The following is a 230,686-nucleotide window of genomic DNA, read 5'->3' as shown; positions in this document are numbered from 1 at the left end:
ATAATGATGTCGATGTCCAAAAGGTCATTAACTTACAGGTTTCGGAATTAATATCACAGTTGGATCTACGTTATGCTAGCGGAGGTCTAACTCTTCACCAATACGAAGCACAGAAATCGGAAGTTAGAGATCTGATTACAAATAGTGTGCACGGAACTTAGTAAGCACCTACTATAACAAAAGGCACTGCCCACATGCTGGCAGTGCCTTTTGTCTCTTTAAGGGTTCGATTCCTCTCAGCAAGAGAATCAGACAGACAATCTTTATCTTTTCACTAGACTTACTTACGCCCGTAATCAGCCTTGATCTCTCCCCATTCTTTCGTCTCCCACTTGCGTACCTTATTATCGTATTGATTCGTTTGTAGCCAATGTAGCGCTCTATCTACTAAACCCCATACTTCCTTAGTCGATTCATCACGCTCTAAAGTTGTCGCAACTTGCTTCTCTCTCACCCATTTCAGAGCTGTTCTGGAGTCGCTGTAAACCGTCTTTGTACTTCCCTCTTTTTTCAAAAACGCTAAAGAATGTACGATAGCCAAGAACTCCCCGAGATTATTCGTACCTTTCGGAATAGGTCCTTGTTCGAATACAATTTCTCCCGTCTGTGTATCCACACCTCTATACTCAATAGGACCCGGGTTCCCCCTAGTTCCAACATCAACTGAGATGCTGTTATAATCAATTGCTTCTATTGAAGCTTTCGACTTCGATGAGGTCGTTTTATTGGATTGATATGTCCCAGACAGAGCTTTACCTTCAGGCTTCTTCTTGCCCCAATGCTGTTTCCAACCATCACGGTAAGCCTGCTCTGCCTCTGCTTGAGAATCATATGACTTAAATTTAGCATCTTTAAATTGGGCTACTTGCGCCTGACATTCAGGCCACTTCGTGTAGATCCCGGGCGTATTCCCAACCCATACTACATAATACTTCTGCTTTGCCACGATATTCATCCCTTCAACATTCAAAGCTTCAACTTCTTCATTATCCAGACTCTCACCTGTTCATTGACGACTATTCAAAAGTTCCACTATCGATCACGATCGCATTACTTTCTTCGTCGTAAGCCAACAATAATGAGGTCACTTTTCTTAATTGTGATATTTCTACATACATTGATCCTTGAAGAAGCAGTATATCCTGATCTGTATTAAGCTTCAAGTCAAGGTTCCAACCATCCTTAGCGACTTGCACTTCCTTGCTTACTGCCGACCACTTCAATTGTGCTCCTAAAGAGTCAAACATAGTCCTTACGGGAATGTACAATCCTCCATCATTCTGAAACGGCTTCGTTGTAGGTGAAAATAATATCTGACGACCATTCAGCCATACTTGAATATCATCACCTGCTAGAGATAACTCGGTTGCATCAAGCAAATCCGTTTCACTGCGCACCGATTGTAACGCCTTAGGGTTAATATCTAATATTTTCACACTATGATTCAATGTATCTGACACATATAACTTTCCTGCTATAAAAGCAAGCGCAGAGGGCTGATTGAACATCGCTTCCTCCACAGTACCAGTCTCATTACCCGGCGTACTCTGTCCAGCAATATTGAGAACTCTGCCATCAGCCTGCACAGCACGAATCCGATGATTTAGACTATCCGCAATGAACAGTACGCCATCCTTGTAGGCGAGACCACGAGGTCGATTAAATAGAGCTTCCGCTTTCTCTCCATTTCGATATCCACCCACCATATATCCCGTTAGCGGATCAACTTCCGTCAATTCACCCGCAAATGTCTCCACTGTGTCCCCGTCAATTAGGCGAATTAATTGGTTGCCGCTATCTGAAACGTATAGATTCCCCTTGTCATCAAAAACAAGTCCCATAGGTTCATTAAACCGCGCTTCTGCAAGGAGTCCATCTTGATAACCACCTATTTGTCCAGTAACTCCTGCGTAAGTTGTGACTGTACCCTCCGGTGTAATTTTACGAATGACATGGTTAAGTGTATCCGCTACATACACATTGTCTTTATCGTCGACACTCAATCCCCCAGGCGCATTAAACTGCGCCCCTCCTAACTTACCATCCTTATAGCCAGCGATCCCGTTCCCAGCAAGCGTGTATACTTTGCCATCATCCACTTTGCGAATCACATGATTATCCGTATCACTAACATAGATCGTACCCTTACTATCTACTACCGTGAACGTTGGTTGACTAAAAGCGGCTTTGGAAGCTATTCCATCGAAATAACCACTTTGATCCTGTCCTGCTATAGACACCAACTTCCCATTGGTCCATTTACTTACTTGCCCACTTCCAGATTGAACAATAATGATGCTGTCATCAGAGGCGGCAATTATCCCCCAGGGTTGGTTGATGTTCTGGATTGCATATGTGACAGCCTTGCCCTTGGCGTTCACTGTTGTAACACTATCTTTAGTAGTATTCGAGGTTACTGACACTTGCGCATCTACCACTGACTCTGTCATAGCGAATGCCGATGTAAGAAGTAAGACTGCACAAGTTATAGATATATACTGTTTCTTCATCTGTTAACCTCCTCTTTGGGCGTTATATTGTGATGTATCTGTATTTGAAGTCTACCCTCTAGTAATAAAGACCATAATTCTTTCCACTTCATTCCCACCATCATCCAGCAATGGAATGAAAAGATAGTATGGACCTGGATCCAATCCATCTAGTAAATAATCTGAGAGCTTAAATACAAATGTTGTCGTACTCGTTGGGTTTATCTCATAATCATAACCAGCCCCTCCACCCTCACCTCTTACAAGAGTAGTAGTAACTTGGGTAACTTCATTGAATAACTCTAAATCTCCAACTGCATATCCTAGTGTATAAAGGGTAACTTCACTTTGGTCCGCTATGCCATTAGCATCTACGTTTATCTCATCTGGATCTACTCCCGGCTCGAACATCCATTCAAACATGTCCACAGGATCCGTTTGTATATCACCATAATCAGCATTCATCAACGTGTCAGCCTCAATCTCTATCATTACCACAGATCCGATCTCCATATTATTTTCCAATGTGATTGTTAACATTCTCCCATGAGTAGTGATATCTACTACTGGATTGGGAAGGGAACTTCCACCTAGAACGGTAACTATAACCCCTTGCTTATCCGGAGCTCCGGTAGCATCATTGAACGCAATATTCGTACTGAATGGCAGACTAAAACTTTTAGCACTCTTGATATAAGAATACTTATTATCAGAAAAGTCCATCGACTCAAACTCAGGTATTCCGACTACTGGATCTGGGATTGGGTCTGGCGGATTCGGTGTTGGATCTGGTGTTGGATTCGGTGTTGGATCTGGTGTTGGATCTGGTGTTGGATTCGGTGTTGGATTCGGTGTTGGATCTGGTGTTGGATTCGGTGTTGGATCTGGTGTTGAACCTCCGCCCCCACCTGAGGTTCCTCCACTCGCACTACCTCCACCTGCACTATCCCCCGTAGATGGATCGTTATAAACAATGGTCGGGCGCACTGCTGGTCCTGGCTTATTAGCCGCATCAATAGCGGCTTGCCGTTGTTTCTCTTCTATTAACTGCTTCAATGCATTTTTCCGGTCACCGTTATCAACTTCAATCTGTTGAATTTCTTCAGAATACTTCTCAAGTGCAAACAACGGCAAAGCATTCAGATCAAGCGGTGCTATCTCGCCTACTCCGTCTCTATTCAGGAGAAGCTGTTCGCTCGGAAGTATCTGCGGACCCTCGCTTCCATTCGCATGAGTCAAGCTGACAATTCCCTCAAGCACAGCAACATAACTTTCTCCCGTCACAGGATTAACTCCAACGAAGAATTGCGTGCCCATCACACCCATGATCGCGGTAGGTGTCTCAATCTCAAAACGAGAATCCCCTTGGAGCTTCTTCTTCACTGTAATGATGACTTGTCCATTATGTAGTTTCAGACTCGTTTTACCTTCAAGCGCTTTGGCGCTCTTGACCAACTGGCTTATCGTAAGCGTTGCTTCAGGACCTATTGTGACCTCCTTATCGTTGTCGAGATCCATGCTCATTTTACCGTTAGCTCCAGTAATAATCATATCGCCTTGCGTGATAGCCATCCCTTTGAATGCGTTGAACTTCTTCGTTCCACCACTCTTCTTTACCTCAGCCTTACCGCTAACCGATGTTATTTTCCCAGCCTTGTCAGTGTCCTTAGCAGCAACAATAGAAGGTAATATCATACCCGCTACTAATAACACCGTTAATAATAGCTTTATAAGCCTCATTTCAATCCCTCCAATGCATATATTGATATTCCCTTTTCCTTTCCTTTTACTTTAATTTCTCCTAGGGAAGTGGCTGTAACCCTCTCTTGCACCGCTTCATAGGTGGCCTCACTCATAATAATCTGTCCTGGCTTCGCATTACTCTCCAAACGAGCCGCCGTATTGACCGTATCTCCAATCGCAGTATAGTCCATTCTAGTTTTTGATCCAATATTACCAAATACGGCTGGACCCGTATGTATGCCTATACCGAACTTAACCCCAAACCCAAAACGTGCGATCAACTTTTCTTCGACTGCCGCAGATCCTTCCTTCATCGCCCAAGCAGCCTGCACGGCCTTCATAGGGTGATCCTCTAGCAATAGCGGGGCATTGAATATAGCCATCGTCGCATCCCCAATAAATTTATCCAAAGTCCCCTCATACTGAAAAATACAATTCGCCGTCAGATCGAGATACTCATTCAGAATTTCGACAATCTCCTCTGGCTCCGTTATTTCAGATAGTGTCGTAAACCCACGAATATCTACAAATAAAATGGTCAGTTCACGACGGCTTCCGCCCAGCTTCAATCCTTCATCCCCACTTTTTAATATTTGACTTACGACCTGTGGGGCGACATATCGGCCGAAAATATCCGTAACTCTGCGCTTTTCCAGCAATTCCTGAACATATCGAAAACAAATAACGACAATACAACTTACGATTAGAAAAGGGATGACATATCCTAATGAAATAATCGTCCCTTTACCGTATATATAGCTACCTCCCATAATCAACACTGCGATAATAGCAGCCACAGCAAGAATGGAGTATAACAACTTCAATCTACGGAATAAATAATAGGCGATCACCGCAGTAACTAGTAATATGGCAACATTCCATTTCCAATCTAGCACTTTTTTGAAATCACCATCTAGTAGTTCCTGCACAATATTAGCATGAATTTCTACACCATATGATGTACCTTTTCCACTGAGTGGTGTTCGATAATCATCCTTAAATCCTACAGCGTATGGACCAATCAGAACAATTCTATTCTCAAAATATTCAGCCGGAACCTCCCCACTAAGCACAGCAGAATAAGGAATTGCCTCATACTCCTGAGGAGCCTCTGAATACGAAATGTAGAATCTACCAAAGTCATCAAGCGGAGGCTTCTCCGGGTTCGCACTCTCACCCGTACGTTCCATGTACATTTGGTAAACAGACCACGCCATGCTTGGAATAGATTGTCCATCATATTTGAAGCTGTATAGTGACTTACGTACAACGTGATCACGATCAGGTATCGTATTAATATGAGCTACAGCCCCTGCCGCTTCTTTCAGTTCGGTGTAAGGCTCAGACAGACCCAATGCTTCGATATCCCCAGACTTAGCAGACGGAGCAAAGGTTCCATACGCAGGCAGAATAACATTCCCGGCACGAGATACTGCATCCTCGAATGCATGGTCTGAATCTATATCATCTGAACGCGTAGGGAATGTGACGTCAAAAGCAATGACAGTAGGGTTACCCTGTGCGAGTGTATCTACTAACCCTGCATGGATACTCCTACTCCATGGCCAACTCCCAAGATCTTCAAGACTCTGGTCATCGATCGCGATAATAGCAATTCGAGTATCCACAGCGCTTTCATGTTGCATCACCCGATCCTGAAAGAAGTACTCAATCGAGTCGAAGGCTCCTCTGTACATTAGGATACAGACAAGGGCTGTAAGTAAAGCCATCATATGTACAAGCTTTAGCTTCAATCCAGAACGCACCTCCATCTATGTTATTCCAATTCAAAACTTACAAAAACATATTATCCTCTGCAATAAGACGGTCAAACATAATTCGCTCTCTATTAGAATATGTCACATTTTCGACTTATTATTTACCATTATATACGAAAAATCTAGCAAATCGTCATATTATTTTAAGTATTCATTCAGATCATATAACTATTGAAGTTAGTTTCATCTTGTAGTGGAAAGTAAATATCAACGGTTGTCCCGACACCTACATCACTCGTAATATCCAATTGCCCTCCATGTGACGTCATTATTTTGTAGACAATCGTCATGCCGAGGCCATTTCCATCTTGTTTGGTTGTGTGAAACGGTTCCCCTATCTACATTTTAGCTATCCTGAATAATTACTTTGACACGCATAGTAATATATATTACATTGTAATCTAGAGGTGAGGAATGTGACCAGCAGCAATATTAGTCCCGAATTAATCCGTGGACATGTAGACACCATCATTCTTCGTGTTCTCAGCGAAAGTGATAACTATGGATATGAAATAATAAAGGCGATCGCCAAATATAGTCAGGGTCATTATGAATTGAAAGAACCCTCGCTTTACAGCAGCTTAAAGAGACTTGAAACACAGAAACTAATATCTTCCTATTGGGGTGATGAGAGTCAAGGAGGCAGACGTAAATACTATACGGTGACCCCATTGGGCATTGAAACATATGAAGCCAATGTTGCAGCTTGGAAGATTGCCAAAAATTTAATTGACCAGCTTATAGAATAATAGGAGGAACCCTTATGAATCGGTTACAGCAACACGTCGAACATTTATTCTCAGGATACAAAGAAAATAAACAAACGAAAGAGTTGAAATATGAGATTATATCGAACCTCGAAGCTAAAGTATCCGATCTAATCGCAGATGGAATGCCAATGGAGCAAGCCATAACGATTGCTATTGATCATATGGATTCTATCGACGGTTTAATCGATGGTAATCACCAAGTATATACACGCAGATTTCAATTGGAGCTCGTACAGATCGCTTTAATGTATACTCTGATTGCTTGGATATTGACTATACCTCTTGGGATTTTAGGCACAACAAGACCAGTTAGCCTATTCCTATTCATGATCGTTATTGTGTTAGGTGTCGCCTTCTTACTTTTAAATGGAAACAAGCAAGATCATTGGCTCAACAAAGTCTCTACTCTCCCTGTAGAATCGTTTTTACGATATAGAAGAATGGTTTGGATTATTTGGGGGCTTTTTATGGTGGTATCCATCACGACTACAACTGCACTTCGGTTCGGAAGCAATATTTGGTTTATGCGACCTATACACATCGATGGGCCCTATCAGTTTGCTGTCGTAACTATTCCATTTCTTTTACCTATGATCTCCATCATCATACCATTACTGTTCAATAGCGCTCTGAGGCTGTTGCATAAATATGAAGTAGGTGTCTCTTATGAAGACTAGGAACGTTGTAATCATTTGCTTGTTACTTGTCGGCGTGATTTCACTTGCAATCGTACAGGGGATTGTTATCCCACAGCGTGCTGAGAATGCACAACAATATGCTGAAGATCAGCAAGACCCACTTACACATGATGTGACATCCATTTTGAAATATCGTAACAAATATATGGGCAATGCTTCGAATAACATGAATCTGATCGGCTCATTGCCCTTAGCTAATATAGACAAATCGTTTCAACAGTTCCCTGACATATTCACTTTAGAAATTAATTACAAAGAAGAGTTATCGAATATGAACAAAAAGCACCTAGAAACATCCTTAATATACAATGCTACCGCAGCATTATCCTTAATCGATAACCTTGAAGCCATTCAGTTTAATTTTGAGGGAGCTTCTTATGAAGTAACGCGCAGTGTTGTTGCACTATGGTATGGAGTAGATGACCTATCTACCCTAACCGATGAAGCAACTTGGCGTGAACTAGTTCAAAGCAAACTTACGGATGACCACTATGTGTCCGATTGTATGAATACGATATTTAGCACCCCAAATTGATAAAATAGGAGAACCTAATGCAGCCATTTACGCAACAAGTGATTGACATTATACGAGCTATCCCCAAAGGGAAGGTTATGACATACGGCGGGATCGCCGCTTCTGCCGGAAGTCCTCGCGGTGCTAGACAGGTGGTCCGAATTCTACACACCATGAGCAATAAATATGATCTTCCATGGCATAGAGTGATCAACGTCAAAGGTGAAATAGCTATTCGCGATGATGAATCCAGCTTTCTTCAGAAGGCATTACTAGAGGAAGAAGGGATTCAACTCAATGGGAACGGACGGGTTGACCTATCCATCTATCGTCATGACGGGTAGGTTTCGTAGCATCGTTCGGCCGTTCACCATTTGGTATGATCGATGGTCAAGCCTTCTCGTACACAAGTCGACAGCTATTTCTACTAAGGCATATTTGCATAAAGAGGAACTCAGCGCCAAAGAGAGCATCCTTGGATGCTCTCTAAAATCCATAAATGGAATTGATAGCTCATCTTGCTTAAAGCAGTTCTAAACGTAGTTCATATCCTGGTGCTAATTCAAATTGTTCTGTCCTTGGATTAAATACTCTCGTTGTTATCTGTTTGTTCACCGTATCATATTCAACAATTCGAAACCGACCTTCCCCGCCAAATTCAGCACTCTGCCAATTTTGGAATAGTTGGCAGACCTTATTCCCATGTACACCGTAATCAATCCTGTGACTAACAGGCTCAGAGATATGATGCCCAGAGAATACAGCAATCACGTTGGAATGGTACTTCAAGTGCTTTTGCCATATATCTTCACCGTCATTACCATCCATTGTAGCCACATAGTTTTTCGGGTTGGCATCATCTCCCGGTTTCGTCCTTTCACCGTACTTATACATATAGCAATGCGTAATGACAATGACCTGACGATCCTGGTTCTCTCGAATGATCTGATCTGCCCAGTTCATAACTTCATCTCGTGGACCAAATTCAAGAACAAGAAATAGAAACGATGCACCTCCTGCTTCAAGTAATGCATACATATTCTCGGACTTCTGACGTTCAAACACATCCCCGAACCATGATTTATCCTGAAACCTATGCACACCGAAATACTGATTAAACATCGAAAGCGCTCTGCTGTCTACATTCTCCATCAGTCTACTAGACGAGATGATTGGCAGATCATAGTCATGATTTCCTGGCGCAATAACAAGCGGAAGATCCGCTTTATATATCGTATCCAGCGCCTCCGAAGCACCAAGGTACTCACCCTCGTCCTTTGCTCCTCTATCCACAACATCCCCTAAGTGGACAACCATACTCACATTTAGATTACTGGCATGGTCCGCAATCCAGTGGGTCATTCCCTTAAATAGATCCGGATAATGTCTAGATAATTTTTGTGTATCTGGAATTACAATAAATGATAACGTCCGTGAGGCATCACCCACTGTCATGCCTTCAACCTCTTTTCTATATGTTCTAATCGAAACTTTATAACCGAGCTTGTCAGATGAAATCAAACACTCATATTTTCACGATAAATGTATACATGCAGCTTCGTGTCCAAAGCTCACTGTTGTTAAACTTGGTACGACATGAGCACACTCCTGTGTAGCTACCGGGCATCTAGTCCTGAACACACATCCCGAAGGAGGATTTACGGGACTGGGAATATCTCCTTGGATGGGCTTCGCATCTTTTATTATAAATGGATCAGGTTCAGGAACAGAGTCTAACAATGCCTTTGTGTAGGGATGTACTGGGTTCCCGAATACATCATCTACGGTTCCGATCTCCATTAATTTACCGAGGTACATGACAGCCACTCGATCTGAGATATATTCCACCGCCGATAGATCATGTGAAATCATCAGAATAGTTATGCCAAGCTCCTGTCTTAGATCTGATAAGAGGTTTAAAATCTGAGCTTGCACAGATACATCCAGAGCAGAAACAGGTTCATCTGCAACAAGAAATTTCGGTTTTGTAACTAATGATCTCGCGATAGCTACGCGCTGCCTTTGTCCACCCGATAATTGATGCGGATACCGATCCAAACAATCCTGAGGCAACTGTACTTGATCTAGAACTTCCTTAACCATTCTTAATTGTTCTTTATGCGAACCTATTTTATTGACATAAAGCGGCTCACAGATAATGTCTTTCAATCGCATACGAGGGTTCAACGAGCTATTAGGATCTTGAAAGATCATTTGCATTTGCTTTCTGAGAGGACGCATCTCTTTCATTCTATGGTTGGTAATATCCTGTTCATTAAACAACACTTGCCCAGAGTATGGTTCATTTAAACGAAGCAGTGCTCGCCCTAAGGTACTTTTACCTGAGCCTGATTCTCCGACAAGTCCAAGAATTTCTCCCTTGTATATTCCTAGGGACACATCATCTACGGCTCGAACGTATGACTGTTTCTTAGAACCGAATTTAAAATATACTTTTAAGTCTTTCGTACTGGCTATCATTTTGTTATCCTGTCCATTCAATTCTCAGGTCCCTCCTTCAGGAAACAGCGAACCATGTGATCGGAATCGACTTCACGTTCGATGGGAATCTCCAACCTGCATTGCGCCATCGCAGAAGGACATCTATTGTGAAAAGAGCAACCATATATTTCAACAGATGGACTTGGTACTGTCCCCTGAATTGCGGCAAGCCTATCACCTTTGGTGGCACGAAGACCTTTTTTAGGCAGGGACTGAAGAAGTAGTCTCGTATATGGATGTTTAGGAGAACGAAATATTTGCTCTACAGTACCACTTTCAACAATAATCCCGCGGTACATGACTGCCACTTTATCTGCAAACTGAGCGACGACTCCCAAGTTATGTGTAATGAACATCATGGACGTCCCCTGACTTTGTTTGATCTGCTTAAGAAGATATAGGATTTGAGATTGAATCGTTACATCCAGGGCTGTGGTTGGCTCATCTGCAATTAATAGCTTCGGTTCACAAGACATAGCCATGGCAATCATCACGCGTTGCTTCTGTCCTCCAGATAATTGGAATGGATAAGACTTCATCCTTGTTGCAGCATCCGGGATCCCCACACTCTCTAACAGCTTTACGGTATTTGCAAAGGCTTTGGACTTCGCCATCCCTTTATGTTTCACAAGGATCTCCGCTACCTGTTCTCCAATCGTTAATAAAGGATTTAATGCCGTCATGGGCTCCTGAAATATCATCGACATAGCGGATCCTCTTAACGTATCGTACTGCTTACTTGTCATACCTACGAGGTGTTCTGTTCTGTCTTGATCGAGATTCAATGTGATTTCGCCCTTAACAAACGTATTCGTCGAATGGTTCTGGTTCCCTAGAAGACCCATAACTGCAAGAGCTGTAAGTGACTTACCGCAGCCTGACTCTCCTACGATAGCAACTGTTTCACCTTGATATATTTCGAGATTAATTCCATTGACGGCATAGACTTCCTGTTCTCTTTGACGAAAACCGACTTGAAGATTCTTAATGGCTAGTAAAGGCTTCATATGATTTAATTCTCCTAATCCTTAATGGCGGAAATGTCCATCGAATCCTTGAACCAATCTCCTATAGACTGCATAATCAATGTCATGACAATAATAATGATGGATGGAGTGATCGCAATCCACCAGGAAGTAAGCAAGTAGTTCCTTCCGTCACCTACCATTCTTCCCAGGCTGGCCGTTGGTGGTTGAATACCTATGCCTAGAAAGGATAGCGTCGATTCCATCGTGAGGATCGCAGGGAAATTGAGCGTCATCATGACTAATATCGTAGGTAGAATATTCGGTAAAATATGTCTAAATATAATATACCTTCCTGACGCGCCTGATACTTGCGCTGCTTCTATATATTGATTCTCACGCAAGGAAAGCACGAGTCCTCGTGTAATTCTAGCATAGCTCTCCCATTTGGCTAGGCCGATTAAGGCAACCAGCACGATGATGTCATTTCCAAGTAATACAATTCCCATTAATAGAATTAATGTATATGGTATTGCGAATTGAAAATCCACGATTGCCATAATGATTTTATCTACAGTTCCTCCAATATAACCACTGATCAAACCCGCTGTTACACCGACAATACATCCGATCACAAGCCCGACTAGAGCTATACTCGCACTGACTCTAAGACCGTAAATAACCCGAGATAATATATCTCTACCAATTTGATCCGTTCCAAGCGGATGATCCCAGCTTCCTTCTAAATACACGGGTGGCTGATTGTTGTTCAATAAATTCGTTGCATCGGGATCATAGGGCATAATCCATGGGGCCAAGAGTATTACTAAAGCGAACAGAATGGCCAGAATGAAACTGATTTTTATGGTCCATGGTGACTGCATCATTCTTCTCATAATCATCATCTTATCCCGCCTTCCTGATCCTCGGATCAATGACCCCATAAAGTATATCTACTACGAGATTTGTAGCGATGACGACAAAAGAAAAACAAACGACGCCAAATTGAATAACAGGGAAGTCCTTGTCCATTACTGAATCAATGAGTCGATTGCCAATACCTGGCCAGGAGAATACCGTTTCTACAACAATCGATCCACCGGCAATATCAATCACTAGCATTCCGATGACCGTCACTAGAGGAATAAGTGTATTTCTAAAAGCATGCTTTAGGATAACTAAACGCTCTCCAAGCCCCTTAGCTCTAGCTGTTCGAATATAATCCTGTGATAATACTACCATTAGACTTGTACTTACATACCTTGCAATCGAAGAGATCGGATGAACCGATAGAGCGATCACTGGCATAATGTAGCTTGCTATAGAACCCATTCCCATGCTAGGTAATAGGTTTAAATGATAACTAAAGATAAGAATCAACAGAATCGCAATAATGAAGCTTGGAATAGCATATCCTACACCCGCCAGCATCATTAAACTCCTTGAGAATAGGCTGCGGGGATTCAAAGAAGAAATTATTCCAATTGCCACACCCACTACAATACTAAACCCAAATGCTAATATCCCAAGCTTTACAGTCTCTGCTGCCGCCGCTGAGAATATTTCGGTTACTGGACGATTCTCGTGGATGCTATTTCCAAAATCACCTTTTAAAGCATTCTGTATATATAATTTGAATTGAATAATCATTGGTTTATCCAATCCGTATTTGGCATTTAATAGTTGATGTTGTTCTTCGGTTATTCCTTCTGGAAACATGATACTAACTGGATCACCCGTAAGCCGAGCTCCAACAAATACAAATATGAATACAACGCTTATCGTTAGAAAAGCCTTCACGATTCTTTGTATGATAAATTTATACAAACAAATCACTGCTTCCTCATGTGGTTATAAATGAACGACTATGCAGGAATGGCCCCCATCCCTGCATAGTAGCTACATTTAGTGAATGTTACTTTTCCGTACGACTAATCTGTCCTGCCCGAAGGGAAATAGTCTCTGCGCGTAAATTCTCAGGGAGTTCCCAGTTCATGTCCTCTTGCATCACATAATATTCAAATGGATTATACAGTAATATAAATCCTGCTTCATCCTTAGCAATTTCGAGTAATTTCTTATATGCGTCTTTACGTTCTTGCTTATCCGTAGAGAAACGAGCTGTCTCGAAGGCACTAGACCAGTCTTTATTCTCTGGTGTAAAGAAATTACGTGTACTTACCCAGATGGTATCTGACCAGGATGCGTCCATAACTCCCATTGGGTCCGGATAATAAAGTGGGTTGGACCAAGAACGGATCATGATTTCTGAATCCTCGATTTTATTCACATCTGGAACCTGCACTAGCTTAGCGTTAACACCAATTTTCTTCCACATTTCGATAACAGCTTGCGCGGCTAAATCACCATACGTGTAATATTCGGAGCGAATAGTAATCACAATCGGTGTCCCATCATATCCAGACTCTTTCACCAATTGGGTTGCCTTTTCCACGTTATATTCCACTGTCTTCACATCTGGCATATACATATCGCCGTAGTCAGGAAATTGCAATGAGGTTGGTGCAACTCCTTTACCTGCCCATAATGATTGAACTAATGCTTCGCGATCAACTGCTAAATCAAGTGCTTGACGAAGCTTCTTATTTGCCATAACCGGATTACTCATGTTCAGAATATACACATGATATAACGGCCAGTTTGCTCCAACTAGTCTAAGCTGACCTTGATTGACTAGAGCTGGTTCTTGATCAGGTGGAATACCCACAGCCATATCAATTTCATTATTGGCCACAGCTGTAATTCGTGATGATATCTCAGGGATATACGTATAAGTTACTTTCTTAATAGGAGCCTTCTCTCCCCAATACTCGTCGAATCTCTCTATTTCTAAGCTCTTCTTGGGAACGAAAGAAGTGACTTTATAAGGTCCAGCGCCTACTGGCATCTGATCCGCTGCATCTAAGCCTACGCTTTCTACATATTCCTTGGAAGTAATTGCACCACTAAGGTCTGAGAGGAACGTTTCAACGAGTGGATCGGCTTTAAGCATATGAATGTTGACCGTGTTTGGATCAATGACTTCGACGCTATCGAAAGTATTGAAATATCTTCCATAAGCATTCAAAAATCTCTCATCTTCTTGTTTAAATATGCGATTCAGCGAGAAGGCGACATCCTCTGCATCCATGATCGTACCGTCATGGAATTTCACATTCTCCCGCAACTTAAATTGCCAAACCGACGGTTCTAGTTGTTCCCAGCTCTCAGCAAGTCCTGGAAGGAACTTCAAGTTCTCTGAAGTGGGATCTCTCAGGATCAATGTATCGTAAATATTGTATTGATATTGCGCATCTGCATTGGAAGTTCTAGTTGCTTCTAAACCTGCTGTGAAGGAGTGAACCCCAATTCGCAGATGCTCTATATCCGTTGTTGCTTCGTTCTCCTGATCCGGTTCTGTTGATTTCGTTTCGTCTGTTTGTGCAGCTGGTGTTGGTTGATTCGCAGTGTTTGTTGTCTGAACTTGGCAACCCACACTTATAGCAAGTAATATTACACCAAACATGAGGATGAGACTTCTTCTGATAACATGATTCATCGTTACACTTCCTTCTGAATTAGTTCTTCTTGATACTGATAGTTATATATATCTTTAAACACATTATAAACGGGATGTCACCAGTAGATGTCGATCTCCTTTATTCTCCCGTACGTCCAAACCTATTGAAAAGCCAGGCATTTTCGTATCAAAACCTGCGATGTGATCCATGAGTTCGTGATCATCGACCATTATGAGATCGATATTGATCTGGCCTTCAGAACATTCGACTACACGGAAGGTAGGCGTACTCAGACATGTAGCAGATTGGATAAAGTACCACTCCCCTTCACGAACGATTGAATTGACATGGTTGTGACCGCAGAAGTAGAAACCCTGACCCTTCTTTTGGTTCAAAATAGTCCGCATATCGATGCCCGGATGAATACAGTATGGAGTCATTGTGGAACGGGCGGTTGTATCGTACACGGGATGATGGCCGAATATTAGAACCGGCTTCGTACCAGCTTCCTTAAGCTCAGATTGCAACCAATCCAACTGCTCCTGATCCATATTTCCACCCCATTCGGCGCGGTTCATTTCTCTCGTTGTATCCAAAAAGATGAGTCTGACTTGTTCTGTATCGATGGATCGATATCGTTGCTGTCTGGTTAGCTCCATAACATCTCTCTTAAGCATCACATAAGAGTCATGATTACCAAGTATGAATATGAAGTTTCGCCCACTCTTGCCGATTCGCTCGAACACATTACCAAATTCCTCAGGATGTCCCTCATGCGTAAGATCGCCTAAGGAAATATGTATATCCGCATCGATATCCAAGAACTTGTCAAGCAAGGTACTGTATACCTTATCTCTAGCCTCCAGCATTTGTTTAGTTCCATTCTCCATCCGTGAGTAATGCAAATCGCTCATTAGAACCAATCTCATGTGTCTTCATATCCCCTTCCCGTCTTCCGATGAAATCAGAGCAATGTGATCAGAACATCGTGAAGCTGTTCTGCTGTAATTTCTACTGGATTATTATCCATACGCCCTTTAGTATAGGCTCGTCCCACAATATTAGGGATATTTAATGCGGTGACCCCATACTCACCAAGCCGAGATGGAATACTATACAATTTATAGATTTGATAAATTTGCTGTTGAACATCTTCAGGCTTCTCAACACCAAAAGCTTCGAGTAGCTTCTCTGGCTCGACCAATGCGAATTGATTCAGCCGCAACACCGCACCCAGCGTAATACTCGCTGCTATTCCGTGCTCTATCCCATACAACAATGTTAATGGATACGAGATGGAATGACATGCCGTTGTTCTCGTGTTGCTGAATGCAAGTCCTGCATATACACTTGCCAACGCTAACTGCAGTCGGATCTCTGGATTGTTCTCATCGTCCTTAAGTAGTGGGAGAAATATCCGCACTCGTTCAATCGCCTGTAGCGCATAAATGCGAGTGATTGGATTCGTATGAACAGACCAATAGGCTTCTGTCGCATGGCACATTGCATCCAGGGCGGTCGATGCGCTCAAACGGAGTGGCAACGTAGCTGTCAATTCAGGTATAATAGCTGCGTACTTCGCATACAACCTTTCATCGGAAACTGAATATTTAGTACCTAATTCTTGATCCCACACGGTCGCCCAGCTCGTTACCTCTGAACCCGTACCCGATGTCGTTGGGATGCCGATCCATGGTGTGACTTGCCCTTGTTCGCGATAATGCTCTTCGACAATCGCTGCGCGTACATCTGCTGTAGTGGTTACCTTTATCCGTTGGATAGCTGATAGCGTTTTCGCCACATCCATCACACTTCCGCCACCTATAGCTATGATAAGTTCAAACTTAAAACCACCTAGTTCGTTCTTTAAGTCTAGAATATCAACGAGATCGGGATTAGCCAGTTCAAGCTCTTTTAACAAAATTTCTTTTCCTTCAATCGCATTCATCATGGGTCTTAAGCAGTTATTCTTCTCAACTCCACTGCCTCGCGTTAGTAACAACACGCGATTCACATGCTTATATCTCTCCAATAAAGAAGTAGCTAGCTGCTCAACGGCATTAGATTCGAAGTAAATCGTTACGGGGTTATAAAATTGACTCATTCATCCAACATTCCTTTCTCGCTCTAAGCCCAAATTCATAACCTACGCTCAAGTGACTCAATGACACCGTGGAGTTCATCCATCGTTTCGATCACCATGTCAGCTCCCGCTTCCTCAAATCTTCGGCGAACCGTATCCATTCGCTCCCGTAGTTCAGCTTCTTCCATAGCTTCAACCTCCGCTTGTGTCAGTCCAAGCTCGCTGCTCCCTTTAATGACTGAAACGCTCCAAACCCCTGCATTTTTCGCTTCCTGTACATCTGACAGGGTATCTCCTACCTTGACTACAGCTATTGGTGGAAATACTTCCAACTCGACGAAGTTGCGATAGATCATATAAGGGAATGGGCGCCCCCTTTTCACTTCATCTGAACTGATTAAGAAATCCGGTGCATAGCCCTTTCGCTTAGCATTGGGCGCCACTACCTCCATCATTGCCTTCGTATATCCTGTAGTGGAGCCAATCTTGATGCCAGCATTTCGCAACTGATCGACCACTTCAATAACGCCGGGAATCGGGTCCGTGAAATCCTGCAAGGACTCCATCAATAATGATTCGAATGTTTCGTATAATGAGTCCACATCAGCCTCTGTCGGATAACTTCCGGAATGTTCAACCCATGCCGTGTTCACCCGCTCCATACGGAGAATCGCTTGAATGTGTTCTCGTTTCAACAGTCCCATCGGAGCCCTCGCCTCATCAACCGTAATTGGAATGCCTTCTATTTCAAAAGTCTTTATGAATGCTTGCATGGGTGCGAAACAGCCATAATCAACCACAGTCCCTGCCCAATCAAAAATAACAGCTTGTATTCTATTCATTATTTTTGTCCTCCAATACCTATCATCGTTAACTTACATCCACAGTATAAGTAAAGGAAACAGTAACTTCAATAGTTTTTGCTTTATTTTACATAACTAATACAATTATATGCTTTTATATGCTTGTTTTAATTATGTGATAACATGAAAATAGAGCACCCCCTCGATTCCCCACATGTGCTACTCAATTTAACCAATTTTTGTGTGACTTCTAATGGCGTTCTTAGTGAAAAAGTTACTATGAAAAAAACGCCTACCTCTCGAGGTAAGCGTTCACGATATTTACATGTTGCTTTTGGTATCTATCTAGTAGCTGTTTATCTATTTGAGTATCCGTTACTATCGCATGAATCCGATCTAGGCTACAAATATTGATATAGGAAACGGTCTCAAATTTGCTTGAATCAGCCACAATAATGGTCTGCTTCGCACTTTGAATCATCGCATTAATGACTTCCGACTCACCTTGTCGGAAATCCGTTAAGCCTTTTTCCAGAGAAATAGCATTGATACTAATAAACGCAATGTCGATATTAAACCGGCTAATCTCTTCTTCAATAGATCGACCATATAGGGACAACTCATCATGATTCAGTATCCCACCGGGAACAATAACTGTGAATCCTGACTTTTTCGCTAAAATATCCACTATTTTTAAAGAGTTTGTAATAACTGTTAGATGATCGAAATGGGCAGCCAAATGCTTTGCAACTTCTATATTCGTTGTTCCCGCATTCAAAGAAATAGCCTGGTTCTCCCTTACAAACCTCATGGAAACTCCAGCGATTTCCTGCTTTCTCTCAAGGAACACGATTTTCCTTTTCATGAATGCCTGATTCGTCGAAATGTCATCTACCGATATCGCGCCTCCATGGATTCTTTTCAACTTTTCATGTCGTTCCAAATAATCCAAGTCTCTTCGCACCGTGTCGATCGAGATATTCAAGAGCTGTTTCAACTCTGTTACCGAGACATTCCCTTTAGATTCCAGCTCCATTAGAATCAACTTATGTCTTTCGGGAGATAGCATACAAACACCCTTCCACTTTCTTTCTTGCTGTTTCAAGCTCTTTTATGCAATATCTAGCTGTATAATACCAGTTTAATATCGTTACGTAAAGTTAATCTAGCATTATATCGTTAGATCATCAGAATTTCCCGTATGTCCTGCTCCGAGAATGCGGACAACGCTTGCTGGCCTGGCTGAATGACTTCGTCAATTAAGTTCTTCTTTTTCTGCTGAAGTTCGTACATCTTCTCTTCCACCGTTCCCTGGGTCACTAGGCGAATCACTTGCACGACCTTCGTCTGCCCCATACGATGTGCGCGATCCGTAGCCTGTTCTTCCACCGCAGGATTCCACCAAAGATCATAGAGGATCACCGTATCTGCTCCAGTCAAATTCAGACCTGTACCGCCCGCCTTTAATGAGATGAGGAACACGTCTTGCTCACCTTCGTTGAATCGATTACACAGCTCTACCCGCTCGGAAGCTGGGGTTTTACCGTCCAAGTACATATAGGATACATCCTGGTTGGTAAGTTCTCGACTGATCAAACCGAGCATCTCCGTAAATTGTGAGAAGACCAATACCCGCTTGCCTGCACTCCGACATTCCTCAATCGTCTCCATGAGTTGCTCGAATTTAGCCGAGCTACCCGCATAGTCTGGGACGAACAGAGCGGGATGACAACATAACTGGCGAAGTCTCGTCAAACCAGCTAGAATCTTAATCCGATTCTTCTGGAAACTATTCTCGTTCAGATGCTTCACGGTCTCATGCTTCAGCTCAGCTAGATAAGCTATATATAGCTTCTTCTGATCTGGTAGCAGTTCAGAAATCTGTACAGACTCGATCTTATCCGGCAGTTCCTTCAATACATCACTCTTCAGACGTCGAAGTATAAACGGGCGAATTCGCTTCGCTATGCTGTCGCGGGATAAGTTAGCGAAGCTTTTTTTATTTGAGAACAATTCCGGAAAGACGACGTCGAAGATGGACCACAGCTCATCAATTGAATTCTCCACGGGCGTTCCCGTAAGGGCAAAACGATGCCGCGCCTTTATTCTTCTCACTGTCTGAGCGATCTGGGTATTATGGTTCTTGAAGGTCTGTGCTTCATCCAAAATCAGCGTGTGGAATGTAGATCCAATATACTGCGCCAAATCTCTGCGTAACAACGGATATGAGGTAATCACCACATCTACCCCTGACACATCATTTAACGCACGACTGCGTTCTTCTTGCGTACCATCAACGATCATTGTAAGAACTTCTGGCGCGAATTTCTTCAGTTCATTCCTCCAATTGTATACAAGAGAGGCAGGTGCGATAATGATTGCTGGGATCTTGTCCTTTCTAATCTCAGGTAGTACGGAGACGATGAATGCAATACTTTGCAACGTCTTTCCAAGCCCCATATCATCTGCCAATATTCCTCCAAATCGGTAGTTAGCCAACGTTTTCATCCATTGATAACCATATTGCTGATAATCCCGAAGTACCTTACTCAGTGTTTCAGGAACAGGAAAGTCCAGCAGATCTGGATTACGCATGTTCTCAAGCAGTCTACGAAATGATTTGCCCAAGCTAACGGCCTTACCTTTATTCTGATCATCCATCATATGCAGCCCACGAACGACGGGTATTTGGATCTCAGAGCCTACCATTTTCCCTGTACCGATACCCATCTCGTTCATGAAAAGAAGAATCTCTTGAAACTTCTCACTCTCAAGTGGAGCTAAAGCCCCATTCGGCAATCGATAATATCTACGCTTTTCCTCCAACGACTTCAATAGGTTACGAATTTCCGTCTCAGGAATCCCTTCGATATCGAACTTGAATTCTAACCAATCATGTCTTGAATCCATATCTACAACGACCTTGGGAGCCGTAAGACCTGTGTGAATTCTCGATTTCACAGCGGTGGTGGCATATACTTGGAGCATTGGCTCCAGTTGCGGTACGATATGATATAGAAATTCATATTCGGCATCCTCATTAGCCAAGAAATAACCCTTTTCCGTCTTAGTAAATGTGCTTCGTTCCATCAGTTCGAGGATTCTTCTTTCAAGGTCACCATCCCGTATCAGAATAATATGATCCCCTTGCGGTTGACGACTCTCCTCATCGAGAGGATTAATCACGACTCTGCCATATTGAAACTCCAATCCTGCCAACAAGCGATCTTTCACACGGTCCAAATACAGCTTAGCCTTAAGAGGAGTCTGTACCATCCGTTCGGAAACAGTCTTGGCAATATGCACGTTCCCAAGCTTCATTAGTCCAGGGATGACCTTCTCCATAAAAGGATCAAGTTGCTCCTGTGGGATCTGGATGATCTGCTTGTGGGACTTCCCAATCATATGCTTGAGTTCTGCAAGTCGCTTACATTCATCCAAAGGTAGCTTCACTAACCTTCCTTGGAACAGGATAACTCCGTATGATTCCATGACAGTAATGCTATCCAACCCTTCAACATCCAAGTGGTAGCCTTCGATCCGAGAATGGTTAAATTCGAACTGAAGCGGAATTCCCCCCTCGGATAGTTGTATCCCATCGACCACTCTATCACCCTGTGCCATTTTCACCTTAGGAGCCTCACATAATAGTTGCACCAACTTGTCCCAGTACAATGGAGGTATCATTACGATTCGGTCACTAGGGGTTGAAGATTGGCGATACATCTCATCGCTGTTATCCATAAGAAGGAGCTGTTGAATCACTTCATCATTCTCTTTGGAAAAGCTATGGATCTCCGGATCATACGTAAAATGATTGGAGAACGCATACGTCTCTCCCCGTTCAATTCTTTCAAGAAACTCTCTGACGTTCCTTACAATATACAGCCGACTCATTCCAACCTTGATCTCCATGCCGAACATGAGCTTGTCATATCCGTAGGGGACCGCTCTACAAGTGAACTCCACTTGAAGGGGTGTTCTTGAATCGAAATAAGTCCGCGCACGACTAGAACGACGAGGCTTATCTGTGAACAGATCCAATATCGATTGGGCCAGTTGATTCTCTCCACTCGAAGTCTCTACGAATCCATCTTCACTCTCACGCTGCTGTAGTTCATGGATATTCAGTAGTACCGCAGCGATATGTTGGCAGTAAAGCTCATATGAGGATAACGTGGGACATGTACATTCGGCATACATCTCTCCACTAGAATCTGTTTTCACCATAACCTGCTCACTACTTTTTCCTTTGACGGTCGCTTTATATAATCCAGTTTCAGTATCTGTATATGTAAAAGTCACTTTGCTAGCTTTAAGGTAGGCTTCTCCTTTATCGTAGGAGGTCTTTCCGCACCATAGCTTAATGAGGCTTGGGGTCAACTGAACATTCACTAATTTTATCCTCCTAATGAAAGGGCTTGGCATTCATTCTTATGATAACAGATTTCCATCCTCTCAATTTATTGATAACTTAATTATTGGCATACATACACCATATTATTTCCAGAATGGCAGACGATCCAAGGTAGCAAAAAAGTGAAGACAACCGCATCCCCTCACGAATAGATGCATAGGGTACATTTAAATTCGGTCATATTCCCCTATCACTAAGTTTAGTTGCATAAAGGACATCTATTTACTGGAAAGTCGTCCATTCTCACTATTTCCCCTGTTTTAAATGTCGTTTGTGCAACTATTTCTCTCCCACCAGCCTTTTCCTTCTTAGTAAGTACCATTTATGCAACTATTCCTTCTTCTGTCTCTTCATGTGTGTTGCTCCTTCAAATAAATTCTCTCTACTATTCTTGGAATGGCATAAATCCATTGGGTAAATCCCCGAAGTAATCCCCCTCTTGAAGCCCATCTACAAACTGCTGTAGCCAACTATAGTACTGAACCGAATGCTGTAGCTTGTCTAGGTCTTTAAGACAGTATTGTCGTTCCTCCTCCGAAGTGTCTGCGGCCTGTATCAGTTCCTCGAGTTTAGGAATTACGACTTCTAGAGCCTCTCTCATCACATCAATCTCCCGTTGCAACTTCATAGTAAAGAAGTTCTTAAAGGTCTGGAAAAAGTTTGTTTCGGCAGCATATAAATCCTTTCGTTCACGCTTCTCTTCAAGTTTAGTAACCATTTTGGAAGCAATTAGCGAGCGGACTCCATAGCTCATATTGCTCTTACTCATATTCATAATATTCTTCATTTCCTCAAGTGTCATCGGTCTATCCTCAAATAACATAATGCCATAGAGCTGTCCGAATGAATAATTCGCCCCATATAAATCCATGGTTTGGGCAATGGCATCAATCATCGGACGCAGTAACTGCTCCCGTGGAGATAAATCTGGTTTTTCTTCATCAAAAGCTAGCTGTTTCAATAGATACACCTTCATTCCTATTAGAGTCTATCATTCTATATTACACAAAACAGAAGCGTGTCTTTGCAATTCCTCTATATTTTACACAATTACTTATCGCTGTTTACGTTCGCTTAACCATACCGTTCTCGAATGAGTGTACAATTTATTTTGAACAGAGGATATCTCCACCATATTATACCGCAAAAGACAGATGAGGGAATGGGGTTCTCAGAAAAGTGAAACGCTCTAGATTTATAAATGGTTTGAAACCAGTACTCTTCACACTACCAGCGATGATTCCGTTCGTTATATTTTGGCTAGCACCGCTATTGTATGTATTCTACCTTAGCTTTACGGAATGGGATTTCATGAGCCCAGAAAAGATATTTGTCGGATTAGACAATTATATGGATCTCTTCAGCAATCCCGCCTTTTATAAAGCACTCAAAGTGACCTTGCTGTTCTGTCTAGGAAGCGTGCTGCCAGTCATCCTAATTGGACTAGGTCTAGCTCTTCTAATGAGTAACAAGATGAAAGGCTCCACCCTTTATCAAGTGTTGTTGTTCTCTCCTTGGGTTACGCCGACCGTAGCCGTCTCCATCGTCTGGTCTTGGATTTATGAGCCCGATATCGGACTTGCCAATACAGTGCTTAACTTTCTGGGATTAGAAACAATCGGATGGCTTCATGATCCCAAGTGGGCCCTCGTCGGTGTACTTATCGTGACGATATGGAAATCTGTAGGCTGGGCTATGATATTTTACTTAGTCGCACTGCGCAACGTACCTTCTGATCTACTAGAGGCAGCAGATCTTGATGGGGCAAACCCCTTTCAGAAATTCATTCGCATCACAATGCCGCTAATATCGCCAACCACACTATTCCTGTTTATTGTGCAGATCATCCAAGCACTTCAAGCCTATGACCAAATTAACGTACTTACACAGGGAGGCCCCTCAGGCTCCACTCGTACTTTGTTGTATATGTATTATCAATCCGCCTTCGAATCATTCCAGATCGGGGAGGCTTCTTCCGTAGCGATGGTGCTTGTATTCATGTGTATGTTACTTTCCATATTCTCGCTCGGAGTCAGCAAAAAAACTACTCATTATCAATAATACCTACAATAAAGGAGGCGCACGAATGAGTAAGATAACCAATTTGGGGAGACTGATGCGCCATCTAATTTTTGCCGTATTTGCTCTGATCATGGCCTTTCCTTTTTATTGGATGATAACCAGTGCACTGAAAACTAACGATGAAATTTGGCAGTCGCCCCCTACTCTTTGGCCGGAAGCACCTCTGTGGGGGAACTTTCTAGAGGCTTGGAACGAAGCACCGTTCCTCAGATACATGGGTAACAGCATATTCGTCGCCACCTGTATCGTTATTCTGCAAGTTATTAATTCCGGCATGATGGCATATGCGCTTACGCATATGAGTTTCCGCTTGAAGGGACTATTCGCAGGCGTGATCTTGTTCGGTTATATGGTTCCTGCTACAGCAGTCTATTTACCCGGGTATCTTATCTTGTCCGAATTACATTTGCTAAATTCTTATGCCGGATTGATCTTGTCCAACTGCGTAAGTGTGTTCTCTATCTTTTTGATCAGACAAGCTTTCCTTCAGGTTCCTCATGAACTGGTGGAGGCTGGAGAAGTAGATGGTTCTTCACATATGCGTATTCTATGGACCATTATTGTTCCGATCACACGATCTTCCTTCGCTGTGCTCGCCCTCATCACCTTCATTGACCAATACAATAATTATTTCTGGCCGATGCTGATTACGAAAGATCCTAGTTTGCAGCTCGTATCTGCCGGTCTAAGAAGTTTCTTCGTTGAAGGAGGTGCTTACGGATTGAAATGGCCGCTAATCATGGCCGCCAGTGCATTCACCATTGCCCCCTTGCTCCTTGTATTTGTGGTGGCCCAAAAAACAATTATGCAAAGTGTCAACATGACCGCAGGTTCTACAAAAGGGTGAAGTTACATTATAGGTACAAGCATTCTAGATATGAACAAAGAGGAGAATGATGATGAACGTATTCAAGAAGTTATCCGCGTTATCTTTAATTGCTGGATTCACACTATTAACGGCTTGTGGTGGAAATTCGGGTACAAATAATATTACGACAACAAACGGAGAGACAGCATCTGGCTCCAAGGAAGCAGTCGTTGCAACGAATACACCAGTAACGATTGAATTCTGGTACGGACTGGGCGGCAAGCTTGGCGAGAATATGGATGCACTCATTCAAAAATTCAATGCATCGCAACAGGATGTCATTGTAAAAGGCATTGTGCAGGCTGACTATACCGAAACTGAGCAGAAGCTACAAGCAGCTATCGCAACAGGACAGGTCCCCGCTGCAGTGCTCTCCTCTAATATAGACTGGGCCCGTAAAGGATACTTCGCTCCTATGGATGAACTTATTGCGCAGCAACCTGATTTCAATAAGGAGGATTTTGTACAGACCTTTCTAACTCAAGGACAAGTTGATGGCAAGCAATACTTTCTTCCGATGTACGGGACAACACAAGTTATGTACTATCGCAAAGATACCTTTGAGGAGAATGGCATTGATGCGAACAAACTGAAGACTTGGGAAGATTTAGCTGCTGCTGCCGAGAAAATGACAGTCAAAAATGGCGATAAAACAACCTTTTACGGATGGGAACCGATGTGGGGCGCAGCCAACTTGATTGATGCTTCACTGAGCAAAGGCGGCCTCATTCTTAGTGAGGATGGAACAGAAGTCATGATTGACTCTCCTGAGTGGATTCAGACTTGGGATCTATTCCGCAAATGGATTCACGAGGATAAGATTATGCGGATTCATTATGGTGGTCAAGGCTGGGAATATTGGTACAAAACGATTGATGACGTAATGAAGGGACAAGCTGCAGGATACACAGGCTCTAGCGGGGATCAAGGCGATCTGGACTTCAATATAGTATCCGCGATGGAACAGCCGGGTTGGGCAGGAAACGGCGAAGGGAAGCCGACAGCTGAAGCTTTAATGGCTGGTATCCCCTCCGATACAAGTGATATTGATAAGCAAGCAGCCATGAAGTGGCTTAGCTACTTTACGAACTCAGAGAATACAGCCTCCTGGTCTATTAACACAGGATATATTGCTGTTCGCCAATCTGCATCAGAAGATCCTGCGTTCATCTCGTTTAGTCAGAGCAATCCACAAATCACAATTCCACTTACGCAGGCGTCTCATGCTTCCGCACCATTCCAAGACCCTACAGGTGGCAAAATTAATGATGCGCTAACAATCGCAGCAGATAAATTACAGATCGAGAATATTCCAGCAGCAGAAGTACTTCAAGAAGCGAAGCAAATAGCACAGGCGGCGCTAGACAAATTGAAATAAAGGTGGACAACACGATGTCTCAACTCATGACTCCACAAGGGAGTCACTCCGTTTCCGCGATCCTGTTCGATAAAGATGGGACATTGCTTGATTTCGTATCCCTATGGGGGAGCTGGAGTGAATATATACTGGGTAAATTCATCGAATCCATGGAGCAGAGAGGGCTTGTGATGCCCAGGAATCAACTCCCTTCCTTATTAGGGACCATTCATAATGTCCATGGAAACATTACGGATTATGACCGTAACGGTCCATTGGCTATGGGAACAATGAATGATATCTATACTATTCTTTCATGGCAAGGTTACCAACTCGGATTATCTTGGGCCGAATCTATGGAACTTGTTCATACCTGTCGACAAGAGGCGGATGCCATGTTGGAATGGAAGAGGCCTACTTTTCCCCTTCCGGGTCTTCTACGTTTTCTTGACGATTGCGCAAGCCTTGGCGTCCCGCTAGCTGTAGTGACCGCTGATGAAACTGCGGCGGCGGAGAAACACTTGAATTGGCTTGGAATACGTAGTTATTTCACTGCGGTCATAGGAACGGACCGTGTCAGTCGTGGGAAGCCATTTCCGGACATGGCTCACCTTGCTTGTAAGACATTATCCGTTGATCCATCTCAGGTAGCGATTATCGGCGATACTAACGGAGATATGCGAATGGCTAAGGCGGCTGGTGCATCCGTAGCTATTGGGATTACTGGCACTTCTAGCGATTCAGAACCACACTGCTTTCTTCCTGACGCAGATATCATCGTGCAATCCTATGCAGAGTTACGAATCGGGGAATTACCAGGTGAAGATTGAAGGCATGTGGGCATGGATTTTTCTTGCTATAGCCATTCTATTCGAGCTTTCAGGAACAGTCTCGATGAAATTATCTCACGGGTTTACCCGTCTATGGCCATCTGTACTCATGTTCTTATTCTATGGGATCAGTTTCACTTCGCTTAATTATGCACTCACCTCTATTAAAGTCGGTGTTGCCTATGCCATATGGTCAGGGGCTGGAATCATCCTTATCTCCTTGGTTGGAACGATATACTTTGAAGAAAAGATATCTTTATCCTCCTTACTTTGGATATTAGTCATTGTTGCTGGCATCGTAGGCTTGAATATTAGCGGTAAGAGTCATTAAAATCGTCGCAAAAAGCCAAATTTATAGATGCATAATTTAAGGGGGATCTTACGAATGAGCATGAACGAACAAACAGAGGAACAACCTATTGCCACCTTTCAAATCATTACGGATACACATGTCACGGACGACCCAAATCATGAGTATAACCTCAACTTTGAGCGCGCGCTCCGAGATATTGCAACCCAGTGTGAAGGCAGCAGTGGCATCATGCATATTGGAGATGTTACCAACCATGGATTTCCTAAAGAATACGAAGAATTGCTCCGTATCATAAATGTCTATGAGGGGCAGATCCCTCCCATCACCTTCACCTTAGGTAATCATGATGTAGGGCTAGGCGATTGGGAGTCCCGCTTAGCATTATATGAATCCCAGACCGGAATGACGGCCCCTTACCATGACCACTGGATTGATGGCTACCACTATATCTTTCTTGGAACAGAAAAAGGACTACGTACATTCTGTGATCTCTCGAACGCTCAACTTCAATGGCTGGAACAGAAATTAGAGGAGCAATCATCACTGGATAAGCCGATATTTCTGTTCCTCCACCAGCCCCTTAAAGATACCGTGGCAGGGTCGCTGGAGTCCCAGGCATGGTATGGAGTAACACAAGACGAAGAATTAAAGGCTATTCTATCGAAATATCCCCAGATTCTATTGTTCACCGGACATACCCATTGGGAGCTTGAGGTAGATAACACCGTCTACCCCGGTCTTGGTAAGACCGCTACGATGTTCAATTCCGCTTCCGTTGCCTATTTGTGGACGAATGAGGATGAACATAAGACAGGTAGCCAAGGATACTATGTAGAGATTTATAGTAACAAGGTGCTTGTTCGAGGGAGAAACTTCATGACAGGGAGTTGGATTGAAACAGCTCAGTATGAGGTAGGTTTTCTTCCCGCATCATCGTCATGAGATATGTTTATAACTGATATTACAAAAATGAGTGTTGCCCTTAGATTTTATGGGCAACACTCATTTTTTGTAATATCAGAGATGTCTTTCGTTTACAACTCCCATTTTCTAGGATTGACTATGACATTGTCAAAACAGTTTTGACTATACAAAAATAACTGTTGCTTTTTCAAATTAAATCAATATACTTAAATCATACTTAATTCATAGGATTAATTTAATTACTAGGGGGATAACAATGAAAAAATCATTTTTGATAATCATTTTGGCAGGAATGCTAGTAAGTCTGTTAGCTGGATGTTCTGGAAACAATGGATCGAAGGCTGAGAGTAATACCATTCGTATTGGACTCGCTGCTCCGATTTCGGGAACTCAGGCGCAATATGGGCAAGCTTTTAAGAACGGTGCTGAACTGGCGGCTACGCAAATTAATGATGCAGGTGGAATTAATGGCAAGAATGTAGAAATCGTCATTCAGGACGATAAAGGAGATTCTAATGAGGCTGTTAATGTAGCTAACAAATTAGTATCGGATAAAAGTGTATTGGCAGTGGTCGGTCATTTCAACAGCTCTGCTACACTAGCAACGGCTCCGGTTTATAACAAGAATAAAATTGTACAAATTTCACCGTCTTCAAGTGCTCCTGGTGTCACTGATGCGGGTGAGTACACATTCCGTGTTATTACGACAGATGCATTTCAGGCAGACTATTTGGCAGACTGGTCTAAAGAGTTAGGTTATAGCAATGTCGCACTCATCTATGAGCAATCTGACTTCGGGTTAGGCTTACTCGATGTCTATCAAAAGTCAGCTCCGGATAACAACATTAATATTGTTGCTGCGGAAGCATATAATCCCGGAGATAAAGATTTCAGCACTATTTTAACGAAGATCAAGGACAAGCAACCCGAGGCGATCTTTATTGGCGGCTTTTACAATGAAGCTGCTTTAATTGCTCAACAGGCACAAAAGTTAAATTTGGACGTGGACTTTATTGGTGTCGACAGCCTCTATTCTGAAGCATTGTTTGAACTCGGTGGAAACTCAGTGGAAGGGCTAAAACTGATTGGTTTCTTCTATCCAGGTGGAGATAATGAAGCGGCAACTAAATTTGCCGATGATTATCAAGCAGCTTATAACAGCAAACCAGATACCTATGCTGCTTACTCCTATGTCGCTACCTCAGTTGTCATTGAAGCGATTAAGGAAAAGGGTGCAGATCGGGAGAGTATCAAGACTTATTTGGAAACGTTGAAAGATTATAAGGGTGCTACTGGTGTACTGAGCTTTGATGCCAATGGTGATGTTGAAACCATTCCTTCACGTTTGACGGTTCAAGACGGGAAGTTTGAACTTTTCGAGTAGAAATATAAGGATTCTAAATAAACATTACATTAGCAAATTCGGAGCAGGAATAGAAATTTCATTCCTGCTCCCTGGCTTCGAAAGGATATTATTATGCTCCTTCAACAATTAACAAACGGTTTAACGATCGGGGTCATTTATGCCCTGATCGCTCTTGGTTATACGATGGTCTACGGCATTTTGAAAATCGTTAACTTTGCTCATGGTGATATTTTTATGATGGGTAGCTTCCTTGGACTATTCTTCATGAAAGAGTTCAACATGCCGTTATATCTCGCTTTTCTGTCGTCTGCTGTTGTAACTGCCGTGCTCGGGATGATCATTGAACGGTTGGCATATCGACCGCTTCGCCTGGCAGACCGTATTGTTCCTCTAATCAGTGCGCTAGGGGTATCTACTTTTCTGATCAGCCTGGCACAGAAGTTATGGGGAACAGAAATGCGTCCTTTTCCGACTACATTTGGCAGCCGTACATTTACGCTCGGTAGTGTAACCTTTTCGGAGATTCAAATTCTAATTTTGGTTCTGTCTTTTGTATTGATGCTCGGGTTGCAATTGTTTGTACAAAAGAGCAAAACAGGAACAGCGATGCGAGCTACTTCGATGAGTTTAACCAACGCGTCATTGATGGGAATTAATACAAACCGTATGATCAGCATTGCATTTGGAATAGGTTCAGCACTTGCCGCATGCGCGGGCATTATGGTGAGTATTTACTACAATGCGGTATATCCTAGCATGGGTTATATGGCAGGGATTAACGCCTTTACAGCTGCAGTTCTTGGGGGAATCGGGAATATTCCTGGCGCTATGCTTGGTGGAGTTCTACTCGGACTTGTTGAAACCTTGGGTGGTGCCTATATTTCTTCACAATATAAGAGTGTCATTTCTTTCGCTATTCTTATTATTGTGCTACTGATCAAGCCGACAGGCATACTTGGCAAAAAAGATATTAACAAGGTGTAGGTGATAAACTTGAGGAATAAAAAAATAAAAATGGCAATGGCTGCACTATTGATTATCCTGCCTTTATTGCTGCAGCAAATCAATGATTATTGGATGCACATTGTCATCATGATCGGGATATTCTCTATCCTTTCGATGAGCCTCAATGTCATTATCGGATACGCCGGACAATTCGCGCTTGGGCATGCCGCCTTTTATGGTATTGGAGCTTATGCTGCTGCGCTACTAATGATTCATTTTCATCTTTCTTTCTGGATCGCGCTTCCTGCTGCCGCTGTCATTGCAGGATTCTTCGGTTTCTTATTGGGAACTCCGGTCATTCGACTACGAGGGGATTATTTAGGTATTGTTACGCTGGGATTTGGTGAAATTGTGAGATTGATATTTGTCAATTGGATCGATGTCACTCGCGGTCCTATGGGCATTCCCGGCATTCCAGCACCAACTCTGTTCGGATACACTTTTAGCGGAAAGATAGAGTTCTATTACTTGATTCTAGTTCTTGTTCTAATCACATTCTTCGTAATTAATAGAATTGTCCATTCAGGAGTTGGTCTAAGTCTGCTCACCATTCGTGAAGATGAGACACTTGCGAAATCGATCGGCATTCGGCCAAACAAGTACAAGCTGCTCGCATTTACGGTGGGAGGCTTCTTTGCTGGAATTGCCGGAGCCTTCTGGGCATCTTACATTTCCTTTGTCAGCCCAGATGCCTTCAGGTATTTAGATTCGGTTAATATTTTGGCTATGGTCATTTTGGGCGGAACAGCCAGTCTTCCAGGCTCAATTCTAGGCGCTACCCTTCTAGTGCTCGCACCCGAACTCCTTCGGTATATGAGTGACTACAGAATGATGTTGATGGGGCTGGCAATTGTTCTAATGATGATCTTCAAGCCTACCGGATTTTGGGGTGAGAAGCACCGGAAGTACAACTTTTACGGCATGGTACAGAAAGGTGAGGACAAGTGATGGAAAAGGTGCTGGAATTAGAGAAGGTATCGGTTCAATTCGGTGGGCTGATTGCCTTAGATAAGGTCGATATGGATGTGCGCCGTGGTGAAATTTTATCCATCATCGGACCGAACGGGGCCGGGAAGACAACGCTATTCAACCTACTGACCGGCATTTATCAGCCTACTTCCGGAAAAATCATTTACAAAGATCGGGTTATCAATAAACTACAACCTTATAAAAGAGTCAATCTTGGCATTGCGCGTACATTCCAGAATACGAGGCTGCTCAAAAACATGACCGTGCTGGAAAATGTCCTCGTTGCTCATTCACAGTGTAATGGAGAAAGCCTGCTAGAGTCCGTCTTTTCATTCGGTTCAGCAAATCGCAAACGTGCTACGATTGTCCAGGAATGTATTGATAAGTTGGAAGTGGTTGGTCTCGCGCACAAGCTTGACGTATTTGCCGGAAGCCTCCCTTACGGGGAGCAACGACTGCTGGAAATTGCTAGGGCACTCGCCACTGGCTGTGAAATTCTGCTATTGGATGAACCGGCTGCGGGAATGAACTCGTCAGAAAAGGTGGAGCTCATAAAGAAGATCAGACAACTATCCAACGAATTTAACATTGAAATTGTGTTGATCGAGCATGACATCGGTATGATTATGGACATTTCTGATCGAATTATCGTTCTAAATTATGGTGTGAAGATCGCTGAAGGCGGAGCGAAGGAAATTCAGAATGACCCTAACGTCATTAGCGCTTATCTAGGCGGGGAGGTCGATTGGGATTGATAAATGACAGCCAAGTGATTCTTGAAATCAAAGACTTAAGTGTCAATTATGGTGTAATTACGGCAGTGAAAAAGATGAGTCTTCGTATTCATTATGGGGAGATTGTTGCATTAATCGGTACGAATGGCTCTGGAAAAACCTCGACACTGCACAGCATTTCCGGCCTTAATAAGGGCATCCAAGGACAGATTATGTTCGAAGGAAACGACATTACAAAGCTTGAGCCCCACCGGATTGTGGCAAGTGGCATTTCACAAGTTCCTGAAGGTAGAGGAGTCTTTCCAGATTTGACTGTGTTTGAAAATATTAAGCTTGGGGCATACGTCCGCAAGGATAAAGCGGAAATCGCCTCTGACATTCAACATATGCTTGAATTATTCCCACGTCTTGCCGAACGAAGAAAACAGCTGGCTGGGACGATGAGCGGCGGAGAACAGCAGATGCTTGCGATTGCCCGCGCATTGATGGCTAGACCGAAACTACTACTGCTTGATGAGCCTTCTATGGGATTGGCTCCTTTGATTGTGAAGGAAATATTTACAGCTATCCGGCAAATTAACAAGGATGGTGTGTCCGTCTTGCTAGTGGAGCAAAATGCCACTATGGCGCTAGCAGCAGCCCATCGAGGATATGTGATGGAAACAGGTAGCATTGTCGTCCAAGGGGAAGCTGCTGAATTGAGGAATAATGATATCGTGAAATCCGTTTATTTAGGAATCAATTAGAGATTAATGAGGGAGGCGTCTTTTGATGAAAGAAGATAAGCATGAAGAAACACAGAAAAACCTGAATCATGACGAAAGTTTGGAGCCAGCATCACCGTATACGATTATGGCCAAGTTGTTTGCTCATCTCTCCAAGTCGGTAGTAGATCGTTTCGGAGAAGAAGGAAGAGATGCTATTCGCGAAGGGGTGCGTACCTTCGGTGAGGAACGGGGACGGGATATTGCTCGTCGAGCCGCTGCTGCTGGACAGCCAAATGATATTGATAATTATTTGCCGAATTATGATATGGGACGAAGTGATCTATTCGAGTATGAAACAGAGTACCATCCCGTTGAAATCGAGCAAAATTTCACGAAATGTGCGTTCGGTGATCAGTGGAAGGCCGATGGAATGGAAGAGTATGGGATTCTATATTGCCAGATGATTGATCCGGCGATTGCCAAAGGCTATAATCCGGATTTCGAAGTGGTGCATGATAAATATTTGCTCGAAGATGGGAATTGCCATTTCAGGTTTCAGATGAAGACATCTGAGAAGGAATCTGGGAGTGAGGACAATGAAGATTAATTCCGACCGCTTGTGGGCGAGGTTAATGGCGTTGGGTGAAATCGGAGTGCGGGATAACGGAGGTGTTACCCGCTTTTCTTTTACCAAGGATGAGCGCCGCGCCAAGGATCTGGTCATCGCATATATGAAGGATGCCGGACTTACTGTTCGCGAAGACGCTATAGGGAACATTATCGGTCGCCGGGAAGGCTCAGACTCTAGTTCATCTGTCATTCTGACCGGGTCTCATATCGATACGGTTCGAGACGGAGGAAAGTTCGATGGCGCCCTTGGCGTACTCTCAGCTATCGAAGCTCTTCAGCATATGCAGGAGCTCGGAGTAGAGACTATTCGCCCGATTGAAGTGATCGCTTTTACGGATGAGGAAGGTTCCAGATTCGGATTCGGGATGATCGGGAGCCGTGCTGTGGCCGGAACTTTGCGACAAGAGGATTTGGAACATCAGGACGAGCAGCACATATCCATAGCTGAAGCCATGCGGGCAGCAGGCTTAGCACCCGAACGGATTGGTGAAGCTGCTAAACAATCGCATGAAGTCCACGCCTACGTTGAACTGCATATTGAACAAGGGAAAGTACTGGAGAACCACGATCAACCGGTAGGACTTGTGACGGGGATCGCTGGGCCGTTGTGGCAGCAGTTCACGCTAACCGGTCAAGCAGGACATGCAGGAGCGACACCAATGAACATGCGGAGAGACCCCATGCAGGCTGCTGCGGATATATTAAGTTATATTTACCAAGAAGCGAAGCTATTTACGAATGCAGTAGCTACGGTAGGCAAGTTTCAGATCGTACCAGGAGGGGTGAACATTATCCCAGGACAGGTTCAATTCTCACTGGACTTGAGAGATATTGATGAGTCAGCCCGAGATTTGTTAGAAAACCGGATTCAGCAATATGTCAGCCAAGTTTGCGAGAAATATGATATCGAATTCCAGATTGACTTGTTGCAAAGAGTAGCTCCAACACCTTGTTCCGCTAATATACGCGAGGCCGTTGCCCATGCCGGAAGATTAGTAGGACTTTCAAATCTACCGAATGTGGTGAGCGGTGCCGGTCATGATGGTATGCAGTTCAGCTCATCATGGCCGATCGGAATGATATTCGTCCGTTCCCAGCAAGGAATCAGTCATTCTCCGGAGGAATGGAGCTCTCAGGATGACTGCGGGATTGGAACGGAAGTCCTTTATCATACACTTCTTCAATTGGCGAACGGATAGTATTGATGCTGGATGTTATATGAAGAATCCGAAAGTCCCCTTTGATGCACATAGCATTTCAAAGGGGACTTTTGCGTATATACTTCTATCATTTAAAATTAACTATGAATTGGCTTCAATTGATAACCGAATTGATTCGATATGGAATGGGCTGCCGCGAGCAAATCCGTACGAATAAGCTCCTCGTTCTCCTTGATACGGGCCAACGAGCCTATCATACTAATCGTGCCGACCATTTGCCCTGCCGCATCTTTGACGGGCGCTGCTATACTATAAGCGCCTGCCTCGATCTCTTCATCCTCAATCCCATACCCCTGCTCTCTAATTTGCTGCAAACTGTTCATCAGCGTCTTTTTATCCGTCATTGTTTTCTCCGTTAGCTTGGTTAATTTATAGTTTTGCAGAAAACTTTGCAATTCGACCTCTGACATATGGGCTAGAAATATTTTGCCCGAAGCGGAAGCATACATTGGCAGTTTGCTACCTGCTCTCGAGCTGATAATGAAATAGTTGTTAGGCGATTCTACCTTATCGACGCAAAAGACTTGTTCATGCTGATAAACATTTAAATGGGATGTCTCATGATACTTTTTGGTCAATTCAGTTAAATAGGGATGACCGATTTCTTTTAAGTCTAAACTATTCGAAACTAGATTCGCCTTCAACAGAAATTCTAGGCCGAGTCTGTATTTTCCGTTGTTCGGATTTTTATCAATGTATGAATAGGCGCAAAGTGTATTAATAAGGCCGTATACCGTACTGATGTTTAAATTTAGCTTCTCGCTAATCTCGGTGAGAGATAATTGAACATTCAAGGAATCGAAACAATTCACAATATCAAGCGCCCGCGTTACTGATTGAATCAGGCGAGGTTTTTTCTCATTCAATATGATAACCTCCACAAAATGACTTGTAATTTTTACTATAGTCACTATGTTCAGGGGTTTTTCCGATAATGTCAATAGGATTTTGATAATATAACAAGATAGTGATTGTTATTTCAACATAAGAACGCAGAAATTTAAACTGTTCTTTCCTTACGAAAGAGCCTTGAAAGTAGTTGAGAGATAATTACAGTAATAACGCATAACAGTAAGCTTCCTGCTGTATAGCGAAAATCTAAGAAGCTGAAATTCATCTGCAAAAAGTTGACCGCCGGAAAAGCCGCAACGATACCGATCAAAGCCAGAATACGAAAAACTTTCAGTACAATCTCGCTACCGTTCGTTGCCCAGACGATAGAATTAGCTAAATACAAGAACGCCGCTATTCCTAGAATGATAGTGAGAAAGGAGGATACGACGCTTATGCTCCAAACAAAACGAAATCCAAGAACAGTATATAGTAACCATATGATCACTCCATTAATTAAGCTCATCGTCAGAACTCGTATCATAGCGAACAGCCACACCGCAACAATAACTTTTGTTGGATGAGATACCGCAACAAATAAAAAACTTAGATTTTTTTCACTTTTTTCTTTGGTGAAGAATTGTAGTAAATGAGGGATACCTACATAGAGGCAGAATACAATCATAGAGGTATGGAATCCAACAGCAATCAACGCATTTGATAGCATATTTCTGTACTCATGCGATTCATTCAGAGTATGTAGCAACGGTACTAAACCGTCAATATTCAGCCCAAGACTTTGCTCCACTCCCCCCACTTGACCAATGGAGAGAACCACAAACATTCCTAGTAGTAAAAGCTGCATAGTCAGTGATCTCTTCATATTCATTGTATGCAAATCTTTTCTCATTAGCGGTGCAAACATAAGCAACTACCTCCTGAATACGAGCCACCTTAACTCTTATGGCTGGCAGTTTTTTTTGTTTTCTTGTAGAACTCTTCCAAGGTGTGCTTCTCCTTGAAAAACTCCTCTACCATAACCCCATGCTCCATAAGCGTCTGCAATGGATGAGGGACAACGTCTGCCTGAACGGTGAAGGTCACAGAACGATCATCATGGGATATAACATTCATTCCTTGTATAGCAATTATGGCTTCTGCCGTCTTTGATGAATCGATGGTTGTTACGATATATCGCTCACTACTTTCGATGATCTCCTGCAATTCATGATTTGCTACGATGCTGCCTTGCTGTATCATAACAACCTGGTCGGATATTTTTTCAATATCAAATAAATCATGAGAGCTAATAAATATAGCTGTTCCCTGATCTTTACTAATTTCCCTTAGCATATCTCGCAAAAATATTCTTGCATCTGGATCCAGACCGTTAAAGGGTTCGTCCAGTATAAGCACCTCTGGCTCATGCAGAAGCTCACGGATCAACATAAGCTTTTGCTTCATCCCTTTGGAATAACTTCCTGCCGGCGCTGTAGAATGAAGTTCAAATTTCTGCGCAAGGTGTTCGAACCGTTTGGCAATAGTGAGCTTATCTAACCCGCGTACACGTCCAAAAAAAAGCATATGCTCCCAAGCGGTAAGCTCACTATATAAACCTCCTTCGTCCAATACAACACCAACACGATTCCTCGTTTGCTGATTCATATGATAGGCCGTCTGACCGAGGATCTTGCATTGACCCTGCGTAGGAGGATACAAGCCTATCATGGAACGGATTGTCGACGTTTTACCTGCTCCGTTCTCACCAATAAAAGCGCATATGTATCCCTGTTCTACTTGCAAATTGATATTACTCAATATGGACTTGCCCTGTAGACTTAAACTCAAGTCCTGTATTTCAATGACTGGACCTACCATCCTTAACCCTCCTGAACTATTCCGAGATGATCTGACTTATGAATAATCATGAACAATTACCTTATCCGTCTCCCCTTCAAAGTGAATTCGCTGACCGATAGAATAGATATCCGGATCATGGGAGTATGATATTAATATATTTCCCCCTTATACATCGAATACGTTACATTTCTAAGGACAGGCACGCTATTTTTAAGATCACTGTAAGAAAAGTACACGTTCTTCAGATGTATTGCTTCTATGGAACCTCTCATTATTTCGGTCCTTCCATCATCTTCATCCTTATTAGACATATGTTCCTTAATTCACTCAATGCTAACCAGAATGGGACTTATCATGATCCTGAACGTTGCCTAATACCTTAGCTAAATAACCCGTAAAAGCGATATATTCCCCTAAAGTAAGCCTATTCCCAATATCATGAATATAGCTGTACTGAATTCCCTTTGGATTAGACTGGTTGAAATATATAGAAAATCCCAATTTCTGCACTTCTCTTATGTTGTTATAAAAATGTGAATTATCAGATGGCTTCTCTGTCCAATTGGTTTGTATTGTTGATAAGCTGCGCCCGTTCTTCACTTACTGGTAATATCACATTTGTTGTCCCGTCATATACATATTTACTACCAAGCTCTGTTTCAATAACACCCACATTATTCATCATTAAACCCAACCTCAATGTTAATAAAGTACCTGAAAGATAAAAAGAAACAGCCCGCCGCGAAAACTTGTAAACACCATTTATGTAAAACTATTCTATAAAACTGATAAACCTTTAGATTCCTAAAGCGTATTAAATATGTCACCTTTTTTCGGAAGAATTACAATGAGAATAACTACTTTCTAATTGGAGTAACTCACTTGTCACAGCTGTATTAAGAAAATGGAAATGGACAAAACGAGGTGGCGTCGTTTTCATACTGACGCCACCTCGTTTATTCTGATACACTATTTGAACTTCCTCTTAAAATCTCACTTCATACTCACAGTATTCATCACCATGGACATTACACTTCACTTCGCGAACAGTGACGCGTTTACCCCGCATTTTTGTGAGGGCTCCTTCCATAATAGCGCCTTCCAAGTCACAAACCATTTTGCCCTCCATCACTGGCAACCCTTCACAGAAGCAATCATGCACAGCAATTGTCATTCCTCTCTCATCTTCTCTAACGATCTCAGGGATCCCAATTTTCATATTTTCAAATAGCTCGAACAGTTCCTTAACCGTATTAACGCCGAGTTCTTCGCCAATCTTCCTTCCTATCGTCATCGTTGTGCCTTTACCATTAGAAGGTAATGCTTGATATAGACCAATAAGTCTAATCGTTCTAAATAGTTCCAGTGGTACTACGTTCCCTAGATTCTCGCGCTTTATCTTCTTCATATCTGCAAATGTAAATTTATCCATCATGCTCGCCCCCAGTTGTATTAGGTAATCCTCATGTGGACTACTTCTTGATATCCTGATTATAGACTCGCCTAATATTACCATTGTGATTTTCATCACATACAAATTCCGATATTGGAAGTTTGCGATTCCTCTTCCAATTTTGATCTAAATCAATTTAATATCATGAGACTCGACCTATACTGAAGTTAGCAAGAAGATGACTTACCAAATAAGAACACTTACGAGGAGGATTTACAATGAAAACAATAACTTTCCAATTAGAGCAACTCACTTGTCCCAGCTGCATTAAGAAAATCGAAACGGCGTTAGGTAACCAAGACGGGGTCTCTGAAGTAAAGGTTCTATTCACTTCCAGTAAAGTGAAAGCTAGTTACGATGAGAATGTTGTCGATGCAGCAGATGTCTCTAAGGTCATTTCCAAGCTAGGCTTTCAAATTCTGAATTCTAAATAAGGGGGACGTCCAGATGTCTAGGAAGAGAAAAGGGCAAGTTGTTATTATTGCAGGTATACTCATTGCTATATCTTTTCTATTGAAAGCATTGAATATGCTAGCGATGATCTCTGATGGTCTAATGATTACCGCTGCTGTTATCGCAGGATATCCTATTATGAAGAATGCGATTCAAGCGTTACGTTATCGTATATTAGGAATTGAAGCTCTCGTTACGATAGCTGTCATCGGCGCCATCATGATCCAGGAATACTGGGAGGCGGCAGCGGTTACCTTCCTATTCATCTTTGGTTCATATCTTGAAGCAAGAACGATCGAGAAGACGCGTTCTTCATTAAAAGCATTGATTGATCTGGCACCTACGATGGCCTCTGTCATGCGTAATGGAATAGAGGTCAAGGTGTCACCTGATGAGGTCATCCAAGGAGAAATCGTTCTTGTACGTCCCGGAGAAAACATCCCGGTAGATGGTACTATTCTCAAAGGAAAAGCTACGATAAACCAAGCTGCTATTACGGGCGAATCGGTTCCAGTCAGTAGAGAAAAAGACGGTACTGTATTCAGCGGAACAGTCATTGAAAATGGCTATTTGGAAATCATCGCAGATAAAGTCGGAGATGATACGACGTTTGCTCGCATTCTGAACATGGTCGAAGAAGCACAAGAATCGAAAGCACCCACGCAGAAATTTATTGAGAAATTCGCTCGCTACTACACTCCTGGTATTTTTGTATTAGCTATTATCGTGTATATCTTGACTAGAGATATTGAATTAACACTGACATTGTTAGTCATTGCTTGCCCAGGTGCCATGGTTATCTCTGCTCCTGTCTCTATTGTTGCTGGAATCGGCAACGGGGCGAAGAATGGTATTCTATTCAAAGGTGGCGAGACGTTAGAAAAATCCGGGAAAGTCCAAGTGGTCGCTTTTGATAAAACAGGTACACTCACCGTTGGTAAACCGCAGGTGACCCATATCCGCGCCTTACAGATGGATGAGAATGAACTTCTTCAGATCGTTGCCCGTGCAGAATATGCGTCAGAGCATCATTTAGCTAGCGCTATCCTGACAGAAGCAAAACGAAGATTCGGATCTGAGATTACACCTGCAGAACATTTCGAAGCGATCGCTGGTAAAGGGGTAAGTGCTACCGTTGGAGGAACTGAGCTGTATATCGGGAATCGCAAACTGATGTCAGATTACAACATCTCATATGATGAAGAAATCGCTAACTATGTAGCTCAAGAGGAAGATAAAGCGCAGACCGTTGTCTTTGTCGCTAATCATGAAAGAGTCTTAGGTTTGATCTCTATCGCCGATGTGTTGCGGGCCGATGCGTATGAGCTTGTGCGTCAATTAAAGAAATCCGGCGTAAAGAAGGTTGTTATGTTAACGGGTGATAATGAACGGACGGCTGCTGCTGTCTCTCGTGAACTCGGGATTGATCAGTATTATGCCGAACTACTTCCTGAAGATAAAGTCATCAAGTTAAAAGAATTACAAGAGAAATACATTGTTGCCATGGTTGGCGATGGCGTGAATGACGCTCCTGCTCTAGCCATTGCGGATGTAGGGATTGCTATGGGAGGATCAGGAACAGATGTCGCAATCGAGACCGCGGATGTCGTCCTCATGTCGGATCGTCTGGTGAAGCTCTCATATGCCCTCGGACTTAGCCATGCTACAATGAATAATATGAAGCAAAATATTTACTTCGCGGTAGCGGTTGTTGTGACTCTTCTAATCGGCGTATTAACTAGAAATGTATTCATGGCTTCCGGTATGCTCGTGCATGAATTAAGTGTGTTGATCGTCATTATCAATGCGATTCGTTTAACACGCTACAGGGGTGTGAAGACTAGCCAACCTATATCATCGACTAAGAATAGAGGGATTCGTAATGGAATGCAATCATCAAGTGAACGAGCAGTATGATGCAGGTCAATCACCATCATTATGTATTAACAATGTGCCTATTCTAGATATTTTATCATCCGAAGAAAAGCTAGAAGTTATGAATACGTCCATTAGTAAGAAATATAAAAAAGGAGAGATTATATTCTCTCCTGGTCATTCGTCAGCCAATCTATGGATTGTCCATCGAGGTAGTGTGAAGATTTCTCGCTTCTCCGCAGCTGGCAAGGAACAAATCGTTCGTATTCTCAGTCAGGGTGACTTCACGGGAGAGTTATCTTTATTCAGTCATACGATATTAACTAGCACCGCGGAAGCCTTGGAACCTACGGAGATCTGTCTGATTCAAGGAAAAGTGATCAATGATTTAATGTTAAGAACACCCCAGATTGCAATCAAGTTTCTCGAAAAATATACTGAACGTATTGAACTAGCAGAAGACAAGCTCGAACAACTCACGCTATATGATGTCGAGCAACGAATTGCTAAAGTTCTATTGGATATGTTAGAAGAACAACGGACGGATCAGATCGAAGACAATACCCTAATTCTACCTATAAGCAAAAAGGATCTTGCAGTAATGATTGGGACGTCCCAAGAATCGTTAAGCCGTAAGCTTTCCTTGTTCCAAGAAGAAGGTTGGATTAAACTTGTCGGTCAACGTCAAATTATTGTTCTTGATCGAGAGGGTCTTGAACAGTTTAACGAATAGAACATCTAGCGCGATCACCTCACCTACAAGTAGTCAACCAATGATATACATTACTTGCCCCCTACTTTCTCCGCGATAAGTGATATAATAAGCTATATTTATATGAAAATATTATCTCTTAGGAGAATTAACCATAATGAAACCAACTTATACTATGGACGATGTGCAATGGCATGCGCTCATTCACAATGTGGCACAGCATTTCGATGACCTAACGATAAAGCGTGGGTTTCAATATTTCAAACAGGGACATGTCCATCAATTAACGATGCCCGATGCCGTGCATATTGAGGCTGTCGTCGAAGGCAACGAGAACTACTCTGTTCATCTCAATCTGGACTCCTTCTCTAACCATCATTGCAGTTGTCCCGTTCCGGCCAACTGTAAACATATGATCGCCGTCCTGCTAGAATATGCCAATCTACAAGAACGGTCTGTTCATGCGCTCGTAAATGCCCATTCATCAACTATGTTCAAGCAAGTCGTGAAGCCTTCTCCACATATTGGGTCTAATCGCTCAGCAACTCAAACTTTGGATCGCAAGGTAGAAGCTTCGGCCAAGTTGAAAGGACAAGCAAGTCTAATATCTACGTTGCCCATTTCAGAGTGGCATGATCTATTTGAACGCTGTATCGGTCCATTAGGGATGAAGATTCCAAATGCTCAGTATGCTCAAAGTGCTTTAGCATCCATACGCGCCATACAGCCTCAGCTTTCTCCTGTAATGGAGCTACTTTACCAATTTCATGCTCACCTATTTGTGCTGAATAAGCTTGTGATCCCCCCACAGCATCAAGTGAATTATTCTAACTATTATATGGGATTCCAGGCACAAGTCGCTGCGGATGATATGCAGGATGCTATAAGGCAGATTGTAGCAAATGAGCTCGCAATTCAAACCGAACCAGAACAATGGGGCTATATCGAGGACACTTTAACAATGTTACGTAAGCAAATGTTAACAGAACCTCAGAATCTCCAATACTTCTTATATGTTTACAATCAACTATGGCTGAAATGGATTTACCCTAATCTTGACGATAAGAAGATATGCTTAGATGAATTAGAATATTTACAATCCGCTAAAGATGAGCTTGGAGCTTCGCTCTCAAGGCTTCCGTGGATGTTAACTCAGAGCTGGATGCAGTTCTATCTAACCCAGGATGAGCAAGCATGGGCTCTTTTAAAAGCGGCTGACAAGATCTTCAATATCCATCCCGAGCATCTCTATCCTTTCCTATCTATTCTATTAATAAATGAAGAATGGTCTCGCATGAACAATTGGCTCGTTGAACTCGGTCCACTGCTCAGCAACTATCGGAATAATAAGCTTAGTCATTATTGGACCTGTTGGGAGGCTACGATTCATCATCTTCCCGAGGCCGAGCAGTCGATGTGGTCAACACTAATCAGCATGTTACCTCATTCAAGAAACATATATGAAGACAAATTACTCGCACATGGCAAATGGAAACAATGGATGGATTATCAATTAAGTACTGGCAAGGAGCCTCTGGATTTCCGTGTCACTGTATTTCAACCTATTGAGAAGAACGCACCAGAATTGCTACTTCCCTTCTATCATCAAGCCGTTGAAAGATATATCGTTCAGAAGAATAGGGATAGTTATAAACAAGCGGTCAAGTTATTGAAGCGACTATCCAAGCTATACAAGAAAACAAAACAAGAAGCACGCTGGGAATTATTTATTACCGCACTTGCTACCCGCAATAGTCGACTACGAGCACTTCAAGAAGAGCTTCGGAGAGGAAAGCTAATATCATGAGCCATTATACAGAAACCATTACTCTCCACATCAACTTAAGCGCTTATGGAGATGCCTTAATTTATGGGACAACTAACACATATAGTTACTTATCCGGCCAATATCTGAAGCATCGTCTATTCGCATGGCATGAAGCTTCCTTCTATGGCACAGAACTAGAGATCCAAACCATTCAAGATATCGAGCTTATCGTTCTACCTTCCGAGCAGGTCATTCCATTCTTTGCAGAACATCAGCTACTTGATCATATCGAGTGGGTATGGGGAGAGGACGTAGCGCAATGGATTGGGCTTATTCCCGTGTTGGCTACATCTATAGAAGAGAAGAAATATATCCCTAGCTACTCAGCCTTTCAGTCAGGTAAACTGCAGTGGTTCTGGGATCAAGCCATGTTGGAGTCGGAAGAACAAGCGATCTTAGAACACATAGGCCATGACACTCATATACTTGAGGGATTAAGTGCGGCATTCTCGGCAACCGTGTCTCAACGCTACTATGGAACGGAATCAACCGCTTCCGACCTACGTAGGGAATATCCGTTGCTATTTACAGGCGGTGGCGCAACAGCTACTGGTTTAGATGAACAAGGCTGGCTTATTGCCATGGGGTGGAAAGCAGATACAGCACCATTCCGACCTCTTCTGCAATTACTGGAGCCTGATGATGGTGGTGGTGATGACGAGCCAGCTTGGCGACTTCAGCTCGTTCTACAAGACAAACTCGATCCAGTGATACTTGCGCCTATTCGACTTGATAAGGATGGACAAGCATTCGGCACTTGGCCTAGTGCTTGGTCAACTCATGTGCGTGAGCGCTCTGCTAGTTGGCTGGAACGTTTGCGGGCATGCCTACCCAAGGATCGCTTCGATGGGAATAGCCTAAATGTATTAGATGTGCCCTTAACGGATGAAGCGGCTTGGCAATTCTTAACGTCTGATAGTGACACTCTACTGGAAGCTGGATGGCAAGTGCTTCTTCCAGCTTGGTGGGAAGAAGCTAGTCGGAAGAGACCTAAACTTCGTGCTAAAGTCCGCTCAAGTGAAGCTAGTTCCGGAGGATCCCTATTCGGCCTTGATTCCATCGTTAATTTCGATTGGCGGATTGCTATTGGCGATTCCCAACTCACCGAGAGTGAATTCGAAGAACTTCTCGCTCGCAATGAACGGTTAGTTCGCTTTAGAGGACAATGGATTTCGCTTGATCCAGCCTTACTAGCGCAAATTCGTCAAGCTATGGCAGGAATGGACAGCTCACAAGGATTATCTTTTCAAGATATACTGCAACTCCATCTACTTGGTAATAACGATGAGCCTACGGATGGTACACCTGAGCAACAGCAAGCGGCTTCCGCGCGTGTCCAATTGGAAGTTGAGTTGAATGAACATTTAATGAAAATTATGAGCCAGCTTAGAGGTCAGACGGAATGGCCAACACTTGCCGTGCCGAATGGGCTACAAGCAGAATTGCGCTCATATCAACAGGATGGATATGCTTGGCTTACTTTTTTACGTCGCTTTGGATTAGGTGCCTGTCTTGCGGATGATATGGGGCTTGGTAAAACCGTACAGTTCATAGCCTATCTATTGCATATTAAGGAAGTAAATTTAGATGAGGATGCTAGCTTCCCTTCTCTTCTGATCTGTCCCACTTCGGTGTTGGGGAATTGGCAGAAGGAACTAACCCGCTTCGCACCCTCTTTAAAGGTCATGCTTCACTACGGGGGCAGGCGTTATAGCGGGGAACAATTTCTTGAAGAAGCTACACAAGCGGATATTATTCTAACGTCCTATGCGACAGCTACTTTAGATCAGGATTTACTTAAAGAATTCACATGGACATCCATTTGCTTGGACGAAGCCCAGAATATTAAGAATGCTCAGACTAAACAATCCACTGCTGTTCGGAGCTTTCCTGCGAGACATCGTATTATACTTACGGGCACACCTATCGAGAATCGGCTTTCCGAACTCTGGTCTCTCTACGATTTCATCAATCCGGGTTATCTAGGTAGCTCGCGAGCCTTTAACAATCGGTTCATTAACGCTATTGAGAAGGATCATAACGAACAACGAACGATGGATTTACAGAAGCTCGTTAAGCCCTTTATGCTCCGTCGCAAGAAGAAAGATCCAGCTATCCAGCTTGATTTACCTGACAAGAACGAGATGAAGACCTATATTCACCTCACTGCCGAGCAGGGGGCGCTTTATGATACTACCGTCACGCAACTCATGGAACGTATGCAGAAACTTGAAGGAATTGAGCGAAAGGGAGCTATTCTCGGGGCACTTACCCAACTTAAACAACTCTGTGACCACCCGATGCTCTTGACGAAGGAGCCTATTCCGGTAGCCTCTAAGGATCATGAGGACACACTGGATACCGAAACGTTGATCACTCGATCGGCTAAACTAGAACGACTTCTCGACATGGTGAAAGAATTGCGTGATGAGGGAGAGCGTTGTCTAATCTTTACCCAGTACATTGGTATGGGTCAATTGCTAAAGCTGGTACTTCAACAGGAACTTCAAGAACCTGTACTTTACTTGAACGGAAGCACATCTAAATCGGCGCGTGATGTCATGATTGATCAGTTCCAATCGCAGACGCTACCACCTGAGGAGCAACCATCTGTGTTCATTCTTTCGATTAAAGCAGGCGGTGTCGGGCTTAATCTTACAGCAGCCAACCATGTCTTTCACTTCGATCGCTGGTGGAATCCAGCCGTGGAGAATCAAGCAACGGATCGTGCCTACCGTATGGGTCAGACTAAGGACGTACAAGTGCACAAGTTCATCTCGCTCGGCACATTAGAGGAACGCATTGATGAGATGCTAGAGAACAAGCAACAGCTTAGTGATAATGTCATCTCAAGCTCTGAAGGCTGGATTACCGAGTTATCGACCGATGAGTTACAAGATCTCTTTTCTTTGCGGCGGGATTGGGTTGGTTGATTGTTCATGACGACAATATCTATCATCCTCGCTAAATAGGTGTCATCTCAATTCATCCATGAATAGGCTATGTTATCAAGTCTACATTGGAGGTTTCTCTCATGATCATTAGAAAAGAGTATTACCCGTATTCTCATTACTACCATCACTCCCCTTCGCAACCTCAGCCACACGATCATCAAACAGACAGGCAACAGGGAAAAACGGAAGTAGTGCATGGGTATGTGAACGGAAATATAGGAAAAGGGCAAGGACTTAGCCTCAATACCGGCGGTGAGCTGGGCGGTAAACATGGTGTTGGATTTAACACAGACGGACATGTAGCCTTCAATGGCGTAGGTGCTCATGCTAATGCTAATGCTCACATAGGAGAGCAATATGGAATGAACGTCCAAGCTGGAGCCGACCTGAACAGTACCCAGGGCTTGGAATTTAGTACCGAAACTCAACTTGGAGGAAAGTACGGTCTGGGCGCACAGGCAAAGGGTCAGTTGGGCGGTGGGCAACTAGCCGAGTTTAATACTGGAGCCCAACTCGGTGGTGAGCACGGTCTCAGCGTCAATGCGGATAGCCACTTGGGTATTAGCCAAGGAGCCAAATTTAATGCCGGAGCTCAACTCGGTGGCGAACACGGCCTCAACGTCAATGCCAATGGTCACTTGGGCATCAGCCAGGGTGTTGGAATTAATACCGAAATGAATATCGGTGGCGAGCACGGATTCGGCACCCATGCTAAAGGTCAGTTGGGCGGAGGACATGGGGTTGACTTGGGTATTGGGGGTCACTTAGGTAATCATAATGCTCAACTTGGCATTAATATTGGCGGCAAAGATCATACATGAAAGGCTTTACCAGCTAAAGTCTAGCGTTCTATCCGTTTCAACATATGTCTTGATGTTACTTAGGATCATCCACCAACTCTGTTCAGCATTGTTAAACGGTGGATGATTCTCTGTAAACTGATCATCAATCAAAGTCAGTTTGGTACATTCACCAACAAACAACCTCTAGGCTATTGGTTACCTTGGACTCCAATTCAAACATGAGCCATACTTTCAAATGGAGAAGCCCCCTCCTAAATATCATAAAGGGGGATGTCTCTTTTTTCTTCTTGCCGATCTTCCGATGTCAGAACTCGATCCAGAATAATCTTCTCAAAATGGGCAAACCCACTATCCTTCATTCGTGGTCTAGACAGTGTAATCGAGATATCTTGAGCGATCCTGCCCTCCTCAATTAGAATAACGCGATCTGCCAGTGCAACAGCCTCGCTGACATCATGGGTGACCAGAACAGCGGTAAATCCGCGTTGCTCCCACAATCCTTCAATTAATCGCTGCATGTCAATACGTGTTAAGGCGTCAAGCGCCCCAAGTGGCTCATCGAATAGTAATAGACGAGGATTGCCAACTAGCGCTCGAGCCAAAGCTACGCGTTGGCGTTGTCCGCCCGACAGTACGGAAGGCCATTCCTTGCCTCGATCCTCCAGTCCTACCAACCTGAGGGCTGAATAAGCCTTTCGCTCCGCATCAAGTGAGCTTGCCCCTGATAAACCAATTTTCACATTATCTAGCACTGTACTCCAAGGTAGCAATCGTGCATCCTGAAACATAAAACGTGTATCGGGATTCATTCCATTTACCTTCTGCCCTTGCCGTTTCAGTGAGCCACTACTAATCTCATCAAGCCCCGCCAACAGACGGAGCAGCGTACTTTTACCACAGCCGCTCCTGCCAACGATAGCAATAAACTCTCCTTGATCTACTGATAAATGAATGTCACTTAACACTTCCTTATTGCCAAATTGTTTGGCAACGCCATCCACCTCTATCGATACTCCACGGATCCTCTCGAAGAGTGGAGTATCCAACTCGTGCAGTGTAATTTCTCCTGACTCCTCGTATTGCCGATCGAGTGAATAGGTCATGACGTCTTCGACAGCGGGACTTCCTTTGCGAAATGCGGATGCCACTTAAGCCATCTCCTTTCGAGCCATTTGGCCATCATATCTGAAAGTTTACCTAGTAACGCATACACCAGTATACTAAGTACAACGACATCCAATTGGAAAAATTCTCGGGCATTCATCGCCATATAGCCAATACCGGAATCGGCAGCAATGGTCTCCGCTACAATGAGCGTAAGCCACATAATACCGAGTGCGAAACGGAAACCTACTAGAATAGAAGGCATCGCTCCTGGCAAAATTACTTTACGATACAGTTGCCATTTGCTCAGCCCATATACTTTCCCCATTTCAATCAGACCTGGATCAACAGAGTGAATCCCGTGTAGCGTATTTAAATAGATGGGAAACGATACACCGAGTGCAACAAGAAATATTTTGGCTTCCTCTCCAATACCGAACCATGCAATGACGAGCGGAATCATGGATAAATGGGGAATATTCCGAATCATCTGCATCGAAGAATCGGTCAACTTCTCCGACAAAGGGATAACACCATTCAATAGCCCGAGTACAAACCCGATCGATCCACCGATCAGAAATCCAATCAATGCTCTCCAAGAGCTAATACCAATAGCCTCAATCAGTTTTCCGTTCCCAATCAATTCCACACCAGCTAAGATAACCTTATCTGGGGACGGTAACGTGCGTTCAGAAATAATGCCGATACTGCCGAGCACCTGCCAAATGATGAGCACAGCTACAGGAATGTACCAGGGTAACGTGGCAACCACGAACCCTCTTTTTTTCTTACTCATTACGATTCGCCCCCTTTTGTTAATGAGCTGAAGCCTGCGGCGTAGGCCGAACTGTGTTTGCAATTAATTCCCCAAAGGGGCTAATGGAGGATGGACCCGTTAAATCAGGTCTCTCTATCGACAGAAGCGGGAATAACAACTCTGCTACCCGATAAGCTTCCTCCAGATGAGGATAACCAGAAAAGATAAACGTATCAATGCCCAATTCTTCATATTCTCTCATCCGTTCTGCGATGATCTCGGGACTACCAACGAGTGCCGTTCCTGCCCCACCGCGGACAAGACCAACACCTGCCCATAAATTAGGGCTAATCTCTAGTTGCGACTTATTGCCTTGATGAAGGTTCGACATCCTTTTTTGACCCACCGAATCAAAGCGGGCAAAAATACGCTGTGCCTCGGCAATGGTCTCATCGTCCAGATGACGGATTAATTCATCTGCGGCCTGCCATGCCTCGGCTTCCGTCTCCCGAACGATCACATGTAGCCGAATACCGAAGCGAATTTGACGTCCTTGCGCTTCCGCAAGCTTGCGCATCTCTGCAATTTTCTTGGCTACCTCACTCGGAGGTTCACCCCAAGTTAAGTAAACGTCAATATGATCTGCCGCCACTTTTTGTGCAGCAGGCGAGGAACCACCGAACCAAAGCGGTGGATACGGCTTCTGAATAGCCGGATACAATACGCGTCCACCCTGCACCCGCAAGTGCTCACCTTCATAATCAACCGTTTCTCCTGACAACTCTCTGCGCCATATATCAAGAAACTCATTTGTAACCTCATAACGGCTGGAATGATCGAGGAATAACCCATCACCCGCCAGTTCTACAGGATCGCCTCCTGCAACGACATTGATCAGTAGCCTACCACCCGAAATACGATCCAAGGTGGCTGTCATTCGTGCAGCTAGCGTTGGCGACATCAGACCAGGGCGCAGAGCAACTAAAAACTTCAGTCGCTTCGTAACAGGAACAAGGGAAGCCGCCACAACCCACGGATCCTCGCAGGAACTTCCTGTCGGAATCAACACGCCTTCATAACCAAGCCGATCGGCAGCTCCAGCAATTTGTTGCATATATTCAGCATCCACAACCCGAGCACCTAAGCTCGTGCCGAGATAACGTCCATCTCCATGCGTGGGAATAAACCAGAATACTTTCATACCTCTCACCCCTTGTAATCATTTTTTATTTTAGAATAGCTTCATTAATATCGATAGCTTTCGGAATTAGCTCCAAATCATAGAATGTATCCGCAATAGCTTGCTGGATTTGGATGAGCTCGCCATCAATGGGTTGAACACCATATGCTCGGCGACCCGCTGCCAAAATAAGTGATTCTACATCAATGCCAAGCTGCGGGGACAGCTTCTCAGCTAGTTCCTTCGGATGCTCCTTCGACCAGATATCGATTTTATCTGATTCCTCCAACAATATATCGACGATGTCGGGATACTTCTCCGCAAAGGTACGAGTTGCCAAGTAAAATTCATGGTTGGATACAACCCCCGTACCATCTGCTATCATTCTACCTCCTGTAGCTGTCTGTGCCGCAGCCAGAAATGGATCCCAAATGACCCATGCATCTACAACCCCTTTCTCAAAGGCAGCGCGAGCATCCGCAGGTGGGAGAAATTTCACATTAACGTCCTTATATGCGACTCCGGCTTGTTCAAGCTGCTTCACTAACAAATAATGTACATTTGAGCCTTTATTCAGAACAACGGTCTTACCCTTCAGATCGGCTACGGTCTGAATGGGAGAATCCTTCGGCACAATGATTCCTTCACTCTCAGGACTTGCTGGCTCATGCGCAAGATACACGAGCGGTGCACCAGCAGCTTGCGCAAATATAGGCGGAGCCTCTCCCGTATGTCCAACATCCAGACTTCCAACATTTAGCGCCTCCAACAACTGTGGCCCGCCAGGAAATTCAATCCAATCAATCTTGATATTCCTCTCGTCAGCAAGACGCTTATCAAGTGCACCGTCTGCCTTTAGAATATTAATCGTTCCGTATTTCTGAAAGCCAATTCGTATAGTGATATCCCTTGTCTCCGAAATCCCGGGAGGAGAATTGGTCTCCTTGATGCTCTGGTCTTCGTTGGCACTGCAGGCAGACAGTACCAACGTTAATAACAGCACCGATGAAATGACCAATCTACGATTGAATGAAATTGTTCTCCGTTTCATAATAAACCTACTCCCCTTTTTGGTTTTGGACTCCTAGAATCAACAAAGGTCCCCCGAATCGCAACAAATATGCGATAAGAGAGACCTCCGGTTGTCCGGTAAATCCAAAGTATTTTATTAATCCGATAATACAACTATGATTTATTGGAATATTAACACTGTACACAAGTTAGTGTCAAGAAGTTATTTATTGATAACGATAAACACGAGTCCCTATTCTGGCCATAATTACGCCTTGTACATAAGTATCTTGTACTCTCAAAGGAGCTTCATTCAGAGATAGTTTACGTACATATTCAAAATCCGGATGAACCACTTCATCTGAAAGGTACGCCGATTTCATACTCCCAGGTATTCTTTTTCGATTAAGGGATGCTATCATTTGTTCCGACGTTCTGATCCCTATTCCATGTCCAAAGTATAAATTATTCGTTAACAAAACCGCATTCTCTCCCTGCCATTCCGGCGTTTCTGGAGCATGGTCTGGGTTCTTGAAATAAACGATATCACCAGGGTAAGCTTCATTCTTATGTTCTGTTATAAGTAGCCGTAAGTCGCTGTCATACTGCCAATCCCTTAAGAATAAATTCTTGAAATAGATATTAAATACTTCCTTATGAATGGCATCCAATGTCGCTTTATATAGGATAATCACCATCGCGGTTGCACATTCAAAGGCATACAGATGCCCATTTGTGAAAATATCAGTGATCCCATCCGAAGGTAATACATCACCCCTCAGTCTGAAACCTCCATCCTCTGTTCGCGTCCACAACTTCGTATTGCATCGAGAGTTCTTAAAGATCGCAAAGCTCACATCGCTATCTTCTAAAGCTTTAGCTGATTCCACAATACCTGTTCTCATTTTCAACTCAAATTCCAGAGCTTCAGGGGAATCATAACGATAGACGATCTGACTCTTTTCCTTTTGATTCACAATTTCCTTTTCTAAATTCGATAGCTGTAACGTACTATTTATTTGCTCTACATCAAAACCCGAGATCAAGATCATCGCACGTACCTCCATATTGTTTTTCTGAATATAGGCTATTGTACGTGTCTGCTCTGGTGTTGGTGCGGGGTAACGTAGAACTTGATAACATTGATTAGGAACGAAAGGGCATACCGTTCTCAAGGTAATGCCTTTTCCATCTTTATCGGTTCTTACACTCTTGTCCCTTTATTTCGAGGTAACCGATATGGTCATCTCCAATTCGGGAATATACACTACTTTCACATGTCCATCTGCGCCTATTTCGAAATCATTTGTTTCCTTATTTTTATAAAAATAATGAAATGGTTTTATAGTTATTGATTTGGGAATTGATTCAAAGGGTTCGAATTGAGTATCCATTGTTAGAATATTTCCGTTCGTTGCACTAGATCCATGACCACCCGTTGTTTGCACTTGTTCTCCTTTTCCATTAAATAGATGGTAACCAATCGATTTTCGTTCTAACGATGAGATCTTCATATTCTTGGGCAATTCTATCCGTGTAGTTAGGTTAGTTGTCATGGGTGTAAATTCAATTTTTTCAAACTTTAAATTTATGTTCTCATATTTACGATTTATGGAAGGGGTTAGCACTACATTGTTCTGGGTGTTCATTTCTACTGGAATATTTAATTTAAATGGGTTTTGAATTCCCGAGACTTCTAAATCCAAAGCAATTTCAAATTTTTCTGGAAAAGCTTCTCCTCCTTGATTTCTCAGATCTGAAAATTCTAGAATCATTGCATTTGTATCCGGACTCGGATGCATAACAACCCCAGTACGATTCCCCCCCCTGTAGTCGAATAGGTTTTAGAAGACTCCCCTTTAACAGATAGATTCACACCATTAATTGATTCTATTAATGTTTCCTCAAACTTAAATCAGTGCAGTGATTTTTTGCAATTTTGTATATCCAAGCTGACAGTAAATTAGTATTAATAAATCCGTTAATATTCACTAATACTTTGATAGCGATCAATAATGATAGAATAAGAGCCCTTATCTCCCAGCTGAATCTTGTCTAATACTAGCTTCATATCCATATCATTCTGGTGTGAATTATTCATACCAAACCTCCTTCCTATACATATATAACTAAAAAATAGTGGCGTTTGTGACAATGAAAGTATTTATTTTAGTGTATATTTCAAAAGATCAGGAGCAAAGCAAACTTACTGTGATTTAACGCTGTATATTTCTTCTTCTAAATACGGAGTTTTTTGGTTATAATTACCTAATATGATATTTCATTTAAAAGGCGGTCATAGGTATGAAGAAGTTTATCGTTGTTGGGATTTTACTTTTGCTAATCATTGCTGCCGTAACTGTTCCTAATAAGCAACAATACGTTGAATGGATGAAGGAAGAAATAAAACAGGAAAGTAATAATCAACTAGTCAACTTCGGTATTAACTTACTTGGAGACTTATTTATCGAAAATGTTACAACCTGCAAAAACTTTGTATTTGTCAGTGTATGCACTACACAATTTACTGAATCGGAAAAAATCTCGGCCATTGGACTATTCAATCATTTTTTCAGTATGAAATCACCATGATTCTAGCCGTGTAAAGAATCAGGTTACAGCAGCTTCTAACGTCGTTGCTAATTATCATGATGCGCTAATGACCGTCAATGCAGGCGCTACAAGAACCCCCGCTTGATTAAACATACCCTGTCTCAATTGCATGCCCAGTAACTTCGTATGAAGATGTCTGTCTCGAATGGCCATTTGTACCCTCACCTCAAGTCAAGTATTACCAGTCCCGAAGTTGTTATCTATGTATGCACACACTTTTTGGATAATTTATTTATATTTAGAAAGTACCATTCATGTCTACTAAAAAGAAATACTTAAGATTGCCGAATTCTTACATTCACAATAAGAACCCACCACAACATGCGATAGGTTCTTGTTCTGTGCGTTAGTATGAGGAAGAAATCCCTGCTGAGATAATGGAATCCACAGACCTTATTCCATGGAAAAAGGCCATTATGAAATTCTAACGGAAACACACGCCTCTATATACGCATAAACAGCCTAAATCCGTGGGAAAAGGCAGAATAAGCTTCCCCAGTTCCGTTAAAATTTCAAAAGTGATATTTAAGGCAGAATAAGGTCTGCTGTTTCCGTTAGAAAATTTACGAGGTTTCTTCTCCTTTACGTCACCTCATACTTTATCTATTTTCTCCATTCAAGTATGCTTAAAAGCCTTTGAAGTAATCGTAGTGCACGTGAATACAAGCCCTTATTCTTCTGTATAACATGGGTCTTGTATCCCGCTTCATGTATTTCTAAACCGTTTAATTGAAGTCCGAAACAGCAACCTCCGTCCATTCCAATCTTCTGATCACCGAACCAAATATTCGCTGATTTATGGATACGCTTCGTTATGATATGTCCGAACACAATCGTTTTATTTAATAAATTTGCACTACTTAGAAATCTTTTACTTCCCCACATAAAATTTCTGTCCGGCTGTGATTTCCAGTCGCCTATGTATGTAGGATCCATGCCTGCATGTACGAATATGTGTTTGTCGTCCTCAACATATACGGGTAGCAACTTCAAAAAATCAATATGATGTTGATAGTAGACTTTGATGAAAGCTTTCGCTTTATTATATTCAGGATAGTTGAACCCTTGTTTGAACCAGCCCACACCAACATAACTCTGAATAGTAGGTAAACCTCCATTTTCAATCCATATCGCATTTTCATCGCTTTCCATCGCATCGATAAACATCTGGTCATGATTCCCTCGTAGCGCAATGACATTTCCCTGTTCTACGAGTTGTTTCACCTGTTCAATAACTTCCTTACTCTTCATACCTCGGTCACAATAATCACCAAGCAGAATCAATTGATCTTCTACTGGACTATATTTCACTTTGTTCAATAATTCATTAAACTCATCGTAACAGCCGTGAATATCACTAATTACAAGTTTTCTCATGCCTCAATTCCCTTTCAAGTCAACCTATTGTACACATTATTCACCGTTACTTTGTCAATGCCTTCAACAGCCTAAATGCTGACCGTACCCGCGGACGTCTAAGATGCTCCTGTACATACCGGTAGTCGGTCAATTCAACTCTAGCATCACGCATCGCATAGATGAAATCATCGTCGAAAGGCAGGCGAGATTCCCATACTCGCTTCTCCCAGTGCGGAATATTCGCTAGCATCCACGGATCCGCCATTCCAGGATGGATATAAGTCTCACTTACACCATTAGGAAGCTTATACAATTTGTCGATGATCGACTGCTTGAAGCTGTCATAGGTCTCGCCCTCATGTACACCAAAGGGATGCGACAATAGATAATCTGGAATGGGTACCCCTAACGTATCCGCCAGGGCCGCTCCAAGTGCGACCGGACGTTCAATGTTCGTCAGCGAGCCAAGCAGTGGATCTTCTGCGTCGATATACCGAAAGAAGCGCGAGGGTAATCCCCAGCGTGAAGTCTTCCACAGTGTCTGCGGAAGCAAGCTCCGGCCTGTCTCCATTCCGTATAAGCTTCCCATATGGTTATCGACATGGCTAATCGTAATACCCGACTTCTTAACTCGCTTATACTGTGCATCTATCTCTTTCAGTACTGCCTTGGTCTGTGCTCCCAGTTCGAATTCCTTCACCGTCTTATATTGATGGCCACTCTCATCATGGAGAGAAGGATCGCCCGTCAAGCTACTCCAACGTAAGGCATCAAATTCACTAGTCATCGTCAGATGAAGCCCCACATTGGGCTGCCGCCGTCTCGCACACCAATCAGCTGCCTCCTCAAACCCTGGAGCCACAGCCATCATCGTTGCTGATGATACTTTCCCCTCTTCCAGTAGATGCATGATCGCCTCGTTCATGGGGGCGCTTTGCCCGAAATCGTCACAATTGATGATTAATCTTCTGCTCATGGTCATAGGTCACCCCTCAGAGGTTGTTGTAAATTTGAATTTGATTGAGAAAGATATAGCAACAGATATCACTAGGAGACATAACGGAACGACACTAATCAAATATCGGAATGTCGATTCAGGGTCCGAGCCCGGATTGTCCCCACTTTCATAACCGAATATCATACCTACAATGAAAAAAGCCAGCGCTGAGATCAATCCGCTCGAACGTGTAATAAATCCGCTAACCGCCGTATAGATGCCTTCTCTTCTCTGGCCTGTTTTATCCGCATCCTCATCAATAATTCTTCCGCCTACGATCGCCGGAGTTACAAGGAATCCCGCCAGTCCGAATCCAACCGCAATACCTGCAGCAACACCGCTTATAAGATCATAACTGAACCACAGTGGAATCACTGATAAACTGTATATGATCAAAGACAATCTCCATGCCTTAACCCCGTCCATTTTCCGAATAATCCAGTACCATACGAACACTAATGGAATGACCGAAACAAATATAGATGCCAGCAAAATAGACATTTGTGCCTCTGAAATATGAAGGACATATTTGGCGTAAAAAGGAATCATTGAGCTAATAAGTCCATTCACCGTTTGGGCAAAAGAATTCGAAATATTAAACACCCAAAATTTCTTATTCCGAACCGTCTCCCGAAAGGCTGGAATCAACTTTAATGGCTCACCTGTTCCGGTATCTTTCTTCTCTTTAACGTTCATCATACAAATATACATAAAGATACCAAAGACACATGCGTACACAATCGCCATATTAGAGAAGTTGATAGCAGCAAAAAGCATAGGAGTTAATGCCGTAGCGATTAACAATGCAACGACTTGGTAACCTTGCTGGATCGCGGATGCCTTCGCACGAATTCGATCTCCTCGAAAGAGTTCCGGAAGTAGCGCCCCGTAGTTCACCCACAATACTGTAGCAACAGCCTCATAGAGAATAAGTGTCACTAGGAACCAGATAAATAGTCCATTCTCCGACAATCCGCCTGGAGGAGAGAATACGAGCACAAATGCCAGCATAAATAGTGGGATTGAACCGAACACCCATGGCCTGCGACGTCCATAACGAGTATTCGTACGATCTGACCAATACCCGAATAACGGATTATTCACTGCATCCCAGATCAGGAAGATAGTACGCGCCAGTGTAGCAAGTCCCAGCCCAAGACCTAACTTTTCCACATAGAAATAGCTGTAAAATGAACTAAATGCCTGACTAGGAACCATCATCGCGAACATTCCTAATGCAAATGTGTATGGTGAATTGATCCATTTACCCTTCATGAACATGCCTCCCCTATGTAAGAACTCTGACTCTATTATATTCGATGGGCGTAATATTTTACCATATTTATTATGTAAGTCTTTGAGAGTGACTGTGGTGTTGATTCTGTTGCTACGCCATCATGCAATGAAAAAGGACGCCTTTCGGCGTCCTTGGTCAGGGGGTTTCTCCATACACATTCTTACTACTCATCACCAAGTCTTTTCTACGATAGATGCCCAGGATCAGACCTACCGCCGCCATTTCGATAATGACGTGACTACCTCCGTTACTTAAGAAAGGAAAAGAAATACTAATAAAAGGTACTAGACCTAATGGCATGAGCAGACTATATACTATCTGGAAGCTAAGCATTCCCGCCACACCCACACTAAGATATTGTCCATAAGGTTCTTTCACAGCTCGATTCGATTGAAATAACCGTCCGACAAAATATACACTGCTGATTAATATAACAATTCCGATCCACCAACCGTAACTATAGATCAAGAATGCAATGATATTTTCCGTCGGAATATATGGAACAGACTGTAATATTTCCCCCTCTAAGCCATGACCCCACCAGCCTGCCGAAGTAATACTCTCCTCCAATACACGGTATATATAACCTGACCCCAGGGGGTCCTTATCAGGATTAAAGAAAGCAGCGAGATTAGCTCTTATATAGGGTCTCTGCAATATTCCTAGAAACATACATAACGTCAATACCATTCCCTGAATGAGTATCCCCCACCAGCTTCTTGTCATGATTACCAGTAAAAAGAAGTATCCGGCCATGTATAACATGAAATTACCCGTTGCAGAAAACGATAGAAAAAAGAACATAGGCACGAGCAAGAAGGCAATGGTTGTCAACACCCAGAATTGCTTATGCTTCTTCCAACCCATCATCATACCAGGGGCTGCAACCATCAGCAAATAGGGACTTATGCCAAGCCAGTCAATTGATAAGAAAGGAAGATCTAAATATCTACTTCCGTTTATTTGATTCCCTAACAGCCCTGTTAACAACATACCAAGAATAATGACAACGTATAGAGCATAGGAATAAGACCTTATCTTCAGATAATTGAAGAAATAGAACATAACCATCAAGATCATTCCAATGCTAATGGCCAATATCTTGTATTTAACATACTGTATATCCCCTCTATTTTGTCCACTCATTGCTTCCTCTACTGCAACCACCGCGAATATCCCGATAATCAAGAATGCCATAACGCCTATAAGCAATCCCCAATGGATCCGTGGGCGATGCACTGAATGCAGTCCATTTCCTACCTCTGTAGGGTTACCCATCTGCTGGATTGCCCAGAGCACAGCTTCATCTCGAGCCATGCCTTCCTTCTCCCGTTCCAATACAAGCTCTTCAAGATGACTCTCCAATTCATGCTTGATCTCCCGATGCACTGCCTTTGAACGAACGTGGGAGCATACTTCGCGCAAGTAACTCCGAATGATTTCATGGTTTCGAATCATACCTTTCCCTCCCCAAGTACACCATCGACTGCATTTCTGAAAAGGGTCCACTCTGCCTTCTTCTTCGTTAGCTGTTCTCTACCTGTCTTCGTGAGACGATAATATTTACGTTTGCGACCTTCAACTTGAGACCAATAGGCCTCCACCCATCGTTCTGCCTCCATGGCATGAAGAATCGGATATAAGGTCCCTTCTTTAAGTACAAATATCCCATCAGAACAACGTTCTAATTCCTTGATTAACTCATAGCCGTACAAATCTTGACGCTCCAGAAGCGTAAGCACCAAGGTACCTGTACTACCTTTGAGCATTTCTTTTGGAATACTGATCTTCATTCTATTAAGCCCCTCTCTAATGCCATACCTTGAATCACTATGCATATGTATTCTAGGTATTACAATACAGTAATGTCCATACGCTGTCCACAATAAATTAGTTAATTGCACGCCTGTTTATTAACCAAAACAAGGAATTGTTAAATTGAAAAGGGATCGCCGTCACCATTCACTATTAGGTACATGAAATACATCTAAATTCAAACCAATCCCTCTGAAGCTAACTTTAGTTGCATGGAGTACATCTAGATTCCAGGAATCCTCACTTTTCAGCGTTATCGCCATTTTTAACTGTAGTTTTTACAACTAATTCACTCATTCCCTACTTTTCCTTCTAATTAGATGCATTTATGCATCTATTCCAGTCTCACCTTCACTACCTTCATCACGAAGCTTTGTTCGTCACTCTCTGCAAAAATAGATAGACTTTTAATTATCATAAAGGTTAGAGTAGACAGTCCCCCAAAGTGATCCTCCTGTTACACATTATTTGAGAGATATACTGATCATATAGTCCATGTATTTTGATACCCTACACATTCTATCTGTTAGAGAGCTATGCTATATTTAGCATTAATTAAACAAATAAAACATGTCCGTCTGACATTTGAAAGGATGTAAGCGCACGCAATGACAACGATAAAAATAGGTCTAATTGGTAATGGATCCATCTCTGAATCCCATCTGCAAGCTTATCAAGCCAATCCGAAAGTACAACTATTGGCCATTTGTGATTTAAATGAAGAGAGAGCCCTTGAATCTGCGAAGAAATATAATATTCCTCATGTATATACCGATTATCGTGAACTGCTTGCTAACGCTGAAGTGCAAGCTGTCAGCATCTGTACCTGGAACAATTCGCATGCCGAGATCAGTATCGCTGCTCTCGAAGCTGATAAGAACGTATTATGTGAGAAGCCGCTATGTAAGACGGTGGAAGAAGCCTTAAAGGTTGAAGAGGCTGTACGCAGAACCGGTAAAATACTTCAGGTCGGTTTTGTTCGTCGTCACGCTTCTAATATTTCCGTGTTAAAGAAGTTTATTGATGCTGGTGATCTCGGTGAACTATACTTTGCCAAAGCTAGCATGATTCGCCGTATTGGCAATCCAGGTGGCTGGTTCTCTGATAAGGAGCGTTCCGGTGGGGGACCACTTATAGACATCGGCGTACACGCAATTGATCTATGCTGGTACTTGATGGGTAGACCTAAGGTGAAATCAGTCAGTGGTAACACTTACTCTAAACTCGGCAATCGCTCCCATGTAGAGAATTATGACTTCTATAAAGCAGCCGATTATGATGCATCACATAACGATGTAGAGGACATGGCAAATGCACTGATCCGTTTCGAGAATGGAGCTTCGCTATTGGTCGATGTCAGTTTCACACTCCATGCCAAACAAGACTCGGCTCAAATCAATCTGTATGGCACCAAGGGCGGTGCGGAAATCGAACCGACATTGTCCATCGTCACCGAACAACATAATACAATGATCAATATCGAACCGCAGATCACCCAACCTGCTTTCGATTTCAGTGGAAGCTTCCAGAATGAGATCAATCATTTCGTAGACAGTTGCCAGGGTATTATCGAAACGAATAGTCCTGTGGAAGACGGTGTCGAAATGATTAAAATACTAAACGCTATTTATCAATCTGCTGCTGAGGGACGAGAAATTCAATTCTAACGATGACGGAGGACATAATAAAATGAAACTGAATAACAAGATGAAACTGAATAACAAAATTGGTGTTATTGTAGATAGTTTTGGTGTAAGCGTTCGGGAAGGTCTGAAGAAGGCAAAAGACGTGGGTGCGGATGGCGTACAAATATATGCTGTATCTGGTGAAATGGACCCCACTATACTAATCGGTGCCAAACGTAAAGAACTTCGTAGTTATATCGACGAATTGGGACTTGAAATTTCGGCGTTATGCGGTGATTTAGCTGGTCATGGCTTCCAAGATGCCGAGGCGAATCCTGACAAAGTTGAGAAATCCAAACGAATCCTTGATTTGGCTGTGGAACTCGGCAGTTCCGTCGTAACGACCCATATCGGTATTGTCCCAGAGAATCAAAATAGTCGAATCTATGACGCAATGCAGCGGGCATGCAATGAGCTCGGTGTATATGCGAAGAGTCTGAATGCATACTTCGCTATTGAGACTGGCCCAGAGCCAGCAGCCCATCTGAAGAGTTTTCTCGATACTTTGAGCACCAATGGAGTTTCCGTCAACTTCGATCCGGCCAATATGGTTATGGTTACTGGAGATGACCCCGTCGAAGGCGTCAAAATACTAAAAGATTACCTTGTCCATACGCACGTCAAAGACGGTAAGCGTCTACGCCCTGTTGATCCGAGGGATGTATATGGTTATCTCGGATATGGCGCGATGGATCATGCCAAAATCGCTGAGATGGCAGCATCTGGCGCAGCCTTTGAGGAGGTTCCGCTCGGTGAAGGTAAGGTTGACTTCCCAGCCTATTTCGCAGCCCTTAAGGAAATTGGATATAACGGTTATTTAACGATTGAACGCGAAGTAGGAACAAATCCGGAGGAAGATATCCGGAAAGCTGTTAGTTTTATCAAAGCATTCCGAGGTTAATTTAACTACATCCATTCTAAAAAGGAGCATCAATCCATGAAGTTGGGAATTAGTTCTTACAGTTTATATCAGGCTATGGCAGCAGGAGATATGACCATCCAAGATGTCATCGCGTGGGTCGCTGACATTGGCGCTCAGCATATTGAAATTGTGCCGAATCTCGGATTCAATTTCAACAGTAATCCGGAACTAGAGGACCAAATTCGCGAGAAAGCTGCGGAAGTCGGTATTGATATTTCCAATTATGCCATTGGAGCAAACTTCATCACAGAGACAGAAGAAGCGTATGAGGCAGAAATTCAACATGTTATTAGTGAAGTAGACCGTGCCAATCGTCTTGGAGCCAAGCTGATGCGCCATGATGTTGCTTCCCGGAATGATACGACCATCGCAAGATTCAATGAAGATCTAGAAATGATCACCCGTGCTTGTCAGCGTATCGCTGATCACGCCAATTCCTATGGGATTACGACAAGTGTAGAAAACCATGGCTATTACGTTCAGGCGAGTGATCGCGTGCAGACTCTTATTCACGCTGTAGATCGTCCAAATTTCAAGACGACGCTTGATGTCGGTAACTTTCTATGTGTGGATGAAGACCCGTTATCAGCCGTGCAGAAAAATATGAAATATGCCTCCATGATTCATATTAAAGATTTCTATGTCCGTCCTTCTCACCGCAACCCGGGTGAAGGCTGGTTCAAGAGCGCAAGCGGAGCCTTCCTCCGAGGTGCGATTGCTGGTCAAGGCGACCTCGATATGTACGAAATTTTACGTATCGTGAAACAATCCGGTTATGCCGGCTATGTGTCTATCGAATATGAAGGTATGGAAGATTGCCGCAAAGGAACTAAGATCGCCTTTGATAACGTCAAGCGGATTTGGAACGAGATTTAATTTCATTCTGATAGAATAGGACCGTCCTAATAACGATAGCGTTATAGGACGGTCCCTTTTTCTACTTGTTTGAATGGCTTCTTATTTTTATATTGTTCGCTACGTTTTTTAAGAAATGCTTGATCGATAGACAACGCCGTAGGTTTGGCAACACTTAAATAAATCGTTACAAGCATAAAAACTAAATCCAACTCATATCCAGCCATCTGGTCGGTTCCAAGTAACCCTGTACATTTCCTAGACCCATTTGCAATTTACTTATTCCATGATCTAGAAATAATATTCCTAACACGACACGCATTAAAGTTGACACCATTGTTTCTTTCGTCATTATTTTTCTCCACCCTTATTGTTTTATTGTATTTACTCTGCTAAAAAAGCTAATATTTCTAGAATATCCATCTCTCCACTTCATGTTTATTAGTAAAATGAATATAATATTTATATAAGTAATTCAACGTATGTTAGACTAGTATGTCAAGAATAATATTGTTAGTATGTAGATATATTCTATATTACAAATATTTATAGGAGTGAAAGTAATGGACATTGGCTCTACAATACGTACAATCCGCAAACGAAAAAATTTGACTATTGCTCATATTTGCGAAGCAACAGGATTATCCCAAGGATTCATGAGCCAAGTTGAAACCAATAAGACATCCCCATCCATTGCCACATTGGAAAGTATTGCGAAGACTTTGAAAGTGCCTTTAGCTTATTTACTACTACAAAAAGAAGATCGTATGAATATTGTCCGAAAAGACGAACGAAGAATAACTAAAAGTGGCACTGGAGATTTGAAGGTCGAGCATTTAAGCTCAACTAAGAACGTAAGGATGATGTTAGTCGAAATCCCCCCTGGATCCTCGACAGGCGAAGCTCCGCATGCGCATGAGGGAGAAGAGGTACATGTTGTCATCAAAGGAAAGATCTATGCTGAACAAGGAGAAGATATCGCTGAATTGGGAGAGGGTGATTCATTTAGTTGGAATGCCTGTACACCCCATTTGGTGAAGAATATAGGCGATGAACCAGCAACCATACTCATAACCGTGTACACAGAAACAGAACAGCAACAGGATTTAATCTGAGTTATAGTTTTTACACTAATAGTGAAAAAGCCGTACAGCAAGTGTTTTGCTGTACGGCTTGGGTATGAAGTCCATCGCTGCTAATTACAATGACCGGTGAATGCTTCTGTTGAGATTTCTCTACAATTTGCTTATGAACCTCCAGCCCATTCAACATCGTCATCAATAATCAAAATTCGATTCTTGGTAGACTCTAGTAATGCAATTTGTTGAGCAACGAGGCTCTTTATTAGTCAAATGACTTCGGAAACCATATACGATAATTCCCACTCAACGCCAGCATCGTAAACAGATAGAGGCAGTTGTCGTAATACCTCTTAGTACCGGTTCTCACCGGTGTATCCCAGAACAGATCGACGCTCGCACGTGCATGAGGTCCCGTTGCGGCAAGCGATGCCATGGCATTCGTAGACAGCAAACCGACAGGGTGCAACGCCTTCTCTGCAAATGGCTCACCTGCGATGGTATACCTACGGTAGTCATCAGGCAACTTATCCGCAAAAAACGCCTGGATCTTGTTGGCCGCCTCGCATGTCCATTCATCCGCGCCAAACCATTCCCAATCCAGACCAATGTTAGCGGCAACTCGATAAGAATCACTGAAGAAGTGCCCATAACCCCGTTCATCGTTCGGTGTACCATCATAATAAGCATACTCTGGCGCTAGCCCTGTCACAGGATGACATGAGATCTTCAAGTACGCCCGGCTTGCAACAACCGCCTCTGTCCAGAATGTTCGATCCTCCGGATAAGCCCAAAGTGCGAACAACTCATAGAAATGGGGTAAATGATAGGACGGATCGGAATAGTCACAGTTCGGTATGAACTTGATCAGCTTGTTGTGTGGATCCCACATTGGATGTCCAATACCATCCTCACCTTTATGGAGACAAGTGCGAAGCAAATCGCGCGCCTGAGTGCCATAATTGAATGGAGCATGGCCATCTCCCCAGCGGTGAGATGCGAAGAATAACGCCATCGCAAAAAACTCCTCACCGTCTGGGGCCGGCCCATTTGCCAGTCGCGAACCGTCGGTCTTACAAGACCAGGCGAAATAACCAGCGTTCTCACCGGACTCCATATACATGTAAGACATCGTCCATTTCCACAATCGATCAAATACATCTTTGCGATCAAGTTGAACCGCCATCATCATCCCGTATGACATGCCTTCGCTACGGACATCGAGATTACCCGTATCGAGCATATAGCCCATATCTTCACCGCTGTGATAATAAATGCGAGTATCTTCGTTACCTTCAAACAACTTCCACCATGTATCTTCTACTCGCGCGTTAATTTTTTGTTCGTCGTATCCATATTCCTTCAATAAATTACGGTATTGTCCCGTATGAAAAGTTCCTTTGTGATCACTCATAGTTAAACCTTCCCCTCAAATTGATCCTAATTGTAACTTTCACAGCGCTAGCTTACCTAATCGATAGGTATATCAGATGAGTCACCTTCAAAATACCACGTTATCCCTTCGGGTTCTATGCACATATCACGCTTATATTTACCCAAATCAACTAACTACTCATCATTAAAGTGGCGAAAATTGTGGTGCATCATTCTAATTTCAAGATATTCGCTGTTGATAATTATTCATGCTCTTTGAATACCCAAATTAATTACAGAAAAATCTTTAATTAGTACAGTAAGTTCTTTAGTTTTTCTAGTAAAGTAATTCTTAGGCATACGCTATAGTTAACGACGGGAGGGCAAATACTCCAATACGTTGTAAGCGCTTTATATTATCTAGTTTAGTAAAGGGAGGAATTCAACAAATGAGTAACAATCTCAAAAGGATCATCTCTATCGCACTCGCAGTAGCTTTGCTTATCCCTTCAGGCATAATCTCACTGAAGGCTCAAGCAGCAGCACTGGATATGCCAGTAGAACAAAATGTCGTTTATCATGAGACTTTTGCGAATGGTCAAGGAGTTGCTGAGCAATCGGGTGGTGCTAACCTGACGGTGGTCACTAATAAAGAGTTCGATGGCAATGCTGATGGTGCGGCTTTATATGTAAGCAACAGAACGCAAGGTCATGACGCTGCTGATTTCAATTTCAGCGATATGAACATGAAAAACGGCAATACCTATACGGTTACCGTTTCCGTTTATGTTGACGAAGGTGTGGTAGTGCCCGCAGATGCACAAGCGAACCTTCAAACGGCAAATATCAGCTATGGTTGGTTGGCAAGCATAAATTATGAAGCAGGTAAAGCGATCACTTTGACTAAAGAATTTACCGTTGATACTAGCAAAGATACGAAACTACGCGTTCAATCCAATGATGATGGGGCAACTGTCCCGTTCTACATTGGAGATGTACTAATCACTGAGAAGGTGACTTCAGGCGGTCAGACACCACCGGTCGAGGACGATAGAGATCCGGCAAGAGAATTTTCTACCATTACCTTTGAAGATCAAAAAACAGGTGGCATTGTAGGTAGAAAAGGTACTGAAACCCTGACTGTTACCAATGAAGAAAATCATACTGCCGACGGTTCATACTCTTTGAAAGTAGAAGGTAGAGAAGATACTTGGCATGGACCGTCATTGCATGTTCAGGAGTATGTTGACAAGGGCTCCGAATATACAATTTCGGCTTGGATCAAACTTATTGATTCAAGTAGTACATCGCTCCAGCTATCAACTCAGGTTGGTAATACAAGCGCAAGTTATAATAATCTTATGCAACAAACAATCACAACCACAGACGGCTGGGTCCAGTTTGTAGGAACCTACCGTTATACTAGTGTACCTGAAGAATATTTGACCATCTATGTAGAAAGTTCTAATAACAAAACTGCATCTTTCTATATCGATGATATCAGCTTTGTGAAAACAGGCTCCGGTCCGATCGCTATTGAGAAAGACCTAACTCCAATAAAAGATGCTTATCAAGACGACTTCCTAATCGGAAACGCGGTATCTTCTGCAGATCTGGAAGGTATCAGACTTGAGCTTCTCAAGATGCATCACAATGTTGTTACAGCAGAAAATGCAATGAAACCAGATCAGATGTATTCTGAAGATAAGACATTTACTCCTGAAAGTGCGGATGCACTTGTCAATAAAGCACTAGCTGAGGGTCTACAGGTACATGGACACGTACTAGTATGGCATCAGCAGTCACCAACGTGGCTGAATACGACAGCAGATGGAACTTCCATGGAACGAGCTGAGGCACTCGCCAATCTGAGAACTCATATCAAAAAGGTGATGGAACACTATGCCGACAAGGTGATTTCCTGGGACGTAGTCAACGAAGCAATGAACGATAACCCTTCTAACCCGACGGATTGGAAAGGGGCGCTACGCCAATCCCCTTGGGCTACTGCTATTGGATCAGACTACGTAGAACAGTCGTTCTTAGCGGCAAGAGAAGTGTTGGATGAGAAAGGCTGGGATATCAAGCTTTATTACAACGATTATAACGACGATAATCAGAATAAGGCCCAAGCCATATACAGCATGGTTAAAGAAATCAATGATAGATATGCAGTAGCCAATGGGGGTAAACTCCTTATCGATGGCGTCGGTATGCAGGCGCACTATAATGTAAACACGAATCCAGATAATGTTAGATTATCTTTGGAAAAATTTATTTCCTTGGGCGTAGAAGTTAGTATAACTGAGCTTGACATTACAGCGGGAAGCGATTCTCAGCTCTCCGAGAAACATGCAAATGCTCAGGGCTATTTATACGCACAATTGTTTAAGCTCTATAAGGAGCACGCTGCTAATATCGCACGTGTGACATTTTGGGGAGTGAATGATGCTACGAGCTGGAGAGCCGAAAACAATCCATTGTTGTTTGATAAGGACCTTCAAGCTAAACCAGCTTATTACGGGGTAATTAATCCGGTTAAATTTATGGCAGAGCATGATATGGAGTCGGTAGAAGCCAAACAATCAACCGCTAGCTTTGCTACACCTGTAATCGACGGTACTATAGACGCCGTCTGGAGCGAGGCTGCTGAAATACCGATTAATCACTTCCAAACTGCTTGGCAAGGAGCACAGGGAACGGCAAAAGCTCTCTGGGACAATAAAAACCTCTATGTGTTAATTCAGGTTATGGACACTCAACTTGACAAAACAAGCACAGAAGCACATGAACAGGATTCCGTCGAAATTTTCTTAGACCAGAACAATGAGAAGTCATCGTTCTATCAAGCTGACGATGGACAGTACAGAATAAACTTTGACAACGAGACATCATTCAATCCGACAAGCATCGCAGATGGTTTCGAATCGAAGACTATCGTTTCTGGAACAAACTACACGGTTGAAGTGAAGATACCATTTAACCATATAACTCCAAATAAAGACATAAAACTTGGTTTTGACGTTCAAATTAATGACGCGAAAGATGGCGCCCGTCAAGGTGTAGCCTCATGGAACGATACGACCGGCACTGGATATATGGACACATCCGTGTATGGTGTGCTTACCTTAATCGGTAATGGCGGCGGCAGTAGCCCTAGTCCTAGCCCCAGTCCTAGCCCCAGCCCTGGCCCCGGCGGTACCGTGCCATTGCCTGGAAACGTTGAGCACAAAGACGGCATTGTTACCATTAAGCCTGAAGTGACGAACGTGGGCGGTAGGGTAATAGCTACAATTTCTGATGGTAATCTGAAGAAGGCACTTGAGCAATCTACTAAATTAGTAAACGGCACGAAACAAATCGTAATCGAAGTGCCTAAGCAATCAAACACGAAATCGTATGAAGTTCAACTGCCTACTCAAAGCTTGAAAGGTCAGGAAAACTTCGTGCTTTCGTTAAAAACAGAAAATGCAACGATTCAAATTCCAAGCAATATGCTATCCAATGTGACGGAGAAAGCAGATCAAGTATCCATACGGATAGCCCAAGCTTCTACAGACCACTTGGATTCAGCTACTCGCGATCAGATCGGAAATCGTCCGGTATTGGATCTGAACCTGATAGTCGGTGACAAAGTCATCCCTTGGAATAACGCTAAGGCACCTGTAACGATCTCTATTCCTTACACACCGACAGCAGAAGAGCTCAGTAATCCTAATTCGATCGTGGTTTGGTACATTGCTGACAACGGCAAGGTAACAACGATCACGAATTCTCGTTACGATGCGGCTACAGGAACAGTTGTATTCCAAACTACACATTTCGGTACCTATGCTGTATCCTACGTCGATAAGACCTTCGGAGACTTGAATAACGTAACATCGGCGAAGCAATCCATTGAAGCAATGGCAGCACGTGATGTCATCAAGGGTACGTCTGCGAACAGTTTCTCTCCAACAGATTCCATCAACAGAGCAGATTATATTGCCCTCCTTGTAAGAGCGCTTGAATTGCAAGGTACAGGGGAAAATGAAACGATGTTCAGCGATGTCAATTCTATTGCTTATTATTATAATGAGCTAATCATCGCGAAGGAACTGGGAATCACCCTTGGAGCTGGAGATAACAACTTCAATCCAACCATCAAGATCACCCGTCAAGATATGATGGTGCTGACAGCACGTGCGCTCGAGGCTGCCAGCAAACAAGTCGAATCCAGCGTAAGTCTAAGCAATTATCCTGACGCAGATAGTATTTCTAGTTACGCGAAAGACAGTGTTACAGGTCTAGTGAAATCTGGAGTTATAAATGATAAGAACGGTATGCTTGCACCGAATGATACGCTCACCCGAGCAGAAGCGGCTGTCATCCTATACCGTATCTGGAACCTATAATTCTAGCCATCACGTTGAGGGACGCTTAGTTGCCGTCCTCTCACCTATACAACACAAGAGTAACATGTCTTATAACACCTGTTTATTAGAGACGACAAATGAAAAGACTCGAGACTTTAGTCATAAGACTATCGTTTCGAGTCTTTTATTGTTTCACCATATAGCCAATACATACTAATAAATTAAAGGGCTTTTCACATTTATGGTCAACCGCACAGGCAGCACATAATGAACTGAGTAATATAGAGTAAGTAGAACAACGAGGTGATCCGAGAATGGCAAAATCAACAAAAGTCCGCAAGCGGGCAAAAAAGCTAACGGGCCGACCTGTGCGTGTTACTTTACATGATGGACGTTCATATGTAGGATGGATAACCGGACTTGAGAAGGACGGTTTAATCCTTTCCACACAACGAAGAAATAGAAGATCTAAAAGAAAGCCTCCCTCTCGTTCGCGAAAAGCGACCGTATCTGGATTACTCCCATTACTTGGTTTATTATTAGGAAACTTTGGGGGTGGAGCTACAGGAGGTACGAATGCTACGGGCGCTACAAGTGCCGGGGCTACAGGTTTGGGAGGACTCGGCTTCATAGGAATGATACAGAAAACTTGGCCAGTTATGCGAATGGGCTACAGTACAATTAAATCTATTATTCCTCTTATTGGGGGAATCAAAGGTTTAATGGCGTAACCGTAGTAATATATTATATCGCTAACAGGTAGGAGCTACGACCCCAATTATCGCCTTCACCATTCACTAGGCATGCAGATGCATTAAGTACATCTAAATTCAGCACATTCCCTTTGCTGCTAACTTTAGTTGCACAGGCTACATCTAAATTACTGGAAATTCTACTTTTCAGCGTTATCACCATTTTTAAGTGTAGTTTTGACAACTAATTCTCCTTTCCCCTACCTTTCCTGCTAATTAGATGTACTTTCAGCATCTATTCTATTCTCACCATTCCCTGACCGAGACCTTTCCAAGGCTGCCGGAATTTCATTCTCATTGCACACTTGCATAACAACTTTCGCATCTTCCTGCCATTTTTCCTTATCGAAGTACATCGCAAGAAACCAACAAGTCTCATCCTGCACCATCGGATAAACTCCAATCGTTCTGTTCTCACGTGCATCCAAGTGGTTTAAGATTACTTCATCCGTTATGGAGAGAAAAGCCTGATGCTTGCACACCGACCACTTCACTTTCGGCTTCTGACAGACTGAAGTCCACTCATTGCCGCAAACTGGAGAATAGCCGGATTTACCTTGCTGATCTAGTAAGACTTCACTCTCTACTTTATATCTCTTCTCATTGCATACAGTTATTTCTCAAACTGGGCAATCCGTATTCTTCAGTTATTTTCATCTTCGCTCACGAACTCCAACATAGCGTTCCCTCGGTAACCTCTAAAACAACCCATTCCTCTGGGAACCGTTCCTGCACGTCCTAGACCAACTAATATTGCTCTCATCGTGTATTCTCCTCATCATGAAATAATGTGCAGCCACAACTTCTTTCATCGTCAGAATTATATTCATCTATTCTCAGCAAGCTTGTATAATATGTAACTTATCCCTAACTATTGCCCATTCTTCGCTTTGGTGCATTGTTCTCTTTCATTTAACGAATTATTATCCTTATCCGAATTTTGCGATAAAGTTAACCTACAATTTATGTGCACAGAAGATGATTTAAAAGACTCAAGTCATAGCATTAAAGACATGGTGGATACGCAACTTGAATTAACATATAACAAAATGTAGAATATAGAGATTATATTCCAAATTGGAGGAACGCACCCATGCTAAAGCACAAAGCTTTAACACGCATCACACTTGCCATCATACTTTTAACATCAATCTTCTCAGGAGTAGCATACGCTGCCTCTTCTACCAGTATTGACGTGAACTTTTATAACTTAAAGTACTTCTTCAATGGCGTTGAAAAGAAAGCTGCTGAGGATAACAAGGGGTTCATTTACAAAGGAACGACTTACGTTCCACTTCGATTTGTAGCGGACAACTTGAACCAAGATGTAAAGTGGAATGGCGACACACACACCATTTCAATGACTCCGAAGCAATTTGGGGCAGAAACTGGCGGTAACGTGACTGATGCTGAGCGTTTAAAAGAAGCTGAGCAAAGAATCGCTGAACTGGAAAAAAGACTTAAAGATCAAGGATCGTCATCCTCACATGACGGCTGGGTCACGTACGAAACGAAAAACCTGACACTACATTTCACACCGAAAGCCGATGAGAAGTTTCACTATCTTTACACAGAAGCTGAAGATATTTTGAAGGCACACGAGAAGTTCTTCGGTGCTAACACGCTAACGAAGAAAGTAGAGATATGGATACATGACGGGGACGGTATCTTCAAAATCGACGCCGGGGCATTCTTCAACCCCCAACATAATGCCATTAAACTCTCAGCTGAAGAACACTTTAAGATGGCTGGAGATGAGGCAGTCCGGTTCGTCTTTGCTCATGAACTGGCTCATGCTTACCAACATCAGAAATGGGATATGGACAAGCTTGGGTCAACGCTAAGTGGCAGATTAAACTGGCTACTTGAAGGACAAGCCGACTACCTTGCTAAGAAAGTGCTTGGATACTCTCAGTATGGTTCCCACTCCGATCCAGCAGGTGACAAGCGTGATCTTGCATTTTATAAGAAAGAACTACAGACACGTAATAGCGCATCAGGATGGGCACCGATCAATTGGAGCAACATTAAGTCATTTGCCGACTTAAATGCTTATCCAAATGAATACTTTGCTTTTGAGAGCATGGTGTTCTTCTTAGAACAAAACTACAGTCATGATCAATACTTGAAGCTCTATAATGAAATAGCGAAAGGATCTCTGCCTTCCACCGCCTTCAAGAATGCTTATGGCAAATCCGAAGAAACACTCATTTCGGAATACAAGAAATACCTTAGCGCTGAGTAAATAATAACAATCAAAAAAGAGCCCCTTAATTGTCGATGTTTCTACATTCGGTTAAGGGGCTTGTCCAATCCTTACTTCAAAACTAATGCGATCCATCATTTGTTGCTCTCGTGGTCTTCCTGCAGTTGAACGGATATAGCTTTATTATGAATCAGAAGGACCCTGAAGACCTGACCTCTTGGTATTATCCCCTTTAAATAGAACGCCCCTCGTATTCCGATTATTCTTTCCAACTAGTAAACAAATGCAACAAGAGCAAAGATTTGCACATTGTTAATAATCCTGTTATTTCCCATAATTAAAGCGTATACAATTATTATTCAACATAGCTTATACTGCTAAGGGGGAATTTTCCATGTATAATGTGCTGCTTGTTGATTCAAACCAAATCTCACTCCATCAAACAACTAATCTAATTCAGCGATTAGATACTCATTTTAAAGTTACTGCTAGTACTACACAATTCCATCATGTTACTCAATTAATTGAGAAACAGCAGTTCTCGCTTATTGTTATAAACATTAAAGGCTACAATTCAAGCGGAATATTACTTTGCAAAAAAATCCGTAATCAAAGTCGTATTCCGATCATTCTTTTAGGTGGAAAAGATGACTTCCAACTTGCTAGAAAAGCATTAACGTATCAGGTCAATGATTATTTAACCAATCCATTGCGAGAGTGCGCCTTAAAAACAAGTTTGTCAGCAATTAAGAAAGCGCTTACTAATCAGTTGTCATATGAACCAAATGATTTCTCCTATTCTACAATGCCTATAAAGAAAAATAGATCCACCATCTCGATTATCGAAACCATTAAAAAATATGTACAGGATGATATGCATCAAAATGTAACATTGAAAAAAATTTCGAGCATCTTGCATTTTAACTGTGCCTATTTAGGTCAGAAGTTCAGATTGCATGAGAACATGTCTTTCAATGATTATTTACTTCAACAAAGGATGGAAAAAGCAAAACTATTACTTAAAAAAACCGATATGAAAATATATGAAATTGCTAATGAGGTAGGCTATACCGAAATTGACTGGTTTTACAAAAAGTTCAAACAATATACTGGTTTAAGCTCCAATGAGTACCGTAAGAAATATGATTTTTCTCAAGCCAATTGAATAACCCATCAACAAAAAACACCAGCTACCTGGTGTTTTTTTGTTGCTATTTCATCATTTTATATGTTCCATTAACTAGCTTCGTAAAGTGGAAATAATCAATATCAACGTAGCCGCCAGTCTCTAAACTTGCATAATTAAATAGTCCGATTCGATACCCCATAAAATGATCCAACGTATATTTCATTTCTAAAGGACGTCCTATTTCGATCCATTGCCCATCTTCTGAAGCGTAATAACATGTTGCAATATCTATACTGTTTTCAAAATTAAATTCAATTTTGAAATAGATGATACTATGGTTATATGGAACAGATTCAACTACCGCTTCCATGCCCTCACCATCGTTCACGCTCATCACGACAACTTTATCGCCATTGCTCTCTACTTTAACACCAACAGTACCAAATAGATTCTGCAAGGCAATCAATCCAGCATAATCACCATACTTCATATTGGAAATATCCATTACAATCGTTGCTACACATGCTGGGCCTTCCGTACGTTGAGTCAGCGTGTTGCGTGCTTTAAGTACACTATCTACAACATTGCCAGTCGTTAATCGTAGATGACTGTCTCGCTTCGTCACGGACCATAGCTGGTCGTTCGGATTATGATTCCATTGCCAATTCAAAGCCAATTGATTGTCTTCATAATCGAACTCGTCACTCATTACAATTGGTTTACTAGGTGTGTAAGGAAAATCTGTTGCAAACTTTTCTGAAGCCTTTCCATCTATACCGATGATCGGCCAGCCATCAAGCCATTCAATAGGCTGTACGACCGGTATTCGTCCAACTGCATCATGATCCTGAAATAATAGCGTATACCACTGATGATCTTGTGTTTCAATAATACCTCCTTGGGCAATTCCTTTATTTCTATAGCCCATATCATCATCCAAAATAATTTTCCGTTCATAAGGTCCTAGAAGCTTAGAGGAACGATAGCATACTTGTCTGCGACGCTTATTGCCTACTGTCGGCCATTCGATAAAAAACAGATAGTACATTCCATCTATTCTATACGCATGACATCCTTCACAACGTAGACCAATACCTTCACTTTCAGTTTCTAATAATAGCTGAGCGATTCCGCCCTCTTTGATTGCTGTTGCATCTGCTGTCAACTCGGTAATATAAATACCGCCATTTCCATATATAACAAATACTCTATCTTCGTCAAATAGTAAGCTTGGATCATGGATTAAGCCATTGATTACAGAGCGTTGCCAAGTTCCATTTTCAATATCATTGGTTGTGTACATATAAAACTGATGCATGTCATTGCTTGAAAAACATACATAAAACAGGCCATTATGTTCACGCAAACTAGCTGCCCAAGAGCCTTGACCATAGATGTTTTTCCCATCAACCATATTATGAGCATCATTATTCTCGAAGCTGTCATAGACGTAATTAACGATCTCCCAGTTCAACAAATCTTGGGATTTCATAATAGGACAACCAGGCATAACATGCATACTTGTACTAACCATATAATAATGATGACCGACTCGGATAATATCTGGATCTGGTACGTCCGCCCAGATGATTGGATTAGTAATTAACCCGTTACCCATCTTACTATCCCTCCCTTACGATATAGATTCATTTAGCAAGATTAACCACATTCCAAAATGATTCCTTTGGCGTGTTACGATCATTCATATAAAACTATATCGTTTGATCATATGAACAACAACCCGTTGAAAAGCGGTACATATACCTGCCTAGTTATGGATATGAGGCAAGGTCCTTTTGTTTAGAAATTAAGCAACCTGTTGGCATAAGCATTTCTGTAATCCGTAGGAGTAATACCCATGCTTTTCTTGAAAGCTTTTGTGAAGGATTGGCTGTCTGGAAAAGCAAGCTGGACAGAAATCTCAATGATTTTTTGATTCGTATCTGTCAGCAAAAATTTCGCTACCTCCATCTTCTCCTGTATCATAAATTGTTTTAATGAGATTCCAGCCATCGAAGAAAATAAGCTGGAGAGATGTTTCGCGTTATATCCGAAATACTTAGCAAGTTGATACACTTTTAAATTCTCATGACGATGCCACTTGATATAATCCACGATATCATTGAATAGTTGCTGATTCATTTTCTTTTTGGATTGATTGTGGAGAACGAATGTTTGGTTGTAAATCTCACATAGAATACTTGTCGTTAAATAATTGTTTAAAGTCTCCTCGCTATAGCTGCGTATGGAATCCTGCAATTGCTTCAGCATCACAATGAGTTTCTCAGGGCTACGAAGTACACCTGTTTGTGGAATGACTATGACTTCAGGCTTATAAACATGCTCATAAGCGGTATCTACAAAACTTTCAAAATCTTGCGTAGTGAAATGTAACCAATAGAAGCTGCAATCAGATTCTTGAAAACCATATTGTTGGGTACGAGGAGGCATGAGCAAAAACTCCCCTTCCTTCAATGTAAAGTGTTCTTTGCCGTTGGATAGATACAATGTACCTCGTGTTTGTATAAATAGCTCATAATCCAGTAGAATCCGGTTCATATGTGTCCATTCAGGGAAAGGCGAAACAAATTTACCCGTCATGTCCAGTACGATCGGCTTATCCACTTTAAATTGGTAAAAGATCATTAGACTCATTCCTTCGCCTTTGACTTTTTCACACTTCGAACAGACTCATTCTATCAAAGGGATATCTATAAATCCATGATTAATAGGTACTTGGATAGAAAGAAGCCCAATATTCAATTATAAACCCCTTCCCTTTTGACACCAAATCCAACCTTCTCATATTTCCCTAAATGAATAAACACGATAAGCTTAAGTTAGTCTTCTGAAGGAGAACTTTACTACATATGGAGGAATCTTAATGAATAATACTACATCGGGAATAGCAGCTTTGAACAATATCGATTTGAATCATGTCCAGCTTACCGGAGCTTACCATGTGAACGCATTCGAGAAGGAAATGGCTTATTTATTAAGTTATGACGCCGATCGGTTATTAGTTGGTTTCCGTGAGGTTGCAAGCTTACCAGCTAAAGCCACCATCTATCCTGGTTGGGAAGATACAGAGATCAGAGGCCATACATTAGGCCACTTTTTAACAGCATGCGCTCAGGCTTATATGCAGAACCGAAACGCAGACTTGCTTGCTAAGCTAGAATACATCATAGATGAATTATCTCTCTCTCAATTGGATAATGGGTATTTATCTGCCTTTCCAGAGACACTATTTGATAATGTAGAAAAAAAGAAACCCGCTTGGGTTCCTTGGTACACCATGCACAAAATTATTGCTGGCCTCATTACCGTTTATAAGGGAACTGGTAACCAAACAGCCTACGACATCGTAGCAAAGCTGGGAGATTGGGTAGCAGATCGCACTTCTAAATGGTCTAAGGAATTGCAGGAAACAGTCCTCGCTGTGGAGTATGGTGGCATGAACGATTGCCTTTATGATCTCTACAAAATAACTAAAAACCCACGGCATTTAGAAGCAGCTCATCAATTCGATGAGATCAACCTCTTTGAGGCGATCCATAATGGTCAGGATATCCTTAAGGGGAAACATGCCAATACAACTATTCCTAAATTTCTAGGTGCATTGAATCGCTATTTGACACTAGGGGAAAGTGAAACTTTCTATCGGGAAGCTGCTGAGAAATTTTGGGATATGGTAGTTTATCATCATAGCTACATCACCGGCGGAAACAGTGAATCCGAGCATTTCGGAGATTCTGATCTGCTCGATGGTAAGCGTAGTGACATCACTTGCGAAACTTGCAATAGCTACAACATGCTGAAGCTTACCCGAGAACTTTTTAAGCTGACACAGGATATTAAATACGCAGATTTCTATGAGACTACCTATATGAACGCCATTCTCTCCTCTCAACATCCGGATACTGGAATGACGATGTATTTTCAGCCTATGGCTACAGGATATTTCAAAGTGTACTCCTCTCCATTTGAGCATTTCTGGTGCTGTACTGGAACTGGCATGGAAAGCTTCACTAAGTTAAACGACAGCATTTACTTTCAACTGGATCAGCAGTTATATGTCAATCAATATGTGAGCAGCCAGTTAGATTGGTCTGAACAGAACATAAAGATTACACAAAACACAGATTTCCCTTATACCGATACGATACAATTAATGATTGAGACAGTTGATCATAGTGATAAACACTTCACTATGTGTCTGCGTATTCCCGAGTGGGCCTCAGGAGAAATCACATTTACTATTAACGGCGAGAATATTCAGCCGAAAGTTAGAGATGGCTATGCACACATTGAAAGGGTCTGGAAGAATGGAGACTCCGCTCAGTTACGAATCCCTATGGCGCCCTCCTATTATCCATTAGCAGATGCACCAAACGTCGTCGGTTTCAAATATGGTCCAGTCGTATTAAGCGCAGCATTGGGTACGGAAGATATAATCGAATCCAAAACAGGCGTAATTGTCAGCGTGCCAACCAAGCGAATGCTTGTTAAAGACTTTGTCACTCCCGTTGGAATGAACGTACAAGAATGGTTTAACGACTTCGATCAGCATTTCGTCCGGTTGAACGATGATTTAGCCTTTGTGCTGAGAAATACGGATGAAGAAAAGAGGCTAGTCTTTACCCCGCATTTCAAACAACATAACGAGAGATACGGGATTTACTGGAACTTTGTCGAAGCTGATTCAGATGCATTACGTGATCATCAGAAGAAGAGTCATCAGCAACTTCTCCTTAAAGAGAATACTATTGACAGTGTGCAAGTAGGCAACGACCAATACGAGTTGGAACATGACATCCAAGGCGAGCATACTTATGCAGGTAGTTTTGAGGGACTGAATGGAAGACGAGCAGAGGCTAACGGATGGTTCAGTTACGAAATGAAGGTCCTACCAGGACAAAGAAACGGACTAATAGTTACTTTCAGCTATTTAGATGCCGATAGAAGCTTTGGAATATGGGTTAACGATCATTTGCTAGCAACGGAAACCGTTCTAAACCATGAAAGAAAACGAGAATTCTATGATAAAGTAATCGAAATTCCTGTAAGCCTAATTGCCAAAGATCAGGATTCAATCGTTGTCAGATTTGCCCCTGTAATGGGCGGATTTAACGGAGTTTATGGTATTTTCCGGACTATTAAGCTATAGCTTTCACATGAATACTCCCGTGTTTTTACAAGTTATTATTAATGTAGGGTCGTTAAAAGGCAGCCGTCAACTTATGACGGGCTGCCTTTTTTGATCAGTTGATAGTTAGTTATTGTCTTGTGGATGGGTCAGCCACAGCCCAAAAGCCTGGTTTGGCGTGTAGCTGTTTATCGAATAGAAAAGGTGCTTCCGTGCGGGTAACAGGGAATGTACTTAACCATGTATGGTCATCGGCAATGCCCCAAAATACGACACCACCAATAATATCCTTATGTGCTTTGAATGCTTCAAACAACTCACCGTAACGGTCAGCCTGCTTTTGAAGGATCTGTTCTGGAATTTCATCACCATAATCATTATGATCATTCCATACGTATAAGCTCATATCTAGTTCAGTTACAAGATTATCAAGACCTAACTCAGCGAACATCTCCATAGACTCCATAATTGAGCTAACGGGTGGCCAATTTATATTGATATGAGTTTGGTGACCAACACCATCGATAGGTACTCCTTTATCTAGCATTTCTTTCACTAGCTCGTATAAACGATTCCGCTTAGCCACATCATCTGTACCATAATCATTAATGTATAGCTTAATATCAGTTCCCCCTGCTTCACGGGCTACGCGAAATGCAGTCTCAATAAATTCTGTTCCTGTTACTTTGTACCATTCGCTAGCGCGCATGCCATCCGGGTCACCTGGCTCGATAACTTCATTCACAACATCCCATGATTTTATATCGTCTTTATAGCGACTAACAATCGTTCTTACATGAGTATCAAGACGTTCAAGCAGCAGCTTTTTATTTGCCTGACGCTTAGCGTCGTCTGTCTCGTCCACCATGGGCTTACCTTCATTATCTTTAAAGAACCAATCTCCTACTTGAGTATGCCATACTAATGTATGGAAACGAATTTCCATATTATTAGCTTTAGCAAATTCAACAAGTTGATCTGCTTGGGTCCAATTAAAGTTTCCTTCTGTAGGCTGAAGCGAGATAGGCTTCATCGTATTTTCAGCTACAAGCCAATTGACATGTTTTTTTAGTAAGTCAGCCTTTAGCCCACTTGTTTGGAATGGCTCAATCGCTGCCCCAATCGGAAAGTATTCCGAGTATGCCTCGTATAGTGAAGGAATATCTTCTTCTACTGATGGCTCTACTGCTTCCTTAACAATCACTTCTATCGTTGGAGTAGGTTCCGGCTCATTCGTTGGCTCGATAACTGCATCAGCGGATTCATCTTCAATGTTTACAACCTCATGTTGAACGTTGTTTTCAGCAATCGCATTATTATTGTCTGCTTGATCATTTCGCGAGAAATTAACTATAAATAATATCAACGCTAGAATGATAACAGTTCCAGCAATAGCTAATATTTTTTTGTTGAATTTAGGATTCACTACTTAAACCACCTCTACGTGAAATTAGAAACGCCATGCGCGAACTAGTCAAAATACTATGTTCCACGCCTGGCGTTTTACTTATTTACTATTTATCCAACAATTCCTGTACGTTCAATACTTTCTACAAAATAGCGCTGAACAAATAAGTAAATAATAATTAATGGTAGAATAGCTAGCAATATTCCTGTGTCCTGAATCATGCTCAAATAAAACGGATCCACAGTCGCCCCAACTCCACCTTGGAGAGTAGCAGAAACATTATAAGGTAATGATGCCAACTGTGTTGACATGACCTTTCCGCTTGTTAAATAGGTGGTCGTAAAGAAACTATCATTCCATTGCCATACGAATGAAAAGAGCGCAACCGTAACAATGGAAGGTATTGCATTAGGTAGCATAATGCGCATGAATGTTGAAGGGACACTTGCACCATCCATATATGCGGCTTCTTCAACCTCTTTCGGTATTCCCCTAAAAAATTGCCTAAAGATGAAAATATATAGTCCTGCTTTAAGAGAACTTGCCGTAATAGACGTTAGAATAAATGGCCAATACGTATTTAATAGATTGATAGATTCCCCCCCGTTAATCAAAGGGATGAGCCCCATTAGTGTAAAGTCATTCATATTAAGATAAAGAGGAATCAAAATCGTCGAAGGTGGCACCAGAATCGTAAGTATGACGCCTCCAAAGAGTAAATTGCTACCTCTAAATTTAAGCCGGGCAAAAGCATAACCTGCCAGTGCGCAAGATGCCGCAGTTAGAATCGTCATTACCCCTGAAAGTGTAAATGTGTTAAACAATGTCTTCCAATAATTCATTATAGACATCGCCAGTCTAAAATTGTCTAGCGTATAAGTTTCTGGAATCCACACCACAACGGGTGAATAGAGATCCGATTTATCTTTAAACGCTGTAGAAATTTTCTGTAAGATTGGGAACAGGATAACGAACGATAGACCTGTAATAAGCGTCAGTCTTACGAACGACCAAATCCAACGCTTCCACTGTTCCAGTGACAATAATTTACCTACAATCTTCAACTCATTCATCCTCCTTCTAATCATAATAAAATACCCTTTTGGATACTATGTATGAACTGGCCGATAGAATAATCGCAATCGCCAGGAAGTATATCCATGCCATCGCCGAGCTGAGACCAAAGTTGAATGAGGTAAAGCCCGTTTGTCGGATCAAATCTGTCATTGCATTTACAGAGAAAGAGTCAATAATTGTATATATCATATTCACAAAAATGAGTGGACTCACCATAGGAAAAGTGATTTTCCAAAATGATTCATATCCAGTAGCCCCCTCCATAGTAGATGCCTCATACAACTGAGAAGGAATCGTCTGGATCGCTGCAAGGAATATTAGTATTTGTACCCCAGATTGGCTAACAATCTGATAAATACGGTCAACTGCCCCCGTTAAATATAGAACGATCACTTCACTTACTCCTGCCCTAATCATCAATCTTTCCAGTTCAAAGGCGCCCATCGCGCTAGAAAAACCAGATCCGATGTTCTCATCATTAACGGCTTGAATCAAGCTTGAACTCTCAAGACTAAGGATGATTCCTGAGGCTAAGATGACAGGCAAGAAAAAGACTGATCTCGCAAAAGCTCTTCCTAGAAACTTCTGATTCAGCAGCACCGCTACAAAAAGACTGAATATGACGATTAAAGGAACGTTAACGACCATATTCACAATAGATTCCACTAATGAACGATTAAAACTCGTATTAACTGTCAGTGCATTAATATAATTTGCTAAACCTATAAATTTGATGTTTAAGCCTTCTGAACTGGCTACAACGGAGCTAAAGCTGTACCGCAGGGAATCCACCAATGGAACGAGAAAGAAAAAAATGAATCCTACGAGCCATGGAAAAGCAAATAGTATCCCCCATAACGCCTTTTGTTGTAGATAAGTCCTTTGTTTCATACCGAGCTTCTTCAAGACTGTTCACCACCCGTAATATAGCTCTCGGCATCAATTGTTCTGCCGTCAATTGTCACTTGTGAATGGTTATAATTCACAATCACGTACATGCTCTCGTAAACCGTTTTATAGACGCCCTCAGCCAGCTTTTCGTGAGCGGTGATTCGCTCATTCTGAACATTCCGTAAAACCTCGTTCACGTTGTTATAAATCTCTGATGCCTGATCTATCCATAACTCGTAATTTACTGCATACAGATTGTTATAATCGGTATCCTTCACCGTATGATTCGGTTCATAAATCCACTCAAAGTAGACCCCAGATCCATACTCCAAGCATTTCAATATATATTGCTCCATATTCGTAAATGTAGAAAGGTTATACGGTGCACCCGTATAGTTAATGGATCCTCGAACTACCATTTGATAAAAAGGAATGTCTTCATCTGTAATTTTGAATTTGCTACTGGACATTGGAGCATTCGTTATATCCGTCACAAAAGGAAGGGCATAGGAATTTCCGCCATTAGCCAGCATACTTAAATTCGCTTCACCTATTTGGTTCAATGCATTGATAGACAACTTTTCAGATTCTGTCCGATCAATTTGCTTATTTTTACGATAATCACTGTTCAATTGATCAGCTAAGTCCCGTAACGATATGCTTTGAATTGGAAGATCCAACAGATCATTTAACATGTCATCGACATAACTATTAACATATCGTGGTGAAATAATATAAGAAGGAGTGCGTGTTCTATCACGACCATTTAGTCCCATATCATAAGCGAATGTTCTAGCATGAACCCCTTTTATCGTTCTCGCGGCAGCCTTAGATGTATTAAACTTATCATCTGTATATGCTGTCAGTAAGGCAACGTCAGGATAAAAGGATATCTCTTGTTCTTGTGTGAACGCCGTGAAATCACGAAAACCCTTGCTACCACCTACTACTTTATCAATCGAAACATTTTTCGGAACACTGTGATTCAAACCATTATTGAACCAACCAGAATACTGAAGCTTGATGTGGTTAATATCAAGCTGTTTCATCTGCGTAATGATGTCTTTTGTTTGCTCAAATGTCGTAAGCGGTTCTAGTGATTCATAAGGTATTCCTACAAATTGCTTTTCTTTATCTATGCTTCCGATCACTTTCAAGAAGAATGGAGAATCCTCTGACTTGTTATCTGTTGCAAGCTGAGAAAGCCCGTTCGTTTCCAACAAATAACTTTGGTAGTATTGAGCCATCCCCTCATAAGACGCCTCTTCTCCATTGAGGAAAGCATAACGAATTGAAAAATCAGACTCCATCTTATTCTCTTGAAACCTTGGTAGTGAACGCTGTTTCCCATCCGCATTCAGGGTGACTTCACCCTTATTAAGCACAGTGAAAATAGGGTGTACATAGTTGTAACTATTTAATTTCCCACTGATATCGGCATGAATAGATGCAGCTGCGGCACCATCCTCAATAATACCTAAAAATGCACTGCCTTCACGAATAATGCCAAACACAGGTAGCCTAATTGACTCTTCACTCACGGTCGATACGTAAGATTCCATCGTCATATCTGTTCCGTAAACTTGCTGCTGGTATGCTGAATACTGGGTTTTTCCATTGTTGAAGTGAATGAGTGCTCCTGAACCATCGGGGACAAATATAGAGCCTTCTTCTTCTTCCCCTCCTGCTCCAAAATAGTTCATTATGGAAAGCTGGCTGACAGGATAGTCCTCTGGGTATTGAATGCTTGAGCTAGGGATTTTTGCAAGGAGACTATTAGCGTCCAACGTATATTCAATCGCTGCCTGAAACACTCTAGCTTCAGAGATAGGTTGATCTAACTCATTTTCTTCAATATCCTTTAAAAAGTCTTCTTGTGTATATCCTGCATCCTCGAAAGCTTGAAGCGCACGCTTAAGTCGAATCCCTTGAAGTATTTTATCGTTGCTTCTCACATATAGCGATTTTTCTACATCTTCGGTATAGGCAGTTTTTAAAGCACTCTGCCCCGTTTCGTCTAATTTACTTGCTAATTCATCGAAGCGGCTTTTGCTGATGAGCATTGGCAAATCATTCAATGTTTTCTCATACTTACCAAATCGATAGGTCACTCTAACGCCATTAGAAATTGGTTCAAACCTAATCTGATTATAGACTGCACTATCTGTCTTGGAGTTGATTGAATTGACCTGTCCAGACATATTGTAGTAATCGAGTTTCATTTGTGAAGTTAACAATTGCTTGTTTATCCCCAAAGCAACTGTATCTAATTCACTTTCAGGAGGATTGCTATACCAAATCTCACCACTATTTTTATCGATAACGGCAATTTCTCCTGTCTGCTCCATCACCAACAATTGTAAGTTATCATTCTCGACAACCCCCTTCATTCCCTCAACTCTTGAATCCGTAAAGGAGGCCTTTAACGATTCTCCCGGTATGAATTCCTCTGTAAGCGCAGCATTATCCAATTGAAGATCATCCGTTGAATTTGAACAACCTGCAATGATAATTGCGCCTATAACAAGTACTATCATTAGAACATTTCTAGTCTGTATCATTTGTGCCCTCCTTTCTCAGCTTCTCAATGCCAGTTCTTGATAAATGACGGAAATGAAAGAGATGATCTGTTGGATTAAACTAAAAAATAATAAACTGAGAAACGCCATAAATCCCATCGCGACAATTGTCAGAAGAATGGTTAGAATTGATTTGGACGGTGTAAATTGATGTACCGTCATGTTTCCAATGAACAGCATAAAAACAAACCAGATTAATGCTAGACTGTTCGAAAAATAATAAAATACCGATTCTTCCATCGAGATGACGTTGCTTAACCAAATCCAAGGGAAATTAATAATTATTAATGGAATAAGCGCAAAACATGTTGACGTAAATATTTCAACAAATTTCCCTTCTCCGTCCAACAATGTTGTAAGTGACCAATTAGCTATGCAAAAGAATAAGACTGGCACTAAAACATATATAATCTCCATAAAGCTATTCATTGATTTTGGATCTACAATTTGAACTACGAAACCGCTGTACTGACTGGACAAAATGTTTGTTAAAGCAAGCATAGATAGAATAGCAATGGCAAGGATCAGACTCTGCTTCTGATTACGTTCGTATTTCAAATCCCAATAGCCATCAAAGGGATGAAAAATGAGATGAAAAGGATATTTCAAAAGATCCCTATTCAATGGAAATCCCCCTCTTTCTCCGTACTGACTTCCGTTGTCTTATTGCTATTGAAATTACAACTGCCGATATAAATATACCTGTCATAATGATCGAGAAATATTCCCGAAGCACTTCCTTGCGATAGAGTAAGTAGGCTTTGGAATAATTTTTCTGATCCATACTCTTTTTAAAGTAAAACATTGCCTCTTTGTAATCTCCTTGACGAAGAAGAGCCTTACCGATTCCACCGTAGGCAAACTCTAAATTGGAGTTCATATTTATAGTTTGTTGATAATAATCGAATGCCTTTCCTTCATCTCCTCGATAATAACTCCTAACGGCTTCATTGAGCATCCGACCGTATTCCGTTGTTTGGAACACCGTGATCTCACCAAGCGCCTTATCTAGAACTAGAAAATCATTTCCGATTCTAGTAATTGCTGTTGGTGTCTTAAATTCTCCTAATTTATTTCCGAGACCACCGAATATATACAACAAATGTCCATCCCCATTGTATGTAAAGATTCTTCCTCTTTTTGCATCAAGCACGGAAAATATTTCGCTATCAGTCACATCGATATCTACTAGTCGGGATGGGCCTTCATCTGCAAAGTAGCGAATGTCGCCCTGCGGTGTGAAATAGCCATTTCTACGCATTATATCGCTACCTTGAGCGTTGAGCATTTTAATGTTCTCACCCCGCTCATCGCCATTTGTAACATAAAGAAAATCTTCATCGTTTATGTCCAAATTTGTAAATTCTGTAGGCGTAAACATGATCATTTTACTTTGTTGCTCTTGCGTGGAAATTGTTTTCCAAAAATACTCAAGAGGATCTACATTTACTCGATTTGCTCCCGTAAATGTATTAAATTCCCCTGCAGCGCTAAATTCCATCAAACCATCAAAAACCCCTATTGACATAACATATATCCGCTGAGCTTTATCGGCTACAACCCGAACTGGTTGGAAATCAAACGTTGAATTAAGCAAATCGGATTGTGGTGCTTCAATAATTTTGATGAGGCTGTTGTCCTTATCAAGCTCTACTATACGTTTATTGCCAGTATCAGCAATTAACAGTTTTTTATCTTGCGTTACATACAGTCCCTGAGGGTTAAGTAATGTTTCGATCGTTCCTTCATTGTCAAATGAGTCAATAACTTTAAACAATTTGTAATTTGGATCCAAAATGACCACTCTGTTATTGCCGGAATCCAGCACATAAATATAGTTGTCAGAAGTGACCTGAATATCGCTCGGTTCTTTGAGTACCCCAACTCCCATATCCAAGCCATTCAATGAATCGGTCGCTTTATAGGCAGCAGGCGAAGCAACCGTTGTTCCCCAATAAGAATAGTTGTAGGAATCTGCGTCGCTATTTGCCTGCGCTGGACTTCCCCACACACTTATGCCAATAAGACAACAAAGCATCATGAAGAGACCCTTTCTTATTTTGGGGTTTCTAGTCAACATCGTGCACAGCCCCCTTCTAATCCTTCATCCCGGAAGTAGCCATCGTCTCAATGACGCTACTCTGAGAAATAATAAATAGTGATATTGGAACAATCATCAAAAGTAGTGCAACTGCTGCACCAACCCCTGCTCTGGCAATCCCCCCGGCAGTAATTTGTCCCAAGGCGAAATTAAGCGTTTTCAAGTTCTCACTATAGATAAAGTTCCCCCCGTCACTTCCCCATAACATTGGAAATTGCAAAATCATCAGAGTTAACCATGCAGGCTTTACGTTGGGCATAACGATAGTCCAAAAAATCCTGTATTCATTAGCACCATCAATTTTGGCAGCTTCTAGCAAGGCATCAGGAACTTGCTCCATGAATTGCTTCATTAAGAACAATCCTAGCGGGAATGCTAATGCAGGTATAATTATGGATGCATGTGTATTGACCCATCCTAGCCAAGACATGATCAAATAGTTCGGTGTAGCTGTTACATGCGGCGAAAACATCAAAGCCAGCACAACTATGGAGAAGAGCGTCTTCGAGCCATAGAATCGATATTTCGCAAGGGGATAGGCTGCTGCAGACGCTAACAGGATATGCCCCACCGTGCCGACAATCGTGATCAGCAGCGTATTGGCGATATATCGAGAAAGTGGCACCCAAGAGTTCCCCATTAAGGATATTAGATCTAAAAAGTTTTCGATCGTCGGATTTTTGACAAAGAACCGCGGTGGGAATATAAATAATTCATCAAGCGGTTTGAATGCATTGTTCACCGCATAAACTAACGGCAAAGCCATAAAGGCCCCGAAAAAGGCAAGCAACGTAAACAGCAAAAAGCTTACAGTAAAGGAACGATTAAGATTTTTAGTCTTTCGAAAAACCGCTATCCTTTTCATGGCCAACGTTACTCACCTATCTTTCTCAGCATTTTTTGTGTCAGCATATTGGTTCCAAGCATAATGCCGAAGAGAACTGTTGCAATGGCGGACGCGTAGCCCATCTCGAAACGAATACTACCAAAGTCCATCAAATGCGTTACGACGGTATGCGCCGCATAGTTGACGCTCGGAAAGCCCGCAAGCGCAATCGATATTTCGGCAACTGCAAACGATCCTGTAATCTGCATGACCGCTCCGAACATAAGCTGCGGTCTCATCGAAGGCAACGTAATAAACCATAGTTCCTGCCAACGATTTCTAATTCCATCGATAGACCCTGCCTCAATCAAAGTTCTATCTATCGTTTGCAAACCAGCAATAAAGGCAAGGAAACTCGTTCCTAAACTAAGCCACAGTTGAACGATCATGACGATCGGCAAGATATATTTCTCATCAAGAAGCCATTGAATAGGTTCCAATATAATCCCTGTTCTCATCAAAAACCCGTTCAAATAACCATAGCTATCGCCAGAAAATACGATTAGCCATATGAAAAACACATTGCCTGAAATCGACGGAGCATAAAACACTAACGTCATAAATGCACGCACTTTAGGCGATAGCTCATTAATTATCCAAGCAAATAAAAAACAGGCGATATAGCTAAGAGGACCAGTAACGACCGCGAACAGAAGCGTATTCTTCAAAGCAATCATAAATACGTCGTCATTGAGAAACAGTCTTGCATAGTTTTGCCATCCTACAAATCGCGGAAATTCCAACATATTAAAATAGAATAAACTTAATACCAATGAGAAAGCGACCGGAATAACAGTGAACAAAAAGAAAATCGTCATATATGGACTAATTAAAATATAATAATGCTTGTTACGTTTTAATTCGCTGGCGATATGTGCCCACTTAGATGTCTTCTGCGGACGAATGAATTCCTTTGCGGCCTGAGCGGTTTTCTCTGTTTGCATCAGCTTCCACTCCTGACTAATACGGTAAGTTAAATTCTTTCCGTTTGATTTCAATTTCATCGTTAATATATAAGATATAATCAGATAACGCTTCACGAGGATTCTCACTAGCGTTTACGACTTTTCTGAAAGCATTGTCTAGATGTCTTCCAGTAAAGTATCCACCTGGAACTTGTGGGATACCTTTTACCCATTTCCACTGGCTCTCCAGATTGTTATAATCCTCTATTGGCCAAGGCAATTCTTCAAGAGCCTCAATGTTCGCAGTTGGATAACGAGCCGCCTCGCCCATAAGCCCTTCCATTTCACGTCCGTAAGCGACCTGAGTTTCCTTGTTTGTCCACCATTTCATAAACTCCCAAGCAATCTCTTTATTTTCCGAATTTTCAAGCATTAGAACTGCTGTTGTATGACTGGCAACTTCATGATTGACTGTACCATCCGCAAGTTCTGTTCCTGGCACTAGGGTGAATTCCCATAAACCTTTGATCTCAGGAGCCATAACCGTCAGCATGTTATACGTTGTATAGTCTGCAATGCCTATCGGCATTTCACCTGTTCGGAATCGGTTAGGGAAGTCTGCTATCAATGGAAACTTATAACTGGTATAAAACTGCGACCATCTTTTGAATGCTTCCATAGAAATTTCGGAATCTAACGAACTTTTCGTATCATTATCTCTGTAAAATTGACCACCGTTCTGAAAAAGTAGCATAGAGAATGTCGCATTCGGAACCATACTCGCATTTGTAGCTTCAAGTGGCAAATAAAACTCCATATTATGCTTCTGGAGCACTGAAATCATGTTATAAATATCTTGCCAAGTTTTCGGCGGTGTCAATTCCAATTCATCAAGAATGTCTTTGCGGTAGAACAGCATTGGAAAGGTTTGTTGCTCCGGCAAGGCAAATACGCCTCCATTGTACTTGTATGGGTCTATACCGCTGTCACGAAACCGAGTTACAATCTCATCAAAATCATCAAATTTCGTCAAATCCGCCGCAGCGTCTCTCATTGCATAGTTAACCGGAATATCCTCGCCGAGCTGCATCGCAACATCCGGACCTTCACCAGCAAGGGTAGCTGGCAGTAGAATATTTCCAGGTACAAGACGAAGCTTTACTGATATATCGGTCTCTGGTGTAAAGGAATCATCAATCATGCTTTTCAATACTTGCGCCTGATCGCGTCCTGTCGTAATCCAAACTGTCATCGATTTATCCTTTTCTCCCGTGTTACCTATGCTGTCATAATCTTCTGTATAAGAAGAAATATATGCCCCTATCTCATGTCCAGCTACTTGTAGTATTGTAGCGTCAGCTCTTGGTAGTTGCTGTTCTGGTGAAGACACGATTAGATAATCAAGCGATAACGGCTGTTCACGAACGTTCAAAATCCATGTCCCTAGACCTCCGACATTAATTTTGTATGATTTCAATTGTTTAGCAACCGTCTCCGGATATTTGACCATTTCCTCTAGTTGCCGGACCATGGAGTGTAGAACCGCAACCTTATCGCTTCGCTCTCCCGTTGCTTCTTCTAGGTAGTCTGCTACACTTTGAATAATTTCAGCCTGTTCAGAGAAAACCTCTGTCATCTCTGGAATACGCTTCTTTAATTGATAATCTCGAAATGGATCTGGCGTATTTGATGTAATCATTAGAACCTTTCGATACATCTCATTGAGCTCCAGCACACTCGACTCAATCGTTTGGAGCAATGGAGCGATATCTCCAAGTGAAACTGTCATGCGAATACGATGGGTACCTTTGGTTAGATGGAATAGATAGGGCTGCTCATCTTCACCCAATACATTCATATTCCAATCTCTTCCATAATTAAAGCGAATTCGCTTCATTTCCTCAAATGGGTATTCCCCGTCAATCATCAGACTTCGTGTAGCATAGACACCACGAAGCTCGTTCTGCTTTTGCTTTAATGCTATTTGATACAAACCATCCTCTTCAACGTCAATCTCCCATTCAATCCACTGACCAGGTAGTTTCCAATTCAATCCGCCAATTGTGTTGATGCGGAGCTTTGAAACATCATACGGGATAACCGTAGGACTTGATCTGTCTGACACTGGATATAAAGTAGGGGATGACTTTGAATTGGCATTCTCTGCTTGGATAAGCATATATTGATCCTGGGCAACCTTAATGCCCTCGGCTTCGTACTCATTCTTCAGTTCTTCATAACTTTTCAGACCCTTATTCTGATACAGTTCAATATAATCGATAGCCATAGGCTCTCGTAACGATGTCAATGAAAGTGTTTGAATACCTTTGTTTAAGAAAAAGGAATATGACTCTTCAAAATAACCATTCCTATCTTTAAAATCGACAATTTGCCATATTGGCTTCTCAACCTGTCTCGGGCGCAGATCATTATCCCTGTCATCCCTTCGAATCTCTTCATCACGGTTTGCCCAAACTCGGTCAAATAACAATATTTCGGCCTCTTTGAAGGGCACTTCCCCATTAATGGCGAACTCTCTTTCAATAGATGCGCTTTTTCCTTCAAGCGGAAAATAATGAATCTTAATATTGTAAAATCCCGGTTGTTCAATAAATGCTTCCCAACTGATGGTACCGGCTTCCGGTGTTACTACCGCTTGCCCATCTAATCCCTCAAACTGTTTGACGACCTCAAACCCGTCTCCGAGAGTTTCGACGAAGTTCTCCCCTTCGATTCGAACCGTCTCATTAGGTCTATCCACTGTCGAATGACGATTTAAATATGTAGCATAGCCATCTTCTTCCGAGAGGCCTGTAACGGCATCAAAACCTCCTAAAGCATGAACATGCGTTTGAGAGGTGGAATCTGAAGGGTAGAAAGCCCATAGGGATAATAGAAGTGCGGCAAGAGCCATTAGAACAATCACTTTCTTTTTCTTTCTTATGTACAACGTTTCTCCCCTCCTGATGTATATTTAAAATTAAGAAAAGTTTAGCAACATTCCTCATGAGTAAGAATCTACTACCTAATGAGGAATGTTGCGTCTTATTTAAGTTACTTTTACTTTAGATTAATTAGTTATCCATACTTCATCCACAGCAGCTTGAACTTGTGCTTTGTATGTCTCAACAACCGTTGAAACAGAAACTCCATTATTCAAGTCACCAATAATACTCCAATACGGGAAATTAGGATAAGTCTCTCTGTCTAGTACATGTGTTTTCTTATTCGCCGTTCTTAGATTGGCAACATCTTCCTCATTGTCAAAAATTGATTCATAATAAGCTTGAGCTGAATACTCACTAACGGAATCGTACTCCTGGATTTTTTCCATGATATACACCATTTGCTCTGGATTTTCAACCGCTTTCGGAATCACGTAAAAGGTAGGTGCAGTAGTAACACTTGTATATTCAGTTGCACTTGGAGATTTAGGGTAGGGAACAAAGCCTATTTCAGAGTCAGGCATATCCGTACGATATCCATCAATTTCATACATTGAACCATTAACTAGCATTGTGTTACCTTCACGGAAGAATTGTGTTGGCTCCGTCCAATCTCCACCTTCTGTCGGTCTGACAAGCTTCTCTGTTGCAAACGTGCTTATATGATTAAACACTTCAAGCGTTTTAGGATCATCTAAAGCTTGTTGATTTCCATTAGTGTAGTCAGCACCATTAGAAGCCATTGCCGCATCAATGGATACATTTGCAAGACCCCAAACGTCTATTTCTCCGTCGTTATTCGTATCTCGGTTTCCTTCTTTAGCAACTTGAGTGAAAGTATCCCAGTTCCAATTGTCTTCATTAACGTACTCCTGCAAAGGCTTCAAGCCCAGTTCGTTCATCAATGTTTTGTTGTAAATGATACCGTTTGCACCATTTTCTCCATCATATATTGAGAACCCGTAAGATTTATCGTCGTATTCGGAGAATTTTATACCACTTGGACTGAATGCTTTATCGTTCTTTGTATATTCATCAAGCGGCCAGAAGAAGTCTTGCTGTACCATACTAGGAATTGCCCAAGGTTTCCTAATCGAGAGAATATCTCCGACCGGATCGTTTGCTAGCAACGAAGCCGATACTTTTTCAACATACTCGTCATAAGTCAAACTAACATATTCAACTTTGAAATTATGTTTTACCATTAATTCATCTAAATTTTTCTGGCGCTGGATATTGTCAGGGCCATCTTGTTGTATTGCAAGATCGAACCAAGCTACAAACTTGACAGTTTTCCCACCAAGATCGAAATCCATTTCAGGTGTTGCATTTGGGTTCTCATTAACTACTGCAACCTCTTCACTCGGTACAACATCTGTTACCACTGGATCACTTGATTGTTCAGGAGCAACATTATTTGCTGAATTCCCGCTACAAGCAGATAATACCAAAACAAAAACAAGACACAGCATCATTAACAGCCTTTTTTTATTCAACATTTTCTTCCCCCTGTTTCCCCTTGGGATTTAGTTACACCATGAATTGTAGCGCTTTCATTAGTTGGTCAACAACCTGCCTATATTCAGTTATTCAGCCTGCCTAATTATAGGTTCCCTTTCCAGAGACCAGTTCGCGTATCGAGCGATAAAAAAAACAAGTAAAGAATTGCTTACAATCTAAGAAGTTGCACATCTATTGCTTATATAGAAAGTCCCCGTACCTATTAGATACGGGGACAACGGTTCATAAACTATTCATTATTTGTGAAATTGCCAGTAATCAAACTTGATTAGCTTACTATTAGTCTCTCCTCTAAATACAAGGAATAAGTGATGAACTCCATCTGCACCTTTAATCTCAGTTTGAAGCTCATTGAACTGATCTAGTCCATCACCTGCAGGAATGGAAAGCTCACCAATCAATTTGCCGTCTGGACTATCCAAACGGATTTCAATGCTACTAGAAGAACTTCCACTAGCCACAGATGCTGTAAAAGAAGCAGCACCCTTACTACCAAAATCAACATTTGAAACGGCTATCCAATCGCCACTATCAATATCTGTCACTACTCTGTTAGACGAAGGATTTCCATTATCATCACTAATCAGCTCCGTATTTATTCCTGCATTCCAAGCGATCGTCTCCGCTTCCACTCGAACATATGGATGTAAGACTTTCAATTGCTTAACGCCTTCATAACTAGCGATAATTTCCTGAATCGTTCCATCTGCATTAAAAAGGACCTGATTCAGATGCGTTGAACGATATCCTTTCGCTACTCCCATCGCTTTAGACAAGGTTTGAGCATGATAAGCGATATACCAGCTTCCTTGGAATTCGAAAATCGCATGATGGTTATTACCACCTACGCCAAAGAAGTGTTCTGGATTTTTTAGAATTATACCTTCATAAGTCCATGGACCCATCGGAGAATCGCTAACCATATATGAGATTTGACCTGCTTGAGGACTTCCGGCAGGACGAACACCATCATAGAAATTCGAGCAATACGTATAGTAGTATTTGTCATTCACTTTGTTAATTCCAGAATTCTCAAACATATACGGAGCTGGAATGGGTTGAGCTTCCCCTACGACACTAATCATATCTGCGCCGAGCTCCATCACTCTAGCTGTATTCGGCATTTCTTCCTGTCCTTCTGGAATACCGCCGCCAAAGTAGATATAGCCTTGCCCATCATCATCTATTAATACAGCTGGGTCGAACAGCCATGTTACTTTTTCCACACCTGGAGTTTCTCTAGTAAGTAGTGGCTTACCAATCGGATCGACCCACGGTCCCGTTGGACTATCACTCATTAGCACACCAATATTACTCGCATTATTTGCAAAGTAGATAAAAAATTTATCTTTTCCATCGATCACTTTATGCACCACCGCAGGTGCCCAAGATTGCGTTGCCCATTTGGCTGCGCCATCCGGACCTGCCGCATCTACGAAGCCGTGATCCGTCCAATTAACTAGATCGTCAGAAGAAATAACTGAGAGTTTATTAATATTGGCATAAGTATTATCCTTGATATTACCACTCTCGTCGTACTGAAATACATCATTCGTCATATAAAGATAGACCCGGTCTTTATATACTAGAGCATAAGGATCTGCTCCAAATTTGTGAGAGACTAATGGATTTCCGTTCAATATCGTTTTCCCTACCGCTTCAGCTATTTCATTATTCATCATTTCGTCTAGCTCCTTTTTAAGTGTAAGTGGTACTTTCTCTGAGATCACTTCTAATTCCTTATTAAAGCGTAACGTTTCACTATCGTTGCTTCAACCTGTCAAACTGATGGTGAATGACCCCTCAAGTTATAGATTTTCATCTATCTGCAAAAATCGACCAAGTAGAAACGGCTATGCCGTCTTTTTCAAGACGGTACCCGTTTCAGCGGAAATATAAGAAATAGAGTATCAAGAATCAATTTCATAATTACGCAACTCGATTTAGCTGCATCGGCGATTATGAAATTGATTCAAGTGAAACTTATACTCTCTTATATTTAACTAAAGTGACTCGCAAAAGTCACTTTAGTTGCAGCTCATTATTCAATTGCATACAAATCGTAACCTTCAGCCCATTAAGTTCGCTGCGTTCTACTATTAAACCACTATCTTCTCCATACGTTAATATAAGCCGTCGATGAATGTTAATAATGCCTGTCATTTCATTTGCTTCATCATTATGCTGGATTCGATGCTGTAGCGTCATAAGTTGCTCATCGGTAAGCTGTTCACCATTATCCTCCACAATAATATGGAGTGCATCCTGCTGCTTATCAAATGTAATACTAAGGAATCCTTCCTCACTTTTCTTCTCAAGACTATGCTCATAAGCATTTTCTATTATCGGCTGCACAATAAGTCTTGGTACTTTAATAACTTCCATATCCTTTGGTAAATCATCAAATCTTACTCGTATTCTTCTCGAAAAACGAAGCTCTTGAATGTCTGTATACATACGCGAGTGCTTTATTTCATCCTCCAGCAGAACAAGATCCTCACCGTTACGTGTAATAAAGCGGAAATATTCCCCTAGCATAATTGTAAATTGTTCAATCCGCTCGACATCTCCGATCTTTGCTAAGGAATTCAAAATAAAGAAACTATTATACAAAAAATGCGGATTAATTTGAGATTGTAGCTGCTTTAGTTCAGATTTCTGCATCATCATTTTTTGCTTATAATCTTGGTCAATTAGACTTGTTAATTTTGTAAGCATATAATTGAAGCGCGTATACAAATATCCAAATTCGTCCTTTTTGTCATGAACGATTGGATGATCCAGATCTCCAGCCTCCATCCGTCTAAAGCTTTGCACAAGCAGTAATAACGGCTTATGTATAAAGAGATACGTCGAATATGAAAAGACAACAATCGCTATAAAGGAAGCAATAGCAAATAACCAAGCCCATTTATAGAAGAAGCTTAAAGGTCTTTTAACCGTCTTCTCGGGCAAATAAGTAACGAGTGTGAGCTTTAATTTATTAGAATATGCCTTATCCATATGATACCGCTCTCCAGCAACCTCTAGCGTTGACATACTTCTTTTTACGCTTTCTTCCTCATCCAAATAACTATTTGCAACAGTTGCTGCTTCATCATTGCTCATCAATGTAAATTCTGACGGCTCTGAAATAAGAAATGATCCGCTATCTGGATAGACACTTAGCTGCTGTAATGACTGCTGTAGCTTTGCGCCGTCTAATTCGATCTGAACGACATAGTTTGGCAGTTCTCCTTTACCACCTCCATACTTTACAGCGATAAGATGGAGCGCTTCACCTGAATAATATAATCGATTTCGATTCTTAGAATAATTAGCGACTAATTGTGTATAGATCTGTTCATCAAGATTAACAACAGAATTCGTTGCAGAAACTGTTTTAGAAATGCTATAAATATGTACATTAATTTCTTTAATATACGCACTGCTGTTTTTGAACGATGTAAGTCGGTGTAATACATAATTTAAGCTTTCTCTTCTTTCCACATTGCTCATCTTATCCCAAGTAACAGCAAGCTTACTTAATTCGCTATCCTCTACAAGATCAAATTGCTGCAGTTCCATCCACTCAACTTCACGATCTAAATCTTCTAAATAGTAGTTCAATTGTGTAACAGTCGCTCTTGAAATATCATCGCTAGCATTATTATAGCTCCAGTTGTATAAGTAAAAACCAAGCATAATAATAGGTATAAAAACAAGCAGGTACGTAAATACCGAACGAAAAAAAATAGTTTTACGTAATGATGTTACAGGAAAGTTGAACAAGATAATACCTCCGAGCCTGCATGAATGCCTTTATGATTATTTATTTAGTTTATACCACTCATTGGCTTGCATTGTTATTTCGGCTCCACCTAGCTCGTACCATGTTTCTACAAATTGATCAAATTCATCAATAGAATTACCAAGGATGATATTGATATATGTCTCATGTTGCAGATCGTGCAGTAATGAGTTTCGCTCGATCATCGTTTCAGTAGGAGCACCTGTAAATGCTTCATATAATAATTGATCATTAACTTCATACTGATCAAGGATAGAAAAGGCACCATTAACGCCATACGTCTTATCCCATCCCCAACCATGATCTTTATCTGCTCCCCCCGCTTGATACTGCTCAATTAACTTTTGAATGGATTGAGCTTCAGTATTCAACCCCGTCCAATCCCCTGTTTGACGAGCTTCAGCTAGCTGACGATAGGCTTCTAAATTTTTTAGAGCTGGATATGGAGTTACTGGTGATAACTGCCACACAGGATAAGAAGAACTATAATACTCTTTATATTCAGCAGTCTTACCCCAATTTTTCTCGAGATGCAAATTAATTAATTTGACAATTGCTTCTGGCTGCTCTAAGTCTTTACGTACAGCAAAGTACTGATAAGTTCTTAATTTTAGTGGAACCTTTGGAGGTATACCGGACAGAGATACAATAGGATATGCTTTCCAGTCTGCATCAAGATCTTGACTGTTTTGCACTACAAACGATCCCCATTGCTCACCGTACATCATCCCTGCTTTTCCATCCGCAATTTGCTGCTTCACTTTTTCAACATTTTTGAACGAAAACTCGGGATCAAGTTGACCATTTTTATACATTTTCTGCAGGTCGATAAGCGCTGTCTTCACCTCAGGCTGAATGCCACCAAATACGAGATTATTTGAATCATCAACTATCCAAAGTTCAGGATATGCTTCATAACCTGCCATGAAGCCTTTAATGCTCATGACAGTATCCCACAAATAATTCGTAATGGCTAAGCCAAAAGTATCGTCTTGACCATTTTGATCTGGGTCCATTACTGTAAACGCTCTTGAAATTTCCAATACATCACTAATCGTTTGCGGTGGCTTTAATCCAAGCTGCTCGATCCAATCCGTTCGCAGCCAAATATACATCGCTCCTTCAATGGAGGAATTAGTGTCAGGTATAGCCATTAATTTCCCATCAATTGTAGCCGCGCCAAAAGCTGAATTTCCTTCTTGTTCTAATATATTTCTAGTCAACGGTGTCGCATAATTATTGTAAGCATCCGTCAAATCCTGAATTAAGCCTACATTACTCAACATTCTTAATTGTTCCGAACTAACTTTAACAACATCTGGGAGTTGACCTGAAGAAACGGAGAAACTAAGCTTTTGCTTATAAAGATCGCCCTTTGCTTTCCAATCGTACTTAATTGAAATGCCCAATACTTGCTCATAGATTCGGCTCCATCTATTATCTTCTAATGATTCCCCAGGTAATACATTTAGTAATTCTTCCAAAGTGTCACTTGTTTCGCGGACGAATGATAGCTCTATTGGCGGGTCATATTTGCTAAGTCCAATTTCATCATAAACATTTCTATTATTGTTTTCTTCCAAGGGTTCGTCGTTAGTATTGATCGAAGTACTATCGTTCTCACAAGCTATTACTATCAACATCAACAATAGAGTTAAAACAATAAGCTTGACCCATTTCATCATCGTTATCTGCAAATAAGACTCCCCCTATTCACATAGATATCATTTCATTATCTCGTTGAACTACTCCCACTTATCAACCTTTCGGTCTGATTGAAGTGGGAGATTCCTAAGAACACCAGTGTATCCACCAGTTATGGATTAGGCGATCCCATGGTCATATCCCCTTTTCTAACTAACCCTAATTATACCATGAGTAGAATTAGTAGCATACTTTAACAGGTTTTAATTCGAAGTAATATCCATTAAAATATAGATATAAAATAAGAAAGGATGATATATGTGGCTAATGATTCCTTGCAATATTCAACAAAAACAAGTAAAGGATTTTATTTTCTATTAGATTCTATTATTGAAGCCACAACTCAACCAGACGGGAGCTTTCGTCAAGAAATTTATATGGAAGGTCGTCTCGTAGACATGGCTAAACATGCAAGTAGAATAGCCGATGATAAACTGTTAGATCTATTAAAAAGCTGCAAAGGCTTCCGCCAATTAGTTCACAGCATCGGCATATCTGTCCAATGCGCTGAGGTAGATCAACCAAATATGCCCGTCATCTACGAAAACTGGGGCAAGACGAACAAGTACGAGTCTGGAACACGTATGCAAACAATATGTCCAACTGATTGTTCTGAAGTAAAAATTCTTTTGAGTGATTACGATTGGTCAGAAGAAGATGACGTGCCAGGCAAGCTCAGCTTTGAATTCTCTCGTGCTGGAGCGTTAGCCACAGTAAGCGTATATTTATATTTTAATGAAGGATTTGAATCTCCACAGCATGTAGATAATGGACCTATTGACACCAGCTCACCTGCCTATCGCGAAATGATCAGCAAATCATTACTACAGCTCGGAAACAATACCCGATTAAAAAAAGCAATTAATAAGGCACGAAAAGGTGAGGATGTCACCATCGCCTATATTGGAGGGTCAATTACAGAAGGCGCCAGTGCACGACCCATTCATAATGCCTGCTATGCCTATCAATCGTACGTAAGCTTCAAACAACGATATGGTAAAGATAATGGAGATCATATTCACTTTATTAAAGCTGGAGTAGGTGGAACTCCATCTGAGCTTGGCATGATTCGCTACGAAAGAGATGTACTAAAGCATGGCGCTGCTCAGCCAGATATCGTTATTATTGAATTCGCTGTTAATGATGCAGAAGATGAAACTGAAGGAGTTTGCTACGAAAGTCTAGTGCTTAGAGCATTACAAGAGCAACATGAGCCTGCTGTTATTCTGCTGTTCAGCGTATTTATTAATGACTGGAACTTGCAGGATCGACTTTCACCCGTCGGTAAGCATTATGATCTGCCGATGGTTAGCGTTAAGGATGCACTAGTCGAGCAATTTGGTATGACGAAGCAAGAAGGGCTTGTCATTACGAAGCAACAATACTTTTATGATATTTATCATCCAACAAACACTGGACATACGATAATGGCAGATTGCTTAGGTTACTTAATTGCCGAAGCTGATCGTAGTGTCCAAAGTGAGCAGGATATTGACTTGAACAAACAGCCGATTATTGGTAATGATTTTGTTCATATCTCGCTGCTTGATCGCATTCATAACACACATATTGCGCAAATTTGTGAGGGTAGCTTCCAAGCATCAGATACGGATTTGCATCAGGTGGGGTTAGACGATCAAACCATCCGTACACCTCAATTCCCCAACAACTGGATGCATACGATAGAATCAGGAAGTAATAGCTTTATGATGAAACTGCATTGCAAAAGCCTTCTATTAATATATAAAGATACTGGCAACAATGAGTTTGGAAGTGCAGATATATTAGTGGACGGTAAGCTAGCAAAAACCGTGGATCCACTTCTTACTAACTGGACACACTGTCATCCTATCATTATATTCAACGAGCAAGAAGCGAACGATCATACTATCGAGATTCGCATGTCAGCAGGTCATGAGGATAAGTGTTTTACCATACTTGGCTTTGGAGTTGTGCAATAACAAAATAAGTACTATCTCAATAGCCCAGCTATCGAATTCAATTCGATAGCTAGGCTATATCAATTAAGCTTAGTTCTTCAGGTTCGTTCCATTTCCTTAAATCCAATGATGTTGTGACATATGCATATTCATCTGAAGTAAACCCTAACTTCTCCCATAAAAGCTACAATTACATTGTCTATCTTTGCAATGAAACCTTTTGATCACTAGAATAATGTTGTAAAGTGTTGTTAATTAAGTTGTAAATTGCTTCACATAAAATATCAGAGATTATTATAAAAAAAGTCAACGAATCGAGTATATTGGAAATCTACAAATCCGAAGGAAGAACGCGATAAAATGACGTTTAGACCTCGTGAAGAATAGATATCATATTATTATCTTTTGTTGCTATTCTATCTGGAAACTAGCGTTCCACAATGATGTAATCTCGGTATTCCTGTGGGGTCATCCCTGTAGATTTCTTAAAAAAACGTGTAAAGGAATGGGCTGATTCATATCCAACCAACAAGGCAACATCACGAACTTTTAAATCTCCATTACACAATAGCTCCTTAGCTTTTCTAATTCGACATTCATCAATATATTCCGATAGATTAACCCCATATTCCTGCTTAAAGAAACGCGACAAATAGGATGGATTAAAATAATGAATTTCTGCTAACCGAACGAGCGATAAATCTTCACTTAAATGCTCTCTAATAAATTCGCAAATTTTTCCAATAATTAAAGATGTCCTATTTTGCTCATTCATTAATTTTAGTTTAAACATACGTTCAGCTAATAATTGCAAATACTGAAATCCTTCTGTCATGGATGTATGTTTTTCTAAAAGCATTAGTTTACTATATTCACCGATATCATGATGCAAACCAAACCGATTGATATATGAAAGTAATATTAAAGCTAGTGAATAATAGGTTTCAACGGAGCGATGAACTGAATCATTCAAATTCAAAGTATATTGAGCAACTTCATCAAAACATTTAAAAAACTCCTCAGACCTTCCGGCATCTAGATGTGCGCTCAAAACCTCCATTTTGGGTCCAAGCCGAAAACCTTCATTCGGATTTGATGTCATTGTCTGGTCAACTTGATCAATTTGAATCAATGAGACTCCATCACCTATCTTCATTCTCTGCAGTTGTCTAAGGCGTTCATACTGATTCGTTATTTCATTCCAGGCGCAGGGACCACCACTTATTGTGAAAGATATTGAGATACCATGTGTCTCCAAGCAGACTCGCTGAATTAATTCTAAAGTACCTTCCATATATTTTATTAAGTGATTGCTAAATTTCTCATCCGTATGCTGTGATGTTTGAAGAAACCACAATAAATCGCCATATTTGTCAACTAGAGGAACACTCTTAATCTGATCAGTCATAAAGAAATTCCAAATGACTCTCGTTAATGAAAATAATTCACTTTTTTCAATATGTGCTACTTCAAAAGAATATGACAAGTGACCAAGCGCTAAAACAACAGGGGCTTTAGGATCTAAAACAATATTTAATCTTTCAAACTCTTGAATTACTGAATCTTGATGCTCATAAGTTGTTTGACTGTCATGTAGAAAATTTCTGAAGTATTCGCTCTGTGCCATCAATTCTAGCGTATCCATCTGTTCTTGCGATTGTTCCAACAATTTATTTATTTGATTCTCATTATCAATTTCTTGTATAACTTCCTGCACGGTTTGAGTAACCTTTGTATAGCCTTCTGTCTTTAATAAATATCTAACGTTCAACTTTTGAATCACTTGATACGCATATTCAAACTCGCTATAACCTGTCAAAAAAATAATTTTGCATCTTGGCCAATACAATCGAATTTCTTCCATCAACTCTAAACCGCTCATCCCCGGCATACGAATATCGGTAAGCACAATGTCGATTCTGGTTCGCGACAACCAACTCAATGCTTCTTTTGCTGAAAAAGCTTTACATATATCTAAGTCGTCTGGCATGAATTGATTAAATACTTCGTACAATGCCTCTGTAATAATTTCTTCATCATCGACAATCAGTAATCTATACATCTGAAATCTTCCCCTTTAGCTTAATGAGCATGCATCTGTTAAGCCAATGCCTACTTTTTAAGTTTACTATAGATTCAATTCATAAGAACAAGCGATATTCCCAACGAAGAATTACTAAAGTATCAGCCCACTGTTCAGTTCGATCGCATTTTCCGTTGATACGTAGATAGCACTACTCCTCCTAGAATGAATAAGGACCATTGATTTATAAATACACCAACTAACACCTAGAAACAAAATGAAAAGTAAATCCGATTTATTCATGCACCTCGTGGGCATCCATTGGATAGACTTTTACATATTCTTCAATCTACTATTTCAATTTAATTCTCCCATAACAAATCATCCCTATACTAGAGTAAGGTAACACCCTCATTTTATATACGGAGAGGATCGATACTTATGGGAATTCACACTTATTTTCAATCGCTCAACGATCTTGAACGTATTATTCGCTGCCCAGGTAAATTCAAATTTGAAGAGCACAGTGTATCTGCTCATTCTTGGAAAGTAGTGCAATATGCTAAAACATTAGCCGATATTGAGGAAAGTAATGGCGTAACTGTGGATTGGAAAAAACTTTACGAAGTTACAAGCAGCCACGATTACGGTGAAATATTTATTGGAGATATCAAAACTCCCGTGAAACATTATTCTCTCGAACTTCGTGGTATGCTCCAGAAAGTAGAGGAAGGAATGGTTGCACATTTTATTGATGAGAATATCCCCGAGGAACTCAAATCGATCTTTCGCAGACAATTACGTGAAGGTAAAGATGATTCCGTAGAAGGATTAATTCTTGTAATGGCTGACAAACTCGATCAAGTTTATGAAGCTTTTGCTGAACTAAGAAGAGGCAACACAGAGAAAGAGTTTGTTATCATGTACCGCGAGGCATTGATTAAAATCAAGAACATCAAACTACATTGTGTAGATTATTTCTTGCTGCACATACTCCCCGATCTTGTTGAGGAAAGTTCCAATTGTCCTGTCGATATTAAAAAAATCACAAAAGAAGCATTAGACTTCTAAAAAATTCATCTATAACCCTCACGAAATACGAATATGCACTTTGATCAGACGGTAAAAGAAAAGGATCTATCTCTACTATCTTGATAGAACTCCAATTTGTTAACTATTAGTCAATTGGATGTCACACGCTCGGAGTAAATAAAAGAACCGCCAAGGTTGATAAATTCCCTGACGGTTCTTTTGCGGTTTGATGTTACTTCCGTGTTCATCTATCTTTAAATTTGCTTGATTACCTTTCCCAGCATAGCTGGATAATCGGTAATTATTCCAGATACCTTGCATTCAAGCATCTGCTGCATCCCTTGTTCTTCATTAACGGTCCATACAATGACATGTCTGCCGCTCTCCCGGATCGCAGCCACGTCCTCCGAATCCACCATAACATCATGCAGTGATACGGAAAACACATCCATCCCGAAGTCTTCGATCACTCGGAGCGGATGCAGCAGTTTAGCGTCATATACGAGACTGATGCGGACCTTGGGCGCGATTTGCTTGATCCGATACAGCATTTTGTGATCGTAGGAGGAGAAAACCACCGAATCCAGTCGGTCAAACTCCCGCAGCAGTCCAATCACTTTCTCCTCGATACGTCCACCGTAGCTTTGCTTCAGCTCAATGTTCAAACCAATATCCAAAGGTACTAGCTCAAGCACTTCACGCAACAGTGGGATTTTCTCTCCTGCAAACGCTGATGCGAACCAGGAACCAGCGTCGGCCTGCCTAATTTCCTCCAAGGCCAACTCCCCAATCACTCCGCTTCGATTCGTCGTACGATCAAGCGTTTCGTCATGACACACGACGATCTCTTCGTCTAGTGTTAGATGAATATCCAGTTCAATAGCTTGACACTGCTGTTGGAGCGCTAATCGAAATGCAGCCAATGTATTTTCTGGCGCTTCTCCCGCTGCTCCTCTATGTGCGACGATCCAGGTCCCTTCGATATTCCATTTCATATTCATCATCCTTTATTATGCGATTTTTCATTTCGCTTATTTGATTCCCGAGTGCATAAAGCTTTCTACGAACTGACGCTGGAAGACCAGGAATACAACCAATAATGGTAAAATGACGAGAATTGTAGCGGCCGTGACTGTCCCCCATTGCGCACCCGTTTCGAACGTTTGCGCGAAAATAGCTAACCCCACTGTCAATGGTCGCGTCTCAACGGAGTTGGTAATGATAAGCGGCCACATGAAGTCGCTCCAATGCGTACTGACCGAAATCAATCCAAAAGCGACATAAGTCGATTTGGCAGAAGGGATATACACATGCCAAAGCGTCTGCCACCAGCGACAGCCATCGATTCTAGACGCTTCATCCAGATCAAGCGGGATTTGCTTGAAAGTCTGACGCAGCAAGAACACGCCGAAAGACGAAGCCCAAAAAGGCAGCATGATCGCCAGCTTGGAATCAATCAGCCCAAGTTCCTTCATTACAGAATAGTTAGGAAAAATGAGAATATCCGGAGGAATCATGATTTGCACGAGAAAAATGATAAATAGGACTCCTCGTCCGATAAAATTCAACCGGGCAAAGGCATACGCCGCCAGCGTTGCTGTGAATAGTTGTACCACTAGCACACCAACCACAATCACAATTGTATTGAACAGGTACCGGAAAAACGGAATCGTGTTCCAGGCCGAAATATAGTTTTGAAACGTCGGATGTTTAATCGCAAACGGATTAACTCTCGTTAACACTTCATTGGAAGGGGTGAACGATGTCACAACAGCCCACACCAGCGGCATAACGAAAACCAAAGCCAGAAGTACGATAATAAAACGGTTGATTACACGGATCCCCATGGCTCTGACTCCTTTTGGTTAGTAATGGATACGTTTGTCCAGAAACGCATAATTGAATATCGAGATGGTCAACAGAATTGCTAGGAGCACGACTGTCATGACAGAGGCTTTACCCATATCCCAGAAGCTGAAAGCCGTCTCATAAATATGGTACAACAGTAAATTACTTGAGTTGTCGGGGCCACCCTTGGTCATAATGTACAAATGATCAATCAATTTAAAAGAATTCGTTGTTGCAATGACCATAACGAACATCGTTGTCGGCATTAAGAGAGGAAATGTAATTTTGCGGAACGTCTGAAACGGTCTCGCACCTTCCATTTCCGCTGCTTCAAAAGCTTCCCTCGGTAAATTTTGTAATCCAGCCAAGTAAAAAATCATAAAAAATCCGGCTTCCTTCCAGATCACCATCAACATCATTGAAAACATAACCAAACTTGGATCGCCCAACCAATTGTGGGACGGAATGCCGAACAAGCCTAAAAATTTATCAAGCAATCCGTAATCCGGCGTATAAATAAACAGCCAAATATTGGCGATGGCAATCATCGGAATGATCGTGGGATAAAAAAACGCTGCTCGCACAATACTCGTTCCTCTGAGCTTGTTATTCACCCAAGCCGCCATGTACATCGCAAGGAAAATACTTATAGGTACCGTTACTACGGCAAGAAGCAGATTATTTCCAATGACCTTGAGAAAAACATCGTCTTGAAGCACCTGAGCATATTGGTCGAATCCCACAAACTGCTTATTGCTAAAATCAGAGCTTTGAAAGCTCCAGTAAATAGATTTTATTGTTGGGTAAAAGGTAAACATCGCTAGAAATACAAGGGAGGGTAGAAGCAAAGCAAAAGCGAAGCTATTTTCTCTCCAGTTGATTTTTCTTTTTGCATGAAGCACAGGTTGATTCAATTCAATTCCCTCTTTCCCCGCTTTCATAGTCACTTCTATTTCAGCAGCGAGAGCAAATTATAGATTGCTTGTGCTGCTTCCCCGCGTATCGTGCGGTCTTGAGGTACATACTTGTCGTGGTTACGTCCGCTTATCAATCCAATAGAATACGCCGCGCCAAGATCATCTTTGGCCTATGTACTTACCTCGCTGATATCCTTGAATGGAACGGATTCTAATCCTCCTCAACAATTGCTAATTTGAGTCCTTGCTAAAATATAAGGCTATCAAGCCATTTCCCTGTGATAGCCTTATACGGTAACTGTTATTTGTTCTGGTAGCTTTTCAAAATGTCATCCGCTTGCTTCTGTGATTTTTCCAGCGCTTCTTGCGGTGTCATTGTGCCAAGCAGAGCAGCCTGAATATTATCGTTAAATACCTTGGTCACTTGTCCGTTTTGATACGTCGACAGCTCGCTGTCCGCATGCTCAAGTTGATCTCTAGCTACAGCTGCTTGAGGGAATTCTTTTAGATAAGCAATGAGCTTGTTAGATTCGTAAGCCGCTTTCGTCGTACCCACATAACCAGTATCGATTGACCATTGCGCCACACGGTCTGGCTCCGTAAGGAATTCTATAAATTTAACGGCTGCTTGCTTGTTGTCCTCTGGAATATCCTTAAACATATACAGATTCCCCCCACCCGTCGGTGAACCATATTGCTTGTTAGCAGGCAGGAAGGCTACGCCAAAATCGAAGTTAGCGTCCGTTTTTACTTTAGTAAGGTTGCCCGTCGTATGGAACATCATCGCGGTCTTGCCACTAATGAAATCGGATGGAACTGTTGCCCATTCTAATATACCTTCTGGCATCACTTTGTCCTTGCGACCCAAATCCGTGTAAAATTGTAGAGCTTCTAGCACGTCTGGGTTATTAAAGAACACCTGTTTACCATCATTTGAAACTAAGTTAGTACCTGTTTGAAGTGATAAAGCCTGAGTCATCCAATACTGATATCCAGTGCTTGGAATTTCGAGACCCCACTGGGACACTTGACCAGAAGCATTCTTTACCGTCAGCTTAGTAGCATATTCCTTCAACTCATCCCAGTTGACAGGCGGTTTCTCAGCATCGAGTCCCGCTTTGGCGAACATTTCCTTGTTGTAGTACATTACGATCGTGCTGCGCTGGAATGGAACGCTCCAATTCATGTCGCCCGATTTGGCATTACCCATGAAGGCTTCATAGAAGCCGTTAAAATACTCTTGTGAGAACCGTGAAGTCAAATCCTCGATTGCATCCATCGAAACCAGACTGTATAAGTCAGTCGAAAGCAGCACCGCAAGATCTGGCGAGTTGCCACCTTGAACGGCCGTTACAGTCTTAGTCATCGTATCCTGATAGCTACCACCGTAGACCGGCTTTACAGTAATGGTTGGGTTTTCTTGATGAAAGTCTTCGGCCATCTGATCAATCAGCTGAGTGATCGGACCACCTACTGCTACTGGAAAATACAACTGGAGCTCGACCTCCTTGTCACTGCTAGCAGTAGTTTCAGAGCTTGCAGCCGGAGTATTGTTGGTCTTCGAATTTGTCTGAACCTCCCCTTTTCCGCAAGCCGAGATCATTACAGCCATCATCATAATCGTAAGTAGAGAAACTAATCCTTTTTTCATTGTTTGTTTCCTCCTTGGTTCTTGTTTATTCAATATCCTTCAAATGCCGCAGTCATGAATTACACCCGATGGGGCGGCCAGACAATTATTGTCCATACGGCCGGGTCTCTCCAATTATTTCGCCAAGCGAAGCCAACACGTAATCTGGCTGCACTCTTGTTAACATAATATCCTTACGAGAATCCGCTCCCGTCAGCACCAATGCCGTGTACATGCCATTGTCATTTCCGAACCGGATATCCGTCTTAATACGGTCACCCACCATCAAGCATTGCGCGGACGGGACATTCAGCTTATCGAACACCTTTTGCGCAAAGTAAGTCGAGGGCTTGCCAAGTACATGATGGGTTTGCCGTACGCTTGCCGTTTCCAGCGCTTTAACAAGCGACCATGTATCTGGAATGGCCCCATCGTCAATTGGACAAAATGGATCTGGGTTTGCTGCGATGAGTTTAGCTCCATTACGGAGCGCATTCATACCAAGGGTCAATTTCTCATAAGTAAACTGCCTGTCCAGTCCAACGAGCACATGAGTTGCATTCCGCGCATCTTCAGTCGTCTCTACCCCATAGCGATCCAGCTCCTGCTTCATCGCTTGCTCTCCGATCATCAATACCTTGGCTTGCGGCTCATGCTCTTGAAAATACATACCGACCACGCATAATGCAGTTAATATTTCTTCCACATCACAAACGATGCCTAACTGCTCCAGTAGCTCCTGCACCGACTCTTTCGTACGAAGCGTCGTATTCGTGACGAACATGACAGACTTCTCTTGCTCGCGTAGCCGACTAAGCATGTCTAGTACCCCAGGCAATAGCTTGTTTCCCGAATAGATCGTGCCGTCTAAGTCGAACAAATACGCGTTATACTCATCTAATTGCTTGACGCGTTTCACCAAATGCTTCCTTGGTAACTCCTCTACCTCCCTTAGAGGCTCGAACCCCCTCATACCCTGTTTGCTAGTTTCCGTCACAGCTCAACCTCTTTTCTCAACGCAAATAACCCCTTGTTTGAAAAATGGAAGACAAGCAATGACAGACCATGAAACCATGACCAGCTTATTTTCACACTTAACTAACAAAGGGTTTTCTCCTGTTCTCAACCCGATGAAGCAATATGTATCTTCATATAATCTAACTATAAAGCAGATTTGTTAGTGTGATATAAAATCTATGTAGATGTTTTGTAAAATCTAATATTTATTAAGTTCAGTCTCCCTACCACATGGAAGGTTCGCCACTTGAAATATAATCTGCCCCACTGTTAAGAGCTTCTATAATCTCCTGCTCGTGGCGAATCAATCCACCGACAATTAGAGGCTGTTTGATCGTGCTTTTAAGCTCGCGAATCACTCTCGGCATCAATCCAGGCATTAGCTCTACTTCATCTGGTTGAGTGCTGTTGATCATGCGAATCGCCGTTTGCATGGCAGCTGTATCAATAATAAAAATGCGCTGAATACTTTTTAGTCCCGCTTGTTTAGCAGCCGCAACGACATTCGACTTCGTCGTCATAATACCATCTACTTTAAATTTCTTCGCCAAATACTCGACGGCATACGCATCTCTGCCGAGACCAGCCACCATCTCAAGATGAACGTATACCAGCTTACCAGTATGATGAATTTGTTCAATAATCGATTCTAGATTCCCGATATTTCCCGACATTAGATTGACCCTTGACACTTTGCTGTCGAGTAATTTCGGGATTTGCCCCTCTTTTGTGACCGAAGCTATGATCGGATAATGATTCATTACCTGACACCCCCAAACAAATTGTAGCTTAACTGTATCAACTGAATGTTTGGGGAGTGTTAATGCGTAGCTATTAAATCTTAATAATAATTCATTTCTTCCGCCCGCTGTTCAGTTAAGTCGTATTTTCCGTTGATACGTAGATAGGATAACTCCTGCTAGAATGAATAAAGACCCTAATATTTCTACACCAGTAATGGGTTTGTACAGTAATATTAATCCCATAATCATCGCCACAAAAGGCTCTAAATTAGATAATACAGATGCTTTGGAAGCATCAACATATCGAATATTGTTATTCCAAATAAGTGTGGCTATGCCATGTACAACAACGGCAGTGCCGATTAGAAGAGCCCAATCTGCTATATTCGAGCTCATTCGTAGAGGAGTATCTAGCGAAAAGGCAAACGGGATCGATACAATAAAGCCCACCAAATTCGAATATAAAGTAATCGTGAGCGGATCTATTCTTTGCGAGAGTACCCTGGTCATAATAATCATCATTGCAAATGTTATCATCGTGACAACAATCCATATTAGGCCCTTATCAATATGTAAAGAAGATGAACTGCCTTTTACAACGACAAAATAAATGCCTATGATCGCAAGAATGGATCCCAATAACATACGGATCGTTAATTTTTCCTTTAAAAAGAGCGCTGCTAACACGCCCGTTAAAATAGGAGTCATTGCTAAGATGATGGCAGATGTTGTTGGATCAGCTGTTTGTAAACCTTTAAAAAAGGACCATTGATTTATAAACACACCAATAACACCTAGAATTAAAATGGATAGTAAATCCGATTTATTCACTCGCTTGAAATGTTTCTTGTAAGACGTCAATCCAACTAGAAATAACACAATAAATAAAAGTCTCAGTGATGTTAACAGACTTGGGGAGAAGTCCTGAACTAATATCTTGCCAAATACAAAATTGCTACCCCATACGACTACACAAAAAGTGAGCCAACCATAAGCTTTTAACATATATAATCACCTTTCATTAATACCGACGGTACGGCTTGTCCATAAGCATCCATATTTCGTTCTGTAAGTACGGATAGCATGAATAAGTGCCAACAGCTTGAGCGTAGGCGGTGAGGCGATTTAGACTTTTACGCCAAAGTCGGCAAAAACTTCTTCTAATTAGATATATTGAAAAAATAAGAAAGACGCCGATCAGCGCCTTCACCATTCACTATTCACTATTAGGTACATTAAATACATCTAAATTCAACCCAATTCCTCTAAAGCTAACTTTAGTTGCATGGAGTACATCTAGATTACTGGAATCCTCACTTTTTACCGTTATCGCCATTTTTAACTGTAGTTTTGACAACTAATTCACTCATTCCCTACTTTTCCTTCTAATATTTCAAAAAAAACGATAAGATAAATTCTTATCGATCTCTTGAACGGGTGCGACTAGACTGAACGGTCTCTCCCCAAAGGAACGACGAGTGGTGTAAGAGCGATCGGATCTTGTATTATCCTACATCTTAAGCCAAAGACCTCTTCTACTAGCTTCTCAGTGACGATCTCACGAGGATCACCTTGTGCAATAATTTGGCCTTCTTTCATGGCAATCATGTGAGTTGCATATCTCGCAGCATGATTTAAATCATGTAATACAGCCACTAGTGTATTCCCCTGCTGATTAAGGTCTGTAAATAATTCAAGCAACTCAATTTGATGGGCAATGTCAAGAAATGTCGTTGGCTCATCAAGAAGAAGCAGAGGAGTCTGCTGTGCAAGTACCATCGCAACCCATACCCGTTGTCTCTGTCCACCTGAAAGCTCGTCTACGAAACGATGTGAAAGCTCACGCGTATTCGTAAGCTGCATCGCAGACATTACCGCTTGTTCATCTTCATCAGTCCACTGCCTAATGAGATTTTGATACGGATAACGCCCATGTGCGATCAAATTAGCTACTGTAATACCATCTGGGGCCGTCGAAGATTGTGGTAGCAGACCAAGCTTCCGAGCGACCTCTTTTGACTTATATGTCGTGATTTTCTTCCCATCTAATAAAACCTGCCCTTCAGCTGGCTTAATCAGTTTAGAAAGTGTGCGCAAGAGGGTTGATTTACCGCATGCATTTGGCCCAACAATAACCGTAAATGATCCATGAGGAATCTCTACAGATAGGTTACGGGTTATTACCCGATCATCGTATTTGATTGTAATATTTTCCGTCCAAAGCCGAGAGCCTGATTGAGAAATCATCTGGCTTTGAACATCTGCGGTTGTTATCTTCATATTCAATTTCAGCTTCTTTCAATCAGTATATCGTAATCTATGGAACCACCGAGAATGGACTTATACACAATTCATCGACTTTTCGCTTCAATTAAGGCGCCGAACGTGCCTGGTGAAACAATAACCACACGAGATAGATCCCACCTAGCGATAGAGTGACTACGCCAACTGGTAGAATCATTCCAGGAATAATTCTTTGTGCAAGAACGTCTGCACCTAATAATAGAAAAGCACCCATTGCTGCTGCTGGTACAAGGCTCTCCGCTGATTTTGTAAACCGCTGAGCAATCTGTGGTGCAACAAGAGCAACAAAGGTAACGGGTCCAATGACTGCCGTTGGCGCAGCTGTTAATGCAACGGCTATAAGGATTAGCACAATTTGGGAACGTTCAATTCGGACACCGTGAGATTTAGCTGCATCCTCACCTAGCTCCATCTCCCGTAAAGGTCTGTTCATCATTCCAGCGCAAACAAGCAGAAGAAGAACAAGAATCATTGCGGGGATTGTTTGACTCCAGGTAATTCCATTTAAAGATCCTACACCCCAGGCTGCTGCGGTCAACGCTACTACTGCATCACTTCGCAGGAGCAGCATCGAGTTCACACTTCCTAACATAGCCGAAATAGCTATACCGACGATAATAAGACGAAAGCCCTGCGTTCCTTGGCGAAACGCAAGCATATATATGACGATCGCTGTTGTGAATCCTCCAACTAAAGCACCCGCTGCTATACCCATATATGAGGTCGAACTAGATAGAAGAATCACGATAAGTACGCCAGTGTAGGAGCCTGAAGTAAAACCTATAATGTCAGGGGAACCTAGAGGATTTCGTGTTAATGATTGGAAAATTGACCCACTTACAGCTAATCCCGCTCCAAAAATAATTGCTGCCAGTACACGGGGCAAACGCCATTCAACGACAACCGTTCTTGTCATCCCTGTCGCTTGACCAATCAAAGCGGAAAGAACATCCTGAATACTTATTGATAATGTCCCTACCATTAATGCAAACACTGCAATTGCAATAGTGGCTCCAAGGACAATTAACGTAACAATCATGCTTTTCATATCGAAGCGTAATTTCAATAGCCCTTTCAGTTGCAAATAGCGCCGACCAAAATCAATGGGATCTATAGTAATCACTCCTTCATACATCATAATCCACTCGCTTTTCGTCTTCGGACAAGAATTAGTAGAATCGGTGCACCAACAAATCCCATAATGATTCCGACTGGAACTTCTGTAGGAGACATGACGACTCTTCCAATAATATCAGAAAGAATAAGCAGTAGAGGAGCCGCTACCATTGAATATAGAAAAATCCAGGGTTGGCTTGGCCCAACAAACCATCGCACACAATGGGGCACCATCAACCCTATAAAACCAATCGGTCCAGCTATCGCAGTCGCCCCTCCAGCTAACAGGGCAATGGCAATAAGACCAATTATACGAATCCATCCCACGTTTACACCTAGAGAAGATGCACGATCATCTCCAAATGCAATGGCATTTAAAGCTGGGGATATCGATAAAGCTAATAATGCACCAACAATGAGAAATAGTGAGACGGGCCAGAGATCGTCCATACTCCTTCTCGCTAATGTACCGACAGTCCAGTTCAACATACGTGAGAAAGCATCACTATTCATCAATGTCAATGCAGTTGTTATACCGCTCAATGCGGCTCCTAATGCGACCCCGGAAAGTGTAATTTGTACAGGTGTCGGTGTCTTCTTGCCAGCACCCCCACTAATGACATACACAGCAATGGTTGCTATGAATGCACCCACAAGAGCAAACCATATGTAGCCAGACATTGTTGTTACAGAAAATATACCAATACCCAGCGCAACAGCGAAAGCTGCCCCGGCATTCACTCCAAGAATACCAGGGTCAGCTAATGGATTTCGCGTCAAGGCCTGTATAAGTGCACCCGCAAGCCCAAATGCAGGTCCTACTACAAGTGCAGTAATGGTGCGGGGGATACGAGCCTGTTGAATAATCGTATGGTCATAGCTGTTAGTTGGAGAAAACAGTGCATCCCACACGACTTCAATGGGTAGGGATTTAGCCCCTACCATTAAGCTTAAGAACATTGTAGCCATCAAAAGCAAGAGTACTACGATAAGCCCTGAAATACGTTGCAGCCGCAAGGTAGTCATTGTCTTTATTTTCTTCTCAACTACTTGCGTTGTCCCGTCCTCTAGATGCTCTACCGTTGTCACTTAGTTCACTCCCCGCCTTCTAACACTTCTTTAAACTGTGATGATAAATTTTCGATTGTCCACAACAAAGCGGGAATCGTACCCATAGAGAATGCATTTGATGTGTCGGCATCAAGAATAATAGATCTTCCATCAGCAACGGAAGGGACTTTCTGATACAATGCATTACTTGTAATTTCATTTGGATCGATCCAAATTGGTAAGATAACGGTCAGATCAGCATCTAGAAGCTCTAGCTGTTCATCCGAAACTTTAATATAAAAATTTGAATTCTCTATCGCTTCAATTTCAGCCTTAGTCTTAAATCCAAGTCGAGTAGCAAAATCGATACGAGCATCGCCTTCTACATATGCACCAAAACCAGAGGCGTCATAGGCACCTACAACAATCGTTTTACTAGCAAATTCCGGATTTTCTTCGGCAGTCTTTTTGAATGCGGCATCCACCTCTTTAAGCAGCGCTTCACCTTCATCTACTTTACCAAGCGCTTTTGCGATCATCCGAACTTGATCATCGGAGGAAGTCAAATAGTTATCGCCACCATTTGGAACTCCAATCGTCGTTGTAATTTCTGAGAGACGTTTATACCGCGTCTCATCCCCTGAAGATTTTATATCAAAAATAATATCTGGGTTAAGTGCTGCAATTTGCTCATAATCTAGTTCCATCGTTCCAATAATAGTTGGTGATGTTGTATATGTTCCTTCTAACCACGGTCCTACACCATCACCACCAAAAGCAAGCCAATCGCTCGCGCCAATAGGTTCGAATCCAAGACTTAGTACAGTTTCGGCATCTCCCCAACCAAGAGCGACAATTCGCTTAGGCTGCTCTTTAATCTCTACTTGCCCAAATTTTGTATCAATGATAACAGTGGAATCACTGGAGATGATCTCTTTGTCAGACTCTTTACTTGTCTCCGACGAACAACCAATTAATCCTATCACTACTATTATAGCCATTACAATCCCAAACAATTTGGGTAATTTGATACTTCTATTCATTTCCATCTCCCTCTCTACGTGATAATGATTATCACTATCATTAATTATACTGAATTATGCCGTATTGTCAATCAATCTTTCTATTTCTGCGGTTCACTTCAGCTACATATTATACGAAAATGAAACGACAGCCGCATTTAGCTGTCGTTTCATTTTTGTATGGAGCCGGGCTGCTATGTAGGGGTACAACACACCCCGTTATTTCATATACAATTCTACCAACTCATAGCATCTTTCCTTTGTAACTCGTGATAGAGTAGCAACATATTGTAATGATTCCATTGATCCACCTTTATACTCCAATGATTCATCCTTTGCTGTTTCATCTCTATATGTTATCCAATTTAATTGTTTCTCCTTTAATTCAGCCATTTCGCTTGTTGATAGTTGTTCCTTTAACGCGCTATAAATTTCATTTAAAGCAGTATCCCATCTTTTATACGTTTCTTCCGCGGCAGCTTTCATTGATACTGTTGTTCCCTCATCATTTAAGTCTTGTAAATCGGCAAGACTCTCTTCTATATTATTTAACTTTAGAAGATACTCATCCTTCGTCTCCGTAGCGGCAGTCTCTTTCTCAATAACAGGTGCTTCTTCTTGTGTCATTTCTTCTTGATCTGTGTTTACTGGTTGCTGTATATTAGCACCCTCATTCATGTTATTACTACAACCTGTTAATAAAATGCATGCTAGTATTATCAATATCAACAATTTCCTCATCTGTATTCTCCTATCATCTGATTAATTTTTTCAATCTCCGCCACCCTGTTAATCTTAGTTGTCCAATTGCTGGAGACCTCATATAGATAGACGCATACTCGACAAATATTGTTGCATTATTTTGCCCGTTGGACAAATAACTAGCAATAATGTATCGCTTAGGGGGGAATCCCTATCCGAAAATATCCTGCATAAGCTGCGCTTAGCGATGGATGTAGTTACAGATTTGATGTCATCCTAAAAACTCGAACACAGGTTATTAATCATGTTGCTAACATAATTGACTGCGATTGTATTTATCCTTTAATGGCTTTAAATAGAGCAGCCTTAGATATCAAATTCATTGCTTTAGCACTACCTGCAAAAGATATGAGAATTTCACCAAGAATTTCACCATATGTCCTTACTTGTTTGTCCGTTGGATCCGTATACCTCAACGGATTATTACTCACATACGTATACAAATTCAATGTCTGTGGATTCTTAATATCCCCTTCATACGTATCCTCATTATAATTCGTAAGTAAAATCCTAAAAAATAACCACATTAAGTTTTTCATACGCATGTGGTTCTAAATAACCGAGAATCCCTTATTCCCAATGTAACTGAGCTATTAACTCCGACCAACTAATCATTTTCAGTTCGTTTTCAGAATTATCCTCTATTTTATAAATAAAATAGTCTGGCTCTCCTTCATGATTATTCACGATTCTGAAATCACACCAATCTTCCTCGTACATGTTATTTAATACTGAAAATTGTTTTGATTTAACGTTGTAGAAGACAATCTCTGTTACATCAGGTACTCTATCCTCTGAAATAAACACGATATAATCATCATTCGCTGTTAAAAAACGATGAAATCTATAGGGCTCAACTTGGAAACAAAACTCCTGTTCTAATGTTTTTCTATGGACTCTCCACATATGCCCATTATTATAATCACTTTCAAGTAGTAACCCATCTTTATCTGTATCAATAATTTTTAAATAATACAGATATTTATCTGTAAAATATACTTCATGAATATCAAAGTCTCCATGTTGAATGATTTCCGATTTCATATCATTATTTATATTAACCATCCAAATCGACTTTGTTTGTATTGTATTTTCTGGTTCCGTAATAATGTTGCCATTAAAATCATTTTTTCTGATATGTGTTTTAGAAAAAAATACATTTTCATTCGACATCGCAAGAAAATCGATTGACTCTCCATTTGAATTTATAAACAATGATTTGTATGATTTCAAACTTGAAATATTCAATAAATCACCTCCTTATGGGGTTAGTACATTTGCTGGAAGAGTTGGCCAAAGAATAGGATTAAAGAGGGTAATATCCTAACCCCTCTATATAAGATAGCCTCCTCCAACTACAGCTGCACCAGTTCCAATATCTCTTGAGTCTATTGAACTTATAGGTTGGGTGGATGGTGTTGGAACAGCTTCCTTCCATTTATATCTCAATTTTTTATCCATTTCTTTCTGTACCCACTTTGGTGGTGATCTTGGACTATTCTTTTTCTCACTATGATGAAGGTTTCCCTCTTCATCACGCGACCATTGCTCGCCATTTGGTTCAAAAATATGACCATGTCTATTGGATCTAGTGCCATCATTCTGTGCATCAACTCTTCCCTTATACCCCGCGCCTAAATCCACATTTCTACCAAAAATGTACCCAGCACTACTTGCAGCATTTATTTCTAATTGAGTTAGATTTACAATTGTACCGTAGTAATTAAATCAAGAGTCCTTTGGAAATTTGCAGTTTGAGTAACGAGATACCATACTATCGAAAACATACATAGAATGGTTACAAGAATCCAACATATCTTACTAACATTTAACATATAACCCTCCAATATGAATAATCTAACTCAACTAATACGGGGTACAAAATATTTCATCCATACTTCTATATTGCTATGCATAAATGAATGATTAGCAAGCTGATTGTTCCGTTGTTTTTTTGGAATTGTAACTTTCACATTTTCAGCATCTCCGAATGTACGACCTGCTCGCGCACCCTCTTCCAAAGATCCCCTCCATTGACCTGAATTATATCGTATTTATTATATACATTAATATGTTGATTAACTTCAACTTCCAACTGATATTCACGTACTGGTGTCGCAATAGTAATAAGAGTTTCAACTTTCATTGTAGGATCAAGTTCAGCGAGACGGTTAGCTATCAATATCGCAACATTCCCACCATGACTATGACCGATTAATCTTATTGGGTCATTTCTATTTGCTTTAAGTGTATGCCACTTATAAATCTGATCTGCCAAGGCATTCGTTTCATTGACTCGGGATGGGTCATCATTTCCACTATTCCAATTCAATTCACCGCTTGTCTCCTGAACAAGATCTTCAACATAGCTCACAAATTCAGCAGTCCAAGTTGAATATCCCTTATCTTCAGGATTTGCACCAGTACCATGGATGAGCCAAGCTCTATGCCCACTAAGATCAACATAAATTAAAGGATTATTGTGTACGTAGGTGTACAGATTAAGAGACAATGGATCATTCAATTCCCCTTCATACGTATCCTCATTATATTTCGTAAGTAAATTCCTAAAAAATAACCACATTGAGTTGTTACACTCGCATGTGTCAAATGGTTTGAATAGTTATACTGTTTTGTAATGATTACGAACACCTAAATTCTGTTTATAAAGAATCTATCATTTTACGAACATAAATATCAATTAATTCAGAGTTCTCATTAAAAACAAAATAGACTTCAACATCTGTAACAAAAATTATCCGATATTCTCCAATATGAACCGATAAACGCTTTTTACCTACTTCCTCTTCAAGATCGATTCTATAACCATTTATATAACTTATTTTAACATCTGACCAACCTTTCTTATGATTTGCGAATTGAATAATATCGTCCATCTGTGTTCCCACTGGGAATTGAGACAACATTTTTTGGCGTATTGTATTCTCTGATCGTGTTAAAGGATTGAACACTATTTTCATACTTGCAATAAGTATTGTAACAATTACAATTAGAACGATTGCAAAAATCATTTTCTTTACCATATTTGCCACCAAGGTTTCTTTGTTTCTTTTATTTCTTCTGGTTCAATGAAATATTCGATCAGAACGGGTTTTCCATATCCAGGGAGAATCCTATCTGGTTTTTCGATTTTGTATCCTGCCACTTGCAAGAAACCAGTAACAAATGTATTTGAATTGTAAGCATTACCTCCTTTTCTAGGGAACAGATCATAATCAATTGATTTCCGTTCTGAATTTTCCACGAAGTTGTCGAAAAATTTTAAGAAATCTATTAATTCTGTGTCGTCTTCCTGTTTGCCCAGTTTTATCATATCTGTTTTAATATCAAGAATTATATCTTTATCTCTATTAATACCAGCTTTTAATTTCGGATTCATCACCCTTGACTGCCCTGCTCCGATAGTCATATATTGCATACCCCTTTCCTCATCAAAATTATCCTGAAAATCCGCAGTATTCCAATACTCACTTTCTTCATCTATAAATATGATTATACTTAAATGATAACGCCCCGCAGCCACTTCATGAGCCCCGACGTACATCTCAACCTTATGTCCGCTTGGATCAATATACCTCAACGGATTATTATGCACATACGTATAAAGATTCAAACTCAGCGGATTATTCAATTCCCCTTCATACGTATCCTCACTAATAAAGCGTCCTACCTCAGAGTCAAAATACCGCGCACGTGCGTAAGAATGACTGCTATTGAAGTCATATCCTAGCCCAGTATAACCGAATAGGTTATCCGGTCCTGCCCAGTTCAAGTCGAACTTCTGAGCGTCTTTGGCTACTCCGAATTCATCGTAGTGGTAACGTGCTGAGACACTACCATCTGCACCTAGGAGTCCTATCGCACTACCACGTACATCACTCATATAATAGAGTGTCTTCGGTGTGGTGTTGCCTGCGGCTCCGCTTGCTCCTGGAGTTGGTTCCCAACCATCTCGCATCCCTGCGGGATTACTGCTTGGGTAATTACTTTGCTTCGTACCGGTTCCCAAGGTTACGCTTATGGATACCCGATTGCTATCTCCATCATAACCATAGGATGTCTGGTCACCTGAATAGTTCGTGTTCCCGATGAGTCGATTGGCTCCATCCCAACGATTGGATTCGATCGTCCGTGGGCCTGCTAAGGCCATACTATTTAGGTTAGCTTGGCTATTTAGTGCTGTCGGATCGATTCCATATACACTCGACGAAACGCTCAATCCAGTTAATGGGTCAACAACCCATGGATCGATGACGCCTCCAGCGCTTGCATTTGGATCTACAATTTATCCATCACAGCGCTAAAAGCAGAATACTTTATATATGGTTGGTAATAGTTTCTGACTATTTCTAATTCCCAAGGATACAAAATTACTACCCCCCCCTAGAAACAGGCTACCAGAAAAATCTACAAGTCTACTTTACTATTATACACAGAATGTCTAATGCTATTTCGAAAGAAAAACCACATGGAGTATACTCACATGTGGTCAAACTTGTTGTAAAAACCCTTCACTATTTTGTCACTCTCATCAGAACTTTTAAAGTTAGGTTTTAGACTTTTCGAGAGTTATCTTTATTTCCTTTAACATTTGATAGTATTCTTCTCTTTCTTGATTAGAGAATCTCTCTCTATCTTCTGGAAAATCTAGTTTGTTATTTTGAATTAACTGCAAGAAGTCTTCTATAAATAAACTAACTAAATCACATATGTTAGGATTCTCATTCCAATCCCTTTCCTCTACTTTCGATAGTGCTTCTAAAACCTCACCATCTCCTAAATATCCAGCTAAGGGGTTCTCTTTTAATCTTTTCAATGCTTCTGGAATAATGGAGTCTAAATGCATCGTTTGTCTTATTAACTTTGCAATATCACCATCATTCAAGTCTTTGAGCATTACATTTTGAATGCTACCATACCAAATAGAAAGAGGGACTCCTTCATCAACCACGAAATTTTCAGTAAAGCCCTCCAATTTTGATATTTCATGAATCGTTAGGTTTCTTATATTAATCTTCATAATATCACTCCTACGGTTTAACAGAATCTCTTATTTTCTTTACCTTATCTAAAAACCTCTGTCCCTTATTAATAGCATCTTGAACTGCTTTTTTTGTTACTTTCGATGTGTCTCTTTCAAAAGACTTACTCTGTTGAGCATTCTTCAGCCTTTCAATCATTTTTTTAATTTTGGCTTCTGATTGCTCAACTTCCTTAATATGATTCCATGGTTTTCCGGTTTTAGGGTTCAATTTTACATTACCATTTTTATCATATAAGAAACCGTCCTTTAACTCTTTTTCGTATGCTTCTAGATGTTTTTGATTATTAACAGCTTTTAAGTTCTTCTCAATATTTTTAATTTGATCTTTTTGTGTGTTTGTAAGCTCATTATCAATAATTTCTTTGTCACTTAATGGCTTATCACTTGTACCTACAATAGCACCAGCTATACCTATAGTACTGTACTTTATACCGCTCCATAATGTACCGAATATATTTGGCATAGCCCCAGACATCGGAATGGCTAAACCGCCGCCTCCACCGCCACCGCCCTGTTCATGCTTATGTCCACTCGGATCCGTATACCTCAAAGGATTATTGCTCACATACGTATACAAATTCAACGTCTGTGGATTATTCAGTTCCCCTTCATACGTATCCTCACTAATGAACCGTCCTACTTCAGAGTCAAAATACCGCGCACGCGCATAAAAATGACCACTGTTGAAATCATATCCTAACCCGGTGTAACCGAATAGGTTATCCGGTCCTGCCCAGTTCAAGTCGAACTTCTCTGGGTTTTCTGCTACTCCGAATTCATCGTAGTGGTATCGTGCTGAGATACTTCCGTCTGCGCCTAGAAGACCTATCGCACTACCACGAACATCACTCATGTAATAGAGTGTCTTCGGTGATGTATTGCCTGCTGCTCCGCTGGCTCCTGGCGTTGGTTCCCAATCTGTACTTGCATCTGCGCTTGGCAGATAGCTCATACTGATTCGTTCTCCACCCGATCCGTAGACATAGGACTGCTTCCACTTGTTCCCGCTCGCATCGGTTGCCATTAATGGCTCTAGTAAGCTTAGCATTATATCGTTCGTGAAGTAGATATCCATCTGTTGCTTCTTGTATTGTGGTTCCCAGCCATCTCGCAACCCTGCTAGATTGGTGCTTGGGTAATTACTTTGCTTCGTACCGGTTCCCAAGGTTACGCTCATGGATACGCGATTGCTGTCTCCATCATAACCATAGGAAGTCTGATCTCCGGAATAGTTGGTGTTCCCGATGAGACGGTTGGCTCCATCCCAACGTTTGGATTCAATCGTCCGTGGGCCAGAAAGTGCCATACTCATCAGACTATTTAGAGTATCCAGACTATCTAGTGATGTCGGATCGTTTCCGTATACATCCGCTGTTACACTTAGGCCAGATAATGGGTCTACTACCCATGGATCGGTGATTCCTCACTTCCACCTGACTGGCGTTCGCTATGAAAAATAGTATTTCTTTGGCGTAATCCTTTATTGGCTTTAGCCACGAATAGAAATGAACTAAACCATCGGGATGACACTCAATTCTTAGTGTATTCTTTCTTGATTTTGGTACATAGTTAAGTTGATAGGAGATGTGTAGATAATGCTCACGAAGGCGTAATTGAAACGGATTAAAGAAATCCCAATACACTTCCTTCGGACTATATTAGAGGGCAAGGTGGCTAGCCTTCATATTGCCTTACCTGTATAAGTGAACTGGTCGTAACCAGATTGCTATTCTATTAAAGCTTTCAGTTGATTTTTTTAAAACCCTCTCCTTATACAAGTCGTTCCATTTATATAAATGTGTGCGAATAGTATAGAAAATTTGAAAATCTTAGAGAAAGCGAACATAACAAAAAACAGGCTAATCATAGTCGTATCTGACCATAATCAACCTGTCTAGTGAGAGAGGGTAATTTATTTAGATGTTTATTTCTAGCTTCAACCTTTAATGTGTGTGCACGTTAATGGTTCAAAATCTTTATGGGTATTACATAGGTTATATCGGTTATTGGTTGAATGATGGGTTCATTCGACACTGGGTAGCCCCACCAAAGACGAAACCTTGATAAGTTCCTCCAGTTTTACCCGTCCCCTAGTTAATAAAGCGGACGGTGACTATTTGTCAACAATCACACGCCCATCACATTTATTTATTCATTAAATTCTTCAATTAATTTGCCTAGCTTAGGTCTTGTATAGTGCCTTCTTCCAAATCAATTAGAAATATCTTCATTTCAATAAACAAATTTTCTGTTGTCTTTAGTAAATATTGATTTGAATGATCAGTTTGGTATAGTAAAGCCCAGTCCCCACGAGAAAATCCTTTTAATCTCCCCTCAATTAAATTAATTTTAAGGTAGCGAACTTCTTTTGTAGAAGTGTTTTCAAAAACTAATTGCTCAAATTGATTTTTTTGATATAAATTTACTAACTCAAAGTGATACTTATACTTTCCATCGTCAGTTGTCTTTGAAGAATCACTTATTACACTTCCACCCTGATTATTATGAATATATATTTCCTCATAATAAACTGCAGAAAATGAAACTAGTATCACACTTATGGTTATTATAAATATATTAACCAAAACACTCGATGATAACCAGTGTTTAATCAATAGGAATATCAGGATTATTCCTAATATAACCGTTAACCCACCTAGTATAAGCGTATTTAACCGACCTACAATGTCCATAGATTTCTGCAATCCAGCTGTTTCAGTATAAATGTACAAAATTAAGCCTACAAAGCTAGCTATAATTGAAAAAACGCTTACCATTTTAATCCACATAGACATTTCCAGCCTCCAATCTTTATTACCTAATGTTAGGTGTAATATACTTCTCCCACACCTTAACATTTGAATGCATATATGAATAGTTCGAAATGCCATAAGTTACTAGCACTCTTCTATGGAAAGGTAGTTTTACCTGAAAATTTTCAGCTTGACCTAAAAATTGTCTTTCAGCTAATAAACCTTCGTCAAAAGCACCTCCAACGGTCTGGATTCGGTCATATTTATTATAAACATTTATATGTTGACCTACTTCAACAGTTAATTGATATTCTCGAACTGGTGTTCCAATTGTAATAAGTGTATCTACCTTCATACCTTTCTCTTCAAGAAGATTAGCTATTAAAATCCCTACATTCCCCCCGTGACTATGGCCAATTAATCTTATCGGCTCATTCTTATTTTCTTCACGTGAATGCCATTTGTATATCCAGACCGCCCATTCTTTAGCGAAAAGCTCACGATCTTCAATTGTATTTCCTCCATTCCACTCAATTACAAAGGATTTTGCATCTTCACTGAAGACATGATTATCGATGTAGTCTATGAATTCTTCACTCCAAGTACTAGGATCAGAACCTATTCCGTGAATAATCCAAGCTCTATGCCCACTCGGGTCAACATACCTCAATGGATTATTATGCACATACGTATAAAGATTCAAACTCAGCGGATTGTTCAATTCCCCTTCATACGTATCCTCACTAATAAACCGTCCTACTTCAGAGTCAAAATAACGCGCACGAGCATAAGAATGACCGCTGTTGAAATCATTTCCTAGTCCTGTGTAACCGAATAGATTATCCGGTCCTGCCTAGTTCAAGTCGAACTTCTCTGGGTTTTCCGCTCCCCCCCAAACTCATCATAGTGGTAACGTGCTGAGACACTACCATCTGCACCTAGGAGTCCAATTGCACTACCACGTACATCACTCATATAATAGAGTGTCATCAATGTGCTATTGCCTGCGGCTCCGCTTTGGGAATCCAACAAATATAAAAAAAAGCCACAAGTAGCTTATCTCGCTTGTGGCGTACTATTAAAGAAATTCACTCCAATCTTTTCGATGCTCCTGTTTTCATATCTATCTCAAATTTCTCTTCTGGTATACGCAGTTCTTTTGTTGTATATAAATTGTAACGATCTGATACATCGGTAGGGTACAAAACAATCCAATCATCTCTTCCCTCATCACTGAAAATTACCACTATGCTTTTTGTATTAATATCAACATCAATATTTTTTTCTTCACCGGTAGAAATATTTCTCACATACAATCGCGCACGGCTATTTTTTTGAAAAACATTAACTAAATCAATGTTATACTCATACTTTTGATCTGAAGTTATTTTTAATGAATCACTTCTAACTCTTTCCGTTATCCATCCCTCAGTACTGCTACTCTTAATTAAACTAAATGAGATAGTTATTAGGACAATCATGCCCAAATAGAAGAATAAGAATGATATCTTACTAGAAGGATTCCAACCTACAAAGAACAACCATATAGATAAAACTATTAAGAAAAAACATGGAACCCCAAAATATATCATTTTGACCGTTTCAACTAAATCTAATTGCCTTTGAAAATTTGCTGTTACTCCTAAGACAAACCATATTAGTGATACAGCACCAAAAGTGGTCACACCTAACCAAAGGACCTTGCACCAAAGTTGCATCACAACACCACTCTCCTGAATTTTACATAAGATTTTAGAAAGGAAGACTTAAAGCTGATCCTTTATTCAACAAATTCAGGCGTGCTTCAACATACTTCTTCCACACATTTATATTACTATGCATATTTGAGTGAGCTTCAAGTGATTTGGAGCCCGTGACTCCAACGTCCTTTTTACCAACCTCAACATTCCCACCATGGCTATGACCAACTACTCTTATAGGTTCATTCGGATTCCGTAAATGATATTTATAAATTTCATTAAAAATTTCATTTGCCGCTTGCGAACGAGCACTATTGGAATTACCACCACTCCAATCCGCACGCTGAACAGGCTCTTTAATTAAATTTTTTAAATATATCAAGAATTCATCAGTAAAAGAATCCCTTCCCTTTTTTTCAGGATTTGCAAAAGTTCCATGAATGACCCAAGCTTTATTCCCACTCGGATCCGTATACCTCAACGGATTATTACTCACATACGTATACAAATTCAACGTCTGTGGATTTTAAATATCCCCTTCATACGTATCCTAGTTAATAAAGCTACTTCATTCAATAAAATAGACGATAACTATTACATAATAATCATCGTACTGTAGCACCGACATATTACTTTACATTTTCATAAACGAGTTTAACTTTTCTAAATAAATCTACCAATAAGGATTCTATATCACTCTTTATTTAACTTTTCAGAGCTATTACGTTTTACATCAATTAAATAACGACCCATTGGAAATGGAAACTTTTCATTAGTGTACAGAATATATTGTTCATCTACTTGCGTGGCAATTAAATTCCCCCAGTTATTAACTTCATGCATCGAAAATCCTCCAATATATCTAGTATCGATATCTAATGAGATATAAACTATTTCTTCTGTCTGTACGTTTTTCATGTACAATCTTGCTAAACTATTTTTTTGAAACATGTTTACTAGCTCTATCTTATATTCGTATTTATTATCCACAGATGATTTAATTGTTTCACTATGTATTCTAGGCTGCAACCAACCATAGTCCTCTACAGAATTATATAAATTATATCCTAATACCATAAATATGATTATTAAAAAAAAATTTGATAATAGTTAACTTTAAGGGGCTACTACCCTTCTTACTTCCTTTTTTATTTCTGTAAAGTAAAAAAAGAGAAAATGCTAGCAACAACAGAGAGGGAACTCCTAAATACATGAATAACACAGTCATTATTAAATCAAACCCGCGCATAAGAAAACTACTAGCACCTAGAATAAACCATATAAATGAACCTAAATTGAGTACAATTGCAACAATAAAAATGTAATCAATTAACTTCTTCAACGTATGACCTCCTAACGAAGCTAATTTAATTGAATCTCAAATCATAGCTATTACTAATCCTCATAAATCGAACTATGCTTCGGTTAAAAAAACAAAATATAGCAAATGAATATTGGAAATCTCAAAAGTTAAGCCTTGATATTAATTCAATAAATTGTTCCTAAAAAAGTAATCTTGTCTTATTCCTTAATACGTCGACAAAGTCCCATTGGACTCTGTCGATAATTTTTAATTATAACACTTAATTCTATCTCTCTATTTTTTCCAATTATTAGCTAGTATCGGAGTTATATATTTTCCCCATACATCAATATTCGCATGCATTTTATTCAAATGCACTTCTATTGGACCTACCTTTTCCTCAAATTCCACAGCTACATTAGCAGCACCATTAAAAGTTCTAAGTGCTTTCCCTAGTAACCATATACCTCCACCATTTGCTTAAACAGCATCATTTTCATTGTATACATTAATATGTTGACCTACTTCGAAGTTATTCTAACTGCTAATATAACTAGTACTATAATTAATATCCCTGTTACTATGCGTTTCATAAATCACCTTTTCCACAATATTAATTTGCAGGCATTGAATACTCATAGTTTCTAATCACTTTTACTCCTCAAATGTAATGTCTGTAGTTTACTAGACCGTAATTTTTCTGTCCAGATGAGTAGAGCCAACCCAGAAATCATTATGCCCTGGGTGGGGGGGCGTTTTGAACAGCCGCCACTCATACTCTCCGAGTGGTTATCTGTCTTGTTAGCGAAACAGCCGCTGATAAAAAGAAACCACAATCGAGAAGTTAATCTCGTTCGTGGTCTCCTAGCTCTTTTGACTAGATCATTAGTCATTCTATTGAACTTCCATTTAAGGCCTTAAAGGTTCTTAAACTTCCTTTCAGAGTATATGTTCTACCCGAGACGATTATCCCCGTATTAAATTGACTAATTTCGAGCACCTGCTCATTCTTCATATTAGAGATTTGAAGTTCTTCCAGTCTAGGAAATTGATGTTTCAGGTTTGAAATATCGACTTGGACATTACAGTCAATTAACCAGAGACTTTTCAATTGCTTAAACTCTCTAATTTCAGATAGTGTAATTCCGATAGAATTACCATTCACAATTAATGCTTCAATGCCTTGGAAAGTTTGAAGTGTTCGTAAATCAAGTTTTTTACAACCTTCAATAATCATCCTAGTTACTCGGCTATTATCACCTGTAAAACGTTCCAAATTTCTGCAGCCTAATACACTAATATTCTTCAAACTTGATATTGCCGCAGTGTCTCCTAATTCCTTAAATTTTCCGCGCTTAAAAGCAATATAACCCAAAGGTACACTACTCCATGTTGTTAAGTCGAACTGCATAGTGCGATACAAGTCTAATTTCGTTACATATTTACAGCTAGCTATCGCTGATAGGTCTTCTTTTTGTTCAACAAAGAGATCAATATTATCTACTTGTGCTTGAGAGAGTAATGCTATATTTCTGAAACGATTATCAATTGAAATATTTATATATTCACCTTTTTTAAACCATTCGATGCCCTCTAGCGACGTTATGTGATGTCCATATAGTATAAGACTTTTCACATTCGGAAATGCCCTTAATATATAAATGTTTTTTAATGAAGAATAGTAGTCTATCATCAGACTTTGAATGTGTTCAACCCCTTCAACACTTTTCCAATGCTCTATAAAGGTATGTTCATCTAACTCTACCTCAATGCCCGGTTGATTGCTTATTGTCATGCTATTATATTGAGACTCTATACGGGTAATTCCAATGAAATTGGACTCATCTACTTTAAGTTCCATAGACTTGAATCATCATCCTCTCGATCAAGATGAACCTTGAACTAAAACAAAGCAAGTTAGTTGTCTTGCTTTGTTTTAGTTCTTACAGTTAGTTGTTAGTTATATGATAATTTCGGCATTAGGCAATATAGGATTTAATAGACCAGGAACAAAATTCCCCCATGCATCCAAATCTCCCCAAAGCGCTTCTGCCTCTGCTTTCCAGAAGGAATACTCATCCTTATCAATATATACTTTATTTCCACTAGAGGGAACTGACTGATAAGTTTTATGATATTTAGTTTTGGAAAACCATCCCCCTTTCGAGTATCCAATAGTAAACACTCCACCTTCGTCTTGCATATAATAAGGAGCAAATTCATATTGTGATTTTCTCATTTCCATAGACATACTGTAATAATCGAATACTCCAAAAACAGAATTTACGCGATTACCACCTTTTAAAGCTAATTTAGCATTAACATCAATACTAACATTATGACGAGCTTTCCATATTGGAGTGTGTTTAGCATTAGCTGCATTAATATCCAGGTCAGCTTTTACTTCAAGTACCTTAACTGTAGTATCAGGATGTGTAACAAGTGCTTTCCACTTGTGTTTTCCCATTCGTTTTTTTATGTCTTGAACAGTTGAACCAATATATGTTTGAGCTTGTCCATTATAAGGTCCCTCAATAAAATAAACATGACCAACTACAACAGGAGCAAATCCTGTCGGATCAACATAAATTAGCGGATTATTCTCCACATACGTATACATATTCAAGCTTAGTGGATTCTTAATATCCCCTTCATACGTATCCTTACTAATCAACCGTCCTACTTCAGAGTCAAAATACCGCGCACGCGCATAAGAATGACCACTGTTGAAATCATATCCTAACCCGGTGTAATCGAATAGGTTATCCGGTCCTGCCCAGTTCAGATCGAACTTCTGAGCGTCTTTGGCTAAGCCGAACTCGTCATAGTGGTAACGTGCTGAGACACTACCATCTGCACCTAGAAGGCCAATTGCACTACCACGTACATCACTCATATAATAGAGTGTCTTCGGTGTGGTGTTGCCTGCGGCTCCGCTTGCTCCTGGAGTTGGTTCCCAATCCGTATTTGCATCTGCACTTGGCAGATAGCTCATACTGATTCGTTCTCCACCCGCTCCGTAGACATAGGACTGCTTCCACTTGTTCCCGCTCGCATCGGTTGCCATTAATGGCTCAGGTAAGCTTAGCGTTATATCGTTAGCGAAGTAGATATCCATCTGTTGCTTCTTGTATTGTGGTTCCCAACCATCTCGCAACCCTGCTGGATTGGCGCTTGGGTAATTGCTCTGCTTCGTACCAACGCAAACACCTTAAGCTACCATTAAGGTTCTCAAGTGCGTTATAAGGTCCGTTTGAAAACACTGCTGTATAGATTGTTATTGGGCTAGTGCAAATCCACAAGACTAAGAGCTCTAAGCGGAGATCAAGTTTTCAAAGAGTGGATCACCTTCTACAATGAAAATAAAAGCCACGTAGAGTTGTTACACTCGCACGTGGCTATAAAAATGAATTTAATCGCTATAACGTAGGTATAATCCTCTGAGGTAAGAACACCGTATCATTTAGCTCTACTCTCAAACTGTTTCCTAGTGCATTACTGCGATACGTCAAGAATATCTATCTACGATAATAGGGTATGCTTAGTGAAAACTATTAACTAATTTTCTGTTGAAAAATATCACGCAAATATTGCTCAACAGCACAAAATTGCTTGAATTTTTCATCTTCGATCTTGAGCTCATTCCACTCTTTATTAGATTCATTGAAAAAGCTTGATCTCCAAAGAAGTTCTTTTTCAAGCATAAATAAGTAATATGCAATCCTTTTACTCATCACTAATTCATTGATTGTTTCTCTTCTTATCATCTCTAGCAAATCATAGAATTCTTGCCCCAGATCTAATGTATTCAGATACTCGCTTAGCATATTACTAGTTTGATCTTCTTCTGTGTCTTCAGTCACATTAAAAGCTAAGAAGTCGACAATATACTTTTCGAAAACAATGCACAATTCTTGTAACTCATCATACTTTTTATTTATACTTTTCAACAAATCAATTAATGAGAGGATATCTGTGTAAGTATTCCAAACGTATTTTAATATATATCTGCTTACAAATTGATTATTTACAGACTCATTAACCTTTATTAATAATAAATCCATATGATCCAAGGATGTTTGGCTTAATTCATTTTCGCATCTCAATTCAACACTTATTTTAATCAATAATTCAACTAAATTTTCTTCTAGATCCCAGGTATCCATCCAACAATCGCCTTCCTTTGAATTCGTGATCGAATAGCAATTTCTTTATCAGCCCACGCGAAATTCTTAGCAGTTTTATAATCCATATGAGTTCTATCTAAATTTGATGGAACCCAAGGATACTTCGATGTAACTTTTGTTAAGTCAACCACAATTATTCCATTGCCATGATTATAATGTTGTGCTCTAGTCAAATCAACAGTCGTTGAAATCCATGGGTCATTTTTTTCTGGATGTTCTTTACTCTTTGAACCATAAGCTACATGTGAAGTTAAGCTCCACAGCCCACCAGGGTTCTTAGCAATTATATCTTTGCCTGCAGCTAGATTCTTTACATCCAAATTACTAATCGCTCTATAAATATAAACACCGTTTTTTTTCTAAATTTCTCAATATCATTATAACTAAGCAGAGGAAGCCCTAATTTATTTGCTGAGGAGTTATTTCTTATCCATTCAGCTTCTCCTTCATTAAGTAACGTCGGATTCAGGAAAAGTGAACCTATAGTAAAGCCTGCTGCTCCGCTTTAGAAATCTAACAAATATAAAAAAAGCCACATGGGTTGTTACACTCACATGTGGTCGCAAGACATAGCCTAATATTATTAAATTAAGTACTACAATTACCTGCTAAAACTTTATCCGATTTTGTAATTTCAAACTCTTGTAAATTAATCACCTATTCGAGTTAACACTTGTATCTGTTATACGATCCCTAATCTACTCTAATTCAAATGAGTTACTGGTCATTTTAACATCAGGGTTCAATTCCTTTAACTGTATGCCATACTCTTTCTTCATTCCTGAAATATGCAAAGATTCTAGACTAGGAAAGTATTCTTTGAGATTAATTAAGTCAACCTGCACATTACATAAGATGAAATCAATATGCTTCACGTGCTTTAACCCCCCGATTTCAGTTAAATTCATTTCCCTTGAGCAGCTATTTACAATTAACACTTCAATTCCTTCGAAAGTCTTTAATGTACGTAAATCCAGTTTATTGCAGCTTACTACTACCAGTCTTTTAATTGTGCTATTATCTCCTTTAAATCGTTCCAGACTACGGCACCCTAAGACATCTACAATAGCTAAGTTCTGTATAGCTGCTATATTGCCTAATTCTTTAAATTTACAGCTTTTAAAAGAAAGCCATTCAAGTGGAACGTCTTTCCATTCTGCTAAATTCGGTTCCATTGAACGATAAATATCTATGCTCTTAAGAAATTTGCATCCTGAAACAGCGGATAAATCCTCGACTCGTTCTACATAAAGTTTCATGCGTTTCACTTTTGTTCGGGAAAGCTGAGAGATATCCCTGCGTCGATTGCGAACAGTCTCAATACTTATATATTCACCTTTACTAAACCACTCAATCCCATCAAATGATTGGATGTTATGTCCATAGACAACCAAAATTTTCAGATTAGTAAATGCGGTTAATACGATGAGATTTTTTAAAGAAGAGTTATAGTCGATCGTCAATTCTTCAACATTATCAATACCTTTAATTTGTATCAGATGCTCAATCAGAGCCTCGGCATTAACCTGTATTTCTGATGGGTTACTGATTATCAAGCTATCATATTGCGGTTCTATATGAGTCAGTTGTGTAAACTGAGATTCATCCAATACAAGCTCTTCTGACATTATTGTCATCCTTCCTGATTATATGGTAGCCCAAATGAAACCTAGTTTCATTTGGGCCTTTACTTTACACTGCTATATAACTATTTCTGAACTTGGTAGTACTGAACTGCACCCTGATTGTTAGACACAACTAACAATTGGAGGTGCAGTTCAGAGTATATACTCACATGTGGTCTTGTCAGTTCCAATCGAGAAAGCGAAAGCGGAAGCGGAAGAGAACACCTGAACGTAAGACACCCACTTTAATGATTCTGAGCAAATGTTACTATACACTCATTCTAATCTCTTTGAGTTACCGGCTACAATATCGATCAGCAATCTCCTCTGAGATACTGGTAGATATTCCGTTGTGGATAAATAATAATGATCTGGCATATCCGTTGGACTCATTATTGCCCAATCCCACTCGTCATCCTTTATCTTCATTATTCCACCTATCTCATTTGCATTTATCTCAATTGAGATATACATTTCTTCACCTGTTGTTACATGCTTAACATACAATCGTGCACTACTATTTTTTTGGTACAAATTGACTAATTCGATTCGATATTCATATTTACCATCTGACGTAACTTTTAATGGGTCACTCATAATCTTGTCATGTAACGAATGGATACTGGTCCCTTGAACTATCGATACAGATAATTGGACACCAACTAGTATCATTATCCACAAAATCACATAACTTAATTTACTAGAAGGACTCCACCCTTTTACTAATAAAATAAAAGATAAAATTACTAATATTAATGTAGGAAGACAAAGGAATAGAAGGGTAATCGTAGTAATTAAATCAAGAGTCCTTTGGAAATTTGCAGTTTGAGTAACGAGATACCATAGTATCGAAAACATACATAGAATCGTTACAAGAATCCAACATATCTTACTAACATTTAACATATAACCCTCCAATATGAATAATCTAACTCAACTAATACGGGGTACAAAATATTTCATCCATACTTCTATATTGCTATGCAGAAGTATGAATAGCAATTAGATTGTTCCAATAATTAGGGGGGCAATGTATTTCATCCATACTTCTTTATTACTATGCATAAATGAATGATTAGCAAGCTGATTGTTCCGTTGTTTTTTTGGAATTGTAACTTTCACATTTTCAGCATCTCCGAATGTACGACCTGCTCGCGCACCCTCTTCCAAAGATCCCCTCCATTGACCTGAATTATATCGTATTTATTATATACATTAATATGTTGATTAACTTCAACTTCCAACTGATATTCACGTACTGGTGTCGCAATAGTAATAAGAGTTTCAACTTTCATTGTAGGATCAAGTTCAGCGAGACGGTTAGCTATCAATATCGCAACATTCCCACCATGACTATGACCGATTAATCTTATTGGGTCATTTCTATTTGCTTTAAGTGTATGCCACTTATAAATCTGATCTGCCCAGTCATTCGCTTCATTGACTCGGGATGGGTCATTATTTCCACCATTCCAATTCAATTCACCGCTTGTCTCCTGAAAAAGATCTTCAACATAGCTCACAAATTCAGCAGTCCAAGTTGAATATCCCTTATCTTCAGGATTTGCACCAGTACCATGGATGAGCCAAGCTCTATGCCCACTAAGATCAACATAAATTAAAGGATTATTGTGTACGTAGGTGTACAGATTAAGAGACAATGGATCATTCAATTCCCCTTCATACGTATCCTCATTATAATTCGTAAGTAAATTCCTAAAAAATAACCACATTGAGTTGTTACACTCGCATGTGGCAAATGGTTTGAATAGTTATACTGTTTTGTAATGATTACGAACACCTAAATTCTGTTTATAAAGAATCTATCATTTTACGAACATAAATATCAATTAGTTCAGAGTTCTCATTAAAACCAAAATAAACTCTCACATCTGTAACAAAAAAAATCTTATATTCTCCAATATGAACCGATAAACGCTTTTTACCTACTTCCTCTCCAAGATCGATTCTATAACCATTTATATAACTTATTTTAACATCTGACCAACCTTTCTTATGATTTGCGAATTGAATAATATCGTCCATCTGTGTTCCCACTGGGAATTGAGACAACATTTTTTGGCGTATTGTATTCTCTGATCGTGTTAAAGGATTGAACACTATTTTCATACTTGCAATAAGTATTGTAACAATTACAATTAGAACGATTGCAAAAATCATTTTCTTTACCATATTTGCCACCAAGGTTTCTTTGTTTCTTTTATTTCTTCTGGTTCAATGAAATATTCGATCAGAACGGGTTTTCCATATCCAGGGAGAATCCTATCTGGTTTTTCGATTTTGTATCCTGCCACTTGCAAGAAACCAGTAACAAATGCATTTGAATTGTAAGCATTACCTCCTTTTCTAGGGAACAGATCATAATCAATTGATTTCCGTTCTGAATTTTCCACGAAGTTGTCGAAAAATTTCAAGAAATCTATTAATTCTGTGTCGTCTTGCTGTTCAGAAAATTTTATCATATCCGTTTTAATACTAAGATCCCTATCTTTTGTTCTATTAATATCAGCTTTTAGTTTCGGATTCATCACCCTTGACTGCCCTGCTCCGATAGTCATATATTGCATACCCCTTTCCTCATCAAAATTATCCTGAAAATCCGCAGTACTCCAATACTCACTTTCTTCATCTATAAATATGATTATACTTAAATAATAACGCCCCGACGTACATCTCAACCTTATGTCCGCTTGGATCAATATACCTCAACGGATTATTATGCACATACGTATAAAGATTCAAACTCAGCGGATTATTCAATTCCCCTTCATACGTATCCTCACTAATAAAGCGTCCTACCTCAGAGTCAAGATACCGCGCACGTGCGTAAGAATGACTGCTATTGAAATCATATCCTAGCCCAGTATAACCGAATAGGTTATCCGGTCCTGCCCAGTTCAAGTCGAACTTCTCTGGGTTTTCTGCTACTCCGAACTCATCATAGTGGTAACGTGCTGAGACAACCCATGGATCGATGACGCCTCCAACACTTGCGGTTGGATCTACAATGCCTGTTGCATTGGGATCGATACCGGTGCTCGGGTCAATTCCCAACCCATACACACTATCCAATACGCCTGAATCGATAGAGTTGTCCCCTGTAATTCCCATTCGTAGACTATTCATTGCAGCTGCGCTATCGATCCCCACTACGTCGAGTAGGTATCTCCATTTCACTATCGCTATATTAAAGTCTCACTTCAATGGCTGCGAAAATACCAAAGAAAAAGAACCACATGGAGCGTTACACTCGCATGTGGCAGTATCCTTATGGATACGGTACAGGTTCTATTTTTTCACCTTCTCGCAACCACCAATATGAATCTTTTCCATAGTAAATTGTTTTAGCCCAGTATATTTCATCTTCATGATAGAGCATCATTTGATCCCCTTGTAATGTTTCCCCAGACCAAAATCTATTGATTCGTCCATACGCCTCATCTTCAGCAATTAAGAATAATTCAACCATTTCATTTATTATATCTTTTAAATATTCTTCTGCTCTTAGATCAGTCTTTAAAACTAATTGATTCAATTTGAGACTTACCTCCTTGTAATTTTATCGTCCGTAGCCTGGCGTCAATACTACTGGTTGAATATTTTTAATTAACCAGTTTGCCATCTTTGATGAGTTTATACTTATCTGATGTCCCCAAGGTTTGGGATTTCCATTACCTTTTACCCACCCTGTATTACCAAGCATTGGACCTTCGACGTAATCATATAAGTGAAGTTTTCCTCCAGTGCGATTGTTTTTAACAAAGGTTTCCCAATCTTTATTTGCTGAAGTGAATACTTTTCCATTAAACTCTCTTAGCTCAGAAACTTCCACTATGAACACAAGTATTACTCCATCGGCACCCGCCCAAGCTGAGGCTTGTATTAAATTCCGGGTTACATAAAATCCTTGACCAAAGTCTGTATTCTTCCTTTGCTTAGTTAAATCAATCCCATTAAATATACTGCTGGAACTCGTCTTAGTAGTGGCATGATAAAGAAATAAAATATCATCCTTTTCCGATTCCTTAGTATTTATACAATAAACGGCGTCCCGCTTCATCAAACTCATATTTAACCGAGCGTCCATCTTCATACTTTATCTGCGCCAACTGATTGTCAGCATTGTAAGCACAGGAAGTTGTAAGGGCATCCGGCTCCATGAATTTAAGCAGATTTCTATTACTGTCGTAGGTAAAGCTTGTCTTCTCCCTCAGCGGATTTATCGACTCTACAACTCGGTTCACTTCATCATATTGATAGGCAGTGACCGATCCCAAGGCATTGTTCGGGTTTAGAAATCTGAAATGGCTACAGGCTAATCAGAACATGCGATCGCCCTTTTTCATACTCAAACAGTCGGAAAATCTCGTATAAAAGCATTCATCCATCTGGGCCGACTTCTGAACGCGTAGCGTTCGTTTATAGCTTATTTTAATCTGTCTGAAAGCGCTAGGAGATTTTAGATGCTATACTTTGAAGCAATCTTCAAGTTACATATTATAAATCCTTTTTGGGTTTCCTTAATTGTTTCCATTCGTCACTGGGTACGTCATACAAAGACAAAAAGAAGCCGCAAGTAGTGATAACCACCTGTGGTTTTGATTGTTTAATCATACTGGACTTAAACTTCCTGCTCCATAAAAAGCTCTCAAACCCGAAACAGTAGCTTCCTTAAGTTTAATTTTACCATAATAGGTGCAAATAACCGTAAACCTCTATCTTCAGGTGATATCAATCATGATTATCTGTATCTCAAAATTCACAGTATTCTTAAAGAAAACATATTATTGTTTTTTAAATACCCATTGGTTTCTGGAAAACTGTTCATCAATCTTGTTATTATACATCTCCTCTGTCAAAACTTTCATTCCCTGATTCAGAAACGGCTTTAAACTAGTTTTAAGTGGTTCCTGAAAATCGCCCTCCATCATTTCTGTAACCATTAACTCAATCGACTCTGGGCTTTCAACTATACTAAGTTTGAATTTACATGAGTCCATCTCTTTCTCTGTTGTCAATACAACACAATTTATAAGAAAGCTCTCTTCTATTTCTCTTGCTTCTTTTTTATTTTTTGGTCGAAACCATATCCGGTCAGTTTTGTCTTTAAATGTTTCAATCTCCTCTTTAGTAAAAGGTTCATGATATGGATCCTCATACTCAAAATATAAGAACTCACCACTCTCTGGAAAGCTAAAAACAATCTCCAACAAATTATCCAAAGCATCACTACTACCTTGGAAAATATTTTCCAAATAATAATCTGACATTTTCATTCTCCTCACCAAGGATATGCTTCATCATTGCCATAAAGATGCAAATTGGGGTTACTTCTAGGATGGAAATGGTCTCGGAAATAATAATTACCTCCCCATTTTGGGCCAAATACGCCCTGAGATCACCTACATTTTGCCACAAAGGGTTACTCTTAGTCGTATCTATATATTTTAATGATGCTGTAACATTCATATTGCTAGTTAATATTCTTAGGATAGCATCCTTCTCACTCAAAATCCCCCTCTTCTGATCTAAAATTAAAGTAGTACTAAAACCCTCCTCAGAGGTATAGTCAATTGCTAAAAGTCCATCTCCACTGTATACAAACTTTGCACTTCCTTCCATACACCCATTAGAAAGATAGTTACATGCATTATTTCTTACTTCACTTCCTCCAGCCGTCATAGATTCTTTGGATTTCCCCGTATCCTTAACATACTTATTATACTGTTTAGAACTCATGTCATTTAGGAGTTTCCAACCAGACTGATAACCGTAAAGATCATGCTGAGCAAATTGATTTAAGTAAGCATCATAACCATACGCTTCTTCAAGCTTATGCCCACTCGGATCCGTATACCTCAACGGATTATTACTCACATAGGTATACAAATTCAGCGTCTGCGGATCATTAATATCCCCTTCATACGTATCCTCACTAATAAACCGTCCTAGTTCAGAGTCAAAATACCGCGCTCGTGCGTATGAATGACCGCTGTTGAAATCATACCCTAACCCCGTATAACCGAATAAGTTATCCGGTCCTGCCCAGTTCATATCGAACTTCTCTGGGTTTTCTGCTACTCCGAATTCATCGTAGTGGTATCGTGCTGAGATACTTCCATCTGCGCCCAGAAGACCTATCGCACTTCCACGTACATCACTCATGTAATAGAGTATCTTCGGTGATGTACTGCCTGCTGCTCCGCTGGCTCCTGGCGTTGGCTCCCAATCTGTAATTTCATCTGCGCTTGGCAGATAGCTCATACTGATTCGTTCCCCACTCGCTCCATAGACATAGGACTGCTTCCACTTGTTTCCGCTCGTATCTGTTGCTTCTTGTATTGTGGTTCCCAGCCATCTCGCATCCCTGCTGGATTACTGCTTGGGTAATTGCTCTGCTTCGTACCCGTACCCAACGTTATGCTCATGGATATGCGATTGCTATCTCCATCATAACCATAGGATGTCTGATCTCCCCCAATAGTTGGTGTTCCCAATTAGACGGTTGGCTCCATCCCAACGATTGGATTCTATCGTCCGTGGGCCGGATAATGCCATACCATTTAGATTAGCTTGGCTATTTAGTCTGTCGGATCGATTCCATATACATTCGACATAACGCTCAATCCAGTTAATGGGTCAACACCCCATGGATCGATGACGCCCTAGAGATCGAAGATGAAAAGTTCAATAAATTTTGTGTGGTAGACCAATATGTGAGATATGGGTTGGGATTTGACCCGAACACCGGTATAAGCCTTGATCCGAATGCAAGTGTTGTTCCTTAGAATCTTTTTCATGGATGGACGCCCCTTTTTCTTTGGTTGTAGGGCGTCTATCCCTTGTAATGCTAAGCTTTTTTGCAAGCTTAAAAGGGTACTATAGCTAGCAATATTAAATATAGCAGACGTCCCATTTTCGTTCATATAATGAAGTACGTCTAGTTTATCCTGTACAGAATACAGTGTATAGCCCTTTTTAAAAGACTCATCACCATGATGTTTATATTGTTTAATCCATTTTATGAATACGGAATGATGGACACCGATTGACTTCGCAATCGTCTTAAGACTTTCTACTCCGTTTAGATAACGGTTGACTGCTTGTCTTTTTTGATCTGTACTGAACTTGGTCATAGAAAAACTGCACCTCCAATTGTTAGTTTTGTCTAACAATCGGGGTGCAGTTCAGAGTTGTTACACTCGCATGTGGCTAATAGATTAATAATGTTTTTATTTAAATGAATTAACAATAGGATCAGCAATGTCCCAACTAATTAATTTAATTCCATATTGCTCCATCAATTTCTCTTCAGTGATTTTACCACTACGGGTTATCCCCCTATCAATATCAATTGTCTTATATGCTGCATTGGGAAATATTGAATTAAACGATTCATATTCCTCTAAATCACCCATGTAATAATCAGAACCGCCATGTGGATAATATATCTCAATAAGATCATTTTTGAGTAATGTGATATTCTTATTTCCGCTAGCTAATCTATCTTCCCATTTTCTGAATTTACCACGACCTTCATCTATTCCGACACCCTTATACTCTACTATTAAGGTGTCTTCAATAAGCTCCCTTCTATCATTTATTTCATATTCTAATCGAAATGGAAATTCTCTGTAGGTAATTACAGGTTTTCCCGGATTTTTTTCAAATAGATTACCAACATAGATAAGTACCCAAGGTAAAAATAATAATGATAAAAAGATAATAATCGAAAACAGTAATACTAATAGTATTACCCTAATATTCATTTATACCCCGCCTCCTTTAAAGCAGCAATGACAGCATCCATACCATGATTTTTGATAGAATTTTTGATGTTTTGAAATGGATTTTTAGTATCTATTGGATACTGTGTAGGCAAATAATGAACATTTCCAATAGGTTTGGATGTAGAATCAAATATTTGATTTAGCGCTTCACCTTTCACAATATTAATCCTCATTAGACCATCATAATCGTCTGGGTCTAAGTCATATTCACTTAAATGTACTGTAGCGGGATTAAATAAAATAGCATTTGAATTTGTTGCAACTGCATTAGCTGCAGCTTCCGCCCCCCCCTTTAGAATGACCTACCATGGTTACTTCATATCTAACGTATTTTTTTACAAAATCATACGCTTCAGTTATTGATTCTTTCATATCTGTAGAATAACCAAAAGGTTGTTGAGCATTATTAACCCAATCACCCCATGTTGAAGTACCTTTATTCACAAGACTATACTCTGTAATTCCCCTTGCATTCGTTTTAGAATAAACCCCCATTTTTAATCCTTCGGAATTGGTAATTAGATCTATTAAAATCCAATCACCAGTTATTTTTTTATCATAATCTTTCTCAGTAGCTTTATATATGTGTTGTGCCATATATGCAGCCTCTAACGTTGTAGGCATATACCCACTCGGATCAACATACCTAAGCGGATTATTCTCCACATACGTATACAAATTCAACGTCTGCGGATTGTTAATATCCCCTTCATACGTATCCTCACTAATAAAGCGTCCTACTTCAGAGTCTAGATAACGAGCTCTTGCGTAAGAATAACCACTGTTGAAATCATATCCTAACCCGGTGTAACCGAATAGGTTATCCGGTCCCGCCCAGTTCAAGTCGAACTTCTGAGCGTCTTTGGCTACTCCGAACTCATCATAGTGGTAACGTGCTGAGACACTACCATCTGCGCCTAGGAGACCTATCGCACTACCACGTACATCACTCATGTAATACAGTGTTTTCGGTGTGGTGTTGCCTGCGGCTCCGCTGGCTCCTGGAGTTGGTTCCCAATCCGTATTTGCATCTGCACTTGGCAGATAGCTCATACTAATTCGTTCTCCACCCGCTCCATAGACATAGGACTGCTTCCACTTGTTCCCGGTCGCATCTGTTGCCATTAATGGCTCAGGTAAGCCCATCGTTGTGTCGTTCGTGAAGTAGATGTCCATTTGTTGCTTCTTGTACTGCGGTTCCCAGCCATCTCTCATCCCTGCTGGATTACTACTTGGATAATTACTCTGCTTCGTACCGGTTCCCAAGCTTACGCTCATGGATACGCGATTGCTATCTCCATCATAACGGTATGAAGTCTGGTCACCTGAATAGTTGGTGTTCCCAATTAGACGGTTAGCTCCATCCCAACGATTGGATTCGATCGTCCGTGGGCCAGCTAAGGCCATACTATTTAGGCTAGCTTGATTATTTAGTGCTGTCGGATCGATTCCGTATACATTCGACGTAACACTCAATCCCGTTAACGGGTCTACTACCCATGGATCGATGACGCCTCCAACACTTGCGTTTGGATCTACAATGCCTGTTGCATTCGGATCAAGGCTTATACCCGTGTTCGGGTCAATTCCCAATCCATATACACTATCCAGCACACTTGAATCGATAGAGTCACTCATTGTCGAAGTAATCCCCATCCGCAGACTACTAAGTGCCGCTGCGCTATCGATTCCGACGACGTCTAGCAAGTTTCCACGTAGATCGTACGTGTAATCTCTATAATCGCTTCCTTTGGTCCAACGCATAAGCTTATTCGCTGCATCGTAGGTATAATCCTCTGTGGAGAGGTTACCTGCCTCATCAACCGCTACGTTCACACGGTTCCCTACAGCATCATAGCTGTAATCCGTTGTTGCACCGTTCAACTTTTGAACTTCGGTCAGTTGGTTCAATGCATCGTACATGTAATTCGCTATTTCTGCAGGTTGTGTAGCGCCTGTTGGGTTATCTTCATCACTTCCACCTGATTGGCGTTCGCTATGAAGTTGGTGCCGTGCAGAACTCCAAGCGATGTTCAACACCAAAGAATAACACGATATTCTGCAGGAGAAGGATACTTTCATTTTCACATAATTCTTGACGCTTCCTACTAAAAAAACCATAATACGAATATTTACGTATCATGGTCATGGTAAAAAATCTATTTATCAATCAATGGATATCTACGATCAAAGACCTCTGGATTCCCCAACAAAAACCAATAATTCACTTCATCATATCCGACGACTTCGGCTTTAACTACTAACCCTTTATGCATATTTTTCTTTTGTGAGTTTGCGGCACATTCCTCATAGTCAGCTACTCCTAAGGCGTCGTGATCAGGAATGCTAACTATAACTCCTTGAGGATAAAACACTTCAATGTAACCGTCTATCTTTGTTCCAAGAGGAATTGCTTCTTTATGTTTAAGCCATCTCATCTGTTGGCCTTTATTAACATCATTCCACACTTTTTCAAATGTTTCCTTAGAGATTCTTTTTAATTCTAGATTGTCTAAGGGCAATTCCTTCTCTGATAGGAAAAATTCAAATCTTTTTTGATTGGATATCTTACTTTCTTTACCTTCTTCCAATAGAATCTGTCTAAATGCTGTTCCTTCATCATCCACTTCAAAATACCATTTTTCACCTTTTTCACCATCGATCAAATAAATCATACAATATCCCTACTCCTTCTCATTTTGTTAGTCAAATTTCATTTTATTGAATTAAGTTGCGAGAATTTGTACCATGGTTAAATCCACCTGATACAATACGTCCAGTTACTTTTAAAGGTGTATCAGTTAAAGTCGCAAAGATATGTGCCCGTCCATACTCCAATACCAAATCTGTTACATCAATAGCAACATAATATAATGTGTTTTGGGTTTGATTTTTATTTAAATATAGTATTTGTGATAAATCCTTATAGGACATCGTATTTGGTGCAACATCCGTAAGATATACTCCATCACCTAGCCTGGCATCATTGGGTCTTTTTGCTTTAGTTGAAGGGAATATTACCCCACTTCTCATAATCCCCTCATAACCCTCTTTAGTAGTGTAGTGATACAGTATTACCCTATTCTTATTCTTATTCTCATTTTTATTGGTTTGAGTAGCTGGAGGCGCCATAGGCTTTTTCTGATTGCTGTTACTATTCATTCCTCCTTGAATCACTGTAAGTTTAGGAGGAATATCAGTTCTTGGAACCTCTACTGGTGCAGCACTTGAATGATTCCAAATCATAATGCTTGTAGCTCCAATTACAAATATGGCCCCTTCAATCAATGCCGCAACTACAGCTCCCTCTATGATACATGCATCCCAAACACAATTTCCAGATGGATCAGTATATTTAACCGGATTATTCAAACCATACGTATACAAATTCAACGTCTGAGGATCATTCAATTCCCCTTTATACGTATCCTCACTAATAAACCGTCCAATGCTCGAATCCATGTATCTTGCTCTCGCATACGTATAGCCACTACTAGAGTCATATCCTAGCCCAGTATAACCGAATAGATTATCCGGTCCTGCCCAGTTCAAATCGAACTTCTCTGGGTTTTCCGATACGCCGAACTCATCATAGTTGTAACGTGCTGAGACACTCCCATCTGCACCTAGGAGTCCTATCGCACTACCACGTACATCACTCATATAATAGAGTGTCTTCGGTGTAGTATTGCCTGCGGCTCCGCTTGCTCCTGGAGTTGGTTCCCAATCCGTATTTGCATCTGCACTTGGCAGATAGCTCATACTGATTCGTTCTCCACCCGCTCCGTAGACATAGGACTGCTTCCACTTGTTCCCGCTCGCATCTGTTGCCATTAATGGCTCAGGTAAGCTTAGCGTTGTATCGTTCGTGAAGTAGATGTCCATCTGTTGCTTCTTGTATTGTGGTTCCCAGCCATCTCGCAACCCTGCTAGATTGGTGCTTGGGTAATTACTTTGCTTCGTACCGGTTCCTAAGCTTACGCTCATGGATACGCGATTGCTGTCTCCATCATAACCATAGGTTGTCTGGTCACCTGAATAGTTGGTGTTCCCAATTAGACGGTTAGCTCCATCCCAACGATTGGATTCGATTGTCCGTGGACCAGAAAGTGCCATACTTATCAGACTATCTAGTGATGTCGGATCGTTTCCGTATACATCCGCTGTTACACTTAGGCCAGATAATGGGTCTACTACCCATGGATCGGTGATTCCTCCAACACTTGCGTTTGGATCTACATTACCTGTTGCATTAGGGTCGATTCCTACGTTCGGATCGGCTACTGCTCCTCCGAGACCTGCATTCGGATCAAGGCTTATACCCGTGTTCGGGTCAATTTCTAACCCATACACACTATCCAGCACACTTGAATCGATAGAGTCACTCATTGTCGAAGTAATCCCCATCCGCAGACTATTAAGAGCCGCTGCGCTATCGATTCCGACGACGTCTAGCAAGTTTCCACGTAGATCGTACGTGTAATCTCTATAATCGCTTCCTTTGGTCCAACGCATAAGCTTATTCGCTGCATCGTAGGTATAATCCTCTGTGGAGAGGTTACCTGCCTCATCAACCGCTACGTTCACTCGGTTCCCTACAGCATCATAGCTGTAATCCGTTGTTGCACCGTTCAACTTTTGAACTTTGGTCAGTTGGTTCAAGGCATCGTACATGTAATCTGTTATTTCTGCAGGTTGTGTAGCGCCTGTTGGGTTATCTTCATCACTTCCACCTGACTGGCGTTCGCTATGAAGTTGGTTCCCTGCTGGGTCATAGGTATATTTCAATTGCTCTAGTAATGTTCCCCCAGGTCCTTGATGTTGGATCTCTAAGACTTGTCCTAACGCATCGTAGTTGTACGTGCTTTGCGTGTTGTTCGGTAGAGATTTACTAGCTAATCTACCATTCGCATCATAGGTATAGTTCGTCTTCAATCCAGTTCCATCTGTGACTTGCTCAATCAGTCCAGAATTATCGTAGGAATAACTGACTACCGTATTGTCTGGATAGATGATCCGACTACGTTCTCCCGTCGCTGTCCACTCATAACGAATGTTCTTATTATTTCCGTCAATGACTTCCGTTAAGCGATCTAGAGCATCGAAGGTATAACGGGTATCACCTGTGCTATCTTTCATTAATGTACGACGGCCTGCATCGTCATATTCGTAGCTTACCTGTTGACCATCACCATATATAATCTGATTCAATCGGTTAACAGCGTCATAACTGTACGATATTGTTCAAGCGTTTCTTCAAAAATCCGTTCATGATCCGTTGTCCTTCGGCCCTTTGTTTTTCTAGTCAATGGCCTAAACAGATCTAGCAGAAAGTCTTTAAATGTCTTATCCCAACACAGCTGCAAATACTTGAACACTTCCAGTAGGCTACCTTTGTGTATGACTTGCTTCTGCATGAGCAGGGTTAGACAAAATGTAATGAGCGCAATATGAATTTGGTTGTAAACGGTATTCTTACTAGTCCCGTAACACTTCTTGACGCGAAGATGTTGCTTGATCCACTTGAAATACAACTCGATTTGCCAACGGTTTCGATAGAGGTCGCTGATTTCTTCAACCAATAAGTTAAAATCACTGGTGAGAATCATCACGCTCTTTCCCTCACTATCGAGACATTCGATTAACCGAAGGGGGTGCTTCATCAAATATGATTTCTCATTTCCCAGTCTTACCGTAGCGTCGCGCAGAATACCAGACTCTGGATCAACAGATCTTTCTTCAATGACTTCGATGTTCGCATTACTCTTCAATCGTGTAATAAAGCGAATCGATTTCGCACAGTACAGATCGAATTCTCGGTAATCCAGATAACCGCGATCAAAGATGTTTAACGCATCGGGATACGAACCCTCCGTCCCATAAACAAAACGCAAGTGAAGCTTGATACCTGCTCTGCTCTTCCTGAAATCCGCCCAGCGATACTTTGTCAAGCAGAATGAGATCGTGGAGGCATCAATAAGATGAATGCTTCCGAGTTTCTTATCTGCTTTGTTAGCACCTAAACGGTCGAAGAGCTTCTGCACGAGATTCTTAAATACGGATTCTAGAAAGGCGGTGTGCATATCACGAAATTTCCTAGAAAGCTAGGACGTACTGATGGATTTCAAACCGATGGTTTTTTGTAACTTCTTGTTTGTCTTCACTTTTAGGCTGCTGTTGGCATACGATTCAATATTCATCAGTTGAGCGAAGATAAACAATTGAGCAGTGGTCTTGCTGTCTAATTTCTTCACGTACTTGTCCATCTGTAATAGTTGGATCTGTTGGAGCATGAATTTGTGGTTTAACGGATTGAGTTATTCCGCTAAGGTGGATTTTATGTTATTCTTGTCCATGAGTACTCCTTATAATTAGGATTGGGACAGGACAACCCTCTCCCCTAATTGCAAGGTTTTTTATGGACAAAACCGACCTAAAAGTTACAGTTTTCTATTCATTTTAACGAGATACCCTACTTGACAAATTGAAATTATTTTAATGCAACGCTAGTGAAATTTAATAGTTATTAGACTTATATAATTATATGGGGACGCAAAAACGCACCTGAAATCACCATTAAGGTTATCAAGTGCGTTATAAGTTTAGTTTAAGTTGCTCCGGCGGTACCAGCCATTGCATTTCAGATTATGACATACCATTACCATTTCGACAATTGCTTTTTTGAGAAAGAGTACAGTTAACCGTCAGTTTGAAAGAACGATATATGGATTATCTTCAGTCTACACATAGTCCATATAGCTGTTCAATCTGCCTGGAGATGAATATTCGATTCAATCGGTAATAAGTACTCAAACCTTCTAAAATAACAAAAGACTTGACAGACCTCTTCGTAAATTATTGTAGCTCTAGCACTAAAAATATTCCGATTCAGAGTTCATTCAGAACCATCAAATCAACCAACTTACAGTTTCATTTGCACATTATTTAATTAAAATATCTTTCCAAACATTAAATAAATCGTATAGAGATATAGAATTCAAATCTCTTCTAGCTGCCTTTAGAGAACAATTATTTACAAGCACGATTGGGTTTAACTCCCTATGGTTATTACCAACAATAATAGGTTGATTTACGTTAACAAAATTTCTTGGTTTATGAATAACACCCCATTTTAAAGGTTCATATGCTTCTATAAACACTGTTCCAAAATACATTCCGATATCAATGATTAATGAACTAGTTTCATCACTGAATTTGGTATTATTCTTCGAAACTTCTTCACGAATCCATTCCGGAACTGAAGAGATGCTTTCTTCGAGTTCTTCCTTTGTTTTTGGAACCAACTTAATACGATTAATAAACCAAATCCACAAAGAAACTAATGATTCCTGAGTAAAATTCAGCTCTTCCTTATTACCTCCCCCAGTCTCCTGAAAAAAGTTTGAAAGAACTTCAATTCTGGTTGGTATTTGAGATGTAAACCACTCAAAATACTGGATAGACTCCCTTTTTGTCATGATCTCAAATGGAATAAACTCAAATGGTAATTTTAGTTCTGGATACAATATAAGGACACCTCATTCATAAATATTATATTTTATACCATGTTTAGTGAGAGCATCTAAAACCTTCTGATCAGCGCCTATTTTACCGGTATTTGAGCTTTTAAAAAAATACCAATATGCTCCCTCGATGTCAGCGTTTCTTATCAATTCAGCATCCTTTTCTATTTGTGTCATTACTTTTGTAGAGTAATTTACATATCCTACTTTTGATTCATAAGCAATTCCATCTGCTAATTGATCTATATATCTTGCCCCTTTACTCGTTTTAAAGTACACATTCGGTCGTCCTCCAACCAGCTTAGCAAGCTTTAATTCGCCACCAATACCAATTTCTGCAAAGCTTACTTTAGAATTGGTTTTAGGCATTTTAGGTATACTCAAATCTAATGAGATAAATAGACCACTAATATACATATCAAACTCTGCCATTTCATAATCACTCTGAAGTTGAAAAGCATCTATTAATATTTGTTTTGCCCAGTTAGCCTTTCCAATCGTATTGTCTGCTTGATTGGAACTGGTCATTGTCGCCATATTATATAGGTATTTAAATGTATTATTCCCATCTTCCCTTGCATCAGGGAAGAATCGTAAAGCTTGTGTTCCTAAGAATGAACTTACAGTCCAATAAGAGTCGGAATTTTTACCCTTCTTTCTAACAACCTCTATTAAACTGTCTACTACAAAACCCTTTGATGTGTGCCCACTAGGATCCGTATACCTCAACGGATTATTCTCCACATACGTATACAAATTCAACGTCTGCGGATCATTAATATCCCCTTCATACGTATCCTCACTAATAAACCGCCCTACTTCAGAGTCAAAATACCGCGCACGTGCGTAAGAATGACCACTATTGAAGTCATATCCTAACCCGGTATAACCAAACAAGTTGTCCGGTCCTGACCAGTTCAAATCGAACTTCTGAGCGTCTTTGGCTACGCCGAATTCGTCGTAGTGGTATCGTGCTGAGACACTTCCGTCTGCGCCTAGAAGGCCAATTGCGCTACCACGTACATCACTCATATATAGAGTGTCTTCGGTGTGGTATTGCCTGCCGCTCCACTTGCTCCTGGGGTTGGTTCCCAATCTGTACTTGCATCTGCACTAGGCAGATAGCTCATGCTGATTCGTTCTCCACCCGCTCCATAGACATAGGACTGCTTCCACTTGTTCCCGCTCGCATCAGTTGCCATTAATGGCTCTGGTAAGCTTAGCGTTGTATCGTTCGTGAAGTAGATGTCCATCTGTTGCTTCTTGTACTGTGGTTCCCAACCATCTCGCAACCCTGCTGGATTGGTGCTTGGGTAATTGCTCTGCTTCGTACCCGTACCCAACGTTATGCTCATGGATACGCGATTGCTATCTCCATCATAACGGTATGAAGTCTGGTCACCTGAATAGTTGGTGTTCCCGATGAGACGGTTGGCTCCATCCCAACGATTGGATTCGATCGTCCTTGGACCAGAAAGTGCCATACTCATCAGACTATCTAGTGATGTCGGATCGTTTCCGTATACATCCGCTGTTACACTTAGGCCAGATAATGGGTCTACTACCCATGGATCGGTGATTCCTCCAACACTTGCGTTTGGATCTACATTACCTGTTGCATTAGGGTCGATTCCTACGTTCGGATCGGCTACTGCTCCTCCGAGACCTGCATTCGGATCAAGGCTTATACCGGTGTTCGGGTCAATTCCCGATCCATATACACTATCCAGCACACTTGAATCGATAGAGTCACTCATTGTCGAAGTAATCCCCATCCGCAGACTATTAAGAGCTGCTGCGCTATCGATTCCGACGACGTCTAGCAAGATTCCACGTAGATCGTACGTGTAATCTCTATAATCGCTTCCTTTGGTCCAACGCATAAGCTTATTCGCTGCATCGTAGGTATAATCCTCTGTGGAGAGGTTACCTGCCTCATCAACCGCTACGTTCACTCGGTTCCCTACAGCATCATAGCTGTAATCCGTTGTTGCACCGTTCAACTTTTGAACTTTGATCAATTGGTTCAATGCATCGTACATGTAATCTGCTATTTCAGCAGGTTGTGTAGCGCCGCTTTGCGTGTTGTTCGGTAAAGATTTACTAGTTAATCTATCATTGATATCATAGGTTTAGTTTGGCTTGAGTCCTGTTGCCTATCAACTACGTTTAAGCACATGCAAAACTCCAAGCGATGTTCATCACTAAACGGTAGTTGTCTCGCTAACAAGATTGGGATCTCCGGTAGGTTTGGGGGACGTGACGTAAATCCATTCGTATTACGTTCAATCGGGGAAGTAACAGCTTGTTGTTTGTCTGCTAGTATTCTTACAAGTATTATCTGATTAGCTTATGTTCTTTTAATATATCTGCCCAACATCCACCTTCTAGCTGGTTAAAGTCACCTTATGCTGACTGGCAAGTGATTTTTTTATGGTTTTGCGTACATGCAGGGAATATTGCTCTTTCCCAATTTGCATTTGCTTTACTCGTTCACGTTCTTTGTCGGTTAAAATGCCTGTATCAATCAGTACCATAGCAAAGTAGTATTTATTAAACTCTGGCGGATGATCAGCTACATGAGCCAACGGTATTCTCTTGCTCGGCTTATATACCATTTCGATACGGGTCAGGTCATGCCCTAAATCTATGCCGCGGGTAAGTAGTTGTTCACGTTTATTGTATGTTCGGCAGTAATTGTTTTTTTTACGCTGATGTGCTGAACCAAAATACCGTGTGCCCTTATGCACTATAATTTTCCGCCGCGTATCATTGGCGATAATAAATACATTATCCAACGTTCGCGGTACATCAAACGCTACATCTCCGCTTACAAAATACACTTGTTCCGTCACTTCCCATATCGGTTCTAACAAATCTATGAACTGAGCGAAATACTCAGGGTTCGTTTCAATACGGAACGTATGCCTAAAGCCTTCTGTTTCAGCGAAGTTCTTGAAAAACACATGCATGTAAGCACCATTTTTCAATTTCACATGACATTCATAGCAGTATAATTTATTGTATACTACCCGCTCTGCCATGCCTTTTACCTCTAACCTTGTGCTCCAACCTAAATATCTTGATGTGGGCACTGATTCAAACTCCAGTACTACCTTGTCCATGGAAACCTTGACGTCCATTTGCATACGCTCCTCTAGTTTATGTAGTGTTTGCGCCCACTCTTTTTATGAAATTTAATAGTTATTTGACTTATATAATTATATGGGGACGCAAAAAAGCACCTGAAATCACCATAAAGGTTTTCAAGTGCGTTATAAGTTTAGTTTAAGTTGCTCCGGCGGTACCAGCCATTGCATTTCAGATTATGACATACCATTCCCATTTTGACAATTGTTTTTTCGAGAAGAGATTACAACCCAACGATGGTTGAAGTTAGTCGCAAAGTTAAGTCACCTTCTCCAGTTCGAAACATCCTCTATACAGGTTGATATCATGCTACAGCTAGTTCATAAAACTAAGAAATCTAACTGCGTTTCAATCGAGAATGGTGGATGCACCTTCTACAATGAATAAACCACATGGAGTTGTTACACTCGCATGTGGTTCTAAAATTGTAAATGTTAATTAGACTTATGAGTACTTAGTACTGAAATCACTTTCCGTACTTCCTCATAAAATTCCTGTTCTACTTCATTCGAATACCATTCAAAATCTTCTGGAAGGTCAATTTCCTTATTTTCAATCTTCATCAATAGTTTCTTTATATCATTGCATATATTTGAGTTGTCCTCCCAAAATTTATTTCTCACTGAATTTATTGAATTGATAAGTTCACCCTCGTAATGTTTACCGGCAAGAGGGTTCAAAGACAACCTTAATATTGCCTCAGGAATCACATATTTCAAGTGGAAATTCTGCCTAACTAATCTTGCAATTGAGCCATCAGGCAGATCTTTAAGCTTATTATCCATTATGCCCGCAAACCATCCTGATAAAGGTACACTATTCTCCACTACTATTTCTTCGTAAAATCCCTCAAGTCTGCAAATTTCGTCAATGGTAAGTTCTCTGTATCCCAACAACAATCACCTCCAAACCCTCTTAGTTCCAATAATTCTGATGCTCAATAAATAATTTTTATTTACTATTTTTCACTTTATTTTTAATACCTTGTATTTTATTTAACATGCTGTTACCACGATCAATTGCTTTTTGAACTGCTTTTTTTGTAATGTCTGAAGTGTTTTTCTGGAATGATGGACTGTTTTCTGCATTTTTCAATTTGTTAATGTTGTTCTGTATCCCCTTAACTAAGTCATTAACTTCTTTGACATGATCGTAGGGTTCGTTATCTCTGGGGTTAATCTTAACTGTTTCTCCCGCTAACTCCCTCTCATACGCGTCTAAATGATCCTCATCAATTTCACTTAAGTTATGATCAATATTTTTAATTGCATCTTTTTGTGTTTTACTGAGTTCTTTCTCTATGATATCCTTGTCACTTAATGGCTTATCACTTGTACCTACAATAGCACCAGCTATACCTATAGTACTGTACTTTATACCGCTCCATAATGTACCGAATATATTTGGCATAGCCCCAGACATCGGAATGGCTAAACCGCCGCCTCCACCGCCACCGCCCTGTTCATGCTTATGTCCACTAGGATCCGTATACCTCAAAGGATTATTGCTCACATACGTATACAAATTCAACGTCTGTGGATTATTAATATCCCCTTCATACGTATCCTCACTAATGAACCGTCCTACTTCAGAGTCAAAATACCGCGCACGCGCATAAGAATGACCACTGTTGAAATCATATCCTAACCCGGTGTAACCGAATAGGTTATCCGGTCCTGCCCAGTTCAAGTCGAACTTCTCTGGGTTTTCCGCTACCCCGAACTCATCATAGTGGTAACGTGCTGAGACACTTCCGTCTGCGCCTAGGAGTCCTATCGCACTGCCACGTACATCACTCATGTAATACAGTGTCTTCGGTGTGGTGTTGCCTGCGGCTCCGCTTGCTCCTGGAGTTGGTTCCCAATCTGTACTTGCATCTGCACTTGGCAGATAGCTCATACTAATTCGTTCTCCACCCGCTCCATAGACATAGGACTGCTTCCACTTGTTCCCGGTCGCATCGGTTGCCATTAATGGCTCAGGTAAGCTTAGCGTTGTATCGTTCGTGAAGTAGATGTCCATCTGTTGCTTCTTGTATTGTGGTTCCCAGCCATCTCGCAACCCTGCTAGATTACTGCTTGGGTAATTACTTTGCTTCGTACCGGTTCCTAAGCTTACGCTCATGGATACGCGATTGCTGTCTCCATCATAACGATAGGTTGTCTGGTCACCTGAATAGTTGGTGTTCCCAATTAGACGGTTAGCTCCATCCCAACGATTGGATTCAATCGTCCGTGGGCCAGAAAGTGCCATACTCATCAGACTATCTAGTGATGTCGGATCGTTTCCGTATACATCCGCTGTTACACTTAGGCCAGATAATGGGTCTACTACCCATGGATCCGTGATTCCTCCAACACTTGCGTTTGGATCTACATTATCTGTTGCATTAGGATCGATTACTGCGTTCGGATCGGCTACTGCTCCTCCGAGACCTGCATTCGGATCAAGGCTTATACCGGTGTTCGGGTCAATTTCTAACCCATATACACTATCCAGCACACTTGAATCGATAGAGTCACTCATTGTCAAAGTAATCCCCATCCGCAGACTATTAAGAGCCGCTGCGCTATCGATTCCGACGACGTCTAGCAAGTTTCCACGTAGATCGTACGTGTAATCTCTATAGTCGCTTCCCTTGGACCAACTCATCAGTTTATTCGCTGCATCGTAGGTATAATCCTCTGTGGAGAGGTTACCTGCCTCATTGACCGCTACACTCAAACGGTTCCCTACAGCATCATAGCTGTAATTCGTTGTTACACTGTTCAATTTCTGCACTTGAGTCAATTGGTTCAAGGCATCGTACATGTAATCTGCTATTTCTGCTGATTGTGTAGCGCCTGTTGGGTCATCTTCATCACTTCCACCTGATTGGCGTTCGCTATGAAGTTGGTTCCCTGCTGGGTCATAGGTATATTTCAATTTCTCTAGTAATGTTCCCCCAGGTCCTTGATGTTGGATCTCTAAGACTTGTCCTAACGCATCGTAGTTATACGTGCTTTGCGTGTTGTTCGGTAGAGACTTACTAGCTAATCTACCATTCGCATCATAGGTATAGTTCGTCTTCATACCTGTTCCATCTGTGACTTGCTCAATCAGTCCAGAATTATCGTAGGAATAGCTGACTACCGTATTGTCTGGATAGATGATCCGACTACGTTCTCCCGTCGCTGTCCACTCATAACGAATGTTCTTATTATTTCCGTCAATGACTTCCGTTAAGCGATCTAGAGCATCGAAGGTATAACGGGTATCACCTGTGCTATCTTTCATTAATGTACGACGACCCGCTAAGTCATATTCGTAGCTGACCTGTTGACCATCACCGTATATAATCTGATTCAATCGGTTGACAGCGTCATAACTGTATGAAGTCGTCAACTGATCTGGATACACCATGGATGTCTGATTCCCATTCGCATCGTACGTGATTGTCGTCTTTTCTTGAAGTGGATTCACGGACTGCTCCACTTGATTCAACTTGTTGTAGCTGTAAGATGTTACATGTCCTAACGCATCGGTCTTGGTAAGAAGATTACCTAGAGCGTCATACGTATAACTCGTAGCATTGCCAGCTGCATTCGTTACCTTCGTCAAGCTTCCAAGCATATCATATTCGAACTTGGTTTCTTGGTTATTCGCATTCAGAATGCGATTGACTTGACCTAATGCATCATAGGCATACGTGGTCTCATGACCTAATGCGTTTCTAATGCTTGTGTTCCGATCAACGACATCATATTCATAATGTGTGATACTACCGCTTGGCTCAGTAACAGCTGTTACACGCCCACGGTCATCGCGAGTCATCGCTGTCTTACGATTCATCGGATCTATACTTCCGACTTCAAGTCCGCGTTCATCGTAGATCGTCTGCCACTTGCTGTTCTCTGTCATCGTCGAGAGGGTATTCCCGTTCTCGTCATATTCATATTCAGTTTTGATACCTAAGGCATCTGTCTTCGTTGTTAATCTGCCTGTAGCATCATAATCATACCAAGTAATATTGCCGAGTGGGTTCGTTACTTTCTTGATTTGTCCATTGGCATCATACTTGTACTGTGTAACCTCACCGAGTGCATCTGTGACCGTCATCAATTGATTTCGGCTGTTGTACGTATTCGTTGTTGTGTTTCCTTTGGCATCCGTAAATGTCAATTGGTTGCCAGCAGCATCATACGTATATGATCTTACATGGCCTTCTGGATCTGTTGCCTTCACCATCTGACCCATGCTGTCATATTGATACTTCGTTACACCACCATTCTCATCCCGTTCTTCTACAACATTCCCAACCGCATCATAGATCGTAGCACTCGTATTCTGAAGTGCGTCTACTGTTGAGGTTAGTCGGTTCACATCGTAAGCATAGTTGGTCGTTCCACCTATAGCATTACTCTGTGCTACCAAGTTACCATTATCATCATATGTTGCACTTGATGTCTGCTGAAGCGCATCTTCTTGTGCAGTCATACGTCCCTTTAGATCATACTCAAATTTACCGAGAACACCTTGCGCATCACTGGTTTCCGTTACCCTGTGTAGAGGATCACGGGTCACTTGAGTAATGTATCCTGTTGGATCTTTGATCGTTCGGGCGAATCCAGCTGTATCATTGGTAATCGTCGTTACAGCTCCTGTAGCATCCTTCATGACCGTTGGAATGCCTCGGCTGTCATAATCAACCGTTGTGGTGTTCCCTAGAGCATCCGCTGTTTGTGTAAGATTCCCTGCTGTATCATAACTATAGCTGTTCTTGTATCCAAGTGAATCTACAACTTCTGTAGGTCTATTTAACGCATTATAACGAATCACTGTGGATTCACGATTGCCATCCACGAATTGTAGAACATTTCCTCGTTCGTCGAATTCCATTTGTTGCATACTACCATTTCCATCTTTTACAGCAATCAATCGATCAGCATCATCATAACTTAATGCCATAGTAGAGCCATCCGCACTACGAATCTCAGACATTAAGAAACGATCGTTCCATACATATGACGTACTATGATTCAATGCATTACTATGCGTCGTCTCACTCACCGAGGTCAGCGTAGATGAAATACCTACAGGAGTACCCCCAGTCTGACCTGCTGAAGTCACATTCGAGACTGAACTCGTTCCATCAACAGGATAAGTAAGAATAGTCTTTCCTGAACCTATACCTGATTGGACCTGCGGTGTCTTATTCGGGGTCATGTCTCCACCGATTGCGAATACGCCGCCGGTCTTCACTTTCATCTGATTATTAACGCTCACATTGTCTCTTACGAACAAATCTCCGCCCGGTATGTTGATATCCGCTACCAAGTTGTTCGAAACCATGCCACCTAAGACCATTTCCTTAGCAATATTCATAATTACTTCGGTATTAATGTGTAACTCACCTTGAACGACAACTCGGTTAGCATCTACCGTAAGTTGTCCACTATTATATGTCAGACTTCCCGCGTACAACGTATCCGCTACGGTAACAGCCGAATCATTATTAAGATGTAGCGTTCCACCTACCCATATATTTCCGTAATTATTACCTACACTGATAGCGTTTAGCGTAAGCTTCGTATTGGCATTCAATGCTTGTTTCACAATCAACGTACCGTATATCGTGATTGTCATATCTTTGTTCGTATTCATGCCATCGGCAATAAGTACGACCGGCTTGGTTGGGCTTCCCAACGTAACGCCGTTCTCAACATTCAGTTGACCTGTCTTAATCACGACAGGATTACTATTACTTGCCTGAATTGCAGCCTGAACGGCACTCATATCAGAGTTCACAGATACTGCCGATTGCTCATACATGCTCATCTTCGCATGGATATCTGTGCTTAGGCTTCCCATATAACCCGTGATCGCCGGCTTAAGACCGTCAATGATCATATATGGAGGAGCATTCTGCAAGTTATGCATCGTGCCAGATAGTAGCACTTTGTCTGAATCCGCAATATCTCTTCCATTGTTGGGATCAATACTTACCGGCCCACTCGGAAGTGGACCTTCCTCTTCTTGTCCACGAATGACTGGAGCCACCTTGCCTTCATAGCTCGACGTACTCTTCGATCCGTAGAAATCAGTAAAGCTTGTTACACGCATATGTTGATCATATGTGACATTCATGGATGCCGTCTGATTAGGATTAGTCACACCCGTTACATGATGCGCACTATCGTATGAGAACTTCGTAACTGCACCATTCACATCCGTGAATGAGATCATATCGTTAGCAGCTGAATAACCATATTGTTGCTTCCGATTGGTATGGTCTGTCACTGTTGTTAACTGATTATTCGCATTATATGAAAGTGTTAATGAAGCGCCATCGGTTGATACCGCTTGTAATAACTTTCCTTGATAGCTAAATGTAATCTCATTATGATTGCTGTCGGTAATTGATGTTAGAAGTCCACTTGCATTGAACATATAATGTTCACCTTGTGGTGTCTGTAGATCATATCCACCTGATGAGGCTTGTGACAATGTAAGATCTGTTCCACGCGGTGTTAAATATCGCCCACCTGTGAGTGGAATGAACTCGTATCGGGAACCATCAGGTTGCATAAGTTCCATCTTGCCATCTACAGGGGTAAGCGACCATTCATAAGAATGATGCCATCCAAGACCGATAGCCCCTTCATATGGATCGCGGCTAAGATAGTTCAATCCGAATTGAAGTGGCATTAATGCCTGAAGTACCATAGAATCCGTCGTGAATGTAAAATCTCCCCGTGCTGGTTCAACGTAATCCTGCCCCAATGGATTCACAATCCGTAGACGTTTCTTAATTGCCGCTTCCGTGAACTGCGTAAGATCTGCTTGCGTGATTGGTTCGATCACTTCTGGATCTTGCAAGATCAAGGAAGTTGCGCCCGTAATGATGCCTGGCACAGTTGCCATCACATGATTAAGTGTTGCTACTTCCTCTGCCTTAGCTCTTGTGGAAGCTGTAGAATCCGTTGCATAGTAGTAACTTGCTAATGCTTCCCAAGTCAATGGGAAGGAAGGTACGGATACATTCATGACCTTCAACACTTCTGAATAACTAGATGCTAACGTACCCTTTTTCGCTTTGGCTGTAATATGAGCGATCTTACCAGCATCTAAGCTGATCTCGCTACTCCATTGGCCTTGCGTATTAACCGGTATATTATTCACGCTCTGCTTCTGATCCCCTAGAGAATAACGAATCTCGAGATCAATGGTTGTACCCGCCTGTGAAGTACCCTTCACTAATGCTTTACCGGCAGAAGAACCAGATTCCACTGTCATCGATGAAGGTGCCTTCGGCTGTACCGAGTTCACAATTTCAAAACTTCCAATCTGCCCGTAATAGACACCAACTCCGTTATACGTTGCGGGTGATACACAGATGTTATAGCGACCTTCTGGGAGAGCTACGCCACCTATTTTTCCATCCCATTCCACCACATGTTGAACATATACTCCGTTCACCTTCGTTTCATAATCGTCACTTGCAATTAAGCCTGACAACTTAGGAGATGCACCGTTCGGCTGAGGTGTACACACATTGATGTTCGTAGGATGGCTAGTCTGTCCACTATTCGCTGCATTAAATTTGAAGCGAATCTCAGTAGTACCACCTTCATCTGTGTTAATCTCACTTGGCACGATCTGTACATTGGTCGAAGCGAAGGCTTTCTCCGTGAGCATATCTACGCCTGGTAATAGTGGAACTGAGGTAACTAGCAGCAAGAACACAAGGGTTAACGAAATAATCCTGTTGATGCTAGCTTTCCTCTTTCTGCGAACCGTACTTGAAAATATCATAAATATTATTCACTCCCTAATCATTATTATAAAAGTTCTAGCTTAAGCATTAATCGATAGATCACAGTAGCCGCTTGGGCTCTTGTTGATGTCTGAAGAGGTTCTAACTTATCTCCATTACCTTCAATTAACTTCAGTTGAGTAGCATCGATAACGAATGGCTTCGCCCATGCACTAACAGAAGCATGATCGGTAAACTTAGTCAGATCGGATGACTGACCCTCTTGCCCAGTAGACTGAAGTCTGCTTCCTGCGGCACGCATCATCATCGCCATCATCTGTTCACGTGTCAGTGCTGCATCTGGATGGAATACTCCATGATCTCCTTCAACAATACCTGCTGCAGAAGCTGCTTCGACCCATCCATAGCTCCAATTCTTCGCTTGCACGTCTGAGAATGTAGGTGAAGATGAGAATATTGGTTCCATGCCCATCGCACTTACTAGTAATTTCGTGAATTGCGCTCTTGTAAGCTTGCCATTCGGAATAAAGGCCTCTTCGGTCATACCATTAATAATTCCTCTAGCAGACAACACTTCAATGGAATTAGATGCCCAGTGTCCTGAAATATCAGAGAACGTCACTTGACGCAACATGACTGCATATATCCCAGGTTCTTGAATAGAAGCTTGTACGAATCCATCCTTTACACCTGTTATTCCGCCAATATAAGTCCAGTATGAATGTGCTGCGTCGTATTTATAAATACCAAGCTTCTCGCGTTCGGCTTTCCATTTGGCTAAGTCTTTGTATCCTAATGTAAGTTGAACGGGTTGTCCGAACGTAGAAGCTGTATCCACTTGCCAGATCGAATTATCCGATTCAATGGATCTTCCTAACTCATCTCGAAGGGGTCTATGATCTAAACTAATCTGAGATAGACTGACCTTAGATTCCTGCGTAAACGCACCTGTTGGAACTTTCAACTCAGCCATACCATCCTTCGAAGTCACCATTCCACCTTGTGCACCAAACACAGCTGATTCTGTCGATATCACTTTGTTATCCGTACCCTGAGGAATGACAGGTTGGGAAGAAGACTGACCTCCAGATCCTCCTGTTGATGGTTGTTCAGACGAGGACCCATCCAGACTAACGGTAACGAATGAATCATCCGTCGTACTATATACGAACTTATCGCCGTTAAACCCGATGTACTGTCTTCCTTTCGTTGCGCTTGTCACTGAATACATGGATGCCGTAGACAGATTCACACCTCGCAGAACCGGTTGTCCATTCACCTGTTCCAAATACACGGCCTGTGTATCACCTATCGACATAACCGAATAATCGACATCTTTCACACTCATTGGAGCTAGATCCTGCGGCTGTGCCCTTAGATCCGTAAGTGACATCACGACGAACTTGCTCTCAGAAGAACCATTCTTCTGTTTCCACAAGACGTAATCACCATTGGTCACGAACCAATCCACGTCGTTCGAACCACCTAGATTAATCAGTGATCTTCTAACGCCTGTGCTCAGCGTCAACATACTAAGTCCACCATCTCTTGCGTTCTTATAGACGACAATACCGTTCGCAAGAACAGGAAATTTACCCTCTCCCAGTGCAATCTCCGTATTCGTTGGTAAGTCATGGTATATCATTGATCCGTACAGATTCCGATCGAACCAGACTACACCATTTCCGTCCACGTAAGGGTTACCGTATTCACCCGAACGCACGTTTAGTTTCTGCTGCACGCCTGACTGAAGATCGTAACTATAGATATCCCAGTACAAGGATGACGGGTCCTGCGTACCCTTATCTGCCCAAACAACTCTATTCCCCTTAATATAAGGAGCATCTTTCGCTGTCTTACTTGTAGTGAGTACTTTCTGTTGCTTCGTAGCCTCATTGCGGTAATAGATCTGTTTGTTACCGTCACCATCTTGTTCCATCCATATAATCTGATCCCCTGACACACTGAAATCTGTCCGATTCGATGCCGTTGCGCTCTCTGCATGTATTTCAATAGGCATCGCGACTAGGAATAATACGCTACTGATACACATGGATAGCGCCACCATTAGCGGAATCATTCTCACTTTTGTTAGGATATTGACTGACTTCATATTCTTCTCTCCTCATTTCCCATGATCTAGCACATACCAACTAATATGTTGGTAATAGTTCCTCCGCATCAGAATCTCTCCCGATTCACTCCACCTTTGTATGTACTTTTATTACTACAGTCTCACTTCATCGTTCTTTATTCCTTCCTTTCACTAGGACAAAGCGAAATATTTTGACGAGTCTTAATTAATTATCGGAATAATCTCCCAATAAAAGAAGAAGTGAACACCAATTGATTCTTTAGACCTATATTTATGCACAGAAAAAATGAGACAAAAGTTGGATTCCCCTTTTGTCTCGTTTAGATGTGAACATATTTATCTATCCATCGTCACGCCTGTTGCCTTACTACCATCTAGATCTCGATGGCATTGTGTCAACAGCTCCTCGTTCAGAAGATGATACAGCGATGTGAATTGCTCTCTTGGCTTGGCTGTAAACTTTCGGGCTGTATCTTTGTAATCTAATGAGCTAATGTGGGATTGTATTTCTTCTGGAAGAGCGGATTGAACAAGATTCTGCAACATGGTAGACTTTTCATTAGGTCGCCTCCTTCAAATCGTCTTGTAGGGTGCAAATGACTTTACAGAGAAAGTGACCTTTTAACTATCATTTATCGTTGCATGTTCTGCTCCCTTTGGGGTAATCTCTTAGTAAATAATCAAAGGAGAATCTCTCAAATGAAAAGTCTATTACTTATTGAAGATGACAAGCAAATTTGTGAGCTGCTTGAATATGTATTTGCTAACAAATATCAACTGGAGCAAGTCCATTCGGGAACAGAAGCTCTTTTGAAAACAAATAAAAATCAGTATGACTTGGTGCTTCTTGACTTAATGCTGCCTGGCGTGACAGGTGAAAGCGTCTTGGAGACGATTCGAAAAACTTCCCCTGTACCTATCATCGTTCTGACTGCCCTTAGTGACAAAGAACAGACGGTGCGCTTGTTAAAGATGGGAGCTAATGATTACATCACCAAGCCTTTCCATATAGAGGAGCTTGAGGCCAGAATCGAGGTTCAGCTACGTAATGCTGTTCCAACAACAGCACCTACCGGCGAACTATCTTACCGCAACCTGATATTGATACGCGAAGAGCATAAGGTATTGATCGATAATAGAGAGATTCAAGTGTCTCACAAAGAGTACAAGCTGCTAGAATTGTTAATGCTTCATCCTAAGAAAATCTATTCCAAGGCTAACCTCTACCAGACCATCTGGCAGGATGATTACTTTGGTGGGGAGAACACCATCAACGTTCATATCAGTACACTAAGAAAAAAGTTGAAGGATGCTGATCCTGATACAGAGTATATCGAGACGATCTGGGGCATGGGAATCCGTCTAGCTGAGGGGAATGAGTAACATGTTGTGGCTGCTTAGTATCCTGCTTATTGCTGTACTGGCCTATCTCGGTTTAATTCTGTCCGACTTGAAGAAAATCACCCAGCAACTCGACTATATCGCCACGAATGATACCAATGCGGAGTTAACCTCCACTTCCAAGAATAGCATCTTGAGACGGTTATCAGACAATAATAATCGATTAATTAAGCAAAATAAAATCTATAACCAGGAACGATATCTCAAGGAAAAACAAATGCATGAGGTCATCACCAATCTCACTCATGATCTTAAGACACCTTTGACCGTCTCTTCAGGCTATACACAAATTCTCTTACAGGAGCCTGAGCTTGCCAAGCAGCATGAGATGATTCAGAAGATCGATAGTAGCTTAAATTCCATCTCTCATTATCTTCATTACCTCATGGAATATAATCTGATTCAGGAGAAAATGTTAACCCCTGAGTTCCACAAAATAGAGGTGTCTGAGCTATTAACCCAAAGCTTATTTACCTATTATGATGAGTTGCAAAAAAAACAGCTCTCCTTGGAAGTTCATATTCAGGAGCAGCAATATCTCATTACCGATGAAACGATTCTGCAAAGAATTTTCCAAAACATATTAGGTAACATTCTGAAATATGGCTATCAAAAGGTACAGATCTCGCTCACATCACAACAAGACCATTTGATCATTCAATTTATGAATGGTTTAGCCAATCCTATTGTAGATGCTGACCGGCTATTTCAGCGCTTTGTCACTGAAGATCCTTCTCGCTCCAACAAAAGCACAGGGTTAGGCCTATCCATTGTAAAAAACCTGACAAAAGCTATAAAAGGTGACATTACACTCACTACAGATGCAGAAGCCTTCTACGTGACTCTTCAATTCAAGAACAGCAGAGATCATTAGTTCTCTGCTGTCTGGCACTGTGGCTATAGTTCTTTATGACGGATAACAAAGGCGCTTCCTACGAGAGTGGTGGCAATAGTAGCAAGACTCACGAAGATATAAGGAATTAATTCTGTGCCTGCGATTAGACCCTGACCCATAGTCTGAGCAAGTGAGAAGAAATCAAAATATTTGAGCCCCTCCCACTCTATGAACGTATAGATCAACTGAATGATAATGGGATAAACAATGATAAATATAGAGGCGATAATATTGCTAGTTGTCAGGAACAACACTAGTGTCGCCAAACTAAAGATCACGCTAATACAAAAGCTTAAGCTTAACATCGCAATGAGCGCATCCTTTAGAACTTCACCCGTATGAATCCCTTCTGTACCATATCTAAAAAAGGCAATAAGAGCCGTTGTACCAAAATATAAAAAAGTTCCTAATAACAAAGCAGTCAACTGCGTAAAGTATTTGGAAAGAACAAAGGAGATTCGGCTCACACCAGAGGTTAACGTATTTTTATACGTTCTTTGTGAGAATTCGTATCCTATAATGATAACAAAGAATGCGATAAACAAATAAACAAGGAGACCACTAGAAAAAGAAGCACCAGTGAGAGCTACAGCCATATTCCAGGAAACATTGGTTTGAGATTGACCCTCCATAACAGAATCACTCTGAACCCCCACTGTACCTACACTTTCAGTAGACACATTTCCCACTGCAAAAGTAATAACAGCGAGTAATATGATATAAAAACCTTTGGTACGGAGTAAACGATAGCAATCAGCTTTCATTAAACGAATCATGAGTGTGTACCTCCGAATTGTTGAATAAGATTGGTGTAGTAATTTTCTAAGCTGCTTTCCTTTTTACCAATAAAATCAATAAGAACACCATTCATAGCTAGCAATAGATTGATACTGGCAACGGTCGATTTCTGATCTGAAATGTGAATTTCATTCCCCTGTACAACCTGGAATTGATCACCAATCGCTTCCTTCAAGATCACGGCAGCCTGAGCTGTATTTTGCACTTTAACCACAATGGCTTCCGTACATAATGAATCGAATTCTTCCTTCGTAATTTCTTGAATCATTTCACCTTGATGAATAAAGCCAAAACGTGTAGATACATGATATAATTCGCTCAGAATATGACTAGAGATCAGAATGCTTGTGTTCCTCTCCCTATTAATCTTCTCCAGCAATTCACGGAACTCAATAATCGCTATCGGATCTAATCCATTAATCGGTTCGTCTAGAATAAGAAAATCCGGGTTATTCACCAATGCCATCGCAATTCCTAAGCGCTGCTTCATACCTAACGAGAAGTTGTGGAATTTCTTCTTACCCGTATTCGCCAAGTTCACGAATTCCAACATTTCTTGAATGATCGAGTAATCATGGATTCCCTTCTGGATGCAAACGATCTTCATATTCTGATAAGCGGTCAGCTTATTAAATGCCACTGGCGCTTCAATAACAGCTCCGATCCGTTGTAATGCAGTATGATAGTTCTTCGCTCCTTTCGACTTGCCTAATAGTGTGATCTCACCCTTCGATTCTGTTGAGAGATCTGTGATGAGCCTCATGATCGTTGTCTTTCCTGAGCCATTTCGACCGATAAGGCCGTAGATATCTCCCTTTCTTACCGTTAACGATACTTGATTCAATGCTTTCTCTGATCCAAAAGACTTGGATACCTTTTCTAGTGATAATACACTTGTTTCCATACTGTCCACTCCCCTTCTTTCTGCTACAAACTATATAAGAATTGAAATCCTGTATGTAATACTTGCAATCTACTGCACCTTCCCTTTGATATCTCTACTTTATCTGTCATTCATTAAGTAATCTCTTAAGCGAATCTTAAATCATTCTTAAAAGTTGATTCAGATAACAAACTGACTTTTCGAATGGTGGTAAAGTGAAGTCATAGTCATAGTCATAACTTTCCCCCAATATTGTAATAAAAAAAATCCAGCGATAGGAGTATACTGATATCCCTACCGTCAGATTCTTCTTTGGATTCTATTCTTCTTTAACAAGTTAACTAACTGAAACATAGCTCTAAGTGGTATGAGCAATATGGTCAGCAAGCGCCATCGCGGCAGCATAGCCGGAGCTCCAGGCCCATTGCAGGTTATATCCACCGCAATCTCCATCCACATCCATAACCTCACCGGCCAAATACAGCCCAGGTACTAGCTTAGATTCCAACGTTCCTTCGATTAGCTCAGTCGTATCGATGCCACCGGCTGTTGTTTGCGCATTCGTGAAGCTATTGGTATCGGTCACTTTAAATTCCCAATGCTTCATGATTCTATACAATATTTTCTTGGTTTTCCACGATAGATCCTGACAAAGCAGGTGAAGCTCTTGATCAATTCCTGCCTCCTTCAGCAGAACAGGAATCAGCTTCTTGTTGATGATTCCGATAAGGGAATCCGCAACAGTCCGGTGTCCAAAGATCCCCCAGTGCGTTTCCAGAAACTCAACTATCTCTTCCTCCGTGCGGTCCGGCATCAACTCAACCGATAATGTCACAGATTCTCCTCTGCCGAGATTATACGCAGCCTTCCTGCTTAACTGGAGTATTGGCGGGCCAGAGATGCCATAGGCCGTAAAGAGAATTTCGCCATATTCGGTGCGGATAACTTCATCGTTTACGATAATATGAGCATGTCCTTCGAATTTTATGCCGGACAGTTCCTCCAAATATGGATAGTCTAACTTTAATTGCACAATCCCCGGCACAGGCTCAATCAGAGTGTGCCCCAGACGTTGGACAAGCGTATAACCAGATCCATCCGTTCCCGTTTTCGGAGCAGTAAGACCACCCGCACATAGAAATAGGTATTCGCTGGTATAAACGACCTGCTCCTCTGTCTCTGTTTGGCATTTAATCGTGAAGCGCGGATGTTCCGTCGAGACGATAACATCCAACACTTTATTCTTGAAATATATCGGAACATTCCGATCCTCCAGAGCAAGGCGAAAAACACCCGGCACGGATGCGGCTTGCAACGACATGGGATACATTCGACCATCCTCTAAGGGTATAAGAGGAAGCCCGAGCGAGGAGAAAAAGTCGATCGTCTGGCGCACACCAAATTGCTGTAGAACAGGCAATGGAAATCCAGCCTGATTGCTGTGATACTTGTGCGATAAAGCGACCGCTTCATCCGTACCCGTCGCAGTAGATTCGTTCGTAATGTTGCAACGCCCATTGCCCGTCGTTAATATCTTCTTCCCCATCCGGTCATTGCTTTCAATCATTGCGGTATCAATACCTTGGTCCCGTGCAGTAAGAGCAGCCATCATACCTGCAGCGCCTGCACCGATAATTAACAGCTTGTGGTGCTTAGAATTCTGATCCTCATACATATTGATCGATGCATCCCTTTTCCTATAAATTCATTACATTTGCTTAGCAAGCGCCATCGCAGCCACATAACCAGAACTCCAGGCCCATTGTAGGTTATAGCCGCCGAAATCCCCGTCCACATCCATCACCTCGCCAGCCAAATAAAGCCCAGGTACTAGCTTGGATTCCAGCGTTCCTTCTATTAGCTCAGTCGTATCGATGCCGCCCGCTGTCACTTGCGCATTCGCGAAGCCATTGGTATCAGTCACTTTAAATTCCCAATGCTTCAAAATTCGATACAATTTCCCCTTGGCTTTCCGCGATAGATCCTGGCAAAGCAGGTCTGGCTGCTTATCGATACCAGCTTCCATCATCAGGACAGGAACCAACTTCTTATTGAAGATTCCGACGAGCGAATCCACAACAGTCCGGTGTCCGAAGCTCTCCCAGTTCATTTCCAAAAGTTCAGCTACCTCTTCCTCCGTGCGACCCGGCATCAGATCAACCGATACGGTTACAGATTCTCCTCTTGCGAGATGATACGCAGCCTTCCTGCTTAACTGGAGAATTGGTGGGCCGGAGATACCATAGTTCGTGAAGCCAATTTCACCATATTCGCTGCCGATGACTTTACCGTTGACGATAATATGGGCTTGTCCCTGAAATTTGATACTGGACAGTGCCTTCATATGCGGATTCTGTAGCTTCAATTGCACAATGGCCGGCACTTGCTCGACCAGGGTGTGTCCCAGACGTTCGGCAAGAGTATAACCAGGGCTATCCTTTTCCGTATTCGGACCGGTAAGGCCACCCGCACATAGAAACAGATATTCACTGGTATAAACAACCTGCTCCTCTGTTTCCGTTTGGCATTTAATCGTAAAGCGCGGATGTTCCTTCGAAACGGTAACATCCAACACTTTGTTATTGAGGTATACCGGAACATTCCGATCCTCCAGCGCAAGCTCAAAAATATCCAGCACCGATGCAGCCTGCAGCGACATCGGATACATCAAGCCCTCCTTCAATCTTGTAAGCGGAAGCCCGAGCGCTGAGAAAAAATCAATGGTTTGACGGATGCCAAATTGCTCCAATACAGTCAATGGAAATCCAGCCTGATTACTGTGATACTTGCGCGATAAAGCGATCGCTTCATCCGTACCCGTCGCAGTGGATTCATTCGTAATGTTGCAGCGACCATCACCTGTCGTTAATATCTTCTTTCCAATCCGGTCGTTGCTCTCCAATATAGCTGTATCAATACCACAGTCACGCGCAGTTATAGCAGCCATTAAACCTGCTGCGCCCGCACCAATAATGACTAGTTTATGGTGGTTCCTATTTTGAAATTCATTCATATTTTTCGATCACCCTATTTCACATTGTAAATCAATATTATAACATTAAGTAAGTAGTAAATCCTAACTTACATCTGAACAAATATGACAGTAAAAGAAGTTCTTCTAAAGCTCTTTATAAGCTGGCTGCATCATCCCTTGAATGGGCTGATCTTCTTGGTACTCATAATATTGTGACTGAGCTTGTGCTTCCACTGACGGCTGCTGATATGGCTCGTCCACATACATAATTCTGCGCTGAATTTGCATGAGCCCGTTCACGACGCGAAGCGCGATCCAAAAAAGTACAAGTCCAACGCCTACGTACAGCATATACTGCTGATTATAGGTCCAATCGATATGAAAATAACTAAACAAGCTATTCTCTAAAATATCAAGCTTCATTTCATTCATCAGAATAATATGCACGACTGGAAGAGCAATAAATCCTAATCCTAACGAAATCACCGTTACCATAATAACAAAGAACACAATGCCTGTTACAAATCTTAGGAATACGAGCAGCAGATTTCGTACGAATAGCCCTCCGTCAAAACCTCTCACCATTCGCATCAACCAATTCCCTCTGACTTCAGACTGTTGATTGTAGGTATACGAAACGGAAGGTGTCGGTAAACCTAAAATTTGTCTAATCATGCTTTGTTCAAAATTAACAATCCCATTCAACAGCTTAGCTACTCCAAAAAACAATGGTATTCCAATAAATATTGGAGTTAAACCGATTGATAGTGCAAGTCCCGTTATCGCTACTGTAAAATAAATAATCCCTAATGGGAGGGATAACAATAAATAAAGGATCGTTGCATAGGTTTTGGGATTAAAAAGTACCCAATTCACCTTACCTGTTGGCTCCTTTGCAGTCACTTCTATTGCCTTCATATTCAAACACTCCTTTGGCTACATATGTCACGCTCTAAGTTATAAATCCATTATAACCGTCTTATCTACCTGACATAACCGTCTTAAGGGGGATCTGAACCTAGACTTTAGACTAGGAGTGAACTGGGGGGACTGTTGGTTTGATCATAACAAAAGCCCCCATTCCGTGAAGAATGAGGGCTTTTGATGTCTTACCTGTAAAGGGATATTAAGCATTTGCTCTTAATATACATCGATTAATTTCGAATTAGATAATCGAAAGCACCTAACGCTGCAGTAGCACCAGATCCCATAGAAATGATAATCTGCTTGAATGGACTATTGGTACAATCGCCAGCAGCAAACACTCCAGGAAGGTTAGTAGCTCCATGGCTGTTTACAACGATCTCGCCCATGCGAGTGCGTTCAACCGTGTCACCTAACCAATCTGTGTTTGGTACAAGGCCGATCTGTACAAACACGCCTTGCAATTCAATGTGCTTAACTTCTTCTGTATCGCGATCCATGTAGGAAATACCGTTAACCTTGTCCGTTCCGGTAATTTCTTTGGACTGCACGTTCTTAAGTACAGTAACGTTAGGCAGGCTGTAAAGACGATCTTGTAGAACAGCATCAGCTTTGAGCTCGGGTGCAAATTCAAGAACCGTTACATGGTTCACAATCCCTGCAAGATCAATTGCTGCCTCAATACCAGAATTACCGCCACCAACAACCGCAACATCTTTACCAATGAACAAAGGACCATCACAATGCGGGCAATAAGCCACGCCCTTGTTCTTGAACTCCTCTTCACCAGGTACACCCATATTACGCCAACGAGCGCCTGTCGAAACGATGACCGTCTTACTTTTTAGTACAGCACCGTTTTCGAGTTCAACTTCGATGAGATCCTTCTTCTCTAAACGCTTAACACGTTGCAATTTCATCACATCGATGTCGTACTCTTTCACTTGCTGTTCAATATTCGCTACAAGCTGAGGCCCTTCAGTATATTTCACACTGATAAAGTTCTCAATGCTCATAGTATCGTTGACCTGACCACCAAAGCGATCAGCAACAATACCTGTGCGAATCCCTTTACGTGCTGCATAAATCGCTGCACTAGCACCTGCTGGGCCACCGCCAACAACAAGTACATCAAAAGGTTCCTTATTGTCAAACTCTGATGCATCAGGAGCATTACCCAGCTTGGCAAGAATCTCCTCGACCGTCATACGACCGCTTTCGAAGAATTCACCGTTAAGGTAAACACTTGGCACAGACATAACGTTTTTGCTTTCAACCTCTTCTTTGAATACTGCACCATCAATCATGGTATGAGTTATACCAGGATTAAGAATGCTCATCAAGTTCAGTGCTTGTACAACATCAGGACAATTGTGACAGCTTAAGCTGATATAAGTTTCAAACGTATATTCACCTTGAATGCTTTTGATCTGATCAATAACGCTTTGCTCAACCTTTGGAGCTCTTCCACTAACCTGCAGTAACGCAAGTACTAATGATGTGAATTCGTGGCCCAATGGAGTTCCAGCAAAGGTTACGCCTGTATCTTCACCTACACGATTTACACTAAAGCTTGGTGTTCTAGATAATTGTGTTTTTTCCACCGTTATCATAGAAGACATGCTCGCAATTTCTTCGACCAGAGACAACATCTCTTCAGATGCTTCATCATTGCCTACGCTGACTTTTAACACTATATTACCTTCTAATAGCTGGAGGTATTGTTCTAATTGAGATTTCAGTTCATTATCTAGTTTCATATTTACGCACCTTCCTTAAATCTTGCCTACGAGATCAAGACTCGGCTTAAGTGTTGCTCCACCTTCTGACCATTTCGCTGGGCAAACTTCACCTGGATGGTTACGAACATACTGTGCAGCCTTGATCTTGTTAACAAGAGCACTTGCATCACGGCCAATGCCTCCTGCATTAATCTCAACAGTTTGGATAATACCGTCTGGGTCAATGATGAATGTACCACGATCAGCAAGACCGTCAGCTTCGATCAATACATCAAAGTTACGAGAGATTACATGTGAAGGATCACCGATCATAATATACTTAACCTTACCAATAGCTTCAGAGCTTGCATGCCATGCTTTATGAGTAAAATGAGTATCCGTTGAAACGGAATACACTTCAACACCAAGTTCTTTTAGAGTTTCGTATTGGTTCTGTAGATCTTCTAGCTCAGTAGGACACACGAATGTAAAGTCAGCTGGGTAAAAGCAAACTACACTCCATTTACCTTTTAAATTTTCCTCAGTAACATCGATAAATTTACCGTCTTGAAATGCAGATGCATTGAATGGTAGTACTTCTGTTCCGATAAGTGACATAATTTATATTCTCCTCTTAAGTTCTATTTTTTAGTATTAACATAGCATATTCAGGCCTTCATACAAAACAACTTAAATATACTTTATAATCATTATTATCAACTAAATAATATAATCTGTCAAGTAATTTAGAACGATTATAATTAACAATTCAGTGAACATTCTAAAATGATTTAACTCATCATTCATTATGCTGCTAATTAAGCCATAGTATTCATTTCTTAAAGATGACTACCATTTCAAACAAAAGAAAAACCCCCGGCCTTTTGCGGTGGGGGGTTACATACGGTATATACTTCGAAATCATATCTCACTATCCTCGTGAAAATTGCGTGCTTTCTTTTAGTTGGACGATATCATGGCCCGTTGGATTCTGGAAGGTACGAAGCCTAAATGTCGGCGCAACTGCAAAGATATGGTCAAAAATGTCCGCTTGAATCGATTCATACACGCCCCAGTTGGTATCATTGCTGAAAGCATAGATTTCAATTGGCAGTCCGTTATCTCCCGACGCTAACTGTCTGACAATCATGGTCATATCCTTATGAATTTTCGGATGATTCCTCAGATATTGATAGATGTATTCTCTAAATACACCTACATTCGTAAGCTGTCTACCGTTCACATTGCTCTCCTCATTAATCTGATGTTCCATGTTGTACGCGTTGATTTCATTTAATTTTGTCGTGATATAATCGGTAAGGTAGTGAATCTTCTGAAACTCCTCAATCATTTCCATGGTACAAAACCTTATGCTGCTCGTCTCGATATAGACGCTTCGCTTAATCCTTCTGCCGCCAGATACTTGCATGCCTCTCCAATTCTTGAACGAGTCTGAAATGAGGGCGTAGCTCGGAATCATCGTGATCGTCTTATCGAAATTCATAACCTTTACCGTGTTTAATGTAATGTCGATGACATCTCCATCCGCATTATATTTAGGCATTTCAATCCAGTCACCGACACGCACCATATCATTCGATGATAATTGAACGCCTGCCACCAGGCCCAATATGGAGTCCTTGAAAATTAGCATCAGAACGGCCGATAAGGCACCAAGCCCACTGAGAATAATCAAGGGATTCTGGCCGATGAGGTTCGAGATAACCAGAATGCCACCGATGATAAACAGAAAGATCTTCACCACCTGAATGTATCCCTTAATCGGTCTGATCTTGGAGACTTCAAACGAACGATAGATCGCATCAATAGCATTGAGCAGTGCATTAAGTACCATCATAGTTACGATAATCATATACGTTAATGCCGCTTTTTCAATCAAAGCTTGATAGGTCGGAAAGATGGACGCAGAATAATAGATGATGAGCGCCGGCACGAGATGCGACAGCTTGCGGAATACTTTTTTCTCCAACATGATATTATCCCACGTGTACCGATTCTTATTGATGATGTGAATAATCGTCTTCAGCACGACTTTTTTGGCTATAAAATTGGCCAGTATCGAGACCATTGCTATAAAAACAACCATGATCATATTCGAAAGATATCCAATGGTTTGTTCACTCATGCCAAATCCGTCTAGTTGATGTTTGATAAATTCCATTGTTTCCTCCTAACACAGTATATATTAGCCTATTATTATAGATTAGATTCTAGTGCTAAGCAAAGTTCAAAATAAAACATCTCTAGGCTTATTCGGAAAAGTGTAAAAATTTAAGAAGCGGCTTGGTAGAACTGCCAAAAACAAAAAACCACCTAAATAGTGAACTGCACCCCGAATGTTAGACACAACTAACAATTGGAGGTGCAGTTCAAATAGGTGGTCTCACTGATCAAGTATGGAGGGAGCGGAATCGTTGCTATGCAAAACCACGATTCGCAGAAATGTGATGCTAAGTATGTTGGAATGGTCGCGAAATCAATTAAATTAAGTTTGCATATTCAAGCATTCTACGAATAATGATTACAATTTCAGCTCGAGTAATAGGGTCTTGTGATGCTAGTGTATGAGTAGTTTTCCCTTGCAGTAAGCCCGTTTCTATTGCCACAGCCACTGCACTTTCTGCCCACCCAGATACCTTATCTGCATCATGATACTGCCCTAAAATTTGTTCGACTTTATCATCTGATAAAGCAATTTTAACCCCTTTCATTTGCAATGCTCTCGTTATGACCACGATCGCTTCTTCTCTTGTCATGCTTTGATTAGGTAGGAACGAGCCATTCTCATACCCTTGAATGAGCGATCTATTCATTGCAGACTGTATCGAAGCTGCTGCCCAGTTTTCAGAGTGAAGATCATCGAACTGGCCTTGATATGGAGCGCTAATTAACCCCAATGCTCTACCCAATATTGCTGTAAATTCCGCTCTTGTTACATCCGCATTGGGCGCAAAAGTCGTTTCCGTTTTACCATTCACAATCAATTGGCTTGCAAATTCCTCGATAGCTGCTTCTGCCCAATGTTCCTGAATATCTCCAAAACTTTGCTGATGTGAAATTAGTGCAATCGTTCCATCCACAAACGTATAAACTTCAGCATAACGCTTTCCATCTTTCACAACGATTTTCGACGGTACACGGACAAATGAACCATCCTCTGCTATCACGACAGCAGTTGCATTATTCAGTTCCATCGATGAACCTAGCAGTAAAGTACGTTTGTTGTAATGCTTGCTTTCAACATGAGATACAGCTTTGTCATCCTTCTCGTAATAAACAAACATCGTTAGTGGTTGGCCAACGATAGACATATTGTGAAGGAATGGATAGGGTGTACTCGACTGTTCACGAATGACAAATGTTAAATTTACTCCCTGATCAAATTCAGTAACACCCAATTGAGCTTTTATTTTTGCTAAATCCTCATTAGCTGCATCCCATATCATCGTTCCATCTTCTGTCACGATTTGAAATACGATCCCTTTATCAATCAGAAGATCTATCGTATCCCCATCAATATCAATCAATATATGATCTATTGCAAAGTTGACTACGACACTTAACTTTTCTCCTCTAGCCAATTGTTGAACATATGGAATAAATTCATTTGGATCCAATGTAAGTTTCAAGACTTCTTTACCGTTTTCTTTTACAATCGTCCCATTCCAGAGGCGCAGATTGGACTCGCCATCTACCGTAATGTTCAATTTGTTTTGTTGCTGATTATTGTCTGTAGGCGTGGTTGGGGTCGGCGTAGTTGGAGCCGACGTAGTTGGGGCCGGCGTAGTTGGGGCCGGCGTAGAGTTCAGTACGGTAATGGTAAAAGCCGCATCATTTCCCGCATTGAACCTGAATACGAGACTATGTGCTCCTGTACTTAGCGTTGCCAGATACTCCTTCTTCAGTGTGACCTCATCACCAGCACCGTTCACGTCATATTCACTTGAAGCTACTGGTGTACCAGTAACTTCGATACCTTGGAACGTGTTGCCTAATAAACCTAGTTGTACTTTAATATCAGCATAACCTGATGCTGATGCATGTTTATCAAAGCTCGCTGTGCTTGGTGTGATTGTGCTATTTGCTAGCGTACTGTCGCTTACCGTTAGCGTTAGCGTTACATCGTTGCCTGCACTGAAGCTGAAGTCAAAGCTATGTGCTCCTGTGCCTAGTGTTGCTAGATACTCCTTCTTCAGCGTAATCTCATTACCCGCTCCGCTCACGTCATAGACACTTGAAGAAACTGACGTTCCTCCCGCTTCGATGCCTTGGAACGTGTTGCCTTGCAAATCTAACTGGACTGTAATATCTGCATAACCTGGTGCTGAAGCATATTTATCAAAGCTCGCTATGCTTGGGGTGATTGTACTATTCCCTGGCGTGCTGTCGCTTACCGTGAGCGTTAGCGTTGCATCGTTGCCTGCACTGAAGCTGAAGTCAAAGCTATGTGCTCCTGTGCCTAGCGTTGCCAGATACTCCTTCTTCAGTGTGACCTCATCACCAGCACCGTTCACGTCATATTCACTTGAAGCTACTGGTGTACCAGTAACTTCGATACCTTGGAACGTGTTGCCTAATAGACCTAGTTGTACTGTAATGTCAGTATAAGCTGAGGCTGAGGCATATTTATCGAAGCTCGCTGTGTTTGACGTAATTATACTGTCCGTTGCAGCCCTCGTCACCGTGACGGTATACGTTTTCGTATTACCGTTACCTGATGTAACAATCACCGTTACGGTATTGTCCCCGACGTTTAGCGCTATAGCTGTAGGATGACCGCTCGCTACAGAGAAGCCGTTCACCGTCATCGTTGCTCCGACATCCGCAGTCGTTGGCGTTACATTTATGTTCGTCACATCATTATCGACGCTTGCCGTGTAGCTTGTTGTTTCCGAACTAAATGTTGGTGATAATGTACTGCTACTCAGCGTAAGTCCACTCAATTCGGTACTATACCCAAATTTCATAAGACGGTCAGCCATAAATGGAATCATCCAAATATTTTCCCCATCATACACGCCGCCTAGGAACGCACTTCCACCTTTTTTAAAACCATTAGGCCAATTGTTGTATCCCGCCATTTCACCGGTTGCCGGATCAACCTTGATTAGTCGATCTGCATTACTTGGAATGAGCCATATACTAGTACCATCATACACGCCGCCAGTGAAACTACCGCTCCCTTTGTTAAAGCCACTAGGCCATTCGTTGTATCCTATCATATCTCCAGTTTTCGTATTAAATTTAACTAGATGAGTAGCATCATAAGGTATCATCCATATATTAATTCCATCGAAGACACCTCCCCAAAATGCATCTCTACTTTTGGAAAAACCGCTAGGCCAATTGTTGTACCCCGTCATTTCACCTGTTTGGGGATCAACCTTGATTAGTCGATCTGCATTGTTCGGAATGAGCCAAATACTAGTACCATCAAATATCGAACCATAAAATGGATAATTACCAAGGGTTGTTCCGCTTGGCCAACTATTGTAACTAGTCATTGCTCCTGTCGTTGTATCAACCTTTATTAAGCGACTGCCAGAATAGGGGGCAAGCCATATGTTGGTACCGTCGAAAGCACCTCCAATAAATTGATCGCTTCCTCTCGATCCATCTGGCCAACTGCTATAACCCGTCATTTCTCCTGTAGCAGCGTTAACTTTAATAATCTGATTTGCACTATATGGAATTAGCCATATGTTAGTACCATCATACACGCCTCCAGCAAAAGCATTACTACCTATAGTGAAGCCTTCTGGCCAATTACTATATCCAGTCATTTCTCCTGTAGATGGATTAACCTTGACTAATTCGTTAGCATTATAAGGTATCATCCATATACTCGTACCGTCATACACGCCACCAACAAAGGCAGAAGATCCTTTTGTTAAGCCACTAGGCCATGCCTGGTATCCAGTAAAAGTAGTACCTACCACTTCATTTCCTAAAATGGGGCCGCTATATCCAATTCCATCTTGACTGGAGATGTTTGTAGCCGCTGCAACGGTCGATATGCCGCCGATTCCTGCGCTGAATATTCCCGGAATACTGCCTGATGTTAAAATAATCGCCAACATTATAATTGCTATTTTTCTACTCAATCTTATCACTGTTCTTCATTCCTTTCGTATAGAGGATCCTCGTTACTAGTAAACGTAAACGTTTCGTATCAGAGTTTATAATAGCCCTCACTTTCTCAACCTTAAATATGTAATGAGCTTGAGCGCATAACCCTTGCTATCTCATTGAAAGCTACTGCTTGAGATTCAGCTCAACAATTTTTTATGTTTTGGAGTCGCCCCTCATATCTGCATTAGAGCAAATCGTTAACCTATAACAATCTATATAATGTTATCGACTACTAGTTTAGTTTATATTAACTTAAAGTGATCAATCTGTAACTCGAATTACATTTTATAAACAATTGAATCAATTTCATAAATCATCTTCACAGTAATCAGATCAACCGAATATTAACGCATTCATTTTAAAAAAAGTGAGCTAATGCACCTCGATGACGAATGTTTCTTTGGGTTGCGTGTATTTTATAGTTTTGTATTTCTAGTCATAGCTGTCGTATCAATAAGAATGGCCCTCTTTACAAATGGGACGAAAGTACGGTCTCCATCACCTTCAACTTTTCTGCAGCAGAAAACTCTTGATCTTTAACCTTACCCAGATCAAGCTTCTTATCTAGCTGTTCGTTCGGGTACAAAGTTGTACCTTAACCCTGTTCTTTGGGCTACCTTAAGTTCGTGCTTGAAACTTATACTTTCTATTATGTTAAAAGGGCTGTCCCTAGCTATTTCATAGCTTTTGGGACAGCCCCTTCTGGGGTAATAAGTATGGAGAAAAATCATAACTCAACTTCGGAACATCATTTTATAGCTAGAGATTAGCGAGTCCAAGCAGCTCGCTTACGGTCAAGAACCGATAACCTTCGGCAGCAAGCTCTTCCACCAATACCTGGACAGCTTTAATCGTTTGAGAGCGTTCGCCATACCCGTCATGAAACAAAAATATACTGCCATTTTCGATGGTTGGCCTCGTATGATCCAAAATAAAATCAACACCTGGCTGCTCCCAATCCTTCGCCTCACCGTTCACGGCACCGATCGAGCGGTATCCGAATTCTGCTGCAAGCAAAAAGATATCGTCATTAACACCAAAAAATGGTGGTCTGAAGTTCAATACAGGCTTCCCCGTTACCCTGCGAATCGTCTCATCCGCCTGCTGCAATTCAGCCCGCGCTTCGTCTACCGTCAGTTTTGTCAAATCAGGATGCGAGTAGGTATGATTGGCAAGCTCATGCCCGGCGATATGAACCTTTGCTGCGATATCCTCGAACATATTAATTTCTTTACCAATCATAAAAAATGTTGCTTTGCCATTAACCTTGTGAAAAATGTCCAACAGCTGTTGAGTATATAACGGATGTGGCCCATCATCAAACGTAAAGGCGACGGCCTTTTCCTGGATTGGAACCTTATGTACCAACGATAATTTGACCATTATGATATTCCCCCGATTATGGATACTTTTGAAACCAACCGGCATTGTTACAGCGCAATGTCAGTCATTTTTTTGAAAACCCTGGATAATCCTCATTCAATCATTATCCTGTTTTGCGAACAAAGGTTTATAATCCAGAATATGTTCAATTCCATTCCATATCTCTTCCGATAATGTAAGGCCGCTTGCAGCAATATTATCTTCGATCTGTTCGGATCTTGATACACCGGTGATCAAGCTGCTAATTTGAGTGTTTCTTAGTACCCATGCCAGTGCCAGCACGAAAAGATTTGTACCAATACTGTCGTCAACTTTTCAACAAGCCAAACCTCCGACCGTATTCATCCAAACCACACAGTGGCCACTCCTTGTAATTCTCCAAAGGATAATGTGATCTAAGAGAGTGAAATTGTCTCCAAATAATTGGCAACACAGTTTCTGGACCTTTAAATCCGAGTAGCAAACATAAAACAGAACGTATATATGGGTTTGGCGCTTCTGCCGCCAGCTTTTCAATCTCATGAAGAGGAAACTCAGAGCATTGATGAAGATAGACTCTATGTAACAAAACTGAGCTGACGCTCCCCAAATTTGTGGTCAAATGTTACTACGCTTGCAACTATAATCTTCCGAAAAAAGCTGATATTTTTTAAAGGAATAACTTCTATATAGTAAATAGATGCTCCAGCCTTTTTCGCCTGGTCTATTGCCTGTTGATTTGCCTTTTTTAATAGACCTTGTAACTTTTCTCTTTGTGGTAGCATTAAGCACACCTCACTCTAATTTGAGTTTCTATTTTACAACTATTATACCATACCCATCTGCTAATCCAGATATGAAATGCAGTAAAATAATACAAAAACGGCCACCAAATGGTGGCCGTCACTGGTAATACATATGGAGGCGAGGGGTGTAGTTACAGATTTCGTATCCCCCTAGTATCGCCCCATATAGTTGAGTTATAGTTTCTTTGCGAATAGATTCAACTGCCCCGACATCCGATGAACCTCTTCGATAAATTCTGAAACCTGTCGGGACGACGTAGCCTGTCGATCAACGATTTCCGTCATATGTTCGATGGATACTCGCATTCCGCTTATCGCTTCTTCGAATGTTTTCAGTGTATGCTGAATCGCGTTCGTGGAGGTAAGCGCTTCATTGGATAGTTTACGTATCTCGCCCGCTACAATGCCGAATCCTCTTCCTCGATCCCCTGCATGGGCAGCTTCAATCGCTGCATTAATGCCTAATAAATTCGTTTGGTCCGCTACTCTTCTAACAATCGATACAACTTTATCCGTTTCTTTAACCTGTTCTGCCGTCTGATGGGCGAGCGTAAGAAGCTGCTGGGCAGACTCCGCCAGTACAACTGAACCTTCCGCAACTTGCGAGAGCTGGTTGTTAGCTTGTGTGAGTGAAATCGAAATTTGATCGATAATGGCTATTAATTCACTTTGTTTACGCAGCTGAATGGCTATGCCGCCGATCACATTGCCATTGAAGTCGTGGAGCGGTGTAGCCGTCCCCGTAAATTCAAAACCATAAAATGCGGCAGGCACCTCCGACCTTAGCACTACATCATCTCGAATCGCCTGCGTTAACGGTTCCTCGTCTTGCAACTGCTGACCAACACGTATCTGCAAATCAATATTTTCTCCAGGCCAATAAGCTATAAATTTCTCTGTATCACAAATAGCAATCGATAATTCAGCAGGAACTGCCGCCTTTAAGATTGGAATCATTGCAATCACAGTTTCTAGGGATTCGATGCTGCTCATCTTGGATTCTCCTCAATACGTATCTATGTAATAAAACCTCTATTAAACATCTCTATCAAGTATCTTACTTTAACAGCTGTGGTGAATATTGTAAATATGTAAAGGTATATTAACTATTTCTTTTACCCCTTGTCTGAAAGACCTAGTCAATGTTTAGGGTAAAGCTACCGAGTGGATTTCAACCACTTTGATTGTGCGATTATGAGGCGCACGTAAAAACGGCCACCAAATGGTGGCCGTCACTGGTAATTCATATGGAGGCGAGGGGAGTCGAACCCCTGTCCGAAAATATCGACACATAAGATTCTACGGGTGTAGTTACAGATTTGATGTCACCCTAGCGTCGTCCTGTAACCGACTACTCTTCGGGTCAGCCTGATTATCTTCTTCAGCTCACCGCAGGCGGAGATGAGACAGCGTATTCCACTACTGGTTAGCCCCTAATCTAGTCACATGGACGATGCTAGGTAGGAGCACGCTCACAGTTTCTTAGGCTGCGAAAGCGTAGTTGTTTTGAGTTTTGCCATTTAATAGGCTTTAGCGTTGATAAAGCGGACGCGTCCCCACTACCCGCTACCCATGCTCAAACTATCCCCGTCGAATCCATAAACGCCCCCTTAATATAAAGGGCTTCTAGGATAGAATCTTGAGTAGCCAAGACATGATGTTCTATTCAGTATCCTTTTCCTCCATGAAAAAGGACCACTAGAAGGTAATCATTACACAAGATCTAATGATCTCGTATAACTTAGTATATCACATTTCTACTGCACTATGATACTTAGTTCAAGGAAATCAAGGTTAAGATTGCCAACCTAGATCATTACCTAGCAACCTTCTGCTTCTCACGCAGTGCACGTTGAATGTCACGTTGTGCATCACGCTTAGCCGCTGTACCGCGCTTGTCATACTCCTTCTTCCCTCTACCAAGACCTAGTAAGAGCTTCGCATATCCATTGCGGATATAAATCTTCAGCGGGACGATCGTATAACCTGCTTGCTTCGAAACCCCAAGTAACTTCTTAATTTGCACCTTGTGCATAAGTAGCTTACGTGTTCGCGTTGGATCAACCGGATTACTTCGATTCCCTTGTTCAAAAGCACTAATATGCATATTATGAATCTGAATCTCACCATTACGAATCGTTGCAAAAGCATCCCCGATGTTCGATCTGCCAAGACGTAGCGACTTAATCTCTGTGCCCGTCAATACCATACCCGCTTCATACGTTTCTTCTATGAAATAATCATGGGAAGCTTTCTTGTTCTGGGCCAAGACTTTCCCGTCACTATTATTCTTACCCATGTCCTCACTCCTTAGATCATTATAAAAAATGGATTCCAGTATTCATTCCTAGTCCGACGACGAGGAATGTACCAGAAATCCATTGTATCAACTGCATCATTCAAAATCAAGATGAAGCGAGTAGAAACGGCGATGCCGTCCCCTTTCAAGGAGTTTATCCTTCGCTGAAACTAAAGGCTTCCCTTACTTCTCCTCACGCGAAGTTTCATTCGCCTTGCTCTTGCCCTCACGGGCTTCACGGCCTTCTCGCTCTGGACGTTTAGCGGTACCATTACCCGGTGTTGCATCTCCGCTAATAAAAATACCACCTCTACCTGAGGATTTACGACCAATCCCATCTGAATTAGAGCTATCGGAACGTACAGATTCGCTAGTTGCAGCCGCACCGTATCCTCCCTTGCCTGAACCGAAAGCAAACCCAGGTCCTCGTGTTGACTGCAATGCATCATAACGTCCTGCTGGAGCCCCTGGTCCACGATCCCGCTTACGTCCGGCACCCTTATCCTTATTGCCACCACTTCTGCCCTCACGCTTCGGTGCTACGCTGCTAGGACTAGTCGATTTGCCATTCTCATTCGGCTTCGAAACAACTCCTGCGTTTCTGTCGCCGGTCACTGTGTTTCCCTTACTCTTGAATCCGCCATTCTTCCCTTTGCCTCTCGGGCCCTTGCCATCAGGTCTTTTAACTTCGCCCTCTGTAGCTGTAGGCTTAGGTGCATTGTTCTCAACCGTACCATTTTCAATAATATTCATTGATTTCTTCTTACCTCCGCCACTTGCACCAGGCGCCTTAACGCCTCCGCTGTTTGCTCCAAATACTTTACTTCCTCTAGCTGATTTACCCTTACTTCCATCAGCCTTACCGCTACGACTTCCTGCCTTACCTCCGCGTCCTGCACCTTTATCCTTATTGAACCCACCACCTGCACCTGAAGGACGACCACCTCGTCCACCACGATTACCTTCGCTACGAGGTTTCATATCAATCAGTTCGAAATCAATCGTATGATCATCCATATTAACGCGAGCTACACGAATTTTCAAATCGTCACCGATACGGAATATCTTCGAAGTACGCTCTCCGATTAACGACATCGCTTGTTCGTTGAAATGATAGTAATCATCCGTTAATGCACTCAGGCGAATAAGACCTTCAACCGTATTCTCAAGTTCGATGAACATACCAAAACTTGTTACGCTACTGATCATACCATCGAATTCTTCGCCAACCTTATCCAGCATATACTCTGCTTTCTTAAGATCATCTGTGTCTCTCTCCGCTTCTACGGCAACACGCTCCCGCTCAGAAGACTGTTGTGCAACATCAGGCATACGGGAAGCTAAGTATTCTTGTCGTTTCTCTGACAATACGCCCTTGCTCGCAATGACCTCACGAATGACACGATGTATCGCAAGATCCGGATACCGACGAATAGGCGATGTAAAGTGGGAATAGTAATCTGCCGCTAATCCGAAATGACCCGACGTCTCAGCATCGTATTTAGCCTGCTTCATAGAACGAAGCATCATCGTACTAATAACCGTCTGCTCCTTCGTTCCTTGAATATCTTCAAGGAGCCCTTGTAGTGCTCGCGGATGGATGGAGTTTCCTCGACCTTTGACATGATACCCAAAGTTCTCAGCAAACGCCAGAAAGTTCTGTAGTTTCTCCTGATCCGGATTTTCATGAATACGGTATATGAACGGAACCTTCAACCAGTGAAAATGCTCAGCTACCGTCTCATTTGCGGCAAGCATGAACTCCTCGATCATTTGTTCCGCTATGGAACGCTCTCTTTTGACAATATCTATAGCCTTGCCATTCTCATCTACGATAACTTTAGACTCCACGAAATCGAAATCCACTGCGCCCCTGCGCATCCGATTCCCCCGCAATCTTAGAGCAAGATCCTTCATGAGTCGGAAATTACCAACCAAATCACTGTAGCGCTCCATTAACTCAGGATCTTCATCCTCGATAATTTTGCGTACATCTGTATAAGTCATGCGTTCTGTAGTTCTAATCACACTCGTAAAGACATCATGATTGACCACTTTCATTTGTTCATCAAATTCCATTTCACAGGATAAAGTAAGCCTGTCCACCTGCGGATTAAGACTACATATCCCGTTAGAAAGACGGCGAGGTAACATCGGAATAACCCGATCTACCAAATACACACTACAGCCACGAGCATATGCTTCTTTATCCAGCTCGGAACCTTCGCGCACATAGTAACCGACATCGGCAATATGCACACCTAGAAGATAATTACCATTCGGTAAAAGTTCCACATTCACCGCATCATCTAGATCCTTTGCATCTTCTCCATCAATCGTCACAATCGTCTTATGGCGTAGATCACGTCGGCCCTGCTCCATGATCTCTTCCTCTGTAATGGCATCAGGAGCAAGCTCCGCTTCTGCCATTACTTCATCAGAGAATGCCTCTGGCAATTGATGCTTACGAATAATAGAAATAATATCTACGCCCGGATCATCCTTATGTCCTAGAACCTCTGCCACTTCGCCTTCAGCAGCTGACCGTCCTTCAGGATAATTCACAATGCGTACAACGACCTTCTCACCGTGAACAGCACCATTAAAGGCATCCTTCGGTATAAAAATATCTCGATTAATTCGTTTGTCATCCGGAAGTACGAAACCATACGATTCATTGTTCTGGAATACGCCCACTACTTGCGTGACCGACCGTTTCACAATACGTACAACTTCTCCTTCAAGCTTACCTCCGGCTGTACTCTTCGATGTCACCCGGATCAGTACGATATCACCATTCATAGCGCCTTTGAGGTCATTGGCGTTAATATATACATCTACGTGTTCCCGATCATCAGGAATAAGAAATGCAAATCCTTTCGCATGTGCCTGTAAACGACCGCGTATAAGATCCATCCGCTCAGGTACGCCATAACGATTCGTACGAGTCAGAATAACTTTACCATCTTGTTCAAGAGCTGTTAATACCTTTACAAACTCCTTGAAGTCTTGCGCTTTATCAATACTGAAATGTTCTTCTAGTTCTTGATAAGTCATTGGTTTATAGGCGGTCTCCCGCATGAAATTAAGGATCTCTTCTTCTGTTATCATGATTATCACCTCAGATGACTTGCATATTGTGACTGCAAGCTCTTATGTATCCTTTGCTTCATATTGTTTATTTACTATTTTTTACCTCACTAATACTCTTACCCTAGTATACACGATTTCAATCCCAAACATCCCTTAAATCTCTTGGAATTTCATGATCATCAACAAATTCACAAAAAAAACCCTCTCTCCACATAGAGTTATGTAAGAGCGAGGATTTCCTGTAAATTCATATTATTTAATAGCGACAGCTACAGCAATAGCCAAAATAAAGAATCCAATAGCCATTCCAACGGTTAGACGCTCAAGAACCAAGTCCATACCGCGAGCTTTCGTTTTACCAAAAAGATGTTCTGCTCCGCCGGAGATGGCGCCGGAAAGACCTGCACTTTTCCCCTTTTGCAAAAGAACCACCGCAATCAAACCAATGGAGAAAACAGCTAGCAACACTTGTAAAAAGATTTCCATTCATTCCACCTCCTAAACGTGTTAAAACATTCTCGTGTATTCCAAGTTAATTTCACATATCATTATACATAAAACAGCATTCTTATTGTAGCACATCCAACCTATATTTGACAAGATGGTTGTGGTCGGTCTATATGAAATGAAAAAGCCAGTTCGGTGTACACCCGAACTGGCTTTATCTCTAAATATTATTATTTCTTCAAGTTGTAGAAAGACTTCATTCCGTCGTATCGAGCCAATTCACCCAATTGATCTTCGATACGAAGCAATTGATTGTATTTAGCAACACGGTCTGTACGGGAAGGAGCACCTGTTTTGATCTGACCAGCATTTGTTGCAACAGCGATGTCAGCAATTGTGCTATCTTCAGATTCACCTGAACGGTGAGAGATAACAGCTGTATAACCAGCGCGTTTAGCCATTTCAACCGCATCAAATGTTTCAGTCAATGTACCAATTTGGTTAACCTTGATCAAGATAGAGTTACCAATACCTTCTTCAATTCCTCTGCCAAGACGCTCAGTGTTCGTTACGAACAAGTCATCTCCAACAAGTTGGACTTTATCGCCCAATTTTTCAGTAAGCAATTTCCAACCATCCCAGTCATCTTCGGACATACCGTCTTCGATTGTAATGATAGGGTATTTATCAACCCATGAAGCAAGAAGGTCAACATACTCTGCGGAAGTGTAAGATTTACCTTCACCAGTAAGTGTGTATTTACCGTCTTTATAGAACTCAGTAGAAGCAACATCCATTCCAAGGAATACGTCAACGCCTGGTTTGTAACCAGCTTTTTCGATAGCTTCGATGATTGTAGTGATTGCTTCTTCATTCGAACCAAGGTTTGGCGCGAAACCACCTTCGTCACCTACAGCTGTGTTCAGACCCTTGGAACTCAATACAGATTTCAAGTTATGGAAGATTTCTGCACCAATACGAAGAGCTTCTTTGAAGCTTGGAGCTCCTACAGGAAGAACCATGAACTCTTGAACATCGATGTTGTTGTCAGCATGCTCACCGCCGTTGATGATGTTCATCATTGGAACTGGAAGAGTTTTCGCATTGAATCCACCAAGGTACACATACAATGGTACGTCTAGCGCTTCAGCAGCAGCACGAGCTACAGCCATGGATACCGCTAGAATAGCGTTCGCGCCCAATTTAGCTTTGTTCGGTGTTCCGTCAAGAGCGATCATCAATTTATCGATTCCCAATTGGTCCAACGCGTCCATACCGATCACTTCTGGAGAAATGATTTCGTTCACGTTCTTCACTGCTTGCAATACCCCTTTACCAAGGTAACGGGATTTGTCTCCATCACGAAGTTCAACTGCTTCATAAGCACCTGTAGATGCACCAGAAGGTACGATCGCACGGCCAAGAGCACCTGATTCCAAATAAACTTCAACCTCAACTGTTGGGTTACCACGAGAGTCTAGGACTTCGCGAGCATATACGTCTGAAATAATAGTCATGTTTTTGTTCTCCTTTTGTTTTATATATTATTTGGCAAGTAGAAACGGCTATGCCGTCTTTTTCAAAGACGGTACCCGTTTCAGCGGAAATATAAGAAATAGAGTATCAAGTGAAACTTATACTTTCTTATATTTTGAAATAGTAATCGTCTTACTTAAACTTACTTACGGCTGGCAATCATAGATTGGCCAGTCATCTCAGCAGGCTGTGACAATTGCATCAAATCTAGAATGGTCGGCGCTACATCCGCCAGAATCCCACCATCACGCAAAACGATATCAGAAGCCGTTACAATAAATGGAACGGGATTCGTTGTATGTGCAGTGAATGGACGTCCTTGCTCATCAAATACCATATCAGCGTTTCCGTGGTCAGCCATAATAATCGCTACCCCGCCTTTGGCAATGACAGCATCTACCACTCTACCCATACATTCATCCGTTACTTCCACCGCTTTGATTGTTGGCTCAAGCATCCCTGAGTGCCCTACCATATCCGGGTTAGCGAAATTAAGAATAATCGTATCGTGATTCTCTGCTTCGATCTCTTTCACACAAGCATCTGCTACTTCATAGGCACTCATCTCTGGCTGCAAATCATAAGTAGCTACTTTGGGTGAATTAATGAGAATACGCGTCTCACCTGGTAGTTCAACATCACGTCCGCCACTGAAGAAGAAGGTGACATGCGGATATTTCTCTGTTTCGGCAATACGCAGTTGTTTCTTGTTGTTCTGAACCAATACTTCACCGAGCGTGTTATCTAGGTTCTTTGGTTCATACGCAACATAACCTTCAACTGTCTCGCTAAATATAGTCATGCATACAAAGTGCAAGTTCTCCGGGAACTTCGGCCCACGATCGAAACCGCGGAAGTCCTTATTGGTGAATACTTGCGATAATTGAATGGCACGATCTGGACGGAAGTTCAAAAATACGACAGAGTCCCCACTCTCAAGCGTAGACAACGGCTGTCCCTGTTCGTCTACAATAACTGTAGGCTCTACAAATTCATCAAAAACAGACTTCTCGTAAGATTCGACTACTGCCTTAAGCGCATCCGTATATTTAGGTCCTTCTCCGTAAACGATGGCACGATATGACTTCTCAACACGTTCCCAACGTTTATCACGATCCATCGCATAATAACGTCCTTGCACAGTTGCAATCGTACCGACACCGACCTCAGCAATCTTAGCATTCAATTGCTCAATGAACTGTTTGCCTGAATCAGGAGAGACATCTCGCCCATCCAGAAATGCGTGGATATACACTTCATCCAAGCCTTCCTTCTTAGCTAGATCCAACATCGCAAATACGTGATCAATATGACTGTGTACGCCACCGTCAGATAGAAGGCCATACAAATGTAACTTTTTCTTATTATCCTTGGCATGACGAACAGCGTCAACCAATGTAGGATTCTCAAAGAAGTCACCATCACGAATCGATTTGGAGATGCGGGTCAGGTTCTGATAGACGATACGGCCTGCACCAATATTAAGATGACCAACCTCGGAGTTACCCATTTGCCCTACTGGCAATCCCACCTCTTCACCGCAAGCAATCAGAGTGGAGTTAGGATATTGGCTCATCAAACGATCATAGTTCGGCTTCTTCGCTTGTGCTACCGCATTACCTTCTGCAGTATTACGCAATCCGAAACCATCCATAATAATTAAGGCTACCGGTCTTGGTGCTGGCATCTTACTTCGCCCCCTCAACAAGTTGAACATATGAAGTTGGTTGTAAGCTTGCACCGCCGACTAATGCACCGTCAATGTCGCTTTGACCCATATATTCTACGACATTCTCAGGCTTAACACTACCGCCATATTGAATACGTACAGCATTTGCTACATTTTCTCCATACAAACCTTTCACAAGCTCACGAATATAAGCAATCACTTCATTCGCATCTTGTGCTGTTGAAGATTTCCCTGTTCCAATCGCCCAAATCGGCTCATAGGCAATAACTACTTGTGCTGCTTGTTCCGCAGTTAATCCTTTCAAGGCACCTTCAGTTTGAACTTTACATACCGCTTTCGTCTGATCAGCTTCACGCTCTTCCAATTTCTCGCCGACACATACGATAGGAGTAATGCCATGTTTGAAAGCAGCAAACACCTTTTTGTTTACAATTTCATCGGACTCAGCGAAGTAAGCACGACGCTCTGAGTGTCCAATAATGACATAGTGCACGCCTAGATCTTTCAACATTACACCGCTAATTTCGCCAGTGTAAGCTCCATCATCCTCAAAATGTAGGTTTTGTGCTCCAATCTTAATGGAAGTACCTTTAACAGCCTCCATCAATGCTGGAAGATTAGTGAACGGAGCGCAAATAACACTCTCCACACCTGCTACTTCTGCCTTACCTTTAATTTCTTCAATAAACGCTTTAGCTTCTGGAACGGTCTTGAACATCTTCCAGTTTCCCGCGATAATAGGTGTTCTCATAGCTATCCACTCCTTTTTATTCCCTTACATTCCTATACATAAACCAATAATGGGAATTATTTATCGTTCAATGCCTCTACACCAGGAAGTTTCTTACCTTCCATGAACTCAAGCGAAGCTCCACCACCAGTAGAAATATGGTTCATTTGATCTGCTAGTTTGAATTTCTCAGCCGCTGCAGCTGAATCACCGCCACCGATAATCGTGTAAGCGCTAGTGTCCGCACAAGCCTGTGCTACTTCAAGTGTACCCCCTGCGAAAGGCTCCATTTCAAATACTCCCATAGGTCCATTCCATACAACCAACTTGGAGTTTTTGATCACATCAGCATAAAGAGCACGTGTCTTCGGTCCGATGTCTACGCCTTCCCAACCTGCAGGAATGCTATCAATATCAACAATTTGAACATTGGCATCTGCGCTGAAATCATCAGCAATGACAATATCGACCGGAAGCATGAAGTTTTTACCTAACTCTTTAGCCTTCTCGATAAATCCTAGTGCAGTTTCAAGCTTAGAATCATCACATAGGGATAGACCAATTTCATGACCTTGTGCTTTATAGAAAGTGTACGCTAGTCCACCACCGATAAGCACGTTGTCAGCAAGGTTGAGCAAGTTATTAATAACGTCAATTTTATCCTTTACCTTGGATCCCCCAACGATTGCCGTGAAAGGACGCTCAGGTGTAGAGAACGCCTTGCCTAGTACAGACAGTTCTTTCTCCATTAATAGTCCAGATACCGCTGGCAAATGGTGTGCAATACCTTCTGTAGAAGCATGAGCACGATGAGCTGCACCAAAAGCATCATTTACGAATAGATCCGCAAGTTCAGCGAATTGCTTCGCAAGTTCAGCATCATTCTTCTCTTCGCCAGGATAGAACCGTACGTTCTCAAGTAACAATACATCACCATTAGCCATATCAGCAATTTGGGATTTAACAGCTTCGCCTACAGATTCATTGGCTTTAGCTACCTTCTTACCAAGTAATTCTGAAAGACGCTCAGCAGCAGGTGTTAAACGTAAAGATTCCACCACTTGACCATTCGGACGTCCCATGTGACTTGCTAGAATAACCTTTGCTCCGCGTTCCACCAAGTAATTAATAGTTGGTAGCGTTTCACGAATACGTGTATCATCAGTAATTTTACCATCTTCGAGCGGTACATTGAAATCGACACGAACAAAGACCCGTAATCCGTCTACTTGCACATCACTTATACTCTTCTTATTCATCTCTGCGTTCCTCCACACCCATAGATTTTAATACTCTGCAAATTCAAGGAATAACATCTCTATAATTTTACAAAGAGCGGAAACATTGAACACCTGTTTCCGCTCTTTAAATGTTTATGAATTCTAGCTAATATTACTTAGCCAATTTAGCGAAATATTCCAACGTGCGAATAAGTTGTGCTGCGTAGGACATTTCATTGTCATACCAAGCTACTGTTTTAACCAATTGTTGGTCGCCAACAGTTAATACTTTTGTTTGAGTTGCGTCAAACAATGATCCAAATGTAATACCATTAATGTCAGATGACACGATTTCGTCTTCTGTGTATCCGAAAGAATCTGCATCAGAAGCTGCTTTCATAGCTGCGTTAACTTCATCAACAGTTACCTTTTTGTCAAGAACAGTGATCAATTCAGTCAATGAACCTGTTGCAACTGGAACACGTTGAGCTGCACCGTCCAATTTACCTTTAAGTTCAGGAATAACTAGGCCGATTGCTTTAGCAGCACCGGTAGTGTTAGGGATGATGTTCTCAGCTGCTGCACGAGCACGACGGAAATCTCCTTTAGAGTGTGGAGCATCCAAAGTGTTTTGGTCGCCAGTGTACGCATGAATTGTAGTCATCAAACCTGAAACAATTCCGAATTGATCTTGTAACGTTTTAGCCATTGGTGCAAGGCAGTTCGTTGTGCAAGAAGCACCAGAAATAACTGTTTCAGTACCATCAAGAGTTTCATGGTTTACGTTGTAAACGATCGTCTTCACATCGCCTGTTGCTGGAGCAGAGATAACGACTTTTTTAGCGCCGCCTTTCAAATGCTTCTCAGCTGCTTCTTGAGATACGAAGAATCCTGTACATTCTAGAACGATGTCTACACCAAGCTCGCCCCAAGGCAATTCTTCAGGGTTACGGTTAGCAAGAACCTTAACTTCTTTACCATTTACTTTGAAGAATCCGTCATGAACTTCAACGTCTCCGTCAAAACGTCCTTGTGTTGTATCATATTTTAACAAATGAGCTAACATTTTCGCGTCTGTCAAGTCATTAATAGCAACTACTTCGATTCCTTCCACAGCTTGAATACGGCGGAATGCAAGGCGACCAATACGTCCAAATCCATTAATACCAACTTTTACAGTCATTGATTAGTTCCTCCCAAAGTTTCGTTTTATTTATTCAAAAAAGGCTGTTACACCTTTCATGACAACAAGGTCATCAGATTTCGCAAGATGCTAATCGTTTTTCTTAATTAGTTAAGAGGATATTCTTCCATTTCCCTCTCAATCTCTAATGCGGCCGCCTCATCCGTGACCAATATATCTTCCTGACCGAATCGGAGAACAGCATGTATCGCACTAGCCTTACTCTTTCCACCTGCAATCCCTATCACAATTTCAGTATTCATAATATCTTCCAGCCGAAGACCCAAGGTCATCATTCTGTGAACCATAGCACCATGCTCGTTGAAATAATAACCGAATGACTCTGCAATCGCGCCTTCATCTTGGATGCCCTGAATAGTCGCAAGGTCCAATCTTCTACGGCGTGTCATTTCCAGCGCATTACCGATGCCGTGCACTATAATTCGCGACTGTCTGATCGTCTGAACAATTTCCTGAATATTAAGATCTTGGACTAGCGATTGATAGGCATCATCACTAAGTAGATCTGGTATATGTAACAGCCTATATTGGGCTCCTACACTCTTAGCCATCGTGGAAGCTATAGTATTCGCTTGAAATTCCACGCTCTCCCCTAAGCCCCCACGAGCGGGTACAAACCAGGTCCCCTTCAAATTAACAGACGAAGGTTGTGTTAGTTGTTCAGCAACTGCAGCGAGTGTTGAACCTCCCGTTACAGCGATGATGTCTTCATTACCCATGACGCTCAACAGAGCCTTCGCTCCTGCACGTCCCAGTTCTTTCTTAGCGACCGGCGACGACTCACAATCACCAGGTACAATCACTACTTTACGCAGTCCATAGGCTAGGCGGATTTTATCTTCCAAATCTGTTAGTCCAAAAAGGTTCTTGGCGATGGGCTCAAGTGAATCCAGTAGTCTCCTACCCGAGTCACTAATCTTCATTCCCATACTTTCAATCTCAATGAGACCTTGAGATTTCAGAAGATCCGTTTCGGCACGCAACACGCGTTCCGTCATATGAAGTGACGCTGCTAGCGTTCTGCGACCGACAATATCAAGTAATAAAATTCGGTGAAGAATAGTGTACCTTGTCTTGAGAGTTTCCATGAGATCAGGCAGAAGCTGCTTTTGTATTTCTATTAAATTGCGCATGCTTTCCACTCCTGCATCGTTCTACATGGTCTTAAAATGTCCCGGGTAAACTTTTTAAGTCCCACTACTATTCTAACCAATATTCGCTTCTCTTGCAAGTATTCATTGTAGTATAATTTACTACTGCCGATTTTCTTATACATCATGATGTATGATGATTATAAATGTAACAATTCCTTGCTATTCTAACGTATATATCATATAATCATTTTTGCTATCTCTTTTTGCGCCCGTGGTCAAATGGATATGACGTAGGCCTCCGAAGCCTGAGATCGAGGTTCAATTCCTCGCGGGCGCGCCATTAATTATTATGATAGCTATATATAACTTTAACCAACTCAGATCAAAGCCAATCATGGCTCTTTTTTTTATCAATAGTTTGACTTTCCCTGACTTTATGATTTAAAATGTTTATCAAGTGGTAAATACGGCAATCGTATTTATAATGAACAACTAATTTAGTTAGTATAAGGGAGGCTTTCCACATGGGTTATATTCCTATGGTCGTTGAACAAAGTAGCCGCGGCGAACGCGCATATGACATCTATTCTAGACTTTTGAAGGATCGCATTATTTTCTTAGGTTCTGAAGTTAATGACATGGTTGCCAATTCCATTATTGCACAAATGCTATTTCTAGCTGCTGAAGATCCGGAGAAAGATATCTCCTTATATGTAAACAGCCCTGGTGGATCCATTACAGCCGGAATGGCGATATTCGATACAATGCAATATATTAAACCAGATGTATCTACAATCTGTGTAGGTATGGCCGCTTCTATGGGGGCATTCCTTTTGACTGCTGGCACGATCGGTAAGCGTTACGCGCTTCCAAATAGCGAGATCATGATTCACCAACCTCTAGGTGGTGCACAAGGTCAAGCATCAGACATTGAGATTCGCGCTCGTCGTATCCTCAAGCTCCGCGATAAGTTAAATCATATTTTAGCTGAACGTAGTGGACAGCCGCTGGAACGCATTGAGAAAGATACGGACCGCGACTACTTCATGAGTGCTTCAGATGCTCTCACATACGGTTTGATCGACAAAGTCTTAGAGAAACCATTAGCACTTTAATTAAAGACAAAAAGCCCTCACTTCCGTATATTACAGGAGTGAGGGCTTTTACAATAACAGAATTACTTAAACATTCTCGTACCTTCAGGTAGAATCTGATGAAAAGGAATGACGAACGTTGGAATGCCCGTAGCATAATCCGTATATTCATATTGTTGGAAGAACAATGCTATTCCCTCTGATTTCACAAAATAATTCACGTCACCAGTCAATCCTTTAAATTCACCAAAATAACCATCATTGTCTTGTAGTCCTTTGAGAACAAGCTTGTCCAATCTCTCATTATAATCAGGACTCTTTCCTTTTAATAGATCATTCAGTGATAGTATCTTTCCATCGTCTAACGAGAAGGTCAACCCTATACGAACTGTACCACCATGAGCCCCACCAATATAACCGTACTGATCTATGATAAGACTTAACACACCATTCTCATTGTATGACACGATATAGTTCTGAAAGAATTGATAGGTTTGCTCAACAGAACTATCTCTTTTAGAGGCCTGCTCTTTCGACGCTTCAACGAATTCATCCTTAAGGTTATCCAGCACCGTATTGATTGATTTCTCTACCTTGGCATCATCAAGGTCACTAATGGTAGGATAGCGAACAATAAATAATGCATCCTTTGTCTTTGTTTCTAGCTTATTTGTTGTAACCGATAGGTCATTCTCTACCCTAGGAGTAATATTCAATGATTTAAGTGATGGATTCCACACCCCTTGATAGCCCAAATAATCACTTATCAATCGAAATGGAACATATAAATTACCTTTGATATTCTTTACCTCATATTCATTGACATAGAAGTTATTAATATTTGTATTTACTCGATTCTCAGCTAAATCCATGTTCAACTGTCTATACCCACTACCAATACTATATGTTCTCGTACCCGGATTATAATGTAATGACAGTCCCAGTTGATCCCGCAATGCAGTCACAGGGATGAGGGTGTTCCCGTTACTTATCACACCACGTTGAGAGAGTGTAGTACCTTTCCATTCTAAAATGACAGTTGGTTGTTCGACAGTATTCTTCGTATTTCCAACAGCAAAGACCGTTGCTTGTCCTGTATAACCCACACTTGTCAATAGAACTCCTGCCACTATAGCTGCAGCGCCCCATCTCATAGCCTTATTCATCTCAAAATTCCCTCCACAATGATTCATATTCTTCGTACTTTTTGAGCTCATATCCACAGTATATCGAAGTAATGAATCATTATGGTAACAGCGGGGTAACATCTACGTAACAACTGCGTAACACTATTGAATCGTCAACACATACTATACCTGTTCATGATAACCATTATCTCCGTATGGCTGTAGCTTATCCAACCATTTCAGTTCTAGCTTCCGTAACTCATCCCTATGTTGTCTGTTCGTTGGATGATTTACAGGTACGCTCACCGGAATCATCCCTATAAGGGACTCTCCATCTTCAAGCTTCAATTGTTCCAATATTTCCATTTCAAACTGCTGTTCACCATAGGTCTTCCATTCCTTCTGCAATGACACGCAAGCATGATTACCCATATTCAGTATGAATACATCCTTGTTAAATGCCCCATATAGATTCAGACTGCTCCCAATCCATATCTTATTATTCACCAAGTTACGTATTTGGTAAACACCAATTTTGCGGGGCAGTTGTTGATATTCTGCCACGAGTTCCTTACGTCTTTGATGATTCATTATAAACCCTTCTTTCTCTATTATTAGAGGTTGTTCAAAAAGTCATCTTTTGATCACGAAGCATATCAAGAGGACGACTCGACATCGAAGATTGAATTCAGCCGGTCCTTCCGGTGCTCACGTAGGTACTGCCTACGCTCCGCTCCTCACTCCCTTGCTTCATCCAATCTTCTCGGTGCTGAAAAGTCGACTTTTTGAACTCGCATTATTAGTCATTCCGTTTACTTTTCACCCAATATTTACTGCCATCTGGTTCTCGGTCCATAAACCCGTATTCAATTAAATACCGTCGCAATGTCACGTAATCATCTAAACGTTCCTTCAGAATGGCATTGACTTCCTTCTCTGAATAAGACTTTTGAACATCAAATAATTGAGTGAGTTGTCGCAAAATAACAATTTTACGTTTTTCCTTCTTCGGGAACTCCGTTAACGGCCCTTGTAGACCTTCCTTAAAATAGGTGTTTAAAATCTCCTCATTCTCCTGCACCGTGATGGAATGCCGCTCATCTAGCAATGAAGGTGAATCATGAATGTGAATATACCGGCTTTTGCTATGAGACTTCTCCTCGACAAGTTCCATAATGGACAGGAATGCCTTGGCCTGCTTCATCTTCTCACGTAAAGTAAAGCGATGATTGCGAATAGTAGAGGTACTACCTCCATCCAATTGTTTGACGATCTCTTGATCGCTTAGCCCCATCTGGAAGAAGTTCAAAAGTGTCCGCTGCAAATCCGTTAATCCGGTCCATTTCTTATCTAATCCTAATAAGAAATCTAACATCGACGTATGATCATTCGCAATATGCCGCCGAACATACTTCTCCGCCTCGTAGTACACCTCTTCTTCCTTATAAATAATGCCCTTCTCATAACGTTTGCCGCAGATTAAACATACATAAGCTTCACACTCTTGTTCGAACATATAGCCTTGCTTGATTTCTTCCATACTTGCATTCCAGAACAGATCAGATAAATAGTCCATTATTGTAAACACCTTTCAGTTTCGTTTGCTATTTTATAGACATTATATAATATTGTTTAGTTTTTATCAAGTCATGAGCATTAATTGCAACACGATCACCAATAATCGCCTTCCACCTTCATCATTCACGCAAGTGCAATAAGTACATCTAAATTCAACCCAATTCGTCTGAACCTAACTTTAGTTGCATAGAGTACATCTAAATTACTGGAAACTCCACTTTTCAGCGTTATCGCCATTTTTAACTGTAGTTTTTACAACTAATTCTCTCTTTCCCTACTTTTCCTGCTAATTAAGTGTACTTTCAGCATCTATTCTAGCCTGACCTTAAAGGGCACAGCGGGAAGACCTCCACAAAACTTATAGAGGTTGTTCAAAAAGTCATCTTTTGAACTCGCACTTATAGTTTCTTATATTTAAAGAAAGAGTCCGTCCTAAACTAATTTTCTAGTTTAGGACGGACTCTTCAACTCACATATGCATTCAAAATATTATTCTCTTCCACTTTTCAGCTCGGACCAGTATCGATCGTAGACTTGTAGATTTTCACCTACTTCACCCAGCCATTCCGTACGACTTAATTCATCTTCAGATAGGTTAATCATCGTGTTATTACGATAGGTCTCAGAATGGAATTCCATCGCCTTCGTGTTCGGATCACTATAACCAATCGTTTCATAATTCTTCGCGCTCACTTGCGGATCTAACATATAGTTAATAAATTTCTCAGCCAACTCTTTATTCTTAGCCCCTAGTGGTATAGCGTAGTTATCAGAGAAAATCGTAGCACCTTCCTTAGGTACAACATAGGCGATATCCGGATTATCAGCTACGATAAAAGCTGCGTCTCCAGACCACACTGTACTAATCCAACCTTCTTCTTGGATCATCTTCTGTTTGATAGTGTCCGTATCGAATGCTAGCACGCTTGGGAGCAAGCCCTTCAGATCATCTACTGCTGTTTTGATCTCTGTTGCATCTGTAGAACTGTTGGAATAACCATTCTTCTTGAGCGCCATTCCAATCACTTCACGATTATCGTCTAATAGTATCACTTTACCCTTATAAGCCGGATTCCATAGATCTTCCCAACTATCAATCGCTTCTTTAATATATTTCTTATTATATGCAATTCCAGTTACACCGGAAGTATAGACAATAGAATATTGATTCCCTGGATCAAATATTGGATCTTTGAACGTATCCGCAATATGAATGAAATTCGGAATATTGTTCTTATCCAACGGTTCGAGCAGATTATTCTTGACCATCGTATCTACCATGTAGTCAGAGGGTTGGATGAGATCATATCCCCCGCCTCCAGCCCTTATCTTAGCTAGTAGGTCCTCGTTATTTGCGTAAATATCATACGTGATACTCACATTGAATTCTTTCTCGAAATCGGCTAGTACGGATTCATCAAAATTGTCTGCCCAACTGTAAATATGCAACTTTTCCTTAGAAGAACAACCACTTAATAAAGATATTGCCATAACACCCGCCACCAGCAGGCTTATCAATCCAGTTCTTTTCACAGTTACGTATCTCCTCTCTTTCATCCAACCATTTTTTATTTTTTCAAGTAGAAACGGCTATGCCGTCTTTTTCAAGACGGTACCCGTTTCAGCGGAAATATAAGGAATAGAGTATTAAGTAAAACTTATGCTTTCTTATATTTTAAAAAGGCAACAACTTGTGCTTCTTCTGTCCCTTGCCTCGGTTCAATACGTATTGCGCTAACAATATCAAGATGATGCTTACTACAATGAGCAACGTACAGAGTGCATTAATCTCTGGTGAAATGCCTCGTTTCACTTGCCCATAAATGTAGATAGGCAGCGTCGTTGATCCTGGTCCAGCAACAAAGAAACTAATCATGAAATCATCGAGAGAAAGCGTGAACGCAATCAACGCACCCGAGATTACACCCGGTGTAATCTGTGGCAATGTAATATAACGAAAGGTTTCCCAATACGTAGCGCCCAAATCTTGAGCAGCTTCTTCAAGCTGTCTACCCATTCCCGCAAATCTTGCACTTACCATGACATATACATACGACACACTGAATGTAATATGGGCGATCATGACCGTAGATTTCCCTAAAGGAATCTGGAACTGACTGAACAGAACTAACAGCGATAATCCCATAATAATATCAGGAATGATAATGGGCATATACAACAATCCACTCATTGGAACCTTCAACCTTTTACCTAAATCCCGCATGGATAAAGCTGCAAATGTCCCTAAAACCGTAGCAACTACAGTAGAAACAACAGCAACAATGAGACTGTTCATCAAAGCATCCATCACGTGGCGATCCTTCAATAGCGAGAGATACCAATCAAAGGTGAACCCTTTCCAATCCCCACTAAGTCGTGTGTTATTGAATGAATATACAATTACGAGCAGTATAGGTACATAAATAAATATCATCATAATGGCCGAATGAATGCCTAGAAGGGGATGTCCTTTCTTCTTCATCGGTTCCCCTCCTTTACTACTTCGCTACGCGATTTCATCACTCGGTTTAACAGTACAATCAGCACAAGCGACGTCAGAATAAAGATGACAGAGAGTGCTGAACCGAAAGGCCAATTACGTGCCCCGAGGAACTGAGATTGAATAATGTTACTAATCATCGAGGATTTAGAACCCCCTAGAATATCCGTTACGACGAACATCCCTGCTGTTGATACGAATACGAGGACAGATCCCGTCATAATGCCGGTCTTACTCTGAGGTAATGTAATATGCCAGAATGCCTTCCAACGACTGGCCCCTAGATCACTTGCAGCGTCTAACAATCGACGATCAATCTGCTCGATAGCTACGTATAGTGGCAACACCATAAAGGGAATAAAGTTATACACCATACCAAGCAATACCGCCCCCTTGGTATAGAGCATCTGCAATGGTTCATCAATCCATCCCCAATGGATTAGAATACTGTTCACCACACCCTGTGTTCGAAGCAGCAACACCCAAGCATAGGTCCGAATAAGGAAGTTAATCCAGAACGGTATCGTAATCAAGATCAGCCCCCAATTCTGCATGCGGGGGGATGAACTTGCTATATAATAAGCTAGCGGATAACTAACGATGAGACAGATTAATACCGTCACGATCGACAATACAATCGTATCCCAATAAATTCCTAGATATAGAGAATCCCAGATTGTCTTATAGCCTTCCCAGCTAAATTGATAAACAACGTTACCCAGCGTATCGCGTTGCATAAATGACATGGCCACAACGATGATCATCGGCACGACTAGGAATAAACCTAACCAGATCAATACGGGGGTAAGGAACCATTTGGACTTGTTCATGGCTAGATCACCACCTCATCCTTCGTATTCCAGTTCACCCCAATTCGCTCACCTGCTTGCCACGATTCTTCATCTGCCAAATCAAGTGCAATCGTGACCTTCATAGCGGTCTGCGTATCCACTTGGTCAAGTTCAACGATTAATTTATGCACATTTCCCATATACAGGACATCCTGAATGACACCTGTCTTCATCGCATCTTCGACGTTACGATGTGGGCGTAATTTCTCTGGTCTCACAGCAAATAAACCTTCGGAAGAAGTGAAAATATTATTCTCTCCGATAAAGGTCGCGGCAAAAAGAGTTCGCGGTGAGGCATATACCTCTTTAGGGGTACCAATCTGCTCTACCCGCCCATTATTCATAATAACGATACGATCGGACATCATCATTGCTTCCTCTTGATCATGAGTAACATACACAAAGGTAATTCCTAGTGTCCGCTGCAGATGCTTTAGCTCCGTTTGCAAGTTTTTGCGCAACTGTAAATCTAACGCACCCAAAGGTTCATCAAGTAATAATACTTTAGGTTTATTCACTATAGCTCGAGCTATAGCTACGCGCTGCTGTTGACCCCCTGAGAGCTGGTGAGGATACCGCGATGTCAGAGCCGCTAGCTGTGTCATGTGGACAGCTTCCGCAATCCGCTCTTTCTGTTGCTCCTTCGGTATCTTCTTCATCTTTAGACCGAATGCAATGTTCTCTTCGACTGTCAGATGCGGAAATAAAGCATAGTGCTGAAACACCAAATTCAAATCCCTTAGATTAGGAGGGTCGTCTGTCACATTCTTCCCAGCAAGTATAATATCACCATTAGAAGGTTGTTCGAAACCTGCAATCATGCGGAGAATAGTCGTCTTTCCACATCCGCTCGGCCCAAGTAAAGTGAGGAATTCACCTTCCTTTATGATCAAAGACAATGGATGTACTACTGCTTGCCCTTCAAATTGTTTCTCTATTTCAACGAGTTCAATCATAATAAACACCAACCCCTTTTATTCTACGATTTCAACATGGTACCAAGTCGACTATATATCATCTAACACTTCTAATAAGCCATATCATATGTATGGCTTACTTATATTCAAACTATTCATTTAGTCATATGACAGATCATCACTTATTGAAGAAATGTCCGATTTCGCATATTCAATATAACGTTTTTCAACCTAAGGTACAACCACTTTTTTATAAATCACTACGTAAAGCTGTCTACTTCTGTCACAATTTAGTGATGATTATAACATATTCTCCGAAAAGACAATAAAGAATCGCCTTTCTCACGACATGGAATGGTCGGAGAAAGGCGATTTAATCAAACATAATTAGCATTTATCGTTCATTTACTTAAGCTCGTATTGAACACTAAGCTGTGTAGATACTTTCACTTCTCCCGCTTCAACAGCACTTGAAGCTGATGAATCCATCGTTGCCTTCGACATCATCATTTCATTTTGCGCGTATACGATCGGGTTACTACTTTCTCCTTGACTAACAACGAGAACTGCACCTAACTGACGATTCGCTGCTTTCGCGATAGCTCCCGCTTTCAGAGTAGCGTTCGCCATAGCCTTCTCAATCACTTGTGTTTCGAACTGGTCACGGTTCTCAATCGAGAAGCGAACATTCTCAATGTTATTCGCACCTGCAGTTGATGCCGCATCTAGCAATTGACCCACTTTAGCAAGATCGCGATACGTTACTTCGATCGTATGATTTGCAGTGTAACCTTTAACCTTCTGACCTTCTTTTTCTGTGTAGGTATAGTTAGGTTGCACATAGAACTGCGTACTCTTAATGTCTTTATCAGCAATCTTCCATGTATCCTTCAGTAAATCATTCAGCTTCTTCATCTTAGCTGCATTCGCTTTCTGAGCAGATTGAGCTGTTTCCGCTTGTGATGTTACACCGATGGATAAATATGCAATATCGGGTGTAATTGATAATTCACCTTTACCTACGACATTAATCACATTACGTTGAACCTCAGCAGCATAGATCTCGGATGAACCTCCTATCGTGTTGCTAATTCCAGATACCCCTACAATAAATGCACTCGCAACTAAGATCAATCCTGTCTTCTTTACCCATTTCTTCATAACCGTCGCCTCCTTAGAGCTTTACGAAGTAAAGCTTACTCCGTAAGCATAAACATTAGAGCTTTACGAAGTAAAGCTTACCCCGTAAGCATAAACATTAGAGCTTTACAGAGTAAAGTTTACTCCGTAAGCGATTACCTTTATTTACCCTTTAGACGTACAAAATTGGTAAATGTTGCACTTGTCACAAAGAACTTCAGTTTTATTTTTCACAATCATGAACATGCCCTATTCAACGAGTATAAATCCGCATAAACAAATAGTAGCCAATCCTCAAAGCGGATTAGCTACTATTTGTTTTAAGTACCAATATCAGTACTTTTATTGGTTCTCTAATTCCTCTTTACTTACTAAAGCAACTAAAGCGGTTACAGCCTGCTCAGCGTCCGCGCCATCCGCGCTAATGTTAACTTCTGTTCCCGAACTGATTGCAAGGCTCATAATCCCCATTATGCTTTTTGCATTCACCTTTTTATCATCTTTTTCCACGAAAATTTCAGACGAGTACTTATTCGCTTCTTGGACGAACAATGCTGCCGGTCTGGCATGGAGACCCGTCTTCAGACGGACAACTACCGGGTGCTTTGTCATGGAAACTTACCCCCTATTTATAAATCTATTCACATTACTCTCATTTCATATACATTCATTATAGCATTATACCATGAAGGACACTAGAATAAAAACTCATGCATTACGAATCTTATCCGCCATCTCATCAATCTTGCGCAGACGATGATTAACGCCCGATTTACTGACGGTGCCCTTGAGCATCTCGCCAACCTCTTTCAAATTCATATCTGGATGAATTAACCGCACTTCCGCTACTTCCCGTAGCTTCTCAGGTAATTGTTCTAAGCCAATCTCACGCTGTAGTAGCTTAATATTATCAATTTGCCGAACTGCTGCGCTGATCGTTTTATTCAAATTTGCCGTCTCGCAGTTGACGATACGGTTCACAGAATTTCTCATGTCTCGCATAATACGAACATCCTCGAACTTGAACAGAGATTGATGTGCACCAATTAAGCTAAGAAACTCAATAATCTTCTCGCCTTCCTTGATGTAGAGTACAAATCCCTTCTTGCGTTCAATAAAGCGTGCATTCAACTTGAATTCGTTAGCTAACTTTACCAATGCCTTACAATGATCTTCATACATCGAATAAATCTCGAGATGATACGATGAACCCTCAGGATTATTCACAGAGCCACCCGCCATAAAGGCACCTCGTAAATATGCTCGCTTACAACATTTCTTACGGATAAGTTCAGAATAGATCTCTTGTGTGAATAGAAATCCTTCAGAAACAATATGTAGTTCCATTAGAATTTCCTGCACACGAGCAGGTATCCGCACGATATAGACATTATTCTTCTTTAATCTCATCTTTTTACGCACGAGTAGCTCTGTATGTGCCTGAAAATACTTTTTGATTAAGGTATAAATCCGCCTTGCTATCGCGGCATTTTCTGTCGAGATATCCAAAATGACTTTTTTGTTCGATAGTTGGACGGAACCATTCATGCGAATAAGCGCTGATAATTCAGCCTTCTCGCAACACGGATGTCCTTCTACCCTAGTCAATTCTTTCTTTGTCTCTGCCGCAAACGACAAGTGACTCACCTCTCTCGTAAAGTCCAATTTTGTACGAGCTGGTATATATGCTGGCTTAGCTTTTCAGCATCATGCCTTAGGTATGTCCGGAACAGAACGAGTGTGTCAGCAATGACCTTATAACCATGTCCCGTCACTGCATCCATGTCCAAATGGACAGGTTTTGCTCCCTTTTCAGCATACTTATCTTGAACTCGGGTCGGAATTTCACCATTATTTACAATGACATAATCAAAAAGATGTACTCCGACATGATCATAAATCGCATTAAGATGATCACTCACGCTATAATTATCGGTCTCCCCTGGCTGAGTCATGACATTGCAAACAAAAATCTTAATCGCTTCTGAAGCACAGACCGCTTCCACAAGCTTAGGAACGAGTAAATTAGGGAGTATACTAGTATACAGGCTTCCCGGCCCAATTAAGATAGCATCTGCTTGCTGAATCGCTTCAACAGCCTCTGGCAATGGCTCGACCTCAGCCGGATCAAGAAAAACACGTTTAATCCTTCTCCCAGCTTCGGGGATTTTGGATTCTCCACTAACGACGCTGCCATCTTCCATCTCGGCATGTAGTGTAACGGCGACACCCGCAGCAGGCAACACACGACCACGAACAGCAAACACCCTACTTAACTCCCGTACAGCGGATACGAAGTCACCCGTAATATCTGTCATTCCTGCTAATATTAGATTACCTAAACTATGTCCAGCCAGTCCCGAACCAGTCCCGAAGCGGTAGCTTAACATTTGTGAAAGTAGTGGTTCAACGTCAGCAAGCGCCGTCAATACGTTACGAACATCTCCCGGCGGGGGCATCTGTAATTCATTTCGAAGAATGCCTGAACTTCCACCATCGTCGGCTACCGTGACAATAGCCGTAATATCAAGCGGCTTCTCTTTCAATCCCCGAAGCATGACGGATAATCCAGTGCCTCCACCCATCACAACAATTCGAGGACGCGCACTTGTCTGTCCTGCTACTTCCATTACACTTCACCCCATTAATGCCAATCACGGTCTCGATCAGAGTCGCGATGGATAACTGAGACGTTCTCCGTCTCACTGGTACCCAGCATCTTCCCTAAATACTCAGAAATAGCAACAGAGCGATGCTTGCCACCTGTGCATCCGATGCCGATAACGACTTGGCTCTTACCTTCTTTATGATATTGCGGAATTAAGAAATGGAGCATATCCAACAGCTTACTAATAAATAATTGGGTTTCAGCCCACTTCATCACATAATCATACACTTCATTGTCTTGTCCCGTACGTGGACGCAAGTGATCAACATAATGCGGATTCGGCAAAAACCTAACATCGAATACCAAATCTGCATCAATCGGAATACCATATTTAAATCCAAAAGATGTAATATTGACAGACAACGTATTAGGTTCCAGGTGAGAGAAACGAGAAATAATCTTCTCTTTCAATTTCCCAGGCTTTATACTACTCGTGTCGATCAACTGTGTTGCCGAATTCTTTAGTTCCTCTAACAGCTTACGTTCCAGTCGGATTCCATCAAGTGGCATCCCCTCTGGAGCCAATGGATGGCGCCTCCGACTCTCTTTATATCGCTGCACTAGGACAGAATCCATCGCATCTAGGAAGAGAATCTCGCATCCCATCGTGAAATGCTCTTTAATATAAGCCAATGATTCAGATAGAGCGGTAAAAAATTCACGTCCACGTAGATCAATCACTAAAGCAACCTTAGCTATCTTCCCATTGGATTGCTCAATAAGTTCTGCAAACTTCGGGATCAATACGGGTGGCAAATTATCCACGCAGAAGAAACCAAGATCCTCCAAGCTTTGTACAGCAAGTGTCTTTCCCGCACCGGACATCCCTGTAATAATAATCAGAGTTGCCGTCGCCGGTGCAGTTATGTCCTTCTCCAGCATCAGCTTTCCCTCCCTTGTCTATGAGTTTAACAAGCTTATGACTGGTAATAAAACAAGACAATGCCTATGAACGAAGAAGCAGACCTGCAGCCCCAACGACGCCCGCATTATTGCCTAGTAGAGCTGGTAGGATGGACACACCCCGTTGTAACGGATCCGGTGTTAACTTGGCATATACCTCACGTATCTCATTGAAGAGGATATCCCCTGCATAAGCAACGCCTCCACCCACAATAAACACTTCTGGATTTAATACTGCCGCAACAATTGCCATCGATTTCCCTAAATAAAAGGCTGCACGTTTCACAATACGAACAGCGACTTCATCCCCTGCCTTGGCTGCATCGAACACTTCCTTTGCAGTCATATGTTCTACAGTAGCTAGTGTGGTACGATCCCCACGTGCTACCGCATCGTTAGCCATACGAATAATTCCTGTTGCCGATGATACTGTCTCTAAACAACCCTTTTTGCCGCATCCACATTGAATAGCTTCCAGATCAGGCACTACTGAAATATGTCCAATCTCTCCTGCCATCCCAGAGAATCCCTGATAAATATTTCCGTTCAGAATAATGCCTCCGCCCACTCCAGTACCAAGTGTATAACAGATACAGTTATCTACCCCACGTCCCGCACCGCTCCATACTTCTCCTAATGCTGCGACGTTAGCGTCATTATCTATTTTGACTGGCTTGCCTAGACGCTCCTCTAGAAGAGAACGTATTGGAACATCTCTAAAGCCTATGTTGGGTGCAAGGATAATAATTCCTTCAACGACATTCGTGAAGCCAGCAACCCCTGCTCCCACACCTACAAGCTGATCCCAATCATATGGAGATTTCTCTACAATTTCGTGCACATACTTTACAATATTGTCAACGACGATATGAACACCTTTTTCAGTCTCCGTGGGTCCTTCATGTGTTAGTAGAAGCTGCCCCTCTTGATTACAAATGCCCACTTTAATCGACGTACCGCCTAAATCCACACCAACATAGATACTTTCAGACATGTTACAAGCCACCTTTATCAATCTACAATATTTTTGAGCCTACGTACCCACTATAATAGATGCCTTCTATCTGGTCAAGAGAAGTAAGCTACTATCGAAACGCTTGTTGGTAGGTTATTCATGACAATTGTCATCTTCAATAGGTGACAGTTTTTACTAACCAGAGCTCGAATAATTCCCTATCATTAAATAAAGCGCAATTCTGAATGCCAATGGAGGGATATCAAGATGGATATTATTATGGAAATGAATCATGTCATCAAGTTATTTGGAAATAAGAAAGCCGTGGATAATGTATCCCTTACTATTGAGAAGGGTTCCATCGTTGCCATTCTCGGTCCTAATGGGGCAGGTAAGACAACCGTTCTATCTATGATGTTGGGACTGATTAAACCCAGCCAAGGATCCATACGTGTGATGGGTAAGAACCCTAAAGATATAGAGGTGCGTAAGAGAATTGGGGCTATGCTTCAAGAAGTTAGTGTTATGGATGGCCTGAAGGTGCGCGAACTTATTACATTAATTCGTAGTTATTATCCAGATCCTCTTGATATGAGCCAATTGACACCATTAACCGGTCTGAAAGAGGAAGACTTAAATCGATTCGCAACGAAGTTATCTGGTGGTCAGAAGCGAAAACTCGGCTTCGCCCTCGCTCTTGCTGGAAATCCTGATCTAATCTTCTTCGATGAACCCACCGTAGGTCTAGATGTTACCGCTCGTCGCTTGTTCTGGGATAAAGTTCATACACTGACTACACTAGGAAAAACCATCTTATTTACTACCCATTACCTACAAGAAGCTGAGGACTTTGCAGATCGAGTCATTTTATTTAATCAAGGTGTGATCATTGCTGACGGCAGCCCTGACGAGATCAAATCCAAATTGACGACATGCTCTGTCTCTTTTAAATCAGATGATCCTCATCTACGTGAAGCACTCCTCAATTTGCCTCATGTTAGTGATGTTTATGAAAAAGAGGGTCGGATATATACAGTTACTGAGGATACAGATAGCGTTCTAGCATCCATCTTTGAACACAAGTACGCGGTTAAAAATATTCGTGTCGAGCAAGGTCGCCTTGACGATGCCTTCGAACAGTTAACGTCACAACCTGAATTTGATATTAAAGGGGAGGCTAATTAATTATGTACATGATCATCATGCAGTGTAAGGCTGAAATGAGAAGAATTCTGCGTAATCCCTATTTTGTAGGATGGTCTTTAATCATGCCTATTTTGTTCTATTTCATCTTTACTCGGCTTGTAAACACCAACACCGATGATAATCAGCTATGGCAAGCTCATTACTTGATGTCTATGACCACATTTAGTGTGATGGGCTCATCTATCATGACTTTAGGGATTCGAATCGTTCAGGAACGAGTTCATGGTTGGTCCACCTTTATGCGAATTACTCCACTACCCGAGGGCGTCTATTTCTTCGGTAAAATGTTCGGGCAATCCGTTATGCATTTACTCTCTATTGTCGTTATCTTTGGTGCAGGATATTTGATCAATGGCGTGTCCTTATCTCCGTCACAGTGGATTTACAGTGGACTATGGATATTAGTAGCTTGTGCGCCATTCCTAGCGCTAGGGACATTAATCGGGACAATGAAACGAGTGGACACAGCTAGTGGCGTTAGTAATGCGACCTATATGATACTGGCTATCGTAGGGGGAATGTGGTTTCCTATGGATTCTTTCCCGCAATTATTACAAACGATTAGTCATTGGCTCCCTGCCTATAGCTTTGGGAATGGAGCTTGGGAGATTATACGTGGACATCATCCTTCGTTAGAAAACATACTCATTCTGCTAGGATACCTCATATTCTTTATGGTACTATCGACATATATTCGTAAAAAACAGGAAGTGGTGTAGACTTTATTATGCAAGAGAAATTTCAGCTATTTCCTAAAAAACTAGGATTCTATCCATACGTCTGGCTGATCTACATCTTCCTACCTATCATCAATACCGCACAGGAGCATGGGTTAAAGATGATACTGGGCTATTTGATGATTGGAGTGTTTGCACTCTCCTATCGACAACTCTATTTCGCTTCAGAGCATGGCTCCTTTTCATATTGGATTGCCTTACAGATGGTTATTATCTTTATTCTCAGCTCCCTTTATAACCCTTACAACTTATTCATGGGTTTCTTCACCGCTAATTTTATTGGATATTACACCAATTCGGTCAAGTTTAAGATATCCTTAATTTCTTTGGCGATTATCGAAATTGTACCGATAATATTAAATATAGGTGAACGTCACCCTAGGGAATACTTATTCCTTTTCCCTTTTATTGTCATTATGATCATGTCTCCTTTTGGAATAAGGTCGATGAATAAGCACCAGCAACTTGAGTTGAAGCTAGATGAAGCTAATGAACATATTAAAGAACTCGTTAAGCGTGAAGAACGCATGCGTATTGCTAGAGATCTACATGACACATTAGGTCATACGTTGTCTTTGATTACATTGAAAAGTCAGTTAGTCGACCGGCTAATTACCAAAGATCCTCATCGTGCACAATTTGAGGCCAAGGAGATTGAGCGAACAGCAAGAGCGGCTCTCCGACAAGTTCGCGAACTTGTGTCGGATATGCGCGCAGTTACAGTCGCCGAGGAACTACTGGAGGTACAGGTCATCCTAGAGCATGCCGATATCATCTCTTATTTCGAAGGGGACGCTAAGCTTGCTGGGGTACCAGATCTAACTCAGAACATTCTCAGCCTATGCCTTCGTGAAGCAATAACCAATATTGTAAAACATAGCCGAGCAAAAAACTGTACAGTACGTATTGAACAAGAGGTGGCTTACGTCACACTCATCATTAGTGATGATGGAATAGGTTTACGCGAAGATCATCATGATGGAAACGGATTGAATGGGATGGCTGAGCGGCTATCTTTAATTGAGGGTTCGTTAGAAGTATCTTCTGTGAAAGGCACTACTTTGACCATCACTATTCCTATTATAATCAAGGATCAACAAGAGGAGGGGAGCGCATGATACGAATTCTTCTAGCCGAAGATCAACAGATGCTCCGCGGTGCATTAGCCTTACTATTAGATTTAGAAGACGATATCGAAGTAGTAGGCCAAGCTTCCGATGGGAAAGAGGCACTGTCACTCATCGTCTCTCTTCAACCAGATATCTGTCTGCTTGACATAGAAATGCCATTGATGACCGGTTTGGACGTTGCTGAACAGTTGAAGGGGCAGGGTTCGCCCTGTAAAGTTATCATTCTGACTACCTTTGCACGTCCCGGTTACTTCGAGCGCGCAGTAAAGGCAGATGTTCAAGGTTATCTATTAAAGGATGGACCTATCGATAAACTGGCAGAGTCCATTCGTCGTGTCATGGTCGGTCATCGGGAGATTTCCCCGGAACTTATATTCGGAACGATAAAGGACAAGAACCCTCTTAATGCTCGTGAACGAGAGATTCTATCGCTGTCTGCCCAAGGGAAGTCTGCCCATGAGATATCATCTATGCTTCATCTTTCCTATGGAACGGTACGCAATTATATCTCCGAATCCTTGAATAAACTTGATGCTAGAAATCGGATCGAGGCCATTCGGTTAGCAGAGGAAAAGGGCTGGTTGTAGATTAACATCAGCCTTCTCCGTTCACTACAGTAGTTGCACAGAGTACACTTATATCCGATTTATCTTCGTTAGTGTTGGGTTTAGTTGTACAGAGTACATCTATTTACTTGAAAACCTTCTCTTTTCATCATATCCCCACTTTTAACTGTCCTTTTTGCAACTATTCTCCTTTCAGATCACTTTTCCCTCTAAATAAGTGCAGTTTATGCAGCTATTTCTCCCTCAGCCCTTCCCTCTCATGAGTGAAGCGCTTGCCAACTTAACACAAATAACCCGACGGTGAAATCCCTCCGTCGGGTCATTGCTGTCGAATATACTATTTACTTACTTAGAGACTCGCTCCAGTCATGAACCATATTACCTTCTATGAATTTCTCTGCATCCATCGCTGCCATACAGCCTGTACCCGCTGCAGAAATGGCTTGACGATAACGAACATCCTGAACGTCACCACATGCGAATACACCCGGTATATTCGTCTCTGTCGTACCTGGCTTAACGATGATATAACCTACGTCATCTGTCGTGATCTGATTGTCCAGAAATTGTGTGTTCGGTGTATGTCCAATCGCTACAAACACTCCGTCTGCTTCAATTAATTCTTCCTGATTGGTCTCATTGTTAAGAACTTTCAGTCCTTTAACACCCATACCTTCAGTAACTACTTCCAGTGGCGTACGGTTCAATGCCCATAGAACCTTCTCGTTCTCACGTGCACGATCTTGCATAATCTTCGAAGCACGCATCTCTTCACGACGGTGTACCAGCGTTACGCTCGAACCGAAACGAGTCAAGAAGTTCGCTTCTTCCATAGCAGAATCACCGCCACCAATGACAATAATCTTCTTCCCACGGAAGAAGAATCCGTCACATGTTGCACATGTGCTGACACCGCGTCCGATGTTCTCCTGTTCACCTGGAATACCCAAATACTTCGCTGAAGCTCCTGTGGAAATAATGACAGTCTCAGCCAATAACTCTCCCATTCCATCAACTTGAACTTTGAACGGACGTTTAGACAGATCTACCTTCTCTACCCAACCTGACTTAAACTCGGCTCCGAAACGCTCTGCTTGCTTCCGCATATTGTCCATCAATTCAGGTCCCATAATTCCATCTGGAAATCCTGGGAAGTTCTCAATTTCAGTTGTTGTTGTCAATTGACCCCCTGGTTGCATCCCTTCAATAACCAGTGGTTTCATATTCGCGCGAGCAAGATAAATAGCTGCTGTTAATCCAGCAGGACCTGTTCCAATAACGATTGATTTATACATTTATATAACCTCCTATAAAATAATATATGACGAATGATCAGGCTCTATCGCCCTAGGATTTGATGATACATCATCCAAATAGTCCTCTATCCGTTCCTACCTTTCATATGACAAATGCTATCCATACGACGTGCATACCGACTAACGGTAGAAGCTGAAAGACCGTAGCGTCGAGCAACTTCCTGATATGAGGTAGGATGCCCCAACATTTTGGATGCCCAATATTCAAGCGCCGCTGACCAAGCTTCCGTATGATCAAGTTCCGGCGTATCGGGATAACTTTTATGCAAGAACTCCGTCCATAAACTCTGAACATCCTGCTGCTGAGCTAAATCCCCTACATAATCCATCATTTCGAGCGTTCGATCAACAACCGTACTTGAAGGATCATTCCAGTCCGAAGAAGAAAGCTCTCTTACAATGTGTAGAGATGGCATTAACCCCTCTATAGCAGAAGATGAATCTATTACAGTCTCTTCATTCATCCCTTGAAGAACAAGCTTAGCTGCCTCTTTTATAACGATATCCTCATCCGGCTCTAGCAACAGAGCTTCCAATACCTGCTTTACCTCTTCATCAGCGATCAAAGCGAAAGATTGAATAACTTGCAGTTTAGTCGCTGTGTCGCCATGTCGGAGTGCCCAGAAGAAGGATGATCGAATCAATGGATTCTGTATAATTTCTTCCGTTATTCCTTCATCGTTCTGTTCCCATTGCTTCATCTGCTCCTCAAAAGGGAGATGATAATGGTAACTAATTTTCGGTTGTTTCGTTATTCCTTCTTGAAACTCTTGCAACTGGGATAAATAAAACTCTGGAACCTCAGAAAGAGGATCTATCTTGATAGCATGTCTCCAATATCTCTCTGCATCCACATATCTTCCACAGTTAAAAGCAGCTGTAGCCGAGTAGTGGTACAAGCTTGGGTCCCAGTTCAATTCCTCATCCTTCAACAAACGACGAAAGTGTCTATAGGCTTGCTCATGTTGACCTAATATACCCATCGTTGTGGCAAGTTTAAACAAATGCTCCTGATGGAAGGGAACCGTGACCGACAGCATATGCAAAAGTGGAAGCAACTGCGTCATATCGTTCTCATGCTGGTAGAAAATGGCCAAATTACAAAGCCCATGTAGATTCCCTGGGTCTTGTTCTAACACTTCTTGGATCGTTATCTTAGCTTTCTCAAACAGGCCTACATAATAATAGGACAATGCTAAATTATTACGAGCTGCGAGGAAATCCGTATTGCTCTCCACTATTTGCTCTAATAATTCTACAGCTTGAGCGAACTTGCCTTCTTCCAGAAGAGTACGAGCATGTTCATGCTCCACCATTCCTTCACGACTCTTGATCCGGGTCAACTTCGTAGGACGATCTAATTCATGAAAAAGCAGATCCATCATTTCTTCTGCTTCCTCCAGAAATTGACCAACACCATCTTCCTCTAGATAGCTAACTATTGCTTTCTCGGCTTCTTCGAAATTTTCCATATTGGCAAAGTTGTTGGCCATATAGAAGTAGCATTCCGTCATATTTGGATCAATATTCTCAATAATTTGAGATAACACGATATTAGATCCCGCATAATCACCCATTTCCGACATGACTCCGGCTACATTGCAATGATTTACTGGATTATCTGGTTCATACTCTACTGCTTTTCCGAAATATCTCAATGCCTTGTCATAATGATTGCGATCTAACGAACGTACAGCCCTTTCGAAGAAAAAGTTCGCATCCAGATGGACAGGTATTATTTTATTGTACAGGACTTTAGCCCGTTGTTTATCCTCATTCATTGAACCAAGGCACCTCCTTTTCCTTCTAACCTTTTACCTATGATATTATACCATAAGTTGATAAAACGAAGAAAAGACGCCGCATATTTAAATGCCGGAGTCTTTAAACAACGTAGCGATGGATCCACCTTCTATAATAATACGAGTCGCCTGAGAAAGCATAGGTGCCACAGATAGAACCTTTATCCGATCTACGTATTGTTCCGGAAGTGCTATGGAGTCTGTCACGACAACCTCCTTAATATTAGGATGCATCAATCGTTCTAGCGCATTACCTGAGAACAGACCGTGCGTAGCACAGACATACACATCTTCTGCTCCACGTTCCTTCAATCCTTCTACCACATTAATAATCGTTGTGCCTGTATCAATTAAGTCTTCGATAATGATCGGTGTTTTCCCCTTAACATCACCTATCACATGTGTGATCACAGATTCATTGTGTGAAGGGCGCTTCTTAATCATAATAGCAAACGGAGAATCTAATTGATTCGCTAATTTCTCTGCCATGGAAGCACGTCCAGCATCTGGAGATACAATAACCGGGTTAACAATATTCTTCGTTCTCAAGTACTGGCTAATTAGATCTAGTGCAGTTAAATGATCTACTGGTATATTGAAAAATCCCTGAATAGCTGGGGCATGTAAATCTATCGTGATGACTCGATTAGCTCCAACTGTTGTTAGCACATCCGCCAGCATCTTAGCAGATATCGGTTCACGAGGAGCCGATTTGCGTTCCTGTCGTGCATATCCGTAATAAGGTATTATTATGTTAATCGTACGAGCCGAGGCTCTCTTCGCTGCATCTATCATGACAAGCAATTCCACAAACATATCGTTGATCGGATGTGAAAGCGATTGGACTAAGAATACATCACAGTTACGAATGCTTTCCTCATAGTTGACATAAATCTCGCCACTTTGAAAGCGCGAACGCTTGACACTTCCCAATTCCACGCCTAATTTACTACAAATATCCTTTGCTAATTTCGGATTCGATGATCCAGTAAACACAAGCATCTTATGCTGCATAGTATCCTCCCGATTTCAAGCCACTTATAATGAGCATTCAAAAAGCCAGCTTTTCAACACCGGCGTGATCAAAAGATGACTTTTTTGAATGACCTCTTATAGACTTGAGTTAATCAATATGTATATGTAGTATACAGGATTATGCTAGATTTCAAAAGGTACCTCTTTCCGTCTCCTCTTATCGAACACAGATAATTGTCGGTATCCGACATCCCATAGTAAAGCACGAGCCTGATCTAGATGCTCGCCAAGTCGCAACGGATCATGTGCATCAGAACCGATCGTTAGTGGAATCCCAAGCCTAAAGGCCTCCGTCACCATCCGTTTACTTGGGAACATCTCCTCGCAAGCTTTAGATAAGCCAGAGGCATTCAGTTCCATCACCATCCCACTGTTCAACACCGCCGTAAGTGCCGAATTCTCCAACGCTTCTACCTCGCTTTGTTTATCCAGTGCAGGGCGATAGCCGAATCGCTTAATGACATCTATATGCCCCATAATGTCATATAATCCGGTTGCTGCTGCTTTCTTCACAGCATCATAGTATTGTTCATAGACAGTAATAATATTCTTTCCTTCCCAATGATGGGTTTGGCGATAGTCACTAATATCCCATTCTCCGAGGAAATGGACAGAACCAATCACATAATCCCATGGATAGGATGTAATGATATGTTCGATCTCTGCTTCATATCCTTCGATATAGTCACCCTCAATGCCGATGCGAATATCGATCTGATCCTTATAACGTTCCTTCAGGGCAAGACACTCTTCTACGTAGCGTGGGAGTTCGTCCATAGGCATCGCCATCTCTGGATAATACGTGGCAGGATCAACATGAATCAGCGGCATATGATCGGATAGACCAAGCTGAGATAGACCCATCTTGATCCCTCTCAGAACGTATTCTTCCAGTTCTCCGATCGCATGTCCACAACGGGCATGGTGTGTATGATAATCGATCAACATGATCGAATCCCTCCTCTAGTCGCGTCTTGGCCGCTCATGGCGCAGGCTAAGCTCGGTCATGATGTCATCTAACGGCAGCTTACGTTCTTCAAGAAGTACAAGCAGATGATAGATCAGATCACTTACTTCAAGGCGTAGTTCATCATTATCTTTATTTTTCGCAGCAATGATCGCCTCTGCAGTTTCTTCTCCTACTTTTTTAAGGATTTTATCGACACCCTTATCAAATAAATACGTAGTGTATGCACCCTCTGGACGTTCTTTCTCACGATCCGAAATAATCTGTTCCAACTCCGCCAGTACAGCGAAACGATCAGAAGTTTGATTAGCACTTGTTGATGGAAGATCTTCCTTCTTCTCCATTGGTACTTCATTAAAGAAACAAGTTACTTTGCCTGTGTGGCAAGCAGGACCTTCAGGCTTCACTAGAATCAGTAAAGTATCACCATCACAATCGTAGCTTAACGAGGTAATACGTTGTGTATTTCCTGAAGTTGCCCCTTTATGCCATAGTTCCTGTCTAGAACGACTCCAGAACCATGTCTCTCCACTTTCAACTGAAAGCTTAAGCGATTCAAGATTCATATAGGCCATCATTAGCACTTCTTTGGTCGTTACATCTTGTATAATAGCAGGTACTAGACCCGCTTCGTCGAAGCGAATATCATTCTTTATTTGCTCCCAGTTTAGGCTATTACTCATCGAATCTCCACCCCTTTTTGCTTTAAATCCATTTTTAAATCATGAATCGTCATTTCTTTATAGTGAAAAATAGTCGCTGCCAATCCCGCATCAGCTTTGCCCGTTGTAAATACGTCATAGAAGTGATCTGTCGTACCCGCTCCACCTGAAGCAATCACAGGAATTCCTACAATTCCAGATACAGCTGACGTGAGAGGAAGATCGAATCCATCCTTGGTACCATCAGCATCCATACTCGTGAGTAGTATCTCACCTGCACCCAAAGATTCCGCTTCTTTAACCCATGATAAAGCCCGAATACCCGAAGCTGTACGCCCACCGTGCGTGTATACTTCCCATTCGCCCCAAGACTCATTGTACTTGGCATCGACCGCTACAACGATACATTGAGATCCGAAACGACGTGCCCCTTCAGAGATCAATTGTGGATTGAGCACCGCGGCCGTATTAATTCCGATCTTGTCCGCTCCAGCACGTAGAATTCTTTTCATATCATCCACATGTGAGATTCCTCCACCTACTGTGAATGGAATTGAAATTTCACCTGCAGTCTGCCTAACGACTTCGACCATCGTTGCGCGACCTTCCACTGAGGCTGAAATATCCAAGAATACAAGTTCATCTGCTCCCTCACGGTCATACAGCGCCGCCAGTTCCACCGGATCACCCGCATCACGCAAGTTGACAAAGTTAACACCCTTCACTACCCGACCGTCCTTCACATCCAGACACGGAATGATACGTTTAGCTAGCATATTTCTCTTCCCCTCTACCTATAAATTCACTGTATCCCATGCCCTTAATCTCTTTACTCACTAGCCCTGCTTCTTAACTGCTCGCACCGCTTCTTCTAGATCAATATTGCCCGTGTAAAGTGCCTTACCTACGATAGCTCCGCCAATTCCTTCATGATAATAGGCACTTAGACTAAGAAGATCGTCCAACACCGTAACGCCTCCTGAAGCAATCACCGTACGACCGCTGCTCACAGCTAAAGAACGAATCGCCTCAACGTTTGGCCCCTGCATCATGCCATCCCGCGAAATGTCTGTGAAGATAAATGTCTCTGCACCTTTAGATGCTAATTCCTTAGCCAATTCCTCAGCTTTCACTTCGGATGTTTCTAGCCAACCCCGAGTAGCTACATACCCATCTCGCGCATCAATTCCGATAGCTACTTTATCACCGTACGTACCTAGAACAGCTTCTGTAAAAGGACGATCCTCAATCGCTGCGGTTCCAATAATGACCCGACTCACACCAAGCGCTAACAACCTTTTCACGTCATCAAGAGTACGTAATCCGCCTCCAACTTGAACAGGCACATTCACTCCCTTGACGATAGCGCCAATGATGTCGTCATTAACAGGATGACCCGCCTTCGCTCCATCCAGATCCACTAGATGTATGTACGTTCCGCCTTGTTCCTCCCATGCCTTGGCTACCTTCAATGGGTTATCATTATAGACCGTTTCTTGATTGTAATCCCCTTGTATCAGCCGCACACATTTCCCATCACGTATATCAATCGCTGGATAGATAATAAAAGATGACATCTTTCGTGACCCCCATTTTTCTCTTGTAATCTATATTGGTGAAACTTATACTTTCTTATATTTCAAAGAATAGATCCCTTCAAAGGGCTCCCCGTAATCTTAAGGAAATTCTGCAATAAGTTCATTCCAAAGTCTCCGCTCTTCTCTGGGTGAAACTGCATGCCAAAGACCGAATCGCGGCCTACAATAGCCGTTACTGACTGATTATAATCCGTTGTTGCTAATAGATCGCTCTTCACTTCCGGGAGAACATGATAGGAATGTACGAAGTAGACATAACCTTCATCAAGTCCCGTGAATAGCGGATTATTCTGATCCTTATACTGAATCTTATTCCAACCCATATGTGGTACTTTATAATCGCCCCCTGCGAACCTCACCACGGAGCCAGGCAGAATACCCAGACCCCCGTGGATGCCATGCTCTTCACTTGTGCTGAACAGCAGCTGCATGCCTAGGCAGATGCCCAGTAGCGGTTGCTTACTTGCTGCAACCTTCTGCATAGTCGCATCGAGCGAGCTCTCCTGCAGATGCTCCATAGCGTCAGCGAAGGCGCCGACGCCAGGCAAGATCACGCCATCTGCAGCTAGAATCTCACCTTCATCACCGCTAATGAGCGCCTCATAACCGAGACGCTCAACAGCCTTGCTCACACTGTGGAGGTTGCCCATCCCGTAATCCACAATCGCGATGGCCACGGATTACAGCACACCTTTCGTGGAAGGTACACCCTTAACCCGCGGATCAATGCTCGTCGCTTCATCAAGCGCACGTCCTAGCGCTTTGAACACCGCTTCGATCATATGATGCGTGTTCTGTCCATAATGAACAATGACGTGCAAGGTTATACGAGCTTCAAGCGCTAACTTCCATAGAAATTCATGCACTAACTCTGTCGTGAAGCTACCCACCTGTGTCGAAGGATACTCCGCGCGGTATTCGAAATGGGGACGATTGCTAATATCAATAACCACTTGTGCCAAAGCCTCGTCCATCGGTACGAACACGCTAGCATAGCGCTTAATGCCCCGCTTATCACCCAACGCTTCCCGAAGCGTCTGACCTAAGCAAATGCCAATGTCCTCCACGGTGTGGTGATCATCAATCTCAATATCTCCCAGCGCTTTCACCGAGAGATCGAATTGTCCATGCTGCGCGAATAAATCTAACATATGATTCAAGAACGGAACATCCGTCTCTAACTCCGAAACCCCACTACCATCTACCGAGAAAGAAAGCTTGATATCCGTCTCATTCGTCTTTCTACTGACACTTGCCTCACGTAAGCTCTCACTCATATTATTGTTCGTCATGTTCATTAACTCCTACCTTTCCTTCCTTCTCAAGCCGTACTTCGATCGCTCGTGCATGGCCTTCAAACCCTTCATGTCGTGCCAGTTCCATAATCATGGCACCGTTCTTCAGCAATGCTTCCTTACTATAATAAATCATGCTTGATTTCTTAATGAAGTCATCGACATCCACAGGTGAAGAGAATCTAGCTGTCCCATTCGTCGGTATAATATGGTTAGGCCCTGCGAAATAGTCACCCACTGGCTCGGAGCTGTAAGGACCTAGAAAGATAGCCCCTGCATTCTCAATACGACCTACATAAGCCATCGGATCCGGCACAACGATCTCCAAATGTTCAGGAGCCAAACGGTTCACAACAGAGATCCCCTCGTCTATAGATTCCACCACAAGGATCGCCCCATTGTTCTCAATCGATGCACCTGCGATATCTCGACGAGGCAACAAAGCTAATTGCCGTGTTACTTCTGCTGACGTCGCTTCCGCAAATGCCTGTGATGGCGTCACAAGAATGGCTGAAGCCATCTCATCGTGCTCTGCCTGCGATAACAGATCAGCGGCAACATAGACAGGGTCAGCCGTCTCATCGGCTAATACGACGATCTCACTCGGTCCTGCGATGCTGTCTATATCGACTACGCCGTACACTTCACGTTTCGCAAGAGCAACATATATATTGCCGGGCCCACATATTTTATCAACTGGAGCAATCGTTTCCGTTCCGTAAGCTAAAGCAGCAATCGCTTGCGCCCCTCCCACACGGTAAATCTCATTCACACCCGCTTCAGCAGCAGCAACAAGGATATGAGGATCGATTCCCTCTTGACCATTCGTTCCCGGTGGAGTAACCATAACAATCTCCGGCACGCCAGCCACTTGAGCTGGAATCACATTCATAAGTACAGATGATGGATAAGCTGCCTTACCACCCGGCACATAGACACCTACACGTTTGAGAGGACGGATAATTTGACCCAATATGCTTCCGTCTGGTTGAAGGTCCATCCATGAATTTCTCTTCTCTCTCATATGAAAGGCCCGGATATTCGCCGCCGCAGCTGCAATGGCTTCCACAAAGGATGGCTCCACACGTTCATATGCCGCGGTAAGTTCCTCTTGCGTCACTCTAAGCTGTTCAGTAGATAATACAGTCCGATCATGCAGCTCCGTATAACGTAGTAACGCGGTATCTCCTTCATCCTTGATATCGCTCACGATTTGCTTGACTGCTGCATTCTGTTCCTCGGTACCGTAATCTACTTCCCGCTTTAAATTAAACTCCTGAATCGGTACAATTCTCATCCCAAGTCTTCCCTCCCCACCACTAACACACGATTTATTCATTTCTCCTAGATGAAGTTCAAAAAGTCACCTTTTGATCACGAGGTATACCAAGAAGTTTATTCGACATCGAATATTGAATTCAGCCGGTCCTAGCAAATGCTTTCGAGGTATGTTTCCTTCGGAAACATTTCAGGTGCTCACGTAGGTACTGCCTACGCTCCGCTCCTCACTCCCTTGCTTCATCCAATCTTCTCGGTGCTGAAAATCTGACTTTTTGAACTCGAACTTACATCAGTTACTTTATCTTTAATTCTGGCACAGGGATCACTTTCTCGAGCAGATCGCACAATGCTTGAATTTGCGTGTTCTTCATCCGATAACTCACACGGTTAGCGATGAGTCGACTCGTAATTTCAAAAATACTCACCATCTCCACCAGGCCATTATCCTTTAAGGTCTGTCCCGTTTCTACCATATCCACGATCCGGTCAGCCAATCCAATCAAAGGTGCTAGCTCAATCGATCCATTCAGCTTAATAACCTCAACTTGTTGCCCCTGTTCACGGAAATATTGCGAAGCAACATTAGGATACTTCGTAGCTACACGTTGCTGTATACCTGGTTGCCAATTCGGTAGGCCAATAACTGACATGCGACAACGCGCGATACCTAGGTCGAGTAACTCATATACATCCCTGCTATCTTCAAGCAGAACATCCTTACCTACAATACCAATATCGGCCACACCGTACTCAACATAGGTAGGCACATCCACTGGCTTGGCTAATATAAACTCCATCCCGAACTCAGGAAGTGGAACTACCAATTTTCGTGATTCATCCACTTCTAGCGGAATAGCTAATCCAGCTTGGCGAAAGAGCGTAGCTGCCTTCGTATAGATGCGCCCTTTCGGCATCGCGACTTTTAACGTTTCTCCCACATGCTCACCTCCCGTTATCCTCAGCTATGTTAGACTCATCTTCAGAACGCTGTCCGAGTTGTACTAACTTCGTAATGACGGTATGTCCCGCATTGCGAAGTCTAGTCGCTTCCTGTAACCCTTCTTGACGTCCAGATGCTTCATATTCAATAATGATAGGTTCTATCTCTGGTTCTTGAAGGCCATGTACACCATCTAAGATTCGATTCGTTTTGAGGGCAAAGCCCGTTGCAGGAATCGACCGACCGAATTGTTGCAACAGATTATCATAACGCCCACCGTTACACACAGGGAAGCCCAGCTCAGATGCATAGCCCTCAAAGGTCATGCCCGTGTAATACGAGAAATCACCAATCATAGTTAAATCAATCAGTACATGCTCCGAGACACCATAGGCTTCCAGCACCTCCCACACCTTAAGCAAATGATCAATAGATGCTCTAGCTTGTGGATGGTCACTTAATTGTAACGCTTGCTCACAGGTCTCTTTACCACCACGTAGTCGAACGAGCCCATCCAGTATATCTCTTTCTGCATCAGACAAGTCCAGCTGAGTAATCGTATTGCGAAAGCCCACATAATCACGAAGCAGTAGTCCTTCTTTCAGTAACTCCTGTGCATCGGCACGATCCGGAACAACTTCTTCGAACAATCCATGCAAGAACCCAACATGACCCATTGCGATTTTAAAAGAGGACACCCCTGCCGATTTCAATGATTCAATCGCAAGCGCCACAACCTCTGCATCAGCCTCAGCTGAGTCGTCTCCAAGTAATTCAACACCTGTCTGGAAGAACTCTGCCTCTCTGCCCGCTTCCTCTTCAATCGAGCGAAATACATTCGCATGATACGATAATCGAATAGGTAGCGATTGTCCCTTCAACAGAGAAGAGGCAACCCTTGCAATGGGGGCAGTCATATCCGAACGGAGCACCAACGTAGTCCCCCGATTATTGAGCAACTTAAATAATTTCTGATCTGATGTGGAACTCGCTACGCCTACAGTATCGTAATATTCCATTGTAGGTGTCATAATCTGCTGATATCCCCAACGATCCATACAATCTAGCACATTCCGTTCGATCTTACGTAATTTCTTAACTGCATACGGTAGATAATCCCGAACGCCAGTCGGTTTCTCAAAGCCTTTTGGCTTAAACATTCACATTCACCTCTACTTAAACATTACTATGGATTCACATCCAATTACTTTAATACATTAAAGTTATACCGTGCTAATAAGATAAAGAATTTCTGCTATTATAGCATGAGTAAAGGTTGATCGTCAACGAGAGAATGACACTTTAAGATTTCAATCCATTGCTTCGCTTCACTTCATGTACATCGGGTTTTTTAGCTTTGAGCGATACCAAATCTGGATTTTTTCCAAGAAAAACCCACGACCAAGATATTCTTTTGAAACAAACATGTACCATCGCCCAACTCAGAAATAACGCAACGAGTAAACCACCGACGATAAATAAGAGATACCCTATCGACTCTGGCTGTACATAGTAACGGAATCGACGATACAGCACGAGAATAATAGGATGTAGAAGATATATGCCAAAGGAAAGCGCACCCATTCTAGTTAGAATGGCCACCACTTTTCGAGATGCCTTTCGATAAATTAGAAATGTAGCGTGCAACAGAACTAATGCTGATAACATGGTGTGTATATTCCACACAAGTTCATACCATAAAGTGTTAACGTAATTGCCCGTTGATCTCAATTCATGCCATAACTGTACATGAATACAGGCTATAACAAACCATACAATCCATAGTGTAATCGTCCATCGTCTTTGTCCCTGCGTCAGTCGATCCCAAGTATTCAATAACCATGGCTTTATTCTGGTGAAATTTATAGCTATATAAGCACCCATCATATAATAAGCTAAATACGAAATAGAGTAGCTCCCCTTGTTCGATAGCTGAAGACTATACTTATTAATGAATACAAAACCCCACTGTATGGCCAAACCTAGCGGTATAGCCCATTTCACGATCCACTGCTTCGATTGCAACAGTCTGAGGATCCATGGAAATAGGATGTAGAATTGAACACTAATAAACACAAAGTATAAATGTGTATGCGCTGTCCCCGTCAACCAAGTATAGCCGAATCTTATCCCAAGTTCACCGAAAGGAACACCTATTAATTTTTGATTTATGTATTGATTCACTATAAAGTAGCAGAGCGAGACAATCGTGTATGGAAGTACTATGTATTTCAGCCTTTGCCGATAAAATCTAGAAATAAGTCCGATATTTACAGAGCGGTCATAATAATTGTAGAACAGCACAAAACTACTTAAAAAGATAAATGAAGGCGTCCCATATTTGAAAAATATATTCATGAAGTTATATACATAATAAATTGGTGAATCCATAGCCTGTACACCAGCGGCATAAGAAGATGCGTGAACATTAAGAACTCCCCATATAGCTATCGCTCGAAACACATCAAGTTGAGGTAACCGTTCCCTTTTGTTTATTTTCAAAAAGATTCCCCTTTACATTGAAGTATAAAGGAAGGGACCTAACGGAGTAATCACCATCAGATCCCTTCTGTCACAGCAGCAATTCTCTACCCTTTAGATTTCAACTCACGCAATGGATTCCCACCTACGAAAGTTCCTGCAGCTACATCCTTATGTACAACAGACCCCGCTGCAATAACCGCTCCATCCCCGATCGTTACACCAGGTAATATCGTCGTATTCGCCCCGACCATGACATGATTCCCAATCGTAACGTCACCTAGTCGATATTCCTGAATCAAATACTCATGAGCTAAGATCGTTGTATTGTAGCCAATAATTGTGTTATCTCCGACAGATATTTTCTCCGGGAAAAACACATCTACCATAACCATCAATCCAAATGCCGTGTGACGGCCAACCTTCATTCCTAATAGATTTCTATAAATCCAGTTCTTCACTTGAAGAACTGGACAGTAACGAGCAATTTGAATACATATAAAATTTTTGATCCCTTTCCAGGGACTAACGGTTCGATAAATCTGCCACAGCGCATTGGGACCTTCCACTGGATATCGGGTAACCTTTCTCACTGTATCTTACCCCTGTTCTAACACAAGATATAAATCCTTCATCGTATGCAACATATATTCTGGATTGTACACTCTAAGTGCTTGCTCACCTTTCAGCGACCAAGAGACACCCGCAGATAACACTCCTGCCGCTTGAGCAGCCTGAATATCAGCTGGGCTATCCCCTATCATTAGCGTCTTACTGGGATCCGATCCAAGCTCCTTCACTGCCTTAAGCACAGGTTCTGGATGGGGCTTCGCATGCTCGACATCGTTAACAGTCACAATCGAATCCATATACTTCATAAGTCCGAACATCTCAAGTACTTTTAAAGTACCTGGTCGATTCTTTGTCGTTACAACACCCATAGCGATTCCCCGTGCATGTAATTCTTCAATCACTTCCAACACCTGTGGAAAGGGACCTACATTCCCATCATGATTACTATCATAGTAACTTCTATAGTCCTTTACAAAAGGAGTTACATCCTCCGTACCTGTGAAATGAACAATTTGCTGTTCTAATGTCATTCCCATCCGCGGAATAATCTGGTCTCTCGAGAACGGAGCAGGGGCATGGTCTTGTAATGCATGTATGAAAGAATTAATAATATGTTCGTTAGTGTCAATAATCGTTCCATCAAGATCAAATAAAACGGTGTTAATCATGTAGTAGTTACTCCTTTTTAGTATCCTTTGAACCTTCTTCTTCCTGTGCTATACGTTCTGAAGATGGTGTCTTCTTCGGTTGCCTGTGGTTTAATGATGCTTCTGGCATCGTATCTACAGTTACCTTTGTACATATAATGGGATCGAGATATCTCTCTTCCGCTCTGCTTGTTACACGTCGATAGATAATAAAAGCTACGGCACCAATAATAATCAAGATCGGCAATAGCTGTGATATTCTCACATTTCCATAATCAACATCCAGATGTCCATAATCGAACCCCAACCCTTTCATAGGGCTCCATAGACCATTGATCATAGACGCTAACCATTCTGGGCCTTGAAAAGCTAGACTATCCGTACGCAAACCTTCAATGAAGAACCTGCCAATCGAATACCAAATGAAATAAGAAAGAAACAACTCAGCTGCACGCAGAAATTTCTGCCGACGTAGAATGAGTAGTAGCCCTAGACCTACAAGATTCCATAGCGACTCATATAGAAATGTTGGATGGTGAAATACCCCTTGAACATTCATTTGATTCACGATAAAATCCGGTAAATGTAAGTTATTTTGCAAAAATGACTGTTCCACTGGTCCACCATAGGCTTCTTGGTTAACGAAATTCCCCCATCGCCCAATGATTTGTCCAATAAGTAATCCAGGCGCACAAATATCAACGATCCGCCAAAATTTATATCCTTTATAACGTGTAAAGAAGATGGCAAATATGATCGCAGCTATTAAAGCTCCGTAGATAGCGATACCACCATTCCATATTTTAAATACATCCCAAAGGTTTCCTCTATAATCTTCCCATTTAAAAGCAACATAATAAATGCGTGCACCAATAAGCGCCGAAGGAACACCTATCAACAACAGATCCATGAAGAACTCTGAAGAAATACCATATCTCCGACCTTCACGAATCGCAAGCAAAATCCCAGCCAACGCACCCAATCCAAGAATTAGGCCATACCAATGAACCTGTAGCGCTCCAATCGATATTGCGATTGGATTAAGTAATAAAGTAGCCATCTGATCACTCCTAATCCATATCATCGCTTTCTTCCGCAATCGTTGCTGTCAATTTATTTGTGAATTGAAGAGCCGCATTCAGACCCATTTGTTTCAGTCTATAATTCATTGCAGCCACTTCAATAATAACAGCAAGGTTCCGTCCTGGTCGCACAGGAATCGTCACCAATGGAATATCCGTGTCAATGATCCGTGTCGTTTCCTCATCTAATCCCAGTCGATCATATTGTTTATCCTGTTGCCAATTCTCTAGCTTAACGACTAACGTGATCCGTTTATTGTTACGTACGGCGCCTGCGCCAAAGAGAGTCATCGCATTAATAATACCTACGCCACGAATTTCAAGTAAATGTCTAATCAACTCAGGTGCTGAACCATGAAGCTGGTTGTCCGATGTTTGGCGAATTTCCACCGCATCATCTGCCACAAGGCGATGCCCTCTTTTGACCAGTTCTAATGCAGTCTCACTTTTACCAATACCACTAGAACCTGTAATAAGCATTCCTACTCCATAGACATCACACAGTACACCATGAATAGTTGTTGTAGGTGCTAATTTCTGCTCAAGGAATCCGGTGATCTTACTAGACAGAATCGTCGTAGCCATACTACTACGTAGCACAGGTAGATTCCTCTCATTACTAATATCAATTAGCTCTTGTGGTACTTCTAGAGACCTTGTCACTACGATACAAGGAGTCTCATCCGTACAGATTTTCTGCATACGGTCTACTTTTTCCTCATCGGTCAACATTTCGAAGAACGCTAATTCCGTTTTCCCAAGGAGCTGCACTCGCTCTTGAGGATGATATTCAAAATATCCTGCCATTTCAAGACCAGGCCGATTTAAATCATCTACCGTAATGGTTCGTTTAAGACCTTCTTCACCTGCGATGACTTCCATGTGGAATTGTTGAACTAGTTCTGAAACTTTAACACGTTTAGCCATGTCTTATCTTCCTCTCATCAAGTGTATCTATGTACCTACAATAGTTGAGTTCATGTTCAAAACAATTAAACCCTTTTTCACTATATCTATCGTAAATGAAATTGCTATTGAATGCAATCACTGCCAGAATTTCAAAAAGACCACCCTTTCGGGCGGTCTCTGTATGCATTAATGATATTGTATTACTCTGCAACTAGAACGTTAAGTTCAGTTTCTTTATCAAAGATATGAACTTTGTTCATATCAACTGCCAAGCGAACTGTACTACCATCACGAGTTGTAGAACGGCCATCTACACGAGCAATAACGGTATCTTCACCTAAACCACTCAAGTAAAGTAACATTTCATGTCCAAGGTTCTCAGTAACATCAACATTTGATGTAAAGATCGTGTTCGGTGATGCTTCTAAGAATACAGGCTCTTCATGAATATCTTCAGGGCGAACGCCCATAATTACTTCTTTACCAATCAAACCTCTACTCTTCAAGATTTGAGCCTTACCACCAGGAACTTCTACATCTAGACCACTTGATTTGAAGCGAACATTACCATTGGATTCACTTAGTGTACCATGGATAAAGTTCATTGTTGGTGATCCGATGAAACCAGCTACAAATAGATTAGTTGGGCTGTTATACAGCTCTTCTGGAGAAGCAGCTTGTTGAATGATACCATCTTGCATAACAACGATACGATCACCCATTGTCATAGCTTCTGTTTGGTCATGCGTTACATAGATAACAGTTGTTTCTAGACGTTTAGCCAATTTAGTAATTTCCGCACGCATTTGACCACGTAGTTTCGCATCCAAGTTGGAAAGAGGCTCATCCATCAAGAAGACTTGCGGATCACGTACAATCGCACGACCCAAGGCAACACGTTGACGTTGACCACCAGAAAGTGCTTTTGGTTTACGATCAAGCAAATGCTCAATATCTAGAATTTTTGCTGCGTTACGTACTTTCTTTTCGATTTCGTCTTTTTTCACTTTACGCAATTTTAGACCGAAAGCCATATTCTGATATACGTTCATATGAGGATACAAGGCATAAGATTGGAATACCATCGCAATATCACGGTCTTTAGGCGCTACATCATTTACAACACGATCTCCGATATAAAGTTTACCTTCTGAAATCTCTTCCAAGCCAGCGATCATCCGAAGTGTTGTAGATTTACCACAACCAGATGGTCCAACGAGGACCAAAAATTCCTTATCTTTAATATCAAGATTGATATCGATAACTGTTGCTTTGTCTGCACCCGCGTATTTCTTGTAGATATGCTCTAAGCGTACACCTGCCATTATATTTTCCCCCTAAGTAATATGTTTGTAATCGTAACCATTTGATATTCTTATTCTACCTAACATCATCAAGACTGGCTATCCACAAACTGCACAAAAAAACTATTTCCTTTTCGTCACTTTATACAATAGCATTGTGAGTTTAATCAGAACGGCATCTCCAAAGTTCCGAACATCAAGACCTGTCTCATTCTTGATCTTATCGAGCCGATAAATGAGTGTATTCCTATGAATATACATTCTCTTTGCTGTCTCACTGACATTACAATCTAATTCAAAAAAAGTCTCCAACGTCAAAAGTGTTTCTGTATCTGTCAATAGAATCGAGTGATCTCCCACATGTTGTAGGAACTGAGTCCGTTGACTACTAGGTATACTAAAAACAAGTTGTTCTAATACCAAATCCCAGGGAAGGTGAATATAATCCGTAATGTGAAAAGTCTTTCCAAGAAGTATCGTCTCTCTCAACATAACTACGATTGCAGGTAACCCATTCCTTATATCTAATGGAAGTGCAACCGACAAGTGAAATACTCCTACCCATTCATTGGCAACTAGCTCATGTAAACCAAGGCAAAATGCAGATAGTATCTCTTCTACCGTCTCCTCCTGCTCGTCCTCTCGCTCATCCAAGCTCCCCAAGATTAGTTCTTGACGTGCTAAGATTAACCATTCATGATTCTTTAGTGGAATTAATATGATCTCCCCATCGAAATAGCTAATGAGTAGTTTCTTTAATTGTATGTACGATATGTCCGGCAAATGAGTGCCCTCACTACTTAGTACAAAAGGTACCATTTCCGATATCATTTGTTTCTGGACTAAAAGATGTTCTGGAATACGTACCTCTAGCTGTCCTAATTCAATCTGTTCCTGAATCCACAGGCTCAGATTATGAATATCTCTCTTCTCTTCCTCTTGAGGGGTTATTGATACTTGTGATTGATCCCTCATGTTAGCCAGAATAAGTTCCATGAATTGAACTTCCTCTAAACTTAACGCATTTAATTCACCTGCTAGGACCGACATTTTACCATCTTTGTTATACAGAGGAAACCATACTTCGCCCTCGTTCACAACTGAATCCATCAGCGTACTGTTTTTATAATTGAAAAAAGAGTCAGTGTCCTGCTTATTTAGTTCTTTAATCGTGAGGGGTATACCTACAATTTGTTGTAACTTCTGCCGTAATGATTCCATCCTCATTATCAAGTTAACCCACCTACCACTTCACCTATTTATTAATATACTAACATATCTAGTCCCAAAAGAAGAGTAAACAAAAAGTCATCAACCTCTAGAGGTTGATGACTTTATCGTATTATGAGATGAGCCATGAAGGATTCGAACCTTCGACACCCTGATTAAAAGTCAGGTGCTCTACCAACTGAGCTAATGGCTCATAGTAAGAATGGAGGATGATGGATTCGAACCACCGAACTCGATGAGAGCAGATTTACAGTCTGCCGTGTTTAGCCACTTCACTAATCCTCCGCAGAAAAAAGGTGGCTTGGAACGGAATCGAACCGCCGACACAAGGATTTTCAGTCCTTTGCTCTACCGACTGAGCTACCAAGCCACAATATATTATTTAAACAAAAAAATGGCGGAACCGACGGGATTCGAACCCGCGATCTCCTGCGTGACAGGCAGGCATGTTAGGCCAACTACACCACGGTTCCACACTTTTTAGTAAAAATGGTGCCGTCGAGAGGACTTGAACCCCCAACCTACTGATTACAAGTCAGTTGCTCTACCAGTTGAGCTACAACGGCAAGTGTATGAGTACACTATATATAAGTGCATCCATCAAAAATGATGGTGGAGGCTGAGGGGATCGAACCCCCGACCCTCTGCTTGTAAGGCAGATGCTCTCCCAGCTGAGCTAAGCCTCCTGGGTATGTATGGTAGCGGCGAAGGGGATCGAACCCCCGACCTCACGGGTATGAACCGTACGCTCTAGCCAGCTGAGCTACACCGCCACATATATATTCCTTACTTATTCATGATAGATCAATGGCGGAGAGAGTGGGATTCGAACCCACGCACCGTTTACACAGTCTAACCCCTTAGCAGAGGGTCCCCTTATAGCCACTTGGGTATCTCTCCAAATGAATCATGAATCAGAGATTGATTCCCTGAAAACTAGATACGAACGAATTTGTGTTAGAACATTATAGGATAAGCCCTCGACCGATTAGTATTGGTCAGCTCCGCACATTGCTGCGCTTCCACCTCCAACCTATCTACCTCGTAGTCTTCAAGGGGTCTTACTAATTGGGAAATCTCATCTTGA

At 41.5% G+C, this 230,686-nt stretch carries 213 protein-coding genes, 9 tRNA genes, 1 rRNA gene, 1 other RNA gene and 1 pseudogene (1 of these 225 cut by a window edge); 44 read left to right on the top strand and 181 right to left on the bottom strand.

Annotation, left to right across the window (positions count from 1 at the left end; translation table 11 throughout):
- A protein-coding gene (locus tag AC1TO8_RS15220) for a hypothetical protein (RefSeq protein WP_482056459.1) crosses the window boundary here: on the top strand, nt 1-161 show its 3' end. The gene continues 217 nt to the left of window position 1, outside the view; the window shows 161 of its 378 coding nt (coding positions 218-378); the start codon falls outside the window, past its left edge; its stop codon occupies nt 159-161.
- A 119-nt stretch (nt 162-280) separates the two neighbouring features.
- On the opposite strand, the gene rnhA is transcribed toward AC1TO8_RS15220, so the two are convergent.
- From rnhA to AC1TO8_RS15195, 5 genes are all read right to left on the bottom strand, one after another.
- Nucleotides 281-946, bottom strand: coding sequence for a ribonuclease H (rnhA, locus tag AC1TO8_RS15215; RefSeq protein WP_482056479.1), 666 nt, complete (start codon nt 944-946; stop codon nt 281-283).
- A 70-nt stretch (nt 947-1,016) separates the two neighbouring features.
- Entirely contained in the window at nt 1,017-2,510 is a 1,494-nt protein-coding gene (locus AC1TO8_RS15210; protein ID WP_482056458.1) for a stalk domain-containing protein, read from the bottom strand.
- Between the two features lie 51 nt (nt 2,511-2,561).
- A complete protein-coding gene (locus AC1TO8_RS15205) occupies nt 2,562-4,229 on the bottom strand; it encodes a FecR family protein (RefSeq protein ID WP_482056457.1) in 1,668 nt (555 codons plus the stop codon).
- Nucleotides 4,226-5,986: a CHASE2 domain-containing protein gene (locus AC1TO8_RS15200; protein ID WP_482056456.1), complete on the bottom strand. Its 1,761-nt coding sequence runs from the start codon at nt 5,984-5,986 to the stop codon at nt 4,226-4,228. Before AC1TO8_RS15200 ends, AC1TO8_RS15205 begins: the two co-directional genes overlap by 4 nt.
- 179 nt (nt 5,987-6,165) lie before the next feature.
- Nucleotides 6,166-6,348, bottom strand: coding sequence for an ATP-binding protein (locus AC1TO8_RS15195; protein WP_482056478.1), 183 nt, complete (start codon nt 6,346-6,348; stop codon nt 6,166-6,168).
- A gap of 78 nt (nt 6,349-6,426) precedes the next feature.
- Here AC1TO8_RS15195 and AC1TO8_RS15190 point away from each other — a divergent pair, with 78 nt between their 5' ends.
- From AC1TO8_RS15190 to AC1TO8_RS15175, 4 genes are read left to right on the top strand one after another with little or no spacing between them, the layout of a single operon-like run.
- Nucleotides 6,427-6,759: a PadR family transcriptional regulator gene (locus tag AC1TO8_RS15190; protein ID WP_482056455.1), complete on the top strand. Its 333-nt coding sequence runs from the start codon at nt 6,427-6,429 to the stop codon at nt 6,757-6,759.
- 14 nt (nt 6,760-6,773) lie between these two features.
- Nucleotides 6,774-7,457 carry a permease prefix domain 1-containing protein gene (locus tag AC1TO8_RS15185; protein WP_482056454.1) on the top strand — a complete coding sequence of 228 codons (684 nt, stop codon included), beginning with the start codon at nt 6,774-6,776 and terminating at the stop codon, nt 7,455-7,457.
- Nucleotides 7,447-8,013 carry a DUF4825 domain-containing protein gene (locus AC1TO8_RS15180; protein WP_482056453.1) on the top strand — a complete coding sequence of 189 codons (567 nt, stop codon included), beginning with the start codon at nt 7,447-7,449 and terminating at the stop codon, nt 8,011-8,013. Before AC1TO8_RS15185 ends, AC1TO8_RS15180 begins: the two co-directional genes overlap by 11 nt.
- A 17-nt stretch (nt 8,014-8,030) precedes the next feature.
- Complete coding sequence (locus AC1TO8_RS15175; RefSeq protein WP_482056452.1) at nt 8,031-8,336, top strand: MGMT family protein; 306 nt, start codon at nt 8,031-8,033, stop codon at nt 8,334-8,336.
- 178 nt (nt 8,337-8,514) lie between these two features.
- On the opposite strand, the gene AC1TO8_RS15170 is transcribed toward AC1TO8_RS15175, so the two are convergent.
- The 12 genes from AC1TO8_RS15170 to AC1TO8_RS15115 form a co-directional block, all read right to left on the bottom strand.
- A complete protein-coding gene (locus AC1TO8_RS15170) occupies nt 8,515-9,447 on the bottom strand; it encodes a metallophosphoesterase (RefSeq protein WP_482056451.1) in 933 nt (310 codons plus the stop codon).
- Between the two features lie 78 nt (nt 9,448-9,525).
- Nucleotides 9,526-10,494 carry an ABC transporter ATP-binding protein gene (locus tag AC1TO8_RS15165; RefSeq protein ID WP_482056450.1) on the bottom strand — a complete coding sequence of 323 codons (969 nt, stop codon included), beginning with the start codon at nt 10,492-10,494 and terminating at the stop codon, nt 9,526-9,528.
- The gene (locus AC1TO8_RS15160; RefSeq protein WP_482056449.1) at nt 10,491-11,501 is read right to left on the bottom strand and encodes an ABC transporter ATP-binding protein; all 1,011 of its coding nucleotides are present in this window, start codon (nt 11,499-11,501) and stop codon (nt 10,491-10,493) included. Before AC1TO8_RS15160 ends, AC1TO8_RS15165 begins: the two co-directional genes overlap by 4 nt.
- A gap of 14 nt (nt 11,502-11,515) precedes the next feature.
- Nucleotides 11,516-12,364, bottom strand: coding sequence for an ABC transporter permease (locus AC1TO8_RS15155; protein ID WP_482056448.1), 849 nt, complete (start codon nt 12,362-12,364; stop codon nt 11,516-11,518).
- Between the two features lies 1 nt (nt 12,365).
- On the bottom strand, nt 12,366-13,286 hold the full coding sequence (locus tag AC1TO8_RS15150) for an ABC transporter permease (protein ID WP_482056447.1): 921 nt from the start codon (nt 13,284-13,286) through the stop codon (nt 12,366-12,368).
- A gap of 88 nt (nt 13,287-13,374) precedes the next feature.
- Nucleotides 13,375-15,018 (bottom strand): ABC transporter substrate-binding protein, encoded by a 1,644-nt coding sequence (locus AC1TO8_RS15145; protein WP_482056446.1) that lies wholly within the window; start codon nt 15,016-15,018, stop codon nt 13,375-13,377.
- 63 nt (nt 15,019-15,081) lie between these two features.
- A complete protein-coding gene (locus AC1TO8_RS15140) occupies nt 15,082-15,909 on the bottom strand; it encodes a metallophosphoesterase family protein (protein WP_482056445.1) in 828 nt (275 codons plus the stop codon).
- 35 nt (nt 15,910-15,944) lie between these two features.
- Nucleotides 15,945-17,084, bottom strand: a complete 1,140-nt coding sequence (locus AC1TO8_RS15135; protein WP_482056444.1) for a phosphonoacetaldehyde reductase — start codon at nt 17,082-17,084, stop codon at nt 15,945-15,947.
- A gap of 35 nt (nt 17,085-17,119) precedes the next feature.
- Nucleotides 17,120-17,905 (bottom strand): phosphonoacetaldehyde hydrolase, encoded by a 786-nt coding sequence (phnX, locus tag AC1TO8_RS15130; RefSeq protein ID WP_482056443.1) that lies wholly within the window; start codon nt 17,903-17,905, stop codon nt 17,120-17,122.
- Between the two features lie 253 nt (nt 17,906-18,158).
- The gene (locus AC1TO8_RS15125) at nt 18,159-18,935 is read right to left on the bottom strand and encodes a DeoR/GlpR family DNA-binding transcription regulator (protein ID WP_482056442.1); all 777 of its coding nucleotides are present in this window, start codon (nt 18,933-18,935) and stop codon (nt 18,159-18,161) included.
- Between the two features lie 110 nt (nt 18,936-19,045).
- Nucleotides 19,046-22,261, bottom strand: a complete 3,216-nt coding sequence (locus AC1TO8_RS15120) for a DEAD/DEAH box helicase (protein ID WP_482056441.1) — start codon at nt 22,259-22,261, stop codon at nt 19,046-19,048.
- Between the two features lie 407 nt (nt 22,262-22,668).
- Nucleotides 22,669-23,259: a GbsR/MarR family transcriptional regulator gene (locus AC1TO8_RS15115; protein ID WP_482056440.1), complete on the bottom strand. Its 591-nt coding sequence runs from the start codon at nt 23,257-23,259 to the stop codon at nt 22,669-22,671.
- 260 nt (nt 23,260-23,519) lie between these two features.
- Between AC1TO8_RS15115 and AC1TO8_RS15110 the strand changes: the two genes are divergently transcribed.
- From AC1TO8_RS15110 to AC1TO8_RS15050, 13 genes are all read left to right on the top strand, one after another.
- Complete coding sequence (locus AC1TO8_RS15110; RefSeq protein WP_482056477.1) at nt 23,520-24,344, top strand: carbohydrate ABC transporter permease; 825 nt, start codon at nt 23,520-23,522, stop codon at nt 24,342-24,344.
- Nucleotides 24,345-24,369: 25 nt separating this feature from the next.
- Nucleotides 24,370-25,212, top strand: coding sequence for a carbohydrate ABC transporter permease (locus AC1TO8_RS15105; protein ID WP_482056439.1), 843 nt, complete (start codon nt 24,370-24,372; stop codon nt 25,210-25,212).
- Between the two features lie 52 nt (nt 25,213-25,264).
- Entirely contained in the window at nt 25,265-26,611 is a 1,347-nt protein-coding gene (locus AC1TO8_RS15100; protein ID WP_482056476.1) for an ABC transporter substrate-binding protein, read from the top strand.
- Nucleotides 26,612-26,625: 14 nt separating this feature from the next.
- On the top strand, nt 26,626-27,420 hold the full coding sequence (locus AC1TO8_RS15095) for an HAD family hydrolase (protein ID WP_482056438.1): 795 nt from the start codon (nt 26,626-26,628) through the stop codon (nt 27,418-27,420).
- Nucleotides 27,410-27,751 carry a DMT family transporter gene (locus AC1TO8_RS15090; RefSeq protein ID WP_482056437.1) on the top strand — a complete coding sequence of 114 codons (342 nt, stop codon included), beginning with the start codon at nt 27,410-27,412 and terminating at the stop codon, nt 27,749-27,751. The genes AC1TO8_RS15095 and AC1TO8_RS15090 overlap by 11 nt, the downstream gene beginning before the upstream one ends.
- Nucleotides 27,752-27,805: 54 nt before the next feature.
- Nucleotides 27,806-28,675: a metallophosphoesterase family protein gene (locus AC1TO8_RS15085; RefSeq protein ID WP_482056436.1), complete on the top strand. Its 870-nt coding sequence runs from the start codon at nt 27,806-27,808 to the stop codon at nt 28,673-28,675.
- Between the two features lie 238 nt (nt 28,676-28,913).
- On the top strand, nt 28,914-30,041 hold the full coding sequence (locus AC1TO8_RS15080; RefSeq protein WP_482056435.1) for an ABC transporter substrate-binding protein: 1,128 nt from the start codon (nt 28,914-28,916) through the stop codon (nt 30,039-30,041).
- Nucleotides 30,042-30,134: 93 nt separating this feature from the next.
- Nucleotides 30,135-31,007 carry a branched-chain amino acid ABC transporter permease gene (locus AC1TO8_RS15075; RefSeq protein WP_482056434.1) on the top strand — a complete coding sequence of 291 codons (873 nt, stop codon included), beginning with the start codon at nt 30,135-30,137 and terminating at the stop codon, nt 31,005-31,007.
- A 30-nt stretch (nt 31,008-31,037) separates the two neighbouring features.
- Nucleotides 31,038-31,976 carry a branched-chain amino acid ABC transporter permease gene (locus AC1TO8_RS15070; RefSeq protein ID WP_482056433.1) on the top strand — a complete coding sequence of 313 codons (939 nt, stop codon included), beginning with the start codon at nt 31,038-31,040 and terminating at the stop codon, nt 31,974-31,976.
- Nucleotides 31,976-32,752 (top strand): ABC transporter ATP-binding protein, encoded by a 777-nt coding sequence (locus AC1TO8_RS15065; protein ID WP_482056432.1) that lies wholly within the window; start codon nt 31,976-31,978, stop codon nt 32,750-32,752. Before AC1TO8_RS15070 ends, AC1TO8_RS15065 begins: the two co-directional genes overlap by 1 nt.
- A gap of 17 nt (nt 32,753-32,769) precedes the next feature.
- The gene (locus AC1TO8_RS15060; protein WP_482056475.1) at nt 32,770-33,477 is read left to right on the top strand and encodes an ABC transporter ATP-binding protein; all 708 of its coding nucleotides are present in this window, start codon (nt 32,770-32,772) and stop codon (nt 33,475-33,477) included.
- A 25-nt stretch (nt 33,478-33,502) separates the two neighbouring features.
- Nucleotides 33,503-34,045, top strand: a complete 543-nt coding sequence (locus AC1TO8_RS15055; RefSeq protein ID WP_482056431.1) for an L-2-amino-thiazoline-4-carboxylic acid hydrolase — start codon at nt 33,503-33,505, stop codon at nt 34,043-34,045.
- Entirely contained in the window at nt 34,035-35,267 is a 1,233-nt protein-coding gene (locus AC1TO8_RS15050; RefSeq protein WP_482056430.1) for a hydantoinase/carbamoylase family amidase, read from the top strand. Before AC1TO8_RS15055 ends, AC1TO8_RS15050 begins: the two co-directional genes overlap by 11 nt.
- Nucleotides 35,268-35,365: 98 nt before the next feature.
- Here AC1TO8_RS15050 and AC1TO8_RS15045 read toward each other — a convergent pair whose 3' ends face one another.
- From AC1TO8_RS15045 to AC1TO8_RS15020, 6 genes are all read right to left on the bottom strand, one after another.
- Nucleotides 35,366-36,154 carry an IclR family transcriptional regulator gene (locus AC1TO8_RS15045; protein ID WP_482056429.1) on the bottom strand — a complete coding sequence of 263 codons (789 nt, stop codon included), beginning with the start codon at nt 36,152-36,154 and terminating at the stop codon, nt 35,366-35,368.
- A 134-nt stretch (nt 36,155-36,288) separates the two neighbouring features.
- Nucleotides 36,289-37,044 carry a hypothetical protein gene (locus AC1TO8_RS15040; protein ID WP_482056428.1) on the bottom strand — a complete coding sequence of 252 codons (756 nt, stop codon included), beginning with the start codon at nt 37,042-37,044 and terminating at the stop codon, nt 36,289-36,291.
- A 29-nt stretch (nt 37,045-37,073) separates the two neighbouring features.
- Nucleotides 37,074-37,997 carry an ABC transporter ATP-binding protein gene (locus tag AC1TO8_RS15035; protein ID WP_482056427.1) on the bottom strand — a complete coding sequence of 308 codons (924 nt, stop codon included), beginning with the start codon at nt 37,995-37,997 and terminating at the stop codon, nt 37,074-37,076.
- Between the two features lie 315 nt (nt 37,998-38,312).
- Nucleotides 38,313-38,480, bottom strand: a complete 168-nt coding sequence (locus AC1TO8_RS15030) for a hypothetical protein (RefSeq protein ID WP_482056426.1) — start codon at nt 38,478-38,480, stop codon at nt 38,313-38,315.
- 40 nt (nt 38,481-38,520) lie between these two features.
- Nucleotides 38,521-38,664, bottom strand: coding sequence for a hypothetical protein (locus AC1TO8_RS15025; protein WP_482056425.1), 144 nt, complete (start codon nt 38,662-38,664; stop codon nt 38,521-38,523).
- Nucleotides 38,665-38,964: 300 nt separating this feature from the next.
- Nucleotides 38,965-39,414 carry a V4R domain-containing protein gene (locus AC1TO8_RS15020; protein ID WP_482056424.1) on the bottom strand — a complete coding sequence of 150 codons (450 nt, stop codon included), beginning with the start codon at nt 39,412-39,414 and terminating at the stop codon, nt 38,965-38,967.
- A gap of 236 nt (nt 39,415-39,650) precedes the next feature.
- Between AC1TO8_RS15020 and AC1TO8_RS15015 the strand changes: the two genes are divergently transcribed.
- From AC1TO8_RS15015 to AC1TO8_RS14990, 6 genes are all read left to right on the top strand, one after another.
- Nucleotides 39,651-39,866, top strand: a complete 216-nt coding sequence (locus AC1TO8_RS15015) for a heavy-metal-associated domain-containing protein (RefSeq protein WP_482056423.1) — start codon at nt 39,651-39,653, stop codon at nt 39,864-39,866.
- A 13-nt stretch (nt 39,867-39,879) separates the two neighbouring features.
- A complete protein-coding gene (locus AC1TO8_RS15010) occupies nt 39,880-41,802 on the top strand; it encodes a heavy metal translocating P-type ATPase (RefSeq protein ID WP_482056422.1) in 1,923 nt (640 codons plus the stop codon).
- Nucleotides 41,768-42,493: a Crp/Fnr family transcriptional regulator gene (locus tag AC1TO8_RS15005; protein ID WP_482056421.1), complete on the top strand. Its 726-nt coding sequence runs from the start codon at nt 41,768-41,770 to the stop codon at nt 42,491-42,493. Before AC1TO8_RS15010 ends, AC1TO8_RS15005 begins: the two co-directional genes overlap by 35 nt.
- Before the next feature lie 136 nt (nt 42,494-42,629).
- Nucleotides 42,630-44,279: an SWIM zinc finger family protein gene (locus tag AC1TO8_RS15000; protein WP_482056420.1), complete on the top strand. Its 1,650-nt coding sequence runs from the start codon at nt 42,630-42,632 to the stop codon at nt 44,277-44,279.
- Nucleotides 44,276-47,233, top strand: coding sequence for a DEAD/DEAH box helicase (locus tag AC1TO8_RS14995; RefSeq protein ID WP_482056419.1), 2,958 nt, complete (start codon nt 44,276-44,278; stop codon nt 47,231-47,233). The genes AC1TO8_RS15000 and AC1TO8_RS14995 overlap by 4 nt, the downstream gene beginning before the upstream one ends.
- 101 nt (nt 47,234-47,334) lie before the next feature.
- On the top strand, nt 47,335-48,075 hold the full coding sequence (locus tag AC1TO8_RS14990) for a hypothetical protein (protein WP_482056418.1): 741 nt from the start codon (nt 47,335-47,337) through the stop codon (nt 48,073-48,075).
- 6 nt (nt 48,076-48,081) lie between these two features.
- Here the strand turns inward: AC1TO8_RS14990 and AC1TO8_RS14985 are convergent, their stop codons facing one another.
- From AC1TO8_RS14985 to AC1TO8_RS14955, 7 genes are all read right to left on the bottom strand, one after another.
- Nucleotides 48,082-48,237 carry a hypothetical protein gene (locus tag AC1TO8_RS14985; protein ID WP_482056417.1) on the bottom strand — a complete coding sequence of 52 codons (156 nt, stop codon included), beginning with the start codon at nt 48,235-48,237 and terminating at the stop codon, nt 48,082-48,084.
- A 71-nt stretch (nt 48,238-48,308) separates the two neighbouring features.
- The gene (locus AC1TO8_RS14980; protein WP_482056416.1) at nt 48,309-49,205 is read right to left on the bottom strand and encodes an ATP-binding cassette domain-containing protein; all 897 of its coding nucleotides are present in this window, start codon (nt 49,203-49,205) and stop codon (nt 48,309-48,311) included.
- Nucleotides 49,157-49,957 carry an aliphatic sulfonate ABC transporter permease SsuC gene (gene ssuC / locus AC1TO8_RS14975; protein WP_482056415.1) on the bottom strand — a complete coding sequence of 267 codons (801 nt, stop codon included), beginning with the start codon at nt 49,955-49,957 and terminating at the stop codon, nt 49,157-49,159. The genes AC1TO8_RS14980 and ssuC overlap by 49 nt, the downstream gene beginning before the upstream one ends.
- A gap of 19 nt (nt 49,958-49,976) precedes the next feature.
- Nucleotides 49,977-51,119 carry an FMNH2-dependent alkanesulfonate monooxygenase gene (gene ssuD, locus AC1TO8_RS14970; protein ID WP_482056414.1) on the bottom strand — a complete coding sequence of 381 codons (1,143 nt, stop codon included), beginning with the start codon at nt 51,117-51,119 and terminating at the stop codon, nt 49,977-49,979.
- A 25-nt stretch (nt 51,120-51,144) separates the two neighbouring features.
- Nucleotides 51,145-52,149, bottom strand: coding sequence for a sulfonate ABC transporter substrate-binding protein (locus tag AC1TO8_RS14965; protein ID WP_482056413.1), 1,005 nt, complete (start codon nt 52,147-52,149; stop codon nt 51,145-51,147).
- A gap of 187 nt (nt 52,150-52,336) precedes the next feature.
- Nucleotides 52,337-53,284 (bottom strand): protein-glutamine gamma-glutamyltransferase, encoded by a 948-nt coding sequence (locus tag AC1TO8_RS14960; protein ID WP_482056412.1) that lies wholly within the window; start codon nt 53,282-53,284, stop codon nt 52,337-52,339.
- A 45-nt stretch (nt 53,285-53,329) separates the two neighbouring features.
- Nucleotides 53,330-53,884, bottom strand: a complete 555-nt coding sequence (locus tag AC1TO8_RS14955) for a DUF5643 domain-containing protein (protein ID WP_482056411.1) — start codon at nt 53,882-53,884, stop codon at nt 53,330-53,332.
- Between the two features lie 529 nt (nt 53,885-54,413).
- Between AC1TO8_RS14955 and AC1TO8_RS14950 the strand changes: the two genes are divergently transcribed.
- On the top strand, nt 54,414-54,701 hold the full coding sequence (locus AC1TO8_RS14950; protein ID WP_482056410.1) for a hypothetical protein: 288 nt from the start codon (nt 54,414-54,416) through the stop codon (nt 54,699-54,701).
- 624 nt (nt 54,702-55,325) lie between these two features.
- Here the strand turns inward: AC1TO8_RS14950 and AC1TO8_RS14945 are convergent.
- The 6 genes from AC1TO8_RS14945 to AC1TO8_RS14920 form a co-directional block, all read right to left on the bottom strand.
- Nucleotides 55,326-56,099 (bottom strand): metallophosphoesterase family protein, encoded by a 774-nt coding sequence (locus tag AC1TO8_RS14945; protein WP_482056409.1) that lies wholly within the window; start codon nt 56,097-56,099, stop codon nt 55,326-55,328.
- A gap of 46 nt (nt 56,100-56,145) precedes the next feature.
- On the bottom strand, nt 56,146-57,057 hold the full coding sequence (locus AC1TO8_RS14940; protein WP_482056408.1) for a polysaccharide deacetylase family protein: 912 nt from the start codon (nt 57,055-57,057) through the stop codon (nt 56,146-56,148).
- 9 nt (nt 57,058-57,066) lie between these two features.
- A complete protein-coding gene (locus AC1TO8_RS14935; protein WP_482056407.1) occupies nt 57,067-58,353 on the bottom strand; it encodes an MFS transporter in 1,287 nt (428 codons plus the stop codon).
- Nucleotides 58,354-58,510: 157 nt separating this feature from the next.
- Nucleotides 58,511-59,833 carry an FtsW/RodA/SpoVE family cell cycle protein gene (locus tag AC1TO8_RS14930; protein ID WP_482056406.1) on the bottom strand — a complete coding sequence of 441 codons (1,323 nt, stop codon included), beginning with the start codon at nt 59,831-59,833 and terminating at the stop codon, nt 58,511-58,513.
- The gene (locus tag AC1TO8_RS14925; RefSeq protein WP_482056474.1) at nt 59,830-60,162 is read right to left on the bottom strand and encodes a PadR family transcriptional regulator; all 333 of its coding nucleotides are present in this window, start codon (nt 60,160-60,162) and stop codon (nt 59,830-59,832) included. The genes AC1TO8_RS14930 and AC1TO8_RS14925 overlap by 4 nt, the downstream gene beginning before the upstream one ends.
- Nucleotides 60,163-60,330: 168 nt before the next feature.
- A complete protein-coding gene (locus AC1TO8_RS14920; RefSeq protein ID WP_482056405.1) occupies nt 60,331-60,453 on the bottom strand; it encodes a hypothetical protein in 123 nt (40 codons plus the stop codon).
- 345 nt (nt 60,454-60,798) lie between these two features.
- Between AC1TO8_RS14920 and AC1TO8_RS14915 the strand changes: the two genes are divergently transcribed.
- Genes AC1TO8_RS14915 through AC1TO8_RS14905 form a run of 3 tightly spaced genes read left to right on the top strand, consistent with a single transcriptional unit; the run spans nt 60,799 to nt 63,673 of the window.
- The gene (locus tag AC1TO8_RS14915; protein WP_482056404.1) at nt 60,799-61,857 is read left to right on the top strand and encodes a Gfo/Idh/MocA family protein; all 1,059 of its coding nucleotides are present in this window, start codon (nt 60,799-60,801) and stop codon (nt 61,855-61,857) included.
- A gap of 40 nt (nt 61,858-61,897) precedes the next feature.
- Nucleotides 61,898-62,776 carry a sugar phosphate isomerase/epimerase family protein gene (locus tag AC1TO8_RS14910; RefSeq protein WP_482056473.1) on the top strand — a complete coding sequence of 293 codons (879 nt, stop codon included), beginning with the start codon at nt 61,898-61,900 and terminating at the stop codon, nt 62,774-62,776.
- 36 nt (nt 62,777-62,812) lie between these two features.
- The gene (locus AC1TO8_RS14905) at nt 62,813-63,673 is read left to right on the top strand and encodes a sugar phosphate isomerase/epimerase family protein (RefSeq protein ID WP_482056403.1); all 861 of its coding nucleotides are present in this window, start codon (nt 62,813-62,815) and stop codon (nt 63,671-63,673) included.
- 41 nt (nt 63,674-63,714) lie between these two features.
- Here AC1TO8_RS14905 and AC1TO8_RS14900 read toward each other — a convergent pair whose 3' ends face one another.
- Both AC1TO8_RS14900 and AC1TO8_RS14895 read right to left on the bottom strand, forming a co-directional pair.
- Nucleotides 63,715-63,879 carry a hypothetical protein gene (locus AC1TO8_RS14900; RefSeq protein ID WP_482056402.1) on the bottom strand — a complete coding sequence of 55 codons (165 nt, stop codon included), beginning with the start codon at nt 63,877-63,879 and terminating at the stop codon, nt 63,715-63,717.
- Nucleotides 63,855-64,004: a DoxX family membrane protein gene (locus AC1TO8_RS14895; RefSeq protein WP_482056401.1), complete on the bottom strand. Its 150-nt coding sequence runs from the start codon at nt 64,002-64,004 to the stop codon at nt 63,855-63,857. Before AC1TO8_RS14895 ends, AC1TO8_RS14900 begins: the two co-directional genes overlap by 25 nt.
- Before the next feature lie 211 nt (nt 64,005-64,215).
- Between AC1TO8_RS14895 and AC1TO8_RS14890 the strand changes: the two genes are divergently transcribed.
- Entirely contained in the window at nt 64,216-64,767 is a 552-nt protein-coding gene (locus AC1TO8_RS14890) for a helix-turn-helix domain-containing protein (protein WP_482056400.1), read from the top strand.
- A 10-nt stretch (nt 64,768-64,777) separates the two neighbouring features.
- On the opposite strand, the gene AC1TO8_RS14885 is transcribed toward AC1TO8_RS14890, so the two are convergent.
- Nucleotides 64,778-64,930, bottom strand: coding sequence for a hypothetical protein (locus AC1TO8_RS14885; protein ID WP_482056399.1), 153 nt, complete (start codon nt 64,928-64,930; stop codon nt 64,778-64,780).
- 66 nt (nt 64,931-64,996) lie between these two features.
- Nucleotides 64,997-66,145, bottom strand: a complete 1,149-nt coding sequence (locus tag AC1TO8_RS14880) for a family 8 glycosyl hydrolase (protein WP_482056398.1) — start codon at nt 66,143-66,145, stop codon at nt 64,997-64,999.
- A 409-nt stretch (nt 66,146-66,554) separates the two neighbouring features.
- On the opposite strand from AC1TO8_RS14880, the gene AC1TO8_RS14875 reads away from it, so the two are divergent.
- Nucleotides 66,555-70,499: a glycoside hydrolase family 10 protein gene (locus AC1TO8_RS14875; protein WP_482056397.1), complete on the top strand. Its 3,945-nt coding sequence runs from the start codon at nt 66,555-66,557 to the stop codon at nt 70,497-70,499.
- A gap of 275 nt (nt 70,500-70,774) precedes the next feature.
- Nucleotides 70,775-71,191, top strand: a complete 417-nt coding sequence (locus tag AC1TO8_RS14870; protein WP_482056396.1) for an LSm family protein — start codon at nt 70,775-70,777, stop codon at nt 71,189-71,191.
- A gap of 13 nt (nt 71,192-71,204) precedes the next feature.
- Here the strand turns inward: AC1TO8_RS14870 and AC1TO8_RS14865 are convergent, their stop codons facing one another.
- Both AC1TO8_RS14865 and AC1TO8_RS14860 read right to left on the bottom strand, forming a co-directional pair.
- On the bottom strand, nt 71,205-71,375 hold the full coding sequence (locus AC1TO8_RS14865; protein WP_482056395.1) for a hypothetical protein: 171 nt from the start codon (nt 71,373-71,375) through the stop codon (nt 71,205-71,207).
- A gap of 49 nt (nt 71,376-71,424) precedes the next feature.
- Nucleotides 71,425-71,829 (bottom strand): TOTE conflict system archaeo-eukaryotic primase domain-containing protein, encoded by a 405-nt coding sequence (locus tag AC1TO8_RS14860; RefSeq protein ID WP_482056472.1) that lies wholly within the window; start codon nt 71,827-71,829, stop codon nt 71,425-71,427.
- Nucleotides 71,830-72,305: 476 nt separating this feature from the next.
- On the opposite strand from AC1TO8_RS14860, the gene AC1TO8_RS14855 reads away from it, so the two are divergent.
- On the top strand, nt 72,306-73,457 hold the full coding sequence (locus AC1TO8_RS14855) for a stalk domain-containing protein (protein WP_482056394.1): 1,152 nt from the start codon (nt 72,306-72,308) through the stop codon (nt 73,455-73,457).
- Nucleotides 73,458-73,812: 355 nt separating this feature from the next.
- Nucleotides 73,813-74,583 (top strand): helix-turn-helix domain-containing protein, encoded by a 771-nt coding sequence (locus tag AC1TO8_RS14850; RefSeq protein WP_482056393.1) that lies wholly within the window; start codon nt 73,813-73,815, stop codon nt 74,581-74,583.
- A 46-nt stretch (nt 74,584-74,629) separates the two neighbouring features.
- Here the strand turns inward: AC1TO8_RS14850 and AC1TO8_RS14845 are convergent, their stop codons facing one another.
- Both AC1TO8_RS14845 and AC1TO8_RS14840 read right to left on the bottom strand, forming a co-directional pair.
- Complete coding sequence (locus AC1TO8_RS14845; protein ID WP_482056392.1) at nt 74,630-76,165, bottom strand: glycoside hydrolase family 43 protein; 1,536 nt, start codon at nt 76,163-76,165, stop codon at nt 74,630-74,632.
- Between the two features lie 182 nt (nt 76,166-76,347).
- Nucleotides 76,348-77,193, bottom strand: a complete 846-nt coding sequence (locus AC1TO8_RS14840) for an AraC family transcriptional regulator (protein WP_482056391.1) — start codon at nt 77,191-77,193, stop codon at nt 76,348-76,350.
- Nucleotides 77,194-77,431: 238 nt separating this feature from the next.
- Between AC1TO8_RS14840 and AC1TO8_RS14835 the strand changes: the two genes are divergently transcribed.
- Nucleotides 77,432-79,717, top strand: a complete 2,286-nt coding sequence (locus AC1TO8_RS14835) for a beta-L-arabinofuranosidase domain-containing protein (protein WP_482056390.1) — start codon at nt 77,432-77,434, stop codon at nt 79,715-79,717.
- A gap of 109 nt (nt 79,718-79,826) precedes the next feature.
- Here AC1TO8_RS14835 and AC1TO8_RS14830 read toward each other — a convergent pair whose 3' ends face one another.
- The 13 genes from AC1TO8_RS14830 to AC1TO8_RS14770 all read right to left on the bottom strand — a co-directional run bounded on the left by AC1TO8_RS14830 (nt 79,827) and on the right by AC1TO8_RS14770 (nt 99,484).
- Entirely contained in the window at nt 79,827-81,122 is a 1,296-nt protein-coding gene (locus AC1TO8_RS14830; RefSeq protein ID WP_482056389.1) for an endo-1,4-beta-xylanase, read from the bottom strand.
- Nucleotides 81,123-81,214: 92 nt separating this feature from the next.
- Entirely contained in the window at nt 81,215-82,177 is a 963-nt protein-coding gene (locus tag AC1TO8_RS14825; protein WP_482056388.1) for a carbohydrate ABC transporter permease, read from the bottom strand.
- A 7-nt stretch (nt 82,178-82,184) separates the two neighbouring features.
- On the bottom strand, nt 82,185-83,072 hold the full coding sequence (locus AC1TO8_RS14820) for a carbohydrate ABC transporter permease (RefSeq protein WP_482056471.1): 888 nt from the start codon (nt 83,070-83,072) through the stop codon (nt 82,185-82,187).
- An 11-nt stretch (nt 83,073-83,083) separates the two neighbouring features.
- Entirely contained in the window at nt 83,084-85,633 is a 2,550-nt protein-coding gene (locus AC1TO8_RS14815) for a DUF5696 domain-containing protein (RefSeq protein ID WP_482056387.1), read from the bottom strand.
- A gap of 15 nt (nt 85,634-85,648) precedes the next feature.
- Nucleotides 85,649-86,275 (bottom strand): YIP1 family protein, encoded by a 627-nt coding sequence (locus tag AC1TO8_RS14810; protein WP_482056386.1) that lies wholly within the window; start codon nt 86,273-86,275, stop codon nt 85,649-85,651.
- Nucleotides 86,268-87,731 (bottom strand): hypothetical protein, encoded by a 1,464-nt coding sequence (locus tag AC1TO8_RS14805; protein ID WP_482056385.1) that lies wholly within the window; start codon nt 87,729-87,731, stop codon nt 86,268-86,270. The genes AC1TO8_RS14810 and AC1TO8_RS14805 overlap by 8 nt, the downstream gene beginning before the upstream one ends.
- Nucleotides 87,732-87,747: 16 nt before the next feature.
- Complete coding sequence (locus tag AC1TO8_RS14800; protein WP_482056384.1) at nt 87,748-88,617, bottom strand: carbohydrate ABC transporter permease; 870 nt, start codon at nt 88,615-88,617, stop codon at nt 87,748-87,750.
- Between the two features lie 8 nt (nt 88,618-88,625).
- On the bottom strand, nt 88,626-89,582 hold the full coding sequence (locus AC1TO8_RS14795) for a carbohydrate ABC transporter permease (RefSeq protein WP_482056383.1): 957 nt from the start codon (nt 89,580-89,582) through the stop codon (nt 88,626-88,628).
- A gap of 16 nt (nt 89,583-89,598) precedes the next feature.
- Complete coding sequence (locus AC1TO8_RS14790) at nt 89,599-92,457, bottom strand: extracellular solute-binding protein (RefSeq protein ID WP_482056470.1); 2,859 nt, start codon at nt 92,455-92,457, stop codon at nt 89,599-89,601.
- Nucleotides 92,458-92,613: 156 nt separating this feature from the next.
- Nucleotides 92,614-93,987: an ABC transporter substrate-binding protein gene (locus AC1TO8_RS14785; protein ID WP_482056382.1), complete on the bottom strand. Its 1,374-nt coding sequence runs from the start codon at nt 93,985-93,987 to the stop codon at nt 92,614-92,616.
- Between the two features lie 258 nt (nt 93,988-94,245).
- On the bottom strand, nt 94,246-95,691 hold the full coding sequence (locus tag AC1TO8_RS14780; protein ID WP_482056381.1) for a glycoside hydrolase family 43 protein: 1,446 nt from the start codon (nt 95,689-95,691) through the stop codon (nt 94,246-94,248).
- Nucleotides 95,692-96,031: 340 nt separating this feature from the next.
- Nucleotides 96,032-97,780, bottom strand: a complete 1,749-nt coding sequence (locus AC1TO8_RS14775) for a sensor histidine kinase (protein ID WP_482056380.1) — start codon at nt 97,778-97,780, stop codon at nt 96,032-96,034.
- 36 nt (nt 97,781-97,816) lie between these two features.
- The gene (locus AC1TO8_RS14770) at nt 97,817-99,484 is read right to left on the bottom strand and encodes an extracellular solute-binding protein (protein WP_482056469.1); all 1,668 of its coding nucleotides are present in this window, start codon (nt 99,482-99,484) and stop codon (nt 97,817-97,819) included.
- A 279-nt stretch (nt 99,485-99,763) separates the two neighbouring features.
- On the opposite strand from AC1TO8_RS14770, the gene AC1TO8_RS14765 reads away from it, so the two are divergent.
- Nucleotides 99,764-101,464: an SGNH/GDSL hydrolase family protein gene (locus AC1TO8_RS14765; RefSeq protein WP_482056379.1), complete on the top strand. Its 1,701-nt coding sequence runs from the start codon at nt 99,764-99,766 to the stop codon at nt 101,462-101,464.
- Nucleotides 101,465-101,870: 406 nt separating this feature from the next.
- Here AC1TO8_RS14765 and AC1TO8_RS14760 read toward each other — a convergent pair whose 3' ends face one another.
- Entirely contained in the window at nt 101,871-103,505 is a 1,635-nt protein-coding gene (locus AC1TO8_RS14760) for a helix-turn-helix domain-containing protein (RefSeq protein ID WP_482056378.1), read from the bottom strand.
- A gap of 402 nt (nt 103,506-103,907) precedes the next feature.
- On the opposite strand from AC1TO8_RS14760, the gene AC1TO8_RS14755 reads away from it, so the two are divergent.
- On the top strand, nt 103,908-104,537 hold the full coding sequence (locus AC1TO8_RS14755) for a YfbR-like 5'-deoxynucleotidase (protein ID WP_482056377.1): 630 nt from the start codon (nt 103,908-103,910) through the stop codon (nt 104,535-104,537).
- A 215-nt stretch (nt 104,538-104,752) separates the two neighbouring features.
- On the opposite strand, the gene AC1TO8_RS14750 is transcribed toward AC1TO8_RS14755, so the two are convergent.
- The 59 genes and pseudogenes from AC1TO8_RS14750 to AC1TO8_RS14460 all read right to left on the bottom strand — a co-directional run bounded on the left by AC1TO8_RS14750 (nt 104,753) and on the right by AC1TO8_RS14460 (nt 162,421).
- On the bottom strand, nt 104,753-105,493 hold the full coding sequence (locus AC1TO8_RS14750) for a glycerophosphodiester phosphodiesterase (RefSeq protein ID WP_482056376.1): 741 nt from the start codon (nt 105,491-105,493) through the stop codon (nt 104,753-104,755).
- Between the two features lie 36 nt (nt 105,494-105,529).
- Entirely contained in the window at nt 105,530-106,345 is an 816-nt protein-coding gene (locus tag AC1TO8_RS14745) for a carbohydrate ABC transporter permease (RefSeq protein ID WP_482056375.1), read from the bottom strand.
- 18 nt (nt 106,346-106,363) lie between these two features.
- On the bottom strand, nt 106,364-107,287 hold the full coding sequence (locus AC1TO8_RS14740; RefSeq protein WP_482056468.1) for a carbohydrate ABC transporter permease: 924 nt from the start codon (nt 107,285-107,287) through the stop codon (nt 106,364-106,366).
- A gap of 277 nt (nt 107,288-107,564) precedes the next feature.
- Nucleotides 107,565-108,914 (bottom strand): ABC transporter substrate-binding protein, encoded by a 1,350-nt coding sequence (locus AC1TO8_RS14735; RefSeq protein ID WP_482056374.1) that lies wholly within the window; start codon nt 108,912-108,914, stop codon nt 107,565-107,567.
- A gap of 85 nt (nt 108,915-108,999) precedes the next feature.
- Nucleotides 109,000-109,812 carry an HAD-IIA family hydrolase gene (locus AC1TO8_RS14730; RefSeq protein ID WP_482056373.1) on the bottom strand — a complete coding sequence of 271 codons (813 nt, stop codon included), beginning with the start codon at nt 109,810-109,812 and terminating at the stop codon, nt 109,000-109,002.
- 322 nt (nt 109,813-110,134) lie between these two features.
- Nucleotides 110,135-110,671: a glycerol-3-phosphate responsive antiterminator gene (locus AC1TO8_RS14725; protein ID WP_482056372.1), complete on the bottom strand. Its 537-nt coding sequence runs from the start codon at nt 110,669-110,671 to the stop codon at nt 110,135-110,137.
- 111 nt (nt 110,672-110,782) lie between these two features.
- Nucleotides 110,783-111,658 (bottom strand): DMT family transporter, encoded by an 876-nt coding sequence (locus tag AC1TO8_RS14720; protein WP_482056371.1) that lies wholly within the window; start codon nt 111,656-111,658, stop codon nt 110,783-110,785.
- Between the two features lie 438 nt (nt 111,659-112,096).
- Nucleotides 112,097-112,933 (bottom strand): ABC transporter ATP-binding protein, encoded by an 837-nt coding sequence (locus tag AC1TO8_RS14715; protein ID WP_482056370.1) that lies wholly within the window; start codon nt 112,931-112,933, stop codon nt 112,097-112,099.
- A gap of 91 nt (nt 112,934-113,024) precedes the next feature.
- The gene (locus AC1TO8_RS14710; RefSeq protein ID WP_482056369.1) at nt 113,025-114,095 is read right to left on the bottom strand and encodes a FecCD family ABC transporter permease; all 1,071 of its coding nucleotides are present in this window, start codon (nt 114,093-114,095) and stop codon (nt 113,025-113,027) included.
- Nucleotides 114,092-115,162 carry a FecCD family ABC transporter permease gene (locus tag AC1TO8_RS14705; protein WP_482056368.1) on the bottom strand — a complete coding sequence of 357 codons (1,071 nt, stop codon included), beginning with the start codon at nt 115,160-115,162 and terminating at the stop codon, nt 114,092-114,094. Before AC1TO8_RS14705 ends, AC1TO8_RS14710 begins: the two co-directional genes overlap by 4 nt.
- Before the next feature lie 5 nt (nt 115,163-115,167).
- Nucleotides 115,168-116,166, bottom strand: a complete 999-nt coding sequence (locus AC1TO8_RS14700; RefSeq protein ID WP_482056367.1) for an iron-siderophore ABC transporter substrate-binding protein — start codon at nt 116,164-116,166, stop codon at nt 115,168-115,170.
- Nucleotides 116,167-116,364: 198 nt separating this feature from the next.
- A complete protein-coding gene (locus AC1TO8_RS14695; protein ID WP_482056366.1) occupies nt 116,365-116,886 on the bottom strand; it encodes a lysozyme inhibitor LprI family protein in 522 nt (173 codons plus the stop codon).
- 296 nt (nt 116,887-117,182) lie between these two features.
- On the bottom strand, nt 117,183-117,446 hold the full coding sequence (locus tag AC1TO8_RS14690; RefSeq protein WP_482056480.1) for a hypothetical protein: 264 nt from the start codon (nt 117,444-117,446) through the stop codon (nt 117,183-117,185).
- Between the two features lie 31 nt (nt 117,447-117,477).
- Nucleotides 117,478-118,155: a hypothetical protein gene (locus tag AC1TO8_RS14685; RefSeq protein WP_482056365.1), complete on the bottom strand. Its 678-nt coding sequence runs from the start codon at nt 118,153-118,155 to the stop codon at nt 117,478-117,480.
- A gap of 84 nt (nt 118,156-118,239) precedes the next feature.
- Nucleotides 118,240-118,551, bottom strand: a complete 312-nt coding sequence (locus tag AC1TO8_RS14680; RefSeq protein WP_482056364.1) for a hypothetical protein — start codon at nt 118,549-118,551, stop codon at nt 118,240-118,242.
- 325 nt (nt 118,552-118,876) lie between these two features.
- Nucleotides 118,877-119,281 carry an esterase/lipase family protein gene (locus AC1TO8_RS14675; protein WP_482056467.1) on the bottom strand — a complete coding sequence of 135 codons (405 nt, stop codon included), beginning with the start codon at nt 119,279-119,281 and terminating at the stop codon, nt 118,877-118,879.
- A 289-nt stretch (nt 119,282-119,570) separates the two neighbouring features.
- Nucleotides 119,571-119,951, bottom strand: a complete 381-nt coding sequence (locus tag AC1TO8_RS14670; RefSeq protein ID WP_482056363.1) for a hypothetical protein — start codon at nt 119,949-119,951, stop codon at nt 119,571-119,573.
- Entirely contained in the window at nt 119,945-121,147 is a 1,203-nt protein-coding gene (locus AC1TO8_RS14665) for an RHS repeat domain-containing protein (protein ID WP_482056362.1), read from the bottom strand. Before AC1TO8_RS14665 ends, AC1TO8_RS14670 begins: the two co-directional genes overlap by 7 nt.
- 327 nt (nt 121,148-121,474) lie before the next feature.
- A complete protein-coding gene (locus AC1TO8_RS14660; protein WP_482056361.1) occupies nt 121,475-121,948 on the bottom strand; it encodes a contact-dependent growth inhibition system immunity protein in 474 nt (157 codons plus the stop codon).
- Nucleotides 121,949-121,958: 10 nt separating this feature from the next.
- Nucleotides 121,959-123,284, bottom strand: coding sequence for an RHS repeat-associated core domain-containing protein (locus AC1TO8_RS14655; RefSeq protein WP_482056360.1), 1,326 nt, complete (start codon nt 123,282-123,284; stop codon nt 121,959-121,961).
- An 865-nt stretch (nt 123,285-124,149) separates the two neighbouring features.
- Nucleotides 124,150-124,767 (bottom strand): hypothetical protein, encoded by a 618-nt coding sequence (locus tag AC1TO8_RS14650; RefSeq protein WP_482056359.1) that lies wholly within the window; start codon nt 124,765-124,767, stop codon nt 124,150-124,152.
- Nucleotides 124,768-124,786: 19 nt separating this feature from the next.
- A complete protein-coding gene (locus AC1TO8_RS14645) occupies nt 124,787-125,410 on the bottom strand; it encodes an esterase/lipase family protein (protein ID WP_482056358.1) in 624 nt (207 codons plus the stop codon).
- An 18-nt stretch (nt 125,411-125,428) separates the two neighbouring features.
- A pseudogene (locus tag AC1TO8_RS14640) lies at nt 125,429-125,509 on the bottom strand (hypothetical protein); the annotation flags it as partial.
- A gap of 304 nt (nt 125,510-125,813) precedes the next feature.
- Complete coding sequence (locus tag AC1TO8_RS14635) at nt 125,814-126,446, bottom strand: hypothetical protein (RefSeq protein WP_482056357.1); 633 nt, start codon at nt 126,444-126,446, stop codon at nt 125,814-125,816.
- 31 nt (nt 126,447-126,477) lie between these two features.
- A complete protein-coding gene (locus AC1TO8_RS14630; protein ID WP_482056356.1) occupies nt 126,478-126,939 on the bottom strand; it encodes a hypothetical protein in 462 nt (153 codons plus the stop codon).
- Nucleotides 126,940-127,118: 179 nt separating this feature from the next.
- Entirely contained in the window at nt 127,119-127,502 is a 384-nt protein-coding gene (locus AC1TO8_RS14625) for a hypothetical protein (RefSeq protein WP_482056355.1), read from the bottom strand.
- Nucleotides 127,486-127,767: a hypothetical protein gene (locus AC1TO8_RS14620; RefSeq protein WP_482056354.1), complete on the bottom strand. Its 282-nt coding sequence runs from the start codon at nt 127,765-127,767 to the stop codon at nt 127,486-127,488. The genes AC1TO8_RS14625 and AC1TO8_RS14620 overlap by 17 nt, the downstream gene beginning before the upstream one ends.
- A gap of 850 nt (nt 127,768-128,617) precedes the next feature.
- A complete protein-coding gene (locus tag AC1TO8_RS14615) occupies nt 128,618-129,589 on the bottom strand; it encodes a hypothetical protein (protein ID WP_482056353.1) in 972 nt (323 codons plus the stop codon).
- A gap of 99 nt (nt 129,590-129,688) precedes the next feature.
- A complete protein-coding gene (locus tag AC1TO8_RS14610; protein ID WP_482056352.1) occupies nt 129,689-130,885 on the bottom strand; it encodes an RHS repeat domain-containing protein in 1,197 nt (398 codons plus the stop codon).
- Nucleotides 130,886-131,282: 397 nt separating this feature from the next.
- Complete coding sequence (locus AC1TO8_RS14605) at nt 131,283-131,894, bottom strand: hypothetical protein (RefSeq protein WP_482056351.1); 612 nt, start codon at nt 131,892-131,894, stop codon at nt 131,283-131,285.
- Entirely contained in the window at nt 131,876-132,235 is a 360-nt protein-coding gene (locus AC1TO8_RS14600) for a hypothetical protein (protein WP_482056350.1), read from the bottom strand. The genes AC1TO8_RS14605 and AC1TO8_RS14600 overlap by 19 nt, the downstream gene beginning before the upstream one ends.
- A 378-nt stretch (nt 132,236-132,613) precedes the next feature.
- Nucleotides 132,614-133,543, bottom strand: a complete 930-nt coding sequence (locus AC1TO8_RS14595; RefSeq protein WP_482056349.1) for a hypothetical protein — start codon at nt 133,541-133,543, stop codon at nt 132,614-132,616.
- A gap of 273 nt (nt 133,544-133,816) precedes the next feature.
- Nucleotides 133,817-134,137 carry a hypothetical protein gene (locus AC1TO8_RS14590; protein ID WP_482056348.1) on the bottom strand — a complete coding sequence of 107 codons (321 nt, stop codon included), beginning with the start codon at nt 134,135-134,137 and terminating at the stop codon, nt 133,817-133,819.
- A gap of 521 nt (nt 134,138-134,658) precedes the next feature.
- On the bottom strand, nt 134,659-135,063 hold the full coding sequence (locus AC1TO8_RS14585) for a PGAP1-like alpha/beta domain-containing protein (protein ID WP_482056466.1): 405 nt from the start codon (nt 135,061-135,063) through the stop codon (nt 134,659-134,661).
- Between the two features lie 289 nt (nt 135,064-135,352).
- The gene (locus tag AC1TO8_RS14580; protein WP_482056347.1) at nt 135,353-135,733 is read right to left on the bottom strand and encodes a hypothetical protein; all 381 of its coding nucleotides are present in this window, start codon (nt 135,731-135,733) and stop codon (nt 135,353-135,355) included.
- Nucleotides 135,727-136,119: a hypothetical protein gene (locus tag AC1TO8_RS14575; RefSeq protein ID WP_482056346.1), complete on the bottom strand. Its 393-nt coding sequence runs from the start codon at nt 136,117-136,119 to the stop codon at nt 135,727-135,729. The genes AC1TO8_RS14580 and AC1TO8_RS14575 overlap by 7 nt, the downstream gene beginning before the upstream one ends.
- 67 nt (nt 136,120-136,186) lie before the next feature.
- Complete coding sequence (locus AC1TO8_RS14570; RefSeq protein WP_482056345.1) at nt 136,187-136,687, bottom strand: RHS repeat-associated core domain-containing protein; 501 nt, start codon at nt 136,685-136,687, stop codon at nt 136,187-136,189.
- 142 nt (nt 136,688-136,829) lie between these two features.
- Nucleotides 136,830-137,096 (bottom strand): hypothetical protein, encoded by a 267-nt coding sequence (locus tag AC1TO8_RS14565; protein ID WP_482056344.1) that lies wholly within the window; start codon nt 137,094-137,096, stop codon nt 136,830-136,832.
- Nucleotides 137,097-137,120: 24 nt separating this feature from the next.
- Entirely contained in the window at nt 137,121-137,630 is a 510-nt protein-coding gene (locus AC1TO8_RS14560; protein ID WP_482056343.1) for a DUF3990 domain-containing protein, read from the bottom strand.
- Entirely contained in the window at nt 137,587-137,805 is a 219-nt protein-coding gene (locus AC1TO8_RS14555; protein WP_482056342.1) for a hypothetical protein, read from the bottom strand. The genes AC1TO8_RS14560 and AC1TO8_RS14555 overlap by 44 nt, the downstream gene beginning before the upstream one ends.
- Nucleotides 137,806-138,345: 540 nt before the next feature.
- A complete protein-coding gene (locus AC1TO8_RS14550; protein ID WP_482056341.1) occupies nt 138,346-138,831 on the bottom strand; it encodes a hypothetical protein in 486 nt (161 codons plus the stop codon).
- Nucleotides 138,794-139,825 (bottom strand): RHS repeat domain-containing protein, encoded by a 1,032-nt coding sequence (locus tag AC1TO8_RS14545; RefSeq protein ID WP_482056340.1) that lies wholly within the window; start codon nt 139,823-139,825, stop codon nt 138,794-138,796. The genes AC1TO8_RS14550 and AC1TO8_RS14545 overlap by 38 nt, the downstream gene beginning before the upstream one ends.
- Nucleotides 139,822-140,058, bottom strand: coding sequence for a hypothetical protein (locus AC1TO8_RS14540; protein ID WP_482056339.1), 237 nt, complete (start codon nt 140,056-140,058; stop codon nt 139,822-139,824). Before AC1TO8_RS14540 ends, AC1TO8_RS14545 begins: the two co-directional genes overlap by 4 nt.
- A gap of 168 nt (nt 140,059-140,226) precedes the next feature.
- A complete protein-coding gene (locus tag AC1TO8_RS14535; RefSeq protein WP_482056338.1) occupies nt 140,227-140,697 on the bottom strand; it encodes a transposase in 471 nt (156 codons plus the stop codon).
- A gap of 96 nt (nt 140,698-140,793) precedes the next feature.
- Nucleotides 140,794-141,330, bottom strand: a complete 537-nt coding sequence (locus AC1TO8_RS14530) for a hypothetical protein (protein WP_482056337.1) — start codon at nt 141,328-141,330, stop codon at nt 140,794-140,796.
- Entirely contained in the window at nt 141,327-141,524 is a 198-nt protein-coding gene (locus AC1TO8_RS14525; RefSeq protein WP_482056336.1) for a hypothetical protein, read from the bottom strand. The genes AC1TO8_RS14530 and AC1TO8_RS14525 overlap by 4 nt, the downstream gene beginning before the upstream one ends.
- Before the next feature lie 94 nt (nt 141,525-141,618).
- Nucleotides 141,619-143,391: an RHS repeat-associated core domain-containing protein gene (locus AC1TO8_RS14520; protein ID WP_482056465.1), complete on the bottom strand. Its 1,773-nt coding sequence runs from the start codon at nt 143,389-143,391 to the stop codon at nt 141,619-141,621.
- 119 nt (nt 143,392-143,510) lie between these two features.
- Complete coding sequence (locus tag AC1TO8_RS14515) at nt 143,511-144,026, bottom strand: hypothetical protein (RefSeq protein ID WP_482056335.1); 516 nt, start codon at nt 144,024-144,026, stop codon at nt 143,511-143,513.
- A gap of 43 nt (nt 144,027-144,069) precedes the next feature.
- Nucleotides 144,070-146,562 carry an RHS repeat-associated core domain-containing protein gene (locus AC1TO8_RS14510; RefSeq protein WP_482056334.1) on the bottom strand — a complete coding sequence of 831 codons (2,493 nt, stop codon included), beginning with the start codon at nt 146,560-146,562 and terminating at the stop codon, nt 144,070-144,072.
- The gene (locus AC1TO8_RS14505) at nt 146,559-147,245 is read right to left on the bottom strand and encodes an IS4 family transposase (protein WP_482056464.1); all 687 of its coding nucleotides are present in this window, start codon (nt 147,243-147,245) and stop codon (nt 146,559-146,561) included. Before AC1TO8_RS14505 ends, AC1TO8_RS14510 begins: the two co-directional genes overlap by 4 nt.
- Before the next feature lie 210 nt (nt 147,246-147,455).
- The gene (locus AC1TO8_RS14500) at nt 147,456-147,644 is read right to left on the bottom strand and encodes a hypothetical protein (RefSeq protein WP_482056333.1); all 189 of its coding nucleotides are present in this window, start codon (nt 147,642-147,644) and stop codon (nt 147,456-147,458) included.
- 648 nt (nt 147,645-148,292) lie between these two features.
- Complete coding sequence (locus AC1TO8_RS14495; RefSeq protein ID WP_482056332.1) at nt 148,293-148,877, bottom strand: hypothetical protein; 585 nt, start codon at nt 148,875-148,877, stop codon at nt 148,293-148,295.
- 12 nt (nt 148,878-148,889) lie between these two features.
- On the bottom strand, nt 148,890-149,906 hold the full coding sequence (locus tag AC1TO8_RS14490) for an RHS repeat domain-containing protein (protein ID WP_482056331.1): 1,017 nt from the start codon (nt 149,904-149,906) through the stop codon (nt 148,890-148,892).
- Nucleotides 149,903-150,997 carry a hypothetical protein gene (locus AC1TO8_RS14485; protein WP_482056463.1) on the bottom strand — a complete coding sequence of 365 codons (1,095 nt, stop codon included), beginning with the start codon at nt 150,995-150,997 and terminating at the stop codon, nt 149,903-149,905. Before AC1TO8_RS14485 ends, AC1TO8_RS14490 begins: the two co-directional genes overlap by 4 nt.
- A 264-nt stretch (nt 150,998-151,261) precedes the next feature.
- On the bottom strand, nt 151,262-152,017 hold the full coding sequence (locus tag AC1TO8_RS14480; protein ID WP_482056330.1) for a replication initiation factor family protein: 756 nt from the start codon (nt 152,015-152,017) through the stop codon (nt 151,262-151,264).
- Nucleotides 152,018-152,458: 441 nt separating this feature from the next.
- Nucleotides 152,459-152,917, bottom strand: coding sequence for a contact-dependent growth inhibition system immunity protein (locus AC1TO8_RS14475; RefSeq protein WP_482056329.1), 459 nt, complete (start codon nt 152,915-152,917; stop codon nt 152,459-152,461).
- A gap of 58 nt (nt 152,918-152,975) precedes the next feature.
- Entirely contained in the window at nt 152,976-159,818 is a 6,843-nt protein-coding gene (locus tag AC1TO8_RS14470) for an RHS repeat-associated core domain-containing protein (protein WP_482056328.1), read from the bottom strand.
- Nucleotides 159,819-159,844: 26 nt separating this feature from the next.
- Nucleotides 159,845-161,893, bottom strand: coding sequence for an S-layer homology domain-containing protein (locus AC1TO8_RS14465; protein ID WP_482056327.1), 2,049 nt, complete (start codon nt 161,891-161,893; stop codon nt 159,845-159,847).
- 318 nt (nt 161,894-162,211) lie between these two features.
- Nucleotides 162,212-162,421: a hypothetical protein gene (locus AC1TO8_RS14460; protein WP_482056326.1), complete on the bottom strand. Its 210-nt coding sequence runs from the start codon at nt 162,419-162,421 to the stop codon at nt 162,212-162,214.
- A 153-nt stretch (nt 162,422-162,574) separates the two neighbouring features.
- On the opposite strand from AC1TO8_RS14460, the gene AC1TO8_RS14455 reads away from it, so the two are divergent.
- Nucleotides 162,575-163,258: a response regulator transcription factor gene (locus AC1TO8_RS14455; protein ID WP_482056325.1), complete on the top strand. Its 684-nt coding sequence runs from the start codon at nt 162,575-162,577 to the stop codon at nt 163,256-163,258.
- Complete coding sequence (locus tag AC1TO8_RS14450) at nt 163,251-164,150, top strand: sensor histidine kinase (protein WP_482056324.1); 900 nt, start codon at nt 163,251-163,253, stop codon at nt 164,148-164,150. Before AC1TO8_RS14455 ends, AC1TO8_RS14450 begins: the two co-directional genes overlap by 8 nt.
- Nucleotides 164,151-164,173: 23 nt before the next feature.
- Here the strand turns inward: AC1TO8_RS14450 and AC1TO8_RS14445 are convergent, their stop codons facing one another.
- The 23 genes from AC1TO8_RS14445 to AC1TO8_RS14335 form a co-directional block, all read right to left on the bottom strand.
- Entirely contained in the window at nt 164,174-164,947 is a 774-nt protein-coding gene (locus AC1TO8_RS14445) for an ABC transporter permease (protein ID WP_482056323.1), read from the bottom strand.
- Nucleotides 164,944-165,873, bottom strand: a complete 930-nt coding sequence (locus tag AC1TO8_RS14440) for an ATP-binding cassette domain-containing protein (protein WP_482056322.1) — start codon at nt 165,871-165,873, stop codon at nt 164,944-164,946. The genes AC1TO8_RS14445 and AC1TO8_RS14440 overlap by 4 nt, the downstream gene beginning before the upstream one ends.
- 337 nt (nt 165,874-166,210) lie before the next feature.
- Nucleotides 166,211-167,527 carry a BaiN/RdsA family NAD(P)/FAD-dependent oxidoreductase gene (locus AC1TO8_RS14435; protein WP_482056321.1) on the bottom strand — a complete coding sequence of 439 codons (1,317 nt, stop codon included), beginning with the start codon at nt 167,525-167,527 and terminating at the stop codon, nt 166,211-166,213.
- A gap of 33 nt (nt 167,528-167,560) precedes the next feature.
- A complete protein-coding gene (locus AC1TO8_RS14430) occupies nt 167,561-168,865 on the bottom strand; it encodes a BaiN/RdsA family NAD(P)/FAD-dependent oxidoreductase (RefSeq protein ID WP_482056320.1) in 1,305 nt (434 codons plus the stop codon).
- Between the two features lie 105 nt (nt 168,866-168,970).
- On the bottom strand, nt 168,971-169,744 hold the full coding sequence (locus tag AC1TO8_RS14425) for a sensor domain-containing protein (protein ID WP_482056319.1): 774 nt from the start codon (nt 169,742-169,744) through the stop codon (nt 168,971-168,973).
- 236 nt (nt 169,745-169,980) lie between these two features.
- Nucleotides 169,981-171,510 (bottom strand): alkyl hydroperoxide reductase subunit F, encoded by a 1,530-nt coding sequence (gene ahpF / locus AC1TO8_RS14420; RefSeq protein ID WP_482056318.1) that lies wholly within the window; start codon nt 171,508-171,510, stop codon nt 169,981-169,983.
- Between the two features lie 15 nt (nt 171,511-171,525).
- Nucleotides 171,526-172,089, bottom strand: coding sequence for an alkyl hydroperoxide reductase subunit C (ahpC, locus tag AC1TO8_RS14415; RefSeq protein WP_482056317.1), 564 nt, complete (start codon nt 172,087-172,089; stop codon nt 171,526-171,528).
- Between the two features lie 313 nt (nt 172,090-172,402).
- Nucleotides 172,403-173,653 carry a mechanosensitive ion channel family protein gene (locus AC1TO8_RS14410; protein WP_482056316.1) on the bottom strand — a complete coding sequence of 417 codons (1,251 nt, stop codon included), beginning with the start codon at nt 173,651-173,653 and terminating at the stop codon, nt 172,403-172,405.
- Between the two features lie 319 nt (nt 173,654-173,972).
- Nucleotides 173,973-177,596 carry a X2-like carbohydrate binding domain-containing protein gene (locus AC1TO8_RS14405; RefSeq protein ID WP_482056315.1) on the bottom strand — a complete coding sequence of 1,208 codons (3,624 nt, stop codon included), beginning with the start codon at nt 177,594-177,596 and terminating at the stop codon, nt 173,973-173,975.
- A 787-nt stretch (nt 177,597-178,383) separates the two neighbouring features.
- Complete coding sequence (locus AC1TO8_RS14400) at nt 178,384-179,007, bottom strand: polysaccharide deacetylase family protein (protein WP_482056314.1); 624 nt, start codon at nt 179,005-179,007, stop codon at nt 178,384-178,386.
- A gap of 96 nt (nt 179,008-179,103) precedes the next feature.
- Nucleotides 179,104-179,307 (bottom strand): aldo/keto reductase, encoded by a 204-nt coding sequence (locus AC1TO8_RS14395; protein WP_482056462.1) that lies wholly within the window; start codon nt 179,305-179,307, stop codon nt 179,104-179,106.
- Nucleotides 179,308-179,564: 257 nt separating this feature from the next.
- The gene (locus tag AC1TO8_RS14390) at nt 179,565-179,771 is read right to left on the bottom strand and encodes a hypothetical protein (RefSeq protein ID WP_482056313.1); all 207 of its coding nucleotides are present in this window, start codon (nt 179,769-179,771) and stop codon (nt 179,565-179,567) included.
- Between the two features lie 195 nt (nt 179,772-179,966).
- Nucleotides 179,967-180,785, bottom strand: coding sequence for a methyl-accepting chemotaxis protein (locus AC1TO8_RS14385; protein WP_482056312.1), 819 nt, complete (start codon nt 180,783-180,785; stop codon nt 179,967-179,969).
- Between the two features lie 252 nt (nt 180,786-181,037).
- Nucleotides 181,038-181,402: a transfer-messenger RNA gene (ssrA, locus tag AC1TO8_RS14380) on the bottom strand.
- 206 nt (nt 181,403-181,608) lie between these two features.
- On the bottom strand, nt 181,609-182,091 hold the full coding sequence (smpB, locus tag AC1TO8_RS14375; protein ID WP_482056311.1) for an SsrA-binding protein SmpB: 483 nt from the start codon (nt 182,089-182,091) through the stop codon (nt 181,609-181,611).
- 183 nt (nt 182,092-182,274) lie between these two features.
- Nucleotides 182,275-185,202: a ribonuclease R gene (rnr, locus tag AC1TO8_RS14370; protein WP_482056310.1), complete on the bottom strand. Its 2,928-nt coding sequence runs from the start codon at nt 185,200-185,202 to the stop codon at nt 182,275-182,277.
- A gap of 234 nt (nt 185,203-185,436) precedes the next feature.
- A complete protein-coding gene (gene secG / locus AC1TO8_RS14365; RefSeq protein WP_438348191.1) occupies nt 185,437-185,670 on the bottom strand; it encodes a preprotein translocase subunit SecG in 234 nt (77 codons plus the stop codon).
- Nucleotides 185,671-185,861: 191 nt separating this feature from the next.
- Nucleotides 185,862-187,148 (bottom strand): phosphopyruvate hydratase, encoded by a 1,287-nt coding sequence (eno, locus tag AC1TO8_RS14360; RefSeq protein WP_482056309.1) that lies wholly within the window; start codon nt 187,146-187,148, stop codon nt 185,862-185,864.
- Between the two features lie 161 nt (nt 187,149-187,309).
- Nucleotides 187,310-188,854, bottom strand: coding sequence for a 2,3-bisphosphoglycerate-independent phosphoglycerate mutase (gpmI, locus tag AC1TO8_RS14355; RefSeq protein ID WP_482056308.1), 1,545 nt, complete (start codon nt 188,852-188,854; stop codon nt 187,310-187,312).
- Nucleotide 188,855: 1 nt separating this feature from the next.
- Complete coding sequence (tpiA, locus tag AC1TO8_RS14350) at nt 188,856-189,608, bottom strand: triose-phosphate isomerase (protein ID WP_482056307.1); 753 nt, start codon at nt 189,606-189,608, stop codon at nt 188,856-188,858.
- Nucleotides 189,609-189,664: 56 nt separating this feature from the next.
- Nucleotides 189,665-190,846: a phosphoglycerate kinase gene (locus tag AC1TO8_RS14345; RefSeq protein WP_482056306.1), complete on the bottom strand. Its 1,182-nt coding sequence runs from the start codon at nt 190,844-190,846 to the stop codon at nt 189,665-189,667.
- A gap of 133 nt (nt 190,847-190,979) precedes the next feature.
- Nucleotides 190,980-191,990, bottom strand: coding sequence for a type I glyceraldehyde-3-phosphate dehydrogenase (gap, locus tag AC1TO8_RS14340; RefSeq protein WP_482056305.1), 1,011 nt, complete (start codon nt 191,988-191,990; stop codon nt 190,980-190,982).
- Between the two features lie 107 nt (nt 191,991-192,097).
- Nucleotides 192,098-193,144, bottom strand: coding sequence for a sugar-binding transcriptional regulator (locus tag AC1TO8_RS14335; RefSeq protein WP_482056304.1), 1,047 nt, complete (start codon nt 193,142-193,144; stop codon nt 192,098-192,100).
- A 226-nt stretch (nt 193,145-193,370) separates the two neighbouring features.
- Here AC1TO8_RS14335 and AC1TO8_RS14330 point away from each other — a divergent pair.
- Nucleotides 193,371-193,445, top strand: a tRNA-Arg gene (locus AC1TO8_RS14330).
- 184 nt (nt 193,446-193,629) lie between these two features.
- A complete protein-coding gene (gene clpP / locus AC1TO8_RS14325) occupies nt 193,630-194,220 on the top strand; it encodes an ATP-dependent Clp endopeptidase proteolytic subunit ClpP (RefSeq protein ID WP_482056303.1) in 591 nt (196 codons plus the stop codon).
- Between the two features lie 62 nt (nt 194,221-194,282).
- On the opposite strand, the gene AC1TO8_RS14320 is transcribed toward clpP, so the two are convergent.
- The 13 genes from AC1TO8_RS14320 to AC1TO8_RS14260 all read right to left on the bottom strand — a co-directional run bounded on the left by AC1TO8_RS14320 (nt 194,283) and on the right by AC1TO8_RS14260 (nt 206,877).
- The gene (locus tag AC1TO8_RS14320) at nt 194,283-195,365 is read right to left on the bottom strand and encodes a PdaC/SigV domain-containing protein (protein ID WP_482056302.1); all 1,083 of its coding nucleotides are present in this window, start codon (nt 195,363-195,365) and stop codon (nt 194,283-194,285) included.
- A 144-nt stretch (nt 195,366-195,509) separates the two neighbouring features.
- Nucleotides 195,510-195,917, bottom strand: a complete 408-nt coding sequence (locus AC1TO8_RS14315; RefSeq protein WP_482056301.1) for a GIY-YIG nuclease family protein — start codon at nt 195,915-195,917, stop codon at nt 195,510-195,512.
- 208 nt (nt 195,918-196,125) lie between these two features.
- The gene (locus tag AC1TO8_RS14310; protein ID WP_482056300.1) at nt 196,126-196,902 is read right to left on the bottom strand and encodes a DUF2087 domain-containing protein; all 777 of its coding nucleotides are present in this window, start codon (nt 196,900-196,902) and stop codon (nt 196,126-196,128) included.
- 491 nt (nt 196,903-197,393) lie between these two features.
- Nucleotides 197,394-198,395 carry a polyamine ABC transporter substrate-binding protein gene (locus tag AC1TO8_RS14305; protein WP_482056461.1) on the bottom strand — a complete coding sequence of 334 codons (1,002 nt, stop codon included), beginning with the start codon at nt 198,393-198,395 and terminating at the stop codon, nt 197,394-197,396.
- 184 nt (nt 198,396-198,579) lie between these two features.
- Nucleotides 198,580-199,386, bottom strand: coding sequence for an ABC transporter permease (locus AC1TO8_RS14300; RefSeq protein ID WP_482056299.1), 807 nt, complete (start codon nt 199,384-199,386; stop codon nt 198,580-198,582).
- Nucleotides 199,383-200,234 (bottom strand): ABC transporter permease, encoded by an 852-nt coding sequence (locus AC1TO8_RS14295; protein WP_482056298.1) that lies wholly within the window; start codon nt 200,232-200,234, stop codon nt 199,383-199,385. Before AC1TO8_RS14295 ends, AC1TO8_RS14300 begins: the two co-directional genes overlap by 4 nt.
- Nucleotides 200,235-200,236: 2 nt before the next feature.
- Nucleotides 200,237-201,211 (bottom strand): ABC transporter ATP-binding protein, encoded by a 975-nt coding sequence (locus AC1TO8_RS14290; protein WP_482056297.1) that lies wholly within the window; start codon nt 201,209-201,211, stop codon nt 200,237-200,239.
- A gap of 366 nt (nt 201,212-201,577) precedes the next feature.
- The gene (locus AC1TO8_RS14285; RefSeq protein WP_482056296.1) at nt 201,578-202,333 is read right to left on the bottom strand and encodes an SIMPL domain-containing protein; all 756 of its coding nucleotides are present in this window, start codon (nt 202,331-202,333) and stop codon (nt 201,578-201,580) included.
- A 321-nt stretch (nt 202,334-202,654) separates the two neighbouring features.
- On the bottom strand, nt 202,655-202,924 hold the full coding sequence (locus AC1TO8_RS14280; RefSeq protein ID WP_482056295.1) for an HPr family phosphocarrier protein: 270 nt from the start codon (nt 202,922-202,924) through the stop codon (nt 202,655-202,657).
- Between the two features lie 96 nt (nt 202,925-203,020).
- A complete protein-coding gene (gene whiA / locus AC1TO8_RS14275; protein WP_482056294.1) occupies nt 203,021-203,950 on the bottom strand; it encodes a DNA-binding protein WhiA in 930 nt (309 codons plus the stop codon).
- 5 nt (nt 203,951-203,955) lie between these two features.
- A complete protein-coding gene (locus tag AC1TO8_RS14270) occupies nt 203,956-204,942 on the bottom strand; it encodes a gluconeogenesis factor YvcK family protein (RefSeq protein ID WP_482056293.1) in 987 nt (328 codons plus the stop codon).
- Between the two features lie 14 nt (nt 204,943-204,956).
- Entirely contained in the window at nt 204,957-205,862 is a 906-nt protein-coding gene (rapZ, locus tag AC1TO8_RS14265; protein ID WP_482056292.1) for an RNase adapter RapZ, read from the bottom strand.
- 64 nt (nt 205,863-205,926) lie between these two features.
- Nucleotides 205,927-206,877 carry an ROK family glucokinase gene (locus AC1TO8_RS14260; protein ID WP_482056291.1) on the bottom strand — a complete coding sequence of 317 codons (951 nt, stop codon included), beginning with the start codon at nt 206,875-206,877 and terminating at the stop codon, nt 205,927-205,929.
- A 228-nt stretch (nt 206,878-207,105) separates the two neighbouring features.
- Here AC1TO8_RS14260 and AC1TO8_RS14255 point away from each other — a divergent pair, with 228 nt between their 5' ends.
- Genes AC1TO8_RS14255 through AC1TO8_RS14240 form a run of 4 tightly spaced genes read left to right on the top strand, consistent with a single transcriptional unit; the run spans nt 207,106 to nt 210,498 of the window.
- Nucleotides 207,106-208,023 (top strand): ABC transporter ATP-binding protein, encoded by a 918-nt coding sequence (locus AC1TO8_RS14255; RefSeq protein WP_482056290.1) that lies wholly within the window; start codon nt 207,106-207,108, stop codon nt 208,021-208,023.
- Nucleotides 208,024-208,025: 2 nt separating this feature from the next.
- A complete protein-coding gene (locus AC1TO8_RS14250; protein WP_482056289.1) occupies nt 208,026-208,763 on the top strand; it encodes an ABC transporter permease in 738 nt (245 codons plus the stop codon).
- Between the two features lie 8 nt (nt 208,764-208,771).
- Nucleotides 208,772-209,899, top strand: coding sequence for a sensor histidine kinase (locus AC1TO8_RS14245; protein WP_482056288.1), 1,128 nt, complete (start codon nt 208,772-208,774; stop codon nt 209,897-209,899).
- Nucleotides 209,896-210,498: a response regulator transcription factor gene (locus AC1TO8_RS14240; RefSeq protein WP_482056287.1), complete on the top strand. Its 603-nt coding sequence runs from the start codon at nt 209,896-209,898 to the stop codon at nt 210,496-210,498. The genes AC1TO8_RS14245 and AC1TO8_RS14240 overlap by 4 nt, the downstream gene beginning before the upstream one ends.
- Nucleotides 210,499-210,818: 320 nt before the next feature.
- On the opposite strand, the gene trxB is transcribed toward AC1TO8_RS14240, so the two are convergent.
- The 28 genes from trxB to AC1TO8_RS14100 form a co-directional block, all read right to left on the bottom strand.
- Nucleotides 210,819-211,772 carry a thioredoxin-disulfide reductase gene (gene trxB, locus AC1TO8_RS14235; protein WP_482056286.1) on the bottom strand — a complete coding sequence of 318 codons (954 nt, stop codon included), beginning with the start codon at nt 211,770-211,772 and terminating at the stop codon, nt 210,819-210,821.
- 86 nt (nt 211,773-211,858) lie between these two features.
- On the bottom strand, nt 211,859-213,574 hold the full coding sequence (locus AC1TO8_RS14230) for a tetratricopeptide repeat protein (protein WP_482056285.1): 1,716 nt from the start codon (nt 213,572-213,574) through the stop codon (nt 211,859-211,861).
- Nucleotides 213,575-213,661: 87 nt separating this feature from the next.
- A complete protein-coding gene (locus tag AC1TO8_RS14225; protein ID WP_482056284.1) occupies nt 213,662-214,609 on the bottom strand; it encodes a ribose-phosphate diphosphokinase in 948 nt (315 codons plus the stop codon).
- A gap of 144 nt (nt 214,610-214,753) precedes the next feature.
- On the bottom strand, nt 214,754-215,578 hold the full coding sequence (gene hisJ, locus AC1TO8_RS14220; protein ID WP_482056283.1) for a histidinol-phosphatase HisJ: 825 nt from the start codon (nt 215,576-215,578) through the stop codon (nt 214,754-214,756).
- Nucleotides 215,579-215,593: 15 nt separating this feature from the next.
- The gene (gene hisIE, locus AC1TO8_RS14215) at nt 215,594-216,280 is read right to left on the bottom strand and encodes a bifunctional phosphoribosyl-AMP cyclohydrolase/phosphoribosyl-ATP diphosphatase HisIE (RefSeq protein ID WP_482056282.1); all 687 of its coding nucleotides are present in this window, start codon (nt 216,278-216,280) and stop codon (nt 215,594-215,596) included.
- On the bottom strand, nt 216,277-217,035 hold the full coding sequence (gene hisF, locus AC1TO8_RS14210; protein WP_482056281.1) for an imidazole glycerol phosphate synthase subunit HisF: 759 nt from the start codon (nt 217,033-217,035) through the stop codon (nt 216,277-216,279). Before hisF ends, hisIE begins: the two co-directional genes overlap by 4 nt.
- A 60-nt stretch (nt 217,036-217,095) precedes the next feature.
- The gene (hisA, locus tag AC1TO8_RS14205) at nt 217,096-217,836 is read right to left on the bottom strand and encodes a 1-(5-phosphoribosyl)-5-[(5-phosphoribosylamino)methylideneamino]imidazole-4-carboxamide isomerase (protein ID WP_482056280.1); all 741 of its coding nucleotides are present in this window, start codon (nt 217,834-217,836) and stop codon (nt 217,096-217,098) included.
- A 62-nt stretch (nt 217,837-217,898) separates the two neighbouring features.
- The gene (gene hisH, locus AC1TO8_RS14200; RefSeq protein WP_482056279.1) at nt 217,899-218,534 is read right to left on the bottom strand and encodes an imidazole glycerol phosphate synthase subunit HisH; all 636 of its coding nucleotides are present in this window, start codon (nt 218,532-218,534) and stop codon (nt 217,899-217,901) included.
- A 3-nt stretch (nt 218,535-218,537) separates the two neighbouring features.
- Nucleotides 218,538-219,155 (bottom strand): imidazoleglycerol-phosphate dehydratase HisB, encoded by a 618-nt coding sequence (gene hisB / locus AC1TO8_RS14195; protein WP_482056278.1) that lies wholly within the window; start codon nt 219,153-219,155, stop codon nt 218,538-218,540.
- Complete coding sequence (gene hisD, locus AC1TO8_RS14190; protein WP_482056277.1) at nt 219,136-220,449, bottom strand: histidinol dehydrogenase; 1,314 nt, start codon at nt 220,447-220,449, stop codon at nt 219,136-219,138. The genes hisB and hisD overlap by 20 nt, the downstream gene beginning before the upstream one ends.
- Before the next feature lie 277 nt (nt 220,450-220,726).
- On the bottom strand, nt 220,727-221,371 hold the full coding sequence (gene hisG / locus AC1TO8_RS14185) for an ATP phosphoribosyltransferase (protein WP_482056276.1): 645 nt from the start codon (nt 221,369-221,371) through the stop codon (nt 220,727-220,729).
- 4 nt (nt 221,372-221,375) lie between these two features.
- On the bottom strand, nt 221,376-222,533 hold the full coding sequence (locus AC1TO8_RS14180) for an ATP phosphoribosyltransferase regulatory subunit (protein ID WP_482056275.1): 1,158 nt from the start codon (nt 222,531-222,533) through the stop codon (nt 221,376-221,378).
- 142 nt (nt 222,534-222,675) lie between these two features.
- Entirely contained in the window at nt 222,676-223,875 is a 1,200-nt protein-coding gene (locus AC1TO8_RS14175) for an acyltransferase (RefSeq protein ID WP_482056274.1), read from the bottom strand.
- A gap of 86 nt (nt 223,876-223,961) precedes the next feature.
- Nucleotides 223,962-224,447 (bottom strand): acyltransferase, encoded by a 486-nt coding sequence (locus AC1TO8_RS14170; RefSeq protein WP_482056273.1) that lies wholly within the window; start codon nt 224,445-224,447, stop codon nt 223,962-223,964.
- Between the two features lie 6 nt (nt 224,448-224,453).
- Nucleotides 224,454-225,095, bottom strand: a complete 642-nt coding sequence (gene ppaX, locus AC1TO8_RS14165; RefSeq protein WP_482056272.1) for a pyrophosphatase PpaX — start codon at nt 225,093-225,095, stop codon at nt 224,454-224,456.
- Nucleotides 225,096-225,102: 7 nt separating this feature from the next.
- The gene (lgt, locus tag AC1TO8_RS14160; protein ID WP_482056271.1) at nt 225,103-226,134 is read right to left on the bottom strand and encodes a prolipoprotein diacylglyceryl transferase; all 1,032 of its coding nucleotides are present in this window, start codon (nt 226,132-226,134) and stop codon (nt 225,103-225,105) included.
- A gap of 10 nt (nt 226,135-226,144) precedes the next feature.
- Nucleotides 226,145-227,083, bottom strand: coding sequence for an HPr(Ser) kinase/phosphatase (hprK, locus tag AC1TO8_RS14155; RefSeq protein ID WP_482056270.1), 939 nt, complete (start codon nt 227,081-227,083; stop codon nt 226,145-226,147).
- Between the two features lie 182 nt (nt 227,084-227,265).
- Entirely contained in the window at nt 227,266-228,390 is a 1,125-nt protein-coding gene (locus tag AC1TO8_RS14150) for an ABC transporter ATP-binding protein (RefSeq protein ID WP_482056269.1), read from the bottom strand.
- 102 nt (nt 228,391-228,492) lie between these two features.
- A complete protein-coding gene (locus AC1TO8_RS14145) occupies nt 228,493-229,596 on the bottom strand; it encodes a helix-turn-helix domain-containing protein (RefSeq protein ID WP_482056268.1) in 1,104 nt (367 codons plus the stop codon).
- A 123-nt stretch (nt 229,597-229,719) separates the two neighbouring features.
- Nucleotides 229,720-229,792 (bottom strand) — tRNA-Lys (locus tag AC1TO8_RS14140).
- A gap of 10 nt (nt 229,793-229,802) precedes the next feature.
- Nucleotides 229,803-229,884, bottom strand: a tRNA-Tyr gene (locus AC1TO8_RS14135).
- Between the two features lie 12 nt (nt 229,885-229,896).
- Nucleotides 229,897-229,969: transfer RNA gene (locus AC1TO8_RS14130), tRNA-Phe, on the bottom strand.
- 25 nt (nt 229,970-229,994) lie between these two features.
- Nucleotides 229,995-230,072, bottom strand: a tRNA-Asp gene (locus tag AC1TO8_RS14125).
- A gap of 17 nt (nt 230,073-230,089) precedes the next feature.
- Nucleotides 230,090-230,165 (bottom strand) — tRNA-Thr (locus AC1TO8_RS14120).
- A 44-nt stretch (nt 230,166-230,209) separates the two neighbouring features.
- Nucleotides 230,210-230,285: transfer RNA gene (locus AC1TO8_RS14115), tRNA-Val, on the bottom strand.
- Nucleotides 230,286-230,295: 10 nt separating this feature from the next.
- Nucleotides 230,296-230,372, bottom strand: a tRNA-Met gene (locus AC1TO8_RS14110).
- Nucleotides 230,373-230,407: 35 nt separating this feature from the next.
- Nucleotides 230,408-230,499 (bottom strand) — tRNA-Ser (locus tag AC1TO8_RS14105).
- 68 nt (nt 230,500-230,567) lie between these two features.
- Nucleotides 230,568-230,686 (bottom strand): 23S ribosomal RNA (locus AC1TO8_RS14100); the annotation flags it as partial.

The organism is Paenibacillus sp. Y859 (genome assembly GCF_056786405.1).
The sequence above is the reverse complement of the archived record's forward strand: the minus strand, read 5'-3'. Positions and strand labels throughout refer to the sequence as shown.

What these genes read in the sequence shown, in the direction of transcription:
- AC1TO8_RS15210 (WP_482056458.1), bottom strand. Translation starts at nt 2,510, where the DNA reads ATGAAGAAACAGTATATATCTATAACTTGTGCAGTCTTACTTCTTACA.
- AC1TO8_RS15205 (WP_482056457.1), bottom strand. Translation starts at nt 4,229, where the DNA reads ATGAGGCTTATAAAGCTATTATTAACGGTGTTATTAGTAGCGGGTATG.
- AC1TO8_RS15185 (WP_482056454.1), top strand. Translation starts at nt 6,774, where the DNA reads ATGAATCGGTTACAGCAACACGTCGAACATTTATTCTCAGGATACAAA.
- AC1TO8_RS15180 (WP_482056453.1), top strand. Translation starts at nt 7,447, where the DNA reads ATGAAGACTAGGAACGTTGTAATCATTTGCTTGTTACTTGTCGGCGTG.
- AC1TO8_RS15175 (WP_482056452.1), top strand. Translation starts at nt 8,031, where the DNA reads ATGCAGCCATTTACGCAACAAGTGATTGACATTATACGAGCTATCCCC.
- AC1TO8_RS15170 (WP_482056451.1), bottom strand. Translation starts at nt 9,447, where the DNA reads ATGACAGTGGGTGATGCCTCACGGACGTTATCATTTATTGTAATTCCA.
- AC1TO8_RS15160 (WP_482056449.1), bottom strand. Translation starts at nt 11,501, where the DNA reads ATGAAGCCTTTACTAGCCATTAAGAATCTTCAAGTCGGTTTTCGTCAA.
- AC1TO8_RS15155 (WP_482056448.1), bottom strand. Translation starts at nt 12,364, where the DNA reads ATGATGATTATGAGAAGAATGATGCAGTCACCATGGACCATAAAAATC.
- AC1TO8_RS15145 (WP_482056446.1), bottom strand. Translation starts at nt 15,018, where the DNA reads ATGAATCATGTTATCAGAAGAAGTCTCATCCTCATGTTTGGTGTAATA.
- AC1TO8_RS15140 (WP_482056445.1), bottom strand. Translation starts at nt 15,909, where the DNA reads ATGAGATTGGTTCTAATGAGCGATTTGCATTACTCACGGATGGAGAAT.
- AC1TO8_RS15135 (WP_482056444.1), bottom strand. Translation starts at nt 17,084, where the DNA reads ATGAGTCAATTTTATAACCCCGTAACGATTTACTTCGAATCTAATGCC.
- phnX (WP_482056443.1), bottom strand. Translation starts at nt 17,905, where the DNA reads ATGAATAGAATACAAGCTGTTATTTTTGATTGGGCAGGGACTGTGGTT.
- AC1TO8_RS15125 (WP_482056442.1), bottom strand. Translation starts at nt 18,935, where the DNA reads ATGCTATCTCCCGAAAGACATAAGTTGATTCTAATGGAGCTGGAATCT.
- AC1TO8_RS15115 (WP_482056440.1), bottom strand. Translation starts at nt 23,259, where the DNA reads ATGAAGGTGTATCTATTGAAACAGCTAGCTTTTGATGAAGAAAAACCA.
- AC1TO8_RS15110 (WP_482056477.1), top strand. Translation starts at nt 23,520, where the DNA reads ATGATTCCGTTCGTTATATTTTGGCTAGCACCGCTATTGTATGTATTC.
- AC1TO8_RS15105 (WP_482056439.1), top strand. Translation starts at nt 24,370, where the DNA reads ATGAGTAAGATAACCAATTTGGGGAGACTGATGCGCCATCTAATTTTT.
- AC1TO8_RS15100 (WP_482056476.1), top strand. Translation starts at nt 25,265, where the DNA reads ATGAACGTATTCAAGAAGTTATCCGCGTTATCTTTAATTGCTGGATTC.
- AC1TO8_RS15095 (WP_482056438.1), top strand. Translation starts at nt 26,626, where the DNA reads ATGTCTCAACTCATGACTCCACAAGGGAGTCACTCCGTTTCCGCGATC.
- AC1TO8_RS15085 (WP_482056436.1), top strand. Translation starts at nt 27,806, where the DNA reads ATGAGCATGAACGAACAAACAGAGGAACAACCTATTGCCACCTTTCAA.
- AC1TO8_RS15080 (WP_482056435.1), top strand. Translation starts at nt 28,914, where the DNA reads ATGAAAAAATCATTTTTGATAATCATTTTGGCAGGAATGCTAGTAAGT.
- AC1TO8_RS15075 (WP_482056434.1), top strand. Translation starts at nt 30,135, where the DNA reads ATGCTCCTTCAACAATTAACAAACGGTTTAACGATCGGGGTCATTTAT.
- AC1TO8_RS15070 (WP_482056433.1), top strand. Translation starts at nt 31,038, where the DNA reads ATGGCAATGGCTGCACTATTGATTATCCTGCCTTTATTGCTGCAGCAA.
- AC1TO8_RS15065 (WP_482056432.1), top strand. Translation starts at nt 31,976, where the DNA reads ATGGAAAAGGTGCTGGAATTAGAGAAGGTATCGGTTCAATTCGGTGGG.
- AC1TO8_RS15055 (WP_482056431.1), top strand. Translation starts at nt 33,503, where the DNA reads ATGAAAGAAGATAAGCATGAAGAAACACAGAAAAACCTGAATCATGAC.
- AC1TO8_RS15050 (WP_482056430.1), top strand. Translation starts at nt 34,035, where the DNA reads ATGAAGATTAATTCCGACCGCTTGTGGGCGAGGTTAATGGCGTTGGGT.
- AC1TO8_RS15040 (WP_482056428.1), bottom strand. Translation starts at nt 37,044, where the DNA reads ATGTTTGCACCGCTAATGAGAAAAGATTTGCATACAATGAATATGAAG.
- AC1TO8_RS15035 (WP_482056427.1), bottom strand. Translation starts at nt 37,997, where the DNA reads ATGGTAGGTCCAGTCATTGAAATACAGGACTTGAGTTTAAGTCTACAG.
- AC1TO8_RS15025 (WP_482056425.1), bottom strand. Translation starts at nt 38,664, where the DNA reads ATGATGAATAATGTGGGTGTTATTGAAACAGAGCTTGGTAGTAAATAT.
- AC1TO8_RS15020 (WP_482056424.1), bottom strand. Translation starts at nt 39,414, where the DNA reads ATGATGGATAAATTTACATTTGCAGATATGAAGAAGATAAAGCGCGAG.
- AC1TO8_RS15015 (WP_482056423.1), top strand. Translation starts at nt 39,651, where the DNA reads ATGAAAACAATAACTTTCCAATTAGAGCAACTCACTTGTCCCAGCTGC.
- AC1TO8_RS15010 (WP_482056422.1), top strand. Translation starts at nt 39,880, where the DNA reads ATGTCTAGGAAGAGAAAAGGGCAAGTTGTTATTATTGCAGGTATACTC.
- AC1TO8_RS15005 (WP_482056421.1), top strand. Translation starts at nt 41,768, where the DNA reads ATGGAATGCAATCATCAAGTGAACGAGCAGTATGATGCAGGTCAATCA.
- AC1TO8_RS15000 (WP_482056420.1), top strand. Translation starts at nt 42,630, where the DNA reads ATGAAACCAACTTATACTATGGACGATGTGCAATGGCATGCGCTCATT.
- AC1TO8_RS14995 (WP_482056419.1), top strand. Translation starts at nt 44,276, where the DNA reads ATGAGCCATTATACAGAAACCATTACTCTCCACATCAACTTAAGCGCT.
- AC1TO8_RS14990 (WP_482056418.1), top strand. Translation starts at nt 47,335, where the DNA reads ATGATCATTAGAAAAGAGTATTACCCGTATTCTCATTACTACCATCAC.
- ssuC (WP_482056415.1), bottom strand. Translation starts at nt 49,957, where the DNA reads ATGAGTAAGAAAAAAAGAGGGTTCGTGGTTGCCACGTTACCCTGGTAC.
- ssuD (WP_482056414.1), bottom strand. Translation starts at nt 51,119, where the DNA reads ATGAAAGTATTCTGGTTTATTCCCACGCATGGAGATGGACGTTATCTC.
- AC1TO8_RS14965 (WP_482056413.1), bottom strand. Translation starts at nt 52,149, where the DNA reads ATGAAACGGAGAACAATTTCATTCAATCGTAGATTGGTCATTTCATCG.
- AC1TO8_RS14955 (WP_482056411.1), bottom strand. Translation starts at nt 53,884, where the DNA reads ATGATTCTAGAATTTTCAGATCTGAGAAATCAAGGAGGAGAAGCTTTT.
- AC1TO8_RS14950 (WP_482056410.1), top strand. Translation starts at nt 54,414, where the DNA reads ATGAAGAAGTTTATCGTTGTTGGGATTTTACTTTTGCTAATCATTGCT.
- AC1TO8_RS14945 (WP_482056409.1), bottom strand. Translation starts at nt 56,099, where the DNA reads ATGAGAAAACTTGTAATTAGTGATATTCACGGCTGTTACGATGAGTTT.
- AC1TO8_RS14940 (WP_482056408.1), bottom strand. Translation starts at nt 57,057, where the DNA reads ATGAGCAGAAGATTAATCATCAATTGTGACGATTTCGGGCAAAGCGCC.
- AC1TO8_RS14935 (WP_482056407.1), bottom strand. Translation starts at nt 58,353, where the DNA reads ATGAAGGGTAAATGGATCAATTCACCATACACATTTGCATTAGGAATG.
- AC1TO8_RS14930 (WP_482056406.1), bottom strand. Translation starts at nt 59,833, where the DNA reads ATGATTCGAAACCATGAAATCATTCGGAGTTACTTGCGCGAAGTATGC.
- AC1TO8_RS14920 (WP_482056405.1), bottom strand. Translation starts at nt 60,453, where the DNA reads ATGGCGATAACGCTGAAAAGTGAGGATTCCTGGAATCTAGATGTACTC.
- AC1TO8_RS14915 (WP_482056404.1), top strand. Translation starts at nt 60,799, where the DNA reads ATGACAACGATAAAAATAGGTCTAATTGGTAATGGATCCATCTCTGAA.
- AC1TO8_RS14910 (WP_482056473.1), top strand. Translation starts at nt 61,898, where the DNA reads ATGAAACTGAATAACAAAATTGGTGTTATTGTAGATAGTTTTGGTGTA.
- AC1TO8_RS14905 (WP_482056403.1), top strand. Translation starts at nt 62,813, where the DNA reads ATGAAGTTGGGAATTAGTTCTTACAGTTTATATCAGGCTATGGCAGCA.
- AC1TO8_RS14900 (WP_482056402.1), bottom strand. Translation starts at nt 63,879, where the DNA reads ATGGCTGGATATGAGTTGGATTTAGTTTTTATGCTTGTAACGATTTAT.
- AC1TO8_RS14895 (WP_482056401.1), bottom strand. Translation starts at nt 64,004, where the DNA reads ATGACGAAAGAAACAATGGTGTCAACTTTAATGCGTGTCGTGTTAGGA.
- AC1TO8_RS14890 (WP_482056400.1), top strand. Translation starts at nt 64,216, where the DNA reads ATGGACATTGGCTCTACAATACGTACAATCCGCAAACGAAAAAATTTG.
- AC1TO8_RS14885 (WP_482056399.1), bottom strand. Translation starts at nt 64,930, where the DNA reads ATGACGATGTTGAATGGGCTGGAGGTTCATAAGCAAATTGTAGAGAAA.
- AC1TO8_RS14880 (WP_482056398.1), bottom strand. Translation starts at nt 66,145, where the DNA reads ATGAGTGATCACAAAGGAACTTTTCATACGGGACAATACCGTAATTTA.
- AC1TO8_RS14875 (WP_482056397.1), top strand. Translation starts at nt 66,555, where the DNA reads ATGAGTAACAATCTCAAAAGGATCATCTCTATCGCACTCGCAGTAGCT.
- AC1TO8_RS14870 (WP_482056396.1), top strand. Translation starts at nt 70,775, where the DNA reads ATGGCAAAATCAACAAAAGTCCGCAAGCGGGCAAAAAAGCTAACGGGC.
- AC1TO8_RS14865 (WP_482056395.1), bottom strand. Translation starts at nt 71,375, where the DNA reads ATGGTGATAACGCTGAAAAGTAGAATTTCCAGTAATTTAGATGTAGCC.
- AC1TO8_RS14855 (WP_482056394.1), top strand. Translation starts at nt 72,306, where the DNA reads ATGCTAAAGCACAAAGCTTTAACACGCATCACACTTGCCATCATACTT.
- AC1TO8_RS14850 (WP_482056393.1), top strand. Translation starts at nt 73,813, where the DNA reads ATGTATAATGTGCTGCTTGTTGATTCAAACCAAATCTCACTCCATCAA.
- AC1TO8_RS14845 (WP_482056392.1), bottom strand. Translation starts at nt 76,165, where the DNA reads ATGGGTAACGGGTTAATTACTAATCCAATCATCTGGGCGGACGTACCA.
- AC1TO8_RS14840 (WP_482056391.1), bottom strand. Translation starts at nt 77,193, where the DNA reads ATGATCTTTTACCAATTTAAAGTGGATAAGCCGATCGTACTGGACATG.
- AC1TO8_RS14835 (WP_482056390.1), top strand. Translation starts at nt 77,432, where the DNA reads ATGAATAATACTACATCGGGAATAGCAGCTTTGAACAATATCGATTTG.
- AC1TO8_RS14825 (WP_482056388.1), bottom strand. Translation starts at nt 82,177, where the DNA reads ATGAATGAGTTGAAGATTGTAGGTAAATTATTGTCACTGGAACAGTGG.
- AC1TO8_RS14820 (WP_482056471.1), bottom strand. Translation starts at nt 83,072, where the DNA reads ATGAAACAAAGGACTTATCTACAACAAAAGGCGTTATGGGGGATACTA.
- AC1TO8_RS14815 (WP_482056387.1), bottom strand. Translation starts at nt 85,633, where the DNA reads ATGATACAGACTAGAAATGTTCTAATGATAGTACTTGTTATAGGCGCA.
- AC1TO8_RS14805 (WP_482056385.1), bottom strand. Translation starts at nt 87,731, where the DNA reads ATGTTGACTAGAAACCCCAAAATAAGAAAGGGTCTCTTCATGATGCTT.
- AC1TO8_RS14800 (WP_482056384.1), bottom strand. Translation starts at nt 88,617, where the DNA reads ATGAAAAGGATAGCGGTTTTTCGAAAGACTAAAAATCTTAATCGTTCC.
- AC1TO8_RS14795 (WP_482056383.1), bottom strand. Translation starts at nt 89,582, where the DNA reads ATGCAAACAGAGAAAACCGCTCAGGCCGCAAAGGAATTCATTCGTCCG.
- AC1TO8_RS14790 (WP_482056470.1), bottom strand. Translation starts at nt 92,457, where the DNA reads ATGGCTCTTGCCGCACTTCTATTATCCCTATGGGCTTTCTACCCTTCA.
- AC1TO8_RS14785 (WP_482056382.1), bottom strand. Translation starts at nt 93,987, where the DNA reads ATGTTGAATAAAAAAAGGCTGTTAATGATGCTGTGTCTTGTTTTTGTT.
- AC1TO8_RS14780 (WP_482056381.1), bottom strand. Translation starts at nt 95,691, where the DNA reads ATGATGAATAATGAAATAGCTGAAGCGGTAGGGAAAACGATATTGAAC.
- AC1TO8_RS14770 (WP_482056469.1), bottom strand. Translation starts at nt 99,484, where the DNA reads ATGATGAAATGGGTCAAGCTTATTGTTTTAACTCTATTGTTGATGTTG.
- AC1TO8_RS14760 (WP_482056378.1), bottom strand. Translation starts at nt 103,505, where the DNA reads ATGTATAGATTACTGATTGTCGATGATGAAGAAATTATTACAGAGGCA.
- AC1TO8_RS14755 (WP_482056377.1), top strand. Translation starts at nt 103,908, where the DNA reads ATGGGAATTCACACTTATTTTCAATCGCTCAACGATCTTGAACGTATT.
- AC1TO8_RS14750 (WP_482056376.1), bottom strand. Translation starts at nt 105,493, where the DNA reads ATGAAATGGAATATCGAAGGGACCTGGATCGTCGCACATAGAGGAGCA.
- AC1TO8_RS14745 (WP_482056375.1), bottom strand. Translation starts at nt 106,345, where the DNA reads ATGGGGATCCGTGTAATCAACCGTTTTATTATCGTACTTCTGGCTTTG.
- AC1TO8_RS14740 (WP_482056468.1), bottom strand. Translation starts at nt 107,287, where the DNA reads ATGAAAGCGGGGAAAGAGGGAATTGAATTGAATCAACCTGTGCTTCAT.
- AC1TO8_RS14735 (WP_482056374.1), bottom strand. Translation starts at nt 108,914, where the DNA reads ATGAAAAAAGGATTAGTTTCTCTACTTACGATTATGATGATGGCTGTA.
- AC1TO8_RS14725 (WP_482056372.1), bottom strand. Translation starts at nt 110,671, where the DNA reads ATGAATCATTATCCGATCATAGCTTCGGTCACAAAAGAGGGGCAAATC.
- AC1TO8_RS14720 (WP_482056371.1), bottom strand. Translation starts at nt 111,658, where the DNA reads ATGTTAAAAGCTTATGGTTGGCTCACTTTTTGTGTAGTCGTATGGGGT.
- AC1TO8_RS14715 (WP_482056370.1), bottom strand. Translation starts at nt 112,933, where the DNA reads ATGAAGATAACAACCGCAGATGTTCAAAGCCAGATGATTTCTCAATCA.
- AC1TO8_RS14710 (WP_482056369.1), bottom strand. Translation starts at nt 114,095, where the DNA reads ATGATGTATGAAGGAGTGATTACTATAGATCCCATTGATTTTGGTCGG.
- AC1TO8_RS14700 (WP_482056367.1), bottom strand. Translation starts at nt 116,166, where the DNA reads ATGAATAGAAGTATCAAATTACCCAAATTGTTTGGGATTGTAATGGCT.
- AC1TO8_RS14695 (WP_482056366.1), bottom strand. Translation starts at nt 116,886, where the DNA reads ATGAGGAAATTGTTGATATTGATAATACTAGCATGCATTTTATTAACA.
- AC1TO8_RS14690 (WP_482056480.1), bottom strand. Translation starts at nt 117,446, where the DNA reads ATGAAAAACTTAATGTGGTTATTTTTTAGGATTTTACTTACGAATTAT.
- AC1TO8_RS14670 (WP_482056363.1), bottom strand. Translation starts at nt 119,951, where the DNA reads ATGGTAAAGAAAATGATTTTTGCAATCGTTCTAATTGTAATTGTTACA.
- AC1TO8_RS14660 (WP_482056361.1), bottom strand. Translation starts at nt 121,948, where the DNA reads ATGAAGATTAATATAAGAAACCTAACGATTCATGAAATATCAAAATTG.
- AC1TO8_RS14655 (WP_482056360.1), bottom strand. Translation starts at nt 123,284, where the DNA reads ATGAGTATGGCACTTTCTGGCCCACGGACGATTGAATCCAAACGTTGG.
- AC1TO8_RS14650 (WP_482056359.1), bottom strand. Translation starts at nt 124,767, where the DNA reads ATGTCTATGTGGATTAAAATGGTAAGCGTTTTTTCAATTATAGCTAGC.
- AC1TO8_RS14625 (WP_482056355.1), bottom strand. Translation starts at nt 127,502, where the DNA reads ATGGTATTAGGATATAATTTATATAATTCTGTAGAGGACTATGGTTGG.
- AC1TO8_RS14615 (WP_482056353.1), bottom strand. Translation starts at nt 129,589, where the DNA reads ATGGAACTTAAAGTAGATGAGTCCAATTTCATTGGAATTACCCGTATA.
- AC1TO8_RS14605 (WP_482056351.1), bottom strand. Translation starts at nt 131,894, where the DNA reads ATGGATACCTGGGATCTAGAAGAAAATTTAGTTGAATTATTGATTAAA.
- AC1TO8_RS14595 (WP_482056349.1), bottom strand. Translation starts at nt 133,543, where the DNA reads ATGTCAGAAGAGCTTGTATTGGATGAATCTCAGTTTACACAACTGACT.
- AC1TO8_RS14590 (WP_482056348.1), bottom strand. Translation starts at nt 134,137, where the DNA reads ATGAGTGACCCATTAAAAGTTACGTCAGATGGTAAATATGAATATCGA.
- AC1TO8_RS14580 (WP_482056347.1), bottom strand. Translation starts at nt 135,733, where the DNA reads ATGGTAAAGAAAATGATTTTTGCAATCGTTCTAATTGTAATTGTTACA.
- AC1TO8_RS14575 (WP_482056346.1), bottom strand. Translation starts at nt 136,119, where the DNA reads ATGACTATCGGAGCAGGGCAGTCAAGGGTGATGAATCCGAAACTAAAA.
- AC1TO8_RS14570 (WP_482056345.1), bottom strand. Translation starts at nt 136,687, where the DNA reads ATGAATAGTCTACGAATGGGAATTACAGGGGACAACTCTATCGATTCA.
- AC1TO8_RS14560 (WP_482056343.1), bottom strand. Translation starts at nt 137,630, where the DNA reads ATGAGTTTGATGAAGCGGGACGCCGTTTATTGTATAAATACTAAGGAA.
- AC1TO8_RS14550 (WP_482056341.1), bottom strand. Translation starts at nt 138,831, where the DNA reads ATGTCAGATTATTATTTGGAAAATATTTTCCAAGGTAGTAGTGATGCT.
- AC1TO8_RS14545 (WP_482056340.1), bottom strand. Translation starts at nt 139,825, where the DNA reads ATGAGCTATCTGCCAAGCGCAGATGAAATTACAGATTGGGAGCCAACG.
- AC1TO8_RS14535 (WP_482056338.1), bottom strand. Translation starts at nt 140,697, where the DNA reads ATGACCAAGTTCAGTACAGATCAAAAAAGACAAGCAGTCAACCGTTAT.
- AC1TO8_RS14530 (WP_482056337.1), bottom strand. Translation starts at nt 141,330, where the DNA reads ATGAATATTAGGGTAATACTATTAGTATTACTGTTTTCGATTATTATC.
- AC1TO8_RS14525 (WP_482056336.1), bottom strand. Translation starts at nt 141,524, where the DNA reads ATGAGGATTAATATTGTGAAAGGTGAAGCGCTAAATCAAATATTTGAT.
- AC1TO8_RS14515 (WP_482056335.1), bottom strand. Translation starts at nt 144,026, where the DNA reads ATGATTTATTTGATCGATGGTGAAAAAGGTGAAAAATGGTATTTTGAA.
- AC1TO8_RS14500 (WP_482056333.1), bottom strand. Translation starts at nt 147,644, where the DNA reads ATGCTCCAACAGATCCAACTATTACAGATGGACAAGTACGTGAAGAAA.
- AC1TO8_RS14490 (WP_482056331.1), bottom strand. Translation starts at nt 149,906, where the DNA reads ATGAGTGATGTACGTGGTAGCGCAATTGGCCTTCTAGGCGCAGACGGA.
- AC1TO8_RS14480 (WP_482056330.1), bottom strand. Translation starts at nt 152,017, where the DNA reads ATGGACGTCAAGGTTTCCATGGACAAGGTAGTACTGGAGTTTGAATCA.
- AC1TO8_RS14470 (WP_482056328.1), bottom strand. Translation starts at nt 159,818, where the DNA reads ATGATATTTTCAAGTACGGTTCGCAGAAAGAGGAAAGCTAGCATCAAC.
- AC1TO8_RS14465 (WP_482056327.1), bottom strand. Translation starts at nt 161,893, where the DNA reads ATGAAGTCAGTCAATATCCTAACAAAAGTGAGAATGATTCCGCTAATG.
- AC1TO8_RS14460 (WP_482056326.1), bottom strand. Translation starts at nt 162,421, where the DNA reads ATGTTGCAGAATCTTGTTCAATCCGCTCTTCCAGAAGAAATACAATCC.
- AC1TO8_RS14455 (WP_482056325.1), top strand. Translation starts at nt 162,575, where the DNA reads ATGAAAAGTCTATTACTTATTGAAGATGACAAGCAAATTTGTGAGCTG.
- AC1TO8_RS14450 (WP_482056324.1), top strand. Translation starts at nt 163,251, where the DNA reads ATGAGTAACATGTTGTGGCTGCTTAGTATCCTGCTTATTGCTGTACTG.
- AC1TO8_RS14445 (WP_482056323.1), bottom strand. Translation starts at nt 164,947, where the DNA reads ATGATTCGTTTAATGAAAGCTGATTGCTATCGTTTACTCCGTACCAAA.
- AC1TO8_RS14440 (WP_482056322.1), bottom strand. Translation starts at nt 165,873, where the DNA reads ATGGAAACAAGTGTATTATCACTAGAAAAGGTATCCAAGTCTTTTGGA.
- AC1TO8_RS14435 (WP_482056321.1), bottom strand. Translation starts at nt 167,527, where the DNA reads ATGTATGAGGATCAGAATTCTAAGCACCACAAGCTGTTAATTATCGGT.
- AC1TO8_RS14430 (WP_482056320.1), bottom strand. Translation starts at nt 168,865, where the DNA reads ATGAATGAATTTCAAAATAGGAACCACCATAAACTAGTCATTATTGGT.
- AC1TO8_RS14425 (WP_482056319.1), bottom strand. Translation starts at nt 169,744, where the DNA reads ATGAAGGCAATAGAAGTGACTGCAAAGGAGCCAACAGGTAAGGTGAAT.
- ahpF (WP_482056318.1), bottom strand. Translation starts at nt 171,510, where the DNA reads ATGAAACTAGATAATGAACTGAAATCTCAATTAGAACAATACCTCCAG.
- ahpC (WP_482056317.1), bottom strand. Translation starts at nt 172,089, where the DNA reads ATGTCACTTATCGGAACAGAAGTACTACCATTCAATGCATCTGCATTT.
- AC1TO8_RS14410 (WP_482056316.1), bottom strand. Translation starts at nt 173,653, where the DNA reads ATGGAATTTATCAAACATCAACTAGACGGATTTGGCATGAGTGAACAA.
- AC1TO8_RS14400 (WP_482056314.1), bottom strand. Translation starts at nt 179,007, where the DNA reads ATGGTCAAATTATCGTTGGTACATAAGGTTCCAATCCAGGAAAAGGCC.
- AC1TO8_RS14390 (WP_482056313.1), bottom strand. Translation starts at nt 179,771, where the DNA reads ATGCTACCACAAAGAGAAAAGTTACAAGGTCTATTAAAAAAGGCAAAT.
- AC1TO8_RS14385 (WP_482056312.1), bottom strand. Translation starts at nt 180,785, where the DNA reads ATGAGCAGCATCGAATCCCTAGAAACTGTGATTGCAATGATTCCAATC.
- smpB (WP_482056311.1), bottom strand. Translation starts at nt 182,091, where the DNA reads ATGGGTAAGAATAATAGTGACGGGAAAGTCTTGGCCCAGAACAAGAAA.
- rnr (WP_482056310.1), bottom strand. Translation starts at nt 185,202, where the DNA reads ATGATAACAGAAGAAGAGATCCTTAATTTCATGCGGGAGACCGCCTAT.
- secG (WP_438348191.1), bottom strand. Translation starts at nt 185,670, where the DNA reads ATGGAAATCTTTTTACAAGTGTTGCTAGCTGTTTTCTCCATTGGTTTG.
- eno (WP_482056309.1), bottom strand. Translation starts at nt 187,148, where the DNA reads ATGACTATTATTTCAGACGTATATGCTCGCGAAGTCCTAGACTCTCGT.
- gpmI (WP_482056308.1), bottom strand. Translation starts at nt 188,854, where the DNA reads ATGCCAGCACCAAGACCGGTAGCCTTAATTATTATGGATGGTTTCGGA.
- tpiA (WP_482056307.1), bottom strand. Translation starts at nt 189,608, where the DNA reads ATGAGAACACCTATTATCGCGGGAAACTGGAAGATGTTCAAGACCGTT.
- AC1TO8_RS14345 (WP_482056306.1), bottom strand. Translation starts at nt 190,846, where the DNA reads ATGAATAAGAAGAGTATAAGTGATGTGCAAGTAGACGGATTACGGGTC.
- gap (WP_482056305.1), bottom strand. Translation starts at nt 191,990, where the DNA reads ATGACTGTAAAAGTTGGTATTAATGGATTTGGACGTATTGGTCGCCTT.
- AC1TO8_RS14335 (WP_482056304.1), bottom strand. Translation starts at nt 193,144, where the DNA reads ATGCGCAATTTAATAGAAATACAAAAGCAGCTTCTGCCTGATCTCATG.
- clpP (WP_482056303.1), top strand. Translation starts at nt 193,630, where the DNA reads ATGGGTTATATTCCTATGGTCGTTGAACAAAGTAGCCGCGGCGAACGC.
- AC1TO8_RS14320 (WP_482056302.1), bottom strand. Translation starts at nt 195,365, where the DNA reads ATGAATAAGGCTATGAGATGGGGCGCTGCAGCTATAGTGGCAGGAGTT.
- AC1TO8_RS14315 (WP_482056301.1), bottom strand. Translation starts at nt 195,917, where the DNA reads ATGAATCATCAAAGACGTAAGGAACTCGTGGCAGAATATCAACAACTG.
- AC1TO8_RS14310 (WP_482056300.1), bottom strand. Translation starts at nt 196,902, where the DNA reads ATGGACTATTTATCTGATCTGTTCTGGAATGCAAGTATGGAAGAAATC.
- AC1TO8_RS14305 (WP_482056461.1), bottom strand. Translation starts at nt 198,395, where the DNA reads ATGGCAATATCTTTATTAAGTGGTTGTTCTTCTAAGGAAAAGTTGCAT.
- AC1TO8_RS14300 (WP_482056299.1), bottom strand. Translation starts at nt 199,386, where the DNA reads ATGAAGAAGAAAGGACATCCCCTTCTAGGCATTCATTCGGCCATTATG.
- AC1TO8_RS14295 (WP_482056298.1), bottom strand. Translation starts at nt 200,234, where the DNA reads ATGAACAAGTCCAAATGGTTCCTTACCCCCGTATTGATCTGGTTAGGT.
- AC1TO8_RS14290 (WP_482056297.1), bottom strand. Translation starts at nt 201,211, where the DNA reads ATGATTGAACTCGTTGAAATAGAGAAACAATTTGAAGGGCAAGCAGTA.
- AC1TO8_RS14285 (WP_482056296.1), bottom strand. Translation starts at nt 202,333, where the DNA reads ATGAAGAAATGGGTAAAGAAGACAGGATTGATCTTAGTTGCGAGTGCA.
- AC1TO8_RS14280 (WP_482056295.1), bottom strand. Translation starts at nt 202,924, where the DNA reads ATGACAAAGCACCCGGTAGTTGTCCGTCTGAAGACGGGTCTCCATGCC.
- AC1TO8_RS14270 (WP_482056293.1), bottom strand. Translation starts at nt 204,942, where the DNA reads ATGGAAGTAGCAGGACAGACAAGTGCGCGTCCTCGAATTGTTGTGATG.
- rapZ (WP_482056292.1), bottom strand. Translation starts at nt 205,862, where the DNA reads ATGCTGGAGAAGGACATAACTGCACCGGCGACGGCAACTCTGATTATT.
- AC1TO8_RS14260 (WP_482056291.1), bottom strand. Translation starts at nt 206,877, where the DNA reads ATGTCTGAAAGTATCTATGTTGGTGTGGATTTAGGCGGTACGTCGATT.
- AC1TO8_RS14255 (WP_482056290.1), top strand. Translation starts at nt 207,106, where the DNA reads ATGGATATTATTATGGAAATGAATCATGTCATCAAGTTATTTGGAAAT.
- AC1TO8_RS14250 (WP_482056289.1), top strand. Translation starts at nt 208,026, where the DNA reads ATGTACATGATCATCATGCAGTGTAAGGCTGAAATGAGAAGAATTCTG.
- AC1TO8_RS14245 (WP_482056288.1), top strand. Translation starts at nt 208,772, where the DNA reads ATGCAAGAGAAATTTCAGCTATTTCCTAAAAAACTAGGATTCTATCCA.
- AC1TO8_RS14240 (WP_482056287.1), top strand. Translation starts at nt 209,896, where the DNA reads ATGATACGAATTCTTCTAGCCGAAGATCAACAGATGCTCCGCGGTGCA.
- trxB (WP_482056286.1), bottom strand. Translation starts at nt 211,772, where the DNA reads ATGTATAAATCAATCGTTATTGGAACAGGTCCTGCTGGATTAACAGCA.
- AC1TO8_RS14230 (WP_482056285.1), bottom strand. Translation starts at nt 213,574, where the DNA reads ATGAATGAGGATAAACAACGGGCTAAAGTCCTGTACAATAAAATAATA.
- AC1TO8_RS14225 (WP_482056284.1), bottom strand. Translation starts at nt 214,609, where the DNA reads ATGCAGCATAAGATGCTTGTGTTTACTGGATCATCGAATCCGAAATTA.
- hisJ (WP_482056283.1), bottom strand. Translation starts at nt 215,578, where the DNA reads ATGTTGATCGATTATCATACACACCATGCCCGTTGTGGACATGCGATC.
- hisIE (WP_482056282.1), bottom strand. Translation starts at nt 216,280, where the DNA reads ATGAGTAATAGCCTAAACTGGGAGCAAATAAAGAATGATATTCGCTTC.
- hisF (WP_482056281.1), bottom strand. Translation starts at nt 217,035, where the DNA reads ATGCTAGCTAAACGTATCATTCCGTGTCTGGATGTGAAGGACGGTCGG.
- hisA (WP_482056280.1), bottom strand. Translation starts at nt 217,836, where the DNA reads ATGTCATCTTTTATTATCTATCCAGCGATTGATATACGTGATGGGAAA.
- hisB (WP_482056278.1), bottom strand. Translation starts at nt 219,155, where the DNA reads ATGAACATGACGAACAATAATATGAGTGAGAGCTTACGTGAGGCAAGT.
- hisD (WP_482056277.1), bottom strand. Translation starts at nt 220,449, where the DNA reads ATGAGAATTGTACCGATTCAGGAGTTTAATTTAAAGCGGGAAGTAGAT.
- AC1TO8_RS14180 (WP_482056275.1), bottom strand. Translation starts at nt 222,533, where the DNA reads ATGTTTAAGCCAAAAGGCTTTGAGAAACCGACTGGCGTTCGGGATTAT.
- ppaX (WP_482056272.1), bottom strand. Translation starts at nt 225,095, where the DNA reads ATGATTAACACCGTTTTATTTGATCTTGATGGAACGATTATTGACACT.
- lgt (WP_482056271.1), bottom strand. Translation starts at nt 226,134, where the DNA reads ATGGCTACTTTATTACTTAATCCAATCGCAATATCGATTGGAGCGCTA.
- hprK (WP_482056270.1), bottom strand. Translation starts at nt 227,083, where the DNA reads ATGGCTAAACGTGTTAAAGTTTCAGAACTAGTTCAACAATTCCACATG.
- AC1TO8_RS14150 (WP_482056269.1), bottom strand. Translation starts at nt 228,390, where the DNA reads ATGGCAGGTGTACGCTTAGAGCATATCTACAAGAAATACGCGGGTGCA.
- AC1TO8_RS14145 (WP_482056268.1), bottom strand. Translation starts at nt 229,596, where the DNA reads ATGAGGATGGAATCATTACGGCAGAAGTTACAACAAATTGTAGGTATA.